The organism is Enterococcus thailandicus (assembly GCF_001886265.1).
GTDB lineage: Bacteria > Bacillota > Bacilli > Lactobacillales > Enterococcaceae > Enterococcus_B > Enterococcus_B thailandicus.
This window is the reverse complement of record NZ_JXLE01000003.1, coordinates 1-211,313: the sequence shown is the minus strand read 5'-3', so window position 1 is coordinate 211,313 and position 211,313 is coordinate 1. Positions and strand designations below refer to the sequence as shown.

The window sequence follows — 211,313 nt, the reverse complement described above, 5'->3', positions numbered from 1 at the left end:
TAATAGTACAGTTTTAAGTGATTTCATATAAAATAGTTTCTCCTTTTGAGTTGTTCGAATTTTGTTGTTGTAATCAACTTGGACTACTTTAACATGGAAAAATATTTCATAGGTAAAAGGTTCATGACAATTTGTGACAAAAATCGGTTTTTTGTAATCTTTTTAGTAACGTACGTAAAATGAATGATTGGAAAGCTTGCTAAATCAAGAAATTACTTGAAATGTTTCTGACTTTAGGCTTGTTTAGTTACGAAAAAATCGATTATCCAAAATTTTTTTTATAGAAATAAAAAGTATGGATTTCAATTTTGTTTTGGTAGTAAAACAAAATGAAAAACTCGTTATAATTCATTTTGTAATTATTTTTGGAGGTGCTTATGAAACGGAATTATTCGATTGACTTAATTAAAACAATGGCTGCCTTTTTTGTGGTAGCTGTTCATTTCTTATTAAATAGTGGTTTTTATGATCAAACGATTCAAACAAATCGTACCCTTTTTTGGATGATGACAAGGCAAGTGACAATAACTGCTGTGCCATTGTTTTTATTGTGTACAGGTTTCTTGATGAATCGTAAGAAACTTTCTGTTTCCTATTTATTGAATCTGTTTCCTGTTTTGTTCTTGTATGTCAGCATTTCTTTAGTTGGCTGGCTGAGAATGGTTGTGATGGATGAAGGCGTGAGTTTGACTGATGCACTTTTTGGTATTTTGGATTATTCAACCAATACTTATTCTTGGTATGTGGAAATGTATATAGGGTTGTACTTGATGATTCCCTTACTAAATTTGATTTGGCAAGCAAATCAGAATCAGTTTTTCCATCGATATGTTGTTGGGGTATCGCTTTTTTTATTTTTTGGGCCATCTTTGTTGAACTCATTCGGAAAAGTGGTTCCAGATTTTTGGATTGATGCTTATCCAATTGGCTATTATTTCATCGGTGCCTATTTATTTGAATATCAAGAACAGTTTAAAAAGTTTAAGAAAACTTGGGTACTTTTACTCATAGCTATTTTCGCATTCTTTGTCTTAGACGTGATACTTGATTATCAGACAACGTATCAAGATTTTGCCGGGAATCAATACAACGGTTTTGAACCACTAATTGTTAGTTTTTTGATTTTTGTGTGTTGTTTGCGCATACCAGTAACGAAAGGATTTCAATTGCCTATCAGAAAGTTGAGTCAATGGACGCTTGGAATCTATCTGATGTCAGACGTTACAGACCAACTCGTTTATCCGATTGCAAGAATGTTGTTGCCAACGATGGAGCAGCGCTTGACCTATGGTTTTGTAATCATCTTAACTAGTTTCAGTGCAGCAGTTCTTTTTAGTTATCCATTTGAACGGAGCAGCGAATGGCTACGACGAAAGTTGCGGGGCGGACAATCAGCAGAAAGGAAAGACCAACATGTTTCTTCTAAAATTCATTGATTATTATACGATTGGTTATCCAATTCTGATGTCTATTTTATGGTCGGTTGGCGCATACTTTTCGAGAATCAAGTACACCAAGCAAGAATCATTAAAAAGTTATCCAAAAGTTTCAATCGTTTTATCTGCTTACAATGAAGAAGAAACGATTCAAGAAGCGATGTCTGCTTTGGAACAACTTGCATATCCCAACTTGGAAATCATTGTGGTTGATGATAAAAGTACAGATAATACGTTAATGCTCCTTGAACAAATCAAACAAGGATTTTCTAAAGAAAAAGAATTGAGAATTCTTGCCCAACAAAAAAATGGCGGGAAAGCAACTGCGCTGAATACAGCTTTGGAAATGGTTAGTGGAAAGTATTTGCTGGTATTAGATGCAGATGCTTTGTTGGCACCAAACTCAGTGGAAATCTTAGCTGCAGAGTTAGAGAGCAGTTCGATAATTGGCGCGGTGACAGGGAAGCCAGTGGTACGTAATCGCTCAACTTTGTTAGGAAAATTACAGACGTTGGAATACGTTGGAATCATTGACGGAATCAAGCGCACGCAAACATTTATGTTAGGTGCAATCATGACAGTTTCAGGCGTAATCGTGATGTATCGCGTATCAAGTTTAAAAGAGGTTGGTGGGTTTAATCCCGAGGTTATGACGGAGGATATTGATGTCACTTGGAAACTGCATCGCGCAGGTTGGCGCGTGACATATAACTGCCGCGCACTTTCTTATATTTTAGTCCCAGAACGTTATTTTAGTTTATTGAAACAAAGAAAACGTTGGTCGATTGGTGGATTGGAAGTGCTTCTCGGGAATTTTTCATGGGTCATGGAGGGTGGCGATTTAAACTATAAGTTGTTACTCGGCGAAATGATTTTGAGTCATCTTTGGGGCTGGACATTTGTGTTTAGCACGTTTAATTATCTCGTTGCAACTTATTTTCGACAGGAATTACATGTCGCAGGTGGTGTTGTTGTTTTGTTCATTTTATTGTCTATCTTACTATTTTGGATTGGTGTCAATGGCGATGAGAATGATAGTCAGCTCAAACTGCAAGACAAACTAACTGTTCCTGTTTATTTGATGTTTTATTGGTTAACCAATCTTATTAGTGCAATTTCTTCGGAATTTGCTGTAATCACAGGGAAGACAAGTAAAGGAAAATGGGAAAGTCCAGATCGAGGTGTATAAAATGGATCATTTGATTATTCGAAAAAAGATGTTTACGCGTAATTTACTTTCGACAATGTATTTATTGATTGCGTGGTGGTTATTTTTAGCGTTATTGTTTTTGATGTTTTGTTCATTGTTAGGTTATTATTCTGATGCTATTGGCGCCATTTTTTTATTGGTTGACTTTCCGTTGACCCAAATAACAGATATTTTGCATCTTATTTTTGCTTTACTGGCGATTTTTATTGTGCCAATTTTGATTGGAATCGTCGCATTGAAAACAACAGGAGGTACGCAATGAAACGAGTGAATCGATTACTTACCAGTTTATTGAGTTTTTGTCTGATTGGTGTTGTTAGTTTTCTACTTTTTAGCCAGACAAAACAACTAGTGGAAAGTGAAGTGAGTACTGGTTTTTCTTATGCTCCTTTATCAGATGAAGATGGAGTGATCGTTTTATGTTATCATCGTGTACTAGCAGATAATTTTGTGGTTGAGGCAGTTTCAAAAATGTCAAAAAATACCCAACTTCATCAATTTAATGTACCATTGAGTGATTTTACTCAACAAATGCAGGACTTAAAGGAAAGAAAAGTACCTGTTTTAACAATGGATCAATTACTCGAAAAACGTGCAAAGAAAGAGTTAACTGGGCGAAATGTGGTGATTACATTTGATGATATCGATGTTACGTTACCAAATAACGCTTTTCCAGTTTTAGAGAAAGAGAAGTTCCCCTTCACCGCTTTTGTGATTACAGGCGAGACTGGAAATAATCTTTCTGGCTCGCAGATGGCCAGTTGGTCACAGATAAAAAAGTTGGCGGCTTCGCCCTTAGCCACATTTGGCGTGCATACCAATGATTTACATTATCAAGAAAAAGGAAAACCCGTATTGTCGACTAACTTACCAAAAAAAACAATGATTGATGACTATAAAAAAAGTCAAGAAATCTTTAAACAGGAACTTGGGTATCAAGCTGATTATTTTGCTTATCCTTACGGGGCAAAAAACAAACGACTAACAGACTACATGAGTCAAAATCAAATCAAGGGTATCTTCAGTTTAGAAACTGGTGTTGTTACGAATGAAACGTTGACTACTGACATGCCGCGATTGATAGTCACTAAAGAAAATTGGCCGACATTATTACATTGGCTAGATAACGATACAAATTAAAAAAATTGCAAAAAAATAATGAAGCTGATACTTCTTAGCGAGTTTCTCGTACAAACAAAAAAGAGGAAGGAGTTAACTAAAAAGCGTTATATTAAGATGCAGGAAAATTCAGGAGGGTGTTATGACGATTAACAAATTAGATTTACTCAGCGATTCAGCTCGGTACCAACTCGATATCTTACGCATATTTGACATGCGTAAGGGGCAATTCACTTCAGTTGAACTGTTAGTTGAGTTACTAGGAATCTCAAAGTTTAAAGTGAATAAGTATATTGCTGAACTTGAACAGGCATTAGTTGCAGCAACTAATGCCAAAGTTGTGCGATTATCGAAAGGTGAGATCGATATTCCAGACCTTTCCAATGAAGTGATTCGGCAGTTACAACTTTATTATTTGAAGCAATCTGATTTGTTTTTGCTCTTTCACGAAATGGTTCAATTTGGATCCACACCAGAAAAGTTTTCACAAAAACATTTTTTGAGTCGTTCAAAAGCATATCTGATCAAAAGTGAACTAGAAGATATTTTGGCACCAGGTGGTATTCAAATCAATGAAGGAACGTTAGTTGGAGACGAAGCCAAGGTTCGGCGAGAAATTTTTGATATTTACTATTATTTTTTCAATGGCTTAGAATCACCATTTGAGTCTTCACTTCGGCAAAAGACACATGAAGTGTTGGAGGTAATCATCCACACCTTGAATTTAGAAATGATTATGACTCGGATTGCTAAATTAGAATTGTTTTTGAGCATTACACTCTTACGCTTATCAAAACGAAGTTATGTGAATACAGTTGAAATTGAATTTGAAGATGTCTATGCAAAAGAAATTCGACAACAGCTTGTACTTGTTCAAAATAAATTGCAAAAGATCACTGTGATTCCAGAAGAAAAACAAGAAAATGAACAACTATGGCTTTTGGTTTTTTTATTAAGCGAGGAATGTCTTTCACTAACGACGCAGCAAAAAACAATCAGATGGAACCAAAATTTAACTGAGTTGACTACCTTACAGGTCGATTATTTATTTCAAACGTTGAAGCTTGTTTTATCAACGGAACGAAAAACAGAAAAAATCGTAGAACTACAGCAGGTTTTGGAACTAACAAATTTTAAGTTGGCATTTGCCAATCATTCTCGACTGACATTTATTTCAGAGGATCAAGAGCGTTTCTTCGCTGAATTATATCCACAATTTCATCAAGTGGCTAAGAAATTTGTTGAATTAGCAAAAAATAGTAAGATTTACGATCAAGGATTATTGACGAATGGTAGTCTGTATTATGATTATATTTTCGCCATTATTTCGGTTATTCCACAAAAGTATTTATCTGATAAAGTTTACGTTTGTGTGGATTTTTCGAGAGGATCAGCGTATACAAAATTCATTGCGGAAAATATTTTAGCTTTTCAAAACTTGAATATTGAGGTTCAAAAAAAGGTCAACAATCAGACACAACTATATGTTAGTGATTTGTTGATTGATAAGTTGAACTGTCCGCAGATTATCTGGAAAAATCCACCAAGTGATCATGATTGGTTGTTGTTTGGCGAGATGGTAATTAAAGTGAGGAATGAAAATGAAAGTTAAATCCTTAATAGTTAGTGGTATGTTAGCAACGACTTGTCTGTATCAAAGTGTTATTTTGAGTGGGCTGGTCGATCAACCAATCCGGGACAAGAAAATTGAGTTGTCAAAAGAAAGCCTAGTGAATGATATTCAGGTGGAAAATAACGGAGAGACAGTCGTTTTTAAAAATCATCGCCGGATAAAAAGAAATGAATTGACAATGCTGGAAAATCGAATTTCGGCTATGGAAAAGAATCCGCAGGTACCTTCAGGCGGAGGCGCAAGTCAAACCTTGATTGGCCAGCGAATGGCTCGATTGAGTGGAAGCTTGGTTTATGGAATGAGGCAAGAATAATGAAACGCACGATTTATCAAGGGGTTTCGCTAATGTTGGGGGCCGTAAGTTTGTTCAGCCCGCTTTTATTAGTGACTGCTACAAGCACCACGCAAAAAATAAATCGACAGACAAGCGCGCAATCTGTAGTAGAAAAACAAGTTTATGGAAATCAAGCACAACTTGATTTAGGTGATGGTCAAAAAGTTCTCTCTAATAAAGCCTTTATCACGATGTACCGCAAGTCCTTGAAAAAAGAAACCTATTCAAAAGAACTTTTAACTGTCGACCAGTCTTCGGGAAAAGCAATTCCAGGAGCTGTTTATGAAGCAAAAGCTGAAAATGGCGAAACGCAGAAATTAACTGCTGATGAAACGGGACAAGTTTCGCTGACTAAATTGGCAAAAGGCCAGTATGTAATCCGCCAAGTGAAAGCTCCTCTCGGCTACGAACTTTCGGAAGAAACAGTCGAATTAGTTATTGAAAATCAAACAGTCATTCAACGGATTTTTACCAATCAGCGAAAAGAAAATACGATTTTATTAACAAAAATCACAGACGAGAATGAGCCACTTGCTGGCGTAGCATTTACACTTTATCAAGATGAAAAAGTGTTACGAAAAAAGCTTGAAACGAATCAATATGGACAACTAGCTGTCGACGGCTTAACGAAAGGTGAGTATTATTTTGTAGAAACAAACGCACCAAAAGAATACCAAATAGATTCAAGAAAATTGGCATTTACGATAGGGGGTGAAGCAAAATGATAAGAATGAAAAAACTTGTTTTCTTGACCAGTTTGGTTGCTTCAACTGTTTTTGGCTGCACGGCTTTCGCAGCTGAAAACCTTTATGATGAACCCTTGGCTATAGAATCAGAAAACTTGCAGGATTATTTTTCATTACAAGGATCAGCTTCTTATGATCCAATAACTGAAATTATTTCGTTAACACCTAATAGGCGATTACAAGCTGGAAATGTTTCGTTGAACAAAAAATTACCAGCTACTACCTCTTTTCATTTAGAAGCCGAAGTAAATTTAGGTGATAAAACAGATGTAGAAGGTGGGGGAGATGGGGTTGCGCTTGCGCTTCATACGGATGTGCCATCAGCCATCGGAAAACCAGGGAATGGTATCGGTGTTTTAGGATTAGCAGGCGTTCAAGCATTTAAATTAGACACGTTTTGGAACCGTAGTGAAGAATACGAGGAACCACCTGAAAACGTTGAACGGATCTTAGGAAGAAATCAACCATTTGGTGCGTTTTTAGTCTCCAATCCTACAACAGTTATGATTCAAGACTCTGTTCAATATTTAGCGAACAATCAAGATGCGCCAGCAGATGTTGATGGGCAATTCCATTCGTTTATTGCTGATTATGATGCGATGAGCAAGGAACTAACGATTCGCTTTCATTCCAATCGGGGGTGGCTGACATGGAAACAAGTCTTGCCGCTACAGGAAAATTATGCAGTCGCATTCAGTGGCTCAACAGGTGTGAATGTCAATCATCAGAAAATAAAAGTTCGTTCTTTTGTAACCAAACCAGCTATCGTAACAGGACAGTTCAATCTACAGTTGACAGATCAAGAAACGAACCAACCACTTGCTGGTGGCCAATTTGAGATTCACGATATCACAACAGGAAAATTGGTCGAAACAATTACGACAGATGAGAATGGAAAAGCAAGTGTGCCAAAGCTTCCTCTTGGAACTTATCAGGTGAGTCAAGTAACAACGCCAACAGGATATGAAAAGACAACAAACAGGACTTTTTCCATAACAGAAGAGCAATTAACGCAACAACTAAACGTGGAAAATCAACCTATTTTGGGTAGCTTGAAGGTAACGCTAACCAACCGAGCAGATGTGAAACAGAAATTATCTGGTGGTCGCTTTCATCTGATGGATGATTCTGGAAAAATTCTGAAAAAGAATCTTTTGACAAATGAACAAGGCATGTTTGAACTTACAAAGCTACCAATTGGAAAATATACATTAGTCCAGGAAAAAGCCCCAACTGGTTATCAGATTATCGATAAGGAAACAACTATTTGGATTCAAGGTAGTCAGCTGTTAGAAGTGCCAGTGCAAAATGCAAAAGAACCAGAAACAGCCAAAACATCTGATGATGATAATTTTAAAGAAGCAGAGTCTCAAGAATCAAGTTCATTAATGATTAATTCGCTCACAACGGAATCAACTAGATCAGCGAGTTCAACAACAAGTGAAATCATAGCAGAAAAAGACAATCAAACAGTGGTGATCGAATCAAGTTCATCAACTATACACGAAGAGTTACTTCCCCAAAGTAATCCGATAATTAGCCAGTTGCCACTAAAAAAAGTGACGCAACTAACTATCCAACTGAAAAAAATCAATGGTGAACCAATCCAAGAAGGTTCATTTGAATTATTTAATACTCAAACAGGTCAGGTTCAGCAACTAGCCTTAGCTTTAAATGAACCGTTAACGCTGACGAATCTTCCGTTTGGAACGTATGAACTACGTCAAACAAAAGCAAAATTTGGTTTTGTACGAGCAACTCAAACGGTACATTTTGAATTATCGAGTCAACACTTAGTCGAAACAATCACGTTGCTCAATCAAAAATTGATTCCAACACAACTGACACAAAATGTCGTAGTGAAGGCGGATAAAAAAAGTCTCAATGGAGCTACAATTGAATGGATCACCAAGATTAAATTTGGAACAGATATTCTTGAAGCACCTGCAGTTTCTTTTCAAAATGAACTGGACCAATTAGTGGCAACAGATGTTAGTGGTAGTTATCATGGAGACCCAATCGAGAATATTGGTCATTTTGAGCAGAAAGATGCAATTGTACGATTTCTTTTTGATGAGAAAGACGGAAGTTATCATTATTTAGTCGCGCAAGAAATCCAACTGAAAATTGTTACGACCCCAGATCAATGGGGGACTCCAAAAGAGTGAGAGTAGTTTTTTTACGAAAAATTGTGTATGCTTCTTGGTAGAATGAGAAAGTTAGCTAAAGGAGCGGATAATTTGTTTATTTCAATGTGGGCACAAGATCGTAACGGTTTGATTGGGAAAGATGGTTTATTACCGTGGAAATTACCAAATGATATGCGTTTTTTTCGGGAGCATACAATGGATCGAATTTTAGTGATGGGACGAAAAACATATGAAGGTATGGGAAAATTAAGTCTGCCTTATCGTCATATTATTGTTTTAACAACCCGACCAGACCTCAAAGTTGCAGAAAATGCGGAAGTTATGCATTCAATTGAAGAAGTGTTAGCCTACAGTCAACAAGTAACAGAAGATATTTATGTTTCTGGTGGTAGTCAAATTTTTCGAGAATTATTACCAGAAACAGGCATTATATGGCGAACATTGATTGACGAAGAATTTGAGGGCGACACGTATATTGGTGAAATCGACTTTTCCGATTTCACGTTAGCCGAAGAACACGTGGGGATTTTAGATGAAGAAAATCGCTACCCACATCGTTTCCAAAAATGGGTGCGAAAAGACTAAGCGAAGGTATTAATAAAAGAGTTTGGGACAAAACTAGCTTAAATAGAAAAAAAGCCTAAAATTCGTTTTGAAAACGCTGATTTTAGGCTTTTTTAATTGAAAATATGTTAAGAACGACTGGATTTTAGTTTTGTCTCGCTCTCTTTAATGTTTCAGAATTTTTTTAGTTTAATTTTTCAGCAAGATCGTTCAACATTTCTTGGCTAGCAATTGGTCCGTTGTACAACCAACTAGATTCTGGACCCAATTCGAGCAAATGATTTTCTTTGACTGCTTTCAGATTTTTCCAGGCAGGTTCTTCAAACATTGCAGCGCCTTGATCACTGTTGACCAAAATTAAATAATCGGCATCTAACTCAGCTAATTTTTCTGAAGAAACAGCAGACCAGTCTGAAGTAGCATCTTTAGAGATCTCTTTAACTAAGCTAGGGACACCAAAACCTAAATCGCCGTAAACAATACGACCACTTGAGCGATTTTCGCTCACCATAAAGGCAGAATTATTTGTTACCCATAAAACAGCTGCTGTTTTACCAGCGATTTTATCGGCTAATTCCGTTTTGATTTTTTTGGCAGAAGCTTGGTATTCACTGATGATTTTTTTTGCTTGGTCTTCTTTTGCCAAAGCTTTACCCACATCTTTTAATTGCTCTTCCCAAGTTACATCGCTACCATTTGTAACCACATAAGTAGGAGCAATTTTACTGTATTGTTCATATTTTCCACCTTCAATAGTTGCCGAAGAAGATATCAGAAGTAAATCAGGTTCAAAACTTAAAACTTTTTCGTAAGGTAAGTCATAAGAAATCGTTGGAATATCTTTCAGATCATCTTGTAAATAATCCTGGATTGATCCACTACCAACGGTCCATTGCGCAACAGGTTTTTCATCTAGTGCAATTAGATAGTCTTCCAAGTAGCTTCCAATAATCCGTTTTGGTTGATTGGGAATTGTTACTTTATTGTCTAAAGTATCTGTCACGGTGTGCGTGCCATTGCTTTTTGCTGTAGTTGTCGAATTTGTTGTGTCTGTCGTTTTATTTGCTGTGGAGCAAGCTCCTAATAAACCTATTAATAATAGCGTCGTTGAGATTGTGAAAAACTTTGCTTTTCGTTTCATTTTCTTCCTCCTAGAATAATTGAGAATCATTCTCAGATGCTATTATTCCTGATAATTAAAGCACTGTCAACCAATTTTTTAGTGAAAGCTAAAGAAAACTTGTGCTTGACGAATTTGTGAAGTAGCGTCATAATTGAGAATGATTTTCAACGAAAGGATGGGTGAAATGGCAAAAATCGAAGCAGTCGATATTGCAGCAGGGTATCCCAAAAAGCAAATTATTGATGCTTTATCAGTAAAAATTCCTGAAGGCAAGATTACTAGTTTGATTGGGCCAAATGGGAGCGGAAAATCGACATTATTAAAAAGCTTCACACGAATCCTTCCTGTGAAAAAGGGGAAAATTATTGTGGATGATTCTGAAATTTCTACATATAGTTCAAAAGAATTGGCACAAAAAATTGCTTTACTGGCACAAAGTAGTGATCATCCGTTGGGAATGACCGTGGAAGAAATTGTTTCTTATGGTAGATATCCTTATCAAAAGCCATTTAGTGGTTTGACTGTAGAAGACCAAGAAGCGATTCAATGGGCGCTAGAAGCAACTAGCTTAGATACTTTAAAAACACGAGAGATTGCTACTCTGTCAGGTGGACAAGCGCAACGTGTGTGGATTGCTATGGCTTTGGCGCAAGAAACAGACATTTTGATTTTAGATGAACCAATTACTTTTTTAGATCCCGCACATCAATTAGAAATTCTACATTTATTAGAAGAAATCAATCGCGTAAAACAAACGACGATTTTGATGTCCATTCATGATATCAATCATGCATCTCGTTTTTCAGATTATTTATTAGGATTGAAAGCTGGTCAATTATTGGTTGAAGGTTCACCAAAAGAAGTAATTACAAAAGAATGGATGCGAGAAATTTTTGAAATTGATGCACAAATCGTTCATTTGCCTGATTCTGACAAGCCAGTCTTTCTAACTTACGATTTACTTTCACGACAGGAGGTAAATCAATGACGAGTAGAAAGAAGAGTCGTTTTATTTGGCTGCTTATAGTAGTAAGTATGATACTTTTTTTACTAGCTGTCGCAAATGGTGCAGCAGAGGTAACGTTGAAAGACTTATGGTTATCTGTTGTTCAATTTGATTCAGCGAATCAAGCACAACAAATTTTACGAACGATTCGATTACCTCGAGTGTTAGGTGCGTTTGTTGTTGGCAGCAGTTTTGCTTTAAGTGGGGCATTGATGCAAGGTGTGACACGTAATCCATTGGCAGATTCTGGGTTGTTGGGAATCAATGCAGGTGCGTCTTTAGCTATGGCAATTAGTTTTGCTTTCTTACCAGCTGTTTCATCTTTTCAAACGTTTTTGATTTCTCTGGTTGGGGCATTAGCAGTGACGATTTTGGTGTTTGGCTTTCTCAAATTTTCCAAAATGGGAATCAATCCAGTTCAGCTAATTTTAGCTGGGGTGGCGATTAGCTCATTTTTTACTGCAATTAGTCAAGCGCTAACACAATTATTTAATTTGCAACAAGACTTAGCTTTTTGGTTTGTTGGAGGAGCGGCGAATATCACTTGGCGACAATTGACAGTTTTGTTACCTGTTTACTTAATTGCTTCAATTTGCGCTTGTTTGCTAGGTAAATCAATCTCCTTGGTTAATTTAAGTGAATCGCATGCTGTAGCACTTGGTGGAAACCCACGAAGAACGCGTCTTATTTCTTTTGGAATGGTGGCGATTTTATCTGCAATTGCGGTGGCACTTGTGGGACCCGTTTCATTTATTGGTTTATTAGTACCACCATTGATTTGTGGGGTAGTAGGTTCAGATTATCGTTACGTTCTACCTGGTTCTTTTTTAGCGGGAGGATGCTTAGTAATGGTAGCAGATTTGGTGGCACGAATGATCAATCCACCATTTGAAACACCTTTTGGCTTGATTATTGCTTTAATCGGTGTGCCATTCTTGCTTGTTCAAGTTAGGAGGGAAGAGGGATGAAAAAATTACGATGGCTGATTACCTTCTTGCTGTTCTGCTTGTTCATTAGTGTTTTACTTAGCTTGATGATTGGGACACCACTATTATCTATTCAACAAGTGATTGATGGGATTACTGGAACTGCGTCGCCAATTACACAGCTAATCGTACAAGAATTTCGTTTTCCAAGGTTGGCAGTTAGTCTTTTGGCGGGAATGTGTTTGGGTGTTTCGGGGTACTTACTGCAAGGAGTTACTAGAAATGAGTTGGCAGATGCTAGCATTTTAGGAATCAATGCAGGAGCTGGCTTTTTCGTCATGCTTTATTTAGGTTTCTTTTCGCAAGCTGCAGCAACTTTTCTATTACCTTTTGCGGCTTGTCTAGGTGGTTTGCTGGCTGCTATTTGTGTGTATCTTACTTCCTATACTAAAAGCGGTATGTTGAAAATGAACCGAATTTTACTTTCGGGAATTGCTGTAAACGCTGGGTTATCGGCGATGACTTTGCTAGTGACGATCAAAATCTCAAAAGAAAATTACGGTTTTGTAAATGCTTGGTTGGCAGGATCTATTTGGGGTGCTAGTTGGCCTTATGTTTGGGCATTGCTTCCATGGGCCGTTTTTCTTTTGCCACTTGCTTTTTATTATAGTCAACAGATTGGGCTACTTTCTTTTGGACAAGAACGTGCACAGAGTTTAGGCTTACATGTCCGAAGAAGTCAACGGGTGCTATTAATTCTGGCAGTGGGATTAGCTTGTGCTAGTGTTGCTGTTGCAGGTAGTTTATCCTTTGTCGGTTTGTTAGCACCACATGTTGCAAAAACAATTGTTAAAAAAGAGAATCATTGGACTTTTGTACTAAGTGGTTTGTTTGGGGCGTTATTGGTGAACGTAGCTGATATTTTCGCGCGTGTCATCCTTCCAAGTGGTGAAATCCCGACAGGAATTTTGATTGCGTTAATAGGTGCGCCGTATTTTCTTTATTTATTGTTTCAAAAGCAAGCTTAAAGGTTGTGGCTCCAAGCTATAGTGAGGAGTTGCTTGGGGAACACCGTAAATAAGGTTGTGGCATAAAAGGTTGGGATTCAGAAAAAATGAACAACAACCAAAAATATCAACCCTTTCCCTTCAAAAAATCTAAAACGAAGAGTTCAAGCATTCATCTTGAACTCTTTTTCTTTTTGAAAATGAACGTTATTTCCTCGCAACAGCATTGCTATTTTATTCATTTTTCGATACCATGCTATCAAGGAAGGTAGGTTGGATGAGTGAATCAAACGAAAGCACAATTACGTCAAGCAGGCGTTCAAACATTAAAAGAACTAGCTTCAAATGAAAAAGTAGAAAAAGAACGACGGATCCATCAAAAACTATTTTCGAGTTCAGCATTTCAAAACGCACAAACGATTGGGATAACTTTAGCAAATGAATTCGAGGTAGCAACAGAACCTGTTATCCACTATGCAAAGCAACTGCATAAACAAATCGTGATTCCGAAAACATTGCCAAAGCGTCAAATGGCTTTTTATGAATTGACAGATGAAACGATGCTAGAACGGTCTAGTTTTGGTGTCTTAGAGCCAACAAATTCACGCCTTTTTTTACCTGAACAAATCGATTTATTAATTGTGCCTGGCTTGGTCTTTACGAAATCGGGTTATCGAATTGGTTTTGGTGGTGGTTATTATGATCGCTATTTACAGCAATATCCAAACCAAACAGCGAGCTTAGTCTTTACTGAACAGTTGAATGATGCGTGGTTGCCAGAATCATTTGATCAAAAAATTCAACAATTGTTTATTGATTAATTTTATTACTAATAGGAGGTTTTCATGGATTATCAACAAAAACGAAAAATTCAATTTTGGTTGAAAAAACCAATCTGGACCTATATTTTTTTAGGGATTCAAACAATTGTATTTGTATTGATGTACCTGTTTCCAGAGTTAAAAATAGAATCATTTGGCGGAATGTATGGTCCTTTCTTTGCATACTATCATGAGTGGTGGCGCTTGATTACGCCCATCTTTATTCATTTTGGTCTGATGCACTTTGCAGTTAACTCTGTAACACTTTACTTTATGGGTTCGCAAATCGAAACGATTTACGGACATTGGCGTTTCTTCCTCATTTATTTATTGAGTGGCGTAGCTGGTAATTTAGCTAGTTTTGCGTTGAACCAAGTAGGCGTGTTATCTGCAGGAGCGAGCACGTCCTTATTTGGGATGTTTGGTGCTTTTGTGATTTTAGGATTCCATTTTCGAAATAACCCTGCAATTACACAGATGGTGAGACAGTTCTCGTTATTTATCGTTTTAAGCTTAGTCTTTGGTGGATTTGATACATCGGTTGATATCTGGGGGCATGTTGGCGGAGTTCTCGGCGGACTACTGTTAGGAAATATCTTGGGTTTGCCCGAACAAAGTGGAAACTTTTCGATTCATCAACGAATTATTTCTGGAATGATTTTTATTTTTCTTTTAGTAATTTGTTTGTTAGTGGGTTTAAAAAAGTATGGTTTACTTGTATAATGTGAAGGAAGTGCTTTAACATGGAAAGCTTGTATGACGTACAACAGCTATTCAAAAAATTTGGCATCATCATCTATGTCGGCTCACGAATTTATGATATAGAGTTGATGACGATTGAATTAAGAACGTTATATGACAATCGCTTGATTGATCATGATACGTACATGACGGCATGGCGCATTCTGAAAAGAGAGCACCGAATAGAAGAAAGCCGAAAGAAAGGAAACGTGTAATGGACAAGAAAATTATTGGAATTGATTTAGGTGGAACAACTGCAAAATTTGCAATTATGACTCCAGAAGGTGAAATTCAACAAAAATGGAGTATTGATACCAATATTTTAGATGAGGGTGTACATATTGTCCCTGAAATCATTGAATCAATCAATCATCGTTTAAACTTATATAACATGAAAGTGGAAGACTTTATCGGTATTGGTATGGGAACTCCTGGAAGTGTCGATAGCGAAGCTGGAACCGTTATTGGCGCGTATAACTTGAACTGGACAGAACTACAACCAGTGAGAGAACAAATCCAAGTAGGTACTGGAATTAAGTTTGCAGTTGATAATGATGCCAATGTTGCTGCTCTAGGTGAACGCTGGAAAGGTGCTGGAGAAAATGATCCTGATGTTGTTTTCGTCACATTGGGAACTGGTGTTGGTGGCGGAATCGTTGCTGCTGGCAATCTTGTACATGGTGCTGCTGGCGCCGGTGGCGAAATTGGCCATATCACAGTTGATCCAAATGGTTTTGAATGTACATGTGGAAAACGTGGCTGTTTAGAAACTGTTTCAAGTGCAACGGGTGTGGTGCGTTTGGGCCGTTTCTTGGCGGAAGAATATGCAGGTGATTCAACACTTAAAGCAATGCTTGATAATGGCGAAGAAGTAACAAGTAAAGACATCTTCGAATTAGCAGAAGGCGGCGATCCCTTTGCATTGATGGTTGTGGATCGTGTTTGTTTCTACCTAGGATTAGCATGCGGAAACCTAGGAAATACATTGAATCCTTCAAGTATCGTTTTAGGCGGCGGCGTATCTGCAGCAGGCGAATTTTTGCGTAGTCGTGTGGAAAAATACTTTATGGAATTCACTTTCCCACAAGTAAGAGAATCAACAAAAATTAAATTAGCAGAGCTTGGTAATGAAGCAGGCGTCATTGGTGCTGCATCATTAGCCTTGAAATTTGCGTAAAGATGGAGGCAACTCATGTTTTTTTGGATTAATATTTTTTTGATCGCAATTATTCTGGCGATTGTATTTTGGGAAGCATACTTACGTATCATGGCAAAACGTTCAGCAAAAATGTTAGAAGAAGAAGAGTTTCGTGAAGGAATGCGTAAAGCGCAAATCATTGATGTCAGAGAAAAGGATGTTTTTGATGCTGGCCATATTTTAGGTGCACGAAATATTCCTTATACAGTATTAAAAAATTCTTTAGGCTCAATTCGTAAAGACCAACCTGTCTATATTTACGATCAAAGAAAAAGCTTGAGCATTCGAACAGCTAACAAATTACGTAAAGAAGGCTTTAAAGAACTTTATATTTTAAAAGGTGGCTATGATGGCTGGTCTGGTAAAATCAAAAGTAAAAAAGTTTAATTGACTATTTCTTAAAGGATCGAGAAACTAGCAGAAAGCTGGTTACTCGATCCTTTTTTATTTTTGTACTCTAGCGTGTTTTTCGCTAAAATAAAGAGTGAAAGGAAAGGAGCAAAGAACATGATTCAATTGAAGCGAGCTTATCAAAAAGCAGAAGAAACAGATGGTTTTCGGGTTCTGGTTGATCGTATTTGGCCAAGAGGTGTTTCTAAAGCAGAAGCAAAACTTGATTTATGGCTGAAAGAGGTTGCGCCAAGCACAGAGCTGAGAAAGTGGTACAATCATACCCCAGAAAAATTTCCTGAGTTCTCTGAACGTTATCAAAAAGAATTGTTAGATGAAGAAGTTCCTCACCAAGCTTTTCAAGAATTACTGGCCATTTGTCAAAAAGAAAAACAAGTGACACTTGTCTACGGTGCAAAAGATGAAACAGAAAATCAGGCAGTAGTGTTGAAAAAACGATTGGATCAACAACTAGCTGTTTAAAATAAAGAGAAGGTGTAAGATGCAGATTGGCATTATCGGAGCAGGTCCACGTGGCTTGAGTATGTTAGAAAGAATTTTGCGCAACAATCAAACGAATCAATCACTTCAAATTTACTTATTTGATGTAGTTGGTCCCGGTGGAAGAGTTTGGCGAGTGGATCAATCGACAGACCTATTAATGAACTCGGTTTCACAACAGGTAACATTGTTTACAGATGCAACGCTTTCGACTGATGGTGTTGTTTCTGCAGGTCCTAATCTTTATCAATGGGCAAAAAAAGAGGGCCCCTCTTTCGTTGAGGAACAATCATTGAACAAGCAATCTTTTTTTCTCGCAGAAATGGGGCAGTTAGGAAAAGATGAACATGCAACACGTTGCCTTTATGGTTTGTATCAGCAATGGTTTTTCACGGAACTCAAAAAGGAATATCCCAATGTGATTACTTTCGTTCCCGCACTTGTTGATAGTGTTTTACGAGTGGAGTCTGGTTTTTACTTAGCGACAGATGATACAACGTTTTTTGTGAATCAATTGGTGTTGGCAAGTGGCCATTGGGAAAATGAGTTGATGAATGAAGAAATTGATCTTGCTGATTATGCGCAGCAACATGATTTGTTTTATCAACCGCCAAGTAATCCAGCAGACGTTTTAGTTGCTGATATACCTGCTAATGAACCGATTCTTTTACGTGGATTAGGGTTAGCATTTTTTGACTATATTGGGTTATTGACAGTTGGACGTGGTGGACGTTTTGAAGAAAAAGAAAATCAGTTTATTTATCACCCTTCTGGAAACGAGCCAGTTATTTACGCGGGGTCACGTCGTGGGGTTCCCTATTATCCCCGTGGCAAGAACCAAAAACAGGGTGGCGCGATGGCTCGACTCAAGTTATTAACAACAGAAAATCTAAAAAAATGGCAGAGAAAAGGAGAATTGACTGGTAAAAGATTTTTTGACTTGTTCAAAAAAGAAGTAGAATTATTTTATTATCAAAAAACGATTGAGGAACAACAATTAGCAATCAATCCTGTTGAATTTGAGCAAGTGTTTTTGCTAGAGTCAACAGAAGAATGTTTGGCAAATTATCCGCAATTAGAACCATTTATTTGGTCATGGGACAGCTTGGAACATCCTCTTTCCGCTTTTCCTAATGATTTTGAAAAGGGGGTTCGTTCCTTTTTGGCATGGCAAATCAATGAGGCGGAAAAAGGAAATGACACAGGTGCATTTAGTTCAACTTTAGATGCAATCAAAGACTGGCGTGAACCAATTCGTGAAGCAATCGCATGGGATATTTTTTCAGTTGAAGAATATCGTGAGCAATTGTGGTCTTGGTTCACACCGCTGAATGCTTTTTTAACCATTGGTCCACCTTTGAGAAGAAGCAAAGAGCTTGCTGCGCTGATAGATGCCGATATTTTCCATATTACAAAACCGCCGTTTGAAATCAAACGAGCCAGAGGAAGATTTTGGATTGAAACAGAAAATAAGCAACTCAATAGTCGCTATTTGATTGAAGCTCATTTGCCGATTAATAGTGTGTTCTATTCAAAAAATCCAGTCATTCAAAGTCTGAATAAAAATGGTTTGATTCGTTCTTATCAAAAAACAGAAATTGACGAACATTATTTTTCAGGTGCGATTGATGTAAACCATGCAAATCAAGTTATAGGGGAAAATGGAAAAGTGATTCCCAATTTTTATTGTTATGGGATTCCAGTAGAAGGTGTCGATTGGTTGACGGCTGCTGTGGCACGTCCATACACAGATGCTTGGAATTTAAGGCAAGCAGATTCAATTGCTCGCCATTTGTTAACTAAACAAGAGAAAACAAACAAAAAAGACAGCTAAGATGAACAAGTCGTAAGCGACTTGGACATCTTAGATGTCCTTTTTTAAATAACTAATTAACGTGCAACGCGTTTACGCATCGCTTTTTTACGATTTTCTTCAATCATTGATTCTTTTTCATCGATTGGATCAATTACAGTTTTTTTTACTGAAGCGACAACACCTGCTACAGCAGCAACAGTTGCTAAGCTTCCGACTAATAATCCAGATACAAATTTTTTCATTAAAAACACCTCTTAATTGTTTGATACCTCTATTATGAAACAAAAACAGAAAAAAGGCTAGTTAGACGTTTATTTGGAAACCTTTACAAAAACGATTGAAAAAAATTACTAAATGTTTTATTATAAATTTACTAAATAAAATCATAGGAAAAGCTGGTGATTACTAAAAACTGTTTCGAAACTTCCGTGTTCTTTTGGTACAATGAAGGATGGATGATAAAAGAGCGTTAGTTATCAATAAAGGAGTGTTTAAATATGTCAATTTTAGTTTTAGGTGGTGCGGGGTACATCGGCTCACATGCAGTCGATCAATTAATCCAAAAAGGGTATGATGTTGCGGTTGTTGATAATCTATTAACAGGGCATCGTCAAGCCGTTCACCCAGATGCACGTTTTTATGAAGGAGATATTCGAGATAAAGCATTTTTACAAACGGTATTTGAAAAAGAAGCGATCGAAGGAGTCATTCATTTTGCTGCAAGTTCTTTAGTAGGTGAGTCAGTTGAAAAACCTTTAATGTACTTCAACAATAATGTTTATGGTATGCAAATCCTACTTGAAGTAATGCATGAATTTGATGTAAAACAAATTGTTTTCTCATCAACAGCAGCAACATACGGTGAACCCAAAATGTCACCAATTACAGAAGAAACACCAACTAATCCCAAAAATCCTTATGGGGAAAGTAAATTGATGATGGAAAAAATGATGAAGTGGTGTGACAATGCGTATGGAATGCGTTACGTGGCTCTTCGCTATTTCAATGTAGCAGGTGCAAAGGCTGATGCAAGCATTGGTGAAGACCATACACCTGAGACTCATTTAGTACCGATTATCTTACAAGTGGCATTAGGACAAAGAGAAGAATTAGCAGTTTATGGTGACGATTATGATACACCAGATGGGACTTGCGTTCGTGATTACGTTCAAGTAGAAGACCTGATTGCTGCACATATCAAAGCTTTAGAATATTTAAAAGCTGGAAATGAAAGTAATTTCTTTAATTTGGGAAGTAACAATGGTTATTCGGTCAAAGAAATGCTTGAAGCAGCTCGCGAAGTTACTGGAAAAGAAATTCCAGCAAAAATTGCACCTCGTCGTGCGGGTGATCCAAGTACATTAGTTGCTTCAAGTCAAAAGGCAAAAGAGATCTTAGGTTGGGAACCAGCATATACAGATGTTAAAGCAATTATTAAAACAGCTTGGGATTGGCATGTAAGTCATCCACATGGCTATGAAGAATAGGAGAATTGACAATGTCTATCAGTCAAACAATTTGTGACTTTGCAACGCTTTCGATTAGCTCCGGTGGCTTCATGGAAATGGATCGAATTTATCTTCAAAATCGATTATTAAGTTTGATAGGTGAAGAAGCGTTGACGGGAGAAGTCACACCACGTCCAGTAACAGTACCTGCAGTGGATTTGCTGGCAGAATTAGTCCAAGTAGCGAAAGACAATCAAGTCATTTCAGATTTGGCTGCAGAACAAGAAATGTTTGAAGCACAACTAATGGATTTTTTGACTCCGCCGCCGTCTGTTGTTAATGCTTTTTTTGCACAACACTATGCCAACTCGCCAGAAGAAGCAACAGAATATTTCTTCCAGTTGAGTCAGCAAAACGATTACATCAAAACGCGTTCAATTGCTAAAAATATCCAGTTTCCAGTACAAACTGCTTACGGAGACCTTGAAATTACAATCAACTTATCGAAACCCGAAAAAGATCCAAAGCAAATTGCTGCGGAACGAGAAGCAGTGAAAGTAGACTATCCAAAATGTTTGCTTTGTATGGAGAATGAAGGGTATCGAGGACGTTTAAATTACCCTGCGAGAACAAATCATCGGATTATTCGAATGAACCTAGATGGCGAAAGCTGGGGATTCCAATATTCACCTTATGCGTATTACAATGAGCATTCAATTATTTTGTCAGAAATTCATCGTCCGATGCAAATCAATCAAGATACTTTTCGCCGTTTGTTACGAATTACGGAGGTATTGCCTCATTATTTTGTGGGATCGAATGCCGATTTACCAATTGTAGGTGGTTCTATTTTATCTCACGATCATTACCAAGCTGGACGTCATGAATTTCCAATGGCGAAAGCACCAATGGAACGCTTAATCAAATTAACTGATTACCCACAAGTCATTGCAGGAATTGTGAAGTGGCCAATGTCAGTGATTCGCCTTCAATCACCAGACAAAGAACTCCTTGTAGATGCGGCAACAACCATTTTAGAAAAATGGCAAGGTTACTCGGATGCATCTGTCGAAGTTTTGGCGCATTCTGCCGATGGGACAGCGCATCACACGATTACTCCGATTGCGCGTCGGAAAGATGACTACTTTGAACTAGATTTAGTGTTGCGCGACAATAATGTATCTGAAGAACATCCAGATGGGATTTTCCACCCACATAAAGACGTTCAGCACATCAAAAAAGAAAACATTGGCTTGATTGAAGTGATGGGGTTAGCCGTGTTACCTCCACGATTAAAAATGGAACTTGAAGAAGTGGAAAAATATTTGTTAAACGAAGAAAACCACTTAGCTGATTATCATCGTGAATGGGCAGACGAGTTGCGGGCAGCTCACACAATCACAGCAGATCACGTAACTGAAATTGTGCAGGAAGCTGTTGGTCAAGTGTTCTTACGTGTGTTAGAAGATGCAGGTGTGTTTAAGCGGACAGAAGAAGGACAAGCGGCATTTGCTCGCTTTACTGATTATTTATAATTGATCCAGTGAGGAAGGAGGAAACATCATGGCAACAATTAAAGATATCGCGCAGCTAGCAGGTGTTTCTCCTGCGACTGTTTCAAGAGTATTGAATTATGATTCGGAACTTTCCGTAGGCTTAGCAACTAAACAGAAAGTTTTCGAGGCAGCCGAACAGTTAAACTATACGAAACATAAAAAAAACCTTCCAGCTAATCAAGCAACTTTGCGATTGATTCAATGGCATAATGAAAGTGAAGAGCTCGAAGATTTATATTATTTAGCCATTCGTCTTGGGATTGAGAAGAAAGCGGAAGAGTTGAATGTTGATTTGCTAAAGGAAACTTGGGATTCCATTAGCGAACGTGAAGTTGACGGAACGATTGCTGTCGGAAAATTCGACTTGCAACAACTGGCAGAGTTAGAAAAATCTCAACCAAAATTACTTTTAGTTGATTCTGATGGGACCGCAGTTGGCATTGACTCATTAACTGTCGATTTTTTTTCAAGTGTCCAAAAAGTTGTTGATTACTTTTTGTCATTAAATGCTAAAAAAATCGCAATGTTAACGGGGAAAGAATATACAAAAAAAAATCGGCAATTGTTGAATGATCCAAGAAGACTTGCTTTTGAACAAATCATGGTTAGTGAGCAACAAGAACCCTTTGCCATAATCGAAGCTGATTTTTCGGTTGAGGCAGGTTACTCAGCAATCAAACAATTTTTAGCCGAAACAAGTGAAAAGCCAGATGCTCTATTTGCAGCAAACGATGCATTAGCAATTGGTGCATTAAAAGCGATTCAAGAGAGTGGCTATCGTGTGCCTAAGGATATTGCAGTTATCGGATTTAATGACAGCAGCGTAGCTAAATATGTGACACCTGCATTATCAACGATAAAAGTTTACACTGAATGGTTAGGGGAGATTGCTGTTGAAACGATTTTACAATTGATCCAGACAGAAGCTCCCGTTCCAAGAAAAATCGTTGTTGGTACAGACTTGATTGTGCGAGAATCAGCGTAACAATCAAGTGAAATGATACCGATCAAAACTAGCGGAATTTTTGTAAGAACCTACTTATCAAGCAATGCTTGTATCAGACGACATTGCTTGTGGTTCTTATGAGGCTGCGCTAGTTTTTTTGTTGTTATCTCAGATTAGGTTTCCGCTAAAAATGTGCTACAATAAGAAACGATAGTTAATGGAAAGGAATCAAAACATGATTACATTAGGAATTGATACAGCAAACCAAACTTTGGCTATAGGTGTCGTGGAGAACGATGTAGTTCTTGGACAAATTCAAACGAACATCAAACGAAACCATAGCATTACGTTGATGCCAGCAATTGATCAATTATTTGCAGATCTACAATTGGAGCCATCAGCGATTGATCGTATCGCAGTTTCTGACGGACCAGGTTCATATACTGGTCTAAGAATAGGCGTGACGACTGCGAAAACTTTAGCCTATACACTAAAGAAAGAATTGGTAGGTATCTCTAGTTTGAAAACAGTCGCAGCTAACTGTGTGAATGTGGAAGGTGTGATTGTGCCACTCTTTGATGCGAGACGTAAAAATGTTTATGCGGGCGCCTATCAATGGAAAGAAAATCAGCTAGAAACATTGATTGAAGACAAGCATTCCTCATTAGTCGATCTACTCACAGAATTAAAAACACTTGAACAATCAATTTATTTTGTTGGTAGTGATTGCCAAAAATTTGAAACAGAATTAAACGAAGCTTTACCAGAAGTAACAATCAATTTGATTCCTCAATGGGATATCCCAAATGGAACTGTGCTGGCAAATTTAGGAGAACAAGCTGTCCCTGTCTCTGATGTTCAAGCATTCTTACCACGGTATTTGAAAAAGGTAGAAGCTGAAGAAAAATGGCTAGAAACTCATACGCCTGGAGCCGAAAGCTATGTTGAAAAAATTTAAGCAATTAACGAAACATTTGTTCCGAGAATCGTCTTTTTATCCTGCTAAAGAGCTAGAAGTAAATCAAGATACCTATCAAATACGCCAATTGACGACAGCAGACATCAAAGATTTGTTGACAGTCGAGCGAGAAGTTTACCTTGGTGAACTACCTTGGACGCGGAGTGCATTTTTATCTGAATTTCGTTCTCCTTTGGTTCATTTGTATCTGGGCGTCTTTATTAATGAGGAATTAGTGGGATTTATCGGTTCACGAATCATTGGAACAGATTGTCATATTACAAATATCGCCTTGATGTCTCGCTATCAGCGAAAAAGCATTGGCTCGTTCTTAATTGACGAAATAGAAAAGTTTGCTATAATGAATCGCTGTGAGACTCTTTCGTTAGAAGTTCGCGTAGGCAATCGTGATGCGCAAAAGTTGTACCGAAAGCTGGGCTTTCAATCAAGAACCATCAAAAAAGGGTATTATACTGAAAACAATGAAGATGCCTTAGATATGGTAAAAATTTTAGAAAAAGAGTGAAGAATGTTGATTTATCAAAAAACAGCATTTGATTACAATGACTTGGCAGAAAAACTTTGGTTGATTAGTAATCAGGCATATACACACGGTTCACCATGGACAAAAACACAATTTTTAACAGATTTACAGCAACCTCATACAGATTATTTGATAGCGATTGAAGCAAACGAAATCGTTGGCTTCTTAGGTTTTAGCCGTGTGGTTGATGAAGTTGAAATTACCAATATTGCAGTAAATTTAACCTCACAAGGAAAAGGTCATGCACGACAATTACTGAAAGCATTAATTCAGCAAGAAAAAGCAAATGATGTGTTTCAAGTTTTTCTAGAAGTTCGTAAATCAAATGAACGGGCAAAATGTCTGTATGAATCAGAAAAATTTCGAGTATTGGGTATTCGTAAATCTTATTACCAACAACCGGTAGAAGATGCCTTTATTATGAGTACCAAGTTAAAGACGGAGACGATGAAATGAATAGAGAATTGATTCTTGCGATTGAATCAAGTTGTGACGAAACAAGTGTTGCTGTTGTAGAAAATGGCACGAAAATCTTGTCGAATATTGTCGCATCACAAATAAATAGTCATAAACGATTTGGTGGCGTTGTACCAGAAGTTGCTAGTAGACACCACGTAGAACAAATCACACTTTGTATAGATGAAGCTTTGGCTGAAGCGGAGGTAACAGTAGCTGAACTTTCAGCGGTCGCAGTTACTTACGGACCAGGATTAGTTGGTTCTTTATTAATTGGTATTTCTGCTGCTAAAGCATTTGCATGGGCAAATAACTTACCTTTGGTCCCCGTTAATCACATGGCAGGTCATATCTATGCTGCACGCTTTGTTAAACCGTTTGAATTTCCGCTAATCGCCTTGCTAGTTAGTGGTGGGCATACGGAACTGGTTTATATGCAAGAAGATGGTTCTTATGAAATTATTGGGGAAACACGGGATGATGCAGCTGGTGAAGCGTATGATAAAGTTGGACGCGTCCTCGGGTTAAGTTATCCAAGTGGAAAAGAAATTGATGAATTAGCGCATCATGGAAAAGATAATTATCATTTTCCAAGGGCGATGATCCATGAAGCAAACTATGATTTTAGTTTTAGTGGATTGAAAAGTGCGTTCATCAACTTAGTTCATAATGCAGAACAGCGTGGGGAAGAGCTAGATAAAAATGACTTAGCGGCTAGCTTTCAAGCAAGTGTTGTTGAAGTGCTAGTGATCAAAACATTACGAGCATGTAAAGAATTTCCAGTGAAACAATTAGTTGTTGCTGGGGGCGTTGCTGCTAATCAAGGGCTTCGTGAAGGATTAGCGACAGCTTTAGCGAAAGAATTGCCAGAAGTTGAATTGATTATCCCACCACTGCGTTTATGTGGGGATAATGCAGCGATGATTGGGGCAGCAGCCCATGTTGAACGGCAAAAGGGAACCGCTGCTGATTTGCAATTGAATGCAAATCCTAGCTTGGTTTTGTAAAAACGGCTTGCTAGGTAAAGAAGAGTTTGTAGAGGAAATGCCCAGCTCGAATAAATAAGGATAAATTACCAGAAATTGTTTCTCGAATTTTTGAGTAAGTTGGACTTATTTTGAAGAAGTTATTTCTTGAACACAGAGGATAAGCCTATGGCGCAAAACGTTTAGCTTTAAGTAATAAGGAATCTTTTCTAAAAACAGCTTTCCATATTTTTGTGAAAAGAGGACTTATTACTGAAGAAGTTTCTTTGAAAATACCGCTTATTAGAAAAAAGGAGATGCGACATTTTGTCGCATCTCCTTTTTTCTTTTACTCATTAGCATCTCGCAATGCAGGAGTTACAGCTGTTTTGCAAAAGGTAAATTGTTTTTTTCGATAATCAAGTAACCCGCTGTCACGTAATTGTTTGATGACTTGTCCAGCAGTTTCTCTGGTAGTTCCGCTATTAACAGCTAGCTCTTTTAAAGTGATTGGGTAGGGGATACAAATGTGTCCATCTTCTGTTGGAACACCAAGTTCTTCTTTTAAAATAAATAAATTTTGCTTCACTCGATCAAAGGCGCTGGAAGTTAATCCAATTTGAATTCGTAATTCGTGCATCTCGACAACTTTTGAAATTTTATGGATAAGTGCAATCAATTGTTCAGAATTATTTCGCGCAAGTTTTTCATAAAAGCTAACAGGCAAGTAAAAGGTATCAATATCCGTCATTGCTTGTGCGGTGTAAGCGTAAGCTTGTGCTTCAAAAATTCCCGCCATAGGAAATAATGTGTTTGCATTTACATAGTCATAATAGTAATAAGTGGCACTTTCATCATAGCGTTCAAGACGAACGAGTCCTTTCGTTAAAATATAAAAGCGTTGACGCTCGTCGCCTTCATCAAAAAGGATTTGGCCCTTTTTGTAGGAACGAAGGACGGTATGTTCCTTAATCAATTGAAATTCTTCGTCAGTAAAATGCATGAAGTCTGGTTGGTATCTTAACTTGGAAAAATGGTAATCAATTTTAGTTATTCGCATGTCAAACCTCTCTCCTTATTTCTTCACTACTACTATTGTCCCGTTTTTCACTTGATTTGTAAAGATAAAGAAATAACGATAATTATAAGCAGTTTTGGTAGAGTGAAAAAATTTTTTGTTATTAAAGAAAAAATATTCATTAATAATCAGCTTAAATGAATATTAGGCGATTTGTTTATAATATATTGCATAAAAAATGCAATTAATACATAAGTAAACGCTAACAACGCTATTAATTCAATAATTTTTTTATATTCAGAAATATTTTTTTCATGAATAAATATTTTTTTTCGAGTGTTTTTGTCTGTAAAGAATGAATAAAACTTAATAAAATGAAGAAAAACGTTTAATTATTTAATAACGGAATATTAACGTGAAGAATCTCTCGTTTTGAATGCAAAGAAATTATGAAAAGGGTTACAAAATGACGGTATTCTATACATGTAATCAAAACGAAGGAGGCAACACAACATGGATAAACCAATTCACGTTTTCTCTGAAATAGGGAAGTTAAAAACCGTTTTATTAAAACGGCCTGGACAGGAAGTTGAAAACTTGACACCAGATATTATGGACCGTCTATTATTTGATGACATTCCGTATCTTCCGATTGCTCAAGAGGAACATGACTTATTTGCTAAGACGTTACAAAATGAAGGCGTTGAAACACTTTATTTAGAAAAACTCGCTGCAGAAGCAATTGATGCAGGCAATGTGAAAGAGCAATTCCTAAACAAAATGTTAGACGAATCGCACATTGCATCAAATGCTGTGAGAGATGGTCTTCATGAGTTCCTTCTATCAATGGAAACACAAGAAATGGTAGATAAAATTATGGCAGGTGTTCGTACGAAAGACATCGAAGTTCGTTCAAACAGTTTGTACGACTTGTCAGCAGACGATGAATATCCATTCTACATGGATCCAATGCCAAACCTATACTTTACAAGAGATCCATCCGCATCAATCGGAAATGGGATGACTGTAAACCGTATGACTTTTGAAGCACGTCGTCGTGAGTCAATGTTCACGGAATATATTTTGAACCATCACCCACGCTTTGCAAATAAAGGTGTTGAAGTTTGGTTAGATCGTGATACTACTGAACACATTGAAGGCGGAGATGAATTAGTCTTAAGTGATAAAGTTGTCGCAGTAGGGATTTCACAAAGAACCAACGCGAAAGCTTTGGAAACAATGGCACGTCGCTTATTTGCTAAAAATTCAGGATTTGAAAAAGTGCTAGCAATCAAGATTCCGAATAATCGTGCCATGATGCATTTGGATACAGTGTTTACCATGGTTGACTATGATAAATTCACAATTCATCCAGCTATTCAAAGTAAAAACGGAAAAATCGATGTCTTTACAATCGTTCCAGATGGTGATGACATCAAGATCACTCATTCTGATGATCTACATGCAACATTGAAAGATGCTTTAGGATTAGATGATCTAGTCTTGATCCCAACTGGTAATGGCGATGCAATCGTTGCTCCACGTGAACAATGGAATGATGGCTCAAATACTTTAGCTATTGCACCAGGTGTGGTTGTCACTTATAACCGTAACTATGTATCAAATGAATTACTAAGAAGCTACGGCATCAAAGTGTTGGAAATCAATTCAAGTGAATTGTCTCGTGGCCGTGGTGGTCCACGTTGCATGAGCCAACCGCTTGTACGTGAAGATTTGAAATAAGTTTGAGTATTCCAGCGACGGTCCTACTCTACTGTCAGCTGTCGCTGGAATTTCCTCTTAAATCAATGAAATTCCGTCTTAAATTATAAAAACAAACTAAAGGAGAATGTTTTATTATGAAAGAATCAGTATTTCAAGGAAGAAGCTTATTAGCAGAAAAAGATTTTACTAAAGAAGAGTTACAATATTTAATTGATTTCTCTCAACATTTAAAAGATTTGAAAAAACGTGGAATTCCACATCATTATTTAGAAGGCAAAAACATTGCCTTATTATTTGAAAAAACTTCTACACGTACACGTGCAGCTTTTACAACTGCAGCTGTTGACTTAGGCGCTCATCCAGAATACTTAGGTGCAAATGATATTCAATTAGGTAAAAAAGAATCAACAGAAGATACAGCTAAAGTCTTGGGTAGTATGTTTGACGGTATTGAATTCCGTGGCTTCAGCCAAAAAATGGTTGAAGAACTTGCTGAATTCTCAGGTGTTCCAGTTTGGAATGGTTTAACTGACGAATGGCATCCAACACAAATGATCGCCGATTTCTTAACCATCCAAGAAAACTTCGGAAAAGTTGAAGGAATCACTGTTGCTTACTGTGGTGATGGCCGTAACAACATGGCAAACTCATTATTAGTAACTGGTGCTATTTTAGGAACAAATATGCGTATCGTTGCACCAAAAGAACTACAACCAGAAGAAGAAATCGTGAAATTAGCAGAAGGCTTTGCAGCTAAATCAGGTGCAAAACTAATGATTACTGACGATGTTGATAAAGGTGTTGACGGCGTTGACGTACTTTATTCAGACGTATGGGTATCAATGGGTGAAGAAGACAAATTTGAAGAACGTATCAAATTGTTGAAACCTTATCAAATCAACATGGAAATGGTTGAAAAAACACATAACACAGATCGCTTGATCTTCTTGCATTGCTTACCAGCATTCCATGACACAAACACTGTGTATGGTGAACAAATGAAAGAACGCTTCGGTATTACTGAAATGGAAGTAACTGATGAAGTCTTCCGCAGCAAATATGCACGTCAATTTGAACAAGCTGAAAACCGTATGCACTCAATTAAAGCAATTATGGCTGCAACATTAGGCAACTTGTTTATCCCTCGCGTTTAATAAACCACATTCATCTCATGTACAAAACGAGGCAGAGGACGCAAGTACTTGCTGCCTCGTTTTGTCATTGATTAACATTGTCTGAAGAAAGGGCGAATAATATGGCAAATCGAAAAGTTGTTGTCGCTTTAGGCGGTAACGCAATTTTATCAACTGATGCAAGTGCAAAAGCACAACAAGAAGCATTGATGGAAACAGCAAAATACTTAGTAAAATTTATTGAACAAGGTGACGAGTTGATTATTTCTCATGGGAATGGTCCACAAGTCGGTAACTTATTGATCCAACAACAAGCAGCTGATTCTGAAAAAACACCAGCGATGCCATTAGACACTTGTGTTGCAATGACTGAAGGTTCTATTGGTTATTGGTTACAAAATGCAATGGGTGAAGTATTGAAACAAAAAGGAATTGATAAAGATGTTGTATCTTTAGTCACGCAAGTTATCGTAGATGAAAACGATCCTTCTTTCAAAAACCCAACAAAACCAATTGGTCCGTTCTATTCAGAAGAGGAAGCTACTGCACAAATGAAAGCAGATTCAAACGTGACGTTTAAGGAAGATGCTGGTCGTGGTTGGCGTAAAGTAGTTGCTTCGCCAAAACCAATTTCAATCAAAGAAGCACGTGTAATTGAAGCATTGGTTGATCAAGGCGTAGTTACTGTTTCTGTTGGTGGCGGTGGTATTCCGGTAGTTGAAACAGCCACTGGTTTAGAAGGTCGCGAAGCGGTAATCGATAAAGACTTTGCTTCAGAAAAATTGGCAGAAATCATTGATGCCGATTTATTGATTGTTTTAACTGGTGTGGACAATGTTTATGTGAACTATCAAAAACCGGACCAAAAGAAATTGGAAACTGTAACTATTTCAGAAATGAAACAATATATCAGTGAAGATCAATTTGCTCCTGGTAGCATGCTGCCAAAAGTTGAAGCAGCTATTCAATTTGTAGAAGCTCGACCAAATGCAAAAGCAATCATCACTTCTTTAGAAAACATTGAAAACTTACTAGCTTCTGAAGAAGGAACGATTGTTGTTGCTGATTAATTTGTTAAGTCTTTCGTGTAAACGAAATGATTTATAGCTATTCTTGCCCAGGTGGAGTTTCTTCTCCTTTAGACCATCTGGGCAGTTTTTTTTATAAAGGAGCTAGCCAGAAATGTTTTTTTCTGCTATAATTCAAAGCAGTTTAATACTTTTATGATTTGTTGAACAAGAGAGTACTTGTGCTGATTCTTGCTGAGCGAGTTCGGATGATTGGTGGGAGCCGAATGAAGAAGACACAACGAAGCGCACTTGGAGAATTTCTGTCTTTGAGTTAATCAAAGCGGACGGTCATCTACCGATAGCAGATTGAGTAGGTCTTGATGTATAAGACAACTGGAGTGGTACCGCGGGTAATCTCGTCTCTAGTAATCACAGTGATTGTGATTGCTAGAGACTTTTTTTATTGTCTTCAACAATCATGGAAAATTTAGGAGGAACTTAGATGAATAACAAAGACTTAGTTGCAAAAGCCGTTTATGATGTAGTGAAAGACGACTTGACACTTGAACAAGTACAACAATTATTAGAAAATCCAAAATCAGCGGATCATGGTGACGTCGCTTTTCCAGCTTTTTCATTGGCGAAAATCTACCGTAAAGCACCACAACAGATTGCAGCAGATTTAGCTGAAAAAATTGCACCAGAAAACTTTGAAAAAATTGAAGTTGTTGGACCTTATTTAAACTTCTTTATGAACAAAGAAGCAATCAGTCAAGCTGTACTTGAAGCAGTAGTTGAACAACAAGCACATTATGGTGATAGCACAATTGGCAATCAAGGTACAGTACCAATCGACATGTCCTCACCAAATATTGCAAAACCAATCTCAATGGGACATCTACGTTCAACAGTTATTGGAAACTCCATTGGGTTTATTTTAGAAAAAATTGGGTATCAACCCATTCGAATCAATCACTTAGGTGACTGGGGAACTCAATTTGGTAAATTGATCGTTGCCTATAAAAAGTGGGGGTCAGAAGAAGCAGTCAAAGCTGAGCCAATCAATGAATTATTGCGTCTTTACGTGAAGTTCCATGAAGTAGCTGAAACTGAGCCAGAATTAAATGATGAAGCACGTTCATGGTTTAAACGCTTAGAAGAAGGCGACACAGAAGCTATTGAATTATGGCAATGGTTCCGTGATGAATCAATGAAAGAATTCAATAAAATCTATGATTTATTAGAAGTTCGTTTTGATTCATTGAACGGTGAGGCATTCTATAACGATAAGATGGACGAAGTCGTTGAACTTTTAGAAGAAAAACACCTATTAAAAGAAGACAAAGGTGCAGAAATCGTTGATTTAGCTAGTTACGATTTAAATCCTGCTTTGATCAAAAAATCAGATGGCGCGACACTGTATATCACTCGTGACTTAGCTGCGGCACTTTACCGCAAACGTACGTATGATTTTGCCCAATCACTATATGTTGTTGGGAATGAACAAAGTTATCACTTCAAACAATTAAAAGCTGTCTTGAAAGAACTTGGTTTTGACTGGTCAGATGAAATGCACCACATCCCATTTGGCTTGATTACTCAAGGTGGTAAAAAATTATCAACACGTAAAGGGAAAATCGTTTTACTTGAAGAAGTATTAAACGAAGCAATCGATTCTGCAAAAGAACAAATCAGTGAAAAAAATCCAGACTTGGAAAACAAAGACATTGTTGCCAAACAAGTTGGGGTTGGTGCAGTAATTTTCCATGATTTGAAAAATGATCGTTTGAATACATTTGACTTCAACTTAGAAGAGGTTGTACGTTTCGAAGGTGAAACAGGTCCGTACGTTCAATACACACATGCTCGTGCAATGAGCTTGCTAGAAAAAGCAAACTTTGTTCCATCAGCTGATGCACATTATGCACTAAATGATGATAGCAGTTGGGAAGTAATCAAGTTGGTTCAAAAATATCCAGAAACTGTTTTATCTGCTGGTGAAAAATATGAGCCTTCAATTATTGCAAAACATGCAATCAAATTAGCTCAAGCATTTAACAAATACTATGCACATACAAAGATTTTGGCTGATGATGGTCAAAAAGAATCTCGTTTAGCATTAGTTTATGCAGTAGCTGTTCTATTAAAAGAAGATTTACGTTTACTTGGTTTACACGCACCAGACAAAATGTAATTGAAACGGATTCCGTTTAGTTAAAGACAAAAATAAAAAGCAGCAGACTCAAATGAAAAGTTTGAAGTCTGTTGCTTTTTTTATTTTATAGTTATCAATGTAATAAGTGCTCTTTAAAATACAGTTCAATTTTTTTTGCATCTTCTTCTGATTCAGAAAGGACGATGACCGTGTCAAATCCGGCAATCGTGCTGAGCATGTGTGGTGGCTTGATATCATCTAAAATGGAAGCAAATAAATGCGCATTGTCTGGTAAAGTACCGATAATTGTCAAAAAGTGGACACGTTCGACTTTTAGTACGATTTCTTCAATCATCCGAATTAAGCGTTGTTCTTCTTCATTTTTTGTTTCGTCATCGTCTTCACCATGAAATAAAACAAAACGGGGAAGACCATCAGCATCAGGTACCTTAACGATTTTCAAATCACGGATGTCGCGAGAAATTGTTGCTTGCGTTGCAGTTACCTGATAGTCACCTAATCTAGTTAATAAATCTTCTTGTGTTCGAATGGGAAACTCTTCAATAATTTGTTTAATCAATAAATGTCGGTCGGCTTTTCGCATCGTTTTCTCCTTTACAAAAGATTTCATCCGTATCATAACAAAAAAAGTTAAAATTGCCCACCCGCATTTTCTTTTTTGAATCAAAAGAGTTAGAGAAGATGGAGAACAGAAAATTCAAGTGAAAATAAGAATTTTACTTGAAAAAAACAAATTGTTCCGTTAAACTAATGAATGTTGAGCAGAAAACTCTTTTTCTTATTGCTATAGGTAAAATTTATCTGTATAATAACTAAGGATGCTTTTTGCATCAATAAATCCACATTTTTGTTGGATTGTCAGTAGGTGCTTGCAAAAGTTTGCTGGCAAGTTTGAAGACAAGAAGAGGAAAATAAAAAACCTAATTGGAGGAAACACAAAATGGCAGTAATTTCTATGAAACAATTACTAGAAGCCGGCGTACACTTTGGTCACCAAACACGTCGCTGGAACCCAAAAATGAAGAAATATATCTTCACAGAAAGAAACGGTATCTACATTATTGACTTACAAAAAACAGTTAAATTAGTAGATGCAGCTTATGACTACATGAAAAACGTTGCTGAAGAAGGCGGCGTAGCATTATTCGTAGGTACTAAAAAACAAGCACAAGAAGCAATCAAAGAAGAAGCAACTCGTGCAGGTCAATACTTTGTAAACCACCGTTGGTTAGGTGGAACTTTAACTAACTGGGATACAATCCAAAAACGTATTAGCCGCTTGAAACAAATCAATGCAATGGAAGCTGATGGAACTTTTGAAGTTCTACCTAAAAAAGAAGTTGCTGGTTTGAACAAAGAGCGCGAACGTCTTGAAAAATTCTTAGGTGGTATCGCTGATATGCCAAGAATCCCAGATGTAATGTACATCGTTGACCCTCGTAAAGAACGTATTGCTGTTCAAGAAGCTCATAAATTAAATATCCCAATCGTAGCTATGGTTGATACAAACTGCGATCCAGATGAAATCGACGTAGTAATCCCTTCAAACGACGATGCAATTCGTGCCGTTAAATTGATCACTTCAAAAATGGCTGATGCATTTATCGAAGGAAACCAAGGTGAAGACCAAGTGGTTGAAGAAGATTTTGTAGCAGAAAACAATGCAACATCAATCGAAGAAATCGTTGATGTCGTTGAAGGCGACAACTCTTCAGCAGAATAATTTTTGAATGATGGAGCTGTTTCAAAGGCTAGGCGACAAGCCTCACTCTCCTTTGAAACAGCTTTTTTTAAAGAAAAACACTACTTAGGAGGACTATAAAATGGCAGACGTTACAGCTAAAATGGTAAAAGAACTACGCGACATGACTGGCGTAGGTATGATGGATGCGAAAAAAGCATTAGTAGAAGTAGAAGGCGATATTGAAAAAGCAGTTGATCTTTTACGCGAAAAAGGAATGGCTAAAGCAGCTAAGAAAAATGACCGTATTGCAGCTGAAGGTTTAGCAGCAGTTGCTGTTAAAGGGAACACTGCAGCAATCGTTGAAGTTAACTCAGAAACTGACTTCGTTTCTAAAAATGAAATGTTCCAAGACTTAGTAAAAGAAATTGCAGAATTAGTTGCTGAACACAAACCAGCTGACATGGAAGCTGCAATGCAAATCAAAACTGAAAAAGGCACAATTGAATCTGAATTAATCGAAGCTACACAAGTTATCGGTGAAAAAATCAGCTTCCGTCGTTTTGAAGTAGTTGAAAAAGAAGATAACGCTGCATTCGGTGGTTACTTACACATGGGTGGACGTATCGCTGTATTGACAGTTTTAGATGGCACAACTGATGATTCAGTTGCTCGTGACGTTGCTATGCACGTTGCTGCTATCAATCCTCGTTATGTAAACGAATCACAAATTCCTGCTGAAGAATTAGAACATGAAAAAACTGTTCTAACTGAACAAGCATTAAACGAAGGTAAACCTGCTAACATCGTTGACAAAATGGTGGAAGGCCGCTTGAAGAAATTCAAAGCAGAAATCGCTTTGGTTGACCAACCTTTCGTTAAAGATCCTGACATGACTGTTGAAAAATTTGTAGCTTCTAAAGGCGCAACTGTTCAATCATTTGTTCGTTTTGAAGTTGGCGAAGGTATCGAAAAACGTGAAGATAACTTTGTAGAAGAAGTTATGAGCCAAGTGAAAAAATAATTCTGTTGAATAACAGATGGGAACGCACACTATTGTGCGCTCCCTTTTTTTAGGCAAATGCCAAAAAATGTAAGCATTTAATGGCTAAATCAACTAATTATGGTAAAATGGCAATAGAAAACATTGGAGGAATGAACATGGTCACACCAAAATATCAACGTGTAGTCTTAAAATTAAGTGGTGAAGCTTTAGCTGGAGATGAAGGATTTGGGATTAAACCTCCAGTCATTAAAGAAATTATTCAAGAAATCAAAGAAGTCCACGAGTTAGGCGTTGAAATGGCAATCGTTGTAGGAGGCGGAAACATCTGGCGCGGACAAACGGGTGCTCAAATGGGTATGGAACGTGCACAAGCTGATTACATGGGCATGTTAGCGACTGTTATGAACGCTTTAGCCTTACAAGATACATTAGAAAACGTTGGTGTACCGACACGTGTACAAACTTCGATCGAAATGCGTCAAATCGCAGAACCATACATTCGTCGTAAAGCAGAACGTCATTTAGAAAAAGGCAGAATTGTTATTTTTGCTGGTGGTACAGGTAATCCTTACTTCTCAACAGACACAACAGCAGCGTTGCGCGCAGCTGAAATTGGTGCTGATGTTATTTTAATGGCTAAAAACAATGTAGACGGTGTTTATTCTGCAGATCCAAAAATTGATGCAAATGCAGTTAAGTTTGAAGAACTAACTCACTTGGAAGTTATTGCTAAAGGATTGCAAGTAATGGATTCAACAGCAAGCTCATTAAGTATGGATAATGATATCCCATTAGTTGTCTTCAATCTAAATGAACATGGAAATATTCGCCGAGCAATTTTAGGTGAAAATATTGGAACTACCGTAAGGGGGAAATAAAAATGGCAGATGCAATTATGGCAGAAGCAAAAGAGAGAATGGAAAAAGCAGCGCAAAGTTTACAACGTGAACTTGGACAAATCCGTGCTGGACGCGCGAATGCAAGTTTATTAGACCGAATCACAGTTAATTACTACGGTGCACCAACACCATTGAACCAAATGGCATCAATCCAAATTCCAGAAGCACGTGTATTGATGATCACGCCTTTTGATAAAAGTATTCTTCAAGATGTGGAGAAGGCAATCATGGCAAGTGATATCGGTATCAGCCCAACGAATGATGGAAATGTTATCCGTTTAGTTATTCCACAATTAACGGAAGAACGTCGTAAAGAATTAGCGAAAGATGTAAAAAAAGAGTCTGAAAATGCAAAAATCGCTATTCGTAATATTCGTCGTGATGCAATGGATGCATACAAAAAACAACAAAAAAATGGTGACATTACGGAAGATGACTTGCGCGGACTAGAAAAAGATGTTCAAGCTTTGACTGATGACAGCATTAAAGAACTAGATAAAATCGCTGGCGAAAAAGAAAAAGAATTATTAGAAGTTTAATCTTCCCGGCTTTTTAAAAAGGAGTAGCAAAATCAGTACTGATTTTGCTACTCCTTTTTTGGTGGAAACTTAAAAATTTTCAAAAAAACAAACAAATTTTTTGGAAAAAATCATGATTTCATAGGAAATACAAAGAGATATTGCTATAATGTGTAAGATAGTGGGAATTTTTAAGCATAGGAGGAAAAAGAATGTTACGTTTTTTTCCGCAAAAAAACAAGTATATTCAAGAAAAAAGTGAGTTTCAATTTAACTCCGAGGGAAAGATTCCTCAACACGTTGCCATCATTATGGATGGCAACGGTCGTTGGGCACAAAATCGCCGATTACCTCGAGTTGCAGGACACAAAGAAGGCATGGAAACTGTAAAAAAAGTAACAAAAGTAGCATCAGGTTTAGGTGTGAAAGTATTGACTCTTTATGCGTTTTCGACTGAAAACTGGAAACGACCAAAAGATGAGGTCAACTTTTTGATGCAGTTGCCTGTTGATTTTTTCGACACATTCGTACCAGAACTTATCAAGGAGAATGTAAAAGTTCACGTAATGGGTTACGAAAACGTACTACCAAGTCACACGCAAGATGCTGTCCGCCGAGCAATTGAACAGACAAAAGAAAACACTGGAATGGTGTTGAATTTTGCGTTGAATTATGGAAGCCGAGCGGAAATCGTGACGGCAGTAAAAGAGATTGCGGCTGAAATCAGTAATCAAGAATTAGCTGTTGAAGCAATTGACGAAGAAAAAATTGCTGATCACTTGATGACAGGTTTCTTGCCGAATGAACTTCGTGATCCTGAACTAGTTATTCGGACGAGCGGGGAAGAAAGAATCAGTAATTTCTTGTTATGGCAAATTGCTTATAGTGAGCTTTATTTTACAAAAGCATTATGGCCAGATTTTGATGGCAATCATTTGAAGGAAGCAATTGCTTCTTATCAAAATCGTGACCGTCGCTTTGGCGGTGTTAAAAAATTGGATAAAAATGAGGAGGATCAATCATGAGACAACGAGTGATCACAGCTGTCGTAGCTTTAATCTTGTTCATTCCAATCATTTGGGTTGGTGGCATGGCTGTTGAGTTGTTAGGGGCGTTACTAGCGGTTGTAGGTGTCTACGAACTGTTTCGCATGAAAGGATTAACGCTATTAAGTTTTGAGGGAATCTTATCAGCAATAGGTGCAGTTTTTCTGGTGTTGCCAAAAGAACGTTGGTTTTTCTTTTTACCAGAAAATACAAATACATTTACGCTTTTTTATTTTGTTGTAATGATTTTATTGGGAACAAGTGTTGTATCAAAAAATACGTATACCATTGATGAAGCTGGATTTCCAGTTGTCGTAAGTTTGTATGTGGGTATGGGATTCCAGAATTTCGTGAATGCGCGAACGGAAGGCTTAGTTGTGTTATTATTTGGGCTATTCATTGTCTGGGCAACAGATATCGGTGCCTATATGTTTGGTCGTCGCTTTGGTCAACATAAACTGATCCCAGCAATTTCACCAAATAAAACAATTGAAGGAGCTTTGGGTGGTATCGCAAGTGCAATCGTTGTGGCATTGATTTATCTCTTGTTATTCCCAGGTAAGGAATACTTCAATTATGGAACACTAGTAATGTTGTTGTTAACAATTGTCTTCTCAATTGTTGGACAATTTGGTGATTTAGTTGAATCAGCAATCAAACGTCATTACGATGTAAAAGATTCTGGAAATATTTTACCAGGTCACGGTGGAATTTTAGACCGTTTCGATAGTCTATTATTTGTATTTCCTATCATGCAATTATTTGGTGTGATTTAAAAAGTTTGTGAGAAGAAGTACTCAGCTTCAATAAATAAACTGTCGGAAATTCTTTTCTAAATTTTTGAGAAATTTAGACTTATTTTAAAGTAGAAAGCCAAAATCACTTTTGGATGGATCAAAAATTTTTGTTTTGAAATGATGAAAAGAGTAGTGGGTGTTGCCACTGCTCTTTTTTGTTTTCCTAAAGGTAGCTATTGGTGTCTGTGTCAGACTGTGGTAAAATTATGTTGTTTATCTTCACAAAAATTAGAAAAATGCTAGAAAAAAATAAAGGAGAAGCAAACTATGAAAACGATTCTAACTTTTATCATCGTTTTTGGTATTTTGGTTATTGTCCACGAATTTGGTCATTTCTTCTTTGCGAAACGATCAGGAATCCTAGTCCGAGAATTTGCAATTGGTATGGGTCCAAAAATTTATGGACATCAAGCTAAAGATGGAACGACATATACACTTCGGTTATTACCGATTGGTGGTTATGTAAGAATGGCAGGCAACGGCGATGATGAAACAGAGATGGCCCCAGGAATGCCACTGTCGCTTTCACTCAATTCTGATGGTATCGTAGAGAAAATCAACTTAAGTAAAAAAGTTCAACTAACGAATGGAATTCCAGTGGAACTTGTTCGTTACGATCTAGAGGACGAGCTGACAATTACAGCTTTTGTTAACGGCGATGATACGGAGGCTGTGACTTACCCAGTAGATCATGATGCCACAATTATTGAGGCAGATGGAACAGAAATTCGAATTGCACCAAGAGATGTTCAGTTTCAATCAGCAAAATTATGGCAACGTATGTTAACTAACTTTGCTGGACCGATGAATAACTTTATTTTAGCGATTTTTTTGTTCATTGTGCTTGCATTCATGCAAGGAGGCATTCAGGTAACAAATACGAATCAAATTGGTGCAGTACTTCCTGATGGTGCAGCCGAGGTAGCTGGCTTAAAGGAAAATGACCATATCCTAAGTATTAATGATAAAAAAATCACGTCGTGGACTGATTTAACAAGTCAAATTACTGCAAACCCTGGAAAAACATTGAATTTTGAAGTTCAACGTGACGGAAAAGTTCAAGACATTGAAGTGACACCTAAATCAGTAGAATCAAATGGGCAAAAAGTTGGACAGCTTGGTATACAAGCACCGATGAAAACTGGTTTTATTGATAAAATCGTTGGTGGAACGAAACAAGCTTTCAGTAGTTCATTAGAAATCTTCAAAGCGCTGGGATCACTATTTACAGGATTTAGTTTGAATAAACTAGGCGGTCCAGTGATGATGTTCCAATTATCTTCTGAAGCAGCTAGTCAAGGAATGATGACTGTTATTGGGCTAATGGCGATGCTTTCAATGAACTTAGGGATTGTGAATCTATTGCCCATTCCAGCACTTGATGGCGGTAAGTTGGTATTAAATGTCATTGAAGGTGTACGTGGCAAACCATTGAGTCAAGAAAAAGAAGGAATCTTAACTTTGATTGGGTTTGGTTTCTTGATGCTATTGATGGTTTTAGTGACATGGAATGATATTCAACGATTCTTTTTTTAAATAGAGTTGACAAATAGGGTATAATAACAAGCGATAACTATTTTGAGGATTAAAGGAGTATATAAAATGAGACAATCAAAGATGTTGATTCCAACACTGAGGGAAGTACCAAATGATGCTGAAGTACTAAGTCATCAAATGCTATTGCGAGCTGGCTATGTTCGTCAAGTATCTGCCGGTATCTATTCTTACTTGCCATTGGCAAATCGTGTGTTAGAAAAATTGAAAACAATCATGCGTGAAGAATTTGAAAAAATTGGGGCAGTTGAAATGTTGATGCCCGCAATTCTTCCAGCAGAACTTTGGCAAGAATCTGGTCGTTATGATACTTATGGTCCAAACTTATACCGTTTGAATGACCGCAATGATCGTAAAATGATTTTGGGACCAACTCATGAAGAAACATTTACAGAATTGATTCGTAATGAAATCAATTCATACAAAAAATTGCCATTAAACTTGTATCAAATTCAATCAAAATATCGTGACGAAAAACGTCCTCGTTTTGGCTTATTACGTGGTCGGGAATTCATTATGAAAGATGCATATTCTTTCCACGCTTCAGAAGAAAGTTTAGACGAAACATATAAAGATTATGAAAAAGCTTATACTGAGATTTTCAAACGTTGTGGTTTAGATTTCCGTGCAATTATCGGAGACGGTGGCGCAATGGGCGGAAAAGACTCCAAAGAATTTATGGCAATCTCTGAAATCGGTGAAGACACGATTTGTTATTCAACAGAAAGTGACTACGCAGCTAATTTGGAAATGGCAACAAGCTACTATGTTCCTAAAAAGTCACATGAAACACAATTGGAATTAGAAAAAGTAGCAACACCTGATGTCAAAACGATTGAAGAAGTTGCAGGTTTCTTTGATGTAGAACCACAAAAAATCATCAAATCTGTTTTATTCATTGCAGATGAAGAACCTGTATTGGTATTGATTCGTGGCGATCATGAAGTCAATGACGTCAAATTGAAAAACTTCTTAGGCGCTGATTTCCTAGAAGAAGCAGCAGAAGAAGATGCACAAAAATATCTTGGTGCTGATTTTGGTTCTGTTGGTCCAGTGAACTTAGCGGACGAAGTAAAAGTTTATGCAGATCGCCATGTCCAAGATTTAGCAAATGCGATTGCTGGAGCAAATGAAACTGGCTTCCATTACATCAATGTAAATCCAGAACGCGATTTTTCTGTTCTTTCTTATGAAGATTTACGTTTTGTTCAAGAAGGTGATCCTTCACCAGATAATAATGGTGTTCTTGCATTTACAAGAGGAATTGAAATTGGGCACATTTTCAAACTAGGTACTCGTTATAGTGAATCAATGGGTGCAACTGTGTTAGACGAAAATGGCCGTGAAAAATTTGTGATTATGGGTTGTTACGGTATCGGTGTGAGCCGATTACTTTCAGCAATCGTTGAACAAAATGCAGATGAAAATGGCATCAATTGGCCTAAAGGAATCGCTCCTTATGATCTACATGTTGTTCAAATGAATTTAAAAGATGACTATCAAACAAACTTAACAAATGAAGTTGAGCAAGCAATGATGGCAGCAGGCTACGAAGTATTAGTTGACGATCGTAATGAACGTGCAGGAGTTAAGTTTGCAGATTCAGATTTGATTGGTTGCCCAATTCGAATTACGGTTGGTAAGAAAGCAGTCGATGGAATCGTTGAAGTAAAAATCAAGAAGACTGGTGAAATGGTGGAAGTACGTAAAGAAGAGCTTGCGAATACTTTACCAATTCTTTTAAACCAAGGCGAATAATTCAAATAACCTCGAAATTCGAGAGAGACAAAGTCTTTCTCGAATTTTTTTAATGTAAATCAAAAGAAAAACGAGTATACTGAATAGTATTGAAAAAAATTATTTGTCTCAAAACAAATAAACTAGAAAGGGCGTATTTTTTTGTCAGAAAAACGAGATTTGTTTGCAAAACTGTTAGAACAAATTCAACTAGAAGATGAAGAAAAAAATCATCCGTTAATTTCTACTGGCGAAATGGAACGTGTTGTTGTGCACCGTAAATCACGTTTATGGGAATTTACGCTTCATTTTTCTCAAATATTGCCAATCATGCTTTATCGTTCATTCCTACAACATTTGACAATAGCATTTAATGAAATCGCACAGGTCAAATTGATAATCAAAGCAGAAGATCAAACATTTGACGAACGATTGTTACAAGATTACTGGGCACAAGCTTTAGAAAGTCAACAATGTGATACACCATTAGTCCAACAAGTCTTAAAAACACAAGTTCCAATTTTAAAAGAAAGAAAAATTGTGTTGCCAGTGGATAAAACAGGAGCCATTTCCTATTTGAAGCAACAATATTTGCCTTTGGTAGAAGAACTTTATCTTAGTTATGGCTTTCCTAAATTTCATATCGAACCTGAAGTCGATGAAGAGCAAGCGGCTCGCGTGCTGGAACTTTTTGAAGAACGTAAGCAAGAGCAAGCAGAAGCCTTCATGAAGCAAGCGGCAGAAAGTCTCCTTGTTCATGAACAAAAGAAAAAAGAAAAGAAAGAACAAGCACCTGCTCTGGAAGGACCAATTCAACTTGGACGCAATATTCCAACAGATGACCCTGTTACACCGATGATTGACATCGTTGAAGAAGAGCGCCGCGTAATTTTGGAAGGGTATGTATTTGATAAAGAAGTTCGTGAATTACGCTCCAAACGGAAAATTTTGACGTTGAAAATCACAGACTATACCTCTTCTTTCATTGTCAAAAAGTTCTCGAATGGTGAAAAAGATGAACAAGTTTTCGATGCAATTAGTAAAGGAAGCTGGCTAAAAGTTCGTGGAAGTATTCAAGAAGATACATTTGTACGCGATTTGGTAATGAATGCGCAAGATATTATTGAAGTTAAACATGCACCGCGTAAAGACTACGCTCCTGAAGGGGAAAAGCGAGTCGAACTACATTTACACAGTAATATGAGTACGATGGATGCGACGAATAGTATCTCTGATTTTGTTGCGCAAGCAGGTAAATGGGGACATAAAGCGATTGCTATTACAGATCACGGCGGAGCCCAATCGTTTCCTGAAGCACATAGCGCTGGGAAAAAGGCTGGAGTCAAGATTTTATATGGCGTAGAAGCAAACGTTGTCGATGACGGTGTTCCAATTGCTTATAATGATACACATGATTCTTTGAATGATGCGACCTATGTGGTTTTTGACGTGGAAACGACTGGTCTATCAGCTGTATATGATACGATTATTGAATTGGCTGCAGTCAAGATGCATAAAGGAAACGTCATTGAAAGCTTTGATGAATTTATTGATCCCGGTCATCGTTTATCAAGAACAACGGTGGACTTAACAGGTATCACAGATGAAATGGTCCGAGGCTCAAAATCTGAAGAAGAAGTTTTAAGAATGTTTCTTGAATTTTCTGAAGGCTCGATCCTAGTTGCCCACAATGCGACGTTCGATATGGGTTTCTTAAATACAAGTTATGCACGTTACGGAATTCCAGAAGCAAAAAATCCTGTTATTGACACGTTAGAATTAGCACGCTATTTATATCCTCAATTTAAACGTTTTGGGTTAGGTGTATTGACTAAAAAATTCGGTGTCAGTTTAGAACAACATCACCGCGCCATTTTTGATGCGGAGGCAACAGGTCATTTAGCCTGGATTTTTGTCAAAGAGGCAATGGAAAATCATGAGATGTATTATCACGATCAGTTAAACGATCATGTTGGTGAAGGCGACTCTTATAAACGAGCTAGACCGTTTCATGCAACTCTTTTGGCGAAGAATCAAGCTGGTCTAAAAGATTTGTTCAAGTTGATTTCAATGTCAAATATCAATTATTTTGAGCGGGTTCCCCGAATTCCTCGTTCACAGTTGAAAAAATTTAGAGAAAATCTCTTGGTTGGCTCTGCTTGTGATAAAGGTGAAATTTTTGAAGCAATGATGCAAAAAGGGGTCGAGGAAGCAGAAAATCGTGCGAAGTTTTATGATTATATCGAAGTTATGCCAAAAGCAGTCTACGCTCCTTTATTGGAACAAGAATTAGTGAAAAATGAACACGATTTAGAAGAAATCATTCGAAATCTAGTCAATATTGGTAAAAAGTTAGATAAAGTTGTCGTTGCTACGGGTGATGTCCATTATTTAAATGAAGAAGATGGCATTTATCGAAAAATCTTGATCAACTCGATGGGTGGAGCAAACCCCCTTAACCGTCATAGTTTGCCAGATGTTCATTTCAGAACAACGGATGAAATGTTAACGGCATTCAACTTTTTGGGAGCAGAACTTGCCAAAGAAATCGTTGTTGATAACACCAATAAAATTGCGGATAGCTGTGAAGAAATCGTCCCTGTTAAAGATGAATTATATACACCAAAAATTCCTGGATCAGAAGATGAAATCACCGAATTGAGTTATAATCGTGCGAAAGAATTGTACGGCGATCCTTTACCAGAAATTATTCAAAAACGTTTGGAAAAAGAATTGAACTCAATCAACGGAAATGGGTTTTCAGTTATTTATTTGATTGCTCAAAAGCTTGTGCATAAAAGTAATGAAGATGGTTACTTGGTTGGTTCCCGTGGATCTGTTGGTTCAAGTTTTGTAGCGACCATGACAGGAATCACAGAAGTTAATCCATTAGCGCCACATTATTATTGTCCTAACTGTCAGTATTCGGAATTTTTTGAAGATGGCACGTATGGTTCTGGTTTTGATATGCCAGAAAAAAAATGTCCAAAATGCGGTGCGCGCTTAAATAAAGATGGTCATGATATTCCATTTGAAACATTCCTAGGTTTCCATGGTGATAAGGTCCCCGATATTGATCTGAACTTCTCAGGTGACTATCAAGCAGAAGCACATAACTACACGAAAGTTTTATTTGGTGAGGAATATGTCTACCGAGCTGGAACCATCGGAACGGTCGCAGACAAAACGGCATATGGATTTGTAAAAGGGTATGAACGCGACCACAATTTACAATTTCGTAGTGCTGAGGTCGATCGTTTAGCTAAGGGCGCAACTGGGGTTAAACGAACAACTGGACAGCATCCAGGGGGGATTATTGTAATCCCTGATTACATGGATGTTTATGATTTTACACCGATTCAGTATCCGGCAGATGACCAGAACTCTGAATGGAAAACAACTCACTTTGATTTCCACTCCATTCACGATAACGTATTGAAACTTGATATTCTTGGACACGATGATCCGACCGTGATTCGGATGCTGCAAGATTTATCTGGAATTGACCCACAAACAATTCCAACAGATGACCCGGAAGTTATGCGGATTTTTGCCGGCCCAGAGGTATTAGGCGTCGATAAAGATCAGATTTTTTCAAAAACGGGTACTTTAGGAATTCCTGAATTTGGAACACGTTTTGTTCGAGGTATGCTTGAAGAAACACATCCAACAACATTTGCTGAGTTGTTACAGATTTCTGGACTATCTCATGGGACGGACGTTTGGCTAGGAAATGCAGAAGAACTGATTCGCCGTGGGGATGCAACCTTGGCTGAAGTAATTGGTTGTCGGGATGACATCATGGTTTATTTGATCCATGCCGGTTTAGATAGTGGGATGGCATTTAAAATCATGGAAACTGTTCGTAAAGGTTTATGGACGAAGATTCCTGATGATTTAAGAGAAACGTATTTGACAGCAATGAAAGAAAACAACGTGCCAGATTGGTATATTGATTCTTGTTCAAAAATCAAGTACATGTTCCCGAAAGCCCATGCGGCAGCTTACGTGTTGATGGCTTTACGGGTAGCATATTTTAAAGTTTATTTCCCAATTCTTTATTACTGTGCTTATTTTTCTGTTCGTGCTGATGACTTTAATTTAGTTGCGATGTGTAAAGGAAAAGAAGCTGTCAAAGAAGCGATGAAAGAAATCACTGATAAGGGATTAGAGGCTTCAGTGAAAGAAAAAAATCAGTTAACTGTACTTGAATTAGCAAATGAAATGCTGGAACGTGGCTATAATTTTGGAATGATTGATTTGTATAAGTCAGATGCTACAAATTTCGTGATTGATGGTGATACATTGATTGCACCATTCCGCGCAGTTCCTAGTTTGGGAGCCAACGTGGCAAATCAAATCGTAGAAGCAAGAAAAAATGGTCCATTCTTATCGAAAGAAGACTTAGCAACACGAGGAAAAGTTTCTAAAACATTGATTGAATACATGGACGACAATGGTGTATTAAAAGATTTACCAGATGAAAATCAATTATCATTGTTTGATATGTTATAGGCAATTTTTCTTAACAAGAGGGTAGACAAGAGGCATCAACGTTTAATCGTTGGTGCCTTTATTTTTTTTACGAGAAAAATTTTTATGAAGAAATAAAAATGAATCAAAAAAGAAAAAAATTTAGCAAGCCTTTATTTTAAACGAATCGAGTTGCTGAAGAAAGCAATAAATAACCAGTAAACTTGTCATTTTATGAAATTTGTGATATAGTTTTCATTGGTAATGATACTAATTGTGAGTGAGCGGAATTTTCGCTCACTCTTTTTAATGGAATTACGTAGCCAATTTTAAGGAGGCGAAATTTTTGAGTAGCGTCGTTGAAACAGTCACAGAAATGGTGACCCCGATTTTAGATGAACAAAATTTTGAACTTGTAGAAGTAGAGTTTACAAAAGAAGGCAAAAACTGGTTTTTACGAGTATTCATTGACAAAGAAGGCGGAATTGACATCGATGAATGTGTCTATGTCAGTGAAAAATTAAGTGAGAAGCTAGATGCTGCAGACCCAGATCCGATTCCTCAAGCCTATTTCCTAGAGGTGTCATCTCCTGGAGCAGAACGTCCATTGAAAAAAGAAGCAGATTATGAAAAAGCACTAGGCGATTACGTCCATGTGTCTTTATATCAACCTGTTGATGGAGAAAAACAATACGAGGGTTTTCTTCAATCATTTGATGCTGAGCAACTAACGTTAAAAATTCGCATTAAAACACGCGAAAAGGAACTAACCATTGAACGTAAAAATATTGCGAAAGCTCGCTTAGCTATTCAATTTTAATTACGGAGAGGAATCAAAATAATGAGTAAAGAAATGTTGAACGCGTTAGATGCTTTAGAAGCTGAAAAAGGTATCTCAAAAGAAATCGTGATCGACGCTTTGGAAGCTGCTTTAGTTTCTGCTTATAAACGTCACTATGGACAAGCCCAAAATGTAGAAGTAGAGTTTGATCAGAAAAAAGGAAATATCCATGTTTATGCGGTGAAAGAAGTTACAGAAGAAGTAATGGATTCTCAGTTAGAAGTATCGTTAAAAGACGCACTTTTGATTAACCCAGCATATGAATTAGGGGATACAATCCGTTTTGAAGTTACACCTAAAGACTTTGGTCGAATTGCTGCACAAACAGCAAAACAAGTAATTTTGCAACGTGTCCGTGAAGCGGAAAGAACAATTATTTATAACGAATTCAGCGAATACGAAAAAGACATCATGCAAGGAATCGTTGAGCGCCAAGATAAACGTTATATCTATGTGAATTTAGGTAAAATCGAAGCAGTTTTGTCTAAACAAGACCAAATGCCAAACGAATTTTATCAACCACATGACCGAATCAAAGTCTACGTTTCACGTGTTGAAAACACATCAAAAGGTCCTCAAGTTTTTGTAAGCCGTAGTCATCCAGACTTATTGCGTCGCTTATTTGAACAAGAAGTACCTGAAGTTTACGATGGATTAGTTGAAATCGTAAGCATTGCTCGTGAAGCAGGAGACCGTTCCAAAGTTGCTGTTCGCTCAAATGATGCAAATATCGATGCTGTTGGAACGTGCGTAGGACCTAAAGGCCAACGTGTTCAAGCAATTGTAAACGAACTAAAAGGTGAAAACATGGATATCGTTGAATGGAACGAAGATCCAGCAATTTTTATTGCGAACGCATTGAACCCAGCTCAAGTAATGGATGTCATTTTTGACGAAACAAATGCGAAAGCTTGTACAGTAGTGGTACCTGATTATCAATTATCTTTAGCAATCGGTAAACGTGGACAAAACGCTCGCTTAGCTGCAAAATTAACAAATCATAAAATCGACATCAAATCTGAATCAGATATGGCTGAGTTTTATGAAAAACAAGCACAAAAAGAAGCAGTTTCAGAAGAAGTAGTTGAAGAGCTTCATGATGAAGCAATCGTTGAATCAGACCTAACAGCTGATGAATATGAAACAATGGCTTTTGAAGAAACTGAAACAACTGAGACAACAGATCAAGAAGCTTAATTGTAAGGAGGCAAACGAGATGAAACAAAGGAAAATTCCTTTACGCAAATCCGTGGTTTCGGGTGAAATGAAACCGAAAAAAGAAATGATTCGAGTGACCCGTTCAAAAGAAGGAGAAGTTTCAATTGATCCTACTGGAAAAATGCCTGGACGAGGAGCGTATGTCTCAATTGAGCCGGAAGAAGTGCAAAAAGCTTGGGATAAGCAAATCCTCGATCGAGTTCTCGATGTAAAACTAACAGATGAATTTTATCAAGAACTATTAGATTATGTTACGCACCAAAAAGCCCGAAAAGAGCTTTTTGGAAAATGAACACAGTAAATCGACAAAAAGTCATGAATTTACTAGGTCTTGCGATGCGTGCTGGGAAGTTAGTAACCGGTGAAGAGTTAACCATTGCAGATATTCGTCGCCAAAAGGCAAAAGTAGTGTTTGTTGCGACTGACGCTAGTGATAACACAAGAAAAAAGATCAAAGACAAAAGTTCCTATTACAAAGTTCCTTGTTTTGAGCTATTTTCAGAAGCTGAAATTACGCAAATGATTGGAAAACCACGAAAAGTCTTCGGTGTCTTAGATGCAGGGTTTGCGAAAAAAATCAAGGAGCTAATTGAAGGTTAGGAAGGTGATTACATGGGAAAAAAAAGAGTCTATGAATTAGCAAAAGAGCTCAATCAATCAAGTAAAGTGATTGTCGAAAAAGCCCAAAATTTAGGGATCGACGTAAAGAACCATATGGGAACTTTAAATCGCGAAGATGAGAATAAATTGCAGCAAGCTTTCAAAAACCCAGTTGTACAAAAGCCAAACCAGAAACCCGTCAATCAAAAGCCAAATGATAAAACTCAAGAAAACACAAAAAATGTAACACAACAAAAAAATAAAAATAACCGCAACTATCAAGATCGCGGTCAAGGGAGCGGTCAAGTGAATCAAGGACAAAATAAATCATCCAACCAAAATAACCAAAACCGTCAAGGCGGAAATCAAAATCGTAACAACAATAACAATCGCGGAAAATTCAACAATAATAACCGCAATCGTTTTAACAAAAAAGGGAAAAAAGGGAAACAACAAACGTCAAACAAACCAGCTGTGCCACCACGTAAATTCCGTGAACTACCAGAAGTTCTAGAGTATACAGAAGGCATGAACGTTGCAGATATTGCGAAAAAAATTCACCGTGAACCAGCAGAAATCATCAAAAAACTATTTATGCTAGGTGTCATGGTCAATCAAAACCAAGCACTTGATAAAGATACAATCGAGTTATTAGCAACAGATTATGGTATGGAACCACAAGAAAAAGTACAAGTGGATATTGCAGATTTAGACAAATTCTTTGAACCAGAAGAATTGAATGAAGAAAATCTAGTTTCACGTCCACCAGTTGTCACAATTATGGGACACGTTGACCATGGTAAAACAACTTTATTAGATACTTTGCGTCACTCACGTGTAACAAATGATGAAGCAGGCGGAATCACTCAGCATATCGGTGCTTACCAAATTGACATCGACGGTAAACCAATTACTTTCTTGGATACACCAGGTCACGCAGCCTTTACAAGTATGCGTGCGCGTGGGGCAAGTATCACAGATATTACAATCTTGGTTGTTGCTGCTGATGATGGTGTAATGCCACAAACGGTTGAAGCCATCAACCATGCGAAAGCTGCGAATGTTCCAATCATCGTTGCTGTAAACAAAATTGATAAACCAGGCGCAAACCCACAACACGTTATGCAAGAATTAAGTGAATACGAACTTATTCCTGAAGCGTGGGGCGGAGATACGATCTTCGTTGAAATTTCAGCGAAATTTGGTCAAAATATTGAAGAACTATTAGAAATGATTCTATTAGTTTCTGAAGTAGAAGACTTGAAAGCTGATCCAACACAACGCGCAATCGGTACAGTTATCGAAGCACGTTTAGACAAAGGTAAGGGACCAATCACTACTTTACTTGTTCAACAAGGAACATTACATGTAGGAGACCCAATCGTTGTCGGCAATACTTACGGACGTGTTCGTGTGATGGTCAGCGACTTAGGTCGACGTGAAAAAGATGCGGGTCCAGCAACACCAGTTGAAATCACTGGATTGAACGATGTACCACAAGCTGGGGATCACTTTGTTGTCTTTGAAGATGAAAAAACAGCTCGTGCAGCTGGTGAAGAACGTGCCAAACGTGCAGTTGTTGAACACCGTGCCGCTACAAGCCGTGTAACATTAGATAACTTGTTCGAAAGTCTTAAAGAAGGCGAATTGAAAGAAGTTAATGTTATTATCAAAGCTGACGTACAAGGTTCTGCCGAAGCTTTAGCTGCTTCATTGAATAAAATTGATGTCGAAGGCGTTCGCGTGAAAATCGTGCATGCTGCTGTTGGTGCAATCAATGAAAGTGACGTTACCTTAGCTGCTGCAAGTAACGCAATCATCATCGGGTTTAACGTTCGTCCTACACCACAAGCGAAGAGCCAAGCTGATTCGGAAGAAGTAGACATTCGTTTACACCGAATCATTTATAAGGCAATCGAAGAAATCGAAACAGCAATGAAAGGGATGCTTGATCCTGAATTTGAAGAAAAAATTACTGGTCAAATGATCATTCGTGAAACCTTCAAAGTTTCAAAAGTTGGAACGATTGCTGGCGCATACGTGACTGAAGGATTTATTCGTAGAGATAGTGGTGTTCGTGTCATTCGTGACGGAATCGTTATCTATGAAGGCCAATTAGCTAGCTTGAAACGTTTTAAAGATGACGTGAAAGAAGTTAAAATGGGATTTGAATGTGGCGCAATGATTGAAAAATTCAATGACATCAAAGTTGATGACATCATTGAAGGCTTCATTATGGAAGAAGTTAAAAACGACTAATAAAAAAATAAAGGAGGCCGCTCATTATGGCTAACTATCGTGACCGTCGAGTCGGTCAAGAAATTTTAAAAGAGGTCAATGATATTTTACGTAAAAAGGTTCGTGATCCACGTGTTGAAAACGTAACAATCACGGATGTACATGTAACAGGTGATTTGCAACAAGCAACCATCTATTACAGCATCTTATCTGATCTTGCTTCAGATAAGAAAAAAGCTCAAGAAGGTTTGAGTAAAGCAAGTGGGCTCATTCGTCGTGAATTAGGTCATAACCTAAGCATTTACAAGACACCTGAGCTAATTTTTGAATTAGATGAGTCTGTCGGCTATGGTAACCATATCGACGAGCTGTTGCGTAATTTGAATAAGGACTAAACAAAAAGAGTAACAAACCTGGTATATCAGGTTTTGTTACTCTTTTTTGTTTTCTCTCTTCCTCGTTCATCTTTCTAATTCCATCACGATAGGCTCAACTCCAGGGCTAACGAGTAGCTCTTTTACTTACTTTTTCCATAAAATAAATCTCTTACTTACTCAATCTTCCTTCTAAAAATATGCGTACAGCTTCTTTATCATTTTCAGTTATAGGTTTCCCATCGAAGCTTTTTACATTATCTAAAAGTTTATTGAGATCCTCAGGTAGTTTTACTTTATCGCCTAGAGAAGGTGTATCTGTTCGTCCAAGTAGATAATCTACGGAAACATGAAAATAATCAGCAATATTACGCAATTTATCAGCAGAAGGTTCCTTAGTACGTAAAGTATATAGATAATTTTTACTATATCCTAAATCTAATGAAATATCTTTTAAATTTTTATCTTTTTTTTTAGAAAGTATTTGAATACGCTCGAATAGTGTCATGATTAACTCCTAGTATTTATTTTTAAGTATAAAAAAGTTGGATTTTTATTGACTATTATAAAATAGTGGGTTATATTTTATTCATGAAATATATTTCGTGAATGTTTATTATCTAGTTTACTTGCAAAATAAGAAAATACTATAGCTTTGGAAATAATGTGGTTATTTTGTAAGCTTATTTAGCCATGGTTGGACAGTACACTATAGTTGGATTTATGTCAATTACAGTGTAAGGATTTAAAGTTGATAAGAAATACTGACAATAGTATTACAACTAATTTATTATGATTAATTTATAATCAAAAAATGAAGGCAGGAGTAAATAATGGAGAATTTAATTGAACAACAAGTTGCATATAGAGAAATTACTGTTCCTATTAACGATAACTATGATGGAGGAACTATTGGTTTTTGGAGAGTAGGTAACCTAGTATCAGTTGGTTTTAGTTTTCAAGTAAAAAAAGTTTGGGTTGGATAGACTTAGGTATTTATCCAAAAGGATTCTTGCCACAAAGACAGCCGTTTGCTGCTACTCGATTATCGTCTTCATCTAATCGTGGGATTGGTGCAGCAGTATATTCAACTGGTGGAAAAATGCAAATTATAGTTGATGCAAATTTACCTAATTCTCAAAGTCTTAAAGGGAATATGACTTATTACACAGCTGATCCTTTTCCCAGATGAGGCTCTGGGAGTACCAGAGCCTTTCTATAAAGAAAAACTAATAGAATTAAGAAACAAGATTGATAATGAACTTTTTACTATTGGTTTTGTAACGGATTCTCATTATGACTTTGGAACATGGAGAAAAAATGCTTATTTAAGCTTAAGAAACCTCAATAACATTTTATCTTTAAGTGATAAAATGCAGGTATTAATATGCGGAGGAGATAATGTAGATAGTGAGCAAATCAGTTATGAACAAAAAATTAGCAATATGCAATCTTATCTATCATTTTTTTATTCAGGTAAAAGCGCAGATAGATTTGCTATTCGAGGAAATCATGATCAAGGGGGATTAATTAGTTATAATCAAAACGGAAAAGTTTTTCCAAAAGACATTATTTCAGATGATTTATTCAAAAAACAAATGAAGTCTGAAGAAAATTTATATGGAGAAGTTAGAGATGATAATAGTCTTTATGGATACAAAGATTACCATCAACAAAAAATTCGAGTTGTTTTTGTTGATTCATTAGACAATCCTGAAATTCTTAATAATGATGGTAGTCTAAAATATCTTGCACAATGGGATTATGGATACCAAGAAAAACAATTAAAATGGATTGCTAGTGTAGCTTTAGGCAAGTGTCCAGACAATTATCATGTAATTATGTTCAGTCACATCCCGTTGAGAATACGTCAAGAAGAATTAAGGAATCATCGAAATTTTGATCTATTGATAAATCTTATTAATTCATTTATAAATAGGAGAACGGTAACGTTACAGAGCAATATAAAAGATTTTGAAGTTCAAGAATTTACTACTGATTTTTCAATTAGAGAGGAAAGTAATTTTGTTGGTTTTATTTCGGGTCATGACCATACTGAATCAATTATTCAGAATGAATATTTTAAGACAATTGTTTGTGATAATGCTTGGCCAGAAGATGACTCTTATTTGAATTCATATAAAGAAGATTCGTTTACGATTTTACAAATTGATATAGTAAATAGAAAATTAATATTAAATGGATTTGGACGGTCAACTATTCGAAGTATAGATTATTAATGATAAATGAGAATAAGTTACGTGTTATGGAATAAATATGGAACGTATCTTGATTCCCTTCAATTTTATTTACCAATTAACCAAAACATTACCCATTTATTGGGTAATGTTTTTTTGTTATAATGAGGTGAATATGGTAAGAGATTTTCTAGAAATTTTTGTATCTTTTGGATTGATAAAAAAATAAAAGGATGTGGCGATAATGAAAAAGATAATTGGGTTAAGTGTGATTGGCATGACTTTGTTTCTTGCTTCTTGCGGGAAAAATGAGCAAGTAACTTCAAGTAAAACGTCACAATCGACGGTTCAAACGAGTGAAACAACAACAACAACGACTGTCTCAGAAACGGCAACAAGTGATTCAAACACGGAAACAGTTGTTAAAGAAACGAATTCAACTGTAACGACAACACCAGCGAGTTCAACAGGTCAAAGTACAAATACATCAGCAACAAACTCAACGAGTGAAATGCCTTCCTTTACACCAGAACAAAAACAAGCACTAGATGCTATTTACGAAAAATATCCAAAGTATAAGGATTCAGATATTGCTTTTATCTTTTGGCAAATGATTGATGGCGATTATCTTTTTAAAGCTTACAGTCTTTCTGCAAGTGAACGTGGAGGTTCTGGTACATTGACCTTTTTCCGAGTTTCACCGATAGGAGAAGTGCAAGAAACTGATCCTAGTGGAAACCCATATTAAGCAAATGATTGAAAAAATTAAAAACGGCAAGTCCTCAAATGATGAGACTTGCCGTTTTTTTATGCACGAAGCTTAAAATTCTTCGTTTGTCTTGGGGAAGACGTGTTTATTTGCCTGAAAGCCACCCATATAACCAATCAAAGGGTGCGAAGAAAATATTTTCCATCTAATCCCTCCTTTTGTATAAAAAAAGAATAACATGTATTCTATTTACACCCCGATGAATTTTATTACGTTTTTGTATCCAACATGTAAAAATCGTTGGAGTTGAATTCAAAAATGTAGTTATTATTCTTGCTGTGTTATAATAAATCAGTTGAATCAAAAAGAAATGGAGAGCAGAAATGGAAGGGCTATTACCGTTATGGAAAGAACGTGGGATGACAAGTCATGACTGCGTATTTAAATTAAGAAAAATATTACATACCAAAAAAATCGGTCATGGTGGAACACTAGATCCAGATGTAGATGGTGTGTTACCAATTTGTATTGGCAAAGCAACAAAAGTTATTGAATATTTAACTGACTCTGGGAAAACATACCAAGGTGAAATTACGCTTGGTTTCAGTACAACAACGGAAGATAAATCTGGCGAAGTGGTTGAAAAACAAGCGGTGACAGAACAAATCTCAGAAAAAAAGATCGATCAAATCATGGACTCTTTTCTGGGAGAAATCACGCAAATTCCGCCAATGTATTCAGCGGTGAAAGTCAATGGCAAACGTCTTTATGAATATGCTCGCAACAATGAAACAGTTGAGCGTCCAAGTAGAAAAGCCCAAATTTATCGTTTTGAACGCACTAGTGAATTAAACTGGAATCAAGAAAAAGGTTTGTTATCTTGGCGTTTTGAAGTTGATTGCGGAAAAGGAACTTATGTGCGAACACTTGCTGTTGATACGGGAAAAAAACTAGGATTTCCTGCTCACATGTCTGACTTGACAAGAACAGCAAGCGCAGGAATGAATCAAAAACAAGCAATCACTTTGGCGCAAGTAGCTGAGTATATGGAAAACGGGACTATTTCTGAGTATTTATTACCAATCGAAGCAGGCGTTGAGAAGTTTCCACGAGTAGATATCAGTGAAGCTGTTTGGCAAAAAGTCAAGAATGGCATGCGTTTAGATTACAACGTGTTTGGGTTGCCAACGATGCCAGATCAAGAAATTGCTTTGTTTTATCAAAATCAAGTTGTTAGCATCTACCAGCCTAATCCAAAGGAAAAAGATAAATTAAAACCAAGTAAAGTGTTAAGAAATGAGGTATAACTGATGGAAATTATCAAAATTCGTCACCCTTATCAAAAAAATCAAATTCCAGCAGAGGAAGTAGTACTTGTCTTAGGATTTTTTGACGGGGTACATTTAGGCCATCAAAAAGTAATCGAAACAGGCAAGAAAATCGCTGACCAAGAAGGATTGAAATTAGCTTTGATGACGTTCAACCAACATCCTTCAATCGTGTTTAAAAAGATTGATCCAGCAAGTGTTAAATATTTAACTACGCTTGAACAAAAAGAAGAAAAAATGGCTGCACTTGGTGTAGATTTCTTATACGAAATTGATTTTACTTCTGCATTTGCACACTTGGCACCTCAAGATTTTGTCGATCAATACATTGTTGGTTTACACGCTAAATATGCTGTTTCAGGGTTTGATTATACCTATGGACCAAAAGATGTTGCAGATGTAGAACACCTTCCAGAATATGCAAACAATCGTTTTGAAGTTGTAACTGTTCAAAAAGAAGTCGAAGATGGCGAGAAAATCAGCTCCACACGTATTCGTCAGTTATTGGATGCAGGAAATGTGACAGAAGTAACCAAACTTTTGGGGAGTGTATACGAGATTGAAGGTGTCGTGGTTCATGGTGACGCTCGGGGGCGCTTGTTAGGGTTCCCTACAGCAAATGTCAAAGTCAAAGGAACTGTTCATTTACCTAGAGAAGGTGTCTATGTCTCTGAAATCAAAGTTGGTGACAACTGGTATCCAGCAATGGGATCCATTGGTCATAATGATACGTTTGGCGAAGGCCGAGAACTAACTGTTGAATTATTTATTTTAGATTTTAATCAAGATATATATGGTGAACATGTGGTTGTTCGTTGGAATGAGTTTTTACGCGATCAAGTGAAGTTTACGGATGTTGATGGCTTAATTGCACAACTAAAAAAAGATGAGGCTGATACAGCGGCCTATTTTAAAAAATAAAGAGAAGTTAAGAGGGCTGTAACATTATTTAATAAGTTACTTCTAGAACATCTTTATTCATAAATAGGGAGTGTGGCAAAAAATTATGTCACACTCTCTTATTTTTTTAGAAGATTTCGTTAACTGCAATAGTAAAAACGATTGGAGTCCTTCCCTTTGCTTCTTTTTCAAAATCCTAGTATAATAAGCATGTTTTTTTAAATTGGAATGAAGAGAGAACGGAGATAAGTAATGATGAACAATTTTTGGGCAGAATTACCAAAGCCCTTTTTTATTTTAGCACCAATGGAAGATGTGACAGATGTTGTTTTTCGCCATGTTGTTCAAGCCGCAGGCGCACCGGATGTCTTCTTTACAGAATTTACTAATTCGGATAGTTATTGTCATCCAGATGGTAGACAAAGTGTTCGAGGTCGTTTGACTTTTACTGAAGATGAGCAGCCAATGGTCGCCCATATTTGGGGAGACAAACCAGAATTTTTCCGTGAGATGAGCCTTGGCTTGGCAGAAATGGGCTTTAAAGGAATTGATTTGAATATGGGATGTCCAGTTCCTAATGTTGCTGGTCATGGTAAAGGGAGTGGATTGATTTTACGTCCCGAAGTTGCGGCAGAATTGATTGAAGCTGCAAAAGCTGGTGGGCTACCGGTCAGTGTGAAAACAAGACTTGGGTATAAAGACATAGCAGAAATGGAAAATTGGTTATCACATGTTTTAGCACAAGATATTGCTAATCTGTCAATTCACTTAAGAACTCGCGAAGAAATGAGTAAAGTGGATGCACACTGGGATTTGATTCCTCAAGTGCTAGCCATTCGAGACCGAGTAGCACCCCAAACACTAATTACTATTAATGGAGATATTCCTGATCGCCAAACTGGGCTTCAATTAGCTGAAAAGTATGGTGTGGATGGAGTGATGATTGGCCGAGGAATCTTCAAAAATCCGTATGCTTTTGAAAAGGAACCTAGAGCACACTCTTCAAAAGAACTGCTCGATTTGTTGCATTTACAATTAGATTTGCAAGATCAATATGCTGAGCTGGTTCCACGTTCGATAGTCGGATTGCATCGTTTCTTCAAAATTTATGTTAAAGGATTTCCAGGTGCTGGTGATTTGCGAGCGCGGTTGATGAATACGAAGACGACGGATGAGGTGCGGGAAATACTTGGACGTTTTGAATAAGGTTGTGGCGCCAAGCGTTTAGCTTCGAAAAAATAAAGAACAACTGAGAAAAATAGCCTTTCATATTTTTGGACAGTTGAGAGTTATTTCGAGAAGTTGCTTGGTGAACACCGAGAATAAGGTTGTGGCACAAAACGCTTAGCTCCGATAAGATAGCGACCAAACACTCAAAATAGCTTTTAATGTTTTGAAGTGGATGCAAGCTATCTCGAGGAGTTGGTTTGGGAACACCGAGAAAAAGGTTGTGGTTCCAAGCGTTCAGCTTCTAAAAAGTAAAGAACAACTGAGAAAAATAGCCTTTCATATTTTTGAACAGACGCAAAATATTTTGGAAGTTGCATAGTTGAAAATCATTTGTTAGCTAAAAAGTATGGCATTGACTTGTCATACTTTTTTTATGTTTACATATAAATAAAATTTATCATGACCCGTGGTTTTGACTATAGCTAAAAGTGGCGACTATACTTTCGCATGTAGTAAAACTTAGGAGGAATTTTTTATGCTTACAGGATTAAATTTATTGAACAATCCATTTTTAAACAAAGGAACAGCATTCACGAAAGAGGAACGCGCTAAATACGGGCTTACAGGTATGCTTCCTAGTACCGTTCAAACATTAGAACAACAATCAGTTCAAGCTTATGGTCAATACTTAAGTAAACCATCTGACTTAGAAAAACGAATTTTCTTAATGAACTTATTTAATACAAATCGTACACTTTTCTACAAATTAATGGGTGAACATCTAGTTGAGTTTATGCCAGTTGTTTATGATCCAGTAGTCGCTGACTCAATTGAACAATATAATGAAATTTTCTTGAAACCGCAAGATGCAGCTTTCCTTTCAATTGATGATCCAGAAAGTATTAAAGCAAGTCTGAAAAATGCTGCAGATGGCCGAGATATTCGCTTAATCGTTGTAACTGATGCAGAAGGAATTTTAGGAATGGGTGACTGGGGAGTTAATGGTGTAGATATTGCGATTGGAAAATTAATGGTTTATACTGCAGCAGCTGGAATCAATCCTGCACAAGTATTACCGGTATCTCTTGATGCTGGAACAAACAACCAAGAATTACTTAATGACCCATTATATCTAGGTAATCGCCATAAACGTGTTGAAGGTGAAACTTATTATCAATTTGTTGATCAATTTGTAAGTGCGGCAACTGAGTTGTTCCCCGAATTACTATTGCATTGGGAAGATTTTGGTCGTGGAAATGCAGCAACTATTTTAGAAAAGTATGAAGATCAAATTACAACATTCAACGATGATATTCAAGGAACAGGAATTGTTGTTTTAGCTGGTGTGTTAGGTGGCTTGAATATTTCTGGTGAAGCATTAAAAGACCAAACGATTTTAACTTTTGGTGCAGGGACTGCCGGTGTTGGAATTGCAAATATTCTTTTAGATGAAATGATTCGTCAAGGCGTTCCAGCAGAAGAAGCACGCAAACATTTTTACCAAGTAGATAAACAAGGTTTACTATTTACAGATACAGAAGGACTAACTCCAGGACAAATTCCTTTTGCACGAAATCGTGATGAATTTGAAAATGCATCAGAATTGACAGATTTAACTGCAGTTGTGAAAGCAATCCATCCAACAATCATGATTGGTACATCAACACAACCAGGTGCTTTCACTGAAGAAATTGTTAAAGAAATGGCTGCTCATACAGCACGTCCAATTATTATGCCTTTGTCAAATCCAACTAAGCTTGCTGAAGCAAAAGCGCAAGATTTGATTACTTGGACAGATGGAAAAGCACTAGTTGGAACAGGGATTCCTGCTGCTGACGTTGACTATCAAGGTATAACTTACCAAATTGGTCAAGCAAACAACGCATTGATGTATCCGGGGCTTGGATTAGGTTTGATTGCTTCAACTGCAACGCGTGTGAATGCAGAAATCATTTCTCAAGCAAGTCGTGCTTTGGGAGGAATCGTTGATGTGACACAACCAGGAGCATCTATTTTACCTCCTGTTGCAAAAATTACTGAGTTTTCTCAAATCATTGCAGAAACTGTAGCCAAATCAGTGGTGGAGCAAGGGCTAAATCGTGAAGAAATTTCAGATATCAAAGCAGCCGTTGCAGATGCTAAATGGGTACCAGAGTACACAGAATTAACGGCTGAATAATTAGAAGTAGTTGTGTGCAAGACAATAAGAAAAGCGGACAGTTCATCCAAACGGTTCTACTTTTCTTATTGATTGCCAAAGGAGAAAGGATCTGTAAGTATGGTACAAAAAGCAACAGCTGTTTCAGCGGTTGAAGACGAAAAAAAGACGAGCATTTGGTCAACAAAAATTAGTGGTATCAGTTTGCCCTTGTATTTAATTATGGTTGCAGTGTTGATCGTCGCAATGGCGTTGGGAAAATTACCGACGAACATGATTGGCCCAATTGCTGTATTAGTTATTTTAGGGAATTTATTTCATTTCATTGGTTCAAAACTTCCAATTGTAAAAAGTTATCTTGGTGGTGGCTCTGTTTTTGCTATTTTTGCTTCAGCAGCTATCGCGACTTTTGGTATTTTACCTGAATATGTCGTGCACGCGACTGAGAATTTTATCAATAATATGGGTTTTTTGGATTTTTATATTGCTGCATTGATTACTGGTAGTATTTTAGGAATGAATCGTAATCTATTGATGAAAGCTTCTGTCCGTTTTATTCCAGTGGCATTGATTTCAATGGTCGCTTCCTTTTTTGCAGTTGGTTTGGTAGGGATGTTGATCGGCAACGGCTTTGCTGATTCAGTATTGTATGTGTCACTTCCTGCAATGGCTGGTGGTGTTGGTGCAGGTGCGGTTCCGTTGTCTAGCATTTATGCAAATGTTTTAGGAACGGATGCCTCGTCGATTATTTCTCGTTTGATTCCTGCAACGGCAATGACCAATGTATTAGCCATTATCGGAGCAGCTTTAGTGGCACGCGCTGGACAATCAATGCCTAAAATTAATGGGAATGGAAAATTGATGGAAAAAGGCGATCTTGGTGATGGAAAACCTCGTACAGTGAAACCGAATATTTCTCAATTGGGTGTAGGATTGATGATTTCAATCACCTTTTTCATTCTTGGACAAATTTGTAATTACTTTGTTCCGAAAGTTCATGCGTATGCGTTTATGATTATTATCGTTGTCATTTGTAAAATTACGAATATCTTGCCTGAATATTATGAGGATGCAGCTATTATGTTCAATAACTTAATTGTGAAAAACTTGACTGCGGCTGTTCTTGCTGGTATCGGGATTGCGCTTTTGAATTTAAATGTATTAGCTTCCGCCTTAACTTGGCAGTTTGTTGTACTTTGTTTAACAAGTGTCATTGTTATTTCAATAGTATCTGGTTTTGTCGGTCGACTATTTGGTCTTTATCCAATTGAATCTTCAATTACTGCTGGGTTATGTAATAATTCAATGGGCGGTACCGGTAACGTTGCGGTACTTTCTGCTGCGAATCGAATGGAACTCATTGCGTTTGCCCAAATGGGAAATCGTTTAGGCGGAGCAATTGTCTTGATTATCTCAGGATTTTTGATGCAGTTGCTTTCATAACCAAAGAAGTCAAGCATGTTTTTAGTGAACATGTTTGGCTTTTTATTTTTACGCAGATTGTTGGTGAAAATGCAACGCGATTGAAGGAAAATAAGTTGCTAAATGTTTGAAAAACCGTCAGACTAGAAGAAACGCAGCATCAGCTGATAGGAAAGAGGGGGGAGATAACATGAAACCGAAGATTAGTCGAGAGGAAGTAGAGCAAATGCTTGTCACTGACGCTTACTTTGAGAAAAAACACTATCCATTGAAAATTTTTCAGACGATTGTTTCGCTTGTGGGATGGCTTTGTGTGATAGCACCTTTTATTTGGTTATTACTACCAGTTTTATCGCCAGAAAAAGCATGGAAGAACCATTTAGTTGTTTATAAAGATGAATTACAGACTTTAAAATTTCTATTTGTTTTCTTGAGCGTCACGTTTGTTGTGATTGCTATCTTTTACATTGGATTGACGATACGAAATAATTTTCACTTCAAAAATCTTTTGCAGAAAAAGGTTCAATATGACGAAGAACAATTGGAAAAACGTCGTCAGTTACTAAACGAAGCGTTTGATGTTCGATTTGGTCCTGAAGCAGTTCGCAAAGAAGTGTGTAGTTATTCCGTAAAGGAAGAGCAAAACTTAGAGACAGATTTTGTACGCAACCTTTATAAGAAAGGCAATGTGGAGCTATGATGACTTTTTTTCAAACTGGTAATTATATACTAGATATTATTTTAATGATCATGTTTTTGGTCCTAGTTACGTATCCAATTATTGGTGGATTTTCTTGGTTTATCGGTGTTTTATGTTATACCTTTCTTTTTAAATATAAACAAACAGAGTGGGATGATATCCCGGTAGAGGTTGAGCCATTCATTACGATCATGGTTCCTGCTCATAATGAAGAAATCGTTATTGAAAATACAATAGAGTACTTGATGACTAAACTAAACTATAAACATTATGAAGTATTGGTAACAGATGATGGCTCTACTGATAGTACACCTGAAATTTTAGCTCGGTTACAAAAAAAATATTCCAAGCTACGAGTCATTCGAATTGAAAAGAACAAGGGGAAAGCACATGCTTTCAATATTGGTATGGGGTTTGCAAAAGGGAAATTGATTCTAAGTAATGATGCAGATACAGTTCCGGAGCCCGACTCTTTGAACATGTACGTCAACTATTTTATTCGCCAAGATTCGACAAATATTTCTGCAGTTACAGCCAATATGGATGTGCAAAATAGAACGAAACTAATTGCAAAGTCACAAACGGTCGAATTTTCTAGTATTGTCGGAATCATAAAACGTACACAAATTGGCGTTTTAGGCAGTATCTACGCTTATAGTGGTGCAAACACGATGTACCGAAAAGACGCATTAATCGATGTGGGATTATTTAGACAAGACCGAGCAACGGAAGATATCAGCATTGCGTGGGATCATCAAATGGATGGTTGGCTTTCACTTTTTGCTCCACGAATCATGTTTTTTATGGAGGTTCCAGAATCTTTGAGGATGCTTTATCGCCAAAGAAAACGCTGGGCTAAAGGTGGAACAGAAGTTTGGTTGACGAATTTCAAAAAAATAGTGTTGCACCCATTTAGAAATATTGGCCACACGGTCATGTTCATTGACCAAACGTTCAGTATCATTTGGTCGTTTTTCTTTTGGAGCTCTAGTTTGATTTTTTTGTGGAGTTTAATCAAGTTTATTTTGGAAGGGAACACGGAAAGAATCTATCACATGATTACGTTGTCTTTTCTTTTTGTCTGCTTTGAAATGATCTCAGGAATTTTTCAATTAGGAGCATCGCTCATCTTGGATGACCAAGGAAGAAAAATCAAGTATTTATTTTTTGCACCATTATATATGTTACTTTATTGGATGATAAATGCCTTAACGATTGTGACAACTTTTATTCCAGCGATCAAAACAATTCTAGGCTTAGGTTCAGGCACGTGGAAAAGCCCAGATCGAAAAGGCCCACCAACTTCAAAAAAAGATTCAACAGATGAAATGAATGAATAGAAAAATGATTGTTCATGCTTACGAAAGTACGAATGAAGGATACGCAAAAAACAACACAGGTAATCCATAGATAGGATTGCTTGTGTTGTTTTTTGTGAGAAGAATGTGTATAGGAAATAAATTATGTCAACTAAATATTGAATGGAAAATACTTGTGTGCAGTAATAGTTTTTTAAACAAGTAGATTCGTTGTTCAAGAAATAGTTGGAAATCAGTTCAAGATTACCTTACAGTCATTAATCAATCACTGTAACAGCTATCAATCGTTTTACTTGTTCTGAATCACCGGTTGGAATAGGGACAACGGTTGCTTGATCAAGAACGTTTTGTGTTAATGCGCGAATCGCTTCTGGATCACTCGCTTGATCCGCAGACATTTGCCAGTGAGAAGGTGTTGGGTAACGTGTAACTGTTCCATCGTGGTTACTTGCATAAACGACAAGACCTTGGTAGGAATATTTTCCAGAAAGAGTAACTGTTTCAGTTGGGTAAGTAAGACTTCCATTGTCATAAGGATCAATCGGCTGACCTGCTGGACTAAGGTGAACATGTAATTCGAAATCATCTGGTATAGTAGAACCCATGAAAGTCAACCAAACACGAGCGTACTCAATTTGCAAATCAGAATAACCAGCTAGTGGATCTACTTGAGTTACTTGGGAAGAGCTGGTGTCAGTTAGTGGCTGCTCACTAGTGCTAGGAACCGCTAGTTCACTTGTTTGCGACTCTACCTGAGAAGGAGAAGTGACTTGAGTAGAGGAACTACTTGTTGTTGAGGCACTGGAATTTTTGGTTGTGCTGATTGTTGTACTTGAAGAAGCGGCAGAGCTTTTAGTTGTTATTGATAAATTAGGTTTGTTTGCGGCTTTTTTAGTATGGCTTTGTTTAGGACTGCAGCCAACTAAAAGCAAGGCGAGGGCAGCAGAAAGTAAAATAGGACTCATTTTTTTCATAAAATCATCTCCAAATTTATGTTATTAAAAGTATACCATAACAGATAGTATTTTGTGTCAAATGTCTGAATTTACTTAGGTTATGAATGGTGTTTTTGATAAATTATCTAGCATGGATATTGTCATTTTTCCTGTTTTAATGAAACAATTAGGAAAACAATAGAACTTTTACGAGCAAACTAAACAATAACTTTGTCATCTATTTATAGTTAAGCCGTCTTCATAAAACAACAGTAAATGTTGAAAGAAGGAGTTTATGTTTTGATCATAAGGTAAAAAAAGAGACAAAGGATGAATGAAGATGTTGTTGATTGATAGTAGATTTTGATATAAGTGGAGTTAATCAAAAGGAGTAAATAAGTGAACAAAAAATTAATTAGTTACTTAGTGTAGAGAAATGTAGAGACAGGAGAGAGGTTGATTTTTATTAGTAGATTTATAATTGGAAAGATTGGCTTGGTATGTTTTGTTGGGGAATCCATTCATTATATAAGGTGAAAAAATCGTTCGTTCAAATGTAGACAAGGAAGTGTCAGACTCCGACATGTCTAAGATTGAGTCAGCAATGAAACGTTAGAAAGAATTTATTTTTCTTGGTTTCCTATTTTAAGCCATCAATTTGATTCTAGTATATTGCTTAAACTAATACATAATAAAGAGAATTCAATGAATGAAACAACTAATTCCGCAGAACATAAAACTTCTGCGTATATTCATATTCCATTTTGTGAGCATATTATTGTTGTGATTTTAAGATATCTGATGTTTTTTTATAAGCTATAAAATAAGTGACGATTATGAGTATAAAAGTACTTTTTATGGTGTCTTTAGTCAATAACGATGTTATCAATTTATAGTTTTATTGTCATATAAGACAAATATTAACTTTGGAGGATACATAATGAAAAAGAAATATCTAGGTTTGAAAGTGTGGGTTCGTGTAATAGCAGTAAGTTTTGCTTTGTCCGTTGTAGCAACAAGTGGTAGTGTGGTTGTTTTGGCAAATGAGTTGATTCTAGATGAAACTCAGAATAGTGAAAGCTACTTTAATGATGAAGACTTGGCAATTTATTACTCGAAAGAAGAAAAGAATTCTGAACTAGCTCTTGAGAAAATCAAGGAAGAGTATGGAGACGTGCCACCTAAATTTAACGAAGAAGGAGAAATATTATTAACGCCTGAAGATGAATTAAGAATGGAACAAGCAATCAGTCAGTATTTAGCAATGACTGGATTCAATCCAAGAATGCGAGGCGTAGGGAAAAACTGGTGGAATTCAACTGGTTTTGTTGCTGGTGTTATTGATGTAGGATTAATAGCAATTGGATTATGGACGGCTGCAAGCAATTTTGGAGCGGTAAGAACGTTATTAAGAAATAATCGCAAAAATATTACTAGAATGGTTGAAAAACAGATTCTTTCAAAAGTAGGAATTGGCGTAGGGGGATTCTTAAATAGTATGATTGACATAGCATTAGTTATTTCTGGTGCTTCGGTTGGGGGGATTTTAGCAGAAGGTTTGGATCGTGCTGATGGAAAGAACGACAATTATATTTTAGCATAATAGGAGCATACTTGGATGCGTAAAAAGACAAAAGAAAAAATCAATCGTTTGATTAATATAGGCATATTTTGCTCGATTATCATGGCTATTTTCTCAGTCATCTTACTTCTTCAAAAAAGATATTTTTGGGCATTTTTGAGTATGATTGGAATGATTGTCGGTATTGCTTCTTTTTGGAATTTAAAAAAAGAAATGAAGTTGATTAAAGAAGGTGATTCTTATGATAATAATTGAAGGCTACGTTAAGCAGAGACAGATAAAAACATCGGAGAAATTACATGACTGAGAAAGAACAAGTACAAAAAATCGTAAAAAAATACAATAAGAGTATTGCTGATTTATCAGAAAATGCCTCCGTAAAAGAATTTAAAACGGTAATGAAATATGTAGCAGATGAGGCAAATCGTAAGCAACGAAAATTAGTGGGGTTGGATAAATAAAAAACTGATTGATATGTTCCAATTATGAAAACATATAAAAACACGAACAACTTTATAGACTATTTTCTGTAAAGTTGTTCGTGTCTTTTAAGTAGTTGCACCCATTATGTTTTTTCTAATGAATAAATAAGCAGACTACCAACTAAACTATTAACAAAATATACCAGTAAAGCAGAGATATTAAGAAAAAAATTTGATACTAAAAAAGTAGCGATAATCAAAAAAGTAAAAATGAGTAATTTTTTTAAAGTAAGACCGTATTTTATACAAGTGTACAAAAATAAGCAACTACCAATAAAAACAAGTGTAATCCAGATAGATTTTGGAGGATCAGATAGGGTGACAAAACCTATATTAGATCCTAGGATTAAGATAATACTTATGACCAACAAATTTCTATTCTTCAATAAAATCCCTCAATCTATTTTAAAATGTACCGCTGACGATATTTGGAAAAATTCCGTTCATTTCGACTCCTAAATAGACACCTTGTCCATTCGAAGCTGCTTGGATAACTTGATAGGTAAACCCAGCCAAACTTGGAAAGCCTAAAATCCCTACTGCTCCCGCAATAGCAGTTCCAACTGGACCGAGAGAAATGGTTCCTAACCCGACTATTGCTGCATAAATAGCGGATGGACCGATAAGTGCTGCTGAGTAAAGAGCAGAAACTACATCAGCATGAGTGAAATATACTTTGCTCCCTTTAACATACATTCTGGATTGAATATTGGAAGTTTCGTTATCCCAAGAGATTGCTGGAGCTTTTAACATGGAATCAATTGTAACGATATCATCATCAGTAAAACCATATTCTGTTTTTAATGTATCATAATCAATTGATAAAGCAAGCTGATTATGATTGAAATAGAAGTATGGATATATATGAGTTAATTTGTTCATAAAAAGTTGTTGTTGTGAATTAAGATCTAAGGTAAAAGAATCTATGTTTGAAAGCTGAATACCATTAGAATCTACGACAGCTAAATCATCTGCATTTACAACTAGACTAGCACTACTTAGAAGTGAAAAACCTAACATTGATGTTGCGGCTAAACCAATAAATCCTTTTCTCATCATTTTATTTATCCTCTTTTCTTATATAAATTTATTTAACTCCAGTTGTTTGCCAAGCGCCGTCGAGTAATAATTCAGGATATGTTTCCATAAAATAACCTCCTTCATATAATGGTTGTTTGCAAAGTAATTATATAAGTAAATTTCTCATCAGATTATTTTGCATAGTAATTCGTCAAAAAAGTATTTTTAAATAGAGTAAAATGATTTAAAATTTTACAAAAAGGGAGGGGTTTGTATGGAGCACAATGAACTATTGAAACTTTTACGAAAAGAAAGGAATTTTACCCAAGAAAAGCTGGCTGAAGGGATTTCACATAGAAATACATTGTCTTCTTTTGAAAATGGGGGAATTAAAATAAGTTTTACTATTTTATTGAAATATATTAAAAGACTAAATATTAGCTTAGAAGAATATGAATTCATATTGAATGAAAAAGAATTAGAAGGTAAAAAGAAAGTATCTGTTGAATTATCGAAAAAGTACCTTAATCCTTTTGATATAAATTTTGCAAATGAAATTCTGGATATGTATATTGATACCAAAGATTTCTATTATTACAGTTTATATGCTCAATATTATTTAGTTAGAGAGTATAAAGGTGACGCACTAGATAAAAATGAACAACGCAAAATTGCAAAAAAAATCATTAACTATTTAGATAAGATACAAACATGGGGAAGATTCGAACTTGTTATATTTTCAAATTGTTTATTTTTATTTGAAGATAAGTACATAAGGTTTAATTTTGTCGAAAGTATACAGTATATGAAGATTTATTTAGACAGTTCAAATTACTCAAGAGATTTACAAAATTTTATTATCAATGGCCTGTCTTTATCTTATACGAGAAAAAATGAGGCAAATATCCAATTATTTTTAAGTGAACTCGATAAAATTATTTCTAATAGCGATGATATGCAAGCTAAAATGGTAAAAAACATTTTTAGTCTATTGTTAAATCATGATCAGGGGATTGACAATGAAAATGAAAAAAGAAGAATCGTAAATACATTAGAATTGCTTGATGAAATGGAATGGGTCGATTATATTGAAAAAGTTTATACATAAACGTATGTGAAAAATATTCTAAGTCCACTATCCAACAATGAATGGTTAGAATAATGTATACCACGAAGATAACATATTATGAAAAAATAAAATACAAGTATTGAATAAAAAACAAACATCTGAAATAATACATTTTTGTTTAAGAATAAATAACTGTGTCAAAGATATCTTAAGAGAAAAATACCCTGATTTTAATAAACATGTTACTACACATACCTTTCGCTACACGCATATTTCTCTTTTGGCTGAAGCTGGCGTCCCAATCAAAGCCATCATGGATCGAGTGGGTCATTCCAATATGAAAACAACACTGGAAATTTACAATCAAGTGTCTAGTACAACGAAAGAAAAAGTGATCCAAGAAGTCGATTCTTGGATTTTTTAGTGGATTTGTTTCCCAATTACAGTTAGTATGCTTTTATATGAGTAGTCGAAAAGAAGGTCGAAAAAAGGTACGACTTTTCGATGTAAGGAGAGTTTAATTCAATGAATGAAATAACTAATTCCGCAGAACATAAAACTTCTGCGTATATCCATATTCCATTTTGTGAGCATATTTGTTATTACTGTGATTTTAATAAAGTTTTTTTAGAGGGCCAACCAGTTGATGAGTATGTTGAAATGTTACTAAAAGAGATGAAGTTGATGATGGAGAAACATCCTATAGAAGATTTAGAAACATTATATGTTGGTGGGGGAACACCAACTTCATTATCCGCACAACAACTAGATCGTTTGCTAGCAGGCGCTCGTGATATTTTACCTTTTCGAACTGGAAAGGAATTTACTGTTGAAGCGAATCCAGGTGATTTAACGCGAGAAAAACTACAAGTCATGAAAAACTATGGTGTGAACCGTTTATCTATGGGCGTTCAAACGTTTGATAATCGTTTGTTAAAGAAAATTGGCAGAAAGCATACTGCTGAAGATGTATACCAAACAATGTCATTTTTAGAAGCAGAAAACTTTTCCAATGTAAGCATTGATTTGATTTATGCTTTGCCTGGACAAACACTTGAAAATTATCGTGATACACTGGAAAAAGCATTAGCGCTAGATTTACCGCACTATTCTTTATACTCGTTGATTTTGGAAAATAAAACAATGTTCATGAACTGGGTAAGACAAGGTCGATTAGAGTTACCCGATCAAGAAACAGAAACGCAAATGTTCGAGGAAACGATTGAAGCAATGGAACAACATGGCCGTCATCAATATGAAATTAGTAATTTTGGATTGACCGGTCATGAATCACAACATAATCTAATGTACTGGAATAATGACCATTATTTTGGCTTTGGTGCAGGGGCAAGTGGGTATCTTGATCAAACACGTTATCGAAACAAGGGGCCAATCCAGCATTATTTGCGTCCCTTGCGTGAAGGAAATTTACCGATTTTAGAAAAAGAAACGTTATCACGAAACAACCAGATTGAAGAGGAGCTGTTTTTGGGGTTGCGTAAAAAATCCGGAATCAACAAACAACATTTTTATGATCGTTATCAACAAACGATAGAGTCACTCTACCAGTCAACGTTAGATACGTTAGTGAAAGACGACTTGTTGGTGAACACTGAAGAAAGAGTTTATTTAACCCCTAAAGGTACATTTTTAGGGAACGAAGTTTTTGAAAAATTTTTGTTACCAAAAACAGAAATCAATGAATAAAAAATGTTTAAATTTAGTTAAATAAAAAGATAATCACAAATAATTGCGTAGCGAGAAGTCAAACAAACATTGATTTCCCGCTTTTTTTTGAATAAAACTCATCGTTAGCACTCGGGGTGGAAGAGTGCTAAAAAGTGATGTGTTTTTCTTGACAGAAAGAAGACGACTTGTTATATTAGTAAGTGGGTTAGCACTTAGAAGATAGGAGTGCTAATGAGAGGTGATGGAAGATGTTAACACAGCGTCAAAATGATATTTTGCGTCTGATCATCCAAAACTATACGAGTAGTGGCGTACCCGTTGGTTCCAAAACGCTAATGGCTGAGGGAATTGAAGCAAGTTCAGCGACGATTCGCAACGATATGAAGGCGCTAGAAGAAGACGGGTTGCTGTTAAAAACTCATTCTTCCTCTGGTCGGATTCCATCTGCGGCGGGATATCGTTACTATGTGGATCATTTATTGAAACCAACTCGTGTAACAAATGATGATTTGCAAGTGATTAGGCAGTCTTTAGGAAAAGAATTTCATGAGATTAACGAAATCATTCGTCAGTCCGCTGAAATTTTATCTGAACTGACAAGCTATACGACATTCTCGTTGGGACCAGAAGTGAAAGATCGCCGATTAACTGGTTTCCGAATCGTACCGTTAAACCATCGACAAATTATTGCTATCGTGGTGACGGATAAAGGCAATGTTGAAAGCCAGGTATTTACTCTTCCAGCAAACCTGGGGAGTCAAGATTTAGAAAAAATGGTTCGGCTTGTGAATGACCGCTTGGTGGGTGATCCGCTAATGACGGTTTATCAAAAACTGCGAACAGAGATCCCAATGATCTTACATAAATATTTCCAATCAACGGAAGGTATCTCCTACTTATTTGATGCTGTTTTAGGTCAAGTATTTGAAGATAAGATTTATGTGAGTGGACAAATGAACCTGCTTGATTATGAACCCCATCAAGATTTGAATCAGTTTAAGTCGATGTTTTCTTTAATGAGGGATTCCGACGAGCTTACTCAAATGATTGTTCCGATGGATAGTAATATTCATATTAAGATTGGCTCTGAATTAGGGAATGATCTGCTACAAAATATGAGCATGATTCAAGCAAGTTATGAAATTGATGGACATGGCCGAGGAACAATTGCTTTACTTGGACCAACAAGCATGCCGTATTCACGAATGTTTGGGTTGGTCGATGTCTATCGAAAAGAATTAGCGAATAGACTGGCTGATTACTATCGTTTGCTTGATTTGTCTGGCTCATGATTGTAAGTCCGCATTTCTAAAATTGATAGCAGCTAATCTGATTTTTAATATGAACAATCAAGACAGCTGACTGAATAATGAAAGGAAGACTGTATCGTGAAAGAAAACCAAGAGGAATTAGAAAAAGAATTAAAAGACATCCAGCAAGATTTGGAAGTCGATACAGAAGCTGCGGAAGACTCAGGTGTTTCAGAAGTTGAAGTGGAAAATGTTGAAATCGTCAACTTGAAAGCTGACTTAGAAGAAATGGAAGATAAATTCCTACGCGCCCGAGCTGAAATTGCCAACATGGCAAACCGCGGAAAAAATGAACGTGAACAATTGCAAAAATATCGTTCACAAGATTTAGCTAAAAAATTATTACCTTCAATTGATAACCTAGAGCGAGCGCTAGCAACAGAAGTTTCAGATGAACAAGGTGCTAGCTTGAAAAAAGGTGTCGAAATGGTATTAGAAGGTGTTCGTTTTGCTTTGAAAGAAGAGGGAATTGAAAAAATCCCTGCAAAAGGCGAAACATTTGACCCAATGCTTCACCAAGCAGTCCAAACTGTTCCCGCATCTGATGAGGTGCCGGCAGATACGATTGTGGAAGTTTTGCAAGAAGGATATAAATTACACGATCGCGTATTAAGACCAACAATGGTCATCGTCGCGCAGTAATTCGTGCAACTATAAACTAAATTTTATTTAATGAGGAGACGTTAATATGACTAAAATTATTGGTATTGACTTAGGTACAACAAACTCTGCAGTTGCTGTATTAGAAGGAAACGAAGCAAAAATTATCGCAAATCCAGAAGGAAACCGTACAACACCATCTGTTGTTTCATTTAAAAATGGTGAAATCCAAGTTGGTGAAGTGGCAAAACGTCAAGCTGTAACTAACCCAAACACAATTTCATCAATCAAACGTCACATTGGTGAACCTGGGTATAAAGTAGAAGTTGAAGGAAAATCTTACACACCACAAGAAATTTCTGCAATGATTCTTCAATATATCAAAGGTTTTGCTGAAGATTACTTAGGTGAAAAAGTTGAGAAAGCAGTTATCACTGTTCCTGCATACTTTAACGATGCACAACGTCAAGCAACAAAAGATGCTGGTAAAATTGCTGGTTTGGAAGTGGAACGTATTGTCAACGAACCAACAGCAGCAGCTTTAGCTTATGGCTTAGACAAAACAGACCGTGATGAAAAAATCTTAGTATTTGACCTTGGTGGTGGTACATTTGACGTATCAATCCTTGAATTAGGTGATGGTGTCTTTGATGTATTATCAACAGCTGGTGACAACCATTTAGGTGGGGATGACTTTGATAACAAAATCATTGATTACATGGTTGCTGAATTCAAAAAAGAAAACGGCGTAGACCTTGGTCAAGACAAAATGGCTTTACAACGTTTGAAAGATGCTGCTGAAAAAGCGAAAAAAGATTTGTCAGGTGTTTCAAGCACTCAAATCAGCTTACCATTTATCACAGCTGGCGAAGCAGGACCTTTGCATTTAGAAATGACATTGACTCGTGCAAAATTTGATGAGTTAACAGCTGACTTAGTTGAACGTACAAAAATTCCAGTACGCCAAGCATTAAAAGATGCTGGTTTATCACAATCTGAAATTGATGAAGTGATTTTAGTTGGTGGCTCAACTCGTATTCCTGCAGTTGTTGAAGCTGTAAGAAAAGAAACTGGTAAAGAACCAAATAAATCAGTGAACCCTGATGAAGTCGTTGCAATGGGTGCAGCAATCCAAGGTGGGGTCATCACTGGTGATGTAAAAGATGTTGTTTTACTTGACGTAACACCATTATCATTAGGTATCGAAACAATGGGTGGGGTCTTCACTAAGTTGATTGATCGTAATACAACAATCCCAACAAGTAAATCACAAGTATTCTCAACAGCTGCTGATAACCAACCTGCTGTAGATATTCATGTTTTACAAGGTGAACGTCCAATGGCTGCTGATAACAAAACACTAGGAAGATTCCAATTAACTGATATTCCTGCAGCACCACGTGGTATCCCTCAAATCGAAGTTACTTTTGATATTGATAAAAACGGGATCGTCAATGTATCAGCGAAAGATCTAGGCACTTCAAAAGAACAAAAAATCACAATCAAATCTTCATCAGGTTTATCAGACGATGAAATCGAACGTATGGTAAAAGATGCAGAAGCTAATGCAGAAGCTGACAAAGCTCGTAAAGAAGAAGTTGATCTTCGCAATGACGTAGATGCCTTATTATTCTCAGTTGATAAAACATTGAAAGAATTAGAAGGTAAAGTAGACGCAGAAGAAGTTCAAAAAGCAGAAACAGCTCGCGATGAATTAAAAGCGGCAGTTGAAGCAAATAACATTGAAGAAATGAAAACAAAACGTGATGCTTTGAACGAAATCGTTCAAAACTTAACAGTTAAATTATATGAACAAGCTGCACAACAACAAGCGCAAGAAAATCCTGAAGCAGCACAAGGCGGAGCAGACGATGTCGTTGATGCTGACTTTGAAGAAGTCGACGGCGACGACAAATAATTAGTTCCCTAGTGTGCTAGGAGTAGACTAGAACAGAAAAGTTGGACTTTGATGATAGCTGTAGATTCAGTTGAAGCCATCTTTTCTGAAACGTCTACCTATTCGTAAAAAAGAGAAGGCTATGGGGAAAGTCGATTCGACTTTTTGCCACAGTCTTTTTCTTTTGAAAGAATGCAAGTAGCAGTTTTGGTTTCAACTAAAATGTGATATGATTACAAGCGATGTGAATTTGATGTATTAGAACCAATAGGAGGAAAGCCTATGGCAACGAAACGTGATTATTATGAAGTCCTAGGAATTTCAAAAGGGGCTTCAGAAGATGAAATAAAGAAAGCTTATCGTAAACTTTCTAAGAAATATCATCCTGATATTAACAAAGAAGCAGATGCAGAAGAAAAATTTAAAGAAGTGTCTGAGGCTTATGAAATTTTAAGTGATCCGCAAAAGCGGGCTGCGTATGATCAATATGGTCACGCTGGTACAGATCCAAACTATGGCGCTGGAGGCGGAGGCGGCTTCGGTGGCTTTGGAGGATTCTCTGGAGGCGGAGGCGGCTTCGGTGGTTTTGAAGATATCTTTGATTCTTTCTTTGGCGGAGGCGGAGGTCGTTCAGTTGATCCAACGGCACCTCGTCAAGGAGCTGATTTACAATACACAGTTGATTTGAGTTTTGAGGAAGCAATTTTTGGTATTGAAAAAGAAATCAAATATAACCGGGAAGAAGTTTGTCATACTTGTCATGGGAATGGTGCAAAACCTGGGACGGAACCAATTACATGTCAAAAATGTCATGGTTCAGGAACAATCAATGTTGAACGTCAAACACCATTAGGTCGCGTGATGAGTCGTCAAACATGTGATGTTTGTCATGGAACCGGAAAAGAAATCAAAGAACCATGTCCAACTTGTCATGGCTCTGGTCATGAAAAGAAAGCTCACTCTGTGAAAGTGAATGTACCAGCCGGTGTCGAAGAAGGACAACAAATGCGTTTAGCTGGTCAAGGTGAAGCAGGTGAAAACGGCGGACCATTTGGTGATTTATATGTAGTCTTCCGTGTTGAAGAAAGTAATATTTTTGATCGTGATGGTTCAGAAATCTATTACGAGTTACCATTGAGTTTTGTGCAAGCAGCTTTAGGAGATGAAGTTCAAGTTCCAACTGTTCACGGAGATGTTAAGTTAAAGATCCCAGCAGGAACACAAACTGGAACAAACTTCCGTCTTCGCGGAAAAGGTGCGCCTAAACTACGTGGTGGTGCAACAGGTGACCAACACGTGAAAGTGAAACTGATTACGCCGAAGAACTTAAATGAACAACAAAAAGAAGCGTTACGCTCATTTGCTGAAGCAGGTGGAATGAAAGTCGAAGAACAACAAGAAGATGGTTTTTTCGATAAAATGAAGGACGCTTTTGGCGGAAAAAAGCGTAAATAATAAAACGGTGAAGCTGACAAATGTGTCGCTTCACCGTTTTATTACTTATACGTTCAATGTAGTAAACTCTTTTGGAAATAAGCTGAGTAAAAAAGAACTGCGATGAACGCGTCATTCCTTCAGTAATGAATAGTAAAAGGGATAAAAGAAGAGCTTAGTGACGACTGGCTCTTCTAAAATACAAATCAAAAAAGCATCGTCAAAACCTTATTCAAGATTTTGACGATGCTTTTTCATGGGTTGAAACTGTTTCAGGTTCTTTTGTTAAATATCTAAAACTTTATCTAAAAAGTCTTTTGTACGTTCATTTTGTGGATTTTCAAAAATTTGCTCTGGCGTTCCATCTTCAAGGAAGTTTCCACCGTCAATGAACATGACACGATTGGCAACTTCTTTGGCAAATCCCATTTCGTGAGTAACGATGACCATGGTCATTCCTTGCTTCGCAAGTTTTTTCATGACGTTTAGAACGTCGCCGACCATTTCTGGATCAAGTGCAGAGGTTGGTTCGTCAAAAAGCATGATGTCTGGGTTCATTGCTAATGCACGGGCGATCGCAACGCGTTGTTTTTGTCCGCCGGAGAGCATTTCTGGTGACATATCTTTTTTGTCAGCCAAGCCAACTGTATCTAATAGCTTGATTGCTTTCTTTTCTGCTTCTTCGCGAGACTCCTTTTTCAAATCCATTGGCGCAAGAATAATATTTTCTAAAACAGAAAGGTGAGGGAACAAATTGAAATGTTGGAACACCATTCCGATATGTTGACGAACGAGATTGATATTTGTGTTTTTATCCATTAAGTGAGCGCCGTCGATGATAATATCTCCGTCAGTTGGCTCTTCTAAACGATTTAAACAACGCAGAAAAGTACTTTTTCCTGAACCAGAAGGGCCAATGATACAAACGACATCACCTTCGTTGATTGAGACGTTGATATCGTTCAATACAGTATTGTCACCATATTTTTTTACAAGATGTTCAACTAAGATTTTTTCTGACATCTTACTTCACCTTCTTTTCTAAAACTTTCGCTAATTTTGTTAAAGCGGTAATCAAAACTAAATACATGATTGCAATGATTAGGTAAACGTACGTACTTTGGGTTGTACGGGCAACGATAATTTTACCAGCTTGAAGTAATTCGACAACACCAATTGCAGAGATGATTGTTGTATCCTTCAATGAGATAACGAACTGGTTAACGAATGAAGGGAGCATGATTCGAATTGCTTGTGGCAAGATGATTTTTTGCATCGTTCGATTATAAGATAAACCTAAACTTCTTGAAGCTTCCATTTGTCCGACAGGAACAGCATTGATTCCGCCACGAACGATTTCTGCAATATAAGCACTCGCGTTTAATGTCAATGTAATAACGCCGGCAATGAAATCAGGGATTGTAAATCCAACGATACCAGGTAAGCCAAAGAAAATGAAGAAGGCAAGTACCATCATTGGAATTCCGCGAATCACATCAACGTAAATGGTTGCGATTGTGCGTAGCGCACGAATTGGTGAAGCGCTGAATAAGCCGAAAATGACACCAACAACTAATGCCAAAGCAAATGATACCAAAGCAAGTACGATCGTCATCCAGAAACCGCGTAATAGTGGTTTATAATTGTTTTTGATCAAGCCAATGATTGTTGATTCATCTTTGGTTGAATCGGCTGACTCATTTGAAGTAGCTACATACTTGTCGATGATTTTGTCATAAGCTCCTGTACGTTTTAACTCTTTAAGACCTTCATTGAACATTGCTAAAAGTTCTTGATTTTCACCCTTTTTTACTGCAAAGGCATACTTACCACCAGATTCTTTTGCAATCGGTGTATCAATTTTTTGGCCTCGTTTGATGGCATAACCAAGGACAGGATAGTCATCCATTATTGCGTCAATCGCACCAACTTTTAACCCATCGTATAGTTGGTCAGCAGCATCAAAGTATTTGATTTTATAGCCATATTCTTCTTCGTGATTACTTAGAAATTCCGCACTTTCGGTTCCGACTTTGGCACCAACTGTTTTTCCTTTTAAATCTTTGTAGGCTTTAATGGATGTATCACTTTGTTTTACACCTAACTGGATTCCGCTATCGAAATAAGTGTCAGAAAAGTCGTAACTTTGTTTACGCTCATCTGTGACGGTCATTCCAGCAATCATGCCATCAGCTTGACCAGATTCTAACGCTTGCAAAGCAGCAGAAAAACCGCGGTAGTCCATTTGGATATTAAATCCTTGAAGCTCAGAAATCTGTTTCATTAATTCAACATCGATTCCTTCATACTTGCCATCTGTATTTTGAAACTCGAATGGTGCAAAGGCAGAGTCGCTAGCAACGACGTATTTGTCTTTTTTGGATTGAATCATTTGCATCGTCTCGGCGGTGCTTGATTCCGTATTTTTTGTTTCTGCTTGGGCAGGATTGCTAGTTGCAAGTGTGACAAATCCTACCATTATGAAAATGAACGAGTAGAATAAATGCTTTCTTTTCATAATTACCTCCTAAATTCTCAATATCTGTTTATTATAGGGGAAAAGTAATGAATCAGACAAGTTCTGAAGCTTAAAAAAATGAAAAAAGCGACAAAACCTAACAATCAATGTTATAAAACCTAACATCTGCAGTCGAGGGAAAGAAGTGGCGAAAGTATGTTCGGTGTGTTATAATTTTTTAGTAAGGAATGCCTTTGCTTTCCTTTTCTTTTTGCAAGTCATAAAATGAAAAGGAATGAATGAAAAGGGGGACGAAAAATGATTGAAAGAGATACCTCTCAACGATTTGAGCTTGTCTCGAAGTACCAACCAGCGGGGGATCAACCTGAAGCGATACGCCAATTAGTTGATGGTGTTGTTGGTGGGAAAAAAGCGCAAATCTTATTAGGTGCAACCGGTACGGGGAAGACCTATACGATTTCCAATGTGATCCAGGAAGTAAATAAACCAACATTGATTATTGCACATAATAAAACTTTAGCTGGACAATTATATGGAGAGTTTAAAGAATTCTTTCCAAAAAACGCGGTTGAATATTTTGTTTCCTATTATGATTACTATCAGCCAGAAGCGTATGTTCCATCTAGTGATACTTATATTGAAAAGGACTCAAGTGTCAATGACGAAATTGATAAGTTACGTCATTCGGCTACGAGTTCCCTTTTAGAGCGAAACGATACGATTGTGATTGCATCTGTTTCTTGTATTTTCGGATTAGGTTCACCTTTTGAGTATCAAAAGCAAGTTGTTTCGGTTCGACAAGGAGCAGAACTTGACCGTAATCAATTGATTCGTAATTTAGTTGGGATTAATTTTGAACGAAATGATATTGACTTTCAGCGTGGTCGGTTCCGAGTGCGTGGTGACGTGGTGGAAATTTTTCCAGCTTCACGTGATGAACGTGCTTTGAGAGTCGAATTTTTTGGTGATGAAGTCGAACGGATTCGTGAAGTAGATGCATTAACTGGCGAAGTGCTTGGAGAAACAGAACATGTCGCTATTTTTCCGGCTACTCACTTTGTAACAAATGATGAGCATATGGAACAAGCCGTTGCGAATATCAAAACTGAACTAGAGTTGCGCTTAAAAGTGTTACGAGAAGATAATCAGTTATTAGAAGCACAACGATTGGAACAACGAACAAATTATGATATTGAGATGATGTTGGAGATGGGCTACACTTCAGGAATCGAAAACTATTCGCGTCATATGGATGGCCGAAAAGAAGGAGAGCCACCTTATACGTTACTTGATTTCTTTCCAGAAGATTTCTTGATTGTCATTGATGAGTCCCATGTAACGATGCCTCAAATTCGCGGGATGTATAACGGTGACCGAGCAAGAAAGCAAATGTTGGTTGATTATGGTTTCCGTTTGCCTTCAGCACTTGACAATCGGCCGTTGAGATTAGAAGAATTTGAGCAACATGTCCATCAAATTATCTATGTTTCAGCTACACCGGGACCTTATGAACATGAGCAAACAGATACAGTGATCCAGCAAATTATTCGTCCAACCGGTTTATTAGATCCAGTGATTGAAGTTCGCCCTATCATGGGACAAATTGATGATTTGGTTGGTGAAATCAATGAACGCGTGGAGAAAAACGAACGTGTTTTTGTGACGACCTTAACGAAAAAAATGTCTGAGGACTTGACGGATTACTTTAAAGAGCTTGGTATCAAAGTTAAATATCTACACAGTGATATCAAAACACTTGAAAGAACGGAAATCATTCGTGACTTACGTTTAGGTGAATTTGATGTTTTAGTTGGGATTAATTTATTGCGTGAAGGATTAGATGTCCCTGAAGTTTCGTTGGTAGCCATTTTAGATGCTGATAAAGAGGGCTTCTTGAGAAGTGAGCGTTCACTTGTCCAAACAATTGGACGTGCAGCGCGAAATTCAGAAGGTAAAGTAATTATGTATGCTGATAAAATAACGGACTCCATGCGATCAGCAATGGATGAAACGGCACGGAGACGTTCGATTCAAGAAGCTTATAATGAAGAACATGGGATCGTACCGAAAACGATTATCAAAGAAATTCGTGATTTGATTTCTATTACGAAAGAGGCAAAAGATGAATCAAAAGGAACCGTTCAAGTTTCTTACAATGAAATGAGTCGAAAAGAAAAAGCTGATTTACTGATGAAATTAGAAAAAGAAATGAAAGATGCTGCGAAAGCTTTAGATTTTGAAACTGCCGCTAATTTACGTGATACGATTTTAGAATTGAAAGCAGCAGAGTAAAGAGCAGGAGGACGAGATGGCTAACGATAAAATTATTATTCATGGCGCCAGAGCGCACAACTTAAAAAATGTAGATGTAACAATTCCAAGAGATAAATTTGTAGTAATTACAGGGTTATCTGGTTCTGGGAAAAGCTCATTAGCTTTCGATACACTTTATGCAGAGGGACAACGACGTTATGTCGAAAGTCTCTCAGCCTATGCTCGTCAGTTTTTGGGACAAATGGATAAACCAGATGTTGATAGTATCGATGGCTTAAGTCCGGCGATTTCGATTGACCAAAAAACGACAAGTAAAAATCCTCGTTCAACGGTAGGAACAGTAACGGAAATCAATGATTATCTGCGTTTGCTTTTTGCTCGTGTGGGACACCCAATCTGTCCTAATGACCACATTGAGATTACCAGTCAATCGGTTGAACAAATGGTTGATCAAGTATTGGAATTGCCAGAACGGACAAAAATCCAAATTTTAGCACCAATTGTTGCAAAGAAAAAAGGGCAACATAAAAAAGTATTTGAGCGAATCCAAAAAGAAGGTTACGTTCGTGTACGAGTGAATGGCGATACCTTTGATATTACTGAGGCTCCTGAACTAGAAAAGAATAAAAAACATGATATTGCGATTGTTATTGACCGAATTGTGGTAAAAGAGGGCATTCGTTCACGTTTGTTCGATTCTTTTGAAGCAGCATTACGTTTGGCAGATGGATATGCCTTGGTTGATGTGATTGGTGAAGAAGAAATGTTATTCAGTGAACATTACTCTTGCCCTTATTGTGGCTTTACAGTTGGTGAACTAGAACCACGACTATTTTCATTCAATGCGCCATTTGGAGCTTGTCCAGATTGTGATGGACTTGGTTTGAAATTAGAAGTCGACCAAGATTTAGTTATTCCTGATCGTGCGAAGACCTTGGCTGAAGGAGCAATTGTTCCATGGAATCCAATTAGTTCTCAATACTATCCTCAAATGTTGGCGCAAGCGTGTGAAAGCTATGGAATTGATATGAACACACCGTTTGATGAGTTGCCAACAGAGCATCAAGAAATTGTTTTGAATGGGACGGATGAATTATTCCATTTCCATTACGAAAATGATTTTGGTGGTGTGCGTGATGTTGAAGCTTCTTTTGAAGGCGTACTAAAGAATATCGCGCGTCGTTACCAAGAAACAAGTAGTGATTTTACGAGAGAACAAATGCGTCAATATATGACTGAATTAACTTGTCAAACATGTAAAGGATTACGTTTAAATCCGCAAGCATTGTCTGTCAAAATTAATGGAACAAATATTGGTGAAACAAATGAATTGTCAATCAAAAAGGCAGTTGACTTCTTCTCTGATTTAACTTTATCAGAACAAGAAACGATGATTGCTAAACCAATTTTAAAAGAAGTTAATGATCGACTATCATTCTTAGAAAATGTTGGCTTGGAATATTTAACTTTGAGTCGGGCTTCTGGAACACTATCTGGTGGGGAAGCGCAACGTATTCGCTTAGCTACCCAAATTGGCTCAAATCTTTCCGGTGTTCTGTATATTTTGGATGAGCCATCGATTGGATTGCATCAACGTGATAATGATCGTTTGATTGGTTCATTGAAGAAAATGAGAGATTTAGGAAATACCTTGATTGTTGTGGAACATGATGAAGATACCATGCGAGCAGCTGATTATCTGATTGATGTAGGACCAGGCGCGGGTGAGCAAGGCGGACAAATCGTTGCAGCTGGTACACCTGCGGAAGTTGCGAAGGATCCTCATTCGTTAACAGGACAATATCTTTCAGGGAAAAAGAAAATTGCTGTGCCAACAACGCGTCGTCAAGGAAATGGTGAAGCAATTAAAATTACTGGAGCAGCAGAAAATAATTTGAAAAATGTGACCGTGGAGTTTCCTTTAGCAGAATTTGTGGCAGTCACTGGTGTCTCTGGTTCTGGAAAAAGTACTTTAGTTAATGGTATTTTGAAAAAAGCTCTTGCACAAAAATTAAATCGAAATTCAGCTAAACCGGGTAAATTCAAAACGATTTCTGGCTATGAAACGATTGAAAAAATCATTGATATCGATCAAAGCCCGATTGGTCGGACACCAAGAAGTAATCCAGCAACCTATACAAGTGTCTTTGACGATGTTCGTGATCTTTTTGCACAAACAAACGAAGCCAAAATGCGTGGCTATAAAAAAGGGCGCTTTAGTTTTAACGTAAAAGGTGGCCGATGTGAAGCTTGTCGGGGTGACGGAATCATCAAAATCGAGATGCACTTCTTACCGGATGTCTATGTTCCTTGTGAAGTTTGTCATGGAAAACGATACAATTCTGAAACATTGGAAGTACGTTATAAAGGGAAAAACATTGCTGATATTTTAGAAATGACTGTTGAAGATGCTGTAGAATTCTTCCAACATATTCCTAAGATTCATCGTAAATTAAAGACAATCGTGGATGTTGGTTTGGGTTATATTACAATGGGGCAACCGGCAACAACATTATCCGGTGGGGAAGCACAACGGATGAAGTTAGCCAGTGAGCTGCATAAAATATCTAACGGAAAGAATTTTTATATTCTTGATGAGCCAACGACTGGACTACATGCAGATGATATTGCACGCTTACTAGATGTTTTGCAACGTCTAGTGGATGCAGGAAATACAGTATTAGTGATTGAGCATAACTTAGATGTCATCAAAACGGCAGATTACATCATTGATTTGGGACCAGAAGGTGGTGATGGTGGCGGAACGATTTTAGCCACTGGAACACCAGAAGATATTGTCCAAGTAAAAGAGAGTTATACTGGGCGATACCTAGAAAAAGTGATGAATGAAAAGGTCTAAAAATTAAAAAATGGTGATATGGTTAAAAAAACTTTAAAAGATGATAAAACACTTGTTTTTTTAGATAGCATCTTCTAAAATACATTACAAGGTAGTTCTTTCTACACTGAATTGGTATAGATAAAAACTTCCTATAAGTTCAATCCGTTCAAAAAAGAATTGAGCAATCGGAGGAGTTTCCTTTGATTGCTTTTTTCTTTATGGTATGATATTCCTTGTGTAGTTAAATAAAGAATCAGTAGATTAATGAGTAAGTGAGAGATTGTGATGAATAGTAATGTAAATGAAGAATTTGTTCCTATATTATTAGGAAGTGATATGAACGTCTATGGTATGGCACGTTCATTTAATGAAGCTTATGGTAAAGTGTGCCAAGCATATGCTTCAAACCAACTTGCGCCAACTCGTTACAGCAACATCGTGAGCGTCGAAGTAATTCCAGGTTTTGATAAGGATCCAGTTTTTATTGAAACGATGCTACGCTTGGCAAAAGAAAAATATTCAGATCAAAGTAAAAAATATTTGTTGATTGCTTGTGGAGATGGATATGCAGAGTTGATTTCTCAACATAAAGAAGAACTTTCAGCATACTTTATTTGTCCGTATATTGATTATTCATTATTCGAACGATTAATTAATAAAGTAAGCTTTTATGAAGTTTGCGAAGAATATCAACTTCCTTATCCCAAAACATTGATTGTTAGAGAACCAATGTTAGTGAATGGCCGCTTGGAACAAGACTTGCCATTTGAGTTTCCAGTAGCGTTAAAACCAGCAAATAGTGTAGAGTATCTTTCTATTCAATTTGAAGGACGAAAAAAAGCATTTATTATCGATAATCGTGAAGAATTTGACTTGATTTTAGGACGAATTTACGAAGCTGGATATACAAGTGAAATGATTGTTCAAGATTTCATTCCTGGAGATGACAGCAATATGCGCGTGTTAAATGCCTATGTTGATGAAAATCATCAGGTTCGGATGATGTGTTTGGGACATCCACTTTTGGAAGATCCAACACCTGCATCAATCGGTAATTATGTCGTAATCATGCCTGATTACAATGAAAAAATTTACCAGACAATCAAGAAATTTTTGGAAACAATCGAGTATACTGGTTTTGCGAATTTTGATATGAAATATGATCCACGCGATGGAGAATACAAATTATTTGAAATCAACTTACGCCAAGGACGTAGTAGCTTCTTTGTTACGTTGAATGGGCTAAATTTAGCGCGCTTCGTTACAGAAGACAGAGTATTCCATGAACCATTTACAGAAACTATTTATGGTACGAAAGATTCCGCAGACGCAAAACTATGGCTGGGCGTACCTAAAAAAATCTTTTTAACATATGCTAGAGAGAACGAAGATAAAAAAATTGCAGAAAAAATGATTCAGGAAAAACGTTTTGGTACAACTGTATTTTATGATGGCGATCGTTCATTGAAACGATGGGTACTAATGAAATATATGTTCCATAACTATATTCCTCGATTCAAAAAATATTTTCATGTGAAAGAAGGCTAGTCATGGAGAATTTTTTCAGTATTTTGGGCGGTATGGGAACAATGGCAACGGAGAGTTTTGTCCGCTTGATCAATCACCGCACGAATGCAACTAGGGACCAAGAATATCTAAACTATGTATTGTTCAATCATGCAACGGTACCGGATCGAACTGCTTATATTTTAGATCGTGAGAAGGAAAATCCAATTCCTTATTTGCTGGATGATATTGAAAAGCAAAACCTACTACAGCCAAACTTTATCGTATTGACTTGTAATACAGCACATTATTTTTTTGATGAGCTACAAGCAGCAACAAATATCCCAATCTTGCATATGCCAAGAGAAGCAGCCAACGAGTTAGTTCGTCAACAAACGACTGGTTCAGTAGCTATCTTAGGGACAGAAGGTAGCATGAAGGCAGGAATTTATGAGCGTGAAGTGAGACAATTAGGCTTTGACGTAGTGACTCCTGATGACAAACTACAAGCGAAAATCAATCATTTGATTTATCATGATATCAAAGAATCAGACTATTTAAATGAAGCTTTGTACTATGAAATTTTAGAGGAAGCGGTCGGACAACTAAACTGTGAAAAAATCATTTTGGGTTGTACCGAATTATCATTGATGCAAGAATTTGCTTCTGATAATACGTACCCAGTGATTGATGCACAATCAATTTTGGCTGATCGAACAATTGAGCTAGCAGAAAAATTTCGGGAACAATCTTCTAATGCTAAATAGTAGCGACAATTAATTGAATCGTTAACGATAGAAAAACTTGGAGCAAGTATCATCATTTGTGGTATTTGGTCCAAGTTTTTTGTAACAACAGGTTATTTTTCCATGAAAATTCCATAAATAGGAAAGATATAGCTAGCGATGATACGCCCGGAATGATATAATTTAAATGACAATTAGAGAGGGGTTCGAGAAGATGGCTGAAAATTTACAACTCGTAATTATTACAGGAATGAGCGGCGCAGGAAAAACTGTGGCGATACAAAGTTTTGAGGACATGGGATACTTTTGTATTGATAACATGCCTCCAAGATTGATTCCTAAATTTTGGGAACTAATCAAAGAATCTGGAAAGGTAACAAAAATGGCATTAGGTGTCGATTTACGTTCTCGTTCATTCTTTGAAGAAATTCAAAAAATGTTGATTGAAATTGTCAATACGGATTTCATTGATACTTCGATTCTGTTCTTAGATGCTTCAGATGAAGAATTAGTAGCCCGCTACAAAGAAACTCGTCGTACCCATCCGATGGCAATGGATGGCCTAGTAACTGAAGGAATCCGTAAAGAACGTGCAATTTTAAATGAATTAAAGGTGCAAGCATCCGTTGTTATCGATACGACAACGATGACGCCACGCCAATTAAGAGAAAAAATCATTGCTACGTTCAAAACGCAAGAAGATCAAGGCTTCCGAATTGAATTTGTTTCTTTTGGATTCAAATACGGGTTACCGATTGATTCAGATATTGTGATGGATGTGCGTTTTTTACCAAATCCTCATTACATTCCAGAGTTACGTCCGTTAACTGGAATGGATCAACCCGTTTATGATTATGTGATGTCGTTTACTGAAACAGAGGATTTTTATAGTCAATTTCTTCATTTATTGGAGACTGTTTTGCCGGGATATGTCAAAGAAGGAAAGAGCAGCTTGACTGTTGCAATTGGTTGTACCGGCGGACAACATCGTTCAGTTGCTTTAACAGAACGTTTATCAAAAGCGTTGAGTGAAAATTATAAAGTGAATGTTACGCACCGTGACAAAGATAAGCGGAAAGAGACGGTGAATCGCTCTTGAATATGAAGACCTATCGAATTAGAAAACCAAAAATTGTGGTAGTCGGGGGTGGAACGGGTCTCCCAGTTATCTTGAAAAGTTTACGCAATCAAGGCGCAGACTTAACGGCCATTGTAACAGTGGCGGATGATGGAGGAAGTAGTGGTGCAATTCGGGAATCAATTTCAATGGCACCACCTGGTGATTTGCGAAACGTATTGGTGGCACTTTCTGATATGCCTCAGTTTTATGAAGATATTTTTCAATATCGTTTTAAGAAAGAGGATCAATTCTTAGCTAATCATAGTATTGGTAACTTGATTATTGCGGCTGTTTCAGAAATGAGAGGTAGTACGTACGATGCGATTCAGTTATTGTCGAGAATGATGCACGTAGATGGGCATATTTATCCATCGTCTGAAACACCTTTAACGCTCCATGCTGTATTTAAAGATGGAACAACAGCTGTTGGTGAATCAAAAATTGCGTTAGATCGTAAAACGATTGACCATGTCTTTGTGCGAAATACGACGGACGATCAAGTAGCAAAAGCAGCGCGTAAAGTTGTGAATGCTATTGCGGAAGCAGATATGGTTGTACTTGGTCCGGGAAGTTTGTTTACGAGTATCTTGCCCAACTTAGTTATTCCTGAAATCGGCGAAGCAATCGTTAAAACAAAAGCAGAAGTTGTTTACATCTGTAATATCATGACGCAAAAAGGTGAAACGGAACATTTCACTGATGCGGATCACATACGTGTGTTGCACGAACACTTACAGGAGAAATTTATTGATACGGTGTTGGTGAATACAGAAAAAGTACCAGAAGATTACATGGATCCTGAAATCTATGATGAATACCTTGTTCAGGTTCAGCATGATTTCAACGGGCTTAGAAATGAAGGTTGTCGCGTTATTTCAACTGATTTCTTGGAGTTGAAAGATGGTGGCGTGTTCCATGACGGCGAAAAAGTCGTTGAAGAACTTTTTCGGTTAGTTTTTGGATCGAAATATTAAATTAGGATTGTGAAAGAAAGGAGGAGAATAGAATGTCATTTGCATCTGATGTAAAAAAAGAGTTGACTGGTTTGGAAGTTCATCGTGAACATGCAAAAGCAGAACTTGCTGCTTTGTTGCGAATGAACGGCTCTTTAGGCATTGTCAATCAGCAGTTCATTTTAAATGTTCAGACAGAAAATGCTGCGATTGCCCGACGTATCTATTCTCTTTTAAAAGATCATTATAATGTTCGAAGTGAGTTACTTGTTCGAAAAAAAATGAAATTAAAAAAGAATAATGTTTATATCGTTCGCTTGAAACAAGGAACGAAAAACGTATTGATGGACTTAGATATTATGGATGGCTTGATGTTTAATGGTCATGTGTCTGATGAAATCATGGGAAATGCACAGAAAATGCGTTCTTACTTACGTGGTGCATTCATGGCATCTGGATCTGTGAACAATCCAGAGACGAGTCGTTATCATTTGGAAATTTTTTCCATTTATGAACAACATAATCAAGACATTTGTGACATGTTGAATTACTATGGCCTGCATGCACGAACACTTGAAAGGCGTAATGGTTATATTTCCTACTTAAAAGGAGCAGAAAAAATTGCTGACTTTTTAACGTTGATTGGTGCGACAAATTCGATGTTGCGTTTTGAAGATGTTCGTATCGTTCGTGACATGAGAAACTCGGTTAATCGTTTGGTTAATTGTGAAACGGCGAATTTAAATAAGACGATTGATGCGGCATCTAAACAGATTGAAAATATTGAATTCATTGAAGCAAGAGTTGGTTTACATGCTCTACCAGAAAAACTGCAAGAAATTGCTGAATTAAGGTTGCAACATCCAGAAGTCAGCTTGAAAGAATTAGGTGAGATGATTCCATCAGGAGCAATCTCAAAATCGGGCATCAATCATCGAATACGAAAGATCAATGATTTTGCTGAGAAGCTAAGAGAAGAAGCTGTGTGATTGACTCAATTAGTGCATTGATTGAGCGAATCACTGTTAATAAAAAAGGTGAACCAAGACGGAATTCGTTTTGGTTCACCTTTTTTATTAGTTGATTAAAGAAGTTAATTCGTCTAACGTGATGCTTTCGTCAAAAATAGTTTGATCGAGTATAATCGTTGGGACGAATTGAATATGCGCAGCATTTGCTTCGTCAATGATTGCTTTTGCCATTTCCATATCTGGTTGATAAGTCAATCCTAATTCTTGCGTTGCGTATTGCGCAACTCCTTCTAAAGAAAGTTCTTTCCATTGGTCTTGCATTTCAAAAATCTGTTTGATTTCTGCTAAAGCTTTTTTGCCGTCGTTAGCAGTAATGTGATGATGCATGACATTACCGCGTTGTAAACTTTCTTTTTCTTTATCAAAGAGTTTAATTAGACGATTGACTTTTCCTTCTTGTACAAATGAGTCAAGTGTCAAAAAAGATTCTTCAAACCATTTTTTACAATAAGGACAAGCAAGATTGAGAAACTCAATCGTTGTTTGTGGCGCTGCTGTATCTCCGTAGTAAATTCCTGTTGTTTCGTTTGTTTTTGTTGCATCAATGACTGAAATATCCATAGAAACACCTCCAAATACATTTTACCGATTCAAAATAAAAAAAGATAGCGTTTTGTTTTCGGAGGATTTCACAAAATATTCCTTATTAAAAGAGTGTTTTTTGAAAGTATGTGAATAAATGCTCGAAATTTATTTTTATTCCCCTCAAATTTACGGTATAATGAAGCAGATTACTCGAGAGAAACTGAACAAGGATGATGATAAATGCGAAAAATGAAAACCATGGATGGGAACACAGCCGCAGCATATATTTCCTATGCGTTTACCGAGTTAGCTGCTATCTATCCAATTACACCAAGTTCAACAATGGCAGAATTAGTCGATCAATGGTCGGCAGCAGGAAAGAAAAATATATTTGGTCAACCAGTTAAAGTTGTCGAAATGCAATCAGAAGCCGGCGCTGCTGGCGTGGTTCATGGCTCCTTAAAAACAGGTGCTTTGACGACTACTTATACAGCATCACAAGGATTGTTATTGATGATTCCAAACATGTACAAAATAGCAGGTGAATTATTGCCAAGCGTTTTTCATGTGGCAAGTCGAGCAGTGACAACTAATGCTTTAAATATTTTTGGCGATCATGGGGATGTCATGGCCGCTAGACAAACGGGATTTGCGATGCTATCAGAAAGTAGTGTCCAAGAAGTAATGGACTTAGCTCCAGTCGCACACTTAGCCTCGATTGAAGCAGAAATTCCTTTTATGAATTTTTTTGATGGCTTTCGAACGAGTCATGAAATTCAAAAAATCGAAGTGTTGGAATATGATGAATTAGCGCCATTGATTAATCAAGAAAAATTAGCAAAATTCCGTCAAAGGGCAATGAACCCGAATCATCCAACCGTTAGTGGAACGAATCAAAATCCTGATATCCATTTTCAACAAAGAGAAACGATTAACCAATATTATGATAAACTTCCAGAAATCGTTCAAAAATATATGCAAGAAATTAATCAGTTGAGAAATACTAATTATGATTTGGTTACGTATCATGGTGCAGAAGATGCAGAAGAAATCATTATTTCCATGGGATCTGTTGCACAGACGATTGAACAGACAGTCGAATATTTAAATAAAAATGGTCGTAAGGTTGGCTTTTTGAATATTCATTTATATCGACCATTCCCAGTTAAAAACTTGCTAGAAAAATTACCAAGTACGGTTAAATCAATTGCGGTTCTTGATCGAAGCAAAGAACCAGGAGCTGGTGGAGAACCATTACTATTAGACGTTCAAAGCGTAATGTATGACGCAGAAATACGTCCAACAATTATTGGTGGACGATATGGTTTGGGTTCAAAAGATGTTACGCCTGATCAAATCGTGACCGTCTTTGATGAATTAAAAAAAGAAAAAGCGCAAATGAAAACGCGCTTTACAATCGGAATTGTTGATGATGTTACGTATACTTCACTTGAAAAACGTGAGACACTTGATTTAACGAACCCAACAACTTATCAAGCAAAATTCTGGGGATTTGGCTCAGATGGAACAGTTGGTGCGAATAAATCTGCGATAAAAATCATTGGCGATCATACGAATAAGTATGCACAGGGGTATTTTCATTATGATTCAAAAAAATCAGGTGGCTTGACCGTCTCGCATCTTCGTTTTGGTGAAACGCCGATCCGTTCGACTTATCTAGTTGAACATGCTGATTTCATTGCATGCCATACGCCAGCTTACTTGCATAGTTATGATTTGGTTAAAGGATTGAAACCTGGCGGAACATTCCTATTGAATACAATCTGGAGCGATGAGCAACTTGAAACACATTTACCAACGAAATTAAAAAAATATTTAGCACAAAATGACATCCAGTTTTATACAATCAATGCAATGAAACTTGCACAAGAAGTAGGACTTGGTCGGCGAATCAATACAGCAATGGAAACGGCCTTTTTTAAATTAGCTAATATTATTGAGTTTGAAGAAGTCTTGCCAATTTTAAAAGAAGAAGCGCTGAAAAGTTATGGGCATAAATCAATGACGATCGTTGAAAAAAATACACAAGCCATTGATCGAACAGTCGAGCTTCTTCACAAAGTGGATGTTCCAGAAAGTTGGAAAACGCTTGAAGTACCGCAAAAAGCCGCTTGTAAACAGTCAAGTTATGTAGAAGAAATTCTCGTACCTGTGAACGCACAAGAGGGCAATGAATTGTCGGTGGGAACATTAGTAAGAAATGGAATGACAGCAGGCGAAATGCCTGTTGGGACAGGTGCTGTTGAAAAACGTGGTGTCGCGCTTGAGGTGCCTGAATGGATCAGTGACCGTTGCACGATGTGTAATGAATGTGCCTTTGTTTGCCCGCACGCAGCAATTCGCCCATTTTTGGCAGATGAAGAGGAGATGGAAGAAGCACCAGAAGGGTTCATCGTTCGTGAAATGCGAGGCGCTGATGGCCAGAAATACCGAATCCAAGTTTCTGTGGAAGATTGTACAGGCTGTGGACTATGTGTGGAAGCTTGTCCTGCAAAAGGAAAAGCGTTAGTAATGAAACCTTACGAAGAACAAAAAGAACAAGCAGTGAATTGGGCGTTTGCCATGACATTACGTCAAAAAGAAAACCCGGTTAAAGGAAAAAACACTGTGTTATCAACTCAGTTCAATCAACCATTATTAGAATTCTCAGGTGCTTGTTCTGGTTGCGGTGAAACACCTTATGTGAAATTATTGACTCAAATGTTTGGGGATCGAATGATGATTGCTAACGCAACTGGTTGTTCTTCCATTTGGGGAGGAGCATCACCTGCTTCACCATATACGACAAATGAATGTGGACAAGGCCCAGCTTGGTCAAATTCATTATTAGAAGATAATGCCGAGTTTGGCTATGGGATGTTACTGGCTGCACAAACAAGACGTGAAGCTTTAGCGAAGTCGATGAGTGGAGTGCTACCAAAAGTTTCTTCAGAATTACGTTTATTGATGGAAGATTGGTTGAATCATTTGTTTGATAGTGAAGGCACACAACAACGGGCAGCAAAACTTCAAGCCGCGATAGAAGCAGAACTTGAAGCTGTTCCAGAATTAGCAATGATTTATCGCGAAAAAGATTTATTTGTAAAAAATAGCCAATGGATGATTGGTGGCGATGGTTGGGCATACGATATTGGTTTTGGTGGTATCGATCATGTGATTGCCAGTGGCGCAGATGTCAACATTTTGGTTTTGGACAATGAAGTTTATTCCAACACCGGTGGACAAACATCGAAAGCAACACCAGCTTCAGCGATTGCTAAATTTGCTGCCAGTGGGAAATATGCAGCGAAAAAAGACTTAGGCAAAATGGCGATGACTTATAATCATGTTTACGTTGCGCAAATCGCGTCGGGTGCAAACCAAATGCAAACAATCAAAGCATTTGAAGAAGCCGAAAAATTCCCTGGTCCATCTCTGATTATTGCCTATACACCATGTATCACTCATGGCTTATTTGGTGGGATGAAAGAATCAATCAAGGAAGCAAAAGAAGCTGTATCTTCAGGTTATTGGTCACTGTATCGCTATAATCCGACTTTACTCGAAAAGGGAAAAAATCCAATGACATTGGACTATAAAAAGCCAGATTTTTCAACGATGGCAGAATTTATGCGTAAACAAGTTCGTTTTTCTTCATTAGAAAATACAAATCCGTTAATGGCTAAAGACCTATTTGAAAAAACTGTGCATGATGCAAAAAATCGCTTTTATAGTTATGCGTCGATGTCTGGTGAACTCGAAAAAATCAAAGCGAAGTTAGAACCTGAACCCGCTTCAAATACGCCTGAGAAAGAGCAAAAAGAGAAGCGTGTTAAAAAAGAAAGACCTGTTGATCTTGAAGCACAAGAACGACGAGCAAAACGGCGTGAAGAACGTGCAAAACGTCGTAAAGAACAAGAATAATGAAAAGAAAGACTTGCTAATGACGCCTTGAAGGTGAAAATTTAGTAAGTCTTTTTTTGACGAAAAAAGAAATTGTAACTTTCTTGAAAAAATTGTGATTTTATCTGGAAAAACGAAGCAGAAAACTCTTTAAAGAATAAACATATGATATAATGGGAAAGAAATCTCAAAAGAGAAGAGAGGCTTTTTATGTCATTTCAAATCGGGGAACTTTTTAATTTGAATTATTGGCAGCAAATGCTTTCCGGTGATTTTTTATCGCTAAACTTTTTTGTGAACATACTTGATATTCTGGTTGTCTGGTACTTGGTGTACAAACTGATCCAGCTGCTAAGAGGAACGAAGGCCATTCAATTACTAAAAGGGGTTGCGATTTTTATCGTGATTCGAATTTTAGCAGAAATAATTGGACTTCATACGCTATCCTGGTTGATGAATCAAGTCATTACCTATGGTGTTATCGCAGCAGTTGTCATTTTCCAACCTGAAATTCGTCGCGGGTTGGAGCATCTTGGAAGAAGTTCACTATTTAAGCAAACGAAGAGTGAACAGCAAGAAGATGAAAAAATGATTTTGTCATTCGATAAAGCGATCCAATATATGTCCAAGCGAAAAATTGGTGCATTGGTCACAATCGAACGTCATACAGGATTAGATGAGTATATTGAAACTGGAATTGCGTTAGATGCAGATATTACGGGGGAATTACTGATTAATATCTTCATTCCAAATACGCCACTTCATGATGGGGCCGTTATTGTAAAAGACGGTAAAATTGCAGTGGCCAGCGCATATTTGCCTTTATCTGAAAGTATGTTGATCCCGAAAGAGTTTGGGACTCGTCACCGCGCAGCTGTCGGTATCAGTGAAGTCAGTGATGCGATTACGATCGTTGTCTCTGAAGAAACAGGAGATGTCAGTATCACTTTAGATAACGAATTGATTACTGGTCTATCTCAAGAAGAATATTTAGCAATCTTGCGTCGTGAATTGATTGCAGATGAAAAAACAAAGAACAGAAAAAATGTTCTTCAATCCTTCCTAGATGGCATGACTAAGGGAGGGGGTCGTAAATGATCTCAAAAGAAAAAAGGACCAGTATTTTCTATGGGTTTATTGCTTTAATGTTTAGTATCGTTTTGTATTTCAATGCAAACAATCAATCAACTCAAAGTGTCTTATCTGGTTCTGAATCGTATACACAAACTGTGAGTGATGTGCCAATTCAGTTATCTTATGATTCTGAAAAATATTATATTCATGGATTTGTAAGTACGGCAAAAGTGAAACTTACTAGCGCTAATCGTGTTCAGCTAAATGCGGAATCAAATATTGATACGCGAACGTTCCGTTTAAGTGCAGATTTAACTAAGTTGAGCGAAGGAACCCATGAAGTTTCACTAAGAGTCAGAAATCTTAGTAGTGCAGTGAATGCGAAAGTTGAACCAACCACAATCACGGTGACAATCGAAAAACGGGTGGAAAAAGATTTTGAAGTAACGACAATCTTGCCATCTGAAACGACACCATCTGGTTATCAATTAGACACTGTTTCAGAAACACCAAAAAAAGTGTCGATTACGACAGGTGATAAAACATTAGCGGAAATCAACCAAGTGGTTGCTGAAGTCAATGCGTCGGACGTGACAGATGATGGTATCAATAGTAATGTAGCTGTGCAAGCTTTAAATAGCGCGGGAGAAGCGTTGAGCATCATTGCTGATCCAGTGCATGTAAGAGTACAAGCAGATGCAATCAAACCGACAAAAACGGTTCGTCTTTATGGAACACAGCAAGGTGTTCGTGCAGATGGTGTGAAAAGCTATGACTTTAATTTTTCAAAACTGGAAGCAGAAGTAACGGGAACCAGTGAGTTATTGGAACAACTGGGAGATAGTATCATCGTTCCAATCGACGTGTCAGGGATTACACATCGTTTGACGAGAGAGTATGAGATTCCGGTCAGTGATGGGCTAAGTGTTTCACCGAAAAAAGTGAGTGTCGAAATCACACCGGTGTTAGAAGAGACGACCAACAGAAGTTCATCTTCACGTTCAGAAAGCAGTGCAGATCGTACGTCAACAACACAATCTGGAACGGATACAAGGAGAACGACAACACCATCAACTTCAAATTCGTCTTCAAGTTCAGATACACAAGCTACGAGTACTGAAGAATCGATAAACGAGACAGTTGATTCAACTCAAAACTAATGGATGAAACCGAACAATTGAATGGGAAAATTTCTTAGAAAATGAAGTTAAAGGAGCAAGTTAATCGTTATGGGTAAATATTTTGGAACGGACGGTGTCCGTGGAGAAGCAAATAAAGAGTTAACACCAGAATTAGCATTTAAATTAGGGCGTTATGGAGGCTATGTTTTAAGTCAACATGAAGTTGAAGGAAAACGTCCTCGAGTTTTAGTTGGTCGTGATACTCGTATTTCTGGCCAAATGCTTGAATCTGCATTAGTTGCAGGGTTGTTATCAGTAGGGATCGAAGTCTTTCAATTAGGCGTTATCTCAACACCAGGTGTAGCTTACTTGACTCGTTTACAAAAAGCGAGTGCTGGAGTAATGATTTCTGCATCGCACAATCCTGCACAAGATAATGGAATCAAATTCTTTGGAGCAGATGGATTCAAATTGGTGGATGACCAAGAATTAGAAATCGAAGCATTGCTTGATGCACCAACTGATGAGCTACCAAGACCTTCTGCTGAGGGATTAGGAACTGTCGAAGAATTTCCAGAAGGATTATTGAAGTATTCACAATTTTTAGTTCAAACAATCAATGGTGATTTGTCTGGGCTAACAGTTTGTGTTGATGCGGCGAATGGTGCAACAGCAACTTCTGTCAATCGTTTGTTTGCAGACTTGGAAACCGATTTCTACACGATGGGAACAAAACCAGATGGCTTGAATATCAACGACGGCGTTGGCTCAACACATCCAGAAAAATTAGCTGAGATGGTTGTTGAAAAAGGAGCAGATGTTGGTTTAGCTTTTGATGGCGATGGTGACCGAATCATTGCGGTTGATGAACTAGGAAATATCGTTGATGGTGATAAAATCATGTTTATCTGTGCAAAATACTTAGCAGAAAAAAATCGCTTGAAAAAAGATACAATCGTAACAACGGTTATGAGTAACTTAGGTTTCCACAAAGCGGTTGAAGGAATCGGTTTGAAAGATGTGATTACTCAAGTTGGCGATCGTTACGTAGTGGAAGAAATGCGTAAAAATGATTATAACTTTGGTGGGGAACAATCGGGTCACATGATTTTCCTAGATTTCAATACAACTGGTGATGGAATGTTATCTGGTATTCAATTGTTGAATATCATGAAACAAACAGGCAAAAAATTATCAGAACTTGCTGGTGAAGTAACGATTTATCCACAAAAATTAGTGAATATTCGTGTCAGCGATAAAAATGGAGCAATGGATGTTCCTGCAATCAAAGCAGTTATTGATGAAGCAGAAGCTGAAATGAATGGGGAAGGTCGTATCTTAGTTCGCCCTTCAGGAACAGAACCATTGTTACGTGTCATGGCAGAAGCACCAACGGATGAAAAAGTAAATTATTATGTTGATAAAATTGCTGCAGTCGTAAAAGCGGAAATTGGTATTGACTAATTAAATAAAGAGCTAAAGCGGATTTTTGCTTTGGCTCTTTTTCTTGCTAAACTCCTGCCCAAAAATAAAATTCCATGCGCAAAATGGTCTTTCGGTTTGTACATGTGTATTAAAAAGAAGTAGCCGTGAAAAATTCACGGCTACTTCTTTTTTGAATTGATTGGGGAAGACTAGAATTAGAATATTTTATTCAACGGTTACAGATTTTGCTAAGTTACGTGGCTTGTCAACGTCGAACCCGCGTAACAAAGTCGCATAGTAAGCAAGTAATTGGGTAGGGACAACAGTCGTTAATGGCGTGAAGAACGGATGAACGGTTGGTAAAACCAACTGATCATTTTCTTTTGCTAACGCTTTTGTTGAAATGACTAACGTGTTTGCACCACGGCTTTCAACTTCTTTTAAATTTCCGCGAGTGTGAGCACCAGTGATAGGATCACTAATAATCCCAATTACTGGGGTGCCTTCTTCGATTAAGGCAATCGTTCCGTGTTTTAATTCTCCGGCAGCAAAACCTTCTGCTTGGATGTAGCTGATTTCTTTTAATTTCAAAGCTGCCTCAAGAGAAACGTAATAGTCAGAGCCACGTCCAATATAAAAAGCGTTTCGCGTATCATTCAAGTAGGCAGTAGCTAGCTGTTCTAAATATTCTTTCTGAGTGATGATCGTTTCCATAGCAGTTGCTGCTAAACTTAGTTCATGGGCTACGTCAAAATCCAAAGAAAGCATGTTCTTGTTTTGATCGCCGACAGCTTTTGCTAATAATGTTAAAACAGCGATTTGAGCAGTATAAGCTTTTGTTGAAGCAACAGCAATTTCTGGCCCGGCATGTAATAAAACAGTGAAAGAAGCTTCTCTTGATAACGTAGATCCAGCTACATTCGTAATTGTTAATGAAGGAAGCCCAAGTTGATTGATTTTCACTAATACTTGTCGACTGTCAGCGGTCTCGCCACTTTGACTAAGAAAAATGAAAAATGGTTTTTTAGAAAGCAAAGGCATATGGTAACCAAATTCACTTGCTAAATGGACCTCAACCGGGATTCCTGTCAATGTTTCTAAAGCTTGTTTTCCAGCAAGACCGGCGTGGTAACTGGTACCACAAGCAACGATATAAATGCGGTCACTGTCCGCGAGTGTTGTGACTAATTCTTGATCAAGTGCAATCTGATTCTCAGCTGTTACATAAGTTTGCGCAATTTTACGCATGATGATTGGCTGTTCATCAATTTCTTTGAGCATGTAATAAGGATAGGTTCCTTTTTCGATGTCAGAAGCGTCAACTTGTGCTTCAAAAGACTCACGAGTGATGACATCTCCTTGAAAATTTTGAATGGTTACGTCATCTGCCGTGATGAGAACCATTTCTTGGTCTTCGATTTCAACAAACGTTTTCGTTTGGGCTAGCATTGCCATTGCATCACTGGCAATCACGTTAAAGCCGTTGCCTAACCCAATCAATAGAGGGCTTTTATTTTTGGCAACATAGATGACATCAGGAGTTGTGCGATCCACTAAACCAAACGCATAAGAACCTTTTGTTAGCTGAAGTGTCTTTAAGAAGGCTTCTTTAGTTGACAATCCATTATTAGCAAATACTTCAATTAAATGTGCAATGATTTCTGTATCTGTTTCACCAATCAATGTATGGTCAGCTAAATAAGATTCTTTTAGTTCTTCAAAATTTTCGATCACACCATTGTGAACTAAAACAAAACGACCACTTTGTGATGTATGGGGATGGGCGTTTTTCTCTGAAGGTATTCCATGAGTTGCCCAACGTGTATGACCAATGCCAATTGTTCCAACAACTTCTGGCGTTAAGCGATCCTTTAAATTTTGGATTCGTCCTTGTGACTTAATCAAATAATCAGCAGAGTCATTTGCAACAAAAATACCGGCGGAGTCATAGCCGCGATATTCTAACTTTTCTAATCCGTTTACTAATCCAGGAGTTACATTTTCTAATCCAATCATTCCAACAATTCCGCACATAAAAAAACATCCTACTTTCTTCAATAAATTTGTCTGATGTTTCCAACTGCATGAGTATGTTTTTGTTCGATTCTCACAAATCGTTTTTTTCATACTCTGTAGAGTGCAGCTCCCTAGGGTCACCCGCCGAAACTTTCGATAAACCCTTTCCTCGTCATCTGGTTACCCAGATCTGGCGCTATCCTTAATGGTCTACTATTCTCCTTTTTCAAAAAAGTTTTGGAAACATTTAAAATAATAACTTTTATTGGGCATATTTGTCAATAAAAATCTTTTTTTGTTAAATTGGTATATATCTAAAATGTATTTTTGGAGAAGGAACTGCCAGAATTTTATCGAAAATTGACTATCATCTTTTCCAGTAGTTCGGTACAATGGAAACAATCATAAATGTCTAAATTGTAGGAGGAAAAGATGGAAGCCAAAATAGAAATTCTTACGTTGGGTGAGTTAAAAAAACAACTGATGGCACTAGAAGAGATGCCGGATGTAACAGATGAAACAAAAATTTTCTTGGATACTGGTTGGGACAGTATCCAAGAGCTAGCGCCAGATGCGGTAGCTGTAGCAAAAGCACAAAAGTTTGTTGTTCATGATGAGTTGACGAATGAAGCATTTGCGGGTTACGCATTAGAAGAAAAAGCGGAAAAAATGAATGCAGAAGAAGCAACAGAAACAGTAATCGTAATTAAAAATCTATATTAAACTTGTAAAGTAAGGAGAAAAAGATGAATAAAAAAAGATGGATTGCTGTGGCAATTGCTACAGGGTTGTTAGTGGTATCAATGGTAGCTTCAGGTATGACACGACCTGTAAGTGATGAAATCCAGTTAGATAGTTTTAATCGATTACTATATGGAGAAGATGAGTTGTCAGCAAACGTCCTTGAACCGGGTGATGAATCAGAGCAAATCGTTAAATTAACTGTTGATGGAACGATTCAAGGTGGTGGCTCTTCCGGTATTTTCGCGTCAGAAGGCTACGACCATGCCAGTTTTATGAAACAGTTAAAAGAAATTGAAGAAGATGATACGGTTAAAGGCGTTTTCTTAGAAGTGAATTCTCCAGGAGGAGGCGTTTACGAAAGTGCAGAAATTGCGAAAGAACTAAAGAAAATCCAAACCGAACGCAAAATTCCTTTATATGTTAGCATGACAAGCATGGCCGCAAGTGGTGGGTACTATATTTCAGCTAATGCAGATAAAATTTATGCGACAGAAGAAACAATTACTGGATCAATCGGTGTAATCATGTCTGGTTTAAACTATTCAGGTTTATTAGAAAAACTTGGTGTAGAAGACACGACAGTCAAAAGTGGTGCGCTAAAAGATATGGGATCAAGCACTCGTCCGGAAACAGCAGAGGATCAAGCTGTCTTACAAGCTTACATTGATAGTGCTTATGGTCGATTTGTTTCGGTAGTCAGCGAAGGACGCGACATGCCAGAAGCAGAAGTGAAAAAAATCGCTGATGGTCGAATTTATGACGGCGTGCAAGCGAAGGAAAATGGTCTGGTTGACGAATTAGCATTTCCAGATGAAGCACTAGCAGCAATGAGAAAAGACCAGAAACTAGAAAATGCACAGTTGATCGAATATAGCACTTCTGGCACTGGGTTTGCGAATACTTGGTTTGGCTCGAAGTTTGCAGAATTCCAAGGAATCAAGGCTTCTGAAACAAGCCAAATTTTATCCGTTTTAGAAAACCTTGGTACGGCAGAATCTCCTAAAGCGATGTATTACTACGGAGGTGAATAAGATGGCAGAAACTCCGGAAAAACAACCGACAAATGAACAACCAGCTACAGCAAATGAATCAAAAATAAATCCACAACCAGCTGTTGGACCAGATAAAGGATTTTCTCAAAAGGTACTGAACTCTTTTCGTAAAGAAGAATTGACAGAAGAACAAATCAAAGAAAAACAAGCTGAATGGCAACAATATACAGAGACTCCTACAGAGAAGAAAGAACTGAATGACTTTCCAACGTATTTTTACGCTGGATTTTGGATTCGTTTCTTTGCCTTTTTAATTGATTTGCTCTGTATTGGTGCAATCACACGCTTAACTCTTGGAGTGGCAAGTAATTTCGGGTGGTTGTCAATCAATGATTCCTACCTAAGTGTGTATGGCTTGTTAGGATTAGTCATTTATTTAAGCTACTTTGTTTTATTGACAAAATTAAATCATGGTCAGACCTTAGGAAAAATGATTTTCGGCATTCGGGTCATCAGCTTTGATGAAAGGAAATTGAGTTGGTCAACTGTTCTCGTACGTGAAGCGGCTTGCCGATTTATTTTGAAGTTTCCTTTATTGTTTATTGGCTATATTCCAACAATATTTAGTCAGAAAAAACAGCATTTGGGTGACTACTTCTCAAATACCAGTGTTGTAACAGTTAATTTGATCAAAGCGTTTAATCAAGAAATAAATGCTTAATTTCTAAAATTTGTTATTTTGATTGAAAATCGTACGAACGAAGCGAGGCTGGAACAACAAGATGTTCCAGCCTCTTTTTTTGATTAGTGGCTATGATTAAACGGTGAGATAAAAGCAATATTTTTGAAAATTTAAGCAAAAGCCGTCAAAAAAGCAAAAAAATTTTTTTCAAAAATTCTTTCTTTCATGACGATTATGATTTTGATTGTCACGCTTTTTTTGTTTTGTTAAAATGGAAAAGGGTTAGGAGGAGTGACATGGTTGGACCAGTTGATTTTCCAGAAAAATATGAGAATTTAATGCGTGTCGCTCAACAAGCGCTTGCGCAACAGAATTTGGGAAAAGCAAAAGAATTATTTACCCGTGCGTATGAATTAAAGCAAACGTTTGAAGCAAACAGCTTACTCGTTTATTGTTTGTATGAGCTTGATGAAAAACAAGAAGCTTTGAGTCAAGCAGTGATCCATGAAACAGAATATCTGAAACAAGAAGAATTTGCCACTTTCTATTTTGACTTACTCATTGGTGCAAAAGATTGGCTATATGCACGTAAACTAATTGCAGCGACTAACTTTTCAGAGCACTTTGAGCATGCAATGATTGAAAAAATCCAGCAAGCAGAAAATTTTTCAGGACAATTAGCGAGGCAAAAAATACGTCAGACGCATCAAAAATTAGCCAATATCGCTGAACTGTCGCCAACGCAACAATTAACATTGATTAGTGAACTTGAGCAGTTACCCTATCATGAATTTATTCAAGCAACGAAAAAAATATTGATTCGTACAGATATCCATTTATTTGTGCGTGCAAAACTTTTAGAGCTTCTCGTACAAGTTGGAGAAAGCAAACCAGTAGCTTTTTTAACAATCGATGAGCAACTGATTGAAGTCGTGCCACAAGGGTTACCAAAACCAGCCGAGCAAAAAAGTTATCGCTGTTTAAGTAAGTTAGCACAAGCTTATGAAAATCAAGACGCATTGTTGAGTGCGGGATTAAAGGAAGAATTCATGATGCAGGCGGCAATCACGTACCCAATCTTTGACACTTATATTGGCGAAGCTACGCAATGGTTTGAGGAAACGATTAAAGTGTATCAAGGAACGACAGAAATGGGTTTCACTGAAGTGGAAGAAGAAAAGTTTTTAGCCAAACGAGAAAAAATCTTGTATTTGATGCAACAATTTCTTTGAACAGGAATGAAAAATCGTCAAAAAAAAGAAAAAAAACTAGTAAAAATCAGGGATTCAGACTATTCAATATGTTTACAATTTTAAAGCGTTAGTGTACTATTTAATGGTATGCATGAAACGCTTTTGATGTATAAAATGAATTTCAAAACTCGGAGGGAAATAAATGACTGCAACATTTGAAAAAAAAGGCACAAATGATGGTGTTTTAACATTTACGATTGCGCAACCAGAAATCCAAAAAGGACTAACAGCTGCGTTTAATAAAGTTAAAGGAAACTTAAACGTACCTGGTTTCCGTAAAGGGAAAGTTTCTCGTCAAGTCTTCAACCGTATGTACGGAGAAGAAGCTTTGTATGAAGATGCCTTGAACGCTGTATTACCAGAAGCTTATGAAGCTGCTGTAAAAGAAGCTGGAATTGATCCAGTATCTCAACCAAAAATCGACGTTGAAAGCATGGAAAAAGGCCAAGACTGGACAATCACTGCTGAAGTAACTGTGAAACCAGAAGTTAAATTAGGTCAATACAAAGATTTAGTTGTTGAAAAACAAGACCGTGAAGTAACGGATGCTGATGTTGATGCACGTCTTAAACAAGAACAAGATGCACAAGCAGAATTAGTTATCCAAGAAGATGAAGCTGCAAAAGACGGCGACACTGTCGTAATCGATTTCGAAGGATTCGTTGGTGACGAAGCATTTGAAGGTGGAAAAGGTGAAAACTACTCACTTGAATTAGGTTCTGGTTCATTTATCCCAGGATTCGAAGAACAATTAGTAGGTCATAAATCAGGCGACAGCTTAGATGTAAACGTGACTTTCCCTGCTGAATACCAAGCAGAAGACTTAGCTGGTAAAGATGCAACATTCAAAGTAACTGTTCACGAAGTAAAATCAAAAGAAGTTCCTGAACTAGACGATGAATTTGCAAAAGATGTTGATGATGAAGTGTCAACATTAGCAGAATTAAAAGAAAAAATTCGTAAAGAATTAACAGAAGCAAAAGAAAAAGCTGCTGAAGACGCAAAAGACGAAGCTGCTATTCGTTTAGCTGTTGATAACGCTGAAATCGTTGAATTACCACACGTAATGGTTCACGACGAAGTTCACCGTTCAATGGATGAATTCTTAAACAACATGCAACGTCAAGGAATCTCTCCTGAAATGTACTACCAATTGACTGGTTCTACAGAAGAAGACTTGCATAAACAATTTGAAGGCGAAGCTGACTTGCGTACAAGAACAAACCTTGTGATCGAAGCAATCGCTGCTGCTGAAAACTTAGATGCAACAGAAGAAGAAATCACTGCAGAAATCAACGAATTGGCTGAATCTTACAATATGCCAATCGAACAAATCAAACGCGTGTTGACTGAAGATATGTTAAGTCATGATGTAACAATGAAAAAAGCAATTGATTTGATTACTGGAACTGCAACAGAAGCTAAGTAATAACTAAAGATGAAACAGATTTGATCCATCGGTCAAAAATGTGAAAATTTACTGGAAAGGCTGGGACTTGATTTAGTTTTTTAAATTATGTCCCAGCTTTCCTTTTTTTAATAAAAGCTACAAAAAAGGCTGATTTTCAGTGCTTTTGCTTTTTTTTGTTTTATGTTATGATAATTGAAGACTGCAAAGTCGCTGATAGTTTCTTGCATTTTTTGCAAGCTAAGGGGTGAAGACCATGTATGATAATCCAAGTGGTAATGAGACCGTGCGTTGTTCTTTTTGCGGCAAGACCCAAGAAGAAGTAAAAAAAATCGTAGCAGGTCCTGGGGTCTACATCTGTAATGAATGTATCGACCTATGTAAAGAAATAATTGACGAAGAATTTTATGAAGAAGCAGTACGTGAATTCACTGAAGTACCTAAACCTCAAGAAATTCTTGATGTCTTAAATGATTATGTGATTGGGCAAGATCGCGCAAAACGATCATTAGCAGTTGCGGTTTATAATCACTATAAACGTGTCAATCAACAAGCAAGCGATACTTCAGAAGATGTAGAACTACAGAAAAGTAATATTTGCTTAATTGGTCCGACGGGTTCTGGTAAAACGTTCCTTGCACAAACATTAGCTAAAACATTGAATGTGCCATTTGCTATCGCAGATGCAACCAGTTTAACAGAAGCTGGTTATGTTGGAGAAGATGTTGAAAACATTTTATTAAAACTATTACAATCGGCTGATTACAATGTTGAACGTGCTGAAAAGGGAATCATTTACATCGATGAAATTGATAAAATTGCGCGTAAAAGCGAGAATGTTTCGATTACTCGTGATGTATCTGGTGAAGGCGTACAACAAGCCTTGTTGAAAATTTTGGAAGGGACAGTTGCGAGTGTGCCACCTCAAGGAGGACGTAAACATCCGCATCAAGAATTTATCCAAATCGACACGACGAATGTCTTATTTATCGTCGGCGGTGCGTTTGATGGAATCGAAACGATTGTAAAAAACCGAATGGGCGAAAAAACAATTGGTTTTGGTACTAATAATCAAAAAATCTCTGATGAAGAAAGTGTGATGCAACACATCATTCCAGAAGATTTATTGAAATTTGGATTGATTCCAGAATTTATTGGCCGTTTACCTGTAATGGCAGCGTTAGAAAAATTAACAACGTCTGATTTAGTTCGTATTTTGACAGAACCTAAGAATGCGTTAGTTAAACAATACCAAAAACTTCTTTCTTTAGATGATACTGAACTAGAATTCGAACCAGAAGCACTACAAGCAATTGCTAACAAAGCAATTGAACGTAATACTGGTGCTCGTGGCTTGCGTTCAATCATTGAGGAAATCATGATGGATGTAATGTTTGACATTCCTTCAGACGAAAACATCGAGAAAGTGATTATCACCAAAGAAGCAGCTGAATTGACGGGCAAACCGACAATTATTTATAAAGATACAGAGAAAAAAGCTGGATAATGCGAAAGAGGTTGGGACATAACTTTCAAGCTATGTCTCAGCCTTTTTTTAAAGGAGAGAAATTATGAAAGTTCATCAAGCTGATATCGTAATCAGCGCGGTTGCTCCGAAACAATATCCTGAAACGCAATTACCAGAAATTGCGCTAGCAGGACGATCAAATGTTGGAAAATCTTCATTTATCAACACACTGATTGATCGAAAAAACTTAGCTAGAACTTCAGGTAAGCCGGGGAAGACCCAAACGTTAAATTTTTATTTGATTGAAAATGCGTTACACTTTGTTGATGTACCTGGATATGGTTATGCGAAAGTTTCGAAAACGGAACGTGCGAAATGGGGAAAAATGATTGAGACCTATTTAACGACACGTGAACAATTGCGAGCAGTTGTGTCCTTAGTCGATGTTCGACATAAACCATCACAAGAAGATATTCAAATGTATCAATTTCTAAAGTATTATGATATTCCTGTAATTGTAGTGGCAACTAAAGCCGATAAAATTCCAAGAGGAAAGTGGAACAAGCATGAGAGCGAAATCAAAAAGGCGCTGGATTTTGATCATAATGATCAATTTATTTTGTTCTCTTCCGTAACGAAAAAAGGAAAAGATGAAGCTTGGAAAGCAATTGAAGATGCAATTGACTATCAAGCATAAAAAAGAAAAAACCTGTGACATCAGTGGATTAGTCAGGTTACTTCGTGTCATAATTGCACCAAAAATAATTGATAAAAAGATAAGCCGACGATTGCAAAGCAACTGCAATCGTCTTTTTTTAAATTGAATTTAGCAAAAAAGGCATTTGGGAATTTAATTTTCTCCCAGATGCCTTTTTGATAGAGTTTATTTTTAGTATTAGAGAGTGAACTTAACGAAACAGTTCGGCTACTGCATTTGCTACTTTTGTTTCTTCGGAAAGGTAAGGAATAGTGATATGATCTTGACCTGCATTCATCTTGTTGTATTCAATGGAGGTTTCGATTGCATGCTCGTTTCTTGCCCAGCTACGGCGTGCAACTCCGCCCATTGTGTCCCAAGAAATCGCAGATTTGATGATTTCATCTGTTTCTTTTGACCCATCTAAAACTAAACCAAATCCGCCATTAATTGATTTTCCAATACCTACACCGCCGCCGTTATGCAAAGCAATCAGCGTCATACCTCGTGCTGCATTCCCAGCAAAACATTGAGTTGCCATATCTGCACAAACATTACTGCCGTCCTTGATATTTGAAGTTTCTCTAAATGGAGAGTCTGTTCCCGACACATCATGGTGGTCCCGACCAAGCATTACTGGGCCTATTTTTCCCTCTCGTACCATTTCGTTAAATTTTAAAGCGATATTTACTCGTCCCATACAATCTTGATAGAGAATTCGCGCTTGTGTGCCTACTACTAATTGATTTTCTTCTGCATCACGAATCCAGTTGTAGTTATCACGATCTTGGTAGCGACGATTTGGGTCAATAACTTCCATTGCTGCCTGATCTGTAGCAACCAAGTCTTCATGGTTTCCGCTTAAACATACCCAACGGAAAGGACCATAACCATAGTCAAAGAGCATAGGACCCATGATATCCTCCACGTAAGACGGCCAAATAAATCCGTCTTTATCATCGATTCCATTTTTTGAGATTTCTTTAATGCCAGAGTCGTAAATAGCTTTCATAAAGGAATTTCCATAGTCAAAGAAATAGGTTCCTTTTGCTACTAAAGATTTGATTACATTATAATGACGGGCAAGTGTTTCATCGACAAGCTGATGGAATCGTGCTTTATCTGAACCTAATAATTCTGTTCGTTCTTCAAATGAAATTCCGGCAGGGCAATAGCCACCTTCATACACGTTATGACAAGAAGTCTGATCTGATAATAAATGGATAGTAATATTTTCTTTATCAATGTATTCAAGTAAATCAACAATATTTCCATGATAAGCAATAGAGGTTTTCTCTTTTTTGTCCAGGTATTCTTTTGCAATACGCATCGCTTGTTCTGGTGTCTCAGCTAAATTACTGATCCAACCTTGTTCTAAGCGTGTGTCGATTCGAGACCGATCTACTTCAGCAATAATGGCAACAGCATTGGCAATTTCTCCGGCTTTTCCTTGTGCGCCACTCATGCCACCCAATCCAGAAGAAATAAATAATTTTCCAGCTAAATCTCCATTATCTGGAATGCCTAATTTTAATCGACCAGCATTCAAAAGTGTATTAAAGGTTCCATGAACAATCCCTTGAGGTCCAATGTACATCCAACCGCCAGCAGTCATTTGTCCGTAATTTGTCACACCCATTTCTTCAGCAATTTCCCAATCATCGATGTTATCATATTCTCCAACCAAAAGACCGTTGGTAATGATTACACGAGGTGCATCTTTTTTTGATTTGAATAATCCAAGAGGATGTCCTGATTCTAAGACTAGCGTTTGTTCATCTGTCAGAACTTCTAAGTATTTTTTGATTAGCTGATACTGCATCCAGTTTGAACATACTTGGCCTGTTTCACCATAAGTAACTAATTCATAAGGATAGAGTGCAACTTCAAAATCAAGGTTGTTATCAATCATTACTTGCATTGCTTTTGCTGCAATGCAGTTTCCTTTGTACTCTTCAATTGGTTTTCCATAGATTCTTTCTTTTGGATACCACCGATAACCATAGATTCTTCCACGAGTTCGTAATTCTTCTAGAAACTCAGGAATCACAATATCATGATATTTAGGATGAACATAACGTAATGCATTTTTTAAAGCAAGAATCGTCTGATCTTTACTTAAGCGAAAACCACGATCTGGCGCACGACGAATTCCTTCCTGAAAGACTGTTTTTTCTGGTAAGACATCATCTAACTTGATGGTCATTGATGCTTCAACTTCTGTTAACTCTACCATTTATTTTTCCTCCCTAACAAAATACTTGAAATTTAGAGAAACTGTGATTTGATGACTGCATCTTTAGTATAAATAAGAAAGTCAATAAACAGTCTATCTCTTTACTTAATTTCTATTATATAATATAGTTAAGCGCTTTCAATATTTTGACATAAATTTGACAGTATTTAATAAAATATAAGGTGCAAGAAAAAAAGGAGTGAATAGAAATGAAAGCAGATAAACTTCTAATTAATTTTAGCCAAATTTTTTGTCCGATTGATAAAGGTCATCCTTTACGAGGAGCAGAAATGAGTGAGGCAACGATTATTGAAGACGGATATATAGCGATTAAGGACGGGAAAATACTCGAAGTGAAAGCAGGAAGTCCTCGTGAAGAATTAATGGGAAAAGAGACCGAAGTCATTGACTGCTATAAGAAACTAGCTACGCCAGGGCTAATTGATTGTCACACTCACTTAGTTTATGGTGGAAGTAGAGAAAACGAATTTTCAAAAAAACTAAATGGTGTCCCTTACCTTGACATACTTGCAGCAGGTGGGGGGATTCTTAGCACAGTAAATTCAACGCGAGCAGCTTCATTCGATGAATTATATCAAAAGTCTACTCGTTTATTAGATGAAATGATTATTCATGGGGTCACGACGGTAGAAGCAAAGAGTGGATATGGGTTAGATTGGGAAACTGAAAAACGTCAATTAAACGTGGTAAAAGAATTAGAAACTGACCATGATATTGACCTGGTTTCAACCTTTATGGGTGCACACGCTATTCCACCTGAGTTTAAAGGGCAAGCAGATGAATTCATCGATTTACTGATCGAAGAAATGTTACCGAAAGTCAAAGAAGAATCACTGGCTGAGTTTTGTGATATCTTTTGCGAAAAAAATGTGTTTACAGCGGAACAATCTTATCGTTTACTTAGTGCTGCCAAGAAGATGGGCTTTAAGCTAAGAATACATGCTGATGAGATTGCATCAATTGGAGGTTCTAAAGTAGCTGCAGATTTGCATACGGTAAGCGCAGAACATTTAATGGTCATTACAGATGAAGACATCGATCGTTTGAGCGAAGCACAGGTAATTGGAAATCTGTTACCTGGAACGACCTTTAGCCTGATGGAGGATACTTATGCGCCCGCTAAAAAGATGATTGAACGCGGCATGGCAATTACATTAACAACTGATAGTAATCCAGGAAGCTGTCCAACCGCAAACTTACAATTCATTATGCAATTAGGCTGTTTTCAGTTAAAACTAACACCGATTCAAGTATTCAATGCTGTCACGATTAATGCGGCATACTCCGTTTGCAGAAATGAAAAAATTGGTAGCTTTGATACAGGAAAACAGGCAGATATCGCGGTGTTTGATGCGCCAAACATTGATTTTCCAATGTACTTCTTTGCAACTAATCTGGTTAGTCAAGTATATAAAAATGGGGAGTTAGTGGTCAACGAACGCCAAAGAGTCTGATTAATTTCATACTAAGCTGATTTGTATACGAAAGGAGGCACCTGTAATCTTAGGTGAAATTCCTTTCGTGTTTTATGTAATCTCTTTATTTGAACGAGAAAGTAAAATAATAGCAAAAAATCAATGTACATTTTTTGTCTATGTTTTTGAGAACGAGTCATAGAATAAAAGAGAGAAGGTGAATACATGGGGAAGCGATTACGTTGTGAATTATTTGGTAATCCTAAAATTTATTTAAATGATGAACCCGTCTTTTTTGCATTTTCAAAAATCAACGCACTTATTTATTATTTAGCCCTTAATGGTTCAGTTAGTAGGGATGAAATTGCGGGAGTTTTGTGGTCTAATAAATCAGAAAAAAGTGCAAAAAAAAATCTTCGAAACACAATCTATCAGGCGAACAAAGAATTAGAAGAGGAGTTTATTGTTTCTCCAAATAAAGCAATTCTGCAATTGAATGATGCTTTGGTACAACCAAGTGATGTCGATCGTTTTTTACAAGATCCAGTAAATCACTTAGATGAATATCATGATGAGTTTTTAAAAGGTTTTTTCTTAAAAGATTCAGATGAATTTGATTTATGGGTGACAAAAATGCGCAATTATTTTGAACAAAAATTCATTCAAAGTTGCTATCAAAAAGTCGCCACAGATATTGAAAATAACCAGTTGATCGATGTAGAAAAAAACATTCGACGATTAATTGCAATTGATGAGTATGATGAGCGAAATTATCAAATGTTGATGAAATTTTATCAGGATAGTCACAGAAATGGAAAAGTTATTGAGACTTATTATGACCTTTCCAGTATATTGGATGAAGAATTAGGAATTAAACCAAGTGAAGAAACACGAGCAATCTATGAAAAAACGTTAGCCATTGTTAAAAGAAAAAAAGAACAGAAAAAAGTCAAAAATTACCGTTTTTTTGGTAGGACAGCGGAAGTGGAAGTGCTGGAAGCAAATCTTGACTGTTTTTTTCATAAGCAGCCATTTCAATCAATCATTGTTCAAGGAGATGATGGTATTGGAAAGACGGCTTTGTGTCAGCTTGTTTTGAGCAATACGGCACCAAAAATCTTGATTAAGGTGACTTGTTATCAAGCAGAACAGAGTTTTACATTAAGAGTGTGGCGGGAGATTATCAATCAGATTGATCAAATTGTACTAGATGAAAAAATAGTAAAAGAAGAAACCTGGCGTGCTATGTGCTATCGATTTTTTCCTAGTTTTATCGACAACCAGAGTGCAAAATTTGAAGAATCAGTAGATGATTCAGATATTAATTACCTCTCTCAGTTTTTGCTTGTTATCCTTAAAAAAATTGCCAAGCTTCATTCTGTGGTCTTTTTAATAGAAAATTTACAGTGGATAGACGAGCGAAGTCTACAACTATTAACAAGTGTGTTACTACACAATGAAGATTGTATGTTTCTTCTAACCTTGCGGACAGATCATCACAAACGAATTACTGATTTTATCAATGCTGTTAGTCATTATGATAAACTCACACAAATTTTATTAGAGCCTTTCCCTAGAGAAGTAGTCAAAGCCTTTGTTGAAAAGCAAATACCAGATCAAAAATTTAGTTATGATTTTTATGACAGGCTCTATAACGAATCAGAAGGAAATCCACTTTTTTTAATGGAATACGTTCGACAGCTTAGAATAGGGACAAAAATTTCGTATATTACGCCAAAAATTCAAGAAGAACTTGAATTTTCACTGACACAGCTCTCAACATTTGATGAAGAGGTGTTAGAAATTGTTTCCTATTTTCGAGAGTTAGCGGAGCTATCGATGCTAGCGACTATTTTACGAACCAATCATGAGCAACTTGCGCAGGCGATTGAAAATTTACAACAGCGAAATTTATTGATTGAACGAGTATTTTCTGGAAAAATCAGTGTTTGTTTCAAGCAAAAAAAATTACAAGAATATATTTACTCAAAACAATCAACAACAAAGCTTCGTGTCATTCACGAACAAATTGCTTCCTTATTTGAACAACAATGGAAGTTGACAAATGACAACGAGCTATTAGCATTGATTGCGTATCATTATAAGTATGCCAATCAAGAATTGAAATCTCTTGATTATGAATTATCGAAATTGGAGTTGTCTTTGAAGTTTCAACATGAACTTTTTCCTATCTATAATGAACGAAGCGAAATAGCGATTGAACTTCAGCCAATTGAATGGCAAAAAGAATTTGAAAAATTTGAGCAAATTGGAGAGCAACTTAAAAAGAATGAAGAGTTATATGGTGAACAAGAGGACTATCAACTATTGTTAATGAAATATTTATATCTTGAGGGACGTTACTTTATTAATCGTGGGAATTATATTCGGGGAATAGAAAACATCCAGCGGGTGATTGTAAAAGCAAGGGAATATCACAATGATTGCTATCTGGTGAAAGCTTATCGACAAATGATCTATTATTTTATCCAGACAGATAATGCAAGTGAGATGGCACAATATATAGAATTAGCGATGTCTATTTCCATCAGGACAAATGACCATGAATCAATCGGGATTTTATTGCGTTTAAAAGGCTTATATAACTTAATGGTGGGTGAACTAGAAGTGGCTGAACGATTGTTTCATGAATCCATTACAATTTTTACTATTTCTGATGAAGTCAGAGAAAAATATGCGAGCAATATCGCTGCGTCCTATGATTATCTAGCAGAAATTGAACGTTTGCGGAAAAATTACCAGCAGGCTATTTCTTATCAGAAAAAAGCCATTGTTTTGTGTGAGGAAACAAACCTAGTTACCAGTTTGGTCATTTTTTATGTAGATATGGGTATTTCAGCTTTTGCTGCACAAGACTATAAAGAGGCCAGACTCTATTTGCAACGATCAAATGAAATGTATGTCAATCTGACTTCTCCTTGGAAAAGGACACAACTCAGTGTCTATCTTGCACTAATTGATTTGTTAGAAGGTGAGTATCATGCAGTTTTTGAAGCTCTCCTACGATTTAATGAAATTCAAACACAAATGACGAATCCGAGAGACTTGGGCATTTTATATTTTTATCAAGCAATCGTCAAGCATTTGTTAAATACACAGGTGATGGTGGAGCCGAATCTAAGTAAGTTACTTGAGAGCGAAGAAACGTATTATTACGAAAAAGCAGTCGAAAACCTTAGTCCTTATCGAGATCAATATGAGTTACATTATTTACGAGAAGTTGTTTTTGATAAGATATCGTCCTAATCAAAAATGAAGAGGGCAGCACTTCCTATACGAATGCTAAGTTAAGCCCAAACAAAAAAGAGCCGAGGAACGCAGAGGTACTCCTTGGCTTTTTTCTTTATTCAATGTCATTTTTAGCATGGAACTATCATCTTTTTTAACAGGAGAAGTGCTTCTTTTGGATATTTTTGAGAAAGTAGTCCAAGTGCGGAAAATAAATAATGTGTATCAATAAAAAAATTAGGTGATCTTGGCTTTAAATGAACCGTATCAGAGATACAAGCGTGCTTTAAAATCTGCTTAGGTTGTGGATGATGGACTAGAACGCCACCAGTTCCGATGACATTTGGGAAATTTCGTAAGTCCTTTCCGTTTTGATAGAAAATAGTTCTGTTAGGTGTTTGACTGGCACGCAGAGTACCAACATGTCGATTCACTGAAAGAGCAACAGCATTGGATGCCAATAGTACATCCAGTTGTTGCTCTTGCTTTGTATCAGGAAGATAAGTTGGTTGGACGATTCTTTTTTGAATACTTCTGTATAGTGCTTGTTTATCTCCGCAAAATAATCGTTGGAAGTCTTCAAAGCCAACTGCTTCAATCAGACTTTCTGAAGAATAACGCATACCTAGATCGCCTTCAACAGTTCTTTTTGAGTAAGGTTCTTCTAAACCTTCAAAAAATGTTTGATCATCTGTAATTGCTGGATTTCCCACACTAAATACATCTGTAGTTGCTCCACCAACGTCGACTACTAAAGTGTGGCCAATTCCTTCTATAGTTGGAAGACCGTCAGCTAATAACTGGATAGCCAGTAAAACAGATGTAGGTGTTGGAATAATGGGCAACAGACTTTTTTTTGCAACTAAATCAATACCGTTTGTGTGAATGATTTTTTTTAAGAAAATCTCTCTTGCAATTTTTCTTACAGGCTCTGCCTGTAGTACATTTGCTTTAGGCATAACATTTTTTGTGTAGTAAATGGTTAGATGCGTATTAGTTAAAAGCGAACGAATTTCAGAAATTGCTGCTTCATTTCCTGCAACTAAAATGGTTCCTGAAGATAAATAGCGATGGAGCATTTTGGCATTATGACAGATGATTTGTTGATTTCCTCCATTTGTTCCTCCTGACAAAAGGATGATGTCCGCATTTAGCTGATTCATCTCTTCTACTTGCTCTTTTGTCAGTCTATAATGATAGGTTTTGACTACTCTTGTTCCAGCGCCAAGTGCTGCACGTTTTGCTGCCTCTGCTGTGAGACTTTCAGTTAAACCAATAGCAATCATCCGAAAACCACCCCACGCAGAGGAGCAAATAAAGACATCATCAAACATTGGCAAACCAAGTTGATGCAACAAACTAGTTTCACCTGTTTGATAACATGTCATAATCCCTTGCTCATGAGAGGTAGGTAGGCTAAGATGAGCAACTACCTGTATGGTTGTTACGTTTATTGCAGTAAACTTTGTATAAGTACTTCCGAAATCCACGAGTAAAATGAACTTATTCATCTTTTGAACCTCCTATTTAGAAAAATATTTAATGAGAAAAAATTAATTTATGTTTTACTTTCCTCATTTTAGAATCAATTAAACGTCAAAAGTATCAGAAATGGTTCTAAAATCTATGTACTGATTAAATTTTATATCGATCTAAAAAAGAAGAAGATTTTCTGTTTGTTTCTTCCTATTTATTTAATTAAGATGATTTTCATTCGTTTTAACAGTTACTTTCTATCCTTACAAAAAAAGACTGTCTATGTTATCAAAATTATCTAGAGAATGAATAGTTTTTCAGTTGGGCGTCAGTTACTTTTTAATCACTAATAATACTCTGAGTGTAAAAAAAAGTAGTCAAAAAAATGTCAAATGATTTGCCTCAAAAAAATAAGTGAATCTTTTGAAGCGGAAACAGCTTGGATGAAATGGTCGTTGAATGATGAGAAAAGACTGATATCACGCTATTTATACGTGTTGACCAACCCATATAAGCATGATAAGGTAAATTCGTAAATGAAAGCGTTAACAAAAAATGAATCTTGTTAACGTAGCAATCTTGATTTTTTAGAACAAGAACTGTGATGAGAAACTGCGTGTTTTTATTTTGTGCGGGAGTGATGACCTGCGCAAACGGAAGTCTATACTTTGGTAATTAAAAGAAAGTTAAAAGACGAAAGTGAAAAAAGAAAGGATGTTTTAAATGGCAAAATTAATTGAGTGTATCCCAAATTTTAGTGAAGGTCGCGACGAAAAAGTAATTGAAGGCTTAGTGAATACTGCAAAAAGTGTCAACGGTGTTACTCTTTTGGACTATTCATCGGACGCAAGTCATAATCGCAGTGTGTTTACCCTAGTTGGTGATGAAGAAGGGATTCAAGAAGTTGCCTTTCAATTAGTTAAGTATGCGAGTCAAAACATTGACATGACCAAACATCATGGTGAGCATCCTCGTATGGGTGCAACGGATGTTGTTCCTTTTGTCCCAATTAAAGATGTGACAACTGAAGAATGTGTTGAGATTTCAAAAAAAGTAGCTAAAAGAATTAATGATGAGTTGAACATTCCAATCTTCTTGTATGAAGAATCGGCAAGTACACCTACTCGTACAAACTTAGCAAAAGTAAGAAAAGGACAATTCGAAGGAATGACCGAGAAATTATTAGAAGAAGAGTGGGCACCTGACTTTGGTGAACGAAAACCACATCCAACTGCTGGAGTTACTGCTGTAGGGGCACGCATGCCGCTAGTTGCATTTAATGTAAATCTTGATACCGATAACATTGCTATCGCAAATAAAATTGCAAAGATTGTTCGTGGATCTGGCGGGGGATTTAAATATTGTAAGGGAATTGGTGTGATGTTGGAAGACCGAAATATTGCGCAAGTTTCCATGAATATGGTGAATTATGAAGGTACGCCATTATATCGAGCATTTGAAACGATTCGCTTTGAAGCAAAAAGATATGGCGTCAATATTATTGGCAGTGAAGTTATTGGGTTGACTCCTGCAAAAGCACTCATTGATTGCGCAGAATACTATTTGCAAATTGAAGAATTTGATTATAAAAAACAAGTATTGGAAAATCATCTACTAAACTAGGAGGACTGAGCATGAAATTAATTGATCAAAAAGTAAAAGAATTTGTAACGGTCTTAGGATCTGATGCACCAGCTCCTGGAGGTGGATCAGCATCAGCGCTTGCAGGTGCAATGGGTATTTCACTAACAAAAATGGTGACAGAATTAACCATTGGAAAAAAGAAATATGCAGAATTTGCAGAAGAAATGAGTGCAGCGCAACAAGAAGCGGCTCGTTTACAATCTGCGTTCGTACGCGCCATTGATGAAGATACAGAGGCATTTAATAAAGTGTCGGCAGTATTTACGATGCCAAAAGACACAGAAGAAGAAAAAGAACTACGCAAACAAACGATGCAACGTGCTTTAGAAGGTGCAACACAAACGCCTTTCAAAATGATGGAAATTGCGGTGGAAGCATTAAAAGTCACCAGAGAATTGATTGGAAAATCCAATACAAACGCAGCAAGTGACTTAGGTGTAGCAGCATTAAATTTGAAATCTGCATTGCAAGGGGCTTGGTTAAACGTCTTAATCAATCTTTCAGGAGTAAAAGACGAAGCATTTGTTACTCGATACAAAGAAAAAGGAAATGCATTGTTAAGTGAAGGAATGAGTCTGGCAGATGAAATCTATACTGCCATCGAAAAAATTGTCTAGCTAGGAAGGAAGAGAAAAATGACAAACTTATCAGATATCGAAATTGCAAATCAAGTTGAGATGAATCCAATTACGGACATTGCTGAAAAACTTGGAATTCCTAAAGAAAGCCTCGCATTGTATGGCGATTACAAAGCAAAAATCAATGTTAGCAAGCTAGAAAATTTAGACAAAGCGAAACGAGGGAAACTAATTCTTGTAACAGCAATCACACCGACGCCAGCTGGTGAAGGAAAAACAACTACTTCCGTTGGGTTAGTTGATGCTCTAACAAAAATTGGAAAGAAGGCAGCCATTGCGTTACGCGAGCCCTCTTTAGGACCAGTATTTGGTGTGAAAGGTGGAGCAGCAGGGGGAGGCTATGCGCAAGTAGTGCCAATGGAAGACATCAACTTGCATTTTACTGGCGATTTCCATGCAATTGGTGCGGCTAATAATTTACTGGCAGCTTTGCTAGATAACCATATCCATCAAGGTAACGCATTAGGGATTGATAGCCGAAGAATTACTTGGAAGCGTGTTGTAGATATGAATGATCGACAACTACGTCATATTGTGAATGGTCTACAGGGAAGAATTAATGGTGTTCCCCGTGAAGATGGCTACGATATTACAGTTGCCTCTGAAATTATGGCGGTTCTATGTTTAGCAAATAACATTACTGATTTAAAAGAAAAACTAAAAAAAATTATTGTTGCATATAGCTTTGAAGGAACTCCTATCACAGCAGGAGATTTAAAAGCAGAAGGGGCAATGACTGCTCTTTTAAAAGAAGCAATCCAACCAAACATTGTACAAACACTTGAACATTCACCTGCATTTATTCATGGGGGACCGTTTGCGAATATTGCCCATGGTTGTAATAGTGTTCTCGCTACAAAGCTTGCATTGCAATATGCCGATTATGCAGTAACAGAGGCTGGATTTGGAGCAGACTTAGGCGCAGAAAAATTTATTGATATCAAGTGTCGGTTAGCCGAATTAAAACCAGACGCAGTTGTCTTAGTTGCGACGATTCGTGCATTAAAAATGCATGGAGGAATGAAAAAAGCTGATTTAGGAACTGAAAGCGTAGAAGCCGTTCTTAAAGGCCTTCCTAATCTGGAAAAACATTTGAGTAATATTCAAGAAGTATATGGTATGCCTGTTGTAGTTGCAATCAATAAATTTCCTACCGATACGGATGCTGAGTTAGCTGCTGTCGAAAAAGCTTGCGAAGAACGAAACGTTGAAGTAACACTATCAGATGTCTGGGCGAAAGGTAGCGAAGGTGGCATTGATCTTGCAAATAAAGTAATAGAACTAGCAGAAAAACCCAATAGTTTTAGTCATGTTTATGATCTATCAGATTCAATAGAAGAAAAATTAACGAAAATCGTTCAACGAGTGTATGGTGGAAAAGGGATAGAACTTGCACCAAGCGCTCGAAAAGAACTTGCGGAATTAGAAAAACTTGGATTTACTGAGTATCCTATTTGTATGGCAAAAACGCAGTATTCTTTCTCAGATGATGCGACTCTGCTGGGAGCACCTAAAGATTTCACGGTAACTATTCGCAATCTAAAAGTGTCTGCTGGCGCAGGATTTATTGTGGCTTTAACAGGTGCGGTAATGACAATGCCAGGTCTACCGAAATCACCAGCAGCAGAACGAATTGACGTAGATGCTGAAGGAAATATCTCTGGACTATTCTAAGATGAATGTAGAACATTTTAGGAGTAGCCAATATCATCAATCAACTTGGAGTGGAGGAAAAACAACCGAGCTTTTCCTCTTTCCCCCGGAGGCAAATTATCAGCGGAGAGTATTTGATTATCGAATTTCTAGCGCCACGATTGAGGAACAGTATTCTATGTTTACTGTATTACCTGGATACAACCGACTTTTGATGCCACTTGAAGGAAGTGTCACACTGACGAATAGTGAACAAACGGTACGACTAGAAACGTTTGATGTAGGCGAATTTGACGGAGAACTTTCTACAACAAGTGTGGGGAAATGTGTTGACTTTAATTTAATTTATAAAAAATCCATGCAGGGGGAGATGAAGCGTGTTCAAACACATAATTCTCTATATTCAGTAGAAAAAGATTGTTATCTGTATTGTGTCGAACAATGTACAGTAAAAATAAAGCACGCTACTTATTTCTTGAAACAATCTGATAGTCTCGCGCTGACTGGAATAACAGAACGAACTGCGATAGAACTGTTACCAAAGGACGATGTTGTTAAACTAATTTATGTCAGTTGCAATTAGATTTGAATGAAAGCGCTTTAAGAAGAGGAGGGAAACCATGCAAAATGAGGAACAGATTCCGGAAATTTCAGACATTAAAGATCCAGAAGAATTTTCGAAGGGAGAAGAAAATGAAAAGTTCAGCCTGAGCGGTGCGACATTATATGGAATTAACGCGGTCATTGGTTCAGGAATTTTCTTACTTCCAAGGACGATCTATCAAGATTTAGGACCAGCATCACTAGTAGCGATACTCGTTGTCGTATTACTTGTGTTGATGCTTGCCGTTTGTTTTGCGGAAGTAGCAGGGTATTTTAGTAAAAATGGTGGGGCGTTCCAATATACAAAAGCAGCCTTTGGTGATTTTGTTGGATTTAACGTCGGAATTTTGGGCTGGTTTGTAACAATCATTGCCTGGGCTGCGATGGCTGCAGGATTTTCGAAATTATTAATTCAAACATTTCCAACATTAGAGGGACAAAATACCCTGATAAGTGTGCTATTGATTATCTTTTTATCAATAATCAACAGTATGGGGATTAAAACATCAAAGATTTTTACAATCACGATTACTATTGCAAAATTAATTCCAATTATTGCCTTTACTTTGATGAGTATTTTCTTTATAAAAAATGGGATTAATGCTGGAAACTTTACACCTTTTCTACAACTGAATCCTGATATGACCTTGTCTCAGGCGATGGCATCTACTTCACTAACTGTGTTTTACGCATTTATTGGATTTGAAGCTTTGCCAGTAGTTGCAGGGGAAATGCGAAATGCGAAGAAAAATGTACCAAAGGCAATTATCGGATCAATTAGCATTGTATCTATTTTGTATTTTATGATTATTGCTGGAACGATCGCGATGTTAGGCACAGGGATTCTTCAAAGTAATGCTCCAGTGCAGGATGCATTTGTTGAAATGGTAGGTCCGGCAGGAAAATGGATTATTTCAATTGGGGCATTAATTTCTATTGCTGGATTAAACATGGGGGATTCATTGATGATTCCACGTTATGGTGCTTCCATTTCAGACGAAGGATTATTGCCGAAAGTTATTGCAAAGAAAAATGCTAAAGGAGCACCGATTGTCGCCATTATTGTATCCGGGTTAATTACGATTGGCTTTTTATTAAGTGGTTCATTTGAACAATTGGCTGAATTGAGTGTGGTTTTCCGTTTCTTCCAATATATTCCCACAGCTTTGGCGCTGATTTGGCTTAGACGGAAAAAGATGGATACTGTACCAGCCTTTAAGCTACCTCTAGGACCGATTATCCCTGTTATCTCCATTGCGGTGAGTATTTGGATGGTAGCAGCAGCTAATCCATTCAACCTAATTGCTGGGTTAGTCGGAGTGATTGTTGCCAGTCTTCTCTATTTTGTGATCAATAAAGGAAGTAGACCTGGAACAACACCAGAGTAGAAATGTTGAATATAAGCGAATGAAAATTGGAGGATATTAGACATGAAAGCGGATGAAGAAACAATTATTTTAGATGGTAAAAGTTTGACATTGGAAGATGTGGTTGCCGTTGCAAGAAGAAATGTCCAAGTGAGCATCGCAGAAAGCGCAGAAGAAGCGGTCAACCGCTCTCGGAAAATCATTGACGACATCGTAACCGAAAAAAGAGTGGTATATGGGGTAAATACAGGGTTCGGTTCATTATGTAATGTGAGCATTTCCCAAGAAGACACAGCACAGCTACAAGAAAATCTTATTCGGACACACGCTGCTGGTTTTGGGGATCCTTTTGCAGAAGATGTCGTTCGTGCAATCATGCTGATTCGCGTGAATTCACTTGTGAAAGGCTATTCTGGTATTCGATTAAGTACGGTAAAAGCACTGATGACCATGTTAAATAAAGGAGTTCATCCATTTATCCCAGAAAAAGGTTCACTAGGTGCTTCTGGAGATTTGGCGCCATTAGCACACATGGTGATGCCTTTACTCGGTCTTGGAAAAGCTTACTACAAAGGAGAATTATTGCCAGGTAAAGTGGCAATGGAGAAGGCTGGATTAGCCATTATTCAATTGAGTGCAAAAGAAGGTCTTGCATTCATTAATGGAACAACTGTTTTAACGGCTGTGGGTGCGCTAGCAACGTACGATTCAATCGAGTTGTTGAAACTTTCAGATATTGCAGGAGCACTTTCTTTAGAAGTACATGGAGGAATATCTAGCCCGTTTGAAGAAGACCTACACACCATTCGTCCACAAAGCGGACAGTTAGCAACTGCTAGAAACATTCGTCGGTTGATTGAAGGAAGTGGTTATATCACAGAGGCAACCCCTGATCATGTGCAAGATCCGTATACTTTACGCTGTATGCCACAAATCCATGGTGCTAGTAAAGATTCTGTCGCGTACGTGAAAGAGAAAGTTGAAATTGAGATTAACTCAGTGACCGATAATCCAATCATTACACGTGATGGAAAAGTAATTTCTGGTGGGAATTTCCACGGAGAACCAATGGCGCAACCATTTGATTTTCTAGGAATTGCCGTAGCTGAAATAGGGAATGTGTCGGAACGTCGTGTGGAACGATTAGTAAACAAACAACTAAGTAAACTCCCTTCTTTCTTAGTTAAATATCCTGGATTAAATTCCGGATTTATGATTACGCAATACGCTTGTGCTTCCTTAGTTTCTGAAAATAAAATCTTAGCACATCCAGCAAGTGTAGACTCTATCCCATCTTGTGAAAATCAAGAAGACTTTGTTAGTATGGGAACAACTGCTGCACGAACTGCCGCAGAAATCTTACTGAATTCTAGACGTGTGGTAGCAACTGAAATAATGGCGGCCTGTCAGGCAATAGATATCCGCGGTTATCAAGACAAACTAGGAAAAGGAACACAGGCTGCTTATCAAGCATTCCGCCAATTCGTGGCATTTATTGAACATGATAAAGAAATTGAAATGTATGAGGAATTAAACAAGGCAACAGAAGTCATGATTCATGGCGATTTATTATCTGCTGTAGAAAAAGAAGTAGATTTAGCTATTCAATTTAGCTAGTTGATTAACCAGATTGATGAGTGGAACCAGTAGAAAGAAAAGGTTGCTTCAGTCTTCTCTACTGGTTTACACTTTTTGTTTTCCTACAGCAATGCATTCTTGAATGAGGAGGCTGACATATGAAGTACCAAAAGCAAAAGAAAACAGCAGGTATTTGCTAGGTGAATCTGAAAAATGGCCATTTGTTGAAAATAAAGCACGTGAAGTCTTCAATGAGGAAATGAAGGAAGTGTAGCAGCATGTTTCAGGCAAAACAAGAAAAGTTTTGGCAAGATTTGGTAACAAAAGTAACTATCGCGTTAATCTATGCATTCTTATATTCGATAGCCCTTAACTTTTTTTGGCAACCGGGACATATTTATGCAGGCGGATTGACTGGGATTGCGCAAATTCTTTCTACTTTATTTGATCGAACTGGAGGATTTACGTTGTCTATTTCGGTTATCTATTATTTGTTGAATGTTCCGATGTTTATCTTAGCATGGGTTAAGATAAATAAAAAATTTGTCTTTTTTACAGTAATCTCTGTAACTTTTGCTTCTTTTGCTATTTCAATGGTTCCAACGGTTTCGCTAACGAATGACCCCATCATTTGTGCTATTTTTGGTGGAGTTATCAATGGATTTTCTTTAGGTTTAGCATTGAAATATGGAATTGCTACCGGAGGAATGGATGCACTTATTATTACACTTAGACAACATACTGGACGAAGTGTTGGTGCAATCTCAATGGGAATTAACGGGCTAATTATTTTGACTGCAGGTTATCTGTTTGGCTGGCCTTATGCATTTTATAGTTTGCTTGCTATTTTTGTCAGTGGAAAGGTAACTGATTTAGTCTATGTCAAGCATCAAAAAGTTCAAGTTATGGTGATTACGCAACAGCCAAACCACGTCATCCCAGAATTACAAAAGGTTTTGAAGCGGGGAATTACGGTCATTCCCCAAGGATATGGTGCTTATGATTATCGTGCCCAAACAATTTTGATTACAGTCATTACTTTTTATGAGATGGAGCTTTTAGCAAAAATCATGAAAGAAGTTGATCCAAAAGCGTTTGTTAGTGTCTCGCAAGACATTAAAATTCTAAGTCACTTTGAAGAATTAGATATATTATAAATGAATCATTAAAATAGAAAATCAGTTTTTGAAGGTTGAGGAGATAGGTCGATGTTAAATCCAAATGAAATTCTACAACACAGTATTCGGATGGGGAGTCAAAAAATTGAAAAAACTCTTTTAGCAAAGCTAATCTTGGGGTTCATCGGGGGTGCAATGATTTCATTGGGATATCTGGCATATTTTCGTGTATCTGCATCAATTTCTGTTGAGTTCCCAAGCCTTGCAAGTCTGGTGGGAGCAAGTGTGTTTCCAGTTGGACTGATTGTCATCTTATTAGCAGGTGGTGAATTAGTCACAGGAAATATGATGGCAGTTAGCTGTGCATTTTTTGCAAAAAAAGTGACGCTAAAGGAATTAATAAGTAATTGGGGAGTCATTACACTTGCGAATATTGTGGGTGCCATTTTTGTCGCCTATTTTTTTGGTCACTTTGTCGGGTTAACTCACACCGGTGTTTTTCAAGAACAAGTAATCAGTGTTGCCCAGCATAAAGTAGAGAGTTCATTTTTTCAAGCTTTTGTTTCAGGTATTGGCTGTAACTGGTTTGTGGGTCTTGCTTTATGGTTAGGTTATGGAGCAAAGGATACAGCTGGGAAAATTTTAGGGATCTGGTTTCCGGTGATGGTTTTTGTCGCCATTGGATTTCAACACAGTGTGGCAAATGCGTTTGTCATTCCAGCAGCCATTTTTGAAAGCAGTGGGACTTGGCTGGACTTTATTCAGAACTTTATTCCCGTTTATTTAGGAAATATTGTTGGCGGATCTGCATTTGTTTCCGGATTCTACTATCTAAGTTATACTCATCATTAAATAAAAAATAACAGAGTAGAGGACAAAGCGTTAAGTGTCATAAGAGATGGGATGTTGCTCTATGAACGAAGAATAAGTATTCGCGGTTTTGCCCTCGCATTCGCTGCATGAATTTTTGTGTAGCAGCTCTAGAGGAGATGCTCGTAATGAATAAATTAAATGTACACGCTCTGACAACCATTAGTTTACTAATTGCTCTGATGGTTCTATTGTCTCAAGTATTTGGCTTTGAAACACAGTTAATAAAAATAACCTTTGATTTTATCCCCGAAGTAGTTATGGCGTCTCTGTTTGGTCCTTTTTGGACGGGCGTAGGTGCGTCTGTTGCAGATATCATAGGAAATACTTTGTTAGGGAAAGCGCCATTCTTTATCGGCTTTACACTTAACGCATTTATTGGTGGCTGTGTCTATGGTTTCTTCTTTTATAAAAAAAGTGTCACACTTAAAAATGCCTTTTTTTGTGTGTTGGTGAACACCTTGATTATTAGCCTGTTTTTGACACCATTATGGCTGTCCATAATGTATGATATTCCTTTCACGGATGGAAAACTTTGGGCCGTTCGTTTAATCAAAGCAGTTGTGATGTTGCCAATTCAAACGAGTCTTATCTTCTTCTTTGGTAATGCCATTCCAATAAGAATAATTGGTAAGCGATTCGTTTCGTAAAAAATAGAATGAATGACACTTCGTAAGCGTAGATACCTTAGATGAATGCCTGTCTTTTAAGCCAAATTATTTGGCTGATCTTACCTATCGTATAGGAAGCATGTATCAAAATTCTGGTAGCTACTCTTTTTGTTTTGATTCTTTTGTATTAGAGTACAGGAGAAGACGTTTGAGAAAAATAAAATTTCTTTTATCGTCAGAAAGGGCATGCAAAAATAGGAACTTACTTCGAGGTCACTCATCGATATAGCTGATTTGGATAGGCGCTGTATCGAGGATGACTAAACTTTCCTATCAATTAGCTATATCGTTTTTACTCAATAGATGAATAGATGGGTGAGGAGATATAGTGATGGACAATAAAGAAAAATTAATCAATTGGAAAAAAAGTGAAGAGAATCAAAAAAATTCAAGATTGGGATTTTTCTTATCTTGAACGATGAGCGACAATTTTTTTTAAAAATAGAAAAAACTTTCTTCAGAGAAAATGGGCACAAAAAAATAGGACCCGAATAAAAAGATGATTTCGATTTTCTAACAGAAAATTGAAATCATCTTTTTTGAATCAACGAATGCTGTTTTTATCATTTAATCGTTTCTTTATGTAAACCGAATCAGTCAGAAATAAGTTTCCTTTGTTTCGACTTCCATTGACTAAAAAAAGCGATAGCTTCTTTTTTGTTTTTACTTCTTTGGTTTAGCAGCTTTGTTCGCTTTTTTTGTGTCAGGAGTTTCTGGTTTTAAAAAACGGTTGATCTCTTCGTTAGAAGCTACTTTTTTCTCTGGATCCACTGCGAATGACTCGAAAAGTTTGTCGAGATTATCTGTACGTTCGAATTTTAGTCCCATTTTTATCACCTCATTGATAGTGTACCATGTAATTCTTAAAAATCTACTATATTTTATGAAGTCGAAAAATTTTGGTTTTTGGCGTTTGTTAGTTATAATTAGATTATAAAAAGATTTGAAAGAGGTGAGAAAAATGTTTGGCGAAGAAAAACTATTGATGACTATCCAGATGAACCACCTAGAGGAACGTGACAAAATCCAAGAAATAACTGATTGGGGTATACTTATTCGTTTATTGATCCAGCCGACATTTTTTCGACCTTTTCATGAAGCAACTGAATCCTTTCATTTGAAAAAATTTCAATTGGCATTGGAGTTAGCGGTAGAGAATGAACAAATTTTTTTCGTAGTTGGAAACGAAGAAAATGAATGCAGCTTTCATTATGAAAATCAGCAACTATTAATTAAAAATGTGATTGATAAACAAGTCTTTAATGAAAAAGAAGCATTGATTCATGACTATCTTCGTATGAAAATGGCAACTCATGGTGTATTTGCTTATTTACGTGCCTATAGTGAATTCTTGGCACACAATACAAAAGAAATTGAGCGACGAACATTATTTGAGACACAAGAAGAAATTGGTAGCCTCCCTAAGATGAAAGGGCAGGAAGGAGAAGTGATCGTTGATTGTAATCATTTTGCTGGCTATGATTTATTTTATCGCGGATTGTGCCTGACTTCTTGTTGGGAGATGTATTACAGTGCGGCTTACTTCAAAGTTATTCCAAAACCAATTTTTCTTGATGTTCAGCAAGTGGAAAGTATTACTGAACTAGAGAATCAGGTATTGAAGATCCAGCTTTACAAAAATCCATTTAATTGGCGAAAAAAAGAGAATCTTCGTTTTCAAGCTTATTATCGTGACCAGTTAGGTTTTGATCACTTGGCTTGGGATAACGGTGTTGGCTTACTGAAAGAACCATTTATTGAATATGCATACACTGATCGAGTAATCCAGTCCGTCCAGTATCAAAATCAAAATATGCAACCTGTACCAAAAAAAGCTGCAACTTTCTTTGTCACAAGAAGCTATGATATCGAACAAAATCAGTATCGTGAACGTCGTGTAAAAGGAGCGTTAAATGCGCAAGCTTATTTTCCTTGGGTTGATGAAAACCGTGCGCAAATGATGTGTTACAAAATGATTGATCCAACTGTCGCAATGGACGAAGGAATTCAAGCCTATTGCTATTACATTCGTGAATATTTGGAAGTAGAAGTCCAAGATGAAAAGTATCAAGATTATCAAGTGGTTTTGAGATTATATGTACCACCTGAAGCTTTAGCGAATTTACCAATTGCTGAAATGAAGCAGCAATTAACAGATATCCAAATAAGCCGACAGAAAAAGAAAAAAGGAACCATCTTCTTTGATTTGAAAAAAGGGGACAATCATTTAAGGGTCGTTTTCTTAGATTATCGTAAATTAGAAGCATTAACAACTATACAGAGAGCATGAGGTGGAAAAAATGGATAAAAAATTATATTATCGTGTGATGGGTCCGACAGTCGTATTAGCTGCATTGGTTTTATTTATCCCAAATTTCTCAATTCGTTCGTTGGTTGGCTTTTTGATTATGTTTTCTGGCTTGGGTATGTATTACCGATTATCAAGAAAAGTGAAAGTTCAAGCAATTTATACCAAGAAAGACCAATAAAGAATAGTAACGTTAGGAGAGTTATCTGTAGGATGACTCTCTTTTTTTCGGTTTTTTTCAAAAAATGTGCTGATTGAACGTTTTAGAAGTATAGTGATTGTTTTTGGATGTTTTGTGTTGCAAGCAAATAATTATTATGTTAATATTTGTCGTGAGGAGGTTGTGGAAATGCTTACAGAAGAACGCAGACAGAAAATTTTAGACTTGTTAGAGCAACACAAAATTGTTAAATCGCAAGATCTTGTAACCTTGTTAGATGCATCTGAGTCCACTATTCGCCGTGATTTACAAGAGTTGGAGAACGAAGGTTTTTTAGAAAGAATTCATGGTGGTGCAAAAAAAGAGCAGCTTTTAGGATTTGAACAAGCGATGAGTGAAAAAACGCTCAAAAACGTTCAAGAAAAACAACAAATTGCTCGTTTAGCCGCTGATTTGATTGAATCAGATGATGTCATCTATCTGGATGCTGGCTCAACGACGTTGGAAATGATCCCGTTTTTACAAGGAAAAAATGTGACGGTTGTTACCAATTCAGTCAAGCATGCTGCTAACTTAGTTGATTTACAAATACCAACGATTATCCTTGGCGGCCAAGTCAAGCTATCTACTAATGCGGTATTGGGTTCAAGTAGTGTGGAACAGTTGAGTGCATTTCATTTTAACAAGGCGTTTATGGGAATGAACGGCGCGCACTTGGTTCAAGGATTTACAACCCCTGACCCAGAAGAAGCAGCACTTAAGCGAATTGCGATGAGACAATCCGAAGAAGCATTTGTCTTGATTGATCAAACTAAGTTTAACAAGCTATCTTTTACTTCTGTTGCTCCTTTAGCGGCAGCCACAATCGTAACCGAGCGTTGTCCATTAGAATTTGTCGCAGATTATCGTGACCTGACAACAATTAAGGAGGCTATTCAATGATTTACACAGTAACACTTAATCCATCAATTGACTTTATTGTTCGTGTGGATGGATTAAAATTAGGCGACTTGAATCGCATGACAGAAGATTTTAAATTACCAGGTGGCAAAGGAATCAACGTTTCTCGTATCTTGAAACGAATCGATTCAAACTCAACTGCTCTTGGCTTTCTAGGCGGCTTTACCGGAGAATTTATCTCTGATTGGTTGAAGAAAGAACAAATTCATACTTTGTTTACCAAAGTCCATGAAGATACACGTATCAATATCAAATTGAAATCAGATGCTGAAACAGAAATTAACGGCTTAGGTCCAGTTATCTCTAATGAAGAAATCAATGAATTGAAACAAGCATTGAGTACGGTTGAAGCAGGCGATATTGTCGTGTTATCTGGAAGTACACCTGCAAGTCTTAGAAAAGGTTTTTATCAAGAGTTGATTGAAATCATCCGTGACAAAGGTGCTGATTTTGTGATTGATACTACGGGAGAGGATTTAAAAAATGCTCTTTCAAAAGAACCATTATTAATCAAACCAAATAACCATGAGTTAGCAGAGTTGTATCAAACTACTTTTGAATCAGTTGAAGATATCATTCCTTATGGCCGTAAGTTATTGGCAGAAGGTGCGCAAAATGTATTAATCTCAATGGCTGGCGATGGTGCCTTATTATTTACTAAGGAAGGTGCCTACCAATCGAATGTTTTAGTACGCCCTTTGAAAAACTCAGTTGGTGCCGGAGATTCGATGATTGCTGGATTTATTGGCTCATTTAGCAAACATCATGATGCAGTCGAAGCTTTCAAATGGGGCGTTGCTTGCGGAAGTGCAACAGCGTTCTCTGATGACTTAGCTTCTCGTGAAATGATTGATTCACTATTACCTGAAGTTGAAATTACAAAAATCGACTAAATTTTAAGGAGGATAACCATGAATATTAAAGATTTGATGATCAAAGAAGCAATGATCATGGATTTGCAAGCAACTGATAAAGCAGGTGCTATTGATGAAATGGTCCAAAAAATGTATGATGCTGGCCGTATTTCAGATATTGACACATATAAACAAGGGATTTTGGCGCGTGAAGCTCAAACATCAACAGGTCTAGGTGATGGAATTGCAATGCCGCATGCAAAAAATGCGGCAGTTAAAGAAGCAACAGTTTTATTTGCAAAAAGTAAGGCTGGCGTTGACTATGAAGCACTCGATGGTCAACCAACTTATCTATTTTTCATGATTGCTGCTCCAGAAGGCGCAAATGACACTCACTTGCAAGCTTTAGCGGCATTATCACGTTTGTTGATCAATCCGGATTTTGTGGCAAAACTAAAAGAAGTTCAAACACCTGATGAAGTGCAAGAACTTTTCCAAACAGCTGAGGACGAAAAAGAAGCAGAAGAAAAGGCAGAACAAGCTGCCCAACAAATTGAAGCGTTAACTGATTCAGATCGAAAATTTGTCGTAGCTGTGACAGCTTGCCCAACCGGAATCGCGCATACGTACATGGCAGAAGATGCTTTGAAGAAAAAAGCAAAAGAGATGGGCGTAGATATCAAAGTTGAAACAAATGGTTCTGAAGGAATTAAAAATCGTTTGACTGCAGAAGATATTGCACGTGCAGATGGCGTAATCGTTGCAGCAGATAAAAAGGTTGAGATGAATCGCTTTGATGGAAAAAAATTAGTTAACCGTCCAGTAAGTGATGGTATTCGTAAATCAGAGGAATTAATCAATCTTGCTGTTGAAGGGAATGCACCTGTTTTCCATGGCGATAGTAAAAATGATTCATCAGATGAAGGAAATGCTGATGGAACAATCGGTCAACGAATCTATAAAGATTTGATGAACGGTGTTTCGCATATGCTTCCATTTGTAATCGGTGGTGGGATTGCGATTGCACTTTCCTTCATGATTGACCAATTTATGGGTGTACCACAAGATCAATTGGCAAACTTGGGGAATTACAATCAAATGGCAAGCTGGTTCAACCAAATTGGACAAGCGGCATTTGGTTTCATGTTGCCAGTTTTAGCTGGGTTTATTGCATCAAGTATTGGTGACCGCCCTGGATTGGTTGTTGGTTTTGCTGCAGGCGCATTAGCTAATGCTGGTGGAGCTGGTTTCTTAGGTGCATTGATTGGTGGTTTCTTGGCTGGTTATGTCATTGTCTTCTTACGTAAAGTTTTCAAGAACTTACCAAAATCATTGGATGGAATCAAAACGATTTTATTCTACCCAGTCTTTGGACTATTGATTACTGGTTTCTTGATGTTGATGGTCAATGTGCCAATGAAAGCAATCAATGATGGATTGAATGGTTTCTTGACAAGTATGAGTGGTTCAAATGCTGCGTTACTTGGGGCTTTGTTAGCTGGAATGATGGCTGCTGACCTTGGTGGGCCAATCAACAAAGCAGCTTACGTGTTTGGTACAGCAACGCTTGCAACAACTGTCGCAACTGGTGGTAGTGTCGTTATGGCATCTGTTATGGCAGGTGGGATGGTTCCACCATTAGCAATTTTCGTTGCAACTGTGTTATTCAGAAATAAATTTAGTAAAGCAGATCAAGATGCTGGTTTAACAAACATTGTGATGGGGCTATCCTTTGTAACAGAAGGTTCAATTCCGTTTGCTGCTGCTGACCCAGTTCGTGCAATTCCAAGCTTCATCGTAGGTTCTGCTTTAACTGGTGGTTTAGTTGGCGCTTTTGGTATCAAATTATTAGCACCACATGGTGGAATTTTCGTTGTCTTCCTACTTAGTCATCCTGTATTGTACCTAGTCTTTATTGCAATTGGTGCAGTTGTTTCAGGTGTGATTTATGGATTATTAAGAAAAGCACCAGAAGCTGTTGAAGCTTAATTTTAGATAGATAAATAACGAAAACTTCTTGTCACTCTTTCTTGGGGAGGGTGATGAGAGGTTTTTTTGTTTGAAGAAATAACGGAAAGTAGCCGATAAATGTTTGACCTTGTAAAATGCAAATAGTATCATATCATTATAATGATAAAATTTATCATGCAAAATTAACTTTTTGCATATATTAATTAAAATAAAATGGGAGAACTGGATATGGGATGGGGAAAATGGACGGTTTGTTGGCTGATGTTAATTTGTTTGTATACAATGCCGATAAAAGAAATAACTGCAGATGAACTGGAAAAAACCACAGATGCAGATGAGCAGGTGGTATCTTTGACGGAAAGTAGTTCAGAGGTACCGCTTTTGAATGTAGCGGAGCAAAGTCATTCTTCATCTGAATTAAAAAATGATGAAATTATAAATGCAGAAACGTCAGATGAAACAGTTGATAAGGTAGAAAGTAGTGCAGAGAAAACTATTTCGTCTAGTGAAACAAAAAATCAGTTGATTCCTTTTGCGTTAATAGGCGAAGGAACGGTGACGAATCCTTACACTGCTGGGACTGTGGGTGAGTTGAAAGACGTACTGACAGCAATCAAAAATGATGTTGGTACAGGAACCTACTATCTTAATTTAACGGAAAATATTGTTTATTCAGGTGCAGATGTATTTGAGATTTACAAAAGTGTTGAAATTAATGGTCAAGGAAACTATATGCTATATGAAAACAGCTCGAGTACCACTGAAGCGAATGTGGGCTATCGAATAAAAGTTTCAGGTTTACAAGTCAAAATAAAAAATCTGAATTTTGGGAGCTCGACTTTGACGGATGATAAAGGAAACGTATATGGCAATCAAAGCTATTATGGAATTATTGGTGCAGGAGGTTCGTCTGCGATTCAATTTGATGCAACATTAGAAAACGTGAATTACTATGGAAAAACTGGTGCGCAACCTCTGCTGACGTGGAACACAGAATCTACTTTCACGATGATGGGGGAGAATCATTTTAAGAGTGAGGTTGGTAGCAATAGTCAAGAGTTTATGGAAGGGTACAACCTGTTCTTTGCCAAAGGATCAAAGACAACAATTGACCATCAGACAAGTGCAAACTCGAGTTTGCTTTATGGTTATGGTACAGGAGGTTCTGGCGATAGAAAGATGCGAGTAACCCTTGAAGAAGATGCTGAAGTGGACTTTACTTCAAGTAAAACGTATTTCACATATGGTTCCAATGGATTGATTCTAACTATTGGCAAAGGAGCAGAGTTTTTCTATACACAAACGGATAATAAGGCACTCACTTTCACAAATACTAGCTCTGCAAGCGCAGAAATCAACGCACAAAAAGATTCGCAAATGACTGTACTGAGTGGTGGAAGAATCACTTCATCTGGAGCGATTACGATGAATGTCAATGAACCGAATTGGCTACGATTTAAGAATACTGCCACGACGGGATTATTCAATAAAAATGTGACGTTTAATCGTTTAGATGGAAATGTTGGTGAAATTGGAGGCTATCAGTTCAATTATTTAAGTGCATCTCAGGAGTTATTGAAAAAAGAAGTAGCAGGAGCATCCACTTTAACATTAGCAGATAATTATTTTGAAAATCCGTCACTAAAACAAGCGATTTACCAGAAAAAAATCAAAATAATAGATTGGGAAAGTTTTTCAGATGTAGATGTTGGGAGAAGTAACTTAATAACAACGATTAAGGATTACGATCCTTCTGAACGAACGTTAACCAACAACACATTTAAATTAAGCAAAGAACGCCTATGGACGGGTGATGAAATCAAGAATGAAACGGCGCAACAAGAAATTGAAGACGCGACAGATGAAACGCAAGGTATGGTAACAAGTGAAACTTCAGCAAGTTCAACGTGGCATGTGGAAGAGTTAATATCAGGTTCTTATTATGTCTATGTAAAGATTTCTGGAACAATCAATGAAGACCCAGAACTCCAAATTTTTGCTAGCGAAAGTTTGTGGGTAGAAAAAGAGGTGGAGATTGCAAAAAGTCCGCTGAGTGTCGAGGTTCCTTTGGAGTTGCTTTTTCAAGTGAGAGAAGTGGGTGCGTTTGACACCAAGGAATCCGCTCAACCAATTTTAAGTGAGAGCAACTATCCCATTGATTTTACTATTGATTCTGTTCAAGATCTTTCTGTAGAGTCACCAATTACGTTAGTTGATCAAGTAACAGCAGGAGAAAGCAACCAATTACGACTTCAGTTGGCAGCTACCAATGACACTATATTAGGACCATTAATAGTAGGAGAAAATACTGTCGATTCCTTAACGATAGCACCATTTTTAACTGAGCCACTTGGTATCTATTTAAAAGGAGAGTATTCAGGCCCGATTTTTAAAAAATATGATACAAACTATACATTTACTTATAGTTTGACACCTCAAGGAGAGTCAAAATGATCGAAAAGACCGAAACGAATAAAAGGAAAAGACGAATGATTATCTTGATTGTCTTGGGAGTGCTACTCGCAAGCTGGTTCATTTATCGTCAATATTTCCAAGTGAAACCAGAAACGACAACGGTTGTCAGCGGTGAGTTTTTACCTGCAGAAAAAGACGCACAAAAAATATCTGACAAAGAGCTAAAAAAACTTGCGCAAAAAGCCGTAGATAGAAGTAAATTTAATTTGATGATTTCGCCAGAAGCGAAAATTGACGAACAAACATTACAAGGAAAATTGATGATTAAAAATTCCATCCAAAACAATTATCCAATCAATGTTGAGATTCGAGAAAAGCATACGAATAAACTTGTTTATACTTCCGGGGCAATTCAACCTGGGTATGAAATAAAAGATGTCACCTTAGAGCAGACATTAACAAAGGGGGAGTATCCGTCAGTTGCATTATTCAGTTTGTATGATCCAGAGACAAACGAAAAAAAGGGGCAAGTTGCCGCTGGAATTACATTAACAGTTGAATGATTGAAAAGGAGAAAGAAGAAAATGAAAAAAAGATTAGCTAGTTTGTTTATTGTAGGAAGTTTCGTAGGGGGATTGGTTCCCATTGCAGTTCAAGCACAAGATGTGATTGGTGACGGTAGTGCAGAAATCAAAGTGAATGGATCGATTGGATTGGATAATACGGATCCAACAGAAACAATTGATGAAGAGAGTGAAGATTGGATCAATGTAACTTTAGATACCGCGACGATTTTCTATAACATCAGTGGTCGTACCAATATTGAATCGCCAACATATACAATCAAAAATAATTCGGGTCGTCCCGTAGATGTGACGATTACAAAATTTGAAAAAACCAACAGTGAGTCGATCTCAGAGATTTCAAGTTTGAAATTCGTATCGCCTGAAGCAAGTGATACAGCATTAATTTCAAGTGGATCAGTCACAGATTTTGAGACAACGCCAGCTCGATTATTTACATTAGCAAACAATGAAGGAAAACTAACTTCAGCTGGTGAAAGTACTTCAGCGTCTGAAACAACATTTGGTTACCAAGGAGTCTTATCTTCAAGCACAGCTGCCAAAAGTGCACCAACATTTGATTTAACTTTACAATTAGATGCTGTTTCTTGGACTGCACCGTAAAGAATTTTTCAACTTCGCTTTGGTGTTGAAAGGGATCGCAGGTGATAACTTATGGATACGACACTAAAAATCAAAGGATCAATTGGTATGGATTCTGAAAGTTTGCCGGCTGAACAGGAAGAAGGTAACGAAAAAAACATTGAGACTGTATTACAAACAGAAACGAGAACGATTGAAGACTTCCCCAAAACAAGTGAGTCGTCAAACGTTTTTTTCAGTGTACTTGGCATGCTTTTGGTTTTTATAGTAATTGGTCTCAACTATGGGTATAAAAAAAAGAGTGAGTATGAATGAAAATTCATAGCCACTCTTTTTTTTGCTGAAATGCTAGCTAGACTTTAGTTGGATTTCTTTTTTGATTGATGCCATATTTGATTCATCTGTCAAAATGACCAGAATATCTCCAACTTTCATTACTGTGTCACCATGAGTGATCAATTCTTTTTTTCCTCGATAAATTGAAATAAGCAACATATTTTTGGGCCAATTAAAATCGCGAACCATCATGCCATCTAGTTGACTTTCAGCTGTAACAGGGAAATCAAAAGTGGTTTTCTTTCCAGATGATTGCTTTGGCTGATTGTCAACTAGTCGTTCAAGCAAAGATTCATAAATCGGATGTCCACCCAATAAATCATTTACGATATAGGCAACCAAAGAGGCAACGCCAAGTGGCATCAAATGATTGAGTGAGCCAACCATTTCTGTCACGAGGATTATTGCAGTCAGAGGTGCCTTTCCAATGGCTGTAAAGTAACCCGCCATAGCAATCACAACGAAATCTTTAACAAAAACAGGATCCATTCCAAAATAAAGAACAAGCAACTTTCCGTAAAGACTGCCAATTAGGGCGCCCAATGTCAAAATGGGTAAGAAAATTCCTCCTGGTAAACTACCACCATACGAAACCATGGAGAAAACAAAGCGAATGATTAATAGTAAAATAATTCCTTGAAGTGGCGGCGTTAGTTGTCCTAACTGCACGACGATTTGATTACCACCACCCAAAATTGTTGGCCATAAATAACCGATTGGTAAGACCAAAAGAAAAGGAATGAGTCCGTGATAATACTCAGGCAAGGGGACTCTTTTGTAAAATCGCGGCAAAGCGAGCAATGTTTTTTGATAAATAAAACCAAGAAGGCCTAAAATAATTCCTAAAATGATCAAAGCACCATAATAATGAAAAGGTAAAGAAGGCAACGCCCCCAAATAAAGTACAGGTTTCAGTCCAAAAAAATAAAGTGAAACAGCGTTTGCGACAATTGCTGAAGTAAAAGAAGTGAGCCAAACTAATGGTGAAAATGAATGGTGAACTTCTTCAATGACAAATAACAATCCAGCAACGGGTGCATTAAATGCTGCGGCTAAGCCAGCGCTAGCGCCGCTTGAAATCAAAATTTTTTCTTCAGAGCTAGAAGAATGAAAAAGTTGGCTCGTACCTTGTCCGACTGCTGCCCCTAATTGAATGGAAGGACCTTCACGCCCTAAGAATAGACCGGAACCGACGGAAAAGATTCCGCCAACCATTTTTTTCCACAAAACAGAAAACCAATTATAAGTTAGTTCACCTTGCAATTGACCTTCCACTTGGGGAATTCCGCTTCCTTTGATCGCAGGCTCATGCTTGATCAATTGACCAACTAAAAAAGCAGCAACCAGTGAAAAAAGAAACAAGCCAATGAGAATGCTTGGTGTTTGCTGGCTTTGCTGATAAAAAAATTGAATCTTCTTGCTTAATGTTTCAATCCCTAATCGAAAAAAACTGACCACGAGTCCAGCAAATAAACCCACAAGCATTCCTTTTAAAATAAAAAGAATTCGAGTGTCATCGAATGTTATTCGTTTAAATCGTTTTTCCATCGTAAAATTATCCCTCACTTTCTTTTAGTTTAGCATGAAATCTTTGTTCTGACGAGAGACGAAAAAATTGTTTCAGAAATTCGGATGATTTTCAGCTAGCTGGTTTAATGAAGAGTGGTAAAATGCTATAATTGATGAGATTGATAAAAGAAAGGATGTTGTGAATGTCATCCAAGCAAGAATTATTACAGGGGATGAATCCTCGCCAAAAAGAAGCTGTTCTTCATACCGAGGGGCCGTTGTTATTGATGGCAGGTGCAGGAAGCGGAAAGACCCGCGTTCTTACGCATCGAATTGCTTATTTAATTGAAGAAAAAGAAGTGAATCCTTGGAATATCCTAGCGATTACTTTTACCAATAAAGCCGCGAAAGAAATGAAAGAGCGTGTGAACGCAATTTTGGAATTTGGTGGCGAAGATGTCTGGGTTTCAACATTTCACTCAATGTGCGTCCGCATTTTGAGAAGAGATGTTGATTTTATTGGTTACAATCGGAATTTTACGATTATCGATTCTTCCGAACAACTTACTTTGATGAAACGTATTTTAAAAGAGCTTAATATTGATCCTAAAAAATATGATCCTCGAGGAATTTTGGGAACTGTTTCTCAAGCCAAGAATAATTTACAAATGCCTGAAGACTTTGAAAAAATGCAAGGCAGCTATTATGAAGAAATTGCTGCTAAATGTTATAAAGCTTATCAAAAAGAATTACAATACAATCAATGTATGGACTTTGATGACTTGATTATGAATACGATTCGTTTGTTCAATGAACATCCAGACTCCCTGACTTACTATCAAAATAAATTCCAATATATCCATGTGGATGAATATCAAGATACCAACCATGCTCAGTACACGTTAGTCAATTTACTAGCAGGACGTTTCCGCAATTTATGTGTTGTGGGAGATGCCGACCAAAGTATTTATGGCTGGCGTGGTGCAGACATGCAAAATATTTTGGACTTTGAAAAAGATTATCCTGATGCAAGTGTTATTTTATTGGAACAAAATTATCGTTCAACCAAAACAATTTTGGATGCTGCTAATCAAGTGATTGAAAACAATACCAACCGCAAACCTAAAAATCTCTGGACTGAAAACCAAGAAGGTGCTAAGATCACCTACTATCGTGGCGATAATGAACGTGATGAAACACGTTTTGTCATTGAAAAAATGCAACATGAAATGCGTGAAAACGGGCGAGATTATGGCGACTTTGCAGTTCTTTACCGAACAAATGCGCAATCACGTGTAATGGAAGAAACGCTATTAAAGGCCAACATACCTTATAAAATGGTTGGTGGACACAAATTCTATGATCGAAAAGAAATCAAAGACATTTTGGCGTATCTTAATGTAATCGCCAACCCGCAAGACTCAATCAGCTTTGAACGAGTAGTCAATTCGCCTAAGCGAGGAATTGGTCCTGGTTCAGTTGATAAGTTACGTCAATTTGCTTCAATTCATGAATGGGCATTGTTAGAAGCAGCTCAAAACGTGGACTTAGCAAATATTAGTGGGAAAGCTGGTCGTCAATTAGCAGAATTTGGAGCGATGATTGATGAAGTCACACAAATGGTTCCTTACTTATCTGTTACGGATTTAACGAAAGAAGTTTTGGAACGCAGTGGCTATCAAGAAGATTTGAAGATCCAAAATACACTAGAAGCACAAGCTAGACTAGAAAACTTGGAAGAATTTTTAAGTGTTACGCAAGAATTCGATAAACAATTTGAAAAACAGAATGAAGAAACAGCAGATGCACCTGAAGAAAAATTAACGGTTTTCTTGAATGATTTAGCGCTAGTTTCAGACATTGACAATTTAGAAGAAGATACGACGCAAGTAACTTTAATGACGTTGCATGCGGCCAAAGGTCTGGAATTTCCAGTGGTCTTTTTGATTGGTCTAGAAGAAGGCGTCTTTCCACTTTCCCGTGCTTTGATGGAAGAAAGTGAACTAGAAGAAGAACGTCGCTTAGCTTATGTAGGAATTACCAGAGCAGAAGAAGTCTTATACTTGACCAATGCTTTTTCGAGAACGTTATATGGACGAACACAATACAATCGTCCTTCAAGATTTATTGACGAAATTGACCAAGATTTATTGGAAATTCAAGGAATGCGACCAACACCAAAGAAAATTTCTCCATTTACGACAAAAACCACTACACCTAGTTATCAACAGCCACAAGTGACGACTGTTTCATCAAAAACAGCGACTGGTGGCGAAAACAATAGCTGGAAAGCTGGCGACAAAGTCAAGCATAAGAAATGGGGCGTTGGGACAGTCGTTCGAGTAAATGGAACAGCTACAGATCTTGAATTAGACGTTGCATTTCAAGGTCAAGGAGTTAAGCGATTATTAGCGGCATTTGCACCAATTGAAAAAGTTTAATAGTGGGGGGAAAACGATGGCACAAGAAATGACGATTGATTACGCAACAAAAAGAGCAGAAGAATTGCGTGTACAATTAAATCGTTGGTCCCGAGAATATTATGTGGAAGATCAGCCAACGGTAGAAGATTCTGTTTACGATAAACATTATGCAGAATTAGTAGCAATCGAAGCAAATTATCCAGAACTAATCACCGTAGACTCACCAACTCAAAGGGTCGGTGGTGGTGTTCTTGCAGGATTTGAGAAAGTCACGCATGACATTCCACTCTATAGTTTAAATGATGTATTTGACAAGGAAGAATTGTTTGCTTTTGATCAACGTGTGCAAAAAGCGATTGGTCATCCAGTGGATTATTGCTGTGAGTTGAAAATTGACGGGCTTTCTGTTTCATTGCGTTATGAAAATGGACTCTTTGTCCGTGGCGCTACTCGCGGCGATGGAACGGTCGGTGAAAATATTACTGAAAATGTGAAAACTGTTCGTTCCGTTCCTTTGCGGTTGAACGAACCAATTTCGATTGAGGTTCGTGGCGAATGCTTCATGCCAAAAAGATCCTTCGTCGAGTTAAATCAAAAACGAGAAGCCGCTGGTCATGATGTTTTTGCTAATCCGCGGAATGCCGCGGCGGGTTCATTAAGGCAACTTGATTCAAAGATTGCAGCTAAGCGCAATTTGGATACTTTTTTGTACACTGTAGCTGATTTTGGTCCGATGGAAGCAAAAACACAGTACGAAGCATTGCAAGAACTGGCGAAACTTGGTTTTCATACCAATCATGAAGCACAGTTGTGTCATTCAATTGAAGAAGTTTGGACGTATATTGAAAAGTTTCATGATCAACGAATTGAGTTGCCTTATGAAATTGACGGAATCGTAGTGAAAGTCAATGACTTTTCACTTCAAGACCAGCTTGGGTTCACGGTCAAAGCTCCTCGCTGGGCGACTGCGTATAAATTTCCTCCAGAGGAAGTCGAAACGGTCATCGAAACAATTGAATGGACTGTTGGTCGAACAGGAGTAGTTACGCCAACGGCAGTCATGACCCCTGTTCGTGTTGCGGGGACTACGGTGAGCCGTGCCAGTCTGCACAATGGCGACTACATCAAAATGAAAGATATTCGACTGCACGATACGGTACTAATCTATAAAGCAGGAGATATCATTCCAGAAGTTGCTCGCGTGATTGAAGACAAACGACCAAAAGATAGCGAACCTTATCCATTACCAACACATTGCCCTGAATGTGAAAGCGAGCTAGTCCATTTAGACGGAGAAGTTGCTCTTCGCTGTATCAATCCAAAATGTCCGGCACAAATGAAAGAAGGGCTCAATCACTTTGTCTCCAGAAATGCGATGAATATTGAAGGCTTAGGTCCAAGAGTACTTGAACAAATGTATGATAAAAAGCTAGTCGCAGATGTTGCAGATCTATATAAACTAACAGAAGAAGAATTGCTGACGTTAGACAAGATTAAAGAAAAAGCTGCTAATAATATTCTGACAGCAATTGCCAACAGCAAGGGAAATTCAGTCGAACGGTTAATTTTTGGCTTGGGCATTCGCCATGTTGGAGCGAAAGCTGCTAAGATTTTGGCAGAACACTTTGGTAATTTAGAAGCAATCAGTCAGAGTGATTTTGAGTCAATCATTGCGCTTGATAGCATGGGAACAATTATTGCAGATAGCATCGTGACGTACTTTAGTAATGAAGAAGTACATGAATTGATGTATGAATTAAAGGCTGCTGGGGTCAACTTTGACTACAAAGGCATTCGCTTGGAACAATTAGCTGAAGTAGAATCACCATTCAAGGATAAAACAGTTGTTCTAACTGGAAAGTTAACTCAATTTACGCGGGAAGAAGCGAAAGCTACGATTGAAAATCTTGGTGGAAAAGTGACTGGAAGTGTCTCTAAAAAAACAGATATCGTTGTAGCAGGTGAAGAAGCTGGAAGTAAGCTGACGAAAGCAGAATCACTAGGAATTGAGATTTGGACGGAAGAAAAGATGGCAGAAGCGTTAGCACAAAGTCATCCTGTGGAAACCGAAAACTAAGCTTTTTCAGATAAATTTCAATAAATAATTTCAGTGCTTCCACACTTGTGGTAAAATAGAGAGCAAAGTTTTTAACTCGTTTAAGAAAGAAGGGGTAGTATGGCGATTAGTGAAGAACAAGTCAAACACGTTGCCAAATTAGCAAAACTTGCGTTTGATGAAAAAGAGCTTGCAAGTTTTACAGACCAATTAGGTAAAATCATTGATATGGTGGAAATGCTTGAAGAAGTAGATACAGAAGGTGTTCCATTCACATCAAACGTGGTTGAAACAGTGAATGTAATGCGTCAAGACCGTGCACAAGCAGGTTGGAGTCGCGATGAGTTATTAAAAAATGTGCCAGAATCTGAAGATGGTTTTATTAAGGTACCCGCAATTATTGATAATGGGGAGGCAGGCGCGTAATGACAGAATTATACAACCGTTCATTAGAAGAATTGCATGGGATGCTTGTTTCTAAAGAAATAACTGTACAAGATCTAATGAGAGCAACATTTGAACGTATTAAAGAAACAGAACCAGAAATCGAAGCGTTTATTACATTAAATGAAGAAAAAGCACTTGAATTAGCAAAAGCATTAGATGAAAAAGGAATTGATGAAAACAATGTGTTAGCAGGTATTCCAATTGGGATCAAAGACAACATTGTAACGAAAGATTTGTTGACAACAGCGGCATCAAAAATCCTTTATAATTTTGACCCAATCTATGATGCAACAGTTATGGATAAAGTCTATCAAGCAGATATGATTCCTGTAGGTAAACTAAACATGGATGAATTTGCTATGGGCGGAAGTACAGAAACTTCTTACTTCAAGAAAACAAAAAATGCTTGGGATCATTCTAAAGTTCCTGGTGGTTCATCAGGTGGCTCTGCTGCAGCAGTTGCTGCTGGACAAATTCCTGTCTCTCTTGGAAGCGACACAGGTGGAAGTATTCGTCAACCGGCTGCATTTAATGGAATCGTTGGAATGAAACCAACTTATGGACGTGTTTCACGTTTTGGGTTGATTGCATTTGCTTCTTCATTAGATCAAATTGGACCAATGACAAGAACGGTTAAAGACAATGCATTAGCATTAACAGCAATCAGCGGATATGACGAAAAAGACGGAACATCATCAGGTGTTTCTGTACCTAACTTTGCTGAAGGCTTAACTGGTGACATCAAAGGAATGAAAATTGCTTTGCCAACAGAATATCTTGGTGAAGGTGTGGCACCTGGAGTCAAAGAAGCAGTATTGAAAGCGGCAGAAACATTCCGTTCATTAGGTGCAACGGTCGAAGAAGTTAGCTTGCCACATTCAAAATATGGTGTAGCAGTTTACTATATCATCGCTTCATCTGAAGCAAGTTCAAACTTGCAACGCTTCGATGGTATTCGCTTTGGCTATCGTTCTGAAAATGTGAAAAATTTGGAAGATGTGTATGTTAACTCACGTTCGGAAGGTTTTGGTGACGAAGTAAAACGTCGGATTATGCTAGGAACATTCTCATTGAGTGCAGGATATTATGATGCTTACTTCAAGAAAGCTGGCCAAGTGAGAACATTAATCAAACAAGACTTCGAAAAAGTTTTTGCTGATTATGACCTAATCATTGGACCATCTTCACCAACTGTAGCATTTGGCATCGGCGAAAATATCAACGATCCAATTACGATGTATATGAGTGATATTTTAACAATTCCAGTGAACTTAGCAGGACTTCCTGGTATGTCAATTCCAGCTGGACTTTCAGAAGGTCTTCCTGTTGGGTTACAACTAATCGGTAATTATTTTGAAGAAAAAACAATGTATCAAGCAGCGTATGCTTTTGAACAAGCGACAGAATTTCATAAGCAACAACCTGCTATTCTAGGGGGGCAAGGCGAATGAACTTCGAAACAGTCATTGGACTTGAGGTCCACGTTGAATTAAAAACAAATTCTAAAATTTTCTCACCAGCGCCTGCACATTTTGGAGCAGAACCTAACAGCAATACAAACGTGATTGACTGGGGTTACCCTGGTGTATTACCAGTAATGAACAAAGCGGCTTTAGAGTTTGGGATGAAGGCAGCTTTAGCATTGAATTGCGAAATCTCAAAAGATACACATTTCGACCGCAAAAACTACTTCTATCCTGATAATCCAAAAGCTTACCAAATCTCACAATTTGACCAACCAATCGGTCACGATGGTTGGATTGAGATTGAAGTTGAAGGACAAAAGAAAAAAATTAGAATCGAACGTGTTCATTTAGAAGAAGATGCTGGGAAAAACATGCACGGTATCGGTGGCTATTCATACGTTGACTTGAACCGTCAAGGCACACCGCTAATCGAAATCGTTTCAGAAGCAGATATGCGTTCACCAGAAGAAGCATATGCTTATCTTGAAGCATTGCGTTCAATCATCCAGTTCACTGAAGTTAGTGATGTGAAAATGGAAGAAGGTTCTATGCGTTGTGATGCCAATATTTCTTTACGTCCTTATGGTCAAGAAGAATTTGGAACAAAAGCAGAACTAAAAAACTTGAACTCACTTTCATTTGTTAAAAAAGGACTTGCTTTTGAGGAAAAACGTCAAGCAAAAGTTTTACTTTCTGGTGGCGAAATCCAACAAGAAACTCGTCGTTTTGATGAAACAACAAATAAAACAATTTTGATGCGTGTCAAAGAGGGATCAAGTGATTATCGTTACTTCCCAGAACCAGATATTCCAAAATTTGTGATTGATGATGAGTGGATTCAACGTGTCAAAGCAACATTACCAGAATTACCAGCATCACGTCGCCAACGTTATATCAATGATTTCGGATTGCCTGAGTATGATGCAATGGTCTTAACGTTAACGAAAGAAATGTCTGACTTCTTTGAGGCGACATTAGAAAACGGTGCAGATGCAAAACAAGCTTCTAACTGGTTGATGGGTGAAGTTTCTGCCTACTTAAATAGTGAAAAACTAGAATTAGCAGAAACACAATTAACACCAGAGAACTTGGCAGGAATGATCCGTTTGATTGCGGACGGAACAATCAGTTCAAAAATTGCGAAAAAAGTGTTCCGTGAGTTAATCGCAAAAGGCGGCGATGCACAAGGAGTCGTTGAAGCCAATGGCTGGATCCAACTATCTGATCCAAGTCAATTACTGCCAATTATCAATGAAATTTTAGATAATAACGAACAATCTGTTGAAGACTTTAAAAACGGAAAGGATCGTGCAGTCGGCTTCTTAGTAGGACAAATCATGAAAGCAACAAAAGGACAAGCAAATCCAGGTGTTGTGAATAAACTACTAAAAGATGAATTGACGAAACGTTAAGAGGAAAATCATGAAAAAAGCACGTGTCATTTATAATCCAACTTCAGGTAAAGAATTGCTGAAAAAAAACCTCGCTGATATTCTTCAAGCACTAGAAGACGCAGGTTATGAAGCAAGTGCTTATGCAACAACTCCCGAAGAAGACTCTGCGAAAAATGAAGCAACGAGAGTCGGAAAATTAGGCTTTGACTTGGTTGTAGCAGCAGGCGGAGATGGAACGATCAATGAAGTTGTTAATGGAATCGCACCTTTGAAGAAACGACCTAAAATGGCGATTATCCCGGCTGGAACAACGAATGATTATGCACGAGCACTAAAAATTCCTCGTGACAATATCAAGGCAGCTGCCGAAGTCATCAAAAAAAATCAGACGGTTAAAATGGATATTGGTCATGCCGAAAACAGTTACTTCATCAATATAGCAGCAGGTGGCTACTTAACGGAATTAACTTATGAAGTGCCATCTGAATTGAAAAGTATTTTTGGTTACTTAGCCTATCTCGCAAAGGGAGCAGAAATGTTGCCTCGAGTGAAACCAATCAAAATGCGTTTGAAGTATGATGAAGGAGAATATATTGGAAATGCGTCCATGTTTTTCTTAGGGCTAACGAATTCAGTAGGTGGCTTTGAGCAAATTGCTCCGGATGCAAAGCTTGACGATGGAAAATTTTCATTGATTATCGTCAAGACAGCCAATATTTTTGAAATTTTACACATTGCAGCGCTGATGTTGAATGGCGGACGTCATGTCGAAGATCATCGTGTGATTTATACAAAGACAAGCGAATTGTATGTTGAAACCGAAGATGATACAAATCGTCCAGTGATGATCAATTTAGATGGTGAATATGGTGGCGATGCACCGATGCACTTCTCTAATTTACATCAACATATTGAATTTTTTGCGAATACGGATAAGATTCCTGATGCCGCTATCACGGGTGTAGAGGAAGAAGAATTCGAAGAAGTTGGTAAAGAATTTGTAAAAGAAGTCGAACGATTAACAGACGAAGATATTGACGGTGACGGCAAGATCGCTGACGAGGAAAAATAGACAGACAACCGGTACTGATACTAGGAACCTAGGTCAGTGCCGGTTTTAGTTGTTGTGAAAAACAATGATTTATAGTAGAGTCAGAACTAGACAAGTAAGAAGTTAAAGGAGTAAATAATGAGCGAACAAACAGTGAAAAAAAATGAACGTTATACCGTAAAAATTATTGATTTAAGCTATGAAGGAATGGGTGTAGCTAAAATTGACGGCTACCCATTGTTTATTGAAAATGCGTTACCCGGAGAAGAAGTTGAAGTTCTTGTTTTAAAGGCAGGAAATAAATTTGGCTATGCAAAAGTAGAAAACTGGTTAACGACTTCACCAGATCGTCAACCTGTTGAAGACAAAACATTGATTCGTACAGGAATCGCTCCACTTGCACACTTAAGTTATGAAAAACAATTAGTGTTCAAACAACACCAAGTTGAAAATGTGATGGAAAAAATTGCGAAGCTACCGGAAGTGCCTGTTCTACCAGTAGTGGGAATGGCTTCACCAGTTGCTTACCGAAATAAAGCACAGATTCCTGTTCGTAAAATCGATGGTCATTTGGCTACTGGTTTTTATAAGAAAAACAGCCATGATTTAGTTTCCATTACAGATTTTTACATTCAAGATCCAGAAATCGATAAAGCAATCGTTGTTGTGCGTGATATCTTAGAACGTTTCCAAGTTCGTGCGTATAACGAAGCCAAAAACGAAGGACAAATTCGTCATATCGTCATTCGTCGTGGACATTATTCACATGAAATGATGGTTGTTTTAGTTACTCGTAAAGAAAAATTCTTCAAAGCAAAAGAAATTGCTAAAGTGATTCATGAAGAATTACCAGAAGTTGTTTCTGTCATTCAAAATATCAATGAAGAGAAAACAAATGTCATCTTTGGTAAAAAGGAAGTTGTTTTATTTGGAAAAGATTACATTGAGGATCAACTCTTAGGTAAGACCTTCCGAATTTCTGCTAAGTCTTTCTATCAAGTCAATACACAGCAAGCAGAATATCTTTATCAAACAGCAATTGATTTTGCGAACTTAACCAAAGAAGATGTTGTAATCGATGCATATTCAGGAATCGGTACTATTGGTTTATCCTTAGCTGATCGTGTTGCTGAAGTCTATGGAATGGAAATCATTCCTGAAGCGATTGAAGATGCACAGTTTAACGCATTAACTAATAAAATCGAAAATGCACATTATGAAGTGGGCAAAGCTGAAAAGGCAATGAAAAAATGGCAAGATAAAGGTATCAAACCATCTGTCATCATGGTTGACCCGCCACGTAAAGGATTAGACGGCAGCTTCATTGAGTCAGCAATCGAAATGAACCCCTCTCGAATTGTCTATATTTCATGTAATCCGGCAACCTTTGCGCGCGATGCAAAATTGTTTGCCGAAGCAGGCTATGAAACAACAAAAGTGCAACCTGTTGATTTATTTCCGCAGACGCATCATGTGGAGTTGGTTGCCTTACTTACTCGTACAGAAAAATAATACTGATATCAAGGGTAGAGAAGTAATAGCTGGAAATAGCTAGATACAGCGAAATTTTGAATATTTGAGGGAGTTGAGATTTTTGAGTCTTGGCTCTCTTTTTTGTTTGTGGGAACATATCAGCTGGTTATTTGGGAGAGTTTGGTAAGTAAATCAGAGGAATGTAATCAAACAAGACAGAACTATTGTGGATCAGGTAATTTAATAGCATCAAGTTTAGATCTGGAAATGAAATAAAGGTAAAAAGCAAAGAGCATTCTTTTAAATAAGATTACTTTTTTTGGTTAACAGTTGCAAAATGGGTCATATCAACGTTTTAGCTATTATTTTACAAATAAAAATAGTACAATTATAAGATAGATAGCCTAGGAGAAGAAGACATGCTTAATGCAAAACTTAGAAAAAATGCAATTGATAACTATAATACAGCAACTAAACGTTATGAGAAGATAGCAATTACTTTAAGTGACAGCACAAACACTCTTTATGAAGAGCGTAAAAAAGCAGTGAAATTAGTAAAATTAGTTGAAGAACGTATTAATCAATTAGCGAATACACCAAAGGAATTTAAGGTTACTTTACAAAAAATAGAAATCGAAATAGAAAACTTCAAAATTAAACAAAATGAAATTAAAAAAGCAGAAGTGGAGGCGAAGGTTGCAGCTGGAAGTACAGGGACTGGTGTGACATTGAGTGCACTTGGATTGGCTGTTGCTACGATGGGGCCCACTGCTGCAATGGGGATAGCTACTACATTTGGGCTTGCATCAACTGGAACAGCAATTTCAACTTTGTCAGGTGCAGCTGCAACTAATGCTGCTTTAGCTTGGCTTGGTGGTGGGGCACTTGCAGCAGGTGGTGGAGGCATGAGTGCAGGAGGAGCATTACTTGCTTTAGCAGGTCCAGTGGGTTGGACGATTGCTGGTGTCATGCTTGTGGGCTCGGTTGGGTCAGGACTATTTACAAGCCATAAAAATAAAGAAATAGCTGATAAAGTACTTGCAGAAAGAGAAAATTTAGAAAAAATAATTAGAAATTTTACTAGGATGAATATCGAAGTTAAAGCACTGATTGGGACAACCCGTACTCAAATTAAAGGAGTATCAAAAGCATATATAGCATTAGATGGGAATGATTATTGTTTATTTTCGAAAGATGAAAAAATGCAGGCAGGTCTGCTTGTGAATTCTACCTTAACCTTGGCTCAAATTATTAATAAGGAGCTTAAATTAGATGCTTAGTGAACAAACTCTTGATAATAATGTAGAACAAGGTATTGGATCATATGTTGACTACCTTAACAATATTAGACTTTCGGATTTATTAAATTCATTGGATGCACTCCTTTCGAATGAAACAGATAAACTATCAGATTTAGCTTCTAGGTCAGCTAATGCGTTATCAAATCTAGATTTAGCAAAATTAGAAATTGAAAATCTTATAACTATTAATCGTGGTGGAAAAACGGGAGTACATGGGTTTATAGCTGAATTTGCTGAAACAGGGATTAGAAATGCACGAGCTGTTTTTGAAGGAATGCAAAAGAGTGTGGTATTACTGAATAATAATGGACCGGCGGATATTTTACTTCAAGGTAAAGAAGTTCAAATGAAATTTTATGCGAACATCCTAGAAGAAATTAAACAAGCTTCTCATTATGATGAAATGAGTATGATGTTTCCAAAGGATCATGTAGAAGTCATTGAAAAAATCATGAGTGGAGCTAAGATAGTTGATTATCAAGGAAGTACATTATCAATTTCTAAAATCAACAATATTAGAAAATCGATTGAAGATGAAAGTACATTGCGTGGTGTTCCATATGATGAGTGGTTAAAACCATCTTTGCTGAGATATCAAGATGTCCAAAAAAGGACAATTGACCAAACTTTTTGTGGGGAAGTCAATGACATCAACAAGCAAACAGCTCAGCAGCAAACTGCTATTAAAAAGGAAGCAGACCATGATAAATTAGTTGCTTATCAAAAGGCACAACCAACTTTCAGTGAGGCATCAAAAGTTGCTAGAATTGGCTCAGTAGTTCAAGGTGGATTGAATCTAGGAGTCTTTATTTATAAAAAGCATCGGGATGGAAAAGAAGTCTGGAATTTTGATTCTGACGACTGGAAACAGTGTGGAGCTAGTGCTGCGAAAGGAGCTGCAAAAGGTGGTATTTCTGGGTACACTATTTATGGATTAACGAATGTCTGCCATTTAGCTGCGCCAAGTGCGGGAGCAATTACATCTGGAATATTTGGATTGAGTAGCACAATAGTGAAGTATCGAAGAGGTGATATAGATACTGATGGATTTATTGACTTAGTAATTTTAAATGCTATTGATGCAACTGGAGCAGCAATCGGTGCAGCGATTGGCCAAATGATTATTCCTATTCCTGTTGTTGGTGCTTTAGTAGGTTCTATTGTTTCTACTACAGCACTAAGTTTAGGAAAAGTAGTTCTCAATAAACATGAAATTGAGGTCATCAATAGTTATCAGGAAAAAATCAATGAATATGTTACTAAGTTAGATATAGAATACCAAATAAAATTAGATGAACTTATGAACGAATATCTTAAACTTGGGGAACTTCAAAAATATTCATTCGACTTTGCTATTAATGTACAGTTGCGTTTTGCTTCTTCTGTTAATATGGCAAGACTGTCAGGCGTGACAGAGGAAGATATTCTCAAAAACGAAAGTGAGATTGATGATTATTTTATACGCTGATTTATTCCCGCAAACACATCATGTGGAATTGGTTGCCTTACTTACTCGTACAGAAAAATAATACTGATATCAAGGGATTCCTTGGATTACACGGAACTTTATAAAAGAAGGTAAACATACTTTTTTATAAATGTTCTGTGTTTTTTTAGTTGATACGCAATACTAGAGATGAAGCGCTGAGCTAGAGAGTTCAGCGCTTTTATGTTAGATGATACTTCGCTTTTCCCATCTGTAGGAAAAAAGTAAGTTTGTAGAAGAAGGATTATTTTTCCTATAATGAGCATGTAAATAAATGAAAGTGGTGAAGAAAATGAAAAATATTTTGTTAATTTGTGGTTCAGGAGCATCAAGCGGGTTTATGGCCGCAGCGATTAGAAAAGCGGCTAAAAAAAGAAAACTTGAATTCTCAGTCAAAGCGGCTAGTGAATCGCAATTGGACGATCGCATTGATGCAATTGACTACTTACTTATTGGTCCGCATCTGTCTTATATGTTAAATGATCTTCAAGAACAGACAAAAGATAAAAATGTTAAAGCAACAATCATTCCACAAGCAGTTTACGGCACATTGAATGGAGAGAAAGCATTAGATTTAATTTTAAAATTGGAGGAATAGATGATGGATAAAATTATGAACTTTATGACAAATTCTTTTGCGCCAAAAGTGAATAAGGTAGTAAAAAATCCCTGGATTTCAGCCATCCAAGATTCAATTATGATCGCTTTGCCGCTAGTTTTTGTTGGTTCGTTAGTGACGGTCATTTCTTTGCTAAAAAATATTTTCAGCGGAATGCCTGATTTCTCCATGATCAGTAATTTTTCATTTGGAATGTATGCGTTAATCGTGGCGTTCCTGATTCCTTATTATCTGATGGAGAAAAAAGGGTACGGTGGCCAAAAATTAATTTCTGGTGCAGCTTCGCTCGTGCTGTTTATGATGTTGCTGTTTCCTACTATTACGGCTGATGGTGAGGCAGTCTTCATTCTCTCTCGTTTCGGCGCTACTGGAATGTTTCTTTCGATGACTACGGGGCTGTTTGTCGCTTCCGTTATGAATTTTGCGGTCAAATATTCATTTTTTGATGAAGACACACCGATTCCCGACTTTGTTGTTGGCTGGTTCAACAGCTTGTTACCCATCACATTTGTGTTGCTTGTTGGCTGGTTAATCACTTTCCAATTACAAATCGACTTCTTTGATGTGGTTCTATTGGTCTTCAGTCCGTTAGCTAATATCGTTCAATCTTATCCTGGTTTCGTGCTATCCGTCTTCATTCCAGTGTTTTTATATACGTTTGGGATTTCCGGATGGGTAATGATGCCTGTCATTTATCCAGTTTATATGTCAGGATTGGCAGCCAATGCTGAAGCGGTGGCAAATGGTGGTCAAGCATTGAACATTGCTACACAAGAAACTTGTTACGCTTTTTCTTCAATGGGTGGGGTTGGAACAACGTTGGCTTTATCGGTCATGATGTTGTTATTAAGTAAGTCGGCGCAGCTTAAAGCAATCGGCAAAGCGGTCATTATTCCATCTATTTTTAATATTAATGAACCTTTGGTCTTTGGTGCACCAATCGCTTTCAATCCGTATCTGATGGTACCAATGTGGATCAACAGTATTATTGTTCCCACTATCGCTTATGTCACGATGTCGTTAGGATTGGTCAATGTTCCATCAAGTACCTTCTTATTATGGTATATGCCTTATCCAATTACTTCTTATTTAGCGACACAGGACTGGCGAGCCATTGTCGTTTGTGTTCTAATCTTCGTGATTACTTGGCTGATCTTTTTACCATTTTTCAAAGCCTACGACAATTCATTGGTAAAAAAAGAAGCTCAAGAAGCTTTGGAAGAGGCGGAAGCAGAAATCGAAGCGGCACACTAAAATACATTTTATATCAAAAGAAATTAGCAGGAGGTCACTTATGAAAGAGACAACATTTTTAGAGGAAAACGATCAATTGAATCAATTATCCATGAACATTTTAGTTCATGCCGGCAATGCAAGGGATCATTTAGTTCATTCATTAGAAAGCTTAGAGTCAATGGATTTTGAAACAGCTAAAATAGAAGTGAAAGCGGCACGTAAAGAAGTTGTGGTCGCACATGGATTACAAACAGATACATTACAGTTAGAAGCATCGGGTGAACAGATTCGCTATTCAACATTATTTTGTCATGCGCAAGATACCTTGATGACTGCGCAAAGCGAGATTTTGATTGGTGAGCATTTAGTTCGGTTGTTTGAAAACTTTAGTCAAAAATAGCAGAGAAAATGAAACGACACAATAATGCAAGGAGGAATTTCATTGGAAAAATATCAAATGCCTAGGGATTTTTTATGGGGTGGAGCCATTGCGGCCAATCAAGCAGAAGGTGGCTATAAATTGGATGGGAAAGGAATCAGTTTAGCTGACCTACACAAATATTATCCAGATAAAAGTAATGCTGAAATTGCCGAAGAACAGCACAAAGGAATGTCTATAGCCGATATCAAAGCGAATTTGGCTGATACTACTGGTTATTACCCAAAACGAAAGGGAATTGACTTTTACCATACGTATGAATCAGACTTAGAATTACTTAGTGAAATGGGATTTAAAACTTTCCGAACATCGATTGATTGGACACGGATTTTTCCAACTGGTGAGGAAGAGGAGCCGAATGAAGAGGGATTAGCATATTATGATCGCTTGATTGATAAAATTATCGAATTAGGAATGGAACCGATTATCACGATTTTACACTATGAAACACCCGTAGAAATTACGTTGAAATATGGTGGCTGGAACAATCGTAAAGTGATTGATTTATTTGTCAAATATGGGAAGGTTGTTTTAGAACGCTATCAAGCAAAAGTGAAGTATTGGATCGTAATCAACCAAGTCAATTTGATTCAATTCGAACCTTTCAATTCAACGGCAATTCCTTATGATACGGTAGATAATTATGAAGAAGCAAGTTTCCAAGCTGTTCATCATCAGTTTGTCGCCAGTGCGAAATTAGCTGCCTATGCAAAAATGATTAATCCTGCTATGATGATTGGGACAATGATGGCAGATTGTACAGCCTATCCATATTCTTGTGATCCTGATGATGTGAATTTGGCTTTGCGCCGTAATCGGATGCAGTATTTCTATACAGATGTTCAATTTCAAGGTGAATATCCGCAATATGCATTGAACTATTTTGCGGAAAACGACATTCATTTAGTTATTTCGGATGAGGATAGACAATTACTGAAAGAACATCCAATGGATTATCTTGCGCTTTCTTATTACTATTCACAAATGGTTGATGCTTCTAAAAACACGATGAGTCCGTCATCTGTAACACCGAATCCTAATTTGAAAGTCAATCCATGGGGGTGGGCTGTTGATCCGCAAGGGCTGTATAATTCTTTATCGCAATACTGGGATCGCTATCATAAGTCGATCATCATTGCTGAAAATGGGTTTGGTATGTACGACCAATTAGAAGATGGGCAAATCCATGATGATTATCGTATTTCTTATCTATCAGAACATATTGCTCAGATGAAACGTGCGATGTATGATGGAGCGGACGTCATTGCGTATTGTGCCTGGGGGCCAATTGATATTATCAGCTGTTCATCAGCTCAAATGGAAAAACGTTATGGGTTTATCTACGTCGATTTGGATAACGAAGGACGAGGATCTGGACAACGAATTAAAAAGGACAGCTTCGACTGGTATAAACAGGTGATTGCTTCAAACGGTGAAATTTTATAGATAATTGAAAAGCTGGTCCTTATGATCAGCTTTTCTTTGAGTGGGGGGATAAAATTGCTGACTAAAAAAGAAAAAGAGTTGCTTGATTATTTGGAGAAGAAAAACCATTGGACAACCTCGGATGAATTAGCTGGTTACAGCAATTGTACGACACGAACAATTCGTAATCGTGTTGCCAAGATCAATCAAAATAATCCGGATCTCATTTTGACTAGCCATTTAGGCTATCAGCTGAATTCGGAAGTCAGGATAAAGAATGAGGGGACCGAAGACCGAAAATCTCGAATCTTTTTAGAGTTATTGAAGCATTCGTCTGAAGGAGTCAACTTTTACGAGTTGGCAGAAGCACTTTTTGTTTCCGAGTCAACATTGAAAAACGACATTCAACAGTTGAAGAAAGAAATTACCAATGATGCAATCAAAATCGTCTTTGAACAAGAATATATCAAACTAACTGGCCCTGAGAGAGCCAAACGGCGTTACCTGATTTCACTACTATATAATGAAAGTGACTTGCAGGAGAAGCTAAAAATCAGCATTCAGCAAATGATTGGTTATCTTTCGCTGGAAAAGCTACAGCAAACGATTCAAGAAGTATTATCTGAGCACAGTATTCAGATTAATCAATATTCACTCAATAATATCGTCCTGCACTTTGCCATCAGTATGGAACGAATTCGTCAAGGGCACAACTTAAAGAAACGGTTGAATAATGAGCGCTTGCAAAAAAGCCAAGAATTTTTTATAGCTAAAGAAATCAGTGATAAATTAGCACAACAATATGATAGCCACTTTTCCTATGCTGAGCTGGAGCAATTATCCTTATTATTTATTGGCATGCAAAATGAAACGTTGACAAAACAAGAAAATCAGCAACTTTCTAGTTTTGTTGACCCAAAAATCATTGTCGCTTTGCAGGATGTTTTAGCAGAGGTAGAGCGAACCTACCTTGTCGAATTACAGAATGAAGAATTTTTCAATAAGCTGGCAATCCATTTACAAAGTCTCTACTATCGTTCTCATTACGAAACATTTACGCGCAATAGTAGCCTGCTAGATTTGAAAACGGCCTATCCATTGATTTATGATTTAGCTGTTTATATTTCTTCTTTGATTCAAGAACGGTTAGATATTTGGTTTAATGATGATGAGATTTCCTTCATTGCTTTACATATCGGGTCTTTTCTTGAAACGCAAAAACATATTCAGGCACAAGTGATGATTCGGCTGATTGTTAATGACTATCATGATATCGGCACTAATTTGAGCAAGCAAATTGAAGAATACTTTGGGGAACTTGTGACTATTGTAGTGATAGAAAAATGGCAGGCAACGACTAATGACTGCGACTTACTGTTGACGACCGACCGTAAGACAGCTTCTGAATATCCAGGTTCTGTGTTTATTCATCCATTTTTGACTAATAAAGATATTAAAAAAATAGAAAAGCGGATTGATTCATTAAAATCACAGCGTGAAAAGCAAAAAATGTATCAGGCAATCGAACGATTTATTTTACCGGAACTATATTTTAATCAGATTGATCCAGCTGGACTAATGCCAATTGAACTCCGCAGACAAATGAATCAGCGAATGGTGCAAGCTGGTCTTGTTGATGAGAACTTTTCCGAACGGGTAGAAAAACGTGAGCGTATGTCACCAACGAGTTTTCCTTCTGGTATTGCTGTGCCACATTCGGTTGAGTTAGAGGCGATAAAAAGTGGTGTTGCGATAATGACTTTGCAAGAATCGCTAATTTGGGCGAACCATTCTATCAAGTTAGTCGCTTATATCGCAATCAATAAAGATGAAGCAAATGATTTCAATGAGTTCTTTGAAAAATTTATTGAGATTGTTTCAGAGCCTGTCAACACCAAGCAGTTAAGTATGAGCGAAGATTTTGACGAATTTATTTTACGGTTAAAAACGATGGTTGATGCAGATGAGTAAAAACTTTTTACGTCGCTTATTCTTGGTGATTCTTGGTACGGTTTTAATGGGCGTCGGAATTGGAATCATTGTTAATGCAAATCAAGGTTTTGACTCAGTGAGTACGTTGATCTTAGGCTTGATGAACCATTCGTCGATTTCCTTTGGTCGATGGAGCCAAATCATCAGCCTATTGTTTCTGATGGTTACCTTCTTTTATAAGCGTAGTATGTTAGGAATGGGCAGTATCATCAATACTTTATTAGTAGGTGAAACAATCAGTTGGACAGCTCCAATCATTCAGGCTGTCGCTTTTCTTGCTAATAATAGGTTTGCTTCTTTGCTAGGATTTTGTGTGATGGCTTTAGGAACTGCTATTTATTTATCAGGTGGGTTAGGTTCAGGGCCTCTGGAAGGGCTGATGTTTTGTATCTGTGATTTCTTCCGCCTATCGCTGCAAAAAGGTCGGATATTACTGGATTTGATTATTGTTGTTATTGGTGTTTTTCTGGGGAGTTCTTTTGGAATAGGTACGTTTTTCGCTATTTTTCTATTAGGACCAATGATTCAAATCTGCCTGTCGATTTTGAAATACGGCAATATAAAAAATGAATTGTATCGTGAAAAAAGAAAAAAATTATCAGAATAGTAAGAAGTTTTTTCGAAGAATGCATTGATTAGAATGCGTTCTTTTTTTATACAGATAGTATTGAATGATAAATTATTGGTACTTAGAGGTATGGTTCAAGTCTTACAAATAAAGAACTTGAAGCAAAAGTCCTTGGCAAGATATTGGTGAACAGGTGAGCAACCGAACTTAAAATCTAGTCATAAAGAAAACATAAACGTTAAGGGTGAAAAATAGAAAATGGCTAGCTCCTATACTTTATGCTGAGGACTGGTTGATATGGATTAAAATTGCGAGTGATATATGTGTAGCAGAGCACAGGTATAAAGAATAGGAACGTTGCTTACAAGAATTTTCATCAACAAGATTTTTTGATAGAAGTAGGAAAGGTGACGACAGTTTATCAATACCCTCACCTTTTATCTGTCGTTAAACTTATCGAGTAGGTAAAACAGATTTATTACTGGTGTTATAGGAGGTATTTTTAAATCTGACTCCATACATCTAGATTTAATAGCACAGTCTGTTCCTGATTATATGAATAGTTTTAGAGCTATAAATGTGGTGGAACAAGTACTACGATTATTAGTCAAAAACGAAAAAATTCACCGGCTGGGCAGGGAACAACTTGACTATCGGAACGACCGCATTGTTTTCTACATCTATGAATGAAAAGTATAGAGAGTAAAGTAAGTAGCAGTCACTCTATTAAATAACAACAGTTAGCATGTGTTTTGCTTTTATATAATAGTTTTTTAGTGTTATAATAAAAATAAGGAAAGGAGATGCGTTTTTATTTTTATTTTTTATTGATAAAAATGATGGATATATGCTAAGTCGAAGGTGCTTCATTTCTAGTTGGGAATAATAGGTAAAATCATGTTTATCTATCCATTCTCTATCCAGATTCTTCGTCAAACATCAAATGGAAAAGTGCGTGAAACAGAGGTCTGATAATCAATTCGAATTTTGTTGGGGAAAAGATTCAGAATGATTGTAAATCAAGCTTTGGTTATTAGCTCAGCCGATATTCTTAGAAAAATAATTGGAGTGTTTATTTTTGATAGCCCTTATAATCGTGCGATTCTATTAAAATGAAAGGAGAGATTTGTTCATAAGTGAAAAGAGTACATAATTGATTTTGTTCTATTTAGGCAATGGAAATTTGTTCAGATTAATATGTATGGTGAAGTTTAGCACAATAACCTTAAGTAAATTTAGAAAAATAAATTATTCATCAGGAGGAAATAGTTATGTTGAAAAAAATTACTAAGCTTACTATTGTATCTGCTACGATCCTACCTATAATTGTTGCAACAAATCAAGCATATGCAACTACGTTTAACGATGATCCTATCAGTTTAAATCAAAGAATTAATGCTGATGATTACGGAAAACTGTCAACGATGTCTTATGCGCTTTCGTTTCAAATGTATCAATGGGGTGACATTTCCTATGCAGAAAAGTTATCAGGGGATGAAACAAATCCTTGGGGTGTTTCAAGTGATGTTTATCTGGTAGGTATTAATAATGATATGTCTGTTACACAAACGCCGAGTACAGTAAATAGTAGTACTTTTAATAACAGTACTACTGAAAATCAAACGTTTTATACGCCTTCTTATACGGAGTCTTATACAGATTCAGTGACTGCAACTACGACACATGCAGCGAAATTTGGGACGAAAGCGACCGCTAAAATTGGTCTGCCAATGGTTGGTGAAACGAGTATGGAAGTATCGGCAGAATACACATTTACAAATAGTAATTCCAGTACGAAAACAAATACTAAGTCTTGGACTGTACCTGGACAACCAATAAAAGTTAAACCTGGTCATAAAATAGTTGCAAACTGGGTCTTTTATACTGGTAAAGCGACTGGAACGGTAAAATTACAAGAAAAAATTACTGCGACTATTCCGTACAAGAAAAATTCTTCTGGGACTCGTACAGGAAAGGGGTTAGGGGATGTCGTAGGAAATAAAGATATCTTTTACAATAGTTATTGGAACAAATATTTAACAGAAAATCGTTTTAACTGGGAAAGAGCTAGTCAAAGTGTTGCTAATCATAAGATCGGAGAAGGCAATTACAAAGTTAGCTATGGCTCAGGTTTCTTCTTGGAAGCACATGATTTAACAGATGGAACTGTCACGCGTATTCCTGGACAACTAACAGTTAGCCAATAGTTTTATCTAATGTACTGATGTGTTTGGAGATTAATTTTGTGTCGTTCATAAGTTATATTGATGAAAAATTAAGAAATATACTCAAAAGCTTACAATAGCTTTTATAGTGTATTTCTTTTTTGTTGATTACGTCTTACAAAATTTTAAGCACACCAAAAAAAAGAATGATTTTACTTGCTTTTTGTTGTATATTAAACAAGGAGAAAGTTGCTGCTGTTGCAGGATAAATAAAGGTGGAATTAAAATGAATTCAAAAGAAAAAATGTTAGAATTGATTAAAAAGAAACAAGGCGGAGGTAGATCAGAACAAAAAGATACACCTAAAAATGATCGCCGAAATATGCGTAAGGGACCAAAAATCTTTAATAAGTAATTGGTAAATGAAAAGGAGTTATGACAACTTAATTGTCATAACTCCTTTTTTGTATAAACAGATTGAAAACTTATTTCTTTAAAAAGCAAGTAGAATACGTTCAAAATTGGCGGAGTACTCGCCCAAGAATTTTCTTACTTCTCGATACGACTCATTGAGTCCAAATTTTTTTGAACGTTGTTAATAAAATTTGCGAAAATTTTTAGGTGTATAGCCTGTTTTCTTTTTAAACGTGTTAATAAATTGACTAGTAGAATCAAAACCAACTCGTTCGCCGACGAGTTGAATCGATAGATCAGGTTGATTGATTAGGAAGTTTTTTGCCTGACGAATGCGAAAGTCAATCAAGTACTGATAAGGACTTTTACCCATGAATTTTTTAAAAAGGCGACTAAAGTATTGAGGGGTGATAAATTGTTTTTGGGCGATTTGATCGATTGTTAGATGCTGTGCGTAATTTGCTTGAATCTCATTGAGACTTGGAAGAACATACTTTTGATATAATTCATCAATCTGCATGTTTTCTTGTGGTTGACTCAATTGGAGTAAAAACTGATAACACAAAACTGAAAGAGCCAAGTGATCTGTGTTCGCTTCAAAAGCAGCAATCATTTTTTCAATTTGGGTGGAGAACTGAAACTTCTCGGTGTCTTTTGCTAAAAGAAACTGTTCGTTTCCGACTAACAGATCTAAATGATTTTTTAAGTGCCCATCAAAAGTGACGAAATTCGTTTGCCAATCATCAGTTAGTGGATAGTAAGCATGGGGGACAAAAGGGGAAATCAACACGCCTTCGCCTGCTGCTAATGTCAATTTTTGTTTTTCAATCCAGATTTCTCCAGCCCCAGTTTCTGTTTGTAACCAATGGTATAAAGGATGTCCTTGTGTGCGTTGCAAACTTACTTGCTGCCAATTGGTTCCAATACTTTCGATGCTAATGGGTAATTGTCGAATCGACAAATTGAAATAAATAGTCAAAATGAATACCTCCTTGTTTCGGAATCTTATATTTTTTAGTTTAACATATTATACATTTGATTTGTGATGACGCTTACAATGGATGTGAGAAGGAAAAGGAGGCAGTCATTAATGAAAAAAATAAAACGAATGTTCTATGGTGGTGATTATAACCCTGAGCAGTGGGAGAAAAAGATTTGGCTCAAGGACATGGAAATCTTTAAGTCTGCAAAGATCAATTCTGCGACAATCAATGTGTTTTCATGGGCGAAAATCCAACCAAGTGAAGATGTTTATGATTTTGAACAATTAGATGAAATCATGAATCAATTGGCGAAAGAAAATATTGAAATCGTTCTAGGAACGTCAACTGCAGCATTGCCAGCTTGGTTATATAAAGAATATCCGGAAGTTGGTCGGGTCGATTTTGAAGGACGACGCCATCGCTTTGGACAACGTCATAATGCTTGTCCGAATAGTCTTGTCTATCAGCACTTTTCAACGCGATTAGCAGGTAAACTGGCAGAGAGATACAGCGACGTACCTCAATTAGCTGTTTGGCATATCAATAATGAATATGGGGGAATTTGCTATTGTGAAAATTGCGAGAAGGCTTTTCGGATTTGGCTAAAGAAAAAGTATCAAACAATCGAAGCTTTAAATACTGCTTGGAATTTAAATTTTTGGGGACATACTGTTTATGACTGGGATGAAATTGTGGTGCCCAATTGTTTAGGTGATGCAATGAATGAGGAAGAGACTGCTTTTGCGGGTTTGTCGGTTGATTATATGCGTTTTAATTCAGATAGTTTATTGGCTAATTTTAAAGCAGAGCGTGAAGCCATTCGACAATTTGATCAAGAAATACCAGTAACAACGAATTTGATGGGTACCTATAAAGGGTTAGATTATTTCAAATGGGCAAAAGAAATGGATCTTGTTTCTTGGGATAATTATCCTGCCTATAATACCCCTTGGAGTTCAGTAGCACTTGGTCATGATTTGATGCGAGGATTGAAAGATCAGTCGTTTATGCTTATGGAACAAACACCAAGTCAACAAAATTGGCAACCGTATAATTCATTGAAAAAACCGGGAGAGTTGCGCGCTCAGAGTTATCAAGCGATTGCACACGGTGCAGACACAATTCAATATTTTCAGTTACGTCGAAGCATTGGCGGGTGTGAAAAGTTCCATGGGGCAGTGATTGAACACGCTGGAACAACGAATACACGAGTTTTTAGAGAAGTGGCAGAACTAGGGAATGAGTTGGAATCACTTGGAGATTTGCTGGTAGAAGCAACGTGTCCAGCGAAAGTAGCCATCTTATTTGATTGGGATAATTATTGGGCGTTGGAATATACAAGCGGGCCGAATCAAAATTTGAAATATGTTGAGCAGATTCAGCAAGTCTATGCTTATTTTTATCAGCAAAATATTCCGGTTGATTTGATTCCAATTGACCGTGATATTTCAAAGTACGAACTCATTTTAGCACCAGTACTCTACATGATAAAAGGAGAGATCGTTTCGCGACTTGAAGACTTTGTTCGTGCAGGTGGAACCTTCGTGACGACTTTTATGAGTGGAATTGTTGACCAGTCGGATAACGTTTTACTGGGGGGATATCCTGGGCCGTTGCGGAAACTAACAGGTATTTGGGTGGAAGAGCTGGATGCTTTAGCTCCTGAACAATCGAATCAAATTCAATTTGCAGATGGCGAAACTGGAACGGCAACCTTAGTGAGTGATTTGTTACATCTAGAAACAGCTGAAAGTTTGGGAAGTTACACGGATAATTTTTATGCAGGACAACCGTTTGCTACAAAGTGTTCCTTTGGAAAAGGACAAACTTATTATCTTGGTACACAGTTAGATACGAATTCACTAGCCAAAGTGTTAAATGAGGCTTGTGCAAGTGCCAAGGTTGAACCAGTTGTTGCTGAAGAAACGGCGTTGGAAATCACTTATCGTGAAAAAGGAAGGCAAAAATTTTATTTTATCATTAATTTGTCAGATCAATCACAAAAATTACCAACAAAATTTATCGGTCAAAAAGACTTGTTAAAGCAAACATCTCTAGTAGCAGAGTATCTTGTAAAGGCATATGAAGTCTTGATAGTGAAAGAGTCACAATAACTTATTAATTGAATGGGTTGAATGAATAGTAACTAAGATAACAGTTAAGTAAGGTAATAATTAAATAAAGTGATAACTAAAATAATAGCTAATAAAATAATAGCTAAATAGTAGCTAAAATAGTAGCTAAGAATGAGCTAGATGGGAGCAGAACATAATGACAAAACTAACAATTGCCATCCAAAACAAAGCAGGCGAACTTCGCACAGCAGCACGCGGTGAAGAACGAAAAGAGATGCCTTTAACCGATTCAGCGGAAAATCTCGTTCACCTTGCAATGAGAAATTTTAAGTATCAGGAAGGTGACCAAATTGTGGTTCAAGCGGATCAACCAGAAACCTATTTAATGGTTAAGCTAGATGAAACATTAGCTACTTCACTTATTTATTTATCAGGAAATAGCTGGAGCTATCCAATTTCATTTCTGCCTAACGTGCTAGCAGCGCGTCCTAAAGAGCGTTTTGCTGGAGAAAGTCATTATCTGAGTGCCCGAGTAGCGACTGCTGAAGAAATAACTATGTATCAAAATCTGACATTGAATCCACATGATCAAAAGGTATTTACCGGAAGTTATCCCCACGCTGAGGCAAATGTCGAAACGAGAAACGACGCAACATTTTTTGCGTGCAATGCGATTGATGGTATTTACGCCAATCACTCACATGGTTCGTATCCTTTTCAATCTTGGGGCATCAATCAACAACAAGATGCGGCATTGACCATTTTATTTGGGCGCGAGGTGGAGTTGGATAAAGTAGTTTTTACTTGGCGAGCTGATTTTCCTCATGATAGTTATTGGACGCAGGTTTCTTTATGCTTTTCTGATGGGACAAAAGAAGTTTTTCAGACAACAAAGACAGCGAGACCACAGACGTTTGAATTCAACCAACGACGAGTCACAGCGGTCACTTTTGAAGAACTAATTCAAGCAGATGACGATTCACCTTTTCCAGCATTAACTCAGATTGAATGCTTTGGTCGAAACGTGAATATTGAGGAGAATTAAAAATGATTGAGACCTATTTACAAAGTATCCAAAAAGAAGCGAAGGCTTACGTGGCAACAGCGACCATTACACCTTTGCCACTTGATGGATATGTCTCCTACTTGGAAACCGGCAATCGACTAGTCTTTGAAACTGCTTATTTTGCCAGAAGGAGACAGTTGGCGATTTTGGCACTGGCATATATGACTACTCATGAGCAGGAAACGAAGAAGTTACTGGAGCAAGTGATTTGGGAAATCTGTAATGAATATACCTGGGCGTTGCCCGCGCATTTACCAGTGGAAAAAAATCTGTTTAAGCAATCATCCGTTTGGTGGATTGACTTGTTTGCTGCCGAAACAGCCCAAACCTTAGCCGAAATTATGGAATTAATGGGAGCAGAATTTACTTTACTGACACAAAATAGAATCAGAGAAGAAATCGACCAACGACTATTCCAACCATTTGAAGAAAAGCATTGGGAATGGGAAGAGAAAAAGAACAATTGGAGCGGCGTCATTGGTGGATGCATTGGGATGACTGCTCTATCTTTACTGGAAAAAAACAGTGTAAGGCAAGGAGCAATCCTTCAAAAAGTAGACCATAGTTTACAGTCTTATCTAAAAGGTTTTGCGTTAGATGGTGCGTGTGAAGAAGGTGTGGGGTATTGGAGTTATGGATTTGGTTATTACCTTTATTTTGCGGAAAAACTAGCAGATATGTTAGGGGACGAAACCTATTTGAATTTGCCAAAAGTCAAAGAAATAGCTGCATTTCCGTATTATGTCGTTCGAAAAAATCAACAAGCCTTGCCATTTTCAGACTACAATTTTACTGAGTTGCCTAGTGGTTTACTTAGTTTTTGCCATCAGGTATTTCAAGTACCAATACCTGATGTAGTAAAGGTGAATGAGATTGATTTCGATCATTGCTATCGGTTTGCACAACTTTATCGTAATTTGATTTGGACGGAAAAAACGGAAGTTGAGCGACCAACTATTATGCATTATTTTTCAGATGTGGAATGGGGCATTTTTGAATCAGAAGCTCAAGACTTATTCTTCGCTGCCAAAGGAGGACACAACGAGGAAAGCCATAATCACATCGACTTGGGGCACTTTATTTTTGGAACACCAAATGAATTATTTTTAACGGATCTAGGGGCGGGAGAGTATACGAAAGATTACTTTGATGAAGAAAAGCGCTACCAGTATTTGGTAAATAATGCATCAGGTCATTCCTTGCCAATCATTAACGATTGCTGCCAACAAGCTGGTGCAGTGGCAGCCACAGCAACCAAATTTATTGATACGCCAAAAGGAAAACGCTTTTCACTTGATTTGACGAAGACTTATGAGCCAAGCGCAAATCTGAAACAATTTCAGCGAAGTTTAGTGTTGATTCCAGAAGAAAGCACGTTGGAATTACGTGATTATTTCAGGATGAAAAAAGCTGGAAATAAAATCATTGAAAGTTTTGTTACGACATATCCAGTTGAAAGGAACGGTCAAACAGTCAGCATCAAAGGACGCCAGACCTGTGAATTGATTTTTGGGGAGGAAGTAAAAAAAATTGACTGTCTGAAAAAAATGTACCACGACCATGAAGGAAACACTTGTCAGGCAACCTTGATTCAGACAACGTATACTATTTCAATGGAAGCAGAAGTGGTAGTCAAAATGAAGTTAGTCCACTAGCAAGATTCCTTTAGAAAAAAACGCAAAAGAGAGTGGGATAAAACTAAAAATTCAACTGTCTTTAATCCATTTTTCAATTAAAAAAGCCTAAAATCAACGTTTTCAAAAACGAATTTTAGGCTTTTTTATTTAGGCAACTTTTGTCCCAACTTTTTTTGCTCTATTTAATTTCTTGACTCTTTTCATTTATTTTAGGTGCAGCGGTTGATCCTCGAACGACTAATTCAGTACCCAAAAAGATTCGTTTGGCGATTGTGGGTGTCAAGATTCGTTCATGCAATGTGCTGATGCCGACCTCGCCCATTTCTTCGGTGTAGGCTTTGACAGTAGAAAGTGGTGGAGTGATATAGCGCGAAATAGAAATATCGTTGATGCCCATAACACTAATATCATCTGGTACAGAAATGTTTTGCGCCGTTAGCGTATGAATGATTCCAATTGCAAAGGCATCATTGGCAGCCAAGATTGCTGTTGGTAGGTCGGTCCCCCAGCTTTGCAAAGCTTGTTTGGTTAATTCTTCACTATTTTTCACATTCAATTGGCTATTTTCCTGCACGATAAAGTAAGACGCATCAAATAAGCCATAATGTTTCATCATACTTAAGTAAGTGAGGGTAGTAGGCGTCTTGTACTGACAATAGCCATGAAGATTTTGACTTTCTTCTGCTCCAATAAATGCAATTTTTTTATGGCCTAATTCAAGCAGATGATTGATTGCAATTTCTGTTGCTTGTGTGAAATCCGTATTGATGCAGTCATATTCTGATAGCGGAAAATTTGTTCCAATAACGCAAAGATTAGCAGCTAACTCGTTTAGTTCATCAATTTTTTCTTTTGTAAATTTTCCGATGGCTAAAACGCCGTCAACATTTTGAATATTACTCAAATCCGTTGGTGAAAAGTTCACGACATTGTAACCTAATTCAACTGCTTTTTTTTCTGCACTCATACGGATTGACATGTAATAAATGTCTTCGAGTTCCTCGTCATTTGAACGCCAAGTAATAAATCCGATAGAACCAGCTGAGCCTTCTAACTCTTCATGCAAAACGTTTCGCTGAGCGGCTGCTTTTGCTTGATTTTTCTTTTTATATTTTGTGTAATTCAATTTCTCTGCAACTTCAAAAATTTTTCTCTTCGTTTCTTCAGTAGCGGAGAGAGTTGCATCATAATTCAATACGCGTGAAACAGTTGAGATCGAAACCCCAGCTTCTTTTGCGATATCAGTAATCGTAGCCATGTGTTCCCTCCTAATTGATTGTCTTTATTTATAGTATAAGATTCGAAAAAGAAACACAAGAAAAAGTTTTCTTTTTTTTACCAAAAAAACTATTGAAATTTTTAGTTATAAAAGGTAAAATTTAGTAAAATAATAGCTTTGATGAGATAAAGGAGGTAAAAAGATAGGAAAATTTTTAACCTTTCTCCACATTTTAGTACTTATCGTGGTCTTTTCAGGTTGTGGAGGGAGTCAAGAAACCGCGCAGAACAATCAATTTACAAATGAAGTGACGCGTGAACTTAGGCAAAAAGCAAAGCGCTATACCGAACAAGAGTTGCAAAATACAGAAGTTCCTTTGCATGCGTTCATTCAATTAGAGGGAAAAATCATTCGCTCAGATGGAGGCAAAACCATTTTGCAAGGAGATCGTTTTATTTTGAGAAGTGGTTCAAGCAACTATCAAATATTTAATGAACAGAAAGAAACAATCTCAATTGGCGATCAAGTGACCGTATATGGTGAGTATTACGGTTTTATCAAAGGAATCATCATTGAAAAGGAGTAAAAGTATGGATTCTTTTTTAACAAAAGAAGAAATAAGTAATCAATTTGTAGCATTAGTTGAACCATTAGAACCATTTTTTAGTAAAAAAAATTTAGGACGATTAAAACTAGGCAGTCATGGAACAGTTTATACTGAATCAACTCGAGAAGTCGAAGCCTTCCTTCGACCACTTTGGGGATTGGGTCCGTTTTTGACTTCTGCAAAAGAGAACGTTTTGTTAGCAGAATACCTTCAAGGAATCACAGCAGGCACAAATCCTGACAGTCCAGTTTATTGGGGAACAGTTACTGATTATGACCAGTTGATTGTTGAAATGGCATCATTGAGTTTATTTTTATTATTGAATAAAGAAAAAACGTGGGATCAATTAACAGAGAAAGAGCAAGCAAATCTGCATCAATGGTTGATTCAGGTAAATGAACGAGAAATTCCTCGAAATAATTGGCACTTTTTTCGGATTTTAGTCAATGTTGCGATTAAAAAGTGCAACATGCCATACTCACAACAACAAATTGAAAGCGATTTTATGGTTGTGGAAGAATTTTATCAGAAAAATGGCTGGTACTGTGATGGAGAAGAAACACAATTTGATTATTATATTTCGTTTGCCATTCATTACTATAGTTTAGTTTATGCTCGCTTTATGGCAGAAGAAGATCCTGAACGTGTAGCAGTAATCAAAGAGCGTGCAACCCTTTTTGCCCAAACATTCAAGCATTGGTTTGATGCAAATGGAGAAGCTATCCCATTTGGTCGAAGCTTGACGTATCGATTTGCGCAAGTTTCTTTCTTTAGTGCGTTAGTGTTTGCGGATGTGGAGGCGTTGCCGTGGGGAGAAATCAAAGGATTGATTAATCGCCATATGAAAAACTGGTGGGCACAAGAAATTTTTTCAACAGATGGATTATTAACGGTTGGCTATCATTATGAAAATCTTATTTTTGCCGAAGGTTATAACGGATTTGGCTCGTCTTATTGGGCATTGAAAAGTTTCTTGTTATTAGCTGTCCCAGCTGATCATCCTTATTGGCAAGCACAAGAACAACCACTTACGATTGACGAACGCTTTTTAGCTGTTCCAGAAAGTAAAAACTTTTATCAATACAATCGAGAGTTAACACATCTTCAAGCTTTTCCTGCGGGACAATTTATTCAATTCCAAAATCATCCACATGCCAAATATAGTAAGTTCGTTTATTCAACAGTATTTGGTTTTAGTGTGCCTAAGCAAGATTATTGGTATTACGAAGGTGCTTACGACAATGTGTTAGCGTTGGCAAAAGATGGTCATTATTTCAGGTCGAAAGGTTTGGATACTCATTTTGCTATTTTGCCTGATCGAATTGTTCATGAATGGAATCCATGGAGTGATGTGTCCATTGTTTCAACCATTGTTCCGTTAGAAACGTGTCACGTTCGTATTCATGAAATTGAGACGAAAGAAGCATTAAGAGCTTATGATGGCGGATTTAGCGCACCCTACACGAGTGAGCTTCCAGTGGCAGAAGGGGGAGTAGCAGAGGTAGCTTCACCGATTGGGCTTTCGCGAATTGAAGGGCTTTTGGGATTTGAAGAGGCTGCTATTGTCAGAACCGAGCCGAATACGAATTTATTTTATCCACGAACGGCACTTCCACATGTAGTAGCAAACATTTCGCCAGGAAAAACAGTTTTAGTTTCACTTGTTGCCGGTTTGCTACCGGAAGAGCAAATGGAAAAACCAACAATTGAAATCAGTAATGAACAAGTAAAAGTCCAACAAAATGAAAAAAGAATCGAAGTAGCTTTAGGCACTAGGAGGAAAGCATGGAAAAATTAGAGTGGTTGCAAGAAGAAATCGAGTTTGCTGTCAACAAAGTTCGCGAAAATCTCAAGACGTTTCAAGAAACAGTGCCACCAGCAGCAAGTGAAGGATTGGTCTATCCTGAAGAAGAAAATATCGATTGGACAGCCAGTTTTTGGGTTGGCATGTTGTTTTTGGCAAAAGAGCTGACGAATTCCACGGAATTTGATGCCACGATTGAAAAGCAAATGGCTTCGTTCAAGCATCGATTAGAAAATAAAATTGAGTTAGAAACCCATGACATTGGTTTTTTATACAGTTTATCTGCCGTAGCGGATTATCAAGTCAACAAACATGAGACATCAAAAAAACTGGCAATTCAAGCAGCAGATTTATTGATGGAACGCTATTCTCCAACTGCTCAAATCATTCAAGCTTGGGGAAACCTTAATGACCCAGCGCAACGTGGACGAATGATTATTGATTGTTTAATGAACTTACCTTTACTGTATTTTGCTTCTGAGCAAACAGGAGATGAATCCTACAAAAAAGCAGCTTATGCACATGCGAAGCAAACACAAAAATATATCGTTCGGCCAAACAATACGACGTTTCACACCTACTATTTTGATGTGAAAACAGGTGAACCAATTGAAGGCAAAACACAACAAGGTTACTCCGATGATTCTTGTTGGGCGAGAGGACAGGCTTGGGGGATTTATGGCTTTACGCTAAGCTACAATCACACCGGCGATTATCAATTTTTAGAAACAGCGAAAGCGGTCGCTGACTATTTTATTAGCCAGTTACCAAAAGATCAAGTCGCTTATTGGGATTTATTATTCAATGATGGTAGTGGGCAAGAAAGAGATAGCTCCGCAGCGGCGATTGCTGTTTGCGGGCTGCTGGAATTAGCTAAACAATTACCTTTATCTGATCCAAAGCATGAAGAATACGAAGCGGTAGCAATCAAAATCATGCAAGCTTTAGCCCAAAAGTACACAAGTAAAAAGAGTGAACACTCAAATGGCCTGTTACTCGAAGGTGTTTATGATAAGAACTCCAATAAAGGGGTTAATGAATGTATGATTTGGGGCGATTACTATTATTTGGAAGCGCTAACTCGGTTGACAAAAAGTTGGTACAGTGTTTGGTAATAAAAATATTTTTATTATAAAAATGGAGGAAATAAAATGAAGCGATGGAAAAAAGGAATCACTGCTGGTGTGTTACTAGGAACTTTAGGTTTGTTGGCTGCTTGTGGTGGTGGCGACAAAGCTAGCGCAAAAAATGGTGGTGATTCAGGCGATACAACTTTGACAGTCACAACTTGGAATTATGATACAACGCCAGAGTTCAATAAATTGTTTCGTGCATTTGAAGAAAAGAATCCTGGAGTCAAAGTCGAAGCAGTTGATATTGCATCAGATGATTATGATACGAAATTGACAACAATGCTTTCTAGTGGGGATACAACGGATATTTTAACGATGAAAAATCTACTTTCGTACTCGACTTACGCTTTACGTGACCAATTAGTTGATTTGACAGATCATATTGATGGACTAGAAACGGAACCTGCGAAGGAAAGCTATGAAATGTATGAGATTGATGGGAAAAATTATGCGCAACCTTATCGTACAGACTTTTGGGTACTTTACTATAACAAGAAAATGTTTGACGAAGCAGGTCTTGAATATCCGAACAACTTAACCTGGGAAGAATATGAAGCACTTGCAAAACAATTATCGAAACCAGATGAACAAATTTATGGTGCTTATCAGCATACTTGGCGCTCAACTTTGCAAGCAATCTCAGCTGCTCAAAATGATAAAAACTTAGCAAAACCAGATTATAAATTTTTAGTCGATGATTACAAACGGATGTTGCGTATGCAAGATGAAAAAGCACAGATGGATTTTGGTACTGCAAAATCAACAAACGTCACTTATCAGTCACAATTTGAAAACGAAAAAGCTGCCATGATGTATATGGGTACTTGGTATATGGGCGCATTGTTAACAAATCTTGATGAAGGAAAAACAAACGTTGAATGGGGCATTGCTGAGATTCCACAAAAAGAAAAAGGAAAAGCAATCAAAACATTTGGTTCACCAACTGCTTTTGCCATCAACAAAAATTCAAAACAACAAGAATTAGCACAAAAATTCCTTGATTTTTGTTCCGGAGAAGAAGGCGCTGAAATCCTTGCGGGCGTAGGTGTTGTTCCTTCTTATCGAACAGACGAAATCAATAAATTATACTTTGGTCGTGAAGGAATGCCAACAGATGAAGTTTCTCAAAAAGCATTCGATCCAGAAAAAATCGCAATTGAATTCCCAATTGATGAAAATGGACCAGCCATTGATAAAATTCTTCAAGAAGAACATGAATTGATCCTAGTTGGAGATGTTACACCAGAAAAAGCGGTTGGGGAAATGAAAAAACGTGTCGAACAAGAAGTTGAATAAAGGCTTCATTTGATAACTGAAAACAGAGATGCGTCAAAAATGGCGCATCTCTTAGATAAAAAGGGGGAAAGGTTAAAAAGTTATTGCTTTTTAACAATCAGATATGGAAAATAAAGCAAATCCTGTCTCAAAGCTAAAAAGAAAAAATACTTTGATCGCGTGGTCATTCATTGCACCAAATTTTATTGGTTTTCTGTTATTTACGCTGATACCAGTTGTATTTTCGTTGATTCTCGCATTCATGAAGTGGGATTCATTCAGCACGCCAGAATTCATTGGATTGAAAAATTTTTCAAAAATGATGACGGACGAAACTTTTTGGATCTCATTGAAAAATACTTTTTTGTATACGATTGGCGTGGTTCCGCTAACATTGGTTTGTTCGTTAGGACTGGCAATCTTATTAAATCAAAAAATTCGTGGAGTGAAGTTTTTTAGAACAGCCTTCTTCTTTCCTTATGTGACGTCTTTGGTTGCAATCGCAGTTGTTTGGAATATGCTCTTTCATCCAACAATGGGACCAATCAATCAATTTTTAAAACTATTTATTGCGAATCCTCCGGGTTGGGTATCTAGTTCACAGTGGGCACTAACAGCAATTATTATCGTGAGTGTTTGGCGTGGAATGGGCTATTATATGATTTTGTATTTGGCTGGATTGCAAAGTATTTCAAAAGAACTTTATGAAGCTGCCGCGATGGATGGTGCGAATAAATGGAAACAATTTGTCAATATCACTGTTCCTGCACTAAGACCGACAACCTTTTTTGTAACGATCATGTTAGTCATTAATTGCTTCAAGATTTTTGATTTGGTGCAAGTAATGACGGATGGTGGGCCTGGTAGAGCGACGAATGTTTTGGTTTACCACGTTTATAATGAAGCGTTTGTCAAATTTAATTTCGGTTATGCTTCTGCAATTGCGATGATTCTATTTGTGATTGTCTTAGCGATTACAGTGATTCAGTTCAAATGGAATCAAGTCCAAGAACGAGTTTAAGGAGGGGAATCATGAAAACGACAACTGTGACAGGAACCAAAGAAAAACAAACAACTAGCCATTTACTGGTGATTTGTTTATTAACGATTTTAGCTTTGCTGACATTAGTGCCATTTATCTGGATGCTCTCCGCTTCTTTCAAAGCAAATAATGACGTATTCACTGTTCCGATCCAATGGATACCGAAAACTTGGCATCCAGAAAACTATTCAGTGATTTGGACAAGAATTCCGTTATTAACTTTTTTTAAAAACACTGCAATTTTAAGTATTGTTATTACATTAATCCAACTATTTACGTCAAGTTTTGCTGCGTATGGTTTTTCTAAACTACAATTTAAAGGTCGAGACTTTTTGTTTTTGGCCTATATAGGGACAATCGCTGTTCCTTGGCAATCCTATATGATTCCCCAATTTATCATGATGAGACAATTAGGATTGACAGATAAGCTGCTTTCTTTGATTTTGTTACAAGCGTTTAACGCATTCGGGGTATTTTTATTAAAACAGTATTATAGTAGTATCCCTGATTCTTTGTGTGAAAGTGCTCGAATTGATGGCTTGACTGAGTGGGGGATTTATCGAAAAATCATTTTACCGTTAACCAAACCGGCACTAGCTAGTCTGACGATTATCACCTTTGTTAACACTTGGAATGACTATATGGGACCATTCATTTATCTTTCTTCAACTGAAAACAAAACAATTCAATTGGGACTGAAAATGTTTGTTGGTTTGTTTGATGCCGAGTATGCATTGATTATGGCAGCGTCTGTGCTATCTATTTTGCCAGTGGCAATCGTCTTCTTGGCGATGCAAAAATATTTTGTAGAAGGAATTGCTTCTTCTGGCGTGAAAGGCTGATGAATAAATGAGTCGTTAGATCGGAGTGATGTGAATGTTTAAGCAACAGAGTTTTGAAACGAATATTTATATGAAGTTATTTCATTGGGCCTATCTTTTTCTTGCAGGAAATTTGAGCTTTATGCTTGTCAGTTTTCCATTCTTTTTAGTTACCATCACTTCAGCAATTGATGTGAGGAACCTCTTCTTCTTTTTAGGGGCTTCTGTCTTCTTTCTGCCAGCAGCATTGGCTTTGATGGCTTGGATCAATAAGTGGCGAGAGGAAAAAGAAGTTGCACCATTCAAAGACTACTTTCATTTTTATTTTCTGTTTTGGAAAAAAAGTTTTTTATTAGGGAGCGTCGGGTGGTTAGGGTGTTTGATTGTTGGTGGTGATATTCTGTTTTTAAGCCAAGTAACATATGGTAGATGGCTTGTTCCATTTCTGTTTCTTTTATTGATTCTACTTGTAGCCATTCAGTTAAACAGTTATTATTTTCAGGTAAAGAATCCCGAAGCATCTGTAACGGTGCTTCTCAAAGTGGCTACATATGTGGCGTTGAAGAAATGGTACATCAGCTTATTGAATGCTGTGCTGGTTGGAATTGTGCCAATCATGATGATCTTGAAACCACAATTTGGGTTTACACTCTTTCCAGTCTTCTTCTTTGGACTAATCTATTTGAATTGTGGGCGGCATTATCGTGGGATTCTGTAGGTGAAACTGGTGATGCCAGTCATTTTTTAGAACGAATGATAATTATTTAATAGAGATTGGAACGAAGATTTGTTTCAGTCTCTATTTTGTTGACTAAATGAATCAGCTTCTTTCCTAAGTAAAAGAGTCATTTTATTGATTTTTGACAACTCATTACGAAAAAATAAAATTTTGGAAAAATCCTAGAATCTTTCTGACATTTTAGTAGAAGTATGCTATTTTAAAAAGGAAGTAAAGGAGGAGAAAAATGAATTTTTTAGTTGTTTTAAAAGATGAATCAGTTGAACGTTCAACTTTTATTTATGTTCAATTAAATGAAGAAAAAACGTTGCTGCATTTTTCACCAGAATTCCATTTAGAGGGATTAACCTTAGGGGAAGTTTATCGAACGAAAGGCACGTCAGGTATCCTAGCTTTTTTTGAAAAGGAACTTGATCTACCGGTCAAAGAGTCTATCGAAATCTCATTAACAGAGTGGGATCGAGTAACCACGGATTTATTTCCAACAGGTCTTGACGTGGAAATTGAGGAAGGTACCGTGCATTTAAGTACAGCTGAATTGCAACATCAGATGCGTTATCGAGTCGATGAGGAAGATTCTTTTTCGATTTTTAAACGACAACAGAAGATTTTAAAAAGTTTTTTAAAACCGCTTAGCAGAAAAAGGAACCTTTTGAAAACCACACAACTTTTGAAAAAGTATCCTAATCTGATACATACATCTATTCAATTTCCGCAGATTTTATCACTGGTTCATCGTTATTTGCAAGTTCAACAAGTACCATCGCGAAAACTTTCATTACCTTTAGCAGACACGTTTCGGGTAGTCAAACGAGCTGAAGAGAAAAAAGTAATCGTAATCGATTTTACAAAAAATCGAAATATGCTACATCAAATAACTATGGGAAAAGCCAATTAGGGCTTTTCCTTTTGCACTTTTTATTCTATTAAATAGTCAATGGAGGAAAAAATGGCTCAAGTTTGGTTACAACGAATGATTAAAATGTATCAAAAATATCAACAACTAATGAAAGGAAGATATGCAAAATTTGATGAACTGAATCGCTTTTTATTAATCTTGTCGCTTTTGTTTAGTCTATTTAGTCGCTGGTTGCCTTATGAATCTGGCAGATTATTCTCGTTAGTGTTTTTAGGACTTTTGCTTTATCGCTTCTTATCAACTAAAATCTATCCAAGATTGAATGAAAATCAGCGCTTTTTAAAAAAATGGCAAATGGTACGCAACTTTTTTCAAACAGTCACTAAAAGAAAAACAAAGACAAATAAGAAAACGGCTTATCAAACGTATACGTTTTTTTCTTGTCCAAATTGCCAACAAAAACAACGTGCTCCGCAAGGCCGTGGAAAGATTCGAGTAACATGCAAAAAGTGTGGTACACGATTTGAAACAAACGTATAGGAAGTGGAAATAATGAAAATGGTTTTGTTACGTCACGGTGAGAGTGAAGCGAATTTCATGAATTATTGGACGGGTTGGTTAGATGTGGCATTGACTGCGAAAGGTATGCAACAAGCGAGCCAAGCTGGGAATAAAATGAAAGAAGCTGGTTTAGAATTTGATGCTGTCTACACTTCAGTTTTGAAACGGGCAATTAAAACATCTCAATTCGCTTTAGAGGAAATGGGGCAATTGTGGATTCCGATTACCAAAACCTGGCGCTTAAATGAACGTCATTATGGTGAACTAGTTGGAAAAAATAAAGATGAAATGAAAGACATCTACGGGGCAGAACAAGTCAAAATTTGGCGTCGTGCTTATCGTGAAGTCCCGCCACTTGCCAAGGAAAATCAATTTGATCGAAGGTATGATTTTTTAGATCCTCGTTTGGTTTCCCGTGGAGAAAGCCTAGAAATGACGGTTAAACGTCTAATCCCGTTATGGGAAGATTCGCTTGCACCTAGACTTCGTGAGCAACAAAACCTCTTAGTTGTCGGACACGGAAACAGTGTGCGTGCGTTAACGAAATACTTGGAGGATGTGCCAGAAGATTTAATGGATACGATTGATATTCCAAATGCACAACCAATCCAATATACATTTGACGAGCAACTAACAATCATTGATAAAAAGATTTTATAAAAACTTTGAGTGACTTGTATGGAAAAAGGAGCAGGAACTTTGATAAAGAATTTTATTTGGGATTTTGATGGTACATTATTCGATACGTATCCGGCAATGGTTGATGGAGCGTGGCGTGCCTTACAGGATTTTGGGATTGTAACGGATAAAAAGGAAATCTATTTTGTGATGAAAAAATACTCGACAAGTCAATTACGGCAAAACTATCAGTTGTCAGAGGAGAAATTCACGCCGTTATTTCATCAGTACGAAACAAAAAGTCGAAAAGTGTCAGCACCATTTCAAGACACAAAGACAGTTCTAGAAAACTTGAAGGCGCGTGGCGGACGACACTTTATCCTAACGCATCGCTTAACTGATTCGACTTGGAGGCTTTTAAAAGACTTTGGCTTAGACGAGTTAATTGAATCGGTCGTTGGAATAGACCAAGAATTCCCTAGGAAACCAGATCCATCTTCCTTAAATGCGATCATTCAAAATTTTCACTTACAAAAAGTGGAATCAATGATGATTGGTGATCGCCGTTTAGATATTGAAGCAGGGAATAACGCGGGAATTGCAACTTGTCTATATGACATTGATTATTTTTTAGGTGATATTCCCGCAACTTATGTTGTGAATGAACTGAAGCAAATCACTGAGTTGCCAGAGATTATTTAAAATATTGTCCGCTTTCAATTTTCATATGCTATAATTTTTATAGAGGAGTGATGATATGGAAATTAGAAGACAAAAAGAAGTTGTTGAGGCTTTTCACTATGACCAAAAGCCTAAAGATCAAGAAATCCAAACTGACTTAAAAGTTGGTTTTTCGCCGTTGAATGAAACGATTGAAAATTATCCAGAAGAACACAGTATTGTGGGTGCTCGTTTAGAGTTTCGCTTAGTATTCGACCAATATGTACTATCTGGAAGTGTTAGTCAAATCAACCACATTTTGAATCGTAAAGTTCAGGGACAGGCAGATGTGACACAAGAAGAAGTGGATGAGTTAGTCGCTCCTTTGTTTGACATTGTTAGTCGAATGGCATATGAAATTACAGAAATTGCTTTAGATGAACCAGGTGTCAAATTAAATTTTCAATCAGAAAAAGAAGCATAAAAAAGAGTAGTGGTGATAGTTTAAAGCTATCGCTACTACTCTTTTTCTATTACTAAATGTAAGCAAAATGAATGCCATTTGGCAAAAAATGAGCTAGAATGAACAAGTCACTGAAAAAATACAAATTTTTTTCAGGGGAATAGTTGAAGAATTATTCCCGGGAACCTTTACTTCCTTTGATGGACTTGTCATTAAAAAATTTTAAGGAGGAAAAAAATGACAACACTCATCACAGTTTTAGTGGTTCTAGTTTTTGCGGCATTATTATATGTGTTTTATCGTATGCAAAAGCGCCATACTAAATTTTCAACGCGCGTCTTTACTGCGCTAGGAATCGGGATCGTTTTTGGCGGTCTACTGCAAATTATCTTTGGGGTTGATAATCAAGTCGTCACTCAATCAATGGAATGGATCGGAATTGTTGGAGATGGCTACGTTGCTTTCTTACAAATGCTAATTATGCCATTGGTTTTCATTTCAATTGTCGGCGCGTTTACCAAAATGAAAGTTTCGGAAAAATTAGGTAAAATCAGCGCAACAGTTTTAACAACTTTGTTAGCGACAACAGCAATCTCTGCATTGATCGGGATTGGGACAACGATGCTCTTTAATTTACAAGGTGCAAAGTTTACTGAGGGAGCAGCTGAAACAGCACGTATTGCTGAATTAGCTACTAGACAAGAAACAGTTGAAAACTTATCTATTCCTCAACAAATCTTATCATTTATTCCTAAAAATGTTTTTGCTGATTTAGCGGGAAGCCGACCAACAAGTACAATTGGTGTCGTGATTTTCGCCGCATTTGTTGGGGTTGCATACCTTGGTGTTAAACGTAAAGCACCAAAAGAGGCAGCCTTTTTCTCAGATTTGATTGATAGTTTATATAAAATAGTTATGCGAATCGTTACATTGGTTCTACGCCTAACACCGTATGGTGTACTTGCTTTGATGACAAACGTCATGGCTACAAGTGACTTCGCTGCAATTGTGAACTTAGGAAAATTTGTGTTAGCTTCATATATTGCTTTATTTGCGGTGTTAATCGTTCATTCGCTCATTTTAATGTCAGTCAAAGTGAACCCAATCAGCTACTTTAAAAAAGCTTTTCCTGTATTGAGTTTTGCTTTTACCTCACGTTCTAGTGCGGGTGCATTACCATTGAATATTGAAACACAAACGAAAGCACTTGGTGTTGACGATGCAACAGCGAACTTTTCAGCAAGTTTTGGTTTGTCAATTGGGCAAAATGGCTGTGCCGGTGTTTATCCAGCAATGTTGGCAACAATTGTTGCACCAGCAGCAGGTATTAATGTCTTTAGTTTAGAATTTATTTTGATGTTAGTAGCAATCGTAACAATCAGTTCATTTGGTGTCGCTGGTGTCGGTGGAGGAGCAACATTTGCTTCATTGATTGTGTTAGGCGCAATGAATTTACCAGTAGCAATCGTTGGTTTAGTTATCTCTGTTGAACCATTGATTGACATGGCTCGTACTGCAACAAACGTTAGTGGTAGTATGGTAGCTGGAATTGTTACAAGTGCTCGTATCCATGATTTGGATCGTGACGTCATCAATGATGAGACAAAAGTTATTGACGTAAATGCATAAAGTCTAAGAACAACAACTTAAGAGATTGGGACAAAGCTAGAAACCCAATCGTTCTTAACACATTTTTCAATTAAAAAAATGCCTAAAACCAACGTTTTCAAAAAACGAATTTTAGGCGTTTTTTTATTTAGGTTACTTTTGTCTCAACCTTTTTTCGTTTTCAAGAAATAAATATTCCGAAAAGTGAAAACGTGAAAAAGAAATAAGAAAATTCTATTAAATAAACAAACCTAGAGTTTATAGAAGGTATATGGTAAACTAGCAACGATTAATCACCATTTAAAATGGTTTTAGGAGGAACAAGATGTTTACAAATGAAATAAAAATTATGCTTTATGTCGACGATGTTGAAAAAAATGCAGCATTTTGGACAGATAATGGTTTTGCAGAATTGGATCGTCAAGAAATGGATGGAACATTGATTGTTGAGATTGGCCCAGCAGTTGATGCACAAGCAAAATTAGTTTTATACGATCGTAAATTTATTGAAGCACATTCACCAGAGGTTGCGTCAAATTCACCATCTTTAATGTTTGCAAGTGAAGACGTCTTTGGTTTATATAAAAAAATGCAAGCAAACAAAGTTACACTAGGTGATCTTGTTCAAATTGGTGAAGAGTATGTTTTTAATTTTGCTGATCCAGACGGTAATTATTTTGCAGTGACCGGCAAATAAATGAACACTTTTGTAGAGGATGTGTCACAGAATCTGCAAAAGGTTCTTTTTTTTGAACAATAAAATAATTATGTAAACCTAAAGCTTTATAATTATTCAGTCTTGCGTAAAAATGCACAAGCAAATAAATCGTCAAATGCCTGATCCTTTCTTATACTATTTGGGAATCATCAGAATGAAGGGATGTCACAGTATGGATTACCAAGTTTTACTTTATTATAATTACACAACAATTGCAGACCCAGAAATGTTTGCAAAGGAACATTTAGCTTTTTGTAAGTCATTGAACTTGAAGGGGAGAATCCTTGTCGCAACGGAAGGGATTAATGGCACGTTATCAGGAACAATTGCAGATACGAATGCTTATATGGATGCAATGAAAGCAGATGCACGTTTTGCAGATACCTTCTTCAAAGTCGATCCAAGTCCTGAGCATGCGTTTAAAAAAATGTTTGTTCGTCCACGTCCGGAACTGGTTTCTCTCAAACTAGAGGATGATATCAATCCGAAAGATACCACAGGCGCTTATTTATCACCGCAAGAATTTAAAGAAGCAATCCTTGATGAAGAAACTGTTGTGATTGATGCGAGAAATGATTACGAATATGATTTAGGTCATTTCCGTGGAGCTGTTCGACCAGAAATCCGTAGCTTTAGAGAACTCCCACAATGGATTCGCGATCATAAAGAAGAATTTATGGACAAGCGTGTCGTTACTTATTGTACAGGTGGTATTCGTTGTGAAAAATTCTCTGGCTGGTTAGTTCGAGAAGGTTTCAAAGACGTTGGACAGTTACATGGTGGAATTGCAACATATGGAAAAGATCCTGAAGTTCAAGGCGAATTATGGGATGGACAAATGTATGTTTTTGATGAACGAATTGCAGTTGAAATCAATCATGTCGATAAACAAGTTGTCGGTAGAGATTGGTTTGACGGAACACCATGTGAACGCTATGTGAATTGTTCAAATCCTGAATGTAACCGCCAATTTTTGACTTCGGCAGAAAATGAAGCGCGACATCTAGGCGCATGCTCAAAAGAATGCGCGCAACATCCACACAATCGTTACCTTAAAGAGCATTCTTTAACAGATACAGAAATTACAGAAACCGTGGCGGCAAACTTTAAATAAATCAATTAATATAGTAGCTAAAAGAAAAGCACAAACTTGTTTTTCTTTTAGCTCTTTTTTTGTTGGAATCACTTGCAAAGTTACGCTATACTTTTTAGGAAAGGATGCGATGGTTATGAAATCTTTGGTCTATGCAATCAGCGATGTTCATGGAGAATATGAATTGTTTCAAGAATTAGTACGTGAGTACGATCCAACAATTCATCAATTAGTTTTGATTGGTGATTTAAACGATCGCGGACCGAAAACAAAAGAATGTTTTTTACTTGGAATGAAATTAGCAAAAGAAACTGGAGCCATTTATTTGCGTGGAAATCATGAGGAATATTTCTTGCAATTTTTACACTCTCCAGAAGATTGGTATGACGCGTATTTGCGTAATGGTGGTAAAGAAACCTTTGAAAGTTTACTACATCCAGGTGCAACAGAAGAATATTCTCCGACGGAAATTGCAATGATGATTCGTTCAAGATATGATGAACTGATTCAATTTTTAGTGGAGAGGCCATTGTATTTTGAATGGAAACAGTATTTATTTGTTCATGCAGGAGTAGATTTAACGAAAAAAGATTGGCGAGAAACTAGTCCAAGAGATTTTATTTGGATTCGTGAACCCTTTCATCACGGGAAAAATCAAACGGGTAAGACAATCGTTTTTGGCCATACAATTACACCTATGTTGCATGGCGATATGCAAACAACGGACTTGTGGCGAAGTGACAATAAAATTGGAATTGATGGTGGTGCTGTTTTTGGAGGATCCATTCATGGCGTGATTTTTGATGAGCAAGGAATTGTACAAGATATTGAGTATCAAAACAATCAAGGACCGTGGCAACCAGATTTTTAATTTAGATAGTTGTACATGAACAACAAGTATCAATTTTACTAAAAAGTGTAGGACGACGTGTTCTATGCTTTTTTATTCTGTAATTCCATCCGTTTTTATTCCATAAAAAAAGTATGCTAAAATAGACAAGCGACTAACAAATCAAAGGAGAACATCTCAATGACAGAAAAGCTAAATCAAACAATTATCCAGCTTGTGCAAAAAGAATTGGCAAGCTATAACACAAAACAATTAACAACGGTTCTTCATTTATTGAGTGAAGGAAATACGGTTCCTTTCATTGCACGCTACCGAAAAGAAATGACGGGGAGCTTAGATGAAGTCCAAATTCGGGAAATCGAAGAACGTTACGCATACTTAGAAAATTTAGAAAAAAGAAAAGTGGAAGTTTTACGCTTAATTGATGAACAAGGAAAGTTGACTCCTGAATTAGAAGCCGGGATCGTTCAATCAGTCAAGATGCAACAAGTAGAAGACTTGTATCGTCCATATAAACAAAAACGCCGTACAAAGGCAACGATTGCCAAAGAAAAAGGATTAGAACCACTTGCTGAATGGTTATTGCAATTGAATGACCAGAAAGTTGAAACTTATGCACAAACATTTATTAATGAAGAAAAAGAAGTTTTTTCTGTAGAGGATGCGTTACAAGGTGCGCATGAAATCATTGCAGAGCAAGTCAGCGATACTGCTAAATTTAGAACATGGATTCGTTCTTATACTTATAATAAAGGTAGTTATGTAAGTTTAGTAAAAGATGCAGACGTAGACGAGAAAGGTGTCTATGAGATGTATTACGACTTTTCAGAGCCTGTTCATAAAATGGTTTCTCACCGTATTTTAGCAACAAATCGTGGAGAAAAAGAAGACATTCTGAAAGTCAATCTACAAGTAGACGAAACAGCAGTAATGGATTATTTGGAACGTCAATTAGTTGGTAATCCAGCGTCACCTGCTGCAAGTTATGTGCGTGAAGCTTATCAAGATAGTTACAAACGGTTTATTTCTCCAGCGATTGAACGTGAAGTTCGCAATGAGTTAACTGAAAAAGCGGATGAACAAGCTATTGCGATTTTTGGTGAAAATTTGCGTAACTTATTATTGCAACCACCTTTAAAAGGAAAAGTTGTGTTAGGCTTCGACCCGGCTTATCGTACGGGGTGTAAATTAGCAGTAGTTGATGCTACAGGGAAAGTCCTAGCAATCGAAGTAATCTATCCACACAAACCAGCTGCCCAAGCAAAACGTGAAGCAGCAAAAGGTCAATTTGTAAAACTAATCAATCAATATCAAGTGGATATGGTCGCAATCGGAAACGGAACAGCTAGCCGAGAATCAGAATTATTTGTAGCGGAGCAATTAAAAAACGTGGATCACACAGCATACTATGCAATTGTCAACGAAGCTGGTGCCTCTGTATACTCTGCGAGCGAAGTTGCCCGAACTGAATTTCCTGATTTACAAGTTGAAGAAAGAAGTGCTGTTTCAATTGCACGACGTTTGCAAGATCCATTGGCAGAATTAGTAAAAATTGATCCGAAAGCAGTCGGTGTTGGGCAGTACCAACACGATGTTTCTCAAAAAAGATTAGCAGAGCAATTAGACTTTGTTGTTGAGACAGTTGTTAACCAAGTGGGTGTGGATGTAAACACGGCAAGCCCACAATTGCTACAGCATATCTCCGGGTTGAATAAAACAATTGCGCAAAATATTGTTACTTATCGTGATGAAAATGGTGCGTTCAACGCACGTACACAATTGAAAAAAGTTCCAAGATTAGGGCCAAAAGCATACGAACAAGCTATTGGATTCTTACGGATACCTGATGGAAAAAATGTACTAGACAATACTGGTATTCACCCAGAAAGTTATGCAGTAGCAAAAGAAATTTTAACCATGAATCAATTAACTGAGAAAGATTTGGGAACCTCTGAAGCAACAGAAGTCTTGAAAAAATTAAAACCAGAAGCTTTAGCTAAAACGATGGAGATTGGTGAAGAGACCTTGACGGATATTTTAGAAGGGTTGACACAACCTGGTCGTGATATGCGGGAAGAAATGCCCGCACCGTTATTGCGCCAAGATGTCTTAAGTATGGAAGACTTGAAAGCAGGTATGGAATTAAAGGGGACTGTCCGAAATGTTATCGACTTTGGTGCTTTTGTGGATATTGGGGTTAAGCAAGATGGACTCGTTCACATCTCAAAATTAAGTAAAAAGTTTGTTAAGCATCCAACAGATGTGGTTTCTGTTGGGGATGTCGTAACTGTATGGGTCGAACAAGTCGATGTGAAGAAAGGTCGTATTAGTTTAACTATGCTTTCGCCTTATGAGGAGTAAAAAGTGACACAAGAAGAATTACAAACGCTAGTTGAAGCCATTTCGATTGAGTGGTTTCAACGACCGTTTATGCATGAAGCTATTTTTAATGCACGCCTGAAAACAACTGGCGGGCGTTATCATTTGAATGATCATCATTTAGACTTTAACCCGACACTGTTTGCTCAATCTGATGAACAAACCATTGTCGGCATCATTAAACATGAGTTATGTCATTATCATTTGCATTTAGCAGGGAGAGGCTATCGTCACCGAGATAGTGAATTTAAACAGTTGTTGCAACAGACTGGTGGATTGCGTTATGCCCCTGCTGTAGCAAAAAAAGCTAGTAAAATTGAATGTTATCAATGCGTACGTTGTCAGACAATGATTTATCGGAAACGAAAAATTGATACAAAACGTTTTCGTTGTGGACGCTGTCGTGGAAAATTAGTTTGGCAAGAAACAAAACGACCGAATGACGATAATGACTAAATAGATAGATAAAGGAGTATCGTTGAAATGATTGATAATTGGAATCTGCTACTAGCATTTTTAGCTGATCAGCCAGCTACGAGTTCAGAAGAACCAAACCAAACAGCTCCGCTACTAATCCTTGCAGGAAACGGGTTACCAGTTTTGGTTGATCATGCAGCTGACCTTTTACGAAACAAACAGATTGCTCATCTTTTTTTAGTAGGCGGGGTTGGCCATGCGACGCCTGTACTTCGTAAAAACTTTGCGGATCAAGGATTTTTATTTGCAGAAACGCTTAGCGAAAGCGAGATGTATCGTTGCTATTTAAAAGAAAAATATCATTTTTCAGATGCGCAGTTACTTGTTGAGTCACATTCTACAAATTCTGGAGAAAATGCTCAATTTGCGTTAGATAAACTGCAAAAGATGCAGTTATCTCCACAAAAAGTTTTACTGATGAATGATCCTATACTACAGCGACGAACAAGAGCAACTTTTGAAAAAGTTTGGGGAAACACAGCCGTTGAATTTGAAAATTATGTACCAATTGTTCCACAATTGGAGCGTTGGCACGAGGAAGGATCAAATGCTGTTATGACATTTAAACAACCAGAATTAGATAATCAGTGGCCATTGAATTACTTTAAGTCATTAGTGCTTGGAGAGATTGCTCGCTTACATGATGATGAACATGGTTATGGTCCTAAGGGGAAAGGTTACCTTAATCATGTCGAAGTTCCAAAAGAAATTTGGATAGCTTATCAAGAAATTTTGACCCAGACAAATTGGCAATTTTGTCGTACGTAACTCATTATTTCGTAAGAAACGTCGTTTGCGAATAAATTTGGTTGAAATTTTTATTTGTTTATAAGATAATGAAAAACGTGTTGAATATGTGAATGAATAATGGATGATAGATAAGAGAAGAGGATTCAAATGACAAATCAAGAAAAATTATATCATTTTGTTGGTATCAAAGGTTCAGGAATGAGCTCATTGGCGCTAGTATTACATGAAGAAGGACTAAATGTTCAAGGATCAGATATTGAAAAATATTTCTTTACACAAAGAGATTTAGAAAAAGCAAACATAACAATCTTGCCATTTAGCGCAGATAACATTAAACCAGGTATGACAGTCATCGCAGGGAATGCGTTTCCTGACACTCATGAAGAAATTCAACGTGCCAAAGAACTTGGTCTTGAAGTGATTCGTTACCATGATTTTATTGGTGACTTTATTCAAAACTATACAAGTATCGCGGTAACTGGATCACACGGTAAAACAAGTACAACTGGTTTACTTTCACATGTGTTGACAGGCGTTCGCCCAACAAGTTATTTGATTGGTGACGGTACTGGACATGGCGATCCACGTGCAGAATTTTTCGCATTTGAAGCTTGTGAATATCGTCGTCACTTCTTAGCTTATTCACCTGATTATGTGATTATGACAAATATTGATTTTGATCATCCTGATTACTATACAAGTATTGAAGATGTACACAACGCGTTCCAAACAATGGCTCGCCAAGTGAAAAAAGCAATTTTTGCGTATGGTGATGATGAATATCTAAGAAAATTAGAAGCAGACGTGCCAATTTATTACTATGGAATTAGCGAAAATGATGATATCCAAGCACGAAATATTGAACGAACAACAACTGGTTCAGCTTTTGATGTGTACCATGAAGACGAATTTATCGGTCATTTTGTGGTTCCTGCTTTTGGAAAACATAATATTCTAAATGCCTTAAGCGTAATCGCTGTTGCTTACTTTGAAGACTTAGACCTTAAAGAAGTGTCAGAAGAAATGTTGACTTTCCCTGGCGTAAAACGTCGTTTCAGCGAAAAAATCGTTTCAGACATGACAATTGTTGATGACTACGCACATCATCCAGCAGAAATTCGTGCAACTATTGATGGTGCACGTCAAAAATATCCAGATAAAGAAATCATTGCTGTCTTTCAACCGCATACCTTTACGCGAACAATTGCGTTGATGGATGAGTTTGCTGAAGCATTAGATTTAGCAGACCGCGTGTACTTATGTGATATTTTCGGTTCAGCTCGTGAAAAACAAGGTGATGTTAAGATCGAAGACCTAGGTGAAAAAGTTCAAAAAGGCGGGCAAGTTCTGAAAGAAAATAACGTTTCACCATTGTTAGACTACCATGATGCAGTTGTTATCTTTATGGGAGCTGGTGATGTTCAAAAATTTGAACAAGCCTATGAAAAACTATTAAGCAATACTACAAGAAACGTCTTGTAATCACTAACAAATGACGAAATCAATCAAAAGCGGCCAAAAAAGTTTTGTCTTTTTGGCTGCTTTCTTGTATATAAAAAGTGCGGTTTCCATAACTTGCCTTTTTGCTTGGTTTTGGTACAATTGTTCTTGAGTAAAATAAAACTGGAGGGTTTCTATTTTGAATATAGGTAAGCCGAGAAAATTAGGAAAAACAATAAATGAGTTAGAGGAAGGCGACTCGTTGTCTTTAACAGAATCAATTGAAGACAATCAACTGTTGCTTTATTTAGGATTGACGAATGATGCTAATCCATTATACATTCAGCATGATTTTGCACAAAAAACGGAGTATCAACAACCAATTGTGCCATCTGTGATGTTAATGGGTATCATTACAAGTGCTATTTCTAAGCATTTACCTGGTCCAGGCTCACACGTTGTGAATTTTTCTGTGAATTTTATTGAACCAGTTTTCCACTACGAAACATTGACTTTCCAATTTGAGGTCATAAAAGTAGATAAAATGAAAGACGTCGTTACGATTTCTGTTGAAGCAGAAAATGGGGAAGGGAATCGCGTACTCGATGCTGTAGTAATGGTTCAGCCACCTGCTGACCCAGAACTAGAAATTGAATTTGAAAGTGAAGGTGAACTAAATGAATAATCAAAGCGTAGCAAATGAAGGAATCAATCGTTTCTATTCTAAAGTGTATGGCTTCCTAGGTGTGGGATTGGCGTTAAGTGCATTGACTTCATACTTAGCACTCTCAGTTTTTCCGCAACAAGTAGCAACATTTATTAATGGCTTTCCATTAGGTTTTATGGGACTTTGGATTGTTCAAATCATTTTAGTATTGGTTTTAAGTGCAAAGGCTCAAAAAAATCCAAGTTTAGCTATTGGTGGCTTTATTGCCTATTCATTATTAAATGGCTTGGTACTGGCTGTGACGCTTGCTTTTTATGATATTGGAACAATTACGCAAGCATTTTTGACTGCAACAGGCATGTTTATCGGGATGTCAATTGTGGGAATGGTTACTAAAAAAGATTTGAGTGGGATTGGTCGCGCAGGATTAGCTGCATTGATCGGTGTGATCATTGCCATGTTTGTCAATATTTTCTTACTTCATAGTAGTGCAGTCGATTTCTTCATCTCAATCTTGTTAGTCTTGATTTTTGCTGGAATCACTGCTTATGACAATCAAAATATTCGTAAAGTGTACATTCAAAGTAATGGAACAGCAAACAGTGGTGTGGCAGTGTTCATGGCTCTTCAATTGTATTTAGACTTTATCAACTTGTTCCTTGCATTTCTACGAATTTTTGGACGAAACAATTAATTTTTAACATTGAAACGGGTAGGAGATAAACATTTTCTCCTATCCGTTTTTTCTTTTCGCTTTCCAAGACATTCTTTGTTAGAATAAATAAGAACTTTACGGATGAGGAGCTAATTGATATGACAAAAAATAAATTATTATTGGTCGACGGAAATAGCGTCGCCTTTCGCGCATTTTTCGCGTTGCATAACTCACTAGAACGTTTTAAAAATCGAAATGGGTTGCATACCAATGCAATTTACGCTTTTAACACAATGTTTGAGAATGTGATGCAAAAAGAACAACCAACACACGTATTAGTTGCCTTTGATGCAGGAAAAACAACTTTCCGTACAGAGATGTACGCTGAATATAAAGGTGGACGTTCAAAAACACCTGGTGAATTTAAAGAACAGATGCCTTACATTCGTGAATTGTTAACAGGGCTAGGCGTAAAATATTATGAACTACCAAATTATGAAGCCGATGATATTATTGGTACGTTGGCAGAAAAAGTAGATAAAGAAGCATTTGATGTTGTTATTCTTTCAGGAGATCGAGATTTGACACAGTTAGCTACTGATGCTATCAAAGTAGACATTACCGTGAAAGGTGTGAGCGATATTGAAAGTTACACACCAGAACATATCGCAGAAAAGTATGATGGATTGACGCCTAAACAAATTATCGACATGAAAGGACTAGCCGGTGATGCTTCTGATAATATCCCTGGCGTAACCAAAATTGGTGAGAAAACAGCGATTAAATTGTTGAAAGAATATGGTTCAGTCGAAGGCGTCTACGAACATATTGCTGAAATGAAAAAAAGCAAGATGAAGGAAAACCTGATTAATGATCAAGAACAAGCTTTTCTGTCCAAAAAATTAGCTACAATCAACACACATGCACCTGTTGATGTCACAATTGATTCATTGAAATATGAAGGAAAAGACTTAGAAAAATTAGTTCCGTTTTATCAAGAAATGGAATTTAAGCAATTTTTAGCTAAGCTTGATATCCATGAGGAAGAGCCCGAGCTGGCAGATGTTCTATTTGAAGTAGTGACGGAGTATCAACCAGAAATGTTTACTACAGACATGGCACTTTATGTCGAAATGTTAGGCGAAAATTATCATACAGAAGACATTGTCGGCGTTTCTTGGGGGACAAAAGAAAAAATTTATGTGACCAATGATCTAAGTATTTTCGAAAGCGACGCATTTAAAGAGTGGTTGACTGATGGAACACGCCTGAAAAAAGTTTATGATGCCAAACGGACATATGTTGCCTTGAACCGTTATACTGGCAAGACACAAGGAATTGATTTTGATGTTCTTTTGGGCTCTTATTTGTTAGATACTAACGATAAAAGCAGTGATATCGAAGGAGTAGCCGCACATTATGGCTATCAAGATATCCAATCAGACGAAGCGGTTTATGGAAAAGGTGCCAAAAAAGGATTACCGGAAGAGGAAGAAGTTTTCTTTGCGCATCTTGCTCGTAAAGTTGCAGCAATCAATGCCCTGACACCAATTTTGAACAAAGAGCTAGAAGAAAAAAATCAAGCAGACTTGTTTTATAAAATGGAACTACCACTGTCACAAATCTTGGCAGAAATGGAAATTAGTGGAATTAAAGTCGATGCTTCACGTTTACAAGAAATGAAGATTGAATTTTCGGAGCGTCTAAAAGAAATTGAAGAAAAAATTTATACGGAAGCTGGCGAAGAGTTCAACCTGAATTCACCTAAACAATTAGGTGTTATCCTGTTTGAAAAAATGGGCCTGCCTGTTATTAAGAAAACCAAAACAGGTTATTCAACAGCGGTGGATGTGTTAGAACAACTGAGAGAACAAGCACCAATCGTTGACGACATCTTAGTCTACCGTCAAATTGCAAAAATCCAGTCAACTTATGTAGAAGGGCTATTAAAAGTGATCCAATCTGATGGTAAAGTGCATACTCGTTACGTTCAGACACTGACCCAAACTGGTCGCTTGAGTTCAGTTGATCCGAACTTGCAAAATATTCCGATTCGTTTAGAAGAAGGTCGGAAAATCCGTGAAGCATTTGTTCCAAGAAAAAAAGATTGGTTGATTTATTCTTCTGACTACTCTCAAATCGAGTTACGTGTATTAGCACACATTTCTGATGATGAACATCTGAAAGCTGCCTTTTTGGAAGGTCAAGATATCCATGCAAGTACGGCAATGCGGGTCTTTGGGATTGAAAAGGCAGAGGACGTAACACCAAATATGCGTCGCCAAGCAAAAGCTGTCAACTTTGGGATTGTGTATGGTATCTCGGATTATGGCTTATCGCAAAATCTTGGTATTTCTCGAAAAGCAGCGCAACAATATATCGACACTTATTTTGATAAATACCCTGGCGTGAAATCATACATGGAACGTATTGTTCGCGAAGCAAAAGATCAGGGCTTTGTGGAAACACTTTATCATCGTCGTCGCTATTTACCAGAAATCAATTCAAGAAACTTTAACTTACGTTCGTTTGCAGAACGGACGGCTATCAATACACCAATTCAAGGTAGCGCAGCTGATATTTTAAAAATTGCGATGATTGATTTGGCGAAACGATTGAAAGAAGAAAAACTAGAAGCAACAATGTTATTACAAGTACACGATGAATTAGTTTTTGAAGTTCCGGAACACGAATTAGAAGCATTAGATCAATTAGTCAAAGAAGTAATGGAAAATGCTGTTTCGCTACATGTGCCATTGATTACTGATAGTAGTTGGGGCAAAACATGGTACGAAGCCAAATAAAAAAGAAAAAGGTGAAGAAGAAACATGCCTGAATTACCAGAAGTTGAAACGGTCCGTAAAGGGCTAGAACGTTTGGTCACAGGAAAAAAGATTCAAAAAGTGCAAGTCTTGTGGCCCAAAATTATTGAACAACCAGAAGCACCGATTTTTGAAGCAACGTTGATTGGTGAAACCATCGAATCAATTGGACGTCGTGGCAAGTTTCTGATTTTTCATTTAACCAATTACGAGTTGATTTCTCATTTACGAATGGAAGGAAAATATTCCTTTGTGGAAGAAAATCAACCATTAGATAAACATACTCATGTCATTTTCTTTTTTGATGATGGCAGTCAGCTTCGTTATAATGACGTTCGTAAATTTGGTCGAATGACGCTGGTGGCAAAAGGACAAAGTGATTCTTATCGCGGAATCATGAAGTTAGGTCCAGAACCTCTACCAGAGTTATTTACTTTGGCAGAATTTGAAGCAGGTCTCAAAAAATCACATAAAGCAATCAAACCGTTGCTATTGGATCAACGCTTAGTCACGGGATTAGGCAATATTTATGTAGATGAAGCATTATGGGAAGCAAAAATCCATCCAGAGCAGCCCGCCAATACATTAAAAGGAAAAGAAATTGCGGCACTTCGCTTAGCAATCATTGATGTATTGGGAAGAGCGGTGGAAGCAGGTGGAACAACCATTCGTAGTTATCTCAACGCACTTGGTGAAGCAGGTAGTTTTCAAATGGCACTTCATGTTTATGGTCAAACAGGCCAGCCATGTGTGCGTTGTCAAACACCAATCGTCAAAACAAAAGTTGCACAAAGGGGGACTCACTATTGTCCAAAATGTCAGCAACTGAAAATACCAAAGTAGGTTTTGTTTTAGGTTTAACAGGAAGCATTGCAACAGGTAAAAGTACAGTTACTGAAGTCTTTAAAAAGCATGGGATTCCAGTAATTGATGGTGATGTAGTAGCAAGAGAGGTCGTCGAGCCTGGAACCGCTGGTTTGTCTGCAATCGTTGAAGTGTTTGGTAAACAGATCTTAAATGAAGATGGTACGCTAAATCGAAAACAATTAGGTGCCATCGTGTTTGCGGATAACGAATTACGCCAAACACTAAATCGTGTGTTAAATCCGTTTATTCGCGGACGTATCAAACAACAAATTGCTGAAAAAAAACAGCATAATCCCTTGGTTGTTGTTGATGTTCCTTTGTTGTTTGAAGGACATTATGAACGTTACATGGATGCTGTAGCAGTTGTCTATACCACAGAAGCGATTCAGCTCGAACGATTGATGAAAAGAAATCAGTTGACAGAAGCTGAAGCGTTGAAACGAATAAAGACGCAATGGTCGATTGAAACGAAAAAAGAACGAGCTGACTTTTTGTTTGATAATACTCAGACAAAGGAAGCGTTGGTTCAACAAGTTGAGTTGTGGTTAAAACAACAATCGTTTATCACAAAAATAAAATAAGCAAAGTGCTTCGTCGGTTGAACGAAGTGCTTTGCTTTTTATTTTAGTGACTTTAAGTTGTTTGCAAAGCATGTAAAATGAAAATCACGCGTTTAATCGCGTGGACGAAAGGATTAGCTAGTCGTATATTTTGAGTATCTTGTTTATTTTTGTTATGCTAAAGATAAGAATAAGGGAGGGATTTGTATGGGCAATATCAAGAATCAAAAAGATAAAGTTGTCGGATCTGCCAAAGAAAAAATTGGTAAGTTACTTGATAAAGATGAATTAAAAGATGAGGGTCGTGCACAAGCTGAAGTCGGTAAAAAGAACGCAGACCAATACAAAGCACGAATTGCTGAATTAGAAGATCAACAAGCAGAAAAAGAAGCACGCCAACAAGATTTAACACAAGAACGAAAAAAAGAAATGTCTGATCGAACAAAAAAACCACTCCCAGATGCTGAACATATCCCTGATGAACAAAAAATCGAAGAGCAACGGTTAAAACATTATACTGGTATTGAAGAAAAATTGTAGTTTTTAGAAAGCATGAAGTAATGCGTTCAAAAGCAGACAATTAAAAATCATTCACAGTTTCGTTTCAACCGGCAAATGAGTTGTGATAAAATTTTGTCACAGCTCATTTTTTGCGAAAAATGAATAAAAACGCTTTATTAATGATGGAAACTGCATCTTTTTAGCTGGGAAAGTCGCTTAACATAAAAGTTTCATGTTATAATGCAACTAACTATGAAAGAGCAGAATGTTCTTTTTATAAAACTTAAATGATACATGAGGTGAACTAAATGAGATGTCCAAGATGTCAACATAATAATTCCCGTGTTATTGATAGCCGTCAAGCAGATGATGGTCGGGCGATTCGTCGTCGACGTGAGTGTGAAAATTGCTCATTTCGTTTTACAACATTTGAAAGAATCGAAGCTGCACCATTACTAGTTATTAAGAAAAACGGTGAACGTGAAGAATTTAATCGAGATAAGATTTTGCGAGGGCTGATTCGTTCAGCTGAAAAACGTCCAGTTGCTATGGAACAAATGGAGCAAATTGTGAACCATGTGGAAAATCGGGTTCGAAGTTTAGGAGAAAATGAAGTATCAACCAATTTAATTGGAGAATATGTCATGGAAGATCTCGTTAATTTGGATGAGATTGCATATATTCGTTTTGCAAGTGTCTACCGTCAATTTAAAGATATGTCCGTGTTCCTAAAAGAACTACAAGACATCGTGGAGAAGGCAAAAGAAAATAACAAATCCAAAGATGACGAAGACGAAAGTACAGAATAAAGGGGGCATTTCCTTGGAAAATGCTTGGAAAGAGCTTCAACCAAAAAATATCTACCAAGGAAGAAAGCAAAGTCCTTTAAAAGAAGAAAGCCGAAATGCGTTATTACATCTTTACCAACCCTTGATTGGGGGAGAAGCGCTTAGTCTTTACCTTACTCTTTTGACAGAAATTTCTTTAGAAACTGGCCAAGGACCAGAAGGACTTCACGCAGATTTATTGAGTAGTCTTGGTTGTGGTATTCCTCAATTTTACGAAGCACGAAAAAAACTTGAGGGAATTGGCTTATTAGATGTTTATTACAAAGAAGATCCTAGCCTAGGAACGTGCTTTCTTTATGAATTGTTAGAACCAATGTCGGTGAAACAGTTCTTTATGGATTCTGTTTTAAGCTTTTTACTATTAGAAAAGGTTGGCGAGCGTCGCTTCGACCAGTTAGTCAAGCGTTTCGAGCCAAAAAAATTTTCAACAGAAGGTTATCAGAAAAAAACCAAAAAATTTTTAGAAGTATATCAATTCAATGAAGCTTCATTTGACGCTGATAAACAGCAAATCGAAAAGCTGCAAGAAACATTTACTGAGCAAGCAAAAACCAAGCGATTGTCTGAAAAAAGTACGATTGATTGGGCTTTTTTAACAAACTGGTTACAAAAGAAACATATTGAAAAACCAGAGGAATCAATTATCAAACAACTCGAAATGTATCAGCAATTGTATGGTTTGGATGACTTAGCTTTAGGTGAAAAAATCGTTGAAGCATACGACTTCACAGAACAAAAAGTGTCTTTGAAAGAACTTCAAAAAATCTTTTTAGCAAACCCGGTTAGTCAATCATCCGTGGTTAAAGTGCCTGTAGAAACTTCAGCCACTACCGAAACCACAAAGGCTGAACCAGTTACGAAACAAGGACAGTTGTCTGCAGCCTCTGTGCAGTTGATTAAAGAGGCCCAAAGTGTTCCACCAATGAAATACTTAGAGTCAATCAAAAAAGAAAAAAATGGCTATGTATCTAAATCAGAAACGTGGTTGATGCAAGAACTTGTTTCTCGTTCGGGACTTCCAAGTAGTGTCATCAATGTGTTGCTGAACTATGTATTAGTTATCAAAAATCAAGCAAGTTTAGGGACAAACTATGTCAATACGATTGCTAACGAATGGGCACAACAGAAAATTATGACAGCAGAAGATGCGATTGCTCATATTAAAAAGAAAAGCCAAGAAAGCGCAGAGAAAAAGCAAACGAGAAATTACACAAATACTCGTCGAAACGTACGCCGAGAAAAATTACCTGATTGGGTAAATCAACCAAAAGACGAGAAGAAAATCAGTCAAGAAAAACAAGCGGAAATTGATCGGCGCTTTAAAGAATATCTTGCTAAAAAGGAGGGTGACAACTAATGGAAGATGTTGGAAGAGAATTAAAAAAGATCATCAGTAAACGCAACTACCAAGAAAAGTATGCCGAAATGATTCAAGAAGTATTGAATGATTCAGATGTTCAAGCCTTTTTGGCAGAACATCAAGAACGTTTAACACAAGCAGATATTGAAAAAAGCTATGCAAAACTTTATGAATTTGTTCAAGAAAAGCGAAAATATCAGAAAAATGATCCGACAATGATTGCACCAGGATATGAACCAAAACTAGTGTTGAACTTTCATTATGTGGATGTCACCTATGTGCCGACTGAAGCATTAATTGCTCGACAAAAACAAGAAGAAATCCGTAGTCGTGTGAAAGCAATGGATATGCCTAAAGATATTCAAACGGCTACCTTTGAAGGATTTGAGCAAACAAGTGGTCGTAGTGATGCCTTTTTTGAAGCATTTAATTTTGTGGAACAATACACAAAGGATCCTAAAGGCTATCACAAAGGGCTATATTTAGTTGGAAGCTTTGGTATTGGAAAAACTTATTTATTAGGTGCAATCGCACACGACTTAGCTGTTGCAGGGTATACAACGACACTCGTTCATTTTCCAACATTTGCAGTTGAAATGAAACAAGCAATTGGTAAAGACCAAGTTTCGGATAAACTTGATGCGGTAAAACGTTCCCCTATCTTAATGATGGATGATATTGGGGCCGATGCCATGAGTAGTTGGATTCGTGATGAAGTATTTGGCGTTATTTTGCAATATCGAATGCAAGAACAACTACCGACCTTTTTCTCATCAAACTTTACGATGGATGAGTTAGAAAAACATTTGTCTGTCACACAACGTGGAGATGAAGAACCTTTAAAGGCCAAACGTATTATGGAACGTATTCGTTATCTAACAAAAGAAATCGAGATGACTGGGAAAAATCGTCGAAACGGCTAAAAGTGAATAAAAGAACGGAGATGTGGTTTATGAAGCGTATAGTATCTTGCTTAACCTTAGCGACAACCTTTTTATTATTGACCGCCTGTGGGAATCAGTCTACTAATGATGAACAAACAGCTGAAACGACTTCTAATTCGTTGGCACAAGATCAAAGTGTTTTTACTGGGACTGTTGAAGAAGTGACTGAAAGCGACGATGAGGATCAAATCGTTCGTGTGAAATTAATTGACGTCAAGGCAAAAATTGATCCTGAGAATATTGGGACCTCATTTGCGAATGACGGTGTCATCTTAAATGCGCCAACAGATAAAATCAAACCTAACCTGGACGCATTGTCTGAGGGAACAGAAGTCGAGTTGACCTTGGCTAAACAACCTGTGATGACAATGTCGTTACCACCGCAAATTCCAGGAAATTCAATTATTCAAGTTTTAGCTATCCAATAATTAATGAAGCAAACCAACCGGTTTTTTCATTTCGTACAAGTGACGAAGTGAAGAAACCGGTTTTTCTGTTTCGTGAAAAAATTGAGAGTTACAGTGCGGAAGTGGTGAAAAGTGCCGTAGATGCAGCTAAATTAGTCTAACGTTAGATCTAGCAATGGAAAATGCTCCTGCCACAGTTTACTCTTTTTTTCTAATTCTTTCTGGTTATTTATCTTATTTAGGAATTCGGAACAAAAAATTTGAAGTTAGGTATGTAGAAAAATCAATTTACAGTCTGGTTCTTGGTGAATTGATCTATCACTTTCAAGGAAGACGATACCACCAAGAGGAAATAGCTAAGAGCCAAAAAACTAGCAATCTTCTTAACACGCAAAACGCGATCTAAAGAGGAATCACTCAGTGTTTTCGTCCAATGAAAACCTATTTGCTGGTAATTATTGTTGGTTTTGTTTTAGGTGATGCCACATTACCATTTATTTACATTCATTTTACCTAGAAGTAATCGGGTTGGTCTGGTGGAAAAAAGGATTTTCTGTCACATCTCTCTCCTTATTTTATAGAGGAAATGCTATAATGATTGGAAAAGGAGTGAAGTTATGAACCATTTAGAGTTGTCGCAACGCCTAGCTACTGTAGGAGAGTTTGTCCCTGCAAAAGCTCGTTTAGCGGATATTGGCTCAGATCACGCCTATTTACCGGTTGCTTTGATGTTAAAAGGAAAAATTGAGTTTGCAGTTGCTGGTGAAGTGGTGAAAGGTCCATTTGAGTCCGCACAAAAACAAGTGAGAAAAGATGGCTTGGAAGAGCGCATTGTTGTTCGTTTGGCGAATGGTTTGGCAGCAATTGAACCATCAGATGAAATTAATGCTATCACGATTGCTGGCATGGGCGGCGCATTGATTCGTGATATTTTAGAAGCAGGGAAAACACGCCTAAATCAAAAAGAACGCTTGATCCTTCAACCAAATATTGGTGAGCGCACGCTTCGTGTCTGGTTACAAGAAAACCAATATCAGATTATTGAAGAAGTTATTTTGGAAGAAAATAAAAAAATCTACGAGATTATTGTAGCGGAAAAAGCTGCTAGTCCAGTAATTTATTCTCCAGAAGATTTGATGTTTGGACCTATTTTACGACAAATGAAGAGTGAGATTTTCCAAGTAAAATGGCAAAGAGAGCTTGCACAGCGCGAAGCAATCGTTCAGCAAATGATTGAAGCAAATAAAGGAGATAAAATCAGCGAACGCCAACAAAAATTTGAAACTGAAATCAAACAGATTCAGGAGGTGTTAGGATGATTAATGCACAAACGTTCATTAATCGCTTTGAACAGTATTGTCCACAATGGCTCGCAGAAGAAGGAGATCCAGTCGGGCTACAAATCGGCACATTGAATAAACCAATTCAAAGAGTCATGATGACGTTAGATGTTCGTCCTGAAGTAGTCGAAGAAGCAATTGCTAAAAAAATCGACTTACTGATTGCCAAGCATCCACCGATTTTTCGTCCAATAAAGCAGTTGACTACGGATGAACCGCAAGAAAAAATGTATACAGATTTATTGAAACATGATATTGCTGTTTACGCTGCACATACAAATATGGATATTATCTGGGACGGGTTAAATGACTGGTTTTGTGAGCGACTAGGTGTTCAAGTCGAGAACTATTTAGTGAAAACACATGAAGTAGGGTATAAAAAATTAGCAGTTTATTTACCTGTTGAGGATGCGACAATCATGCGTGAAGCGCTTGCAAATGCAGGCGCAGGCCAACTAGGTGAGTATTCAGGCGCAAGTTTTACCTCCGTGGGGCAAGGTCGTTTTACTCCTTCCCAACAAGCGCATCCAGCGATTGGAACGTCTGGTAAAGCAGAAAAAGTGCAAGAAGCAAAAGTGGAAGTGGTTTTTCCAGAAACAATAGAGAAAACTATTCTTCAAGTAATGAGAGAGAATCATCCATACGAAGAAATCGCTTATGATTTGTTTTCGATTGATGCACCAGCACAAAGTTTTGGATTAGGACGTGTCGGAACATTGCCAAAACAGTTAGACCTAACAACATTCATTGAAAAAGTCAAAATAGCACTTCAAGTCGATGACTTACGTGTGGTTGTACCGTCACAACTAACTGAGCCAAGAGTTCAACGAATTGCGATTTGCGGTGGAAGTGGTGAAAAGTTTTATCCTTCTGCGTTGAAGCAAGGCGCAGATGTTTACATTACAGGTGATCTCTATTATCATACAGCACAAGACATGCAAAGCGCAGGTCTGATTGCGATTGATCCTGGTCATTATATCGAGTCATTATGCAAAGAAAAATTTGTTGAAAAGTTTGAATCTTGGAAACAAGAAGAACAATGGGATCTTGATTTTTTTGTTTCTGAAACGAATACCAATCCATTCCAATTTCATTAAAAAGGGGCAGATATTATGTATGAAAACCTTTTACCACGTTTTTTAAAATATGTGAAAACTGAAACACGCTCAGATGCGACAAGCACAACGACACCTTCAACAGCTACACAAATCGCTTTTGCGCAAGAGCTCAAAAAAGAATTAGAAGAACTAGGATTATCTGATGTTTTTTACAATGAGGAAAATGGATTTGTAATGGGAACTTTACCAAGTAATGTAGACTATCCTGTTCGTTCAATAGGCTTTATTTCCCATATGGACACAGCAGATTTCAATGCAGTTGGTGTTAATCCACAAATCATTGAAAATTATGATGGTGAATCAACAATTGTTTTGGACGAAGCAGGACGATACACGTTGAATACCAAAGATTTTCCTAACTTGAAAAATTATGAAGGACAAACACTCATTACAACAGATGGTAGTACATTACTTGGTGCAGATGACAAAGCAGGAATTGCCGAAATCATGACTGCAATGGAAATCTTGCTTAAAAATCCAACGATTCCACATGGTGAAATCAAAGTGGCGTTTGGTCCTGACGAAGAAATTGGTGTCGGTGCAGACAAGTTTGATGTTGACCAATTTAATGTGGACTTTGCTTATACAATTGACGGAGGCCCACTAGGTGAGTTGCAGTATGAAACATTTAGCGCAGCGCAAGCCAATTTAACGATTCTTGGGAAAAATGTTCACCCTGGAACAGCGAAAGATACAATGATTAATGCGTTACAATTAGCTATTGATTTTCACAACCAGCTTCCTGCAGATGAAGTTCCTGAAAAAACAGAAGGATATGAAGGTTTCTTCCATTTAATGACATTAACAGGTAACCCAGAAGAAGCCACAATGAGTTATATTATTCGCGATCACAATCGTGAAAAATTTGAAGCACGTAAAGCGTTGATTTCAAGTATCCAAGAAAAAATGAATCAAGCATTTGACCAAGAACGAATCAAGGTTGACATGTTTGATCAATATTACAATATGAAAGAAATCATCGAAAAAGATATGAGCATTGTTGAACTAGCTAAACAAGCAATGCTTGATCTAGACATCAAACCTGTGATTGAACCCGTTCGTGGTGGAACAGATGGCTCAAAAATTTCTTATATGGGTATTCCAACACCAAACATTTTTGCTGGTGGCGAAAACATGCACGGGCGCTTTGAATTTGTTTCGTTGCAAGTAATGGAAAAAGCAACTGATGTGATTGTAAAAATTGCTGAGTTGAATGCGAAAGATAAAAAGTAATTTGATGATGTGAATTGAATTTATCAAAGTAAACCTAAAAAGTTGGGGCAAGTGAGTAAATCATTTGCCCCAACTTTTTTATACGTGTTTGTTGCGGACACTTTCTTTCAATTTTTTAATAAAAATCAAAACAATGATCTCAATTTTTTTCATTTTTGGCAAAAAAAAGTAAAATAGGGTAGAAGGTGGCGATAACTATGAAAAAACTACTAGTATTTTATAACAAAAGTTCAGGAAAAGATGAAGGAGAGAAGTTGGCTAAATGGTTTCAACAATATGCGAAGAATAAGCAACCAGACTTAGAGATTCAATTAACTCAAACAGGACCTGAAATTCGTGATGAAACGCTGATTGAAAAAGCTGAATCTTTTGATGCAGATACGTTGATTATCATTGGCGGCGATGGAACGATTCATCATATCGTTAAAGCCTTTCAAAAGACGATTGAAAATTATCACATTGGTTTGTTGCCAGGAGGCACGGTAAACAATCTTGCTCGCGTATTGGAAATTCCTTTAGAAAAAAAGGCAGCAGCAGATGTCATTTTAACTGCACAGACGAAAGCCATAGATTATGGAACAGTCAATGATTCAGTCATTATTTCAACGTTAACGGTTGGGTTACTGGCTGATACAGCAATGCGTGTGAGCCAAGAAGAAAAGCAAAAATTTGGGCCTTGGGCATTTGCTAAACGATTCATTAAACTGGTCGTGCAAAAACGTCGCTATCGTTTAACGATTCAAACGGATGATAAAAAGTGGGAGCAAAAAGCTCAGCTACTAACTGTTACCATGACGAACTCAGTAGGTGGGTATACAAATTTTGATGATTTAGCAAGTCCTGATGATGGGAAATTCCATGTAACAATCATTCCAAAATTGAACTTCTTTTCTTACGTCTTTTACTTACCTCGTATTCTACGAGGAAAATTTTATACTGTTCCGGGAATTGATTACTATACAACAAGTGAATTGCGACTGGCCAGTGAAAAGAAAGTGGGCACTCGAACAGATGGAGAAACGACAGATAATCTACCAATTAAAATGACAGTAATACCAAAAGGGTTGGTTGTTTATGTACCAAAAAATAAATAGTCTTTACATTCAATAGTAGTTTAGGGTAATCTTAAAAAGTACGATTTGAAAAGGAGAAAAGATGGAAGTTTTGATACACAACCCTTTATGGTTCTATTTGATTATTGTTAATTTGTATTTGTTTTGTCTGATGGGCTATGATAAACACCAAGCAAGAGTTGGTGCATGGCGCGTTCCTGAGAGCAATTTGATTTTTGTTAGCCTGCTTGGCGGTGGTCTAGGTGGATTGATTGCTCGCAAAGTTTTTCACCACAAGACATTAAAGAAAAAATTCACGATTGGCTTTACTGTCGGCGTGATTGTTGATGTGATTTTGATTTATTTTTTCCATTAAGGAGTAACGGATGTCGAATAAACGAACAAAAACGAAATTATTTTTAAACTTGCTATTATTCTTGTTGATTCTCGGTATCATTTACTATTTGATTCAGCATTCTTTAGCGGATATTTTAGCAGAATTATTATCAACAAGTCTTGTTGTATTGCTTGGTGTTCTTTTGCTGGGAACGATTTACCAGATCGCGGAAGGCCGTTCCATTAAAGAAATTGCGAAACCTTTTGCTCCAGAGTTTTCAACAAAGGATGGCTTTTGGACTTCCTGCTACGTTGCATTTTATCGAATTGTTTCTTTTGGTACAGGAACCCTGATTTCTGAAGTCTACTTTTATAACAAAAAAGGAATGAGGTTTTCGCAAGGCGTAGGGGTAACAGCTTTACACATGATTATGTACAAGATGGCGGTAATTACGTACGCGATAATTGGTTTACTGATTCAGTTTTCATTGTTTTATACAAAAGCGCCAAAAATGATTCCTTTTATTTTAGCAGGGATCATTTTAACAATTGTTATTGTGAGTGCCTTGTTAGTTTTATCAATGAGTATCAATGTTCAAGTATTTTTTGTAAAAATAGCTAATCGACTGTGTAAACGAAACAAGACACGAGCACTAGTTGATAATTGGAATATCCAAATTTATTCGTTACGCGAAACAGTGCAGACAATCGTAAAAGATCGAACAGCACTGGGCTGGATTTATTTTTGGAATTTAGTCAAGCTACTCTTCTGGTACATCATTCCTTATCTGACTTTAGTTGAGAATCACCCATCAGTGGACTTCTTACTAACTTTTTCTTTTGTTAGTTTTGCTGTGGTTTTAGCGGGGGTGTTGCCGACTCCAGGTGGTATCGGTTCTTTTGAATTTGTCTATTTGTTATTGTTCCGCCCACTTGTCGGAACAGTTGATGCGGTATCTTCGTTATTATTGTATCGCTTTAGTTCATTTGTCTTACCATTTATTTATGGCATGTTCTATGTCCTTGTTGAACGACGTGCAGTTATCAAAAAAGAAATCAGTGAAGTTAGACGAGAAAAAGTCAGCGAGTCTAGCCGAGAAGAAATGTAAAAAATCTAGAAGTGAAGAACAGAAGTAATTGTTCTTTTACTTTTAGATTTTTTTTTTTGAATGTCAGAGTTTATTTTTTGACCAATGTTGACCAAAAGAGTATAATGTTTCTTGTAGGATTGATGGGTAAGAAACAATCATCCTTGAACTTTCAATATAGGAGGTAGTTTATATGAATATTGAAAAAATGACAACTACGCTTCAAGAAGCGATTGCAGAAGCGCAGCAAGTTGCTGTGACGCGAAAACATCAAGAAATTGATATTGCGCATCTTTGGAAAATTTTTTTACAACCAAGTCATTTTGGACGAAATTTCTATACGGACGCGGGAGTTGATGTTGATCAATTTGAACGCGAAGTTGACCGATTACTAGATGAATATCCAAGTGTTTCAGGTGGAAATATTCAGTATGGTCAAAATTTAAGCCAAAATTTATTTAGCTTGTTAAATGAAGCAGACCAATTAAAAGAAATCTTTGGAGATGAATTTTTATCAACAGAAATCGTTATCCTAGCATTGATGAAATTAAAACATTATCCTTTAACAACTTATTTAGTTAAACAAGGAATTACAGAAAAAGAACTTCGAAAAAATATTGAAGATATGCGAGGAGGGGAAAAAGTGACCTCAAAAAATCAAGAAGAACAATACAAAGCATTAGAAAAATACGGTGTTGACTTAGTGCAACAAGTCCGTAGTGGCAAAATGGATCCGATTATTGGACGTGATGAAGAAATTCGAGATGTCGTTCGAATTCTTTCACGAAAAACAAAGAATAATCCTGTTTTGATTGGGGAACCTGGGGTTGGTAAAACAGCGATTGTCGAAGGATTAGCACAGCGAATCGTTCGCAAAGATGTTCCAGAAAACTTGAAAGATAAAACTATTTTTTCATTAGATATGGGGGCATTGATTGCGGGTGCAAAATTCCGTGGTGAGTTTGAAGAACGATTGAAAGCTGTTTTGAAAGAAGTAACAAAAAGTGAAGGCAGAATTATCCTATTTATTGATGAAATCCATAATATCGTGGGTGCTGGAAAAACAGAAGGCAGTATGGATGCTGGAAATTTACTAAAACCAATGCTTGCTCGTGGCGAATTGCATTTGATTGGTGCAACAACTTTGGATGAATATCGTCAATATATGGAAAAAGATAAAGCTTTGGAACGTCGTTTCCAAAAAGTACTGGTTAAGGAACCAACTGTTGAAGATACCATTAGTATTTTACGTGGATTGAAAGAACGATTTGAAATTCACCATGGGGTCAATATCCATGATAATGCTTTAGTTGCAGCTGCTACTTTATCAGATCGTTATATAACAGATCGTTTTCTACCAGATAAAGCAATCGATTTGATTGATGAAGCAAGTGCTACGATTCGTGTCGAAATGAATTCGATGCCTACGGAACTTGACCAAGTGACTCGTCGATTAATGCAATTAGAAATCGAAGAGGCAGCATTGAAAAAAGAATCAGATGATGCAAGTAAAAAGCGTTTGAAAAATCTACAAGAAGAACTAGCTGATTTACGTGAAGAAGCAAATGCAATGAAGATGCAATGGGAAACAGAAAAAGAAGAAGTCAATACTGTTTCAACGAAGCGTGCGGAAATCGACAAAGCCAAACATGAGTTAGAAGATGCGGAAAATAATTATGATTTAGAACGTGCAGCTGTCTTACGTCATGGAACGATTCCTCAACTAGAAAAAGAATTAAAAGAATTAGAAGCAAAAGCAAAAAATGATGATATCAAAATGGTTCAAGAATCTGTGACTGAAAATGAAATTGCTCAAGTTGTCGGTCGATTGACAGGTATTCCAGTAACTAAGTTAGTTGAAGGGGAACGCGAAAAACTAATCAAGCTAAATGAAACATTGCATAAACGTGTTATTGGGCAAGATGAAGCAGTTGATGCCGTAAGCGATGCAGTTATTCGTTCGCGTGCTGGATTGCAAGATCCAAATCGTCCACTTGGCTCATTCTTATTCTTAGGTCCAACTGGGGTAGGGAAGACTGAGTTAGCTAAAGCATTGGCAGAAAACTTATTTGATTCTGAAGATCATATGGTTCGAATTGACATGAGTGAATACATGGAGAAACATTCAGTATCACGGTTAGTTGGAGCTCCTCCAGGCTATGTTGGTTATGAAGAAGGCGGTCAATTAACTGAAGCTGTTCGCCGCAATCCATATACGATTGTTTTACTTGATGAAATCGAAAAAGCACACCCAGATGTCTTTAATATTTTATTACAAGTGTTAGATGATGGGCGCTTGACAGATTCCAAAGGACGAGTGGTCGACTTTAAAAATACTGTGTTGATTATGACAAGTAACATTGGCTCACAATTATTGTTAGAAGGTGTAACAGCAGAAGGAACAATTCCAGAAGCAGTGGAAGAACAAGTACGTACCATTTTGCGTGGAAACTTTAAACCAGAATTCTTGAACAGAATTGACGATACGATTTTATTTACACCATTGAGTTTGGAAAATGTTAAGGGAATCGTTAACAAGATGGTTGCTCAATTAGCTCGTCGTTTAGAACATCAAGAGATTCAATTAGAAATCAGCGAAGCAGCAAGAACTTGGATTGCAGAAACTGCCTACGAGCCAGCTTACGGGGCACGTCCATTGAAACGTTTTATTACGAAAGAAGTGGAAACACCTTTAGCAAAAGAAATCGTTGCAGGTCATGTTTTACCAAAATCAAAAGTTACGATTGATTTTCTTGCTGGGAAACTCCAATTTTCAACAGAAGAATTGCCAGAAGAAGAATAAATGAATGAAAAAAACACTTCAATCATTTCGATTGAAGTGTTTTTTAATGGTATCAGTGCAAATAAGCAAGTTAGTATTTATTTCTTCGCTTTTTCTAAACGATAACTTTTGAAGTAAGCCAAATTTTTTCGGCTGTTCGTCCAAGCAAAGATTCCCATGAACAAGGCACCCATTGTATTCGTAAACAAATCACCCATTGTGTCCATCAGCGCAGCTCGACCAATAAATAAAGTTCCATTTGAAGCTGCAAATCTTTGTAAATTCATTCCTAAAAATTGATCGCAAAGGAACTCCCAGAATTCCCAAAAAACGCCACACGTTCCAGCAAAAGCAAAACCAAATAATAAAAATAACCAAGGACTGGTTTTTTCAATCGGCGCATCTTTCATTAAATAACCAATCAAACCATAACCTAACGCTGTCAGAACCATTGGACTAACTGCATGAAGAATCTTGTCCCAAAAAGGAATGATACTAATCAAGTGTAACCCTGTTCCTAAAAAGACAGAAATGAAAAGGAAAAACCAATAAAACAAAACAATAGCAGCAGGAATTCTTATTTTAAATAGTTTGAAAATAATTTGTGGTAAGAAAATCAAAACGATACCAGCTAAGGACTCGACGATAAATGTGATTCCTTGCGTAGTAGAATATTTTTGCGTAACAAATTCAAAAATATTGTAGCCAACAACAAATACCCCAAAAGCCAGTAGGGCAGTTTGTACTTTTTTTAACTCATTAATAATCATTGAGATGCCCCCTCAGATAAATATTCTTCAATTTTTTTCAATAATTCGGTTTCTGAAGCGACCACTTCACCATTCAATTTGATCAACCCAACAGTATAAAGATTTAGATAATGAAATTGGTTTTCTGCAACTTCTTGTAAAGCAGCAATTTTTTTAGGGTGTGTTCCACCTTGTTGACGAGTATCTGTGTATAAACCAATCACAGGGATTCCTTTTGCATAAGCAACACCAATTTCAGATGCCACTCCAGCATCAATCGTTAATCCATCGAGTAAAGCAACCATCAATTGGCTTTCCAAGACTTTTTCGGTGTCTGCCAATGCAATCATTTGACTGTCTGCGTAAGCTATTTTGTCATTGATTGCTTCATTTTCTTGTGGTAAATAAACAGTAATTTTTGGTGAAATCTCACGAATTTGAGCAACAAGATTAGCGTTATATAAAAGGTCGCTTTTAGCGAACATAGGTCCAGCAAAATAAATGTTCATTGTGTATTCATCCTTTATTTTATATTTTAGAAATAGTCACTAAAGTAAGCTTCTGTATCTGGAATGATTCGCTCAAGTGACCGTAAAGTTTCTTTATCAGTTATGATTCGTTCGATTCGAGAAAGGTACGCAGCTCGGCGATAATTCATCATCAAACAAGTCAAAGTTTGGATATCCAAGTAAACAGCTTCACCAATTGGTTCATTAAGAATTTGTACTTGATCTTCTTCATCCCAAATCAAACCAAAGACGCCGTTATTCCAAGGTGCAATCGGATCTGTCAAAACGAAATGAAATGGTTTTGCTGTGCTAGCAAAAGGAAATTTTTGTAAAAATTCTTTGACATCAACGATTCTTGCCATAAAGTAAGGTTCGATTTGTTCCGTAATTTGGCTGTCTTCAAGTAAGAAAGCCAGTGGTTCATTTTTATAAATGTCACCTTTTACCCAATAAATCATAGAGAAATGTGCAGAAATGAAATTCCATAGACCGTTGCGTGCTTCTTGATTCAAATAAAACATTTCTTTTACATGAAATACTTCTTCTGCAACCCAATAGAACAAGACACCAAGTGGTTCTTGATTGGCTCCATAGTAGACAGCAGCCGTTCGTTCTTCTTCATTTTCAAAGCGCCAATATTCTTCCCAGTGAAAACCACTGCGAAAAAGTGCGCCATGATTTTGACGTGCAAATTTTTCATAGACAGCATAAACATCTTCGTGATCCACTGGTAAGCGTTCAACCATTCCGTTAACGGGAACTTGTTTAGGCAATTGTGTATCACGTATTTTAAAGGAAAGTTTATCTGACATGATTTCCCAACCTTTACGACGATAATACGGAATATTATAAGGGTAAAGATAAGAAATCCATTGTTTCTTTTTTCTCATATTATCTAAAGCAACGACAATCAAGTCTTGCATTAAACCGTGGTTCGCATACTCTGGATAAGTACCGACTCCTGTGACACCACCCATTAAATAAGGCGTACCATGAATGTTGACTTCACAAGGGTAGATAGCGATTTGTGAAATCAATTGGTTATCATAGAACCAACCAAATACTTCGGATAGTTCTAAGATAGGGCGTTTTGATTTGATGAATTCTCGTTTACTTTCAAATCCACTTTCCTCAATATCAGACTCTGTTACTTGAAAAACATAGGACAACAATTCGTTAAATTGATCTACGTTTTCCTCCGTAACTGATTTTAACTCAAGATTTTCTCTGAAATCTTTTTGATCCATTCTTTCATCTCCATTTATTTGATTGATTTAAGTATAACAAAACTTAGGAAAAAAAACTTCTAAACGGTCACTAATGAAAAAGGCTTTAAATTCCTGTATTTCGTTGGTATAATGGAAAGTGCTGATTAAATGAAAAGAGGAGACGCTATGGATATAAATAAAATGAAGCACCGCCAAGAGCAAATTCGTAATTTCTCGATTATTGCTCACATCGACCATGGAAAATCAACGTTGGCCGATCGTATTTTAGAAATGACGCACACTGTGACGTCTCGTGAAATGCAAGATCAGCTGTTAGACTCAATGGATCTCGAACGTGAACGTGGTATCACGATAAAACTTAATGCAGTTGAATTAAACTATACAGCAAAAAATGGAGAAACATATATTTTCCATTTAATCGACACACCGGGACACGTCGACTTCACCTATGAAGTTTCACGAAGCTTGGCTGCCTGTGAAGGGGCAGTGTTGGTCGTGGATGCAGCGCAAGGGATTGAAGCACAAACATTAGCCAATGTTTATTTAGCTTTAGACAACGATTTGGAAATTTTACCAGTTATCAATAAAATTGATTTACCTGCGGCAGATCCAGAACGCGTGCGTAAAGAAATCGAAGATGTAATCGGAATTGATGCCAGTGAAGCTGTACTAGCTAGCGCGAAAGCTGGAATTGGGATTGAAGATATTCTTGAACAAATCGTAGCATACGTTCCTGCACCGACTGGTAACTTAGAAGCACCGCTGAAAGCATTGATTTTTGACTCTGTTTACGACAGTTATCGTGGTGTCGTTCTAAATGTTCGGATCACTGACGGAGTAGTAAAACCTGGTGATAAAATTCAAATGATGAGTAATGGGAAAACTTTTGATGTAACAGAAGTTGGTGTCTTTTCACCGAAAGCAGTTGCCAGAGATTATTTGATGGTCGGCGATGTAGGTTACATTACTGCCAGCATCAAGACTGTGCAAGATACGCGTGTTGGGGATACCGTTACACTTGCTGACAATCCAGCTGAGGAAGCTCTTCCAGGTTATCGTAAAATGAATCCAATGGTTTATTGTGGTTTGTACCCGATAGAAACTTCTCGTTATAATGATTTACGTGAAGCATTGGAAAAACTGCAATTAAACGATGCTGCGTTACAATTCGAGCCAGAAACGTCACAAGCACTTGGCTTTGGATTCCGTTGCGGCTTTTTAGGATTGCTGCACATGGATGTAGTGCAAGAACGATTGGAACGTGAATTTAATTTAGAATTAATTACAACGGCGCCATCTGTAATTTATCATGTGAACAAGACAGACGGTTCAACGATTGTTGTAGATAATCCGGCTGACTTTCCAGAACCTGTCACTATTCAAGATGTTGAAGAACCTTTTGTAAAAGCACAAATCATGGTTCCTAATGAGTTTGTTGGCGCAGTTATGGAATTGTCGCAACGCAAACGTGGTGAATTTATTACAATGGATTATCTAGATGATTATCGTGTGAATGTTGTTTATAACATTCCATTGTCTGAAATCGTGTTTGATTTCTTTGATAAATTAAAATCAAGTACGAAAGGTTATGCCTCTCTTGATTATGAAATGTCAGGTTATCAAAAGAGCAAGCTAGTGAAAATGGACATCTTATTAAATGGTGAGAAAGTCGATGCACTTGGCTTTATCGTCCATCGTGACTTTGCCTACGAACGTGGAAAAGCAATCGTTGAAAAGCTGAAAAAACTGATTCCAAGACAACAATTCGAAGTCCCAATCCAGGCTGCAATTGGCCAAAAAATCGTGGCTCGTTCGGACATTAAAGCTTTGCGTAAAAACGTCTTAGCAAAATGTTACGGTGGGGATGTTTCTCGTAAGCGTAAGCTTCTTGAAAAACAAAAAGAAGGTAAGAAACGAATGAAACAAATCGGTAGTGTCGAAGTCCCTCAGGAAGCGTTCATGGCTGTTCTGAAAATGGATGAGGATGAGCCGAAGAAATAGCAAAGGGTCTAGCCATTGGGCTAGACCCTTTTTGTTGCGTTTTTCCACGGCTGTATGGGGAAAATTAAATCATACTGTCTTTTAACATTGTTTCAAATATATCTATAGTATCTTTTTTCATTTTTTTTGTAACATGAGCGTAGGTATCCATAGTGGTTGAGATGCGTGAGTGTCCCAGATGTTCTTGAATAATTTTTGGTTTTATATCATCTTCTAGTAACATGGTTGCGTGTGTATGACATAGCGAGTGGAAATTAAACTTTATGTTCAAATCTTTCTTTATTTTACTTGCAGACCATTTAATAGAATTTGGCGTTACTGGTTCACCGTTTTCTTTTGTGCATACAAAATTACTTTCATAGTAATGATTTCCATATCTTAATCGATTTTCCATTTGTCTTTTTTTGCTTTTTTTAGTTCGTCAACGAGCATATCGTCAGTGCTAATGGTACGGATAGCTCTTGATGATTTGATGGTAGCCGACCGTTGCAAACAAAAAATCCCTTTATGGAAATTTTAGGGTATTCCATTTTGCAATCTACAAGACCAAACGTAAGCTCTAAAATTGATCTGTCTGGAACAGACAAAAATTTATTTGAGACAATTCAGAATCTGACTACGGCAGGTTTTTATTTCATTGTTACGGCAAACACCGTCAAAAATACGCCTTATGGAGCATCTACGTTGACGGGCTGGGTCTACATCCGCTCGACGAGCAATGGAAAAGCTTCGAGAGCGATTGTTGAGCTTACTGATACCTCAAATCGTAAATTTACGGTCAATTTCGATATAAATCGTACACCTACATGGTCAGATTGGGAGCAGACCGGAGGCTTAGCAGTTACTGCTTCTTCTGACATCTCAACGTTAGCCGGATTAACACAGGCAGGAACTTACAGTTTTTCTGCTGCTCTTTCTCGTACTATACCGGACATGCCAACAAAATATGTCAGTTTAGGAACTATGATTATTCATAAACCAATTACATCTTCATTCACGATTCAAGAAGCCTATCGACTAAATGGTGATACGGGACACACATTGCCAGCAAATCGTATTTTGATAGATGGCGTAGTAGCAAAAGGAGAGAGTACAGATGCAAATGGTTGGAGATATTCTAACGAAACGAACTCTTAATTATTTTGTATGATAAAATGTAAATATATATTTTTTAGGAGTTGTTTTTTTGAAAAAAGTTGCGTATAGAAGAAAAATTCAAAATGTTTTTTTTCACGATGATGGTGATACTTTTGACATAGAATATTTTGATGGACATTTAAAAATCAATAATACAAAAAACTTAAAAGAAGGAGATATTCTTGATTTTGAAGATGATGAAGACGATATAAAAGATACAAATAACGAATATTTTGACATAAGTAGTGTTTTTGAAGCTAAAATTTATAAAAATAAGTTTAGCAGTAAATCAATATATATAAGATCTAAAAACAGATTTGTTTTAAAAAAATTTATTGTTGAAGATGATTCTTACCTTTTTCAAGTTGACTTTAATTTGTCTCGAGCAAGATTACCGGTTACCAACTTGTTTGTCTCAATTGAAAATAGTAATCCATCTATGCTGAATTTAAGTATGCTTTTAACACAATGCAATATAAAAAATAACACAATTACTTTCAGTGTAAAAAAAGATTACTTAGATAATTTCTTTACGAATAGTAATCAAGTAGCTAGCTTTTTTGTTGGAGAAAATGAAGCCGCGTATCGTGTATTCTCTCCTAAAGATGAAACTAGCAATATCTCAAAAGGGGTTTTTGGAGAAGCGCTAATTAAGTCAACATATCGAACTAAGATATTCGTTTTAGGTTCTTGTTATAGCAGAAGACTTTTTACGTCAACTGAGTATTTCAATAAAAATTATAAAGATTTTTTTGACGTGACAGGCACACAATTTCAATCATCTTTAATTGCTATTACACAAAAAAAGCAAGTAGAAAAATTTTCCCACGATATTTTTGTGAATCAACCAAAATCAGTTCAAACGAGTGTCAAAAATGAACTTGAAAATTCATTTTTTTACAACCTTAAAAACTTGGACATAGACTATTTAATTTTGGATATTTACGCTGATATAGATAGAGGTATTTGCTTCTTGGAAGGTGATAAAATAGTAACATTTTCAAATTATGTTTCGAATAAAACATCCTTCTTAAACGGTAGAAAGTTTCAAACGTTAGCTCCTCTAAATAGTTTTGGAAAATATAATGAATTATTCAAAAAAGCAGTAGACGAATTCAGAAAAGAAATATTGAATATTCTGCCAGAGGAAAAACTAATTTTGAATCATGTTGTACTTGCAACCGAGTATTTTGATGAGAAAGAGCAAATTAAAAAATTTGTTAAACGATCATCTGAGATAAGAAATAAAAATATTATTTCAGAAGCATTTTTTAATATTTTAAAAAATGAATTTCCCCGTGCCCATATCGTGAAAACAGATAATAGAAAGTATAGGGCTTCAGCGAAATCTCCTGACGGCTTGACTTATAATCATTATGAAACTGAATACTACAAAGATAAAATGACTGAAATAAAAAAAATAATAGAATAAAAATTAAGACGTGCTCAACTGAGTACGTCTTTTTCTATGGAAGTTGGTGAGTAAGTGAAAGATGAGGCAGTGCAAGATGTTGTCGAGCATTTGGTTCGTATTGAAACTAAACTTGATAACTATGAAGCTCTAAGAGAAAAAGCAGAAACTGCAAAAGATCAAGCTGAAAAAGCTTATTCTATTGCTTTGAACAATGCTGATGATATTAGAGAAATGAAAGCTAATAACAAATGGTCTTGGGGTTATATGATTGGCTATTTTTTAACAAAATTATAGGAGGATAGTTTTATGATTTTACCAGACAAATATTACAACGTAATCAAATGGGGCGTACTGACGCTATTACCTGCAGCCTCTGTTTTAGTCGCAACATTGGGGAAAGCATAGGGCTGGCAAGGAGCCGACATGGCAGTTTTAACCATTAATGCGATTGCTACTTTCTTAGGTGTTGTTACTGGTGTTTCGGCATACAATCCGAATAAATAGGAGGTACTATATGAAAAAGAAATTTTTGTTTGATCGGAACTGACACTATAATTAGATACAATTAAAAAAGAGCACCTCAAATTTAGTAAAATAAATTTGGAGGTGTTTTTCTAATGGCAAAGCATAACTATTATCCAGAAACATTAAAAATTCAAATTGTTGAGCGTTTATTGGAAGGAGAGTCACCTTCTTCTCTGCGAGAAGAATTCAATATCCCAGGAAGAGGAACAATATACACTTGGAAGAAGTGGTATTTGAACGGAGAAATTCATCGCTTAAAAGCTTCTTCGGGGCGTCCCATAGAACAAGAACTCTCTATCT

The 211,313-nt window shown here is 37.1% G+C and carries 185 protein-coding genes, 3 pseudogenes and 1 riboswitch; of the genes and pseudogenes, 167 read left to right on the top strand and 21 right to left on the bottom strand.

What is annotated here, in order from left to right; genetic code table 11:
• The first annotated feature begins 377 nt into the window (after positions 1-377).
• From RV17_RS03510 to RV17_RS03470, 9 genes are all read left to right on the top strand, one after another.
• On the top strand, positions 378-1,436 hold the full coding sequence (locus RV17_RS03510) for an acyltransferase (protein ID WP_071868533.1): 1,059 nt from the start codon (positions 378-380) through the stop codon (positions 1,434-1,436).
• Positions 1,414-2,625, top strand: coding sequence for a glycosyltransferase family 2 protein (locus RV17_RS03505; protein WP_071868532.1), 1,212 nt, complete (start codon positions 1,414-1,416; stop codon positions 2,623-2,625). The genes RV17_RS03510 and RV17_RS03505 overlap by 23 nt, the downstream gene beginning before the upstream one ends.
• Before the next feature lies 1 nt (position 2,626).
• Positions 2,627-2,908, top strand: a complete 282-nt coding sequence (locus RV17_RS03500; protein ID WP_067484153.1) for a hypothetical protein — start codon at positions 2,627-2,629, stop codon at positions 2,906-2,908.
• A complete protein-coding gene (locus RV17_RS03495) occupies positions 2,905-3,786 on the top strand; it encodes a polysaccharide deacetylase family protein (protein ID WP_067484154.1) in 882 nt (293 codons plus the stop codon). Before RV17_RS03500 ends, RV17_RS03495 begins: the two co-directional genes overlap by 4 nt.
• Positions 3,787-3,907: 121 nt before the next feature.
• On the top strand, positions 3,908-5,377 hold the full coding sequence (locus RV17_RS03490; RefSeq protein WP_067484155.1) for a helix-turn-helix domain-containing protein: 1,470 nt from the start codon (positions 3,908-3,910) through the stop codon (positions 5,375-5,377).
• Positions 5,367-5,711 (top strand): hypothetical protein, encoded by a 345-nt coding sequence (locus RV17_RS03485; RefSeq protein WP_067484157.1) that lies wholly within the window; start codon positions 5,367-5,369, stop codon positions 5,709-5,711. The genes RV17_RS03490 and RV17_RS03485 overlap by 11 nt, the downstream gene beginning before the upstream one ends.
• On the top strand, positions 5,711-6,457 hold the full coding sequence (locus tag RV17_RS03480; RefSeq protein ID WP_071868531.1) for an MSCRAMM family protein: 747 nt from the start codon (positions 5,711-5,713) through the stop codon (positions 6,455-6,457). Before RV17_RS03485 ends, RV17_RS03480 begins: the two co-directional genes overlap by 1 nt.
• On the top strand, positions 6,454-8,646 hold the full coding sequence (locus tag RV17_RS03475) for a lectin-like domain-containing protein (protein ID WP_071868530.1): 2,193 nt from the start codon (positions 6,454-6,456) through the stop codon (positions 8,644-8,646). Before RV17_RS03480 ends, RV17_RS03475 begins: the two co-directional genes overlap by 4 nt.
• A 72-nt stretch (positions 8,647-8,718) precedes the next feature.
• Positions 8,719-9,213 (top strand): dihydrofolate reductase, encoded by a 495-nt coding sequence (locus tag RV17_RS03470; RefSeq protein WP_067484163.1) that lies wholly within the window; start codon positions 8,719-8,721, stop codon positions 9,211-9,213.
• 163 nt (positions 9,214-9,376) lie between these two features.
• On the opposite strand, the gene RV17_RS03465 is transcribed toward RV17_RS03470, so the two are convergent.
• Positions 9,377-10,333, bottom strand: a complete 957-nt coding sequence (locus RV17_RS03465; RefSeq protein WP_071868529.1) for an iron-hydroxamate ABC transporter substrate-binding protein — start codon at positions 10,331-10,333, stop codon at positions 9,377-9,379.
• A 139-nt stretch (positions 10,334-10,472) separates the two neighbouring features.
• Between RV17_RS03465 and RV17_RS03460 the strand changes: the two genes are divergently transcribed.
• The 10 genes from RV17_RS03460 (at position 10,473) to RV17_RS03415 (ending at position 18,739) form a co-directional block, all read left to right on the top strand.
• Complete coding sequence (locus tag RV17_RS03460) at positions 10,473-11,303, top strand: ABC transporter ATP-binding protein (protein WP_373270178.1); 831 nt, start codon at positions 10,473-10,475, stop codon at positions 11,301-11,303.
• Complete coding sequence (locus RV17_RS03455) at positions 11,300-12,289, top strand: FecCD family ABC transporter permease (protein ID WP_071868527.1); 990 nt, start codon at positions 11,300-11,302, stop codon at positions 12,287-12,289. Before RV17_RS03460 ends, RV17_RS03455 begins: the two co-directional genes overlap by 4 nt.
• The gene (locus RV17_RS03450) at positions 12,286-13,275 is read left to right on the top strand and encodes a FecCD family ABC transporter permease (RefSeq protein ID WP_071868526.1); all 990 of its coding nucleotides are present in this window, start codon (positions 12,286-12,288) and stop codon (positions 13,273-13,275) included. Before RV17_RS03455 ends, RV17_RS03450 begins: the two co-directional genes overlap by 4 nt.
• A 260-nt stretch (positions 13,276-13,535) precedes the next feature.
• Complete coding sequence (locus tag RV17_RS03445) at positions 13,536-14,075, top strand: 5-formyltetrahydrofolate cyclo-ligase (RefSeq protein WP_071868525.1); 540 nt, start codon at positions 13,536-13,538, stop codon at positions 14,073-14,075.
• 24 nt (positions 14,076-14,099) lie between these two features.
• Entirely contained in the window at positions 14,100-14,798 is a 699-nt protein-coding gene (locus tag RV17_RS03440) for a rhomboid family intramembrane serine protease (RefSeq protein WP_071868524.1), read from the top strand.
• Between the two features lie 20 nt (positions 14,799-14,818).
• Positions 14,819-15,031, top strand: coding sequence for a YqgQ family protein (locus RV17_RS03435; protein ID WP_067484177.1), 213 nt, complete (start codon positions 14,819-14,821; stop codon positions 15,029-15,031).
• On the top strand, positions 15,031-15,993 hold the full coding sequence (locus tag RV17_RS03430; protein ID WP_071868523.1) for an ROK family glucokinase: 963 nt from the start codon (positions 15,031-15,033) through the stop codon (positions 15,991-15,993). Before RV17_RS03435 ends, RV17_RS03430 begins: the two co-directional genes overlap by 1 nt.
• Before the next feature lie 15 nt (positions 15,994-16,008).
• Positions 16,009-16,401, top strand: a complete 393-nt coding sequence (locus RV17_RS03425) for a rhodanese-like domain-containing protein (protein ID WP_067484181.1) — start codon at positions 16,009-16,011, stop codon at positions 16,399-16,401.
• 120 nt (positions 16,402-16,521) lie between these two features.
• Complete coding sequence (locus RV17_RS03420) at positions 16,522-16,887, top strand: DUF488 domain-containing protein (RefSeq protein WP_067484182.1); 366 nt, start codon at positions 16,522-16,524, stop codon at positions 16,885-16,887.
• Positions 16,888-16,906: 19 nt separating this feature from the next.
• Positions 16,907-18,739, top strand: a complete 1,833-nt coding sequence (locus RV17_RS03415; RefSeq protein WP_071868522.1) for an FAD/NAD(P)-binding protein — start codon at positions 16,907-16,909, stop codon at positions 18,737-18,739.
• A 56-nt stretch (positions 18,740-18,795) separates the two neighbouring features.
• On the opposite strand, the gene RV17_RS03410 is transcribed toward RV17_RS03415, so the two are convergent.
• On the bottom strand, positions 18,796-18,963 hold the full coding sequence (locus RV17_RS03410) for a DUF3042 family protein (protein ID WP_067484184.1): 168 nt from the start codon (positions 18,961-18,963) through the stop codon (positions 18,796-18,798).
• A 255-nt stretch (positions 18,964-19,218) separates the two neighbouring features.
• On the opposite strand from RV17_RS03410, the gene galE reads away from it, so the two are divergent.
• From galE to tsaD, 7 genes are all read left to right on the top strand, one after another.
• Positions 19,219-20,208: a UDP-glucose 4-epimerase GalE gene (gene galE, locus RV17_RS03405; RefSeq protein ID WP_071868521.1), complete on the top strand. Its 990-nt coding sequence runs from the start codon at positions 19,219-19,221 to the stop codon at positions 20,206-20,208.
• Between the two features lie 11 nt (positions 20,209-20,219).
• Positions 20,220-21,704: a UDP-glucose--hexose-1-phosphate uridylyltransferase gene (gene galT / locus RV17_RS03400; protein ID WP_071868520.1), complete on the top strand. Its 1,485-nt coding sequence runs from the start codon at positions 20,220-20,222 to the stop codon at positions 21,702-21,704.
• A gap of 28 nt (positions 21,705-21,732) precedes the next feature.
• Complete coding sequence (locus RV17_RS03395) at positions 21,733-22,710, top strand: LacI family DNA-binding transcriptional regulator (protein WP_067484187.1); 978 nt, start codon at positions 21,733-21,735, stop codon at positions 22,708-22,710.
• A gap of 196 nt (positions 22,711-22,906) precedes the next feature.
• Positions 22,907-23,629, top strand: coding sequence for a tRNA (adenosine(37)-N6)-threonylcarbamoyltransferase complex dimerization subunit type 1 TsaB (tsaB, locus tag RV17_RS03390; RefSeq protein WP_071868519.1), 723 nt, complete (start codon positions 22,907-22,909; stop codon positions 23,627-23,629).
• Positions 23,613-24,155 carry a ribosomal protein S18-alanine N-acetyltransferase gene (gene rimI, locus RV17_RS03385; RefSeq protein WP_067484191.1) on the top strand — a complete coding sequence of 181 codons (543 nt, stop codon included), beginning with the start codon at positions 23,613-23,615 and terminating at the stop codon, positions 24,153-24,155. Before tsaB ends, rimI (RV17_RS03385) begins: the two co-directional genes overlap by 17 nt.
• Before the next feature lie 6 nt (positions 24,156-24,161).
• On the top strand, positions 24,162-24,629 hold the full coding sequence (rimI, locus tag RV17_RS03380) for a ribosomal protein S18-alanine N-acetyltransferase (protein ID WP_071868537.1): 468 nt from the start codon (positions 24,162-24,164) through the stop codon (positions 24,627-24,629).
• Positions 24,626-25,636: a tRNA (adenosine(37)-N6)-threonylcarbamoyltransferase complex transferase subunit TsaD gene (gene tsaD, locus RV17_RS03375; RefSeq protein ID WP_071868518.1), complete on the top strand. Its 1,011-nt coding sequence runs from the start codon at positions 24,626-24,628 to the stop codon at positions 25,634-25,636. Before rimI (RV17_RS03380) ends, tsaD begins: the two co-directional genes overlap by 4 nt.
• 307 nt (positions 25,637-25,943) lie before the next feature.
• On the opposite strand, the gene RV17_RS03370 is transcribed toward tsaD, so the two are convergent.
• Entirely contained in the window at positions 25,944-26,654 is a 711-nt protein-coding gene (locus RV17_RS03370) for a Crp/Fnr family transcriptional regulator (protein ID WP_067484195.1), read from the bottom strand.
• 471 nt (positions 26,655-27,125) lie between these two features.
• On the opposite strand from RV17_RS03370, the gene arcA reads away from it, so the two are divergent.
• The 4 genes from arcA (at position 27,126) to argS (ending at position 32,674) form a co-directional block, all read left to right on the top strand.
• Entirely contained in the window at positions 27,126-28,355 is a 1,230-nt protein-coding gene (gene arcA, locus RV17_RS03365) for an arginine deiminase (protein ID WP_067484197.1), read from the top strand.
• Positions 28,356-28,471: 116 nt separating this feature from the next.
• Positions 28,472-29,491, top strand: a complete 1,020-nt coding sequence (argF, locus tag RV17_RS03360) for an ornithine carbamoyltransferase (protein WP_067484199.1) — start codon at positions 28,472-28,474, stop codon at positions 29,489-29,491.
• Between the two features lie 101 nt (positions 29,492-29,592).
• The gene (gene arcC, locus RV17_RS03355; protein ID WP_067484201.1) at positions 29,593-30,540 is read left to right on the top strand and encodes a carbamate kinase; all 948 of its coding nucleotides are present in this window, start codon (positions 29,593-29,595) and stop codon (positions 30,538-30,540) included.
• Between the two features lie 442 nt (positions 30,541-30,982).
• Positions 30,983-32,674: an arginine--tRNA ligase gene (gene argS, locus RV17_RS03350; RefSeq protein WP_067484203.1), complete on the top strand. Its 1,692-nt coding sequence runs from the start codon at positions 30,983-30,985 to the stop codon at positions 32,672-32,674.
• 94 nt (positions 32,675-32,768) lie between these two features.
• On the opposite strand, the gene RV17_RS03345 is transcribed toward argS, so the two are convergent.
• Complete coding sequence (locus tag RV17_RS03345) at positions 32,769-33,239, bottom strand: arginine repressor (protein WP_067484205.1); 471 nt, start codon at positions 33,237-33,239, stop codon at positions 32,769-32,771.
• Between the two features lie 357 nt (positions 33,240-33,596).
• Here RV17_RS03345 and rpsB point away from each other — a divergent pair, with 357 nt between their 5' ends.
• From rpsB to rbfA, 15 genes are all read left to right on the top strand, one after another.
• Positions 33,597-34,379 (top strand): 30S ribosomal protein S2, encoded by a 783-nt coding sequence (gene rpsB / locus RV17_RS03340; RefSeq protein ID WP_067484207.1) that lies wholly within the window; start codon positions 33,597-33,599, stop codon positions 34,377-34,379.
• A gap of 100 nt (positions 34,380-34,479) precedes the next feature.
• Positions 34,480-35,361 carry a translation elongation factor Ts gene (gene tsf, locus RV17_RS03335; RefSeq protein ID WP_067484209.1) on the top strand — a complete coding sequence of 294 codons (882 nt, stop codon included), beginning with the start codon at positions 34,480-34,482 and terminating at the stop codon, positions 35,359-35,361.
• A gap of 137 nt (positions 35,362-35,498) precedes the next feature.
• Positions 35,499-36,221 (top strand): UMP kinase, encoded by a 723-nt coding sequence (gene pyrH / locus RV17_RS03330; protein ID WP_067484211.1) that lies wholly within the window; start codon positions 35,499-35,501, stop codon positions 36,219-36,221.
• Positions 36,222-36,223: 2 nt separating this feature from the next.
• A complete protein-coding gene (gene frr / locus RV17_RS03325) occupies positions 36,224-36,781 on the top strand; it encodes a ribosome recycling factor (protein ID WP_067484213.1) in 558 nt (185 codons plus the stop codon).
• A gap of 191 nt (positions 36,782-36,972) precedes the next feature.
• Positions 36,973-37,785: an undecaprenyl pyrophosphate synthase gene (uppS, locus tag RV17_RS03320; RefSeq protein ID WP_071868517.1), complete on the top strand. Its 813-nt coding sequence runs from the start codon at positions 36,973-36,975 to the stop codon at positions 37,783-37,785.
• Positions 37,782-38,582: a phosphatidate cytidylyltransferase gene (locus RV17_RS03315; protein WP_067484217.1), complete on the top strand. Its 801-nt coding sequence runs from the start codon at positions 37,782-37,784 to the stop codon at positions 38,580-38,582. The genes uppS and RV17_RS03315 overlap by 4 nt, the downstream gene beginning before the upstream one ends.
• Positions 38,583-38,870: 288 nt before the next feature.
• Positions 38,871-40,139, top strand: coding sequence for an RIP metalloprotease RseP (rseP, locus tag RV17_RS03310; RefSeq protein WP_071868516.1), 1,269 nt, complete (start codon positions 38,871-38,873; stop codon positions 40,137-40,139).
• Positions 40,140-40,205: 66 nt separating this feature from the next.
• On the top strand, positions 40,206-41,915 hold the full coding sequence (locus RV17_RS03305) for a proline--tRNA ligase (protein ID WP_067484220.1): 1,710 nt from the start codon (positions 40,206-40,208) through the stop codon (positions 41,913-41,915).
• Between the two features lie 141 nt (positions 41,916-42,056).
• Complete coding sequence (locus tag RV17_RS03300) at positions 42,057-46,409, top strand: PolC-type DNA polymerase III (RefSeq protein WP_071868515.1); 4,353 nt, start codon at positions 42,057-42,059, stop codon at positions 46,407-46,409.
• Between the two features lie 304 nt (positions 46,410-46,713).
• Positions 46,714-47,187 (top strand): ribosome maturation factor RimP, encoded by a 474-nt coding sequence (gene rimP / locus RV17_RS03295; protein WP_067484222.1) that lies wholly within the window; start codon positions 46,714-46,716, stop codon positions 47,185-47,187.
• A 21-nt stretch (positions 47,188-47,208) separates the two neighbouring features.
• Positions 47,209-48,405, top strand: coding sequence for a transcription termination factor NusA (nusA, locus tag RV17_RS03290; RefSeq protein ID WP_071868514.1), 1,197 nt, complete (start codon positions 47,209-47,211; stop codon positions 48,403-48,405).
• 19 nt (positions 48,406-48,424) lie between these two features.
• Positions 48,425-48,718, top strand: a complete 294-nt coding sequence (gene rnpM / locus RV17_RS03285; RefSeq protein WP_067484224.1) for an RNase P modulator RnpM — start codon at positions 48,425-48,427, stop codon at positions 48,716-48,718.
• On the top strand, positions 48,715-49,026 hold the full coding sequence (locus RV17_RS03280; protein WP_067484225.1) for a YlxQ-related RNA-binding protein: 312 nt from the start codon (positions 48,715-48,717) through the stop codon (positions 49,024-49,026). Before rnpM ends, RV17_RS03280 begins: the two co-directional genes overlap by 4 nt.
• Before the next feature lie 12 nt (positions 49,027-49,038).
• The gene (gene infB, locus RV17_RS03275; protein ID WP_071868513.1) at positions 49,039-51,285 is read left to right on the top strand and encodes a translation initiation factor IF-2; all 2,247 of its coding nucleotides are present in this window, start codon (positions 49,039-49,041) and stop codon (positions 51,283-51,285) included.
• A 26-nt stretch (positions 51,286-51,311) separates the two neighbouring features.
• Entirely contained in the window at positions 51,312-51,659 is a 348-nt protein-coding gene (gene rbfA / locus RV17_RS03270) for a 30S ribosome-binding factor RbfA (RefSeq protein ID WP_067484229.1), read from the top strand.
• 151 nt (positions 51,660-51,810) lie between these two features.
• On the opposite strand, the gene RV17_RS03265 is transcribed toward rbfA, so the two are convergent.
• Positions 51,811-52,146: a helix-turn-helix domain-containing protein gene (locus RV17_RS03265; RefSeq protein WP_071868512.1), complete on the bottom strand. Its 336-nt coding sequence runs from the start codon at positions 52,144-52,146 to the stop codon at positions 51,811-51,813.
• Positions 52,147-52,471: 325 nt separating this feature from the next.
• Between RV17_RS03265 and RV17_RS13390 the strand changes: the two genes are divergently transcribed.
• From RV17_RS13390 to RV17_RS03215, 11 genes are all read left to right on the top strand, one after another.
• The gene (locus RV17_RS13390) at positions 52,472-52,624 is read left to right on the top strand and encodes a hypothetical protein (RefSeq protein ID WP_169819315.1); all 153 of its coding nucleotides are present in this window, start codon (positions 52,472-52,474) and stop codon (positions 52,622-52,624) included.
• Positions 52,612-52,830, top strand: a complete 219-nt coding sequence (locus RV17_RS03260) for a hypothetical protein (protein WP_071868511.1) — start codon at positions 52,612-52,614, stop codon at positions 52,828-52,830. Before RV17_RS13390 ends, RV17_RS03260 begins: the two co-directional genes overlap by 13 nt.
• On the top strand, positions 52,802-53,878 hold the full coding sequence (locus RV17_RS03255; protein WP_083571959.1) for a metallophosphoesterase: 1,077 nt from the start codon (positions 52,802-52,804) through the stop codon (positions 53,876-53,878). Before RV17_RS03260 ends, RV17_RS03255 begins: the two co-directional genes overlap by 29 nt.
• A gap of 202 nt (positions 53,879-54,080) precedes the next feature.
• Positions 54,081-54,584 carry a hypothetical protein gene (locus RV17_RS03250; RefSeq protein WP_071868509.1) on the top strand — a complete coding sequence of 168 codons (504 nt, stop codon included), beginning with the start codon at positions 54,081-54,083 and terminating at the stop codon, positions 54,582-54,584.
• 344 nt (positions 54,585-54,928) lie between these two features.
• Positions 54,929-55,852, top strand: a complete 924-nt coding sequence (truB, locus tag RV17_RS03245) for a tRNA pseudouridine(55) synthase TruB (protein WP_071868508.1) — start codon at positions 54,929-54,931, stop codon at positions 55,850-55,852.
• A 3-nt stretch (positions 55,853-55,855) separates the two neighbouring features.
• The gene (ribF, locus tag RV17_RS03240; RefSeq protein ID WP_071868507.1) at positions 55,856-56,794 is read left to right on the top strand and encodes a riboflavin biosynthesis protein RibF; all 939 of its coding nucleotides are present in this window, start codon (positions 55,856-55,858) and stop codon (positions 56,792-56,794) included.
• Between the two features lie 231 nt (positions 56,795-57,025).
• Positions 57,026-57,979 (top strand): tRNA dihydrouridine synthase, encoded by a 954-nt coding sequence (locus RV17_RS03235; protein ID WP_071868506.1) that lies wholly within the window; start codon positions 57,026-57,028, stop codon positions 57,977-57,979.
• 499 nt (positions 57,980-58,478) lie between these two features.
• A complete protein-coding gene (locus RV17_RS03230; protein ID WP_067484238.1) occupies positions 58,479-60,122 on the top strand; it encodes a malolactic enzyme in 1,644 nt (547 codons plus the stop codon).
• 99 nt (positions 60,123-60,221) lie between these two features.
• Entirely contained in the window at positions 60,222-61,544 is a 1,323-nt protein-coding gene (locus tag RV17_RS03225; protein ID WP_071868505.1) for a 2-hydroxycarboxylate transporter family protein, read from the top strand.
• A 169-nt stretch (positions 61,545-61,713) separates the two neighbouring features.
• Positions 61,714-62,223 (top strand): cell division protein, encoded by a 510-nt coding sequence (locus RV17_RS13215; protein WP_143139919.1) that lies wholly within the window; start codon positions 61,714-61,716, stop codon positions 62,221-62,223.
• The gene (locus RV17_RS03215) at positions 62,220-63,563 is read left to right on the top strand and encodes a glycosyltransferase family 2 protein (RefSeq protein ID WP_071868503.1); all 1,344 of its coding nucleotides are present in this window, start codon (positions 62,220-62,222) and stop codon (positions 63,561-63,563) included. The genes RV17_RS13215 and RV17_RS03215 overlap by 4 nt, the downstream gene beginning before the upstream one ends.
• A 236-nt stretch (positions 63,564-63,799) precedes the next feature.
• Here the strand turns inward: RV17_RS03215 and RV17_RS03210 are convergent, their stop codons facing one another.
• Positions 63,800-64,516 (bottom strand): hypothetical protein, encoded by a 717-nt coding sequence (locus RV17_RS03210; protein ID WP_071868502.1) that lies wholly within the window; start codon positions 64,514-64,516, stop codon positions 63,800-63,802.
• Positions 64,517-65,417: 901 nt separating this feature from the next.
• Here RV17_RS03210 and RV17_RS03205 point away from each other — a divergent pair.
• Genes RV17_RS03205 through RV17_RS13385 form a run of 3 tightly spaced genes read left to right on the top strand, consistent with a single transcriptional unit; the run spans position 65,418 to position 66,520 of the window.
• Positions 65,418-66,080: a hypothetical protein gene (locus RV17_RS03205; RefSeq protein WP_071868501.1), complete on the top strand. Its 663-nt coding sequence runs from the start codon at positions 65,418-65,420 to the stop codon at positions 66,078-66,080.
• 15 nt (positions 66,081-66,095) lie between these two features.
• Positions 66,096-66,314, top strand: coding sequence for a hypothetical protein (locus tag RV17_RS03200; RefSeq protein WP_067484249.1), 219 nt, complete (start codon positions 66,096-66,098; stop codon positions 66,312-66,314).
• Between the two features lie 44 nt (positions 66,315-66,358).
• Positions 66,359-66,520 carry a hypothetical protein gene (locus RV17_RS13385; protein WP_169819314.1) on the top strand — a complete coding sequence of 54 codons (162 nt, stop codon included), beginning with the start codon at positions 66,359-66,361 and terminating at the stop codon, positions 66,518-66,520.
• A gap of 426 nt (positions 66,521-66,946) precedes the next feature.
• Here the strand turns inward: RV17_RS13385 and RV17_RS03195 are convergent, their stop codons facing one another.
• Positions 66,947-67,600 carry a hypothetical protein gene (locus tag RV17_RS03195; protein WP_067484252.1) on the bottom strand — a complete coding sequence of 218 codons (654 nt, stop codon included), beginning with the start codon at positions 67,598-67,600 and terminating at the stop codon, positions 66,947-66,949.
• Positions 67,601-67,835: 235 nt separating this feature from the next.
• Here RV17_RS03195 and RV17_RS03190 point away from each other — a divergent pair, with 235 nt between their 5' ends.
• From RV17_RS03190 to dnaJ, 7 genes and pseudogenes are all read left to right on the top strand, one after another.
• Positions 67,836-68,669: a helix-turn-helix domain-containing protein gene (locus RV17_RS03190; RefSeq protein ID WP_067484255.1), complete on the top strand. Its 834-nt coding sequence runs from the start codon at positions 67,836-67,838 to the stop codon at positions 68,667-68,669.
• Positions 68,670-68,823: 154 nt separating this feature from the next.
• Positions 68,824-69,054: pseudogene (locus RV17_RS03185) on the top strand (tyrosine-type recombinase/integrase); the annotation flags it as partial.
• A 101-nt stretch (positions 69,055-69,155) separates the two neighbouring features.
• Positions 69,156-70,337, top strand: coding sequence for a radical SAM family heme chaperone HemW (hemW, locus tag RV17_RS03180; RefSeq protein ID WP_071868500.1), 1,182 nt, complete (start codon positions 69,156-69,158; stop codon positions 70,335-70,337).
• A 230-nt stretch (positions 70,338-70,567) separates the two neighbouring features.
• The gene (hrcA, locus tag RV17_RS03175) at positions 70,568-71,611 is read left to right on the top strand and encodes a heat-inducible transcriptional repressor HrcA (RefSeq protein ID WP_071868499.1); all 1,044 of its coding nucleotides are present in this window, start codon (positions 70,568-70,570) and stop codon (positions 71,609-71,611) included.
• A gap of 96 nt (positions 71,612-71,707) precedes the next feature.
• Complete coding sequence (grpE, locus tag RV17_RS03170) at positions 71,708-72,271, top strand: nucleotide exchange factor GrpE (RefSeq protein WP_067484263.1); 564 nt, start codon at positions 71,708-71,710, stop codon at positions 72,269-72,271.
• A gap of 46 nt (positions 72,272-72,317) precedes the next feature.
• The gene (dnaK, locus tag RV17_RS03165; RefSeq protein ID WP_067484266.1) at positions 72,318-74,147 is read left to right on the top strand and encodes a molecular chaperone DnaK; all 1,830 of its coding nucleotides are present in this window, start codon (positions 72,318-72,320) and stop codon (positions 74,145-74,147) included.
• A gap of 261 nt (positions 74,148-74,408) precedes the next feature.
• On the top strand, positions 74,409-75,581 hold the full coding sequence (gene dnaJ, locus RV17_RS03160; RefSeq protein WP_067484269.1) for a molecular chaperone DnaJ: 1,173 nt from the start codon (positions 74,409-74,411) through the stop codon (positions 75,579-75,581).
• Between the two features lie 264 nt (positions 75,582-75,845).
• On the opposite strand, the gene RV17_RS03155 is transcribed toward dnaJ, so the two are convergent.
• Positions 75,846-76,583 (bottom strand): amino acid ABC transporter ATP-binding protein, encoded by a 738-nt coding sequence (locus RV17_RS03155; protein WP_071868498.1) that lies wholly within the window; start codon positions 76,581-76,583, stop codon positions 75,846-75,848.
• A gap of 1 nt (position 76,584) precedes the next feature.
• Positions 76,585-78,078, bottom strand: a complete 1,494-nt coding sequence (locus tag RV17_RS03150; protein ID WP_083571958.1) for an amino acid ABC transporter substrate-binding protein/permease — start codon at positions 78,076-78,078, stop codon at positions 76,585-76,587.
• Positions 78,079-78,336: 258 nt separating this feature from the next.
• Here RV17_RS03150 and uvrB point away from each other — a divergent pair, with 258 nt between their 5' ends.
• The 7 genes from uvrB to whiA all read left to right on the top strand — a co-directional run bounded on the left by uvrB (position 78,337) and on the right by whiA (position 88,469).
• Positions 78,337-80,331 (top strand): excinuclease ABC subunit UvrB, encoded by a 1,995-nt coding sequence (gene uvrB, locus RV17_RS03145; RefSeq protein WP_067484275.1) that lies wholly within the window; start codon positions 78,337-78,339, stop codon positions 80,329-80,331.
• A gap of 16 nt (positions 80,332-80,347) precedes the next feature.
• Positions 80,348-83,173, top strand: coding sequence for an excinuclease ABC subunit UvrA (gene uvrA, locus RV17_RS03140; RefSeq protein WP_071868497.1), 2,826 nt, complete (start codon positions 80,348-80,350; stop codon positions 83,171-83,173).
• Positions 83,174-83,437: 264 nt separating this feature from the next.
• Complete coding sequence (locus tag RV17_RS03135; protein ID WP_172843722.1) at positions 83,438-84,703, top strand: D-aspartate ligase; 1,266 nt, start codon at positions 83,438-83,440, stop codon at positions 84,701-84,703.
• A 2-nt stretch (positions 84,704-84,705) separates the two neighbouring features.
• The gene (locus tag RV17_RS03130) at positions 84,706-85,428 is read left to right on the top strand and encodes an amino acid racemase (protein ID WP_067484284.1); all 723 of its coding nucleotides are present in this window, start codon (positions 84,706-84,708) and stop codon (positions 85,426-85,428) included.
• Positions 85,429-85,621: 193 nt separating this feature from the next.
• Entirely contained in the window at positions 85,622-86,506 is an 885-nt protein-coding gene (gene rapZ, locus RV17_RS03125) for an RNase adapter RapZ (protein ID WP_067484287.1), read from the top strand.
• Positions 86,503-87,501 carry a gluconeogenesis factor YvcK family protein gene (locus RV17_RS03120; protein WP_067484290.1) on the top strand — a complete coding sequence of 333 codons (999 nt, stop codon included), beginning with the start codon at positions 86,503-86,505 and terminating at the stop codon, positions 87,499-87,501. The genes rapZ and RV17_RS03120 overlap by 4 nt, the downstream gene beginning before the upstream one ends.
• Before the next feature lie 32 nt (positions 87,502-87,533).
• Positions 87,534-88,469 carry a DNA-binding protein WhiA gene (whiA, locus tag RV17_RS03115; protein WP_067484292.1) on the top strand — a complete coding sequence of 312 codons (936 nt, stop codon included), beginning with the start codon at positions 87,534-87,536 and terminating at the stop codon, positions 88,467-88,469.
• A gap of 87 nt (positions 88,470-88,556) precedes the next feature.
• Here whiA and RV17_RS03110 read toward each other — a convergent pair whose 3' ends face one another.
• A complete protein-coding gene (locus tag RV17_RS03110; RefSeq protein ID WP_067484295.1) occupies positions 88,557-89,072 on the bottom strand; it encodes a DsbA family protein in 516 nt (171 codons plus the stop codon).
• Between the two features lie 204 nt (positions 89,073-89,276).
• Here RV17_RS03110 and nifJ point away from each other — a divergent pair, with 204 nt between their 5' ends.
• From nifJ to glmM, 4 genes are all read left to right on the top strand, one after another.
• Positions 89,277-92,960, top strand: a complete 3,684-nt coding sequence (gene nifJ, locus RV17_RS03105; protein ID WP_071868496.1) for a pyruvate:ferredoxin (flavodoxin) oxidoreductase — start codon at positions 89,277-89,279, stop codon at positions 92,958-92,960.
• A gap of 189 nt (positions 92,961-93,149) precedes the next feature.
• A complete protein-coding gene (gene cdaA / locus RV17_RS03100; protein ID WP_067484300.1) occupies positions 93,150-94,037 on the top strand; it encodes a diadenylate cyclase CdaA in 888 nt (295 codons plus the stop codon).
• Entirely contained in the window at positions 94,034-95,173 is a 1,140-nt protein-coding gene (locus tag RV17_RS03095; protein WP_067484303.1) for a CdaR family protein, read from the top strand. Before cdaA ends, RV17_RS03095 begins: the two co-directional genes overlap by 4 nt.
• Positions 95,174-95,242: 69 nt before the next feature.
• The gene (gene glmM / locus RV17_RS03090) at positions 95,243-96,598 is read left to right on the top strand and encodes a phosphoglucosamine mutase (protein ID WP_071868495.1); all 1,356 of its coding nucleotides are present in this window, start codon (positions 95,243-95,245) and stop codon (positions 96,596-96,598) included.
• Between the two features lie 186 nt (positions 96,599-96,784).
• Here glmM and glmS read toward each other — a convergent pair whose 3' ends face one another.
• Positions 96,785-98,593: a glutamine--fructose-6-phosphate transaminase (isomerizing) gene (gene glmS, locus RV17_RS03085; protein ID WP_071868494.1), complete on the bottom strand. Its 1,809-nt coding sequence runs from the start codon at positions 98,591-98,593 to the stop codon at positions 96,785-96,787.
• A gap of 414 nt (positions 98,594-99,007) precedes the next feature.
• Here glmS and RV17_RS03080 point away from each other — a divergent pair, with 414 nt between their 5' ends.
• The 7 genes from RV17_RS03080 (at position 99,008) to yihA (ending at position 105,819) form a co-directional block, all read left to right on the top strand.
• Complete coding sequence (locus RV17_RS03080) at positions 99,008-99,298, top strand: hypothetical protein (protein ID WP_071868493.1); 291 nt, start codon at positions 99,008-99,010, stop codon at positions 99,296-99,298.
• Positions 99,299-99,321: 23 nt separating this feature from the next.
• Positions 99,322-100,350, top strand: coding sequence for a signal peptide peptidase SppA (sppA, locus tag RV17_RS03075; RefSeq protein WP_067484313.1), 1,029 nt, complete (start codon positions 99,322-99,324; stop codon positions 100,348-100,350).
• 1 nt (position 100,351) lies between these two features.
• A complete protein-coding gene (locus RV17_RS03070; RefSeq protein ID WP_082294006.1) occupies positions 100,352-101,032 on the top strand; it encodes an RDD family protein in 681 nt (226 codons plus the stop codon).
• A gap of 257 nt (positions 101,033-101,289) precedes the next feature.
• Entirely contained in the window at positions 101,290-102,225 is a 936-nt protein-coding gene (locus RV17_RS03065; protein WP_067484316.1) for a hypothetical protein, read from the top strand.
• Positions 102,226-102,388: 163 nt separating this feature from the next.
• Positions 102,389-103,675, top strand: a complete 1,287-nt coding sequence (gene tig / locus RV17_RS03060) for a trigger factor (RefSeq protein WP_067484318.1) — start codon at positions 102,389-102,391, stop codon at positions 103,673-103,675.
• Positions 103,676-103,910: 235 nt separating this feature from the next.
• Positions 103,911-105,161 (top strand): ATP-dependent Clp protease ATP-binding subunit ClpX, encoded by a 1,251-nt coding sequence (gene clpX, locus RV17_RS03055; protein ID WP_067484321.1) that lies wholly within the window; start codon positions 103,911-103,913, stop codon positions 105,159-105,161.
• 64 nt (positions 105,162-105,225) lie between these two features.
• Positions 105,226-105,819 carry a ribosome biogenesis GTP-binding protein YihA/YsxC gene (gene yihA, locus RV17_RS03050; protein WP_067484324.1) on the top strand — a complete coding sequence of 198 codons (594 nt, stop codon included), beginning with the start codon at positions 105,226-105,228 and terminating at the stop codon, positions 105,817-105,819.
• 211 nt (positions 105,820-106,030) lie between these two features.
• Here the strand turns inward: yihA and hutU are convergent, their stop codons facing one another.
• The gene (gene hutU, locus RV17_RS03045) at positions 106,031-108,055 is read right to left on the bottom strand and encodes a urocanate hydratase (protein WP_067484328.1); all 2,025 of its coding nucleotides are present in this window, start codon (positions 108,053-108,055) and stop codon (positions 106,031-106,033) included.
• A 209-nt stretch (positions 108,056-108,264) separates the two neighbouring features.
• Between hutU and hutI the strand changes: the two genes are divergently transcribed.
• Both hutI and RV17_RS03035 read left to right on the top strand, forming a co-directional pair.
• Positions 108,265-109,530 carry an imidazolonepropionase gene (gene hutI, locus RV17_RS03040; protein WP_071868492.1) on the top strand — a complete coding sequence of 422 codons (1,266 nt, stop codon included), beginning with the start codon at positions 108,265-108,267 and terminating at the stop codon, positions 109,528-109,530.
• A 186-nt stretch (positions 109,531-109,716) separates the two neighbouring features.
• Positions 109,717-112,758 carry an ATP-binding protein gene (locus RV17_RS03035; RefSeq protein WP_071868491.1) on the top strand — a complete coding sequence of 1,014 codons (3,042 nt, stop codon included), beginning with the start codon at positions 109,717-109,719 and terminating at the stop codon, positions 112,756-112,758.
• Positions 112,759-112,871: 113 nt separating this feature from the next.
• On the opposite strand, the gene glmL is transcribed toward RV17_RS03035, so the two are convergent.
• Positions 112,872-114,251: a methylaspartate mutase accessory protein GlmL gene (gene glmL / locus RV17_RS03030; protein WP_071868490.1), complete on the bottom strand. Its 1,380-nt coding sequence runs from the start codon at positions 114,249-114,251 to the stop codon at positions 112,872-112,874.
• A gap of 688 nt (positions 114,252-114,939) precedes the next feature.
• Here glmL and ftcD point away from each other — a divergent pair.
• The 9 genes from ftcD to RV17_RS02985 all read left to right on the top strand — a co-directional run bounded on the left by ftcD (position 114,940) and on the right by RV17_RS02985 (position 124,337).
• Positions 114,940-115,839 carry a glutamate formimidoyltransferase gene (gene ftcD / locus RV17_RS03025; protein WP_071868489.1) on the top strand — a complete coding sequence of 300 codons (900 nt, stop codon included), beginning with the start codon at positions 114,940-114,942 and terminating at the stop codon, positions 115,837-115,839.
• Positions 115,840-115,850: 11 nt separating this feature from the next.
• On the top strand, positions 115,851-116,477 hold the full coding sequence (locus RV17_RS03020) for a cyclodeaminase/cyclohydrolase family protein (protein WP_071868488.1): 627 nt from the start codon (positions 115,851-115,853) through the stop codon (positions 116,475-116,477).
• Positions 116,478-116,495: 18 nt separating this feature from the next.
• The gene (locus RV17_RS03015) at positions 116,496-118,172 is read left to right on the top strand and encodes a formate--tetrahydrofolate ligase (RefSeq protein ID WP_067484344.1); all 1,677 of its coding nucleotides are present in this window, start codon (positions 116,496-116,498) and stop codon (positions 118,170-118,172) included.
• 1 nt (position 118,173) lies between these two features.
• Entirely contained in the window at positions 118,174-118,734 is a 561-nt protein-coding gene (locus RV17_RS03010; protein WP_071868487.1) for a HutD family protein, read from the top strand.
• Between the two features lie 37 nt (positions 118,735-118,771).
• Positions 118,772-120,142: an APC family permease gene (locus RV17_RS03005; protein WP_067484349.1), complete on the top strand. Its 1,371-nt coding sequence runs from the start codon at positions 118,772-118,774 to the stop codon at positions 120,140-120,142.
• Positions 120,143-120,184: 42 nt separating this feature from the next.
• Positions 120,185-121,738 carry a histidine ammonia-lyase gene (hutH, locus tag RV17_RS03000; protein ID WP_071868486.1) on the top strand — a complete coding sequence of 518 codons (1,554 nt, stop codon included), beginning with the start codon at positions 120,185-120,187 and terminating at the stop codon, positions 121,736-121,738.
• A gap of 239 nt (positions 121,739-121,977) precedes the next feature.
• Entirely contained in the window at positions 121,978-122,856 is an 879-nt protein-coding gene (locus RV17_RS02995) for a YitT family protein (protein WP_067484353.1), read from the top strand.
• 51 nt (positions 122,857-122,907) lie between these two features.
• Complete coding sequence (locus RV17_RS02990; RefSeq protein WP_071868485.1) at positions 122,908-123,669, top strand: formate/nitrite transporter family protein; 762 nt, start codon at positions 122,908-122,910, stop codon at positions 123,667-123,669.
• A gap of 9 nt (positions 123,670-123,678) precedes the next feature.
• Positions 123,679-123,777, top strand: a riboswitch (THF riboswitch).
• A 29-nt stretch (positions 123,778-123,806) separates the two neighbouring features.
• Entirely contained in the window at positions 123,807-124,337 is a 531-nt protein-coding gene (locus tag RV17_RS02985; protein ID WP_067484358.1) for a folate family ECF transporter S component, read from the top strand.
• Positions 124,338-125,021: 684 nt separating this feature from the next.
• On the opposite strand, the gene RV17_RS13380 is transcribed toward RV17_RS02985, so the two are convergent.
• Positions 125,022-125,186: an SPJ_0845 family protein gene (locus tag RV17_RS13380; RefSeq protein ID WP_086271020.1), complete on the bottom strand. Its 165-nt coding sequence runs from the start codon at positions 125,184-125,186 to the stop codon at positions 125,022-125,024.
• Positions 125,187-125,319: 133 nt separating this feature from the next.
• Between RV17_RS13380 and RV17_RS02980 the strand changes: the two genes are divergently transcribed.
• From RV17_RS02980 to RV17_RS02940, 9 genes are all read left to right on the top strand, one after another.
• Positions 125,320-126,648 carry a hypothetical protein gene (locus RV17_RS02980; RefSeq protein ID WP_071868484.1) on the top strand — a complete coding sequence of 443 codons (1,329 nt, stop codon included), beginning with the start codon at positions 125,320-125,322 and terminating at the stop codon, positions 126,646-126,648.
• Between the two features lie 10 nt (positions 126,649-126,658).
• The gene (locus tag RV17_RS02975) at positions 126,659-126,847 is read left to right on the top strand and encodes a hypothetical protein (protein ID WP_067484364.1); all 189 of its coding nucleotides are present in this window, start codon (positions 126,659-126,661) and stop codon (positions 126,845-126,847) included.
• A 168-nt stretch (positions 126,848-127,015) separates the two neighbouring features.
• Positions 127,016-127,768: a DeoR/GlpR family DNA-binding transcription regulator gene (locus tag RV17_RS02970; RefSeq protein ID WP_071868483.1), complete on the top strand. Its 753-nt coding sequence runs from the start codon at positions 127,016-127,018 to the stop codon at positions 127,766-127,768.
• Positions 127,765-128,679, top strand: a complete 915-nt coding sequence (gene pfkB, locus RV17_RS02965) for a 1-phosphofructokinase (RefSeq protein WP_071868482.1) — start codon at positions 127,765-127,767, stop codon at positions 128,677-128,679. The genes RV17_RS02970 and pfkB overlap by 4 nt, the downstream gene beginning before the upstream one ends.
• 18 nt (positions 128,680-128,697) lie before the next feature.
• Complete coding sequence (locus RV17_RS02960) at positions 128,698-130,629, top strand: PTS fructose transporter subunit IIABC (RefSeq protein ID WP_067484370.1); 1,932 nt, start codon at positions 128,698-128,700, stop codon at positions 130,627-130,629.
• Positions 130,630-130,839: 210 nt separating this feature from the next.
• Positions 130,840-133,065 carry a hypothetical protein gene (locus tag RV17_RS02955; RefSeq protein WP_071868481.1) on the top strand — a complete coding sequence of 742 codons (2,226 nt, stop codon included), beginning with the start codon at positions 130,840-130,842 and terminating at the stop codon, positions 133,063-133,065.
• On the top strand, positions 133,062-133,589 hold the full coding sequence (locus RV17_RS02950; protein ID WP_244897512.1) for a hypothetical protein: 528 nt from the start codon (positions 133,062-133,064) through the stop codon (positions 133,587-133,589). Before RV17_RS02955 ends, RV17_RS02950 begins: the two co-directional genes overlap by 4 nt.
• Before the next feature lie 21 nt (positions 133,590-133,610).
• Positions 133,611-134,213 (top strand): hypothetical protein, encoded by a 603-nt coding sequence (locus RV17_RS02945; RefSeq protein ID WP_067484376.1) that lies wholly within the window; start codon positions 133,611-133,613, stop codon positions 134,211-134,213.
• A gap of 51 nt (positions 134,214-134,264) precedes the next feature.
• Positions 134,265-134,507, top strand: a complete 243-nt coding sequence (locus RV17_RS02940) for an LPXTG cell wall anchor domain-containing protein (RefSeq protein ID WP_071868480.1) — start codon at positions 134,265-134,267, stop codon at positions 134,505-134,507.
• 33 nt (positions 134,508-134,540) lie between these two features.
• Here RV17_RS02940 and RV17_RS02935 read toward each other — a convergent pair whose 3' ends face one another.
• Positions 134,541-136,076 carry a ClC family H(+)/Cl(-) exchange transporter gene (locus RV17_RS02935; RefSeq protein WP_071868479.1) on the bottom strand — a complete coding sequence of 512 codons (1,536 nt, stop codon included), beginning with the start codon at positions 136,074-136,076 and terminating at the stop codon, positions 134,541-134,543.
• A gap of 164 nt (positions 136,077-136,240) precedes the next feature.
• On the opposite strand from RV17_RS02935, the gene pcrA reads away from it, so the two are divergent.
• The 17 genes from pcrA (at position 136,241) to RV17_RS13735 (ending at position 157,993) form a co-directional block, all read left to right on the top strand.
• Positions 136,241-138,478 carry a DNA helicase PcrA gene (gene pcrA, locus RV17_RS02930; protein WP_071868478.1) on the top strand — a complete coding sequence of 746 codons (2,238 nt, stop codon included), beginning with the start codon at positions 136,241-136,243 and terminating at the stop codon, positions 138,476-138,478.
• 16 nt (positions 138,479-138,494) lie between these two features.
• A complete protein-coding gene (gene ligA, locus RV17_RS02925) occupies positions 138,495-140,537 on the top strand; it encodes an NAD-dependent DNA ligase LigA (RefSeq protein ID WP_071868477.1) in 2,043 nt (680 codons plus the stop codon).
• A 99-nt stretch (positions 140,538-140,636) separates the two neighbouring features.
• On the top strand, positions 140,637-140,942 hold the full coding sequence (gene gatC, locus RV17_RS02920) for an Asp-tRNA(Asn)/Glu-tRNA(Gln) amidotransferase subunit GatC (RefSeq protein WP_067484390.1): 306 nt from the start codon (positions 140,637-140,639) through the stop codon (positions 140,940-140,942).
• Positions 140,942-142,414, top strand: coding sequence for an Asp-tRNA(Asn)/Glu-tRNA(Gln) amidotransferase subunit GatA (gatA, locus tag RV17_RS02915; protein WP_071868476.1), 1,473 nt, complete (start codon positions 140,942-140,944; stop codon positions 142,412-142,414). The genes gatC and gatA overlap by 1 nt, the downstream gene beginning before the upstream one ends.
• Entirely contained in the window at positions 142,411-143,841 is a 1,431-nt protein-coding gene (gene gatB, locus RV17_RS02910; protein ID WP_067484397.1) for an Asp-tRNA(Asn)/Glu-tRNA(Gln) amidotransferase subunit GatB, read from the top strand. The genes gatA and gatB overlap by 4 nt, the downstream gene beginning before the upstream one ends.
• 10 nt (positions 143,842-143,851) lie before the next feature.
• Positions 143,852-144,895, top strand: coding sequence for a diacylglycerol kinase (locus RV17_RS02905; protein WP_067484400.1), 1,044 nt, complete (start codon positions 143,852-143,854; stop codon positions 144,893-144,895).
• Positions 144,896-145,012: 117 nt separating this feature from the next.
• Positions 145,013-146,386 (top strand): 23S rRNA (uracil(1939)-C(5))-methyltransferase RlmD, encoded by a 1,374-nt coding sequence (rlmD, locus tag RV17_RS02900; protein WP_071868475.1) that lies wholly within the window; start codon positions 145,013-145,015, stop codon positions 146,384-146,386.
• Between the two features lie 380 nt (positions 146,387-146,766).
• Positions 146,767-147,627: a hypothetical protein gene (locus RV17_RS02895; protein WP_071868474.1), complete on the top strand. Its 861-nt coding sequence runs from the start codon at positions 146,767-146,769 to the stop codon at positions 147,625-147,627.
• Positions 147,620-149,116: a hypothetical protein gene (locus RV17_RS02890; RefSeq protein WP_071868473.1), complete on the top strand. Its 1,497-nt coding sequence runs from the start codon at positions 147,620-147,622 to the stop codon at positions 149,114-149,116. Before RV17_RS02895 ends, RV17_RS02890 begins: the two co-directional genes overlap by 8 nt.
• A gap of 292 nt (positions 149,117-149,408) precedes the next feature.
• Positions 149,409-149,732, top strand: coding sequence for a PTS sugar transporter subunit IIB (locus RV17_RS02885; protein WP_211276010.1), 324 nt, complete (start codon positions 149,409-149,411; stop codon positions 149,730-149,732).
• 3 nt (positions 149,733-149,735) lie between these two features.
• The gene (locus RV17_RS02880; protein WP_211276009.1) at positions 149,736-151,007 is read left to right on the top strand and encodes a PTS sugar transporter subunit IIC; all 1,272 of its coding nucleotides are present in this window, start codon (positions 149,736-149,738) and stop codon (positions 151,005-151,007) included.
• A 40-nt stretch (positions 151,008-151,047) separates the two neighbouring features.
• A complete protein-coding gene (locus RV17_RS02875; protein WP_071868470.1) occupies positions 151,048-151,389 on the top strand; it encodes a PTS lactose/cellobiose transporter subunit IIA in 342 nt (113 codons plus the stop codon).
• Between the two features lie 24 nt (positions 151,390-151,413).
• On the top strand, positions 151,414-152,874 hold the full coding sequence (locus RV17_RS02870) for a glycoside hydrolase family 1 protein (RefSeq protein ID WP_095803556.1): 1,461 nt from the start codon (positions 151,414-151,416) through the stop codon (positions 152,872-152,874).
• A 54-nt stretch (positions 152,875-152,928) separates the two neighbouring features.
• Entirely contained in the window at positions 152,929-154,824 is a 1,896-nt protein-coding gene (locus tag RV17_RS02865) for a BglG family transcription antiterminator (protein WP_082294008.1), read from the top strand.
• Complete coding sequence (locus RV17_RS02860; protein WP_071868467.1) at positions 154,817-155,452, top strand: YczE/YyaS/YitT family protein; 636 nt, start codon at positions 154,817-154,819, stop codon at positions 155,450-155,452. Before RV17_RS02865 ends, RV17_RS02860 begins: the two co-directional genes overlap by 8 nt.
• 1,232 nt (positions 155,453-156,684) lie before the next feature.
• On the top strand, positions 156,685-157,620 hold the full coding sequence (locus tag RV17_RS02855) for an ETX/MTX2 family pore-forming toxin (RefSeq protein WP_249024341.1): 936 nt from the start codon (positions 156,685-156,687) through the stop codon (positions 157,618-157,620).
• A 244-nt stretch (positions 157,621-157,864) separates the two neighbouring features.
• A complete protein-coding gene (locus RV17_RS13735) occupies positions 157,865-157,993 on the top strand; it encodes a hypothetical protein (RefSeq protein WP_067481724.1) in 129 nt (42 codons plus the stop codon).
• Positions 157,994-158,173: 180 nt separating this feature from the next.
• Here the strand turns inward: RV17_RS13735 and RV17_RS02845 are convergent, their stop codons facing one another.
• Positions 158,174-158,971, bottom strand: coding sequence for an AraC family transcriptional regulator (locus RV17_RS02845; RefSeq protein ID WP_071868466.1), 798 nt, complete (start codon positions 158,969-158,971; stop codon positions 158,174-158,176).
• A gap of 111 nt (positions 158,972-159,082) precedes the next feature.
• Between RV17_RS02845 and RV17_RS02840 the strand changes: the two genes are divergently transcribed.
• The 3 genes from RV17_RS02840 (at position 159,083) to RV17_RS02830 (ending at position 163,771) form a co-directional block, all read left to right on the top strand.
• Entirely contained in the window at positions 159,083-161,089 is a 2,007-nt protein-coding gene (locus RV17_RS02840; protein WP_071868465.1) for a beta-galactosidase, read from the top strand.
• Positions 161,090-161,246: 157 nt separating this feature from the next.
• Complete coding sequence (locus RV17_RS02835) at positions 161,247-162,095, top strand: hypothetical protein (protein WP_071868464.1); 849 nt, start codon at positions 161,247-161,249, stop codon at positions 162,093-162,095.
• 2 nt (positions 162,096-162,097) lie between these two features.
• Positions 162,098-163,771, top strand: a complete 1,674-nt coding sequence (locus RV17_RS02830) for a hypothetical protein (RefSeq protein ID WP_071868463.1) — start codon at positions 162,098-162,100, stop codon at positions 163,769-163,771.
• A gap of 160 nt (positions 163,772-163,931) precedes the next feature.
• Here the strand turns inward: RV17_RS02830 and RV17_RS02825 are convergent, their stop codons facing one another.
• Entirely contained in the window at positions 163,932-165,011 is a 1,080-nt protein-coding gene (locus RV17_RS02825) for a LacI family DNA-binding transcriptional regulator (protein ID WP_071868462.1), read from the bottom strand.
• Positions 165,012-165,216: 205 nt separating this feature from the next.
• Between RV17_RS02825 and RV17_RS02820 the strand changes: the two genes are divergently transcribed.
• From RV17_RS02820 to clpB, 37 genes are all read left to right on the top strand, one after another.
• Complete coding sequence (locus RV17_RS02820) at positions 165,217-165,558, top strand: hypothetical protein (RefSeq protein WP_095803558.1); 342 nt, start codon at positions 165,217-165,219, stop codon at positions 165,556-165,558.
• A gap of 4 nt (positions 165,559-165,562) precedes the next feature.
• Entirely contained in the window at positions 165,563-167,377 is a 1,815-nt protein-coding gene (locus tag RV17_RS02815; protein WP_071868460.1) for a DUF2264 domain-containing protein, read from the top strand.
• Positions 167,365-168,498 carry a glycoside hydrolase family 88 protein gene (locus tag RV17_RS02810; RefSeq protein WP_071868459.1) on the top strand — a complete coding sequence of 378 codons (1,134 nt, stop codon included), beginning with the start codon at positions 167,365-167,367 and terminating at the stop codon, positions 168,496-168,498. Before RV17_RS02815 ends, RV17_RS02810 begins: the two co-directional genes overlap by 13 nt.
• A gap of 36 nt (positions 168,499-168,534) precedes the next feature.
• Positions 168,535-169,812, top strand: a complete 1,278-nt coding sequence (locus tag RV17_RS02805) for an ABC transporter substrate-binding protein (RefSeq protein WP_071868458.1) — start codon at positions 168,535-168,537, stop codon at positions 169,810-169,812.
• A 103-nt stretch (positions 169,813-169,915) separates the two neighbouring features.
• Positions 169,916-170,812, top strand: a complete 897-nt coding sequence (locus tag RV17_RS02800) for a carbohydrate ABC transporter permease (protein WP_067481743.1) — start codon at positions 169,916-169,918, stop codon at positions 170,810-170,812.
• A gap of 122 nt (positions 170,813-170,934) precedes the next feature.
• Positions 170,935-171,675, top strand: coding sequence for a carbohydrate ABC transporter permease (locus RV17_RS02795; RefSeq protein WP_370629930.1), 741 nt, complete (start codon positions 170,935-170,937; stop codon positions 171,673-171,675).
• 34 nt (positions 171,676-171,709) lie between these two features.
• A complete protein-coding gene (locus tag RV17_RS02790; protein ID WP_067481747.1) occupies positions 171,710-172,372 on the top strand; it encodes a DUF624 domain-containing protein in 663 nt (220 codons plus the stop codon).
• 247 nt (positions 172,373-172,619) lie between these two features.
• On the top strand, positions 172,620-173,291 hold the full coding sequence (locus tag RV17_RS02785; RefSeq protein WP_071868457.1) for an LCP family glycopolymer transferase: 672 nt from the start codon (positions 172,620-172,622) through the stop codon (positions 173,289-173,291).
• Between the two features lie 51 nt (positions 173,292-173,342).
• The gene (locus RV17_RS02780) at positions 173,343-173,792 is read left to right on the top strand and encodes a hypothetical protein (protein ID WP_067481752.1); all 450 of its coding nucleotides are present in this window, start codon (positions 173,343-173,345) and stop codon (positions 173,790-173,792) included.
• A gap of 12 nt (positions 173,793-173,804) precedes the next feature.
• Positions 173,805-174,473: a 2,3-bisphosphoglycerate-dependent phosphoglycerate mutase gene (locus RV17_RS02775; protein WP_071868456.1), complete on the top strand. Its 669-nt coding sequence runs from the start codon at positions 173,805-173,807 to the stop codon at positions 174,471-174,473.
• 42 nt (positions 174,474-174,515) lie between these two features.
• Complete coding sequence (locus RV17_RS02770) at positions 174,516-175,133, top strand: HAD-IA family hydrolase (protein ID WP_071868534.1); 618 nt, start codon at positions 174,516-174,518, stop codon at positions 175,131-175,133.
• Between the two features lie 55 nt (positions 175,134-175,188).
• Positions 175,189-175,575 carry a DUF1149 family protein gene (locus RV17_RS02765; RefSeq protein WP_067481756.1) on the top strand — a complete coding sequence of 129 codons (387 nt, stop codon included), beginning with the start codon at positions 175,189-175,191 and terminating at the stop codon, positions 175,573-175,575.
• A 216-nt stretch (positions 175,576-175,791) separates the two neighbouring features.
• Positions 175,792-177,183: an L-cystine transporter gene (locus RV17_RS02760; protein ID WP_071868455.1), complete on the top strand. Its 1,392-nt coding sequence runs from the start codon at positions 175,792-175,794 to the stop codon at positions 177,181-177,183.
• A 304-nt stretch (positions 177,184-177,487) separates the two neighbouring features.
• The gene (locus tag RV17_RS02755) at positions 177,488-177,859 is read left to right on the top strand and encodes a VOC family protein (protein ID WP_067481760.1); all 372 of its coding nucleotides are present in this window, start codon (positions 177,488-177,490) and stop codon (positions 177,857-177,859) included.
• A 193-nt stretch (positions 177,860-178,052) separates the two neighbouring features.
• Positions 178,053-178,994 (top strand): oxygen-dependent tRNA uridine(34) hydroxylase TrhO, encoded by a 942-nt coding sequence (gene trhO / locus RV17_RS02750; protein ID WP_071868454.1) that lies wholly within the window; start codon positions 178,053-178,055, stop codon positions 178,992-178,994.
• Positions 178,995-179,109: 115 nt separating this feature from the next.
• Positions 179,110-179,844, top strand: coding sequence for a metallophosphoesterase (locus RV17_RS02745; RefSeq protein ID WP_067482418.1), 735 nt, complete (start codon positions 179,110-179,112; stop codon positions 179,842-179,844).
• A gap of 159 nt (positions 179,845-180,003) precedes the next feature.
• Positions 180,004-182,184 carry a Tex family protein gene (locus tag RV17_RS02740; RefSeq protein WP_071868453.1) on the top strand — a complete coding sequence of 727 codons (2,181 nt, stop codon included), beginning with the start codon at positions 180,004-180,006 and terminating at the stop codon, positions 182,182-182,184.
• Between the two features lie 3 nt (positions 182,185-182,187).
• On the top strand, positions 182,188-182,658 hold the full coding sequence (locus tag RV17_RS02735; protein WP_071868452.1) for a SprT family protein: 471 nt from the start codon (positions 182,188-182,190) through the stop codon (positions 182,656-182,658).
• A gap of 27 nt (positions 182,659-182,685) precedes the next feature.
• A complete protein-coding gene (locus RV17_RS02730) occupies positions 182,686-183,447 on the top strand; it encodes a YdcF family protein (RefSeq protein WP_071868451.1) in 762 nt (253 codons plus the stop codon).
• A gap of 129 nt (positions 183,448-183,576) precedes the next feature.
• The gene (gene murC / locus RV17_RS02725; protein ID WP_067481770.1) at positions 183,577-184,911 is read left to right on the top strand and encodes a UDP-N-acetylmuramate--L-alanine ligase; all 1,335 of its coding nucleotides are present in this window, start codon (positions 183,577-183,579) and stop codon (positions 184,909-184,911) included.
• Between the two features lie 157 nt (positions 184,912-185,068).
• Entirely contained in the window at positions 185,069-185,554 is a 486-nt protein-coding gene (locus RV17_RS02720) for a MaoC family dehydratase (RefSeq protein ID WP_071868450.1), read from the top strand.
• A complete protein-coding gene (locus tag RV17_RS02715; protein WP_071868449.1) occupies positions 185,547-186,230 on the top strand; it encodes a Bax inhibitor-1/YccA family protein in 684 nt (227 codons plus the stop codon). The genes RV17_RS02720 and RV17_RS02715 overlap by 8 nt, the downstream gene beginning before the upstream one ends.
• Before the next feature lie 119 nt (positions 186,231-186,349).
• Complete coding sequence (polA, locus tag RV17_RS02710) at positions 186,350-188,995, top strand: DNA polymerase I (protein ID WP_067481776.1); 2,646 nt, start codon at positions 186,350-186,352, stop codon at positions 188,993-188,995.
• Positions 188,996-189,019: 24 nt separating this feature from the next.
• Positions 189,020-189,856 carry a DNA-formamidopyrimidine glycosylase gene (mutM, locus tag RV17_RS02705; RefSeq protein WP_067481778.1) on the top strand — a complete coding sequence of 279 codons (837 nt, stop codon included), beginning with the start codon at positions 189,020-189,022 and terminating at the stop codon, positions 189,854-189,856.
• Positions 189,829-190,461 carry a dephospho-CoA kinase gene (gene coaE, locus RV17_RS02700; RefSeq protein ID WP_083571960.1) on the top strand — a complete coding sequence of 211 codons (633 nt, stop codon included), beginning with the start codon at positions 189,829-189,831 and terminating at the stop codon, positions 190,459-190,461. The genes mutM and coaE overlap by 28 nt, the downstream gene beginning before the upstream one ends.
• A 186-nt stretch (positions 190,462-190,647) precedes the next feature.
• Entirely contained in the window at positions 190,648-190,980 is a 333-nt protein-coding gene (locus RV17_RS02695) for a hypothetical protein (RefSeq protein WP_067481780.1), read from the top strand.
• 269 nt (positions 190,981-191,249) lie between these two features.
• The gene (nrdR, locus tag RV17_RS02690; protein WP_067481782.1) at positions 191,250-191,750 is read left to right on the top strand and encodes a transcriptional regulator NrdR; all 501 of its coding nucleotides are present in this window, start codon (positions 191,250-191,252) and stop codon (positions 191,748-191,750) included.
• Between the two features lie 13 nt (positions 191,751-191,763).
• Positions 191,764-193,146 carry a replication initiation and membrane attachment family protein gene (locus RV17_RS02685; RefSeq protein WP_071868447.1) on the top strand — a complete coding sequence of 461 codons (1,383 nt, stop codon included), beginning with the start codon at positions 191,764-191,766 and terminating at the stop codon, positions 193,144-193,146.
• Positions 193,146-194,072 carry a primosomal protein DnaI gene (dnaI, locus tag RV17_RS02680; RefSeq protein WP_067481786.1) on the top strand — a complete coding sequence of 309 codons (927 nt, stop codon included), beginning with the start codon at positions 193,146-193,148 and terminating at the stop codon, positions 194,070-194,072. Before RV17_RS02685 ends, dnaI begins: the two co-directional genes overlap by 1 nt.
• A gap of 29 nt (positions 194,073-194,101) precedes the next feature.
• Positions 194,102-194,521 carry a hypothetical protein gene (locus RV17_RS02675; protein WP_067481788.1) on the top strand — a complete coding sequence of 140 codons (420 nt, stop codon included), beginning with the start codon at positions 194,102-194,104 and terminating at the stop codon, positions 194,519-194,521.
• A 596-nt stretch (positions 194,522-195,117) separates the two neighbouring features.
• Entirely contained in the window at positions 195,118-195,819 is a 702-nt protein-coding gene (locus RV17_RS02670; protein ID WP_071868446.1) for a tRNA (adenine(22)-N(1))-methyltransferase, read from the top strand.
• Positions 195,816-196,937: a Nif3-like dinuclear metal center hexameric protein gene (locus RV17_RS02665; protein ID WP_071868445.1), complete on the top strand. Its 1,122-nt coding sequence runs from the start codon at positions 195,816-195,818 to the stop codon at positions 196,935-196,937. Before RV17_RS02670 ends, RV17_RS02665 begins: the two co-directional genes overlap by 4 nt.
• A gap of 15 nt (positions 196,938-196,952) precedes the next feature.
• A complete protein-coding gene (gene pepT / locus RV17_RS02660; protein ID WP_071868444.1) occupies positions 196,953-198,191 on the top strand; it encodes a peptidase T in 1,239 nt (412 codons plus the stop codon).
• A 197-nt stretch (positions 198,192-198,388) separates the two neighbouring features.
• Entirely contained in the window at positions 198,389-199,285 is an 897-nt protein-coding gene (locus tag RV17_RS02655; RefSeq protein ID WP_071868443.1) for a diacylglycerol/lipid kinase family protein, read from the top strand.
• Positions 199,286-199,346: 61 nt separating this feature from the next.
• Positions 199,347-199,619, top strand: a complete 273-nt coding sequence (locus tag RV17_RS02650; protein WP_067481798.1) for a DUF1294 domain-containing protein — start codon at positions 199,347-199,349, stop codon at positions 199,617-199,619.
• Between the two features lie 10 nt (positions 199,620-199,629).
• The gene (locus RV17_RS02645) at positions 199,630-200,688 is read left to right on the top strand and encodes a lysylphosphatidylglycerol synthase transmembrane domain-containing protein (protein ID WP_071868442.1); all 1,059 of its coding nucleotides are present in this window, start codon (positions 199,630-199,632) and stop codon (positions 200,686-200,688) included.
• A 172-nt stretch (positions 200,689-200,860) separates the two neighbouring features.
• A complete protein-coding gene (gene clpB, locus RV17_RS02640; RefSeq protein ID WP_071868441.1) occupies positions 200,861-203,470 on the top strand; it encodes an ATP-dependent chaperone ClpB in 2,610 nt (869 codons plus the stop codon).
• A gap of 77 nt (positions 203,471-203,547) precedes the next feature.
• On the opposite strand, the gene RV17_RS02635 is transcribed toward clpB, so the two are convergent.
• From RV17_RS02635 to RV17_RS02625, 3 genes are read right to left on the bottom strand one after another with little or no spacing between them, the layout of a single operon-like run.
• On the bottom strand, positions 203,548-204,219 hold the full coding sequence (locus tag RV17_RS02635; protein WP_071868440.1) for a DUF2238 domain-containing protein: 672 nt from the start codon (positions 204,217-204,219) through the stop codon (positions 203,548-203,550).
• Complete coding sequence (locus RV17_RS02630) at positions 204,216-204,707, bottom strand: nucleoside 2-deoxyribosyltransferase (RefSeq protein WP_071868439.1); 492 nt, start codon at positions 204,705-204,707, stop codon at positions 204,216-204,218. Before RV17_RS02630 ends, RV17_RS02635 begins: the two co-directional genes overlap by 4 nt.
• 26 nt (positions 204,708-204,733) lie before the next feature.
• Complete coding sequence (locus tag RV17_RS02625) at positions 204,734-205,954, bottom strand: GNAT family N-acetyltransferase (RefSeq protein ID WP_067481808.1); 1,221 nt, start codon at positions 205,952-205,954, stop codon at positions 204,734-204,736.
• A gap of 147 nt (positions 205,955-206,101) precedes the next feature.
• Here RV17_RS02625 and lepA point away from each other — a divergent pair, with 147 nt between their 5' ends.
• Positions 206,102-207,937 (top strand): translation elongation factor 4, encoded by a 1,836-nt coding sequence (gene lepA / locus RV17_RS02620; RefSeq protein ID WP_071868438.1) that lies wholly within the window; start codon positions 206,102-206,104, stop codon positions 207,935-207,937.
• A 64-nt stretch (positions 207,938-208,001) separates the two neighbouring features.
• Here lepA and RV17_RS02615 read toward each other — a convergent pair.
• A pseudogene (locus RV17_RS02615) lies at positions 208,002-208,414 on the bottom strand (tyrosine-type recombinase/integrase); the annotation flags it as partial.
• Positions 208,415-208,468: 54 nt separating this feature from the next.
• Here RV17_RS02615 and RV17_RS02610 point away from each other — a divergent pair.
• The 5 genes and pseudogenes from RV17_RS02610 to RV17_RS02590 all read left to right on the top strand — a co-directional run.
• The gene (locus RV17_RS02610) at positions 208,469-209,074 is read left to right on the top strand and encodes a hypothetical protein (RefSeq protein ID WP_143139918.1); all 606 of its coding nucleotides are present in this window, start codon (positions 208,469-208,471) and stop codon (positions 209,072-209,074) included.
• 49 nt (positions 209,075-209,123) lie between these two features.
• Positions 209,124-210,506, top strand: a complete 1,383-nt coding sequence (locus RV17_RS02605) for a DUF6270 domain-containing protein (protein WP_071868436.1) — start codon at positions 209,124-209,126, stop codon at positions 210,504-210,506.
• A gap of 54 nt (positions 210,507-210,560) precedes the next feature.
• Positions 210,561-210,782 carry a hemolysin XhlA family protein gene (locus tag RV17_RS02600; RefSeq protein WP_071868435.1) on the top strand — a complete coding sequence of 74 codons (222 nt, stop codon included), beginning with the start codon at positions 210,561-210,563 and terminating at the stop codon, positions 210,780-210,782.
• 12 nt (positions 210,783-210,794) lie between these two features.
• A pseudogene (locus RV17_RS02595) lies at positions 210,795-210,992 on the top strand (phage holin).
• A gap of 113 nt (positions 210,993-211,105) precedes the next feature.
• Positions 211,106-211,313: helix-turn-helix domain-containing protein (locus RV17_RS02590; RefSeq protein WP_143139917.1), on the top strand; the 208-nt coding region annotated here is incomplete at its 3' end.

Coding starts and splice junctions, on each gene's coding strand:
- RV17_RS03155 (WP_071868498.1), bottom strand. CDS start 76,583: ATGTCAGAAAAAATCTTAGTTGAACATCTTGTAAAAAAATATGGTGAC.
- RV17_RS03490 (WP_067484155.1), top strand. CDS start 3,908: ATGACGATTAACAAATTAGATTTACTCAGCGATTCAGCTCGGTACCAA.
- pcrA (WP_071868478.1), top strand. CDS start 136,241: ATGTCATCCAAGCAAGAATTATTACAGGGGATGAATCCTCGCCAAAAA.
- RV17_RS02800 (WP_067481743.1), top strand. CDS start 169,916: ATGGAAAATAAAGCAAATCCTGTCTCAAAGCTAAAAAGAAAAAATACT.
- RV17_RS02935 (WP_071868479.1), bottom strand. CDS start 136,076: ATGGAAAAACGATTTAAACGAATAACATTCGATGACACTCGAATTCTT.
- RV17_RS02990 (WP_071868485.1), top strand. CDS start 122,908: ATGTTAAATCCAAATGAAATTCTACAACACAGTATTCGGATGGGGAGT.
- RV17_RS03005 (WP_067484349.1), top strand. CDS start 118,772: ATGCAAAATGAGGAACAGATTCCGGAAATTTCAGACATTAAAGATCCA.
- RV17_RS03195 (WP_067484252.1), bottom strand. CDS start 67,600: ATGATGAGAAAAGGATTTATTGGTTTAGCCGCAACATCAATGTTAGGT.
- clpX (WP_067484321.1), top strand. CDS start 103,911: ATGTATGATAATCCAAGTGGTAATGAGACCGTGCGTTGTTCTTTTTGC.
- RV17_RS03485 (WP_067484157.1), top strand. CDS start 5,367: ATGAAAGTTAAATCCTTAATAGTTAGTGGTATGTTAGCAACGACTTGT.
- galE (WP_071868521.1), top strand. CDS start 19,219: ATGTCAATTTTAGTTTTAGGTGGTGCGGGGTACATCGGCTCACATGCA.
- RV17_RS02655 (WP_071868443.1), top strand. CDS start 198,389: ATGAAAAAACTACTAGTATTTTATAACAAAAGTTCAGGAAAAGATGAA.
- dnaK (WP_067484266.1), top strand. CDS start 72,318: ATGACTAAAATTATTGGTATTGACTTAGGTACAACAAACTCTGCAGTT.
- RV17_RS03080 (WP_071868493.1), top strand. CDS start 99,008: ATGGAAGCCAAAATAGAAATTCTTACGTTGGGTGAGTTAAAAAAACAA.
- RV17_RS02905 (WP_067484400.1), top strand. CDS start 143,852: ATGAAAAAAGCACGTGTCATTTATAATCCAACTTCAGGTAAAGAATTG.
- RV17_RS02630 (WP_071868439.1), bottom strand. CDS start 204,707: ATGAACATTTATTTTGCTGGACCTATGTTCGCTAAAAGCGACCTTTTA.
- RV17_RS03480 (WP_071868531.1), top strand. CDS start 5,711: ATGAAACGCACGATTTATCAAGGGGTTTCGCTAATGTTGGGGGCCGTA.
- ribF (WP_071868507.1), top strand. CDS start 55,856: ATGGAAATTATCAAAATTCGTCACCCTTATCAAAAAAATCAAATTCCA.
- hemW (WP_071868500.1), top strand. CDS start 69,156: ATGAATGAAATAACTAATTCCGCAGAACATAAAACTTCTGCGTATATC.
- RV17_RS02805 (WP_071868458.1), top strand. CDS start 168,535: ATGAAGCGATGGAAAAAAGGAATCACTGCTGGTGTGTTACTAGGAACT.
- RV17_RS02985 (WP_067484358.1), top strand. CDS start 123,807: ATGCTCGTAATGAATAAATTAAATGTACACGCTCTGACAACCATTAGT.
- glmL (WP_071868490.1), bottom strand. CDS start 114,251: ATGAATAAGTTCATTTTACTCGTGGATTTCGGAAGTACTTATACAAAG.
- RV17_RS03415 (WP_071868522.1), top strand. CDS start 16,907: ATGCAGATTGGCATTATCGGAGCAGGTCCACGTGGCTTGAGTATGTTA.
- RV17_RS03035 (WP_071868491.1), top strand. CDS start 109,717: ATGGGGAAGCGATTACGTTGTGAATTATTTGGTAATCCTAAAATTTAT.
- cdaA (WP_067484300.1), top strand. CDS start 93,150: ATGTCATTTCAAATCGGGGAACTTTTTAATTTGAATTATTGGCAGCAA.
- ftcD (WP_071868489.1), top strand. CDS start 114,940: ATGGCAAAATTAATTGAGTGTATCCCAAATTTTAGTGAAGGTCGCGAC.
- RV17_RS03430 (WP_071868523.1), top strand. CDS start 15,031: ATGGACAAGAAAATTATTGGAATTGATTTAGGTGGAACAACTGCAAAA.
- RV17_RS13390 (WP_169819315.1), top strand. CDS start 52,472: ATGGAGAATTTAATTGAACAACAAGTTGCATATAGAGAAATTACTGTT.
- hutI (WP_071868492.1), top strand. CDS start 108,265: ATGAAAGCAGATAAACTTCTAATTAATTTTAGCCAAATTTTTTGTCCG.
- rpsB (WP_067484207.1), top strand. CDS start 33,597: ATGGCAGTAATTTCTATGAAACAATTACTAGAAGCCGGCGTACACTTT.
- RV17_RS03395 (WP_067484187.1), top strand. CDS start 21,733: ATGGCAACAATTAAAGATATCGCGCAGCTAGCAGGTGTTTCTCCTGCG.
- glmM (WP_071868495.1), top strand. CDS start 95,243: ATGGGTAAATATTTTGGAACGGACGGTGTCCGTGGAGAAGCAAATAAA.
- galT (WP_071868520.1), top strand. CDS start 20,220: ATGTCTATCAGTCAAACAATTTGTGACTTTGCAACGCTTTCGATTAGC.
- RV17_RS03020 (WP_071868488.1), top strand. CDS start 115,851: ATGAAATTAATTGATCAAAAAGTAAAAGAATTTGTAACGGTCTTAGGA.
- RV17_RS02785 (WP_071868457.1), top strand. CDS start 172,620: ATGAATTTTTTAGTTGTTTTAAAAGATGAATCAGTTGAACGTTCAACT.
- RV17_RS03455 (WP_071868527.1), top strand. CDS start 11,300: ATGACGAGTAGAAAGAAGAGTCGTTTTATTTGGCTGCTTATAGTAGTA.
- RV17_RS02780 (WP_067481752.1), top strand. CDS start 173,343: ATGGCTCAAGTTTGGTTACAACGAATGATTAAAATGTATCAAAAATAT.
- RV17_RS03095 (WP_067484303.1), top strand. CDS start 94,034: ATGATCTCAAAAGAAAAAAGGACCAGTATTTTCTATGGGTTTATTGCT.
- RV17_RS02955 (WP_071868481.1), top strand. CDS start 130,840: ATGGGATGGGGAAAATGGACGGTTTGTTGGCTGATGTTAATTTGTTTG.
- truB (WP_071868508.1), top strand. CDS start 54,929: ATGGAAGGGCTATTACCGTTATGGAAAGAACGTGGGATGACAAGTCAT.
- RV17_RS03265 (WP_071868512.1), bottom strand. CDS start 52,146: ATGACACTATTCGAGCGTATTCAAATACTTTCTAAAAAAAAAGATAAA.
- glmS (WP_071868494.1), bottom strand. CDS start 98,593: ATGTGCGGAATTGTTGGAATGATTGGATTAGAAAATGTAACTCCTGGA.
- arcC (WP_067484201.1), top strand. CDS start 29,593: ATGGCAAATCGAAAAGTTGTTGTCGCTTTAGGCGGTAACGCAATTTTA.
- RV17_RS03465 (WP_071868529.1), bottom strand. CDS start 10,333: ATGAAACGAAAAGCAAAGTTTTTCACAATCTCAACGACGCTATTATTA.
- RV17_RS03235 (WP_071868506.1), top strand. CDS start 57,026: ATGATGAACAATTTTTGGGCAGAATTACCAAAGCCCTTTTTTATTTTA.
- nusA (WP_071868514.1), top strand. CDS start 47,209: ATGAGTAAAGAAATGTTGAACGCGTTAGATGCTTTAGAAGCTGAAAAA.
- RV17_RS03440 (WP_071868524.1), top strand. CDS start 14,100: ATGGATTATCAACAAAAACGAAAAATTCAATTTTGGTTGAAAAAACCA.
- RV17_RS03370 (WP_067484195.1), bottom strand. CDS start 26,654: ATGCGAATAACTAAAATTGATTACCATTTTTCCAAGTTAAGATACCAA.
- infB (WP_071868513.1), top strand. CDS start 49,039: ATGGGAAAAAAAAGAGTCTATGAATTAGCAAAAGAGCTCAATCAATCA.
- rimI (WP_067484191.1), top strand. CDS start 23,613: ATGTTGAAAAAATTTAAGCAATTAACGAAACATTTGTTCCGAGAATCG.
- argS (WP_067484203.1), top strand. CDS start 30,983: ATGAATAACAAAGACTTAGTTGCAAAAGCCGTTTATGATGTAGTGAAA.
- RV17_RS02740 (WP_071868453.1), top strand. CDS start 180,004: ATGACAGAAAAGCTAAATCAAACAATTATCCAGCTTGTGCAAAAAGAA.
- RV17_RS02675 (WP_067481788.1), top strand. CDS start 194,102: ATGAAGCGTATAGTATCTTGCTTAACCTTAGCGACAACCTTTTTATTA.
- tsf (WP_067484209.1), top strand. CDS start 34,480: ATGGCAGACGTTACAGCTAAAATGGTAAAAGAACTACGCGACATGACT.
- RV17_RS03500 (WP_067484153.1), top strand. CDS start 2,627: ATGGATCATTTGATTATTCGAAAAAAGATGTTTACGCGTAATTTACTT.
- yihA (WP_067484324.1), top strand. CDS start 105,226: ATGAAAGTTCATCAAGCTGATATCGTAATCAGCGCGGTTGCTCCGAAA.
- ligA (WP_071868477.1), top strand. CDS start 138,495: ATGGCACAAGAAATGACGATTGATTACGCAACAAAAAGAGCAGAAGAA.
- RV17_RS02650 (WP_067481798.1), top strand. CDS start 199,347: ATGGAAGTTTTGATACACAACCCTTTATGGTTCTATTTGATTATTGTT.
- RV17_RS03190 (WP_067484255.1), top strand. CDS start 67,836: ATGGAGCACAATGAACTATTGAAACTTTTACGAAAAGAAAGGAATTTT.
- RV17_RS13735 (WP_067481724.1), top strand. CDS start 157,865: ATGAATTCAAAAGAAAAAATGTTAGAATTGATTAAAAAGAAACAAGGC.
- RV17_RS13380 (WP_086271020.1), bottom strand. CDS start 125,186: ATGGGACTAAAATTCGAACGTACAGATAATCTCGACAAACTTTTCGAG.
- RV17_RS02945 (WP_067484376.1), top strand. CDS start 133,611: ATGAAAAAAAGATTAGCTAGTTTGTTTATTGTAGGAAGTTTCGTAGGG.
- RV17_RS03510 (WP_071868533.1), top strand. CDS start 378: ATGAAACGGAATTATTCGATTGACTTAATTAAAACAATGGCTGCCTTT.
- RV17_RS03475 (WP_071868530.1), top strand. CDS start 6,454: ATGATAAGAATGAAAAAACTTGTTTTCTTGACCAGTTTGGTTGCTTCA.
- RV17_RS02670 (WP_071868446.1), top strand. CDS start 195,118: ATGAACCATTTAGAGTTGTCGCAACGCCTAGCTACTGTAGGAGAGTTT.
- RV17_RS02860 (WP_071868467.1), top strand. CDS start 154,817: ATGAGTAAAAACTTTTTACGTCGCTTATTCTTGGTGATTCTTGGTACG.
- uvrB (WP_067484275.1), top strand. CDS start 78,337: ATGATTGAAAGAGATACCTCTCAACGATTTGAGCTTGTCTCGAAGTAC.
- pepT (WP_071868444.1), top strand. CDS start 196,953: ATGTATGAAAACCTTTTACCACGTTTTTTAAAATATGTGAAAACTGAA.
- RV17_RS03010 (WP_071868487.1), top strand. CDS start 118,174: ATGAATGTAGAACATTTTAGGAGTAGCCAATATCATCAATCAACTTGG.
- RV17_RS02790 (WP_067481747.1), top strand. CDS start 171,710: ATGTTTAAGCAACAGAGTTTTGAAACGAATATTTATATGAAGTTATTT.
- trhO (WP_071868454.1), top strand. CDS start 178,053: ATGGATTACCAAGTTTTACTTTATTATAATTACACAACAATTGCAGAC.
- RV17_RS02950 (WP_244897512.1), top strand. CDS start 133,062: ATGATCGAAAAGACCGAAACGAATAAAAGGAAAAGACGAATGATTATC.
- RV17_RS02895 (WP_071868474.1), top strand. CDS start 146,767: ATGCTTAATGCAAAACTTAGAAAAAATGCAATTGATAACTATAATACA.
- RV17_RS03150 (WP_083571958.1), bottom strand. CDS start 78,078: ATGAAAAGAAAGCATTTATTCTACTCGTTCATTTTCATAATGGTAGGA.
- RV17_RS03495 (WP_067484154.1), top strand. CDS start 2,905: ATGAAACGAGTGAATCGATTACTTACCAGTTTATTGAGTTTTTGTCTG.
- RV17_RS03210 (WP_071868502.1), bottom strand. CDS start 64,516: ATGAAAAAAATGAGTCCTATTTTACTTTCTGCTGCCCTCGCCTTGCTT.
- RV17_RS02995 (WP_067484353.1), top strand. CDS start 121,978: ATGTTTCAGGCAAAACAAGAAAAGTTTTGGCAAGATTTGGTAACAAAA.
- RV17_RS02695 (WP_067481780.1), top strand. CDS start 190,648: ATGGGCAATATCAAGAATCAAAAAGATAAAGTTGTCGGATCTGCCAAA.
- RV17_RS03280 (WP_067484225.1), top strand. CDS start 48,715: ATGAACACAGTAAATCGACAAAAAGTCATGAATTTACTAGGTCTTGCG.
- RV17_RS02840 (WP_071868465.1), top strand. CDS start 159,083: ATGAAAAAAATAAAACGAATGTTCTATGGTGGTGATTATAACCCTGAG.
- rseP (WP_071868516.1), top strand. CDS start 38,871: ATGAAAACGATTCTAACTTTTATCATCGTTTTTGGTATTTTGGTTATT.
- RV17_RS02760 (WP_071868455.1), top strand. CDS start 175,792: ATGACAACACTCATCACAGTTTTAGTGGTTCTAGTTTTTGCGGCATTA.
- RV17_RS03505 (WP_071868532.1), top strand. CDS start 1,414: ATGTTTCTTCTAAAATTCATTGATTATTATACGATTGGTTATCCAATT.
- RV17_RS02870 (WP_095803556.1), top strand. CDS start 151,414: ATGCAAGGAGGAATTTCATTGGAAAAATATCAAATGCCTAGGGATTTT.
- RV17_RS03225 (WP_071868505.1), top strand. CDS start 60,222: ATGGTACAAAAAGCAACAGCTGTTTCAGCGGTTGAAGACGAAAAAAAG.
- RV17_RS02810 (WP_071868459.1), top strand. CDS start 167,365: ATGGAAAAATTAGAGTGGTTGCAAGAAGAAATCGAGTTTGCTGTCAAC.
- RV17_RS03110 (WP_067484295.1), bottom strand. CDS start 89,072: ATGGATATTTCAGTCATTGATGCAACAAAAACAAACGAAACAACAGGA.
- gatA (WP_071868476.1), top strand. CDS start 140,942: ATGACAGAATTATACAACCGTTCATTAGAAGAATTGCATGGGATGCTT.
- RV17_RS02835 (WP_071868464.1), top strand. CDS start 161,247: ATGACAAAACTAACAATTGCCATCCAAAACAAAGCAGGCGAACTTCGC.
- sppA (WP_067484313.1), top strand. CDS start 99,322: ATGAATAAAAAAAGATGGATTGCTGTGGCAATTGCTACAGGGTTGTTA.
- lepA (WP_071868438.1), top strand. CDS start 206,102: ATGGATATAAATAAAATGAAGCACCGCCAAGAGCAAATTCGTAATTTC.
- uvrA (WP_071868497.1), top strand. CDS start 80,348: ATGGCTAACGATAAAATTATTATTCATGGCGCCAGAGCGCACAACTTA.
- RV17_RS03450 (WP_071868526.1), top strand. CDS start 12,286: ATGAAAAAATTACGATGGCTGATTACCTTCTTGCTGTTCTGCTTGTTC.
- hutH (WP_071868486.1), top strand. CDS start 120,185: ATGAAAGCGGATGAAGAAACAATTATTTTAGATGGTAAAAGTTTGACA.
- tsaB (WP_071868519.1), top strand. CDS start 22,907: ATGATTACATTAGGAATTGATACAGCAAACCAAACTTTGGCTATAGGT.
- RV17_RS02730 (WP_071868451.1), top strand. CDS start 182,686: ATGATTGATAATTGGAATCTGCTACTAGCATTTTTAGCTGATCAGCCA.
- RV17_RS02815 (WP_071868460.1), top strand. CDS start 165,563: ATGGATTCTTTTTTAACAAAAGAAGAAATAAGTAATCAATTTGTAGCA.
- pfkB (WP_071868482.1), top strand. CDS start 127,765: ATGATTTACACAGTAACACTTAATCCATCAATTGACTTTATTGTTCGT.
- RV17_RS02885 (WP_211276010.1), top strand. CDS start 149,409: ATGAAAGTGGTGAAGAAAATGAAAAATATTTTGTTAATTTGTGGTTCA.
- RV17_RS03065 (WP_067484316.1), top strand. CDS start 101,290: ATGGTTGGACCAGTTGATTTTCCAGAAAAATATGAGAATTTAATGCGT.
- RV17_RS03435 (WP_067484177.1), top strand. CDS start 14,819: ATGGAAAGCTTGTATGACGTACAACAGCTATTCAAAAAATTTGGCATC.
- RV17_RS02665 (WP_071868445.1), top strand. CDS start 195,816: ATGATTAATGCACAAACGTTCATTAATCGCTTTGAACAGTATTGTCCA.
- RV17_RS03015 (WP_067484344.1), top strand. CDS start 116,496: ATGACAAACTTATCAGATATCGAAATTGCAAATCAAGTTGAGATGAAT.
- gatC (WP_067484390.1), top strand. CDS start 140,637: ATGGCGATTAGTGAAGAACAAGTCAAACACGTTGCCAAATTAGCAAAA.
- clpB (WP_071868441.1), top strand. CDS start 200,861: ATGAATATTGAAAAAATGACAACTACGCTTCAAGAAGCGATTGCAGAA.
- RV17_RS03215 (WP_071868503.1), top strand. CDS start 62,220: ATGATGACTTTTTTTCAAACTGGTAATTATATACTAGATATTATTTTA.
- RV17_RS03425 (WP_067484181.1), top strand. CDS start 16,009: ATGTTTTTTTGGATTAATATTTTTTTGATCGCAATTATTCTGGCGATT.
- RV17_RS02975 (WP_067484364.1), top strand. CDS start 126,659: ATGGATAAAAAATTATATTATCGTGTGATGGGTCCGACAGTCGTATTA.
- tsaD (WP_071868518.1), top strand. CDS start 24,626: ATGAATAGAGAATTGATTCTTGCGATTGAATCAAGTTGTGACGAAACA.
- RV17_RS03460 (WP_373270178.1), top strand. CDS start 10,473: ATGATTTTCAACGAAAGGATGGGTGAAATGGCAAAAATCGAAGCAGTC.
- pyrH (WP_067484211.1), top strand. CDS start 35,499: ATGGTCACACCAAAATATCAACGTGTAGTCTTAAAATTAAGTGGTGAA.
- RV17_RS03130 (WP_067484284.1), top strand. CDS start 84,706: ATGGAGAATTTTTTCAGTATTTTGGGCGGTATGGGAACAATGGCAACG.
- RV17_RS02880 (WP_211276009.1), top strand. CDS start 149,736: ATGGATAAAATTATGAACTTTATGACAAATTCTTTTGCGCCAAAAGTG.
- RV17_RS03420 (WP_067484182.1), top strand. CDS start 16,522: ATGATTCAATTGAAGCGAGCTTATCAAAAAGCAGAAGAAACAGATGGT.
- RV17_RS03250 (WP_071868509.1), top strand. CDS start 54,081: ATGAAAAAGATAATTGGGTTAAGTGTGATTGGCATGACTTTGTTTCTT.
- RV17_RS02765 (WP_067481756.1), top strand. CDS start 175,189: ATGGAAATTAGAAGACAAAAAGAAGTTGTTGAGGCTTTTCACTATGAC.
- mutM (WP_067481778.1), top strand. CDS start 189,020: ATGCCTGAATTACCAGAAGTTGAAACGGTCCGTAAAGGGCTAGAACGT.
- RV17_RS13385 (WP_169819314.1), top strand. CDS start 66,359: ATGACTGAGAAAGAACAAGTACAAAAAATCGTAAAAAAATACAATAAG.
- rapZ (WP_067484287.1), top strand. CDS start 85,622: ATGGCTGAAAATTTACAACTCGTAATTATTACAGGAATGAGCGGCGCA.
- coaE (WP_083571960.1), top strand. CDS start 189,829: ATGTCAGCAACTGAAAATACCAAAGTAGGTTTTGTTTTAGGTTTAACA.
- nifJ (WP_071868496.1), top strand. CDS start 89,277: ATGCGAAAAATGAAAACCATGGATGGGAACACAGCCGCAGCATATATT.
- uppS (WP_071868517.1), top strand. CDS start 36,973: ATGTTACGTTTTTTTCCGCAAAAAAACAAGTATATTCAAGAAAAAAGT.
- hrcA (WP_071868499.1), top strand. CDS start 70,568: ATGTTAACACAGCGTCAAAATGATATTTTGCGTCTGATCATCCAAAAC.
- RV17_RS02855 (WP_249024341.1), top strand. CDS start 156,685: ATGTTGAAAAAAATTACTAAGCTTACTATTGTATCTGCTACGATCCTA.
- RV17_RS02715 (WP_071868449.1), top strand. CDS start 185,547: ATGAATAATCAAAGCGTAGCAAATGAAGGAATCAATCGTTTCTATTCT.
- RV17_RS02635 (WP_071868440.1), bottom strand. CDS start 204,219: ATGATTATTAATGAGTTAAAAAAAGTACAAACTGCCCTACTGGCTTTT.
- tig (WP_067484318.1), top strand. CDS start 102,389: ATGACTGCAACATTTGAAAAAAAAGGCACAAATGATGGTGTTTTAACA.
- RV17_RS02825 (WP_071868462.1), bottom strand. CDS start 165,011: ATGGCTACGATTACTGATATCGCAAAAGAAGCTGGGGTTTCGATCTCA.
- RV17_RS02645 (WP_071868442.1), top strand. CDS start 199,630: ATGTCGAATAAACGAACAAAAACGAAATTATTTTTAAACTTGCTATTA.
- RV17_RS02940 (WP_071868480.1), top strand. CDS start 134,265: ATGGATACGACACTAAAAATCAAAGGATCAATTGGTATGGATTCTGAA.
- RV17_RS02830 (WP_071868463.1), top strand. CDS start 162,098: ATGATTGAGACCTATTTACAAAGTATCCAAAAAGAAGCGAAGGCTTAC.
- RV17_RS02795 (WP_370629930.1), top strand. CDS start 170,935: ATGCTCTCCGCTTCTTTCAAAGCAAATAATGACGTATTCACTGTTCCG.
- RV17_RS03205 (WP_071868501.1), top strand. CDS start 65,418: ATGAAAAAGAAATATCTAGGTTTGAAAGTGTGGGTTCGTGTAATAGCA.
- RV17_RS03410 (WP_067484184.1), bottom strand. CDS start 18,963: ATGAAAAAATTTGTATCTGGATTATTAGTCGGAAGCTTAGCAACTGTT.
- RV17_RS03345 (WP_067484205.1), bottom strand. CDS start 33,239: ATGCGAAAAGCCGACCGACATTTATTGATTAAACAAATTATTGAAGAG.
- rbfA (WP_067484229.1), top strand. CDS start 51,312: ATGGCTAACTATCGTGACCGTCGAGTCGGTCAAGAAATTTTAAAAGAG.
- RV17_RS02755 (WP_067481760.1), top strand. CDS start 177,488: ATGTTTACAAATGAAATAAAAATTATGCTTTATGTCGACGATGTTGAA.
- arcA (WP_067484197.1), top strand. CDS start 27,126: ATGGATAAACCAATTCACGTTTTCTCTGAAATAGGGAAGTTAAAAACC.
- argF (WP_067484199.1), top strand. CDS start 28,472: ATGAAAGAATCAGTATTTCAAGGAAGAAGCTTATTAGCAGAAAAAGAT.
- polA (WP_067481776.1), top strand. CDS start 186,350: ATGACAAAAAATAAATTATTATTGGTCGACGGAAATAGCGTCGCCTTT.
- RV17_RS02890 (WP_071868473.1), top strand. CDS start 147,620: ATGCTTAGTGAACAAACTCTTGATAATAATGTAGAACAAGGTATTGGA.
- dnaJ (WP_067484269.1), top strand. CDS start 74,409: ATGGCAACGAAACGTGATTATTATGAAGTCCTAGGAATTTCAAAAGGG.
- hutU (WP_067484328.1), bottom strand. CDS start 108,055: ATGGTAGAGTTAACAGAAGTTGAAGCATCAATGACCATCAAGTTAGAT.
- RV17_RS02875 (WP_071868470.1), top strand. CDS start 151,048: ATGAAAGAGACAACATTTTTAGAGGAAAACGATCAATTGAATCAATTA.
- frr (WP_067484213.1), top strand. CDS start 36,224: ATGGCAGATGCAATTATGGCAGAAGCAAAAGAGAGAATGGAAAAAGCA.
- gatB (WP_067484397.1), top strand. CDS start 142,411: ATGAACTTCGAAACAGTCATTGGACTTGAGGTCCACGTTGAATTAAAA.
- RV17_RS03315 (WP_067484217.1), top strand. CDS start 37,782: ATGAGACAACGAGTGATCACAGCTGTCGTAGCTTTAATCTTGTTCATT.
- RV17_RS02745 (WP_067482418.1), top strand. CDS start 179,110: ATGAAATCTTTGGTCTATGCAATCAGCGATGTTCATGGAGAATATGAA.
- rlmD (WP_071868475.1), top strand. CDS start 145,013: ATGAGCGAACAAACAGTGAAAAAAAATGAACGTTATACCGTAAAAATT.
- RV17_RS03305 (WP_067484220.1), top strand. CDS start 40,206: ATGAGACAATCAAAGATGTTGATTCCAACACTGAGGGAAGTACCAAAT.
- murC (WP_067481770.1), top strand. CDS start 183,577: ATGACAAATCAAGAAAAATTATATCATTTTGTTGGTATCAAAGGTTCA.
- RV17_RS02775 (WP_071868456.1), top strand. CDS start 173,805: ATGAAAATGGTTTTGTTACGTCACGGTGAGAGTGAAGCGAATTTCATG.
- RV17_RS03070 (WP_082294006.1), top strand. CDS start 100,352: ATGGCAGAAACTCCGGAAAAACAACCGACAAATGAACAACCAGCTACA.
- whiA (WP_067484292.1), top strand. CDS start 87,534: ATGTCATTTGCATCTGATGTAAAAAAAGAGTTGACTGGTTTGGAAGTT.
- RV17_RS03200 (WP_067484249.1), top strand. CDS start 66,096: ATGCGTAAAAAGACAAAAGAAAAAATCAATCGTTTGATTAATATAGGC.
- nrdR (WP_067481782.1), top strand. CDS start 191,250: ATGAGATGTCCAAGATGTCAACATAATAATTCCCGTGTTATTGATAGC.
- RV17_RS13215 (WP_143139919.1), top strand. CDS start 61,714: ATGAAACCGAAGATTAGTCGAGAGGAAGTAGAGCAAATGCTTGTCACT.
- RV17_RS02960 (WP_067484370.1), top strand. CDS start 128,698: ATGAATATTAAAGATTTGATGATCAAAGAAGCAATGATCATGGATTTG.
- RV17_RS02625 (WP_067481808.1), bottom strand. CDS start 205,954: ATGGATCAAAAAGATTTCAGAGAAAATCTTGAGTTAAAATCAGTTACG.
- dnaI (WP_067481786.1), top strand. CDS start 193,146: ATGGAAGATGTTGGAAGAGAATTAAAAAAGATCATCAGTAAACGCAAC.
- RV17_RS02980 (WP_071868484.1), top strand. CDS start 125,320: ATGTTTGGCGAAGAAAAACTATTGATGACTATCCAGATGAACCACCTA.
- RV17_RS02970 (WP_071868483.1), top strand. CDS start 127,016: ATGCTTACAGAAGAACGCAGACAGAAAATTTTAGACTTGTTAGAGCAA.
- RV17_RS03230 (WP_067484238.1), top strand. CDS start 58,479: ATGCTTACAGGATTAAATTTATTGAACAATCCATTTTTAAACAAAGGA.
- rnpM (WP_067484224.1), top strand. CDS start 48,425: ATGAAACAAAGGAAAATTCCTTTACGCAAATCCGTGGTTTCGGGTGAA.